We start from the raw sequence: 227,870 nt of genomic DNA on the forward strand, positions 1-227,870 counted from the left end.
TGCGCGGCCTGATCCAGTACATGGCCAAATCCTCGGGCACGCCCGACGCCTTCGCGGCGAACAGTTGCTTGCGCACCTTCTTGGGCGTGACGCCGAGGGCGTCGAGGTACTGCTGGTCGATCCGGTCGAGCGTGGCCTGCGAAATGATCAGCCCGCCCTTGGTGGCCCGCTCCATGACGCGGGCCGCGATGTTGACGTCGACGCCGAGCAGGTCCGACCCGATGCGCTGCGGGTGCCCGGTGTGAATGCCGGCCCGCATCTTTGGGTGATATCCGTCGATCTCGACGTCTTTGAGCGCATCGAGTGCGCGGATGACCGACCGCAGCGCGGTGACCGGGTTGCTGAACACGGCCATGCACCCGTCGCCCATGCGTTTCACGATGTGGCCACCGGACTCCAGCAGCGGCGGCTCGAAGACCTGGGCCACACGACGAAGCAGCCGCAGCGTGGTCTCGTCACCGACACTCAGCGACCATTTCGAGAAGCCCACCAGATCGGTGAACACGACGGTCACTTCGGGGTTTGCCGGCCGCCCCGAGACCCTTTCGGTGAGCGCCTGCCACACCTGCAGCCCCGCCAGGCTGACCTCGTGCGACGCGCCGCCGCGAGGCAGCAGCCGATCTGCGGCACGCGCCGCCGCGCTGGGCCCGCCCACCCCGGCCACCGACAGCGGGTCACCGAATTCGGGGTCCCCCGGTAGCGCACGGCGAGCCCGTCGGATGAATCCGACGACAGCCGGACTGTGATTGGTGTTCTGCAACCACCCCAACGGTCCACTTGATCCTGGCGCAGCGTGCGACGCTGGGCCGATCTCTCCGACACCGTCGGATCGTTCTTCGAACGATTCGACTTCCACGACGCCACCCTAGGTGGCGGTCCGCGGCACCGGCAACGATCGCGACCGGAGCGTCGGCGTTGACGCACCTCATGCCTAGAGCGCTTTCGGAAAAGCGGCTGGTCACCGAGTTGTGGCGGGCCGATAGCCGCTCCGTAACGGTCCCGGCGACACCCGCCGCAAATCGTGGACAACACACGTTGTCACGATTATCGTGACGACACAGAACCCTCGGTATCAACGCTGAGCGAGGACACGATGACCTCACGAACGACACCCGCTGCCAAGCCGGCCGAGCCACTGGGCCCGGATTCCCTGACCTGGAAGTACTTCGGTGACTTGCGCACCGGCATCCTCGGCGTATGGATCGGCGCGATCCAGAACATGTACCCGGAGCTGGGCGCCGGCGTGGAGGACCACTCGATCCTGTTGCGCGAACCGTTGCAACGGGTGGCGCGCTCGGTATACCCGATCATGGGCGTGGTCTACGACGGCGACCGAGCCGCCGATACCGGGGCGCAGATTCGGGGCTACCACGAGACCATCAAGGGCGTCGATCACGACGGTCGCAGGTACCACGCGCTGAATCCCGAAACGTTCTACTGGGCACATGCGACGTTCTTCATGCTGATCCTCAAGACCGCCGAATACTTCTGCGGCGGGCTGACCGAAGCCGAGAAGCGTCAGCTGTTCGACGAGCACGTGCAGTGGTACCGGATGTACGGCATGAGCATGCGTCCGGTCCCGGAGACCTGGGAAGATTTCCAAACCTATTGGGAGCAAAAGTGTTCCGAAGAACTGGAGATCAACCGGGCGACGCTCGACATCTTCACCATCAGAATTCCCAAGCCGTGGTTCGTGCTGATGCCAACCCCGGTGTGGGATCAGATGTTCAAACCGCTGGTGGCCGGGCAGCGCTGGGTCGCGGCCGGCGTCTTCGACCCCGCGGTCCGGGAGCGCGCCGGCATGCGCTGGACACCCGGAGACGAGGTCGTGCTGCGGCTACTGGGCAAGGCCGTCGAACTCGCCTTCCTCGCCGTGCCAGATGAAATCCGTTTGCACCCAAGGGCTTTGGCCGCCTATCGCCGCGCCGCCGGGCAGCTGCCGCCCGACTCCCCACTCGTCGAGGCGCCCGGATTCATGGCCCCGCCCAAAGACCGCTGGGGCCTGCCGATGCATTATGTGCCACGTCACAAATCGTTGATGGAGCGTGCTGGGTCACTGGTACACACCACGTTCTCGTTGGCCGGTCTGCGTCCCGCGCGCAACCGTTCTGTCCCCGGAAAGGCTGCCTGAATACATGCTTGATTGGTCCGACGTCGATATCGCCGTGCGCGACGCCGTTCGCGAGTTCGTGGACAAGGAAATCCGGCCGCACCTCGATGAGCTCGAGGGCGGCGACATGGAACCGTATCCAATCATCCGAAAGCTGTTCGCCACCTTCGGAATCGACGTGATAGCTCGGGAGTCGCTGGAGCGGCGGCTGTCCCGCCTGCGCTCCGGTGAAGCGTCGGACGGCAAGCAGCGCGCGTCGGGCGGGATGTTCGGTGGCGGGCCCGACCAGGCCGGCATGGGCATGGTGCTGATCAGCGAATTATGCCGCGTCAGTTCGGGTCTCGTCACCGGCGTGGGCGTCAGCCTGGGCCTGACGGTGCCGACCATCCAGAGCCGCGGCACCCTGGCCCAGCAGGAGCGTTGGCTGCCCGGCCTGGTCACCTACGAGAAGGTCGGCGCCTGGGCCATCACCGAACCCGACTCCGGCTCGGACGCCTTCGGCGGCATGAAGTCCTACGTGGTGCGCGATGGCTCAGGAAACGGGGACTACATCCTCAACGGCCAGAAGACGTTCATCACCAACGGACCCGACGCCGACGTCGTCGTCGTCTACGCCAAGCTGGACGAGGGCGACGGGGCCGACAAGCGCGACCGCAAGGTGCTGACCTTCGTACTGGACCGCGGTATGGAGGGCTTCGTCCAGTCGAAGCCGTTCCGCAAGATGGGAATTCACTCGTCGCGCACCGGCGAGCTGTTCTTCAACAACGTCCGGCTGGGCCGCGACCGGCTGCTCGGCGAGACCGAGGACAATAAGGCCGGCGACGGCCGGGACAGCGCCCGCTCGAGCTTCTCGGCCGAGCGCATCGGCGTGGTGTCGATGTCGCTGGGCATCATCGAGGAATGCCTTCGGCTGTCCGTCGACTATGCCAAGACCCGGACGCTGTGGGGCAAGGAGATCGGGCAGTTCCAGCTGATCCAACTCAAGCTGGCCAGCATGGAGGTCGCGCGAATGAACGTGCGCAACATGTTGTTCCGCGTGATCGAGTCCGGCCAAGCCGGCCGCCAGATTCCGCTCGCCGAGGCCTCGGCGATGAAGTGGTACTGCTCGCAGGCCGCCACCGACGTCGCAATGGACGCCATCCAGTTGTTCGGCGGCAACGGCTACATGACCGAGTACCGGGTCGAGCAGTTGGCGCGTGACGCCAAGTCGCTGATGATCTACGCCGGTAGCAACGAAGTGCAGATCACCCACGTCGCCAAGGGGCTGTTGGCGTAGGTCAGGACTGGGCGCGGGAGCTTTCGTACAGGCAGATCGACGCTGCGGCAGCCACATTGAGGCTCTCGGCACTCCCCCGCATCGGAATGCGGACGCGGCGGGTCGCGACGGCAGCAACCTCGGGGGGCAGGCCGTGCGCTTCGGGGCCGAACAGCCATGCGGTGGGCGCCGTCAGATCGGCGGAGCGGATGTCCACGGATGCATCGAGTGCGGTGGCCAGCACTTCGATGCCGCTGTCGCGCATGGCCGAAACCACCGCGGCCGCATCCGGATCCACCACGACCGGCAGGGAGAAGATGCTGCCCGCCGAGGAGCGCAGGCACTTGCCGTTGTAGGGGTCCACGCTGTGGCCGGCGAAGACGACGGCGTCGGCGCCCATGGCGTCGGCGATGCGGATCAGAGTGCCGGCGTTGCCCGGTTCGGACATGCCGACCGCCACTGCCACCAACCGCGGCTGCGAAGCCAGCACGGACTCCAGGGTCGCCGCGGGCAGCGTGCACACCGCAACGAGCCCCACCGGAGTGACGGTCTCCGACAACGCCTTTGCGGCCTTCTCGGTGACCACCGAAACCGGGGCACCGTCCAGCAGCGCGCCGAACCGGTCCAGCGCGGCTTCGGTCGCAAAGACCTCAGAAACGACACCACGCCGCAGCGCTGCCTCGACGAGGTTGGGACCTTCGGCGAGGAAGCGTGCGGCGTGACGACGCCCCGCGGGGCGCTGCAGCTTCAGCGCCGCAGCTACCCGGTTGGAGCGTTCAGTGAGGGGTGTCAGGCGGCTTCGCCGGACGGAGCGTTGACATCGGCGGGCAGAGCGGCCTTGGCCACCTCGACCAGCGCGGTGAACGCGGCGGGATCGCTGATCGCGATCTCCGACAGGTTCTTGCGGTCGACCTCGACGCCGGCCAGCTTCAGACCCTGGATCAGGCGGTTGTAGGTGACGCCGTTCTCGCGGGCCGCAGCGTTGATACGCGTGATCCACAGCTTGCGGAAGTCACCCTTGCGGGCGCGACGGTCGCGGTAGGCGTAGGTCAACGAATGGAGCTGCTGCTCCTTGGCCTTGCGGTAAAGCCGCGAGCGCTGGCCGCGGTAACCCTTCGAGGCCTTCAGTACTGTGCGCCGCTTCTTCTGAGCGTTCAGTGCGCGCTTCACGCGTGCCATGAGATGTTCCTATCGTTCGTTCGGGTAGCGGGGCTGTACTAGCCGGCCAGCATCTTGGCGACACGCGCGGTGTCGTTGGCAGCAACCACGGCGCGACCGTCGAGACGACGGGTGCGCTTGGTGGCCTTGTGCTCCATCAAGTGGCGACGGTTGGCCTTCTGGCGCACGATCTTGCCGGTTCCGGTCTTACGGAACCGCTTCGATGCGCCACTGTGGGTCTTGGCCTTGGGCATGTGTCCTCAGTTTCTTTCCAAGCGGTCACCCGCGGCGGCTGCAGGCCGCTGCGGGTGATCGCGACTGCTGTTACGCGGTTGCGTCAGATTCAGGTGCCTCGGGCGCCGGCCGTCCGGCCGGCGTGTCGGCATCGTGCGCCGCCTTGGCGCGAGTCTTCGCGCCGCGGTGCGGAGCCAGCACCATCGTCATGTTGCGGCCGTCCTGCTTGGCGGACGTCTCGATGAAGCCGAATTCGGCGACGTCGGCGCCCAGCCGCTGCAGGAGTCGGTAGCCCAGTTCGGGCCGCGACTGCTCACGTCCACGGAACATGATGGTCACCTTGACCTTCGACCCGGCCTCCAGGAAGCGGACCACATGGCCCTTCTTCGTCTGGTAGTCGTGATCGTCGATCTTGGGTCGCAGCTTCTGTTCCTTGACGACGGTCTGCTGCTGGTTCTTGCGAGACTCGCGCTCCTTGAGAGCCGTCTCGTACTTGAACTTGCCGTAGTCCATGATCTTGCAAACCGGCGGCTTGGCGCCTGGCGCAACTTCGACAAGGTCGAGATCGGCGTCTGCGGCGACGCGGAGGGCATCTTCGATGCGCACGATGCCTACCTGTTCACCGTTCGGTCCGATCAACCGAACTTCAGGTACTCGAATGCGCTCGTTGACGCGTGTCTCAGTGCTGATGGGGCCTCCCGGGTTGTTCCAGTACTTGTTCAGTAGAGGTCACACCCGGCCCGGCCATCCGTTCGCATGAACAGAAAAGCCCTGCATATAGCAGGGCCCAAAGCCGACCGATCACGGCTGACGCCGCCTGCGCACAGCGCAGATCAGGCACGATCAAGTGCCTGTGACCGGACCGCCAAGCCGCGAAGCCGACGGTGGGAGGTGGGACTCCACTTGCTGTCCTGACGTAAGCCAGGACGGTCGCGCATGACACTCTAGCAGTCATGACCGACCCGAACCTAACCAGTGACGCCACCACCAACTCAGTGACTGCAGCTGATGAAGCCCAGGTACGGGAGCTGGCCGAGATCCCCGCGGTCGAGGTGATCACCCGCGCCGCCGTCATGCTGATGAGCGCCGCCGCCGAGAAGCTCGGGCTGGCCGACGCAGATCCCGACGAGAGCCCACACCGCGACCTCGACGAGGCCCGTCGCCTCATCACCGCGCTGGCCGGTCTGGTTCAGGCCTCGGCCGAGTATCTGGGACTGCACGCCGGCCCGGTCCGGGACGCGCTCAAGAGCCTGCAGCTGGCCTTCCGAGAGGCGAGCGTCGCGCCGGACGAGCCCGGCCAGGGTCCGGGCGAGAAGTACACCGGCCCGGTCTGGTAGCCCGGGGTCCTGCAGACACTTTCAGGTTTCACCGCATATTGTCCGAACTTATGACGTTGACGCCGAGCAGACCGCAGCAGCGCCCGACGACATTGGGGTGGGTTCCGGCCGCGGCCGGCTGGACCGTGGGTGTCGTCGCGACGCTGTCGCTGTTCGCCAGCCTGTCGCCGCTGATCCGGTGGATCATCCGCATCCCGCGCGAGTTCGTCAACGACTACCTGTTCAACTTTCCGGACACCAGCTTCGCGTGGTCGTTCGTGCTGGTCCTGCTGGCCGCGGCGCTGGCCGCGCGCAAGCGGATCGCCTGGTGGATCCTGCTGGTCTACATGGTCGGTGCCATCGGCTGGAATGTCTACGGACTGCTGTCCGGCAACCGCCCGGTCGTCGACCTGACCGTGATGGAGGACCTCGGCGAGGCGCTGGGTCTGGTGTTCCACATCGGCGTCATCGTGGTGCTGCTGCTGTCGCGGAAGCAGTTCTGGGCCAAGGTCCGGCGCGGGGCGCTGCTCAAAGCTGCCCTGACCCTGGTCGCCGGCATGGCCGTCGGCATCCTGGCGGCTTGGGGCCTGCTGGAGATGTTCCCGGGGCGGCCCCCGCTGGACCCGGACTACCGGCTGGCCTACGCAGTGAACCGGGTCAGCGGTTTCGCCGCGGTCGGCAAAGAAGCGTTCGAGGGCGGCCATCCGCACGCGTTCCTCAACGCGCTGTTCGGTCTGTTCGGAGCGGTGGCGCTGATCGTGGCGGCAATCGTGCTGTTCCAGTCCCAGCGCGCCGAGAACGCCCTCACCGGTGAGGACGAGTCCGCCATCCGCGGGCTGCTGGAGCTGTGGGGCAAGAACGACTCGCTGGGCTACTTCGCCACCCGCCGCGACAAGGCGGTGGTGTTCGCGCCCAACGGCCGCGCGGCCATCACCTACCGGGTCGAGGTCGGCGTCTGCCTGGCCAGCGGCGATCCTGTCGGCGACCCACGGGCCTGGTCCGCAGCCGTCGACGCCTGGCTGGCCCTGTGCCAGACCTACGGGTGGGCACCGGGAGTCATGGGCGCCAGTTCGGCCGGCGCCGAGGCCTATCGGCAAGGCGGCCTGAACGCGTTGCAACTGGGTGACGAGGCCATCCTGTATCCCGACCAGTTCAAGCTGTCCGGGCCCGAGATGCGCGCCGTGCGGCAGGCCGTCACCCGCGCGCGCCGGGCCGGATTGACGGTGCGGATGCGCCGGCACCGCGACATCACGGCCGCCGAGATGGCCCAGGTGATCACGAACGCCGACGCATGGCGCGACACGGAGACCGAACGCGGCTTCTCGATGGCGCTGGGACGACTCGGGGACGCCGCCGACGGGGACTGCCTGCTGGTGGAAGCCGTGCAGGGTGGCGGGCAGGTGGTGGCCATGCTGTCACTGGTGCCGTGGGGCACCAACGGGGTGTCGCTGGACCTGATGCGCCGCTCCCCCGCCTCGCCCAACGGCACCATCGAACTGATGGTCAGCGAGCTGTGCCAGCGCTCGGAAGAGATTGGCGTCACCCGGATTTCGCTGAACTTCGCGATGTTCCGGTCGGCATTCGAACAGGGGTCGCAGCTCGGTGCGGGCCCGGTGCTGCGGCTGTGGCGCGCACTGCTGATCTTCTTCTCGCGCTGGTGGCAGCTGGAGACGCTGTACCGCTCAAACATGAAGTACCTGCCCGAATGGGTGCCGCGCTATGCCTGCTACGAGGATGCGCGCCTGATCCCGCGCGTCGGCGTCGCGTCGGTGATCGCGGAGGGCTTCCTGGTGTTGCCCTTCTCCCGGCGCGACGAACAACCCCATACCGGCCACTACACCGCGGCCCCCAAGAATCTGATCGAGTCGGGCCGGTTGCATGCCGACGGCAGCGCTCCCGATATGGCCGATCTGGCGGCGGGGGTGTCCGAAACCACCGAGGCGCGCCGCCTGCCCGATCAGGTGCGGGTCCGGATGGCCAAGCTACAGGCGTTGCAGGACAACGGCATTGACGCCTACCCGGTCGGTCAGGCACCCAGCCACACGATCGCCGAAGCGTTGGAGTCCGGCGCGGACACCGCGGTCTGCGTCGCCGGACGGGTGTTGCGGCTGCGTGACTATGGCGGCGTGCTGTTCGCCCAACTGCGCGACTGGTCCGGCGAAGTACAACTGCTGCTGGACAATTCGCTGCTCACCGAGGGCACCGTCACCGATTTCACGGCGGCGATCGACCTGGGTGATCTGATCGAGGTTTCCGGCGTCATGGGCACCAGCCGCAACGGCACGGTGTCGGTGTTGACCCACAACTGGCGCTTGATCGGCAAGTGCCTGCGCCCGCTGCCCGACAAGTGGAAGGGTCTGACCGACCCCGAGGCCCGGGTCCGCACGCGCTACCTGGACCTGGCGATCAACACCGAGTCGCGGGAGTTGATCACCGCGCGCAGCCGGGTGCTGCACGCCATCCGGGAAACGTTGGTGGGCAAGGGCTTCCTGGAGGTCGAGACCCCGATCCTGCAGCAGATCCACGGCGGCGCCAACGCTCGGCCGTTCGAGACCCACATCAACGCCTATGACCTCGACCTGTACCTGCGCATCGCGCCCGAGCTGTACCTCAAGCGGCTCTGCGTGGGCGGCGTCGAGCGCGTCTTCGAGTTGGGCCGCGCCTTCCGCAACGAGGGTGTGGACTTCAGCCACAACCCCGAATTCACCCTGCTGGAGGCGTACCAGGCACACGCCGACTACAACGTCTGGATCGACGGCTGCCGCGAGATCATCCAGAACGCCGCGGCGGCGGCCAACGGCGCCCAGGTCGTCATGCGGCCGGGTCCGAACGGAACCCTCACGCCTATTGACATCTCGGGGGTCTGGCCCGTCAAGACGGTGCACGACGCGGTCTCCGAGGCGCTGGGCGAGCACGTCACCCCAGAGACCGACGTGGCGACGCTGCGCAAGCTGTGCGACGCCGCGACGATCCCGTACCGGACCCATTGGGACGCCGGCGCCATCGTGCTGGAGCTGTACGAGCACCTGGTCGAAGACCGCACCGAGGCGCCGACGTTCTACAAGGACTTCCCCACTTCGGTGTCGCCGCTGACCCGGCCGCACCGCAGCATCCCGGGCGTTGCCGAACGGTGGGACCTGGTGGCCTGGGGCGTCGAGCTCGGCACCGCCTACAGCGAGCTGACCGATCCGGTGGAACAGCGCCGGCGGCTCGAGGAACAGTCTCTGCTGGCCTCCGGCGGCGATCACGAGGCCATGGAGCTCGACGAGGACTTCCTGCAGGCCATGGAGTACGCCATGCCGCCGACGGGTGGACTGGGTATGGGCGTCGACCGCGTGGTCATGATGATCACCGGTCGCAGCATCCGCGAGACACTCCCGTTCCCCCTCGCGAAGCCCAGGTAGCACACAGACACCTCCCAGCTTTCCGCGTCACCCTGGCACGGTGACGATCGGGGCAGCGTCGTCGCGGTCCCTGTTGACGCCGCACGCCGGTGACGCTCTAGTAGTCGGCTTCAGCGGCCAGAATCTCGGCAAGGAAGGCATCGGGGCCGGGCGCCGTGAGCCGGGCACGGACATAGCGCCGGACCCGGTCCCGAACGGCTTCCGTCTCGCCGGTCTGCGCACCGACGGTCACCGTGGTATCGGTCCAATCATGGCCCCACGCTTGGGTTTCGGTGGCCGGCAACGGCAAAGTGGCATTGCCGTCGACGTCGAGCGTGCCGCCACCGGTGATGGGCCCCGAGTCCAGGCGTACCGGTATCCCGTCTGCAGGGCCGATTGTGGCGACGCGGATATCGGCGACGACGGCACCGTCACGCGCGTGCACGGACCAGTCGATGGTGTGCTCGGCGGCGTCGAATATCCGCGGTGGCACCGCGGTCCACGAGACCGATGCGACGCCGCCCGCGATGGCGCCGGTGTCGCCGCCACCGGGTTGCCCGGCGGCGAGCGCATAGTCGTCCCGCCTCGACTGTGCCCGCGCCCCAAGGACTTCCGACCAGTCCCCCAGGCCGGCGTCGTCGGCGAGGCCGATGCAGCGCCCGACCAGATCGAGCACCCGCGGATCACCGGAGGCCGCGAGGCGCGCCAACGCCTCACGGTGCGGGGTCAGTAGTCCGGCGATATCCGAATCCAGAGTGTCCTGGCTGAAGTAGTCCTCCGACACCGCCGTCGACAGCGCGACCTCGGCGTCGAGCACCGCGGCGTCGAGCGGGGCGATGCCGTCACGCGCACTGGCGGGCCACCATCGCCGCAGCCAGTGCCCGACGGCCAGACGTCGAAGTGCGGCAAGGGGTTCGGGTAGCGGCAGCACGTCGGCAAGGTCGACGCTGCCGGCTTCCGTGGCTGTTTCAGCGGCGGCGACCACCGCCACGTGCCCGGCCTCCCCGACCAGCCGCCACAACCAGTCGGCCGCAGGCAGATCCGTGAACGTGATCCGGACCACCTGCGCTGCGTCGTGGATCGTCCACGCCAGGACCGCGCCGCTGACTTCGAGCACCGCAACCTCGGGTGGTGCCTCGACCTCGGACCCCAAGGCCCACAACCCGGAATCGACAGTCAGTTTCATCCTGTCGCCTCCAATTCCAGCATCGCCTTGATGCGCTGGCGGTGATCGAGGCTGACCGATCTGGCGACCCCGTCCAAGAGGCCACGCACCTCGCCGGCATCACCGCAGGATTCCTGCCAGACGTCACGTCCGTGCAGTCGTGCCCACAGCCGGGAGACGTAGGGACGGACGAACGCCGCGAGGTCGTCCACGACGTGCTGCTGTCGTGGGTGGACCGGGCCGCCGTCGGTCAGGTACCGGCGGGCGTGCAGCACATACGCTTCCTTGCGGAGCCGGGCCTGGATCTGGCCTGCCAGGTGGTAGCGCGACCGGTGGTGCACCTCCAGAGGTGCCAGGTCCATCCCGATCTCGATGCCGGCGACCAGCGTGGCCTGATTGTCCTCGGCCAGCAGGCCCCACGGTGAAGCCGCGCGGTCCGCCTCTTCGGCGCACAGGGTCGGCAGGTCGGGCAGCTCGTCGCGGTCGAGAGCTCGGCGCAGTGTCGCCCGGACGCGGTCGACGACGCTGCGATCGAGCGGACGTTCGGCAGCGCGGGAGCCGACGACCGCCGGCTTCGATTGCGGTGCCGCCGCGGACAATCCGATCTGGTCGACCGACCACGGCGCGGCAGCCGAGGCGTCACGCATCCGGGCACCGAAGTTGTACGGGGTGGCATCGCTGATCAATGCGGTCCAGACGCGCTGCCGTGCGGCGTCGGCGTTGTGTCCGCCCGACGGACCGAGCACCGTCGTCAACCCGGCGAAAAAAGGCGCGGAGGGCTCGCCTCCAGCCCGGACGTCACGCCAGCAGGCGTCGAGTTGGCGCGACAACGTCTCCAGCACTGCCGGATCGGCGAGATACTCGTGCAGCCGCTCCACCGCGGTGCGGTCCCGGTCGCCGTGCACGTCGCGCAGCGCTTCTGCGACAACGTGTGAATCATCCTGTCCCGGTTCGCCTCTGGTGGCAGCCAGTTCGAAACACACCGGGAAATAGAGCTCTTGGGCGTTACCGGTGGTGATGCGGTCGCGGCGGCGCTGCGCCTTGAGCAGCGCGAACCACATTGCCGCAGCGCGCAGCTGAGCCGCGTGATCGATGATCACCCGGCGCATCTCGTCGGCGATATCGACGGCGACCACGGGTGCCGAATATTCGGGGTGCACCCGGAGCCGGAGCACCAACGGATCGATGATCCGCTTCACCGCGCGGCTCAGCGGACCGCCGTCGGGACTGCTCAGCAGTTCGAGCCCGGGCCCGATCGCACGCCACGCGGCGTCGATGACGGCGCGACGTGGCTGCGGCCCGCTGGTCATCGGCTCAGGATAGGCGGTCGGCGGCATGGTCAGCGCGCGCCGTCGACGGTGAAGGTCATCAGGGCCGCCCAGTAGACGGGGCTGAGCGCGGCGTCACCGGTTCGCCAGCGGCGCAGGCAGTCTCGCTGCCAGCGGTTGACGGCACGGGCCGGCGTCGCCGCCTCGTGTGCCGTGTCGACGGCGATGATCACCTCGGACATCGGATCAGAGTCCCCAGAGGTGGCAGTCCGGTATCCGGCCGTCGTCGGCAGTGACCACAGGGTCGCGGTAACCACCTGTGCGCCACCCAGAATCATCGCCGCCACCAGTCCGGTGGCTTCGTCGAACCGGTAGTCGGCGCCCGATGCGCATGCCAACAACGCGACCCGGGGCGGGACTGCCCATCCCTTCACCATGATGTCGGCGGCGGTCAGCGGCTCGGGCTCGGCGAGATGCAGCGCGGCCTGGTCGGCCGAGCCATCGCGGTCAGGGGCCGCGCTGGCGTGGCCGACATACACCAGCCGTGCCGGCTGCTGCGCCAACTGATCCGCCAGCCAGTGCCGGTCGGCGTCAGCGCGGCGGAAGAGCTGCCCGGGTTCGGTGACCGCCGGCAGCGCGGGGCGCCCGGCGAAGTGCCGGGCCAGCACGGTATCCGACGAAGGTCGCCCCAGCACCGAGCCGAGTGCCGAATCCGGCCGTTGGCCCGGTACCTTCGGGTCCAGCAGCAGAAGTGGTGGCCCGGCCGGATTCGCTTGGCGACGGGGCGCATTCGCGATGTTCGGCGGTACCGCGAGCAGGAGGTCGGTGAGTTCGATCAGGCGCCGGTCGTCGTTGCCCGTGGGCTGGGCGAGCAGGCCCCACGGCACGCGGCTCAGGCGGGCGCTCGGTGACACGAACAGCACCGGCGGCTCCGGCTCGCCCGTGTACTGCCGCACCAGATCCCACGCCTCATCGGGTAGCAGTGCACCCAGCAACCGGGCGAGTTCGCGCTCCCGTGCGACGGTCGAGAACGGGCCGGCGGCGAGAGACCGGATCAGTGCATCGGAAATGTGTTCGTCGGCAAGCGGATCCGGCAACGCCTCGGCCAGCGCCGAGGTTACCGCGAGGAGAATATCCTCGGCCACCGTCCAGGTGACCAGCCGCTCGGGCGAGCCGACCACCCGCAGGCTGACATACGTCGCGATCCCGACATCGGCGAAGCGCAGCACCAACGTCATTGTGGTGGTGTCGGTTACGGGCATGTCGACCACGCGTCCTGATCCGCGGTGACGGCGCGGCCATACCGGGCCGCGGCCAGCTCACGGTAACGCGCCAGCACCGGCTCACCGTCCGGTTCCATCCGCAGCGGCGGCAGCGGCCCGAGGCGGATCAGGCCGGCAGCGCCGACAGCGACCGGCCCGGAGGCGACCGCGGCCAGCTGCTCGACATCGATGACCGGCGCCGCCGTCGTGGTGGCCCGGGCCCACTCCCTCGTCGCGTCCTTCGCAGCGCCGACGCTGAACGCACCTCGGGCGCTGTGATATTCGATCAGTTCGCCGACCAGGACCGGATCCTGCGATTCCCACGCCACCGCGAACGCTCCGGCAAGCAGCGGTGCGGCGACCCCGGTGGCCCAGCGTGCGCGGGCGTCGGCATCGGTGATCGAATACCGCACCGAATCGACGGCCAGGGCGGCCGGCACCTTCAGGTCGGCCGCGGTGGCCAATTTGGCCATACCGGCCCGGTATTGGTCGGTGCCCGGTTCGGCGGACCAGGCCCCGACGGCATTGCGATAGCGCGCTTCGGCCTGCGCCCACGTATCGGTCGGATTCCCCGCAGCGTCAAAGCCCAGGTCCGCGAGTCCCTCGGCGCGCCAGACCGTACCGAGCTGGTCGTCCAACCGGGCGTACTGCAGCCAACTGCTGCGCGGCGAGGAATCCAGGCAGTCGCGGGCCTGACCGACGAGCGCCCGCGCTTCGTCATAGTGGCCACGGAAAATGGCGATCCAGCTGCGCTGCAACAGGATGCGGTGCACGTGCAGCGGCTTGCCGAGTTCTCGCCAGTGCCGCTCGGCATGGCCCCAGCATTCGTCGGCGGCCTGCAGCGCACCGACCGCCAGCCGGGTCAGCCCGAAGTACAGCCAGCAGCGGGATACCTCGTGGGCCCGCGCCTGCCGCGCGATCTCGGGATACGCAGCGGTGACGAGTGCCTCGGTGGACTGTTGGTCACCGGCCAGCCAGCTCACCGCCGCTCGCTCCAATTGTGCTCTGGCCGTGGCCAATTCCCAACCGCGGGCCTGTGCCCGGGCCTCGGCGCGACGCAGCCACGGCAGGGCCTCGTCGACCCTGCCGGTTTCAATGCAGAACCGCGCGTAGCCGAGTGCCCCGGTCAGCCAGAGATATTCACGCTCCGGGCCGTCCGCCGGCGTGGCGACCGTCGCCAGCACCCGTTCCCACAACGGCACCGAGCGAACGTGCAGGTCGTCGTCGCAGAGCGCCAGCGCACACAGAATGCGGGCGTGGGTGAGGAGGTACGCGTGTTCGTCCTCCAGATCGGAGTACGGCGACCGGTTGTCCAGCGCGGTCAGGGACTGCGCCGCGCCCTCGTGGTCGCCGATGGCGGCGGCCAGGCCAGTCCGCAGGAACGTGGCCCGACGGCGGTAGCGGCTGAGCATGTGATCCGCGTCCTCGGGGGTGATGGTCATCTGCGCGACGATCTCGGCCGGCGCGCGGCCGGCCAGGATCGACGCGTAGATGTCGAGGCAGTCGTCGATCCGCCGGATGCATTCGCGCACGCCGTCCAGCGCGCTGCGGATCAGATAGATCTCGCCGAGCTGGGCGAAGACCTCGAGCATCTGGTCGTCGCGGTCGGCCGCTTCGATGGCGGGCATCAGCGACAGCAGGAGTTCTTTGGCTGTCGGCTCGTCGGCGGCGAACATCAGCGCGCGGGCGCGGGAGAGTTCGCCGGTGATCGACACGGCCGCATCATAAGGCTGGCGAGCGCAGCGACGGGAAGACCAGGAGCGGGTGCATCCGACTTCATGGATGCACCCGCCCGGGCAGCCCTGGGCATGTCAGCCGCAGGTCACCTTGATCTCGAAGTTTTTCGAGATCATCCCGGCCATCGGGTTCTTCATGTCAGCACCCGCGGCCTGACCGGTGATGGTGTACGTGCTGCCGTCGACCTTGACGTCGGCCGACCCGGTCTTCATGCCGCCCATCTCGGACACCGCGAGTGCGTTGCCGTCGACCACCAGGCCCAGGGACTGCACCTTCGGCGGTGCCGCGTCGGTCATCACGACGCCGAGGCCCTGCGCGCCGCCGCCGATGGGAGCACTGGCGATATTGATGGTGCCGGCCTGCTTCACGCAGGTCACCGACTTCAGGTCCAGGCCGGCCAGGTCCTGGCCCTCGACCTTCACCACAGTGTTGCCGCCATTGCTCACCGAACCCGGGCCGGACGCCTTCGGACCGTCCCCCTTGTCGGTGGAGCAGCCGATCAGGGTGGCGCCCACGGCCAGCATGCCAATACCAGCGGCCAGAGTGCGATTGATGTTCATGTCAGAGGGTTTCCCTTCCTTGTACGCCGCCCCGGTGGCGTCGTCGTGCCGTCAGTACACGTGGGCGCCGCGGCTACCGATCCCAAGTTTCCCGCGCGGTACGGTGAAGCCATGGCCGACGAAACCGCCGCCGAGCAGCCGTCGAAGGATCCAAACGAGCCGATCGACGCGGAAATCGTGCCGCTGGACACGTCACCCGTCACCGCCCCGCCGGCCGTTTCGATCGATCCGGGCTACACCCCCGACGGCGTCCCGACATTCGAGTCGGTGCGGGAGAAGATCGAGAACCGGTACGGCACGGCGATCGGCTCTGCCGAGCTGGCCGCGGAGACGCCCGAGGTCCGATCGGTCGAGGAACAGTACGAGGCCCGGCAGAAGGCCGCCGCGGAACGGCTCGAGCAGATCCGTCGCTCGATGCACGACAGCTGACTTGCATACCTTCAGCATCGCCGAGCGGCGCGGCATCGAGCCTGGACGAGGTGACGCGGTCACTCGTCGGCCTGCACGGCACCGACCCCGCCACGCCGTACCTGTCGCTGTGGGCGCGGCTGCCCGGTTTCACCGTCACCGATCTGGACAGCGCGCTCTACCGCGACCGCGGTCTGGTCAAGCACATGGCCATGCGCCGAACGCTGTGGGTCGTGCACACCGCGGACCTGCCCGCGGTGCAGGCCGCGGCCAGCGATCGCGTGGCGGCCACCGAGCGCAAACGACTGATCGGCGACGTCGAGAAAGCAGGTATCGCGGCCGACGGCGAGGCCTGGCTGGAGCTCGCGTCGGCCGCGGTCCGCGGGCACCTGGACGCGGGTTTGGTGGCCGGGACCGCTGCGCTCCGAGCTGCCTTGCCCGAGCTGGCGGGCAGCTGGGATCCGGCGCCCGGAAAGACCTGGGGCGGGAGTACTCCCGTTGCGCCGCGGGTCATGACCGTGCTGTCCGCGCAGGGCCAGGTACTGCGCGGCCCCAACGACGGTATGTGGACGACGGCGCGCCCGCTGTGGGCCGCGGCGGCGCACTGGTTACCTGAACCGGCCGCTGCCCTGGACCCCGACGCAGCCCGCGCAGCGCTGCTGCGCCCCTGGCTGCGCACTTTCGGCCCCGCCACTGCCACCGACGTGAAGTGGTGGTTCGGCCAGACGCTGTCATGGGCCCGCGAGGGGCTGCGCTCGATCGATGCAGTGGCAGTGGCGCTGGAAGGCTGCGATGACGCCGGGTACGTACTGCCCGATGATCTCGACGCCGCTCCCCCGGTTTCCCCCTGGGGTGCACTGCTGCCCGGGCTGGACCCGACCGTCATGGGCTGGCAGGCCCGTTCGTGGTACCTCGGCCCGCACGCCGGGCAGCTGTTCGACCGCTCCGGCAATGCCGGGCCCACGATCTGGTGGGACGGCCGCCTCGTCGGCGCCTGGGGTCAGGACGCCGACGGCCGGGTGCGGCTCGAGTACGTCGAAGACGTCGGGGCATCGGCACGGAAGGTGCTGCAGCGCAAGGCCTCCGAGCTGACGGACTGGCTCGACGGGGTACGGATCAAGCCGCGATTTCCCTCGCCGCTCGCACAGTTCCTGTCAGGAAAGGCCAGAACGCCTTGATCGTCAGGCAGCTAAAGAATCGCATCGGCCAGTAGATCCAGTTGTTCGACGGCCGCGCCGGTCGGATGGAACAGCAGCCGGTCGAAACCGAGTTCGCGATACCGGCGCACCGTTTGGCGGGCATCCTCCGCGGAACAGACCATATCGTCGACATTCACCTGCGCGTACTCCGGAGAGAAGCCGTAGTAGCGGGCCAAGTGCTCCCGACCTGCCGCGACCGCATCAGCCGGCCCGAGGCCGAAGTTCACCGATGCCTGCAGGTACGGACGGCCGGGTCGCCCGGCGGCCTGCCAGCCGGTGCGGATCTGCTCGGCCAACTCTGACTGGGCATCGTAATGACGCACGGCACCGGCTGCCCACCCGTTGCCGACGGCGATGACCCGCCGCACTGTGGCCGGCGACCGGCCGCCGAAAAGCAGCGGAATACTCGCGGGCGCAGGGCATAACGCGCCGCCATCGGCGACCGGATCGCCGGCCCACAGCCGGCGCATCCGCTCGACCTGCTCGTCGAGAATCCGGCCACGCCGTCCGAAATCCGAACCAGTACTGGCATAGTCGTCAGGCCGGTTGCCGACGCCAAGACCGACGACCAGTCGGCCGCCGCACATCTGATCCACGCTGGCGAGTTGTTTCGCGAGCGGAACAACCGGATACAACGGTGCCAGAAGAACATTCGTCACCAGTGTCAGCCCCTTGGTCGCACCCGCCGCCGCTGCCAGCGTGATCAGTGGGTCAACGCCCGGGTACAACATCCGGTCTATTGCGGTGACCGATTCGAACCCACGTTGTTCGGCACGGCGGGCCCAATCGATCAAGGTCGCACCCGACACACCGGCGATGTGGTTTGGCAGCCCGATTCCCAGTTCCATCGTGCCTCCTTCGGTTGACGTCAACTGGCCGGACTCCAGCTTCGGCGACACGTCGAACTTCGACAACAAGACTGGCCCTGATCGTCAAAAACAGGCAACTGATAGCAATATTCGGTAGATTATCCTCACCATGGAGGCGATAGACGGTCATATTATGCACGCACTGCAGGTGGCACCGCGCGCATCGTTTCGACACATCGCCGAAGCCATCGGCGTCGGAGAACAGACCGTGGCGCGCCGCTACCGGGCCTTGCGACGCGACGGCGTGCTCCGTGTGGTCGGCGTGGTGAACCCGCGGGTCTACGGCGAATGTCAGTGGATCGTCCGCGTCCGCGCCAAGCCCGCCGATCTCCCTCGGCTCGCCGAAGCGCTGGTCCGTCGGCCCGACGTCACACACGTCAACACGTTGTCAGGTGGCACCGAACTGGTGTGTGCGGTGCGTGCCCCGATCGGTGATGCCGCCGACGGACTACTGCACCGGCTGCCGCGCACATCGGCGGTCCTCGACATGCGAATCGAGTTGGTACTCAACGTGTTCGGCTCACCTACGGGCGGGTACTGGACCGGATACGGACAAGCGTTGGCGCCCGACCAGATCGCCAGGCTGCGACCACTCGAACGTGCCCGCCCAGATCAGCCGGCCGCGCCAACCGCCGATGACCGAGCACTGCTGGACGCACTCGCCGACGACGGTCGAATCACCGACAGCGCACTGGCGACACTCACCGGCTGGTCACCGGCCCGGGTGAAGCGCCGACTGGCGGCATTGGCAGCGTCCGACACCCTGACCTACGACCTCGACGTGTTGCCGGAGCGCCTGGGCTTCACGCTGAACGCGATGATCTGGATTTCCACGACGCCTCTACACCTCGCGTCGGTCGGCGAACAGATCACGCGCCATGACGAGGTCGCCTCGGTTGCCGCAGTTAGCGGTCCCGCAAACCTGATGGCCGTAGTGATCTGCTACGACGAACGACATCTCTACCGCTACCTCGCCGAGCAGTTGGCCACAGTCGACCACATTCAAGCGTTCGACGTGAGCATCCGCAGCAGGCGGCTCAAGCAGGTCGGCTCACTGGTCTCCCACGGTCGATTGATCGGTGCCGGCTAAAGCGCGGCGGCCTTGCGCCGTCGCTTAGCGGGTGCGTCCGACAGCACGACCGTGGGCAACAACTCCGCGAGGAACTGTCCGGTGTAGCTGTCGGGGCTGGCCGCGACGTCTTCCGGCGTGCCGGACACCACGACCGTGCCACCGCCGGCGCCGCCTTCCGGTCCCATGTCCACGATCCAGTCCGACGTCTTGATCACGTCGAGGTTGTGCTCGATGACGATGACCGTGTTGCCCTTGTCGACCAGACCGTTGATCACCTTGAGCAGCTTGCGGATGTCCTCGAAATGCAAGCCGGTGGTCGGCTCATCGAGGATGTAGACGGTGCGCCCGGTGGACCGCTTCTGCAGTTCGGCGGCGAGCTTGACGCGCTGTGCCTCACCGCCGGACAGCGTCGGGGCAGGCTGGCCCAGCCGGACGTAGCCCAGACCGACGTCGACGAGCGTCTTGAGGTACCGGTGGATCGAGCTGATGGGCTCGAAGAACTCGGTGGCCTCCTCGATGGGCATGTCGAGGACCTCGGAGATGGTCTTGCCCTTGTAGTGCACCTCCAGGGTCTCCCGGTTGTAACGGGCACCGTGGCACACCTCGCACGGCACGTAGACGTCCGGGAGGAAGTTCATCTCGATCTTGATGGTGCCGTCACCCGAACACGCCTCACAGCGGCCACCTTTCACGTTGAACGAGAACCGGCCCGGCTGGTAGCCGCGGACCTTGGCCTCGGTCGTCGCCGCGAACAGGGTGCGGATCTTGTCGAACACGCCGGTGTAGGTCGCCGGGTTGGACCGCGGGGTGCGACCGATCGGTGACTGGTCGACGCGCACCAGCTTGTCCAGTTGGTCGAGCCCGTTGATCCGGGTGTGCCGGCCCGGCACCTGCCGGGCGCCGTTGAGCTTGTTGGCCATGACCGTCGCGAGGATGTCGTTGACCAACGTCGACTTGCCCGACCCCGAGACGCCGGTGACCGACGTCAGCACACCCAGCGGGAACGCCACGTCGACCTCTTTGAGGTTGTGCTCGCGCGCACCGACCACCGTGATCTGCCGCTTACGGTCGACGGGCCGGCGGATGGCCGGCACCTCGATCTGCTCGCGGCCCGAAAGATAGGCGCCGGTAAGCGATTTGGTGTTCTTGAGCAGCTCCTTGTAGGTGCCGCTGTGCACGATCTGGCCACCGTGCTCACCCGCGGCAGGACCGATGTCGACGACCCAGTCGGCATGCGCGATGGTGTCGAGGTCGTGCTCGACCACGATCAGCGTGTTGCCGAGATCGCGCAGCCGAACCAGGGTGTCGATGAGCCGGCGGTTGTCCCGCTGGTGCAACCCGATAGACGGCTCGTCGAGCACGTAGAGCACACCGACCAGACCCGAACCGATCTGGGTGGCGAGCCGGATGCGTTGTGCCTCACCGCCGGACAGCGTGCCCGCGGCCCGGGACAGCGTCAGGTAATCGAGACCGACGTCGAGCAGGAAGCCCAGCCGGGACTGCACCTCTTTGAGCACCTGCCCGGCGATGGCTTGTTCGCGCGAGCCGAGCGTCAACGCGTTGAGGAACTTCGAGCAGTCCGAGATGGACAGATCACACACCTGCGCAATGGATTTCGCATCGTCAGCCGCAGACAGCGTGACGGCCAGGATCTCCGGCTTGAGGCGCGTGCCGGCGCACTCGGGGCACGGGATGTCCCGCATGAAGCCCTCGTAACGCTCCTTCATCTGCTCGGACTCGGTCTGCTCCATGCGGCGCTGCAGGAACGCCAGCACACCTTCGAAGTCGGCGTAATAGGAACGGGTACGGCCGTACCGATTCTTGTACCGGACGTGCACCTGGTGGTCGGAGCCCTCCAGGATCGCCTTGCGCGCCTTGGCCGGGAGCTTCTTCCACGGGGTGTCGATGTCGAAGCCCAGCTCTTCGCCCAGACCGGCCATCATGCGGGTGAAGTAGTCGGAATTGTGGCCCATGGACCACGGCGCGACGGCACCCTCCGCGAGCGTCAGCTCCGGGTCCGGCACGACCAGTTCGGGGTCGACTTCCTTCTTGATACCCAGACCGGTGCACTCCGGGCAGGCGCCGTACGGTGAGTTGAACGAAAACGACCGCGGTTCAAGGTCGTCGACGGCCAGCGGGTGTGCGTTGGGGCAGGCCAGCTTCTCGGAAAAGCGCTGCTCGCGCTGCGGGTGGTTGTCGTCACGGTCGACGAACTCGAGCACGACGATGCCGTCGGCGAGGCCCAGCGCGGTCTCGACCGAGTCGGTGAGCCGCTGCTTGGCACTGGCCTTGACGGTGAGGCGGTCCACGACCACCTCGATGTCGTGCTTCTCCTGCTTCTTGAGCTTCGGCGGATCGGTCAGCGAGTGCACGACACCGTCAACCCGGACGCGGCTGTAACCCTGACCGTTGAGCTTGTCGAAGAGGTCGACGAACTCGCCCTTGCGCGTCCGCACGACGGGAGCCAGCACCTGGAACCGGATGCCCTCGTCCATGGCGAGCACCTGGTCGACGATCTGCTGCGGCGTCTGCCGGGCGATGCGCTCCCCACACACCGGGCAGTGCGGCGTGCCCGCGCGCGCGTAGAGCAGACGCAGGTAGTCGTACACCTCGGTGATGGTGCCGACGGTCGAGCGCGGATTCCGGTTGGTCGACTTCTGGTCGATGGACACCGCCGGCGACAGACCTTCGATGAAGTCCACGTCCGGCTTGTCCATCTGGCCCAGGAACTGGCGAGCGTAAGCCGACAGCGACTCGACGTAGCGGCGCTGCCCCTCGGCGAAGATGGTGTCGAACGCCAACGAGCTCTTACCCGAACCCGAGAGGCCCGTGAACACGATCAACGAGTCTCTGGGCAGGTCAAGGTCGATTCCCCGCAGGTTGTGCTCGCGCGCACCTTTGACGATCAGACGGTCCGACACACGTATCCCTTCACCAGTCTGGGCAATCCAGACACCACAGCGCCATGCTATGTGTCCCCACCGACAAGTCCGGATACGGTGGCGTCATGACCGTCGTCAATGACACGTACACCGGCCACGTCGATGCGGGCACCGCGGCACGTCGCACGCTGCCTGCCGCGACGATCATCAAGGCATCGGTCGGACCGATGGACAACAACGCGTACCTGATCACGTGTTCCAAGACCGGAAAAACGCTGCTCATCGATGCCGCGAACGACGGACCGGCGCTCGTCGAGCTGATCAGGTCACAGGCACCGAACGTCGAACTCATCGTCACCAGCCACCAGCATTTCGACCACTGGCAGGCCCTCGCCGAAGTGGCGGAAGCCACAGGTGCGCCCACCGCCGCCCATGCCCTGGACGCCGAGCCGCTGCCGGTCAAACCCGACCGGATCCTGGCCGACGGCGACACCATCACCATCGGCGAGCTGACTTTTGATGTCATCCACCTGCAGGGACACACCGAGGGCTCGGTAGCGCTGGCGCTGCGCGGCGCCGACGGTGAGATCACCCACTTGTTCACCGGCGACTGCCTGTTTCCGGGCGGCGTGGGCAAGACCTGGCAGGAGGGCGACTTCGAGCGACTGCTCGGCGACGTCACCCGCAAGGTCTTCGACGTCTACCCCGATTCGACGGTCGTCTATCCCGGCCACGGCGACGACACCACGCTCGGCGCCGAGCGGCCGCATCTCGAGGAATGGCGGGCGCGCGGCTGGTAGCCGCTGGAGCGGTCAGCCCACGCACTGCCCCGTCGGGACGGGCTGGGTGTTACCGACCAGCGCCAGTTGAGGTCCGACTTCCTTCGCGGTCAGCGCGAAACCCGTGTCGGGATCGTCCTGCGCCGCACCGAAGATCACCCCACGCACGCGGCCGTCCAGGTCGATCACCGGCCCGCCTGAATTGCCTTGCTGCACAGCACCTCTGAGGGCATACACCTCGCGGGTCACCGTGCCGGTCCGAAAGATGTCCGGTCCCTGGAGTTCGATGATCTGGCGGACGCGCACCGGTTTGGCCTCGTACGCGCCCCCGTGCGGAAACCCGAGCGCCGCCGCATCGGCGCCACTGACCGCAGGTGCCTCGGAGAACATCAACGGAGCGGTCGGCAGGTCCGGGACCGCGAGAATCGAGATGTCCATGTTCGGGTCGAACGACACCACCTGGCCGTCATATTTGGTGCCGTTCACCTCGACCGAGACGGCGTCGGTCCCCGCGACGCCGTGCGCCGTCGTCATGACTCGCTTGGGACCTACCACAAACCCGGTGCCCTCCAACCGCTTTCGGCAGCTGTGCGCGACCCCGTGCACCCGCACCACACTCGCCTGCGCCGCGACGACCGCGGGGTGCTGTGCCACGTTCGGATCCGGCGGGGCTACGGCTGGGATCGTCGACGCGGTCTCGGACGATTGCGCGGAGGTCGTCACGGGTGCGGCGGCGTGATCGTTTCCACCGCAGCCGGCGACCAGCGTGACGGCGGTCAGTGACAACGCCACCCACGGCGCAAGGACGAGACTTCTTCGGGCCATGGCTGGAAACTTTACGGGCACGAAAAACCCTGAGGCCCCCGGCAGTACGCCGAGGGCCTCAGGGAAAATCCGAACCTACGAGGTGTGGACGATCAGCACGTCAATCTTGGCGCGACGGGCCACGTTCGCCGGCACCGAGCCGAGCAGACGGCCGGCGATGGTGCTCAAACCGACGTTACCGACGACCAGCAGGTCGGCGCCGGTGCTCTCGGCAAGGTCGACGAGCGCGTCGACGGGAGCGCCGACGATGGCCTTCTCCTCCACCTGGGTGGCACCGGCCGCCTCGGCACGGTCGCGGGCTTCGCGCAGGATCGCGTAGATGGGCGCATCGCCGTGCACCTTGTAGCCCTCGTCCTTCAGGACGTCGGCTGCACGCTGATCATCGGCGTGCGGGAAGTAGGCGGTTGCCACGACCAACTTCGCATTGGCCCCCGCGGCGATCTGGGCAGCGCGCTCCACCGCACGCAGTGACGAATCCGATCCGTCCGTACCGACGACCACGGTCTGGTAGCCGCTCATCAATGGCCTCCCGTTATGCAGGTTTGTGTATCCGGCGTTCCGGCCGGCGTCACCGCAGACAGTAGCCGCTGAAGTGCGGCCGTTGGTGCGGTTTCACCACACGAGTTCGCCGGGGACACCGTCAAAAATGTGTTTTACCGGCACCGATGTTAGCGGCAGCCACGGCAACGGGCTTGCTAATGGTGACGAATCGGTCGGGTGTTTCGCCCGGTGAGCGGGACCGCTTCAGGCCCGTGATCGTTAGCCACGACCGAAATACAGCTCCTGTGTGGCGACGCACACCAACTGCCCGGCGCGGTTGTACATCGTCCCGCTCGCGAGGCCGCGCCCGCCGATACCGCTCAGCGAGGTCTGGTCGGACAGCACCCAGTCACTCAGGTCGACCGGCCGGTGGAACCACAGCGCATGGTCGATCAGCGCCGAAAACGTATGGGCCGGCAGCGCACCGCGCGGGATCATCGCCGCCTCCAGCATCGTGGTGCCGGTCAGGTACGCGAGCAGGCCGGCGTGCAGCGCCGGGTCGTCCGGAATTACATCGGTCGGGCGCCACCACATCCGCAGATGCGGCGCCGGGTCCGGCGAATCTTTGGCCAGCCGCGGGTGCGGATCGATGTAGCGCAGCTCGAACGGCTGGTCGCGAACCCAGAACCCACCGGATTCCTCGGCGTAGTCAGCAAGCTGTTCGGCCATGGTCGGAACCGAAAGCGGTTCCGGCACATCGGGAATGGCAGCCTGGTAGTCGAGCGCGCCGACCTGGGTACTGAACGACGCCAACGCCTCCAGCAGGATCTCCCCGTCCTGGCGGGCGGTGATCCGCCGGGTTGCGAGCGTGCCGCCGTCGCGCGCGGCATCGACCTGGATCTCGACCGGGTAGCGGGAATCCCCTGCCCGCAGGTAGTAGACGTGCAGGCTGTGCGCGCTGCGACCTGGCGTGGTCCGGCTCGCCGCCACCAGCACCTGACCGGCGAGGTGGCCGCCGGCGATGTGGTGGCTGGGGTTGTCGAGCTGGGCGGCCACGAAGTGGTGGTCGTCGGTCTGATCCACCAGCAGCGTGCTGACGAGATCAGACAGGGTCGGCGAACTGTACGTCACCTGAGGCATCTTGCCTGAGGCGTTGACGCACCCAACTGATCGGTGGTGCCGATCGCCTCGACGAGCGACCTCCATTCCCGTGAGTTATCCACAACCTCGTCGAATTCTGTTGCGGCGCGGCAGATCTATCGGTAATATCGCACATATGTTCGAACACATAGGGATCGGGGCCGGCGGTGCGCTGGTCCACGACGCTTCCGTGGTCGATGCCATCAGCCACAGTGCCCGGGTGGAAGCGCGGGCCGCGAGCATCCGCTTCGCGGCGATCGCTGACCTGGTCGCGTTGCGGGTTGATGATCAGGGTGATCGGCAGTGGTGGGCCTGTGATGGCTGGGATGCCGCGGCCGCTGAAGTCGGGGCCGCCTTGGGCATCGGGTCTCGGGAAGCGTCCGGGCAGATGGCGACCGCCGTCGCGTTGCGCGACCGCCTGCGTCGGGTGGCGGCGGTGTTTGCCGACGGTGGCGTCTCGGCACGAACGGTCGGCACGATCTGCTGGCGCACCCGCCTGGTGGAGGACGCCAACACGCTGGCCGTGCTGGATGCGGCGTTGGCGGGGGCGCTGTGTGAGTGGGTGGGTTTGTCCCGCAAGAAGATTGAGAAGAAGATCGACGGTTGGGTGCATAAGTTCGATCCGGCTGCGGTGCTGAAGGTGCGGTCGGCGGCCCGCCGCCGTGGGGTCGGGGTCGGCAAACCTGATGATGAGACCGGGGTGGCGTCGATCTGGGGTGCGCTGCTGGCCACGGATGCCGAGTTGTTGAATCGGGTGTTGACGGAGATGGCCCGGCAGGTGTGTGAGAGCGATCCGCGCACCTTCGGGCAGCGCCGCGCGGATGCGTTGGGGGTGCTCGCCGCCCGCGGGGACCGGTTGGCCTGCCAGTGTGGCAGTCCCGATTGCGCGGCGGCCGGGCCGGATGCCCGCGCGACGGCGGTGGTGATCCACGTTCTCACCGATGCGCTGCCCGCGCCGGTGGCTGACCCGCTGCTCAGCGGGGATCCGGCCGCGCCCCTGACACCACTGCCACCCTCGCCCGCACCTGAGCCGGCGCCGGTGAATGACGCTGTGCCTGACGCGGCGCCCACGCCGGCTCCGGTCCTCGCGCTCGCCAAAGCCTCGGCGCCGGTGCGCACCCCGATCGGCTACATGATCGGCGGTGCCGTCGTGCCACCGGCGCTGCTGGCCGATCTGGCCGCGCGCGGCGCCACAGTCCGCGCCGTCGCCTCCGCCACCGATCTCGACGGAGTGCCCCGCTACCGGCCCTCGGCCGCGCTGGATGAGTTCGTTCGGATGCGGGCGATGACGTGCATGTTCCCCGGCTGCGATCAGCCCGCCACCGCCTGCGACCTCGACCACACGATCCCGTGGCCGGCCGGGCCGACGCATCCGGGCAACCTGGGTCCCAAATGCCGAAAACACCACCTACTCAAAACCTTCTACGGCGGCCGTGATGGCTGGCAGGACCGTCAACAACCCGACGGCACCATCGTGTGGACCGCACCCACCGGCCACACCTACACCAGCGTGCCGGAAAGTCGAATCCTGTTCCCCGACAAGATCACCGACACACCCTTGCCGAACCCACCACCAGAGGTCGCCGATCTGGACACCCCACCGGCCCCCGGCCGGGGCATCATGATGCCCACCCGCCGCCGCACCCGCGCCCACGACCTCGCCCAGCAGATCGCCTACGAACGCGCCCTCAACGAAGCCGACCTCCACGCCGCAGCAGCCGCCCAAGAAGCCGCCGCCCGCAGACGCAAAGAACGCGAAGAACGCGAAGCCCGCCGCGAAGCCGGAGAACTACAAGAAGCCGACATCCCGCCACCCTCGCACTAACGAGTGAATACCCCTGAGAAAGCAAGACTTTCAGGGGTATTGACGCGTGCCACCCCACATTAGAGACCAGGCGTCGCACCTGAAAGCTCGGCAGGTGGTGGCACCTGCCGAGCTTCCAGTAGTGGAGCGAGTGACGGGATTCGAACCCGTGTGAACGGCTTTGCAGGCCGGTGCCTAGCCACTCAGCCACACCCGCACTGATCATCACAGTGCCAGTCGCGCCTCCGCCCGCCCAGGGTTGTAATCGCGGTGATTGCTACCCCTCACAGCAGTCACCTACCGGTCTGCCCACCACGGCGCCGCCCTGCGGCCAGCCGGCCGGCGAGTCTTCCCACGGCTCCTGTCGGCCGTAAGGGGTCAGATCGAGGAATGGATAGCCCACCGCGGAGTGGTCGAGTCCGCGCGCATACGCCGAGTACGTATGGAACACCTCGTCGCCGCGGCGCAGGAAAACGCTGGCGCCGGGCCAGTCTCCGCGCAGGTCGTCGTCGGTCCAGCCGTCGGCGTGCAGCTCGTCGAGCGACGTGTAGTTGTAATCGATGGGCGCCCGTGCCGGGTCGAGCGTCACGTGGAAGTCGTAAGTGAAATCCCCGTCACGCGACGAGTACCACGGAAACGTCCAGCCGTGCTGGTCGCGGTACCGGGCGATGCTCTCGTACGGCGCGCGAGAGACGCACGCGAACGTGACATTCTTGCCGTGCAACAGCTTTCGATCACCTTCGGTGAACGTCAGGTCCGCCGCGGCGGTGCAGCTCGGACAGCCGGCATCGATCGCGTCGACCCACATGAAGTGGTGGATGTAGAGCTGGCTGCGGCCCTCGAACATGTCCAGCAACCTGACCGCGCCGTCGGCGCCGTCGAACACGTAGTCCTTCTCGACCTTCACCATCGGCAGCCTGCGGCGCTGGGCGTTGACCGCGTCGCGCAGATGCGTCGCCTCACGTTCCCGAGCCAATAGCTTGGTGCGAGCCCCGACCCACTCCTCTCGCGAAACGACATCGGGATAGGCAGCTGGTTGCGCAGACATGACATCACTCCTCATCGGAAATCGGCCCTCGAACAGACAGACTTCGACGGCCGCCAAAACTCATCGGAGCGCGTTAGTTTGTCCTTCATGGAATGGCTGGCAGATCCCGCCTTTTTCGGTGGACCCGGGCAGGGTTCGCGACAGCTCATCGAACTGGTGGTCGCGTTCGGCCTCACCGCGCTCATCGGACTGGAACGCGAAATCCAGGGCAAGAGTGCCGGTTTGCGCACGCAGACCCTCGTCGGCACCGCTGCCGCGCTGATCATGCTGATCAGCAAGTACGGCTTCGGCGACGTCCTGACCCCGGGACTGGTGGTCGTCGACCCGTCACGCGTCGCGGCCCAGATCGTCTCGGGCATCGGGTTTCTCGGTGCGGGCATCATCATCGTGCGCCGCGGTTCGGTGCACGGGCTGACCACCGCGGCCTCGGTGTGGGAGTCGGCAGCGATCGGCATGGCGGCCGGTGCCGGCCTGCTACTGCTCGCGTCGGTGATGACCGCGATGCACCTGCTGATCATCATCGGATTCATGCCGGTGGCCCAGCGGCTGGCCTCGCGACTGGGCGGATCGGTCCGACTGCACATCACCTATGCCGACGACCGTGGTGTCCTACGTGATGTGCTGCAGGCGTGCGGCCGGCGCGACTGGCAGATCACCGACCTCGAGACCGACCCACCCGGGGAGCCCCTCGAAGCACCACCCGGCCACGTCGGCGTTCAGCTGACGCTCGGCGGCTCCGGAGTCATCCGGGCCGCGTCGGTGCTGGCTCTGGTCGACGGCGTGACGGGCGTCCGCCAACTGCAGGAAGACCCCGACTAGCACCGACCGCATCACCCCACAGCATGAGTGTGTGACCGGCACAGATCAGCCCGCGGAGCGATCCGTACCGGCGTCGTTGCGACCTACCGTCGCGCCATGACCAGCCGACCACTCGTGGCCGCGGTGCCACGGATAGCCGCACTCGACGTCCTGCGCGGGTTCGCGCTGGGCGGGATTCTCGTCGTGAACATCACGGTGATGGCGAATCCTGACGGGCTCGCCTCGGGACCTGTCCGCACCGTGCTGACCGCGTTCTGCTCCGACAAGTTCTACGTCCTGTTCTCGTTTCTCTTCGGCTATTCCCTCACTTTGCAATTTCGTTCAGCCGAACGTGACGGCGCCGACGTCCGCCTACGCACGATGCGCCGATGCGCGGCGTTGATGACGATCGGCCTGCTGCACGTCGCGTTCCTTTTCAGCGACGACGTGCTGTTTGGCTACGGGCTATTGGGCTTGATTCTGTTGGCGATGAACAGGATTCAGCCGAAGACCGCGCTCCGCTGCGCTGCGGGGCTGTACGGCACCTTTGTCGTCGCGGTGACCGTCCTTGGCATGAACGCGCCGACAACGGTCATGAGCGACGATGGCGCGATGGCTGCCCTGCGAGCGGGGTGGCTCACCGCGGCGTCATACCGATGGGAGACGTTCTTCGAACGGTTCGACCTGTTCCTGGTCTTCGGACTCCTGAACGTGCTGCCGTTGTTCCTAATCGGTTTCGCCGCCGGTAAGACGCGGCTGCTCGAAACGCCGGACCGGTATCTGCCCCTACTTCCGAAGGTGCAATGGATCGGATTCGGTATCGCGGCCCCGTTCTCACTGCTGACGGCGACCCTGGACAACCCGTCGTTGGCCGGGGTGACCGCCCTCCTCAATCTGCCTCTGGCCGCGGCATATGCAGCGACCATCCTGCGGCTGGCGCAGCACCGACCGCGGCTGGCACAGACTCTCGGAACCGCTGGAAAATTCGCCGCGACGAACTACATCGGGCAATCGGTCATCACGTCGGTGATCTTCACCGGCAACGGATTCGCGCTCGTCGGGAGATTGCCTGACTGGCTGGTCGTCCTGATCGCGGTGGCCATCTACCTGATGCAGCTCGGCGCCAGTCAGCTGTGGGCGCGCCGTCACCGTTACGGGCCGATCGAGTGGGTGCTCCGCCGAGCCACGTACGGTCCTCGGCGCAGGTGGCCCGCGCGCTGACGGTCGGGGTATTTCACCCCGGAGGATGAGGACAATGCCGCCATCACTTTCATAGAGTCCTAGATGTGAGCACCATGACGCGATCACGTCTCGATCGAACTCTGAGCGTGGTCAGCTACGCGGTGTCGCTGTTTCTATTCGTGATGGCCTGGGCGACGGTCGACGCAACGTACGCGGTGCCGTCTGGCGCCCGTACCGTCATCGCCGCGGTCACCGCTCTTCCACTGGTGGCTATCCGACTGACTCCATTGCTCGGATGGGCGATATCGGCTACCGGTGCACTCGTCCTCCCGCTCGTCTGCCCGCCGGTCGACGGCACCTTCCCGTGGCAGATGGTTCACGTGGCGGTTTTGATGACGCTGTTGTTCGCCGTCATCGTGCGGTGCTCGCTTGCTGCGGCCGTAGTCGCAGGGCTGTCGACAGGCGTAGCCCTGCTGGCGGCCTCCCCCGGCCAGACCGGTGCCGGATTCGCGATCGGCATGACCGCAGTAGCCCTCATCGGGCTACTGGTGCGTGAGCTCGTCGGCTCACGGCAGCAGCTCGCCAGCCAGCGCGGGATCACCGAGGTGGAACGGACACGCCGGTTGGTTCTGGAGGAGCGCGCACGGATCGCCCGCGATCTACACGACGTGATCGCACACCACATGTCGATCGTCGTGGTGCAGGCCCAGAGCGCTTCCTACCGGCTCACCTCGGTGACCGAGGAAACCAAGGCGGAGTTCGACGCGATCGGGGCCAACGTCCGCGCCAGTCTCAACGAGGTACGGACCGTACTCGGTGTGTTGCGCTGCGACGACGAGTTGGTCGAACTGGGTCCGCAGCCCGGCATCGCGGGTGTCCGAGAGTTGATCGAGAACAGTCGGCGTGCCGGAGTTGACCTGTCCCTCAGTATTTTTGGCGATCCGCCGGCTGTCTCGGAGATGGCCGGCGTGGTCCTGTACCGAATCGTGCAGGAGTCGCTCGCCAACGCGGTTCGGCACAGTCCGGGCGCGCCCGTGACGGTGACCATGGAGCACGGGACCGACGCCACGACGGTCATCGTGCGCAATGGACCGGCCGCGGTGCCGGAATCAGCCGGAACGACATCGAGCGGGAGCGGTATCGCCGGCATGCGGGAGCGGGTGGCGTCGATCGGCGGCACGCTTGACGCACGACGTCTGGCCGACGGCGGATTCGCGGTGCGCGCTCGCATTCCTGCAAGCCTGCCGGTGACGTCGGGGCCACGTCCGTGACCGGACCGATCACCCTCTTCATCGCCGACGATCAAGCCATGGTTCGTCAGGGATTTGGCGCCCTTCTGGCCGCGCAATCCGACCTGACAGTCGTCGGCGACGCACCGAACGGCCGCGTCGCGGTCTCGGAAGTCAGGCGTCTGCAACCCGATGTGGTCTTGATGGATGTCCGTATGCCGGAGATGAACGGGCTGGACGCCGCTCGCGAAATCCTGTCAGCGGCAATGCCGACTCCGGTACGGGTTCTGATGCTGACCACGTTCGATATCGACGAGTACGTGTACGACGCGCTCAGCGCCGGCGCCAGTGGATTCCTGTTGAAGGACGCGCCGGCCGACGACCTGATCCGCGCGGTCCGGGTCGTGGCGGCAGGCGATGCGTTGCTCGCGCCGAGTGTCACCCGTCGGCTCATCGCCGACATCGTCCAGCGCCGCTCCACGCCACGGCCCTGGGGACGCGAACTCGCCACGCTGACGCCCCGTGAACGAGAAGTGCTCGAGTTGATAGCGCAGGGCCTGTCGAACATCGAGATCGCGGACAGGCTGTTCGTCACCGAATACACGGTGAAGACGCACGTAGGCAACATCTTCGCGAAACTCTCCCTGCGCGATCGCGCCCAGGCGGTGGTCGTCGCCTACGAGTCGGGTCTGGTCAATCCGCGGTCGCCCGGCTGACGTGTCCGGCGATCATGTCGTACACGCCGCGCGTGACGGTCGTTGCGTTGCTCATGATGTTGTAGCCGTGGTCGACACCGGGCACCTCGTAGTACTGCGCCAAAGCACCGACGGCGTCCAGCTTCTGGGCATATCGCCACGCCTCATCCCGCAGCCGGTCGTACTCCGCGGTGACGATCAGCGCGGGAGCGATCCCGTCGATGCCGTCGGCGTTGTCACCCCATGCCGGCGACGCCAGCCGGTGACCGCGCTGCGCGGGGGCCGGGATGTACGCGGTGTCGAACACCTCGCTCATCCACGGCCGCATCACGGCCTTGTCCCCCAGCGGAGAATGTTTGTCCTTGCTGGCCGTCACCAAATCCAGTGGCGCATAGTGCAACATCTGCAACTTGAGGTCAGGTCCGCCCTCATCCAACGCCAGCCGTGCCGCGGCAGCCGACAGGCTGCCGCCGGCGCTCTGCCCGCCGACACAGAGCTTGCTGCCGTCCCAGTCCCGTTCGGCAGCCGATGCCCAGACGAGAACGTCGTACACCTGCTCGACGGGGTCAGGGAACCGGTGTCCCGGAGCCAGCACGTAATCGGTGTTCACCACAACAACATTCGCGTGCGCGGCAAGAAAACGGCACCAGGGATCGTCCTGTTCCCGGTGGCCGACAACGAAACCACCACCATGCACGTTCACGTATACCCCCGCACAACCACTGGGCTGCGGCCAGTACACCGTCGCCGCCGTATCGCCGTGCCGGGTCGGAATCACCACCGACGTTGTGGTGCCACCTATTTCAGAAAATCGAACGCCCGGCTTCGGCGCAGGATTGATGGTGGACGAGAACAGACGCGCGACAGCATCGGCGACGACGGGCCTGGCGAGGATTGACACGAAGCCGACTGTACCGACGCCGGTTCCGAAGTCGGGGAACCCGACTAGCCCACGCCCCTACTCGCCCGGTACGACGCCACACAACCCAGCGCGGCAAGCCCGGCGAAGACCGCGAACAACCAACTGGCGCCGACAGCATCGGACCGATCGACGGTGTTGACGACGATGCCGGCCAGCCCGGCGCCGAAGGCTCCGCAGATCAGCTGAACGGTGCTGATCGCGGCCGCGGCGACGGTGCCCTGCGCGGGATCGTCGACCCGGCCCATCGCCCACACCGACAAGTGCGGCCATGCCATGCCGACGCCGACGCCGGTCACCAAAAGCGAGAACGCCCAAACGGCCACGACAGTCGCCGAGGCGTCGTCGACCTGGCTGACTGCCGCCGTACCCAACCCGATCGCCATCACCAGAGGCGCCACCGCCACGATGCGCACCACTCGGGCGAGCGAGGTAACCGAGGCACTGACGATCTCACTGACCGTCCAGCCCACACTCAGCGCGACGGCGAGGAAGCCTGCCGTCAACGGGACCAGGCCCGCCAGGCGCTGCCCGTACAGCGGCACGTACATGTCGGCCATCGTGGCCGCCATCAACACACCCAACGTCACGTAGATCCACTTGAACGGACCCGGCCCATAGGCGGTCTTCGGCAGCACGCTCACCGGCGTCCGCCCATCCACCACGATGAACAGGCCGACCAGCGCCACGCCCGCGGCCAACAGCACCACCATGAGCGGCACGCTGCGCTGGATGCCCGCCACGCTGATGGCCATTGCTGCGGACCCGAGAATCACCAACGACCACACCGGAATCCGCAACGGCTCACGTTCGTGGTCTGCGGACCTGCCCGGCAGGCTCAACGGCACCAGAATCATCACCGCCACGGTGAGGATGGCCAGCGCCCCGAACGCCCAGCGCCACACGCCCAATTGCGCGAACAAGCCCCCGGACGACGGGCCGAGCAACGTCCCGACGCCCCACATCGCCGACACCAGGGCCGACGCCTTGGGCCAAAGAGATTGCGGCAGAGCCGTATTGATCACCGCATAGCCCAGCCCGGCCAGCGTGCCGCCCGCGGCACCCTGCACCACGCGCCCGGCGAGCATCAGTTCCATGGTCGGCGCCAGGGCACATACGACGCTGCCGAGCGCGAAGACAGTGAACCCCAACAGATATGCCAGCCGTGGACCGAAACGGGCCACCATGGCGCTGACCGTCGTCGCCGCCATCACCGAGGCGACCAGGTACACCGTGGTGACCCACGCGTAGAGCCGTCCGCCGCCGATGTCGTTGACGGCGCTGGGCAGCAGACTGATGGTCAGGAATTCATTGGTCGCGTACAGCGCAACGCCGCCGGCCAATACCGTCGACGCGCCCAAATACCTGGGACCGAGCAGTTCCCGCCAGCTGCCGACGGTCACGGTTTCAGCGCGCATCTCAGTCACGTCCGCGACGCTAGGGCCTCAACCACGGTTGAGATCAAGGAGCGCTCATTTCAGCCCGGCCGCATCCATCCCGCGCAGTTCCTTCTTTAGGTCGGCCACCTCATCACGGATGCGGGCCGCAAGCTCGAACTGCAGATCCCGCGCCGCGTTCATCATCTGCGCGGTCAGGTCCTTGATGAGGTCCGCCAGCTCGGCACGCGGCATGTTGGCGGTGTCGCGGCCTTCCACGATGCCGGCGCTGACCGCCCGGCCGGGCTCACCCTGGGCCCGGCGACCCCGCGAGGCGTTGCGGCCCGAGCCCCCAACAGGCACCGACTCGACGTCCGCTGAGTCTTCCGCCTCGCGATACACCTGGTCGAGGATGTCGGCGATCTTCTTGCGCAACGGCTGCGGGTCGATGCCGTTCGCCTCGTTGTAGGCGACCTGCTTGGCGCGGCGACGTTCGGTCTCCTCGATGGCCGCCTGCATCGAGTCGGTGATCTTGTCGGCGTACATGTGCACCTCGCCGGACACGTTGCGCGCCGCGCGGCCGATGGTCTGGATGAGGCTTCGCGTCGACCGGAGGAAGCCTTCCTTGTCGGCGTCCAGGATCGCGACGAGCGACACCTCGGGCAGGTCCAGACCTTCACGCAGCAGGTTGATGCCGACCAGGACGTCGTAGTCACCCAGCCGCAGTTGGCGCAGCAACTCCACACGGCGCAACGTGTCCACCTCGGAGTGCAGGTACCGCACCCGGATCCCGGTCTCGAGCAGATAGTCGGTGAGGTCCTCGGCCATCTTCTTGGTCAGGGTGGTGACCAGCACGCGCTCGTCGCGCTCGGTGCGCTTGCGGATTTCCCCGATGAGGTCGTCGATCTGGCCCTTGGTCGGTTTGACGACGATCTCGGGGTCCACCAGACCCGTCGGCCGGATGACCTGCTCGACGAACTCACCGCCGGACTGGGCCATCTCGTACGAGCCGGGCGTCGCCGACAGATACACCGTCTGACCGATGCGGTCGGCGAACTCCTCCCAGGTCAGCGGCCGGTTGTCGACCGCCGACGGCAACCGGAAGCCGAAGTCGACCAGGTTGCGCTTGCGGGACATGTCGCCCTCGTACATGGCGCCGATCTGCGGCACGGTGACGTGTGACTCGTCGATGACGAGCAGGAAGTCCTCGGGGAAGTAGTCCAGCAGCGTGGCGGGCGCCGAGCCGGCAGCGCGGCCGTCGATGTGGCGCGAGTAATTCTCGATGCCCGAGCAGAACCCGACCTGCTTCATCATCTCGACGTCGTAGTTGGTGCGCATCCGCAGCCGTTGCGCCTCCAGTAGCTTGCCCTGGCCCTCCAGCTGCGCCAGCCGCTCTTCCAGCTCCTGCTCGATGGTCGAGATCGCCATGGCCATGCGTTCCGGGCCGGCCACGTAGTGGGTGGCCGGGAAGATACGCAGCGAGTCGACCTTGCGCACCACGTCACCGGTCAACGGGTGCAGGTAGTACAGCGCCTCGACCTCGTCGCCGAAGAATTCGATGCGCACTGCCAACTCTTCGTAGGACGGGATGATCTCGACGGTGTCGCCGCGCACCCGGAACGAGCCGCGGGTGAATGCCACGTCGTTGCGGTTGTACTGGATGTCGACGAGCAGCCGCAGCAGACCGTCGCGCGGCACGTCGTCGCCGACCTTCAGTTCGACGGACCGGTCCATGTACGACTGCGGAGTGCCGAGGCCGTAGATGCACGACACCGACGCCACCACCACGACATCGCGACGCGACAGCAGGCTGGACGTTGCCGAGTGCCGCAGCCGCTCGACATCGTCGTTGATCGAGCTGTCTTTCTCGATATAGGTGTCCGTCTGGGCGATGTAGGCCTCGGGCTGGTAGTAGTCGTAGTACGAGACGAAATACTCGACAGCGTTGTGCGGCAACATCTCCCGCAGCTCGTTGGCCAGCTGCGCGGCCAGGGTCTTGTTGGGCGCCATCACCAGCGTGGGACGCTGCAGCCGCTCGATGAGCCACGCGGTGGTCGCGGACTTACCGGTACCGGTGGCGCCGAGCAGCACCACGTCACGCTCCCCCGCCGTGATGCGGCGCTCAAGTTCGTCGATGGCCGCCGGCTGGTCACCCGCCGGCTCGTACTGACTGACCACCTCGAACTTGCCGCCGGCCCGCACCATGGCGTCGACCGGCCGGTATTCCGAGTGCGCGAGGACGGGGTGTTCGGTCGCGAAGGCCATGGGTACCAGGGTAGAGGCGGGCACCGACAGGCGCTGCCGGCTGCGCGTCGGGCGCGTACGCTGACGCCATCCACGCACCCAAGCACGAGACGTTCAACCTGGCCGACCGCACGAACACCGATCCGAAGGGCATCGTGCGCGCCGTCGACATGTATCGAGTCGAGCCGTGGGGCCTCTACATGGCACGCCCAACCCCCGGCCGCCCGCAGTTCCACTACCTCGAGTCGTGGCTGCTGCCCACCATCGGACTACGCGCCAGCATCTTCCATTTCAATCCGGGACATGAACGCGAACAGGACTTCTATCTCGATGTCGGCCGGTTCACCGCGGACGAACAGGTGTGGACGTCGGAGGACCATTACCTGGACCTGGTCGTGCGGTCGGGCGTGGGCGTCGAGCTGGAGGACGTCGACGAACTACTGGATGCGGTACGTCACCACCTACTCAGCACCGATGACGGCGAACGCGCGATCACGACAGCGACCACCGCGATCGACGGCCTGGCCCAGAACAAATACCAGCTGGGAGATTGGCTAGCCAGTCTCGGTATGTCACTGACCTGGCGCGACCTCAACTAGGCGCACACCGCCGGTCGCGCGGTAATGTCAACAACCATGACATCGATCACGCGCGGAGGCATAGCCGCGGCATCGCTGGCGTACGCCATCGCAGTGGCCACGAGCACCTCGACAGCGGTGGCGGACCCCACACCACCCGCGCCGCCCACACCGCCGGCAGTCCCGGCCGCAGACACCGCGCCGCCCAGCGCGGGGCCGCACAACATCACCTACCGGGCCCGCGTCGACGGGGTGTCCCGCGGCACGCTCGTCACCTACCGACTCACCGACAACCAGCTCAACTCCGCGACGCCGAGCTTGCTCCCCGGCGAGATGTTCGAAGCCTCGGCCGTCCTCAACAACGCGGCGAACGCCGGCATGCAGGTGTCGATCCAGTGGCCGTACTCAGCGAGCCTGCACTGCGAGATTCTCGTCGACGACGAAATCGTCGCCCAGGCCGACCAGTTCGTCGCCCCGCGCCTGACGCCGCAGCACCAGGACCCCGGGTACGGGGTGCTCAGCTGCGGTTCGGTGACCGACTTCGATCCGAGCCAGCAGTACAGCGCCGAGCTGCCGGGCACGCCCGCAACACCGGCCGCCTCAGCTCACTAAGGGCGCCAACCGGTTTCGTCGGCCCAGGCCCAGGCTCGTCGGTACGCACCGGCGAGCCAGGGCTCCTTGGCGTCGGCGTACTCACCGCTGGTGGCCGGCGCGGCAGCCAGCGCATCGTGTTTGAGAGCCAGGTACTCCACCCGCTCGTCGGGGTTGGCGGCGATCCAGGCCGGGAAGAGCAACGCGAACTGCTGGCCGGGCCAGCCGTCGACGCGGATGTGCACGTTGGTCGGCCGGCCGGGATCGGCCGACGCGTGAAAACGCTTCTGCCACAGTGCCTTGTCGTCGGAGTGGTCGAACTCGGCAACAGTGCTGCGCGCATCGTCCTTCGCGACGTCGTCGGTGATGTCCGTCCGCGGGTAGCCCCCGGTCAGCAGCAGATCGGTGAGCTCGTCGGCCACCGCCAGCGACGGCACGGTCACCTGGATGTCGATGATGTCCTTGGCGTCCAGGTCCGGCACCGCCGTCGACCCGATGTGGTCGACCCGCACCGCGCGGTGTCCGCACGTGGTGCGCAGCCGAGCCACGATCCGGCGGGCCTGCTCGGGCCACGTGTCGTCGTACGACACCAGCGCCGGCGCGACGGTGGCCGGGACGCCGGCCTGTACGTTGCGCGCAAACGGCACGATGCGCTGCTCCCACAGCCGGCGAGCCTTGGCCGCCAGTTCGTCGGCGCTGCCGTGGTTGTCCAGCCAGACATCGGCGACGGCCTGGCGCTGTTCGATGGTCGCCTGCGCCGCGATCCGGGCACGGGCGTCCTGCTCCGAGAAGCCGCGATATTCGATCAGCCGCGCGACGCGCACATCCTCGTCGGCGTGCACCATGACGACCAATGGGAACAGCGGCGCCATCTGCGACTCGACGAGCAGCGGAATATCTTCCACCACAACCGAACCCACGGGAGCGGCGGCGATGAGCTCGGCACGGCGCCGGCCGACCAGCGGGTGCACGATGCCGTTGAGGGTCTTGCGCTTCTCCCCGTCACTGAACGCCACCGCAGCCAGCGCCGGCCGGTCGAGCGAACCGTCGGGCTGCAGGATGTCCTCGCCGAACGCCTCCACCAGGGCGGCCAGCCCCTCGGTGCCGGGCTCCACCACCTCACGGGCGATCACGTCACCGTCGACGATGATGCCGCCGGCAGCCGCGAAGGTCGATGACACCGTGGATTTTCCGGCGCCGATGCCGCCGCTCAGTCCGATACGAAGCACGCAGGACACACTATCGGCCGCAGATACGGCAAATGCCCCGGCCCATTGGGCCGGGGCATTTGTCGTTGTACTGCTTAGGCGTTGCCGGCGAGCTTCTCGCGCAGCGCCGCCAGCTGGGCGTCGCTGGCCAGGGTGCCACCGGTCGACTCCTCGGAACGCGAGGAACCGCTGGTCGCCGGACGGGCAGCTGCCTCGGCGTCGGCCGCGGCGAACTTCTCCATCTGGGCGGTGTGCATCTTGTGGCGACGCTCGGCCTCGGCGTACCGGGCCTCCCACTCGTCACGCTGCTTCTCGAAGCCTTCCAGCCATTCGTTGCTGTCGGCGTCGAAGCCCTCGGGGAAGATGTAGTTGCCCTGCTCGTCGTAGCTGTCGGCCATGCCGTACTTCGACGGGTCGAACTCCTCGGTGTAGTCCTCGTTGGCCTGCTTGAGGCTCAGCGAGATGCGGCGACGCTCCAGGTCGATGTCGATGACCTTGACCATCGCGTCGTCGCCGACCTGGACCACCTGGTCCGGGACCTCGACGTGGCGCTCGGACAGCTCCGAGATGTGCACCAGGCCCTCGATGCCCTCTTCGACGCGGACGAACGCACCGAACGGGACCAGCTTGGTGACCTTGCCCGGGACGATCTGACCGATCGCGTGGGTGCGGGCGAAGTGGCGCCACGGGTCTTCCTGAGTCGCCTTGAGCGACAGCGAAACCCGCTCGCGGTCCATGTCGACGTCCAGCACCTCGACGGTGACCTCGTCGCCCACCTGAACCACCTCGGACGGGTGATCGATGTGCTTCCAGGACAGCTCCGAGACGTGCACCAGGCCGTCCACGCCGCCCAGGTCGACGAACGCGCCGAAGTTGACGATCGAGGACACGACACCCTTGCGGATGGCGCCCTTGGTGAGCTGGTTGAGGAACTCGCTGCGGACCTCGGACTGGGTCTGCTCCAGCCAGGCACGACGCGACAGGACCACGTTGTTGCGGTTCTTGTCGAGCTCGATGATCTTGGCCTCGATCTCCTTGCCGATGTACGGCTGGAGATCGCGGACACGGCGCATCTCGACGAGCGATGCGGGCAGGAAGCCGCGCAGGCCGATGTCGAGGATCAGGCCGCCCTTGACGACCTCGATGACGGTGCCCTTGACGGCCTCGTCCTTCTCCTTGAGCTCCTCGATGGTGCCCCAGGCGCGCTCGTACTGAGCCCGCTTCTTGGACAGGATCAGACGGCCTTCCTTGTCCTCCTTGGTGAGAACGAGGGCTTCGACCTCATCGCCCACGGAAACGACCTCATTGGGGTCGACGTCGTGCTTGATGGAAAGTTCGCGAGAAGGAATGACACCTTCGGTCTTGTAGCCGATGTCGAGCAGAACCTCATCGCGGTCCACCTTGACGATGGTCCCTTCGACGATGTCGCCATCGTTGAAGTATTTGATGGTCTTGTCGATAGCGGCGAGAAAGTCCTCGGCCGAGCCAATGTCGTTGATGGCTACTTGCGGCGAGGTGATGGAGGGACTTGGCATGTGGTGGGTGGCTCCGGACAGGTCTTATCGTAGGGACAAATTGCTTGTTTTCTCGTGACGCGTCGCGGCGTTACCACCAGACGTTTCACACATACCCATAGCCCATGTGGACACAGGTACTTGATGAGGGTACTAGACCTGTAGACGCAGGCCAAACGCGGTCTGCTCCACTGCAGGGGAATGCCGTTCCGGGCCGATAGTCTTCGTGTCGTGTATCCCGCCCCGTCACCTGTGCCGCCGCCATACCAGTATCTGGCGCCGATGCCGCGGCGAATCCGCAAGGTCGGCGCGCCCCTCGGCGTGATCATCGGTCTGGGGGTGCTGATCGGCTGTGTGCTGATCCTGACCACACTCACCAATCCGATCGGCATGACCGTCGGCTTCGTGCTGGCCAGCGTCGCGACGGCAGTCGTGCTGCTGACCTACCTGTGGTTCGACCGCTGGGAGCCCGAGCCACCGCGGCTGCTCATCTTCGCGTTCGTCTGGGGCGCCTCGATCAGCGTCGTCATCTCGGTGGTCCTGGAAACCATGTCGACGCCGCTGCTCGGCAAAGACGGCTTCGCCGCGATGGCCATCGGCGCTCCCGTGATCGAGGAAGCCGCCAAGGGCTTGTTCCTGCTGCTGATGATGACCGGCCGGCGCCGCAACGAACTGAACTCGTTGACGGACTGCCTGGTGTACGCCGGCTTCGTGGCCGCGGGCTTCGCGTGGCTGGAGAACATCTTCTACATCGCCATGGGCGAGACCATCGCGCACTCGCTGTTGACCGCCGCGCTGCGACTGATCATGGGTCCCTTCGCGCATCCGCTGTTCACCAGCATGACCGGCATCGGCGTGTTCCTCGCACTGCAGCACCGCGGCGCCGGCGCCAAGGTGCTGTACATCGGACTCGGCTACCTCGCCGCAGTGGTCATGCACATGTTGTGGAACGGCTCGACCGTCGTCGGCGCCGGGGCCTACTTCGCCGTCTACCTGTTCTGGATGGTGCCCATCTTCACCCTCGCCATCGTCACGGGCGTGCTGGGCCGCCGCCGCGAACAGCGGGTGGTCGCCGAGAAGCTGCCCGGGCTCGTCGCCTCCGGCCTCATCACCCCGAACGAGGCGACGTGGCTCGGCTCCATGCGCACTCGCAAGGCGGCGATCGCCACCGCGACGCGGATCGGCGGCACCCCAGCCGGGAAATCGGTGAAGGAATTCGCCGTGCAGGTCGTCGAGTTGGCGTTCGTCCGAGACCGCATCGACCGGGGACTGGCCGACCAGCGGACCTATCAGCTGCACGCCGAGGAGTCGTACTGGCTGACCGCCACCCGGGCACAAGCGCCGGTGCTGCAGTGGTTGACCAACTACCGGGCGACCTGATCTAACCATTTGCGCGGGTCAGCGATACTTCTTGCATGCTCGCGCACCCGCGGGGACGGACCCCGGCCGCGGCCTTCCGGGCGGCCCTGGTGTCCATCGCCGCCAACCCGAAGGCCGCGGCCTTCGGCATCGTGGTGCTCCCCCAGTTCCTGCCGGCCGGCGGCCCGGTGCTGCCGGCGCTGCTGGTGCTCGCCGGCATCCAGCTCGTCATCGACACGTCGTGGTGCGTCGGCGTGGTCCTGGCTGCGGACAAGGCGCGAAACATTTTGAGCCGCAGCCACATCCGTCAACGCATCGAACGCGCGATGGGCGCGATCCTCGTCGCGCTGGGCCTCGGGCTGGCGGCCGACGCCTAGTGCGCGGCAGCATCCCAACTGGGGCCGTAGCCCACCGACACCTCCAGCGGCACGTCCAGCGGGTAGGCACTGCCCATCTGTTCACGGACCAGCTTCTCGAGGGCGTCCCGTTCGCCTTCGGCGACCTCAAACAGCAACTCATCGTGCACCTGGAGCAGGACTCGTGACTTCAGCCCGGCGGCCTTCATGGCGCCGTCGACGTTGATCATCGCGACCTTGATGATGTCGGCGGCGCTGCCCTGGATGGGCGCGTTGAGCGCGGCCCGCTCCGCGGCCTCCCGGACGTTGCGGTTACTGCTGTCGAGTTCCGGCAGATAACGCCGGCGTCCGAGCACCGTCGAGGTGTACCCGTCCTTACGGGCCTGTTCGACGACCGAGTGCAGGTAGTCACGCACCCCACCGAACCGGTCGAAGTACTGGTCCATCTGCTGCTTGGCTTCTTCGGTCGAGATCTTCAGCTGCGACGCCAGGCCGTACGCCGACAACCCGTAGGCGAGGCCGTAGGACATGGCCTTTACCCGGCGGCGCAGTTCCGCGGTCACCTCTTCGCTCGGCACGCCGAAGGCCCGCGACGCGACGAAGGTGTGCAGGTCCTCGCCGGTATTGAAAGCGTTCAGCAGGCCTTCGTCTTGGGACAGGTGCGCCATGATGCGCATCTCGATCTGGCTGTAGTCGGCCGTCATGAGCTCGGCGAAGCCCTTGCCCACCACGAACGCCTCACGGATCAGCCGGCCCGCCTCGGTGCGGATCGGGATGTTCTGCAGGTTCGGCTCGGTCGACGACAACCGGCCGGTGGCCGCGATGGTCTGGTTGAAGGTGGTGTGAATCCGCCCGTCGGATGCCACGGCGTTCAGGAGACCGTCGACCGTGACCTTGAGCCGGGTGGCATCGCGGTGCGCCAGCAGATGTTGCAGGAACGGATGCCCAGTCTTGTCCAGAAGCGATTGCAGCGCATCGGCATCCGTGGTGTAGCCGGTCTTGGTGCGCTTGGTCTTCGGCATCTCCAGCTTGTCGAACAACACCACCTGGAGCTGCTTGGGCGAACCCAGATTGATCTGCTCACCGATGGCCGCGTAGGCCGCCTCTGCCGCATCCCGGATCTGGTCGGCGAACTGGCTCTGCAGCCGGCCGAGCAGTTCGATGTCGACGGCGATGCCCGCGTTCTCCATCTCGGCGAGCGCCCGCTGCACCGGCAGTTCCATCTGCCCGAGGAGCGCGAGCGAGTCGATCCCCGCGAGTTGGACGTCCAGCGCGTCGGCCAGTTCGCCGACGGCCGCGGCCCGCACGATCAGCGCCTGAATCGCCGCATCATCAACCTCATCAGGATCATCGAGCAGCGAAAGCTGTTGCTGCTCTGCGCTTTCCGCCCGCAGCTCGCGGCCCAGGTAGCGCACCGACAGGTCGTCGAGCGCGAAGCTGCGCTGCCCCGGACGGACCAGATAGGCGGCCAGCGCGGTGTCCGAGGTGACGCCGGAGAGGTTCCAGCCGCGGCCGAGCAAGTCGTGCCAGGCAAGCTTGGCCTCGTGCAACGCCTTGGGCGGGCCGGGATCAGCCAGCCAGGATGCCAGCGCCGCTTCATCTTCGGCATCCAGCCGTGCGGTGTCGATGTAGACGCCTTCACCGCTGGCCGACACGATGGCCAGCGCGGTGGCATCGCCGTCGAACGCCTTGTGGGTGCCGTTGACGGCCATACCGAAACGACTGCCGTTGCTGTGCTCGGAGAGCCAGGCCGCCAGGGTGCCCGGCTCGAGCAGGCCGCCGCGCACGTCGAAGCCGAGTTCGACCTCGGGCTCCACCGGCGACAGGGTGTCGAACAGGCGGTCGCGCAGCACCCGGAATTCGAGGTCGTCGAACAGTTGGTGGATGCGGTCACGGTCCCACGGCTGCACCCGTAGCGCCTCCGGGGTGTGCGGCAGCGGGACGTCCTTGACCAGGTCGGTCAGCTCGCGGTTGAGGATGACGTTGGAGAGGTTGGCGCGCAACGAGTCGCCGACCTTGCCCTTGACCTCGTCGACGTGGTCGACCAGGGCCTGCAGCGAGCCGTACTGGTTGATCCACTTGGCCGCGGTCTTCTCGCCCACACCGGGGATCCCCGGCAGGTTGTCGCTCGGGTCGCCGCGCAGGGCCGCGAAGTCCGGATACTGCGTCGGGGTGAGGCCGTACTTCTCGACGACCGCGTCCGGAGTGAAGCGGTGCAGATCGCTGACGCCCTTCTTGGGGTACAGCACCGTGACGTCGTCGCTGACGAGCTGCAGCGAGTCACGGTCGCCGGTGACGACCAGCACTCGGAAGTCCGCGGCCTGGGCCTGGGTGGCCAGCGTGGCGATGAGGTCGTCGGCCTCGAAACCCTCCTCGGCCAGCACCGTGATGCCGAGCGCGCCCAGCACCTCTTTGGTGATGTCGATCTGGCCCCGGAATTCGTCGGGCGTGGCCGCACGCCCTTCCTTGTACTCCGGGTACTTCTCTTTCCGGAAGGTCTTGCGGGACACGTCGAACGCGGCGGCGACGTGCGACGGCTTCTCATCGCGCAACAAGTTGATCAGCATGGCGGTGAACCCGTACACCGCGTTGGTGGTGAGACCACCCTGGGTCTTGAAGTTCTCGGCGGGCAGCGCGTAGAACGCTCGGAACGCCAGTGAATTGCCGTCCAGCAGCATCAATGTGGGCTTGGTGGTGGGCGGGGCGTCCGTTGCGGTGGGGCTCACGGCCCTAACTCTATTCAGCCTCACCGACAGCCAGTAACCGCCGCGCCATGTTCACCAGCTCACGCGCCGCCGGACTCATCGGGCCACCGGACCGCCAGGCGAACACCAGCCGTCCGCGCAGGGCCGGGATCAGCGCGATGAGGTGCAGATCGGTGCGCGACCGCACCATCGATTGCGGCAACACGGCGACCCCCAAACCACGCGCGGCGAGGTCGGCCAGTGCGTGCGGCGTGCTGGCCTCGAACGCGACGTGTACGTCGACACCGAGGTCGGCGCACGCCCGCTCGAACTGGTAGCGAATGCCGGTGCCGACGGGCAGGGCGATGACGGGACGGCCGGCCAGCTCCTCCAGCCGGATGGTTCGCCGGCCACGCCACGGATCATCGAGGCCGACCGCAGCGACGATCGGCTGGTCGGTGACCACCACAGCAGCGAGCCCCGCCGGCAGCTCCGTGCCGACCGACACGATGGCGGCGTCCAACCGTCCCGTGCGGACGCCCTCGATCAGTTCGTCCGAGTTCGCGGTGCCGAGAGTGATGTCGACGTAAGGGTGCGCGTCGTGGAACCGCGCGAGCAGGCCCGGCATGTCGACATCGTGCGCGGTGACCGTGCCGATGGTCACCGACCCGCGCACCAGGTCGCTCAGTTCGGCCACCGCGGTGCGCGCATCGGCGATGGCGGCCAGGGCAGCGCGGGCGTGCGGCAGCACTGCCTGCCCGGCCGCAGTCAACCGAATCTCGCGCCGGCCGCGGTCGAACAACAGCTCGCCCAGCTCGCGCTCCAGCCGTGCGATCTGCGCACTGACCGCGGGCTGTGCGACGTGGATCCGCGCGGCGGCACGGGTGAAATTGGCTTCTTCGGCAACCGCGACGAAGTACTCGAGCTGCCGTAATTCCATAACCGATGATTATAGTTTGTGGAATTGATCGGTATTGGACTTATAGTTCTGCCGCGCCGAGGCTGGACTCATGACACAGCTACTCATCGCCGGCGGCGGCATCGGCGGACTCACCACAGCACTGACCCTGCACGCCCGTGGATTCGACGCCCTCGTTCTGGAGCGAGCGCACGACCTGCAACCCTTGGGTGTCGGCATCAACCTGCTGCCGCACGCCGTGCGAGAACTCACCGAACTCGGCCTCGGTGACGAGCTGACCGCCATGGCCGTGGCCCCGTCAGCGATTCGCTTCTACACCCATGGCGGCGAGCTGCTGTTCACCGAACCCCGCGGGCTGGCCGCGGGCGACGCGTACCCGCAGCTGTCGGTACACCGCGGGCGGCTGCAGATGATGCTGCTCGGCGCGGTGCGCGAACGCCTCGGCGCCGACTCCGTGCGCACCGATAGCGGGGTCACCGGATTCCGGCAGAGCGCCGACGGCGTCGTGGCGGACACCGCTGCCGGCCCGGTCGTCGGGGACGCCTTGGTCGGCGCCGACGGCATCGGTTCGGTGGTGCGTGCGGCCCTGCATCCGGGCCACGACCCGTTGATGTGGTCCGGCATCACGATGTACCGCGGGGCGAGCGACATCACTCCGTTCCTTGACGGGCACACCATGGCAATCGTCAAGGCCGACAACGGCGTTGACCTCATCACGTATCCGATCGGCGGCGCTCGGGTGAACTGGGTGCTCCAGGTCCCCAGCGGGCAACCCGGCCCGCTGCACGGCGACGCCACGTGGAACGCACCCGCGGCGGCGGACGACGTCCTGTCCCAGGTGGCCGACTGGCACCTCGACTGGCTCGACATGGACGCACTGATCGGCCGGAGCCCGGCACTGTTCAGCTACCCCATGGTGGACAAGGACCCGTTGTCGCACTGGGGCGACGGGCTGGTGACGCTGCTCGGCGACGCCGCCCACCCGATGTACCCCGTCGGGGCCAACGGCGCGTCGCAGTCGATCGTGGATGCCCGGGTCCTCGCCGACGAATTGGCCGCCCACGGCCTCGCCGGGCTTCGCAGCTACGAGACCGCCCGGTGCGCCGAGACCGCCGATGTCATCGCCGCCAACCGCGAGATGCACGTCGCGGGGGCGTCGCGGGCACCTGAGGCCCTGGCGCGGGTCACCGACCGCTACCGCACCGAAACCGCCACCAGCACCCGGTCATGACGGGGCCGGCTCACGAACTGGATCAAATCGGCTGAGCTGTTCGCGGACCACGTCCGCAGAGTCGGTTATCGCCGCGACGTACCCGTCGGGCCGGACCAGCACGTACGAGCCGGCGGGCACGTCGTAATCGGCGCCGGGAGTCAGGCGCAGCTCAGGGACACCGAAATCGACTGCGGGACCGCCGAAGTCGAGCACCGTCCAGTGCGGTCCGCGGAACACGTCGAACAGTCGGCGACCATCCGGCAGCAGGGCGTCGGGCGCGCGGTCGCCGGTCCGGAGCACGCCTGACGCGTACCCGCTGCCCGCCAGCGGGCCATCCCGGTAACTGATGTCCAGCTGATCGATGGCGGACGGTGCCGGGCCGGTGGCACCGAAACCCTGACGATGTAGCGCACCACTGAGCCGTAACACGCTCGCCGCGACCGGCATTCGCTCAGCCGCATAGCTGTCCAACAGCTCGTCGGGAGCGCCCGCCAGCACCGCGGCCAGTTTCCAGCCGAGGTTGTACGCGTCCTGCACGCCCGTGTTGACGCCCTGTCCCCCGGCCGGCGAATGGACGTGGGCAGCGTCGCCGGCCAGCAGTACCCGGCCCATCCGGAACCGTTGTGCCATGAGAAGATTCACGCGATACTCCGAAATCCACCGCAAGTCCGACAGCACCACGTCCCGGCGGCCCGACCTGCTCTCGAGCAGGTCCTGCATGGCCGCCAGGGTCAGTGCGGGTGGGTTCTCGCCGGGCGCCATCGTCACCACCAGTTGGAAATGCTCGCTGCCCGGCAGATTCCACAACGAGAACCGCTTTGCCTGGTCGCCGTCAGCGGTCAGGAGGTGACAGCACCGGCCGTCGAGTCCGGTGGCCCGCACGTCGCCCACGATGATGCGTTCCTCGGTCAGCGCACCGCCGAGAAATTCGACGCCGGACGTCCTGCGCACCGTGCTGCGGCCGCCGTCGGCGCCGACGAGGTAGTCGGCGCGGATCGGACCACGGTCGGTCCGCACGGTAACACCGTCGTCGTCTTGCGTGAAATCTTTTACCGCGGTGTTGAATTCGATGGTTCCGCCGAGCTCGCCGAAGCGTGCCGCCAAGATCTGATCGGTGCGCCACTGCGGGATCAGCCAGGTGGCGGGATATGGCACCCCCGGGGTTGCCACGATGTCGGGCAGACCCAGCAGCTCGTAGATCGGCTTGGTCCAGACCACCTCCGCGCCGCGGTACAGGCGCATGGGCGGAAAGGCCTCGCCGGCCGCGAGCACCGCACCGATGACGCCGAGGTCGTCGAACACCTCGAGGGTGCGCGGTTGCAGTCCCTTGCCGCGCGAACCGGGGAACAAGGTCGGCGCCCGGTCGAGTACGCGACACGCCACGCCGCGCCGGGCCAGCTCGATGGCGAGGGTCAATCCGGTGGGCCCGGCACCGGCGATCACGACCGTCATCGCGCACCACCCAGCAGCGCCAGCAGCACGTCGTCGATCAGCCGCGCACTGAAGTCGGCGTCGACGGGGCGGTCGAGATGCATCTGTCGCAGGATCATCGCCTCGGCCACGTCATGGATCAGCTCGACGTCCGCATCGGCGGCGATGTCACCCCGCGCGATGGCGCGCTGGAGCGCGTCATGGAAGGGCGAGAGCTCTTCCTTGTCCAGATGCTGTCGGAGGGCGTCGGCCAGTTGTTCGTCGTGCCGCATGAGCATCGCGAGCTCCGCCGTGACCCGCGTCAACGGGTCGGCGACATCCGCGGCAACGACATCCATCACGGCCAGCAGATCGGTGCGCAGCGCCCCCGTGTCGGGGATCGACGCGTTCCGGGCGGCGTCCGCGGCATCGAGCGTGGCGCGGACGAGTTGAGCCTTGTTCGGCCAGCGGCGATAGATGGTCGCCTTGCTGGCGCCCGCGCGCACAGCGACCGCGTCGGTGGTCAATGCCGCGTAGCCCCTTTCGATGAGCAATTCGGCCGTGGCCGCCAGTACCGCTTGTTCCCGTGCCATGCCTCGAACCATCGGCAAAGCGTACGAAACCGTTTCGTACAGTTCAAGGCGATTTCCCGGCTGCCGGGATAAAACTGCAACACGTTTCAGTTTCTGGCCCGTTGGCAGCTACGCTGAGCTGGTGCCAGGAGTGACGGACGCCGGTAGTCAGCCGGCCATTGAAGGTTGGTGGGACACCGACGAAAACGGTGCACCGCACCTGATCGGGGCAAAATGCCCGCAGTGCGGAACTTACGTTTTCCCGCCCCGCGCCAACAACTGCCCCAGCCCGGCTTGTGACAGCGACGTGCTTGAGCCCGTTGCGTTGTCGCGCCGCGGCACCGTGTGGAGCTACACCGAGAACCGCTATCCCCCGCCGGCGCCGTACCCGGCTGCCGATCCGTTCGAGCCGTTCGCCATCGCCGCCGTCCAACTGGAGGCCGAAGGCCTCATCGTGCTGGGCAAGGTCGTCGAGGGCACGCTCGCGGCAGACCTCAAGGTCGGCATGGAGATGGAACTGACCACCATGCCGCTGTACACCGACGCCGACGGTGTCGAGCGGACCACTTACGCGTGGGCGGTTGCGGACGCGAGGAGCACGGAGGATTCAGCAGAATGAGCACCCCAGATCCTCTGTACATCCTCGGTGCGGGCATGCACCCGTGGGGCAAGTGGGGCCGTGACTTCACCGAGTACGGCGTCGGCGCCGCCCGTGCCGCGCTGGCCGAGGCCGGCCTGGACTGGCGTCAGATCCAACTGGTCGCCGGTGCCGACACCATCCGTAACGGCTACCCGGGCTTCATCGCCGGTTCGACGTTCGCCCAGAAGCTGGGCTGGAACGGGGTGCCGGTGTCCTCGTCGTACGCCGCCTGCGCCTCGGGGTCGCAGGCACTGCAGAGTGCCCGCGCCCACATCCTGGCCGGCTTCTGCGACGTCGCGCTGGTCATCGGCGCCGACACCACACCCAAGGGCGCCTTCGCGCCGGTCGGCGGCGAGCGCAAGAACGATCCCGACTGGCAGCGCTTCCACCTGCTGGGTGCCATGAACCCGGTGTACTTCGCTCTGCTGGCCCGGCGCCGCATGGACCTCTACGGCGCCACCTCCGAGGACTTCGCTCAGATCAAGGTGAAGAACTCCAAGCACGGCCTGAACAACCCGAATGCCCGCTACCACAAGGAGGCTTCGGTCGAGGACGTGCTGGCCAGCCCGGTCGTCTCCGACCCGCTGCGACAGCTGGACATCTGCGCCACCTCGGACGGCGCCGCCGCGCTGATCGTGGCCAGCGCCGACTTCGCGCGCAAGCACCTCGGCTCGCTGGACGGCGTGCCGTCGGTGCGGGCGATCAGCACCGTCACGCCGCAGTACCCGCAGCACCTGCCCGAATTGCCGGACATCGCAACGGATTCCACCGCGACCATCCCCGGGCCGGACCGGGTGTTCAAGGACCAGATTCTCGATGCGGCGTACGCCGAGGCCGGCATCGGCCCCGACGACGTCAACCTCGCGGAGGTCTACGACCTGTCGACCGCCCTGGAACTCGACTGGTACGAGCACCTGGGCCTGTGCGCCAAGGGTGACGGCGAGCAGCTGCTGCGCTCCGGTGCCACCACCATCGGTGGCCGCGTGCCGGTCAACCCGTCGGGTGGTCTGGCGTGCTTCGGTGAGGCCATCCCGGCCCAGGCCATCGCGCAGGTGTGCGAGCTGACCTGGCAGCTGAAGGGTCAGGCCATCGGCCGTCAGGTCGAGGGCGCTCGTGTGGGTGTGACCGCGAACCAGGGCCTGTTCGGCCACGGTTCGTCGGTGATCGTCGCGCGCTAGTTTCCGCGCCGCCGAACGTGCGGAAAATCCCGAGAAATTACCCATTTCTCGGGATTTTCTGCACAGTGGACCGGTGATGATCTCGGTCCGGGCGAAGCCGGGCAGCCGCAAAGGGCCGCTCGTCGAGACCGACGACGACGGCACGCTGGTCGTGTACGTCCGTGAGCCGGCGGTGGACGGCAAAGCCAACACGGCGGTGATCCGCGTGCTGGCCGAGCATTTCGGGGTGCCGAAGTCGCGGGTTGAGTTGGTGTCCGGTGCGGCGGCCCGGATCAAGCGGTTTCGGATCGACGCGTAGCGCGCATACTGCGGTCATGCCCCACATCACCGCCGTCCTCGGCGACATCACGCGGCAGGACGTCGATGCGATCGTGAACGCCGCCAACAATGCGATGCGCGGCGGCGGTGGCGTGGACGGCGCGATCCACCGAGCCGGCGGACCTGCAGTCCTGCAGTCCTGTATCGACCGGTTCCCCCACGGATTGGCCACCGGGGACGCCGGATGGACCGTCGCCGGAGCACTCCCAGCCCGTTGGGTGATCCACACCGTCGGGCCGAATTACCGAGCGGGCCAACGCGATCCGGAGCTGCTGCGATCCTGCTACCGGCGCTCACTGGAAGTCGCCGGCGAACTCGGCGCACGCAGCGTGGCCTTCCCGTTGATCAGCGCGGGCATCTACGGCTGGCCGTTGGACGATGCCGTAGCGATCGCCGTCGAGACGGTGGCCGGAGGCGCCGGCCCCGACACCGACGTCACATTCGTGGCGTTCGACGACGACGTCTACGGCCGGATCACTGCACGGCTCCCGCAGAGCTGAGAACTCGATCGGACGACTACGACCGCGATGCAGCGTCAACGCGACTTGAGCGCCCAGAGCCGTTGACCCTTACGTGACGGCGCATCTAACTCGATCAAATGCGCCCTGGGTACAAGGTCAACACAGAAGCGGGAGTGCGGCCTCAGGCGACGCCGAGGTAGGCGGCTCGGATGCTGTCGTCATTCAGCAGGTCACGGGCATTGCCGCTGCGGGTGACGGCGCCGGTCTCCAGGATGTAGGCCCGATCGGACCGGCTCAGCGCCTGCTGGGCGTTCTGCTCCACCAGCAGGACCGTGGTGCCCTGCGTGTTGATCTCGGAGATGATCCGGAATATCTGCGAGATGACCATGGGCGCCAGACCCATCGACGGCTCGTCCAGCAGCAGCACCTTGGGCCGGGCCATCAGCGCGCGGCCGATCGCCAGCATCTGCTGCTCGCCACCCGACAGCGTCCCGCCGGCTTGCGACCGCCGTTCGGCCAGCCGCGGGAATGTCGTCAGCACCCAGTCGAGACGCTCGTCGTGGTCGTGCTTGGACTCGAATTTACGGGCGTAGCAACCCATTTCGAGGTTCTCGATGATGGTCATGCCCGGGAAGATGCCGCGGCCCTCCGGTGCTTGGATGAGGCCGGCGGTCACCCGACGATGCGCTTTCATCTTCGAGACGTCCGCGCCGTCGAACCACACCGAACCCGACGACAACGGCAACAACCCGGAGATGGCCCGCATCATGGTGGTCTTGCCCGCGCCGTTGGAGCCGAGCAGGGTGACCAGTTCACCCTCCCGCACGACGAGCGAAACACCATGCAGCGCTTGAATTCTCCCGTACTGGACGACGACGTCACGAACCTCCAGCAGCACCGGCCGCGGGTCGAGGCCGACGGATTCAGAGCTCGTCATCGGGCACCCCCAGGTATGCGGCGATGACCTTCGGGTCCTCGCGAATCTCGGCCGGCAGGCCCTCGGCGATCTTGCGGCCGAACTCCAGTACGACGATCCGGTCGGTGACACCCATGACCAGCCGCATGTCGTGTTCGATCAGCAGCACGGTGTAGCCGTCGTCCCGGATCGCCTGGATCAGTTCGATCAGGGCGGACTTCTCGCTCGGGTTGAAGCCGGCGGCCGGCTCATCCAGGCACAGCAGTTTCGGCTCGGTGGCCAGGGCCCGCGCGATCTCCAGGCGGCGCTGGTCGCCGTACGACAGGTTCCGGGCCTTCTCCTCACCGCGGTGGGCGATCCCCACGAATTGCAGTAGCGCCGCGGCACGTTCGATGGCGTCGCGCTCCTCGCGCCGGTGCCGCGCGGAACGCAGCAGCGCACCGGGTACCGATGTCTTGTGCCGCGCGTCGGTACCGACGACGACGTTTTCGAGCGCCGTCATCTCGCCCCACAGCCGGATGTTCTGGAAGGTGCGCGCGATGCCGCGACGGGTGATCTCGTGTCGCTTGATCTTGCCGAGCGGCGCGCCGTCGAACATCACCGAACCCGACGACGGCCGGTACACCCCGGTGATCGCGTTGAAGCAGGTGGTCTTGCCGGCGCCGTTGGGACCGATGAGGCCGAGAATCTCGCCGCGGCGAATATCGAACGTCACGGAATCGAGCGCGGTGAGCCCACCGAACTTGACAGTGAGATCGGTTGTCGCCAAGAGCTTCTCGCCCTCGGCGACCTGCACGTCACGGTGCAGTGCGGCGCGTTCCTCGTCGGGTGCGGGCTCTGGCGAGTCGCTCATGCCGCCGCCTTCGAATCGTCGGCGTTTCGCAACAGCCCGCGCGCCGACCGGCCGTACGCCAGCAGCTGCTGCCGCACCGGGAACAGTCCCTGCGGCCGGAAGATCATCAGCACCACCAGGGCCAGGCCGAAGAACAGATATTTGAGGTCACCGAGGTTGATGCCGAGCACGTGCACCCCGAGCAGCCGGTTCGGCAGGTAGACGATGATGAACGCTCCGAAGATCACGCCGAGCTTGTTACCCTGCCCGCCGAGGACCACCGCGCACAGGAACAGCATCGAGTTGATGATGTTGAAGGTCGGCGGCGCGACGTACTGCACCTGGCCGGCATACAGCGCGCCCGACAGGCCACCGATGCCCGCGCCGATGACGAATGCCCACAGCTTGAACTTGAAAGTGTTGACGCCCATGACTTCTGCGGCGTCCTCGTCCTCCCGGATGGCGACCCAGGCCCGTCCCACGCGGCTGCGCTCGAGGTTGCCGACAAGCAGCAGAATGCCGACCATGAGCGCCAGCCCCAGCCAGAACCACCAGGTGCCGTAGTTGGCGTGGCCGGCGGAGTTACCGCTGGAGAACACACCCGTGGGCAGCTTGTCGGTCTCCCCCAACCGGGGATAGGCGATCTGGTTGAGACCGCGGGCGCCGTTGGTCAGATCGGAGAGGTTGTCGGCCAGGAGCCGGATGATCTCGCCGAATCCCAGGGTGACGATGGCGAGGTAATCCCCGCGCAGCCGCAGCGTCGGGATACCCAGCACCAGACCGGCCAACGCTGTGACGGCCATTGCCAGCGGCACACACGCCAGCCAGGCCCAGTCCTTGTCGAGGAACCCGTCGGCCCCCACTTGGTTCCACGGGCTGTCGGGGCTGGTCAGCAGCGCGACGGTATAGGCGCCGACGGCGTAGAACCCGACGTAGCCGAGGTCGAGCAAGCCGGCCTGGCCGACCACCACGTTGAGTCCGATCGCGATGATCGCCACCATCGCGAACTGCGCCATGGTGCCGCCGAAGCTGATGCCGGGGGTGTTGAGGAAGGACGGGGTGTACAGCGGCAGCATCGCCACCACGGTGAACACGACGACGCCGACGGCCCATTTCGCCGGCCGGCTCTGCTGATCCCACCACTGGCGCAACTGGTCGCCGGGTGCCAGCACATACCGGGCCCAACTTTCGCTTCGATGCTGCCCGCTCATGCTCGTGCCCTCCCGAGACTTTCCCCGAGTATTCCGGTGGGACGGATCAGCAGCACCAGCACCAGCAGCACGAAGGCCACCACGTCGCGCCACTGGGTACCGAAGAGTGCCTGCCCGTAGTTCTCCATGATGCCGAGGATCAGCCCACCCAGCAGCGCGCCTCGAAGGTTGCCGATACCGCCGAGCACCGCGGCCGAAAATGCCTTGATTCCCAACAGGAATCCACCCGAGTAGATGATGCCCTGCGGCACCTTCAAGGTGTAGAGCAGCGCGGCCGCGCCGGCCAGCAGGCCGCCGATGAGGAACGTCGTCATGATGATGCGCTCGCGGGACACGCCCATCAGGGTGGCTGTCGCCGGATCCTGCGCGACGGCTCGGATACCGCGGCCGAACTTGGTGCGGTTGAGCGCGATATCGGTGAGCAGCGCCAGCACGACCGCCGCCACCACGATGACGACGGTGACGTTCGAGATGTTCGCGCTGAACAGGGTGAACTGAGTCTTGGGCTGCACCAGGATGATCGGCTGCTGGGCATTACTGCCGCCGAAACCTTTGAGGATCTTCGGCAGCACGAAGTGCACGAACTCCTGCAGGACGAATGACATGCCGATCGCGGTGATGAGGAACGTCAGCCCGCGTGCGTTGCGGCGGCGCAGCGGCCGGTAGGCCACGATCTCCAATCCGACGGCTGCGGCGCCGGACACCGCCATCGCGACCACCATGGCGACGCCCAGATAGCAGATCGTCAGCCCGATACCCACGTTGTACGCGTTACCGCTGGGCCTGAAGCCGAGAATCATCTCCAGCGCGAAGTACGCGCCGAACATGCCGAGCATGAAGATCTCCGAGTGCGCGAAGTTGATCAGCCGCAGCACGCCGAACACCAAGGTGTAGCCGACGGCGACCAGGGCATAGATCGCACCCCACGACAAACCGTCAATCGTCAACTGCCAGAACCCGTTCAGCAGGTTGTCGACGTTGAAATTGATGTTGGCCGCGGTGCACACGTAGTGGCCGACGCAATCGGGGGTCATCGGGTGGCGGCTCCTTGGTTATCGCGGTGGTGACCGTCTGAGAACGAACGACGCGCCCGGCACGGGGTCCGGACGCGTCGTCGTCTGCAGGTTCCTACTGGACCTTGTAGACCCAGATCAGGTTGGTGGTCAGCTCGCCCTTGTTGTTCCACTGGTACTTACGGGCCACACCCTGACCGTCGTACTTGGTGACGAAGTCCAGCAGCGCCGGCCGGGTAACCGCACCCGAGTCGATGCCCTTGACCAGGATGGTGCCCAGGTCGTAGCCCTCGGTGCTGTAAGTGCCGGGCTCCTGCCCGAACTTCTTGGTGTACTCCTCCGCGAACTGCTTGCTCGCCGGTCCACATGGGCAGGACAGGATCGCGCCCTTGGCGGACTCCCCCGCCTGCTTGACGAACTCCGGATCCTTGGTGCCGTCGGCACTGACGAACGTCGCGGTCACCCCACCGTCCTTGAGCTGCTGGACGAACGTCGCGGCCTCGGCGTAGTACCCGCTGTAGAAGATCGCGTCCGGTGCCGCGCCCTTGATCTGGGTGACTGCCGCCGAGAAGTCCTTGTCGCCCTTCTTGACCGAGATGTTGCAGGCCGAGTCCGCGACCGGTCCCAGCGTCGTGCGCACGGCGGTGGCCAGGCCCAGTCCGTAGTCGGTGCTGTCGTCGACGACGCAGACCTTCTTGTACTTGAGCGTGTTCTTCAGGTAGTTCGCGACCGACGGACCCTGCACACCGTCATTGGCCAGGCCGCGGAAGAAGGTCTTCCAGCCGTTCTCGCTCAGAGTCACGTTGGTGGCCGACGCGGTGGCGGCGACCAGGCCGGCCTGGTCGAAGACCGTGCCGGTGGCCTTCGTCTCGCCGGAGAACGCGGGGCCGACCAGGCCGATGGTGAACTTGTCGTCGACGATCTGCGGCGCGACGGCCGTCGCCTTCTGCGGGTCACCTTCGGTGTCGAAGGTCTTGAGCGTCACCTGGCAGCCCGGGTTGGCGGCATTGTGCTTGTCGATGGCCAGCTGCACGCCGTCCTTGATGTTGATGCCCAGTGCGGCATCCGGGCCGTTGAGCGCACCGGCCATGGCGATCGAGACCGGCGGGCAGGTGGCCTTGCCATCGCCGGCCGGATCAGCCGGGGTCGCGCCGCCTGCAGCCTTGATCTCCGCACCGTTCTCGTCGATCTGCACCTGCTCGACGATCTTGAGATTCGAGCCTGCCGCGCCGCTCTGCTTCGGATCAGACTGGCTGCAGCCCGCCAGACCGAACACGATCAGACCGGCACTGCCGACTGCAAGAGCATTCCGAGCTACGCGACTGCGCACGCTTCACCTCCGGGTCATGGTTACCTGGCACCGGACGTCGTGCTGACTCTTCGCAGGTGAAGTCCGACGTCCGCTACTTCGCGTAGACAGTAACCAACCGGGAGCGGCGATACCTGTTGTTGAGCGATGCTCGCCAACGTCGTGTTCGACGGACCTGTGGAAATGCTGCGGCCCGAAACACAGAGTTAACGGGTGGCCGCTGGGCGGCTCAGCCCGCTGACGGCTCTGTCGTCTCCGCGGCCGGCGGATCCAGCGTCTCGACGACGACCTCGGCGACACGCTTCATCGTGGTGCGACGGTCCATGGCAGCCCGCTGAATCCACTTGAACGCCTCAGGTTCGGACATGCCCTGCTTGGTCTGCAGGATGCCTTTGGCGCGCTCGACCAGCTTGCGAGTCTCGAGCCGGTCGGAGAGCGAGAGGACTTCCTTCTCCAACGCCCTCAGCTCACCGAAGCGGCTGACGGCGACCTCGATGGCCGGCACCAGATCAGTGATGGAGAACGGCTTGACCAGGTACGCCATGGCTCCCGCGTCGCGCGCCCGTTCGACCAGCTCACGCTGCGAAAACGCGGTGAGGATCACGATGGGCGCGATGCGCTTCGCGGCGATCTCAGAGGCGGCGTCGATGCCGTCGCGGCGCGGCATCTTCACGTCCATGATCACCAGGTCCGGCTTCAGCTTCTCGGCGAGTTCCACGGCCTCCTGGCCGTCGCCGGCCTCGCCGACGATCTCGTAGCCCTCCTCGCGGAGCATCTCCGCCAGGTCCAGCCGGATGAGCGCCTCATCCTCGGCCACGAGAACACGGCGCGGTGCGACGGCATCAGTTGTTGGACCAGTCATCACCACATTGTCGCGTGAGGCGCGCCCGGAGGCGACCTCGGGGCGCGGCGTGGCCGCCAGAATCACATCAACTATGGTGGTACACCGCACCGCGAAACGCCCTCGTATCCCAACTGGCAGAGGAAACGGATTCAAAACCCGTGCAGTGTGAGTTCGAATCTCACCGAGGGCACCAAAACTCGCCGCTAAACTGCACGCATGGGGGCACTGCGAGTCACTGCGGATGGACTGTTCGCTGTTGCCGGACAACTCGAGCAGCATGCCCAGGCTCTGTCGGCACACATCACCAGCGGTGCACCACTGCCCGCCGGCCAATCCACCGCTGACGTCGTCGCCGAGATGCAGACGCACGTCGACGCCGCGTCCGCCGCACATGCCGAACGCATCTGGTCGGTGGCTGCCTCGCTGACCACCGCGGGTCGCGCCTACACCGAGTCCGACAGCTCGGCCTCGGCAGCGTTGGCGGAATAGCCTCCTATGCCCGAATTCGAATTGCCGACACTGGCACAGATCACCGACTGGGATGTGCAACACCTGGTCGACGCTGCCGCACAGTGGAACAAGACCGCCGACCTGTGGGAGAACTCATTCCACGATGTCTGGCAAGGCACCCTGCGCCCCGGCGGCACCACCTGGGAAGGCAGTGCCGCGGAGAACGCGCAGGACATCGCCTGGCGCGATCTGGTCAAGGTCCGCGGGTCTGCCGACGCGCTGCGGGCGGCAGCCAATGTCGCCCACACCGGCGCGGCGTCGCTCTCTGATGTCAAACGCCTGGCGCTGGGCGCAATTGACGAGGCGCGTACCAACGAATTCACCGTCGGCGAAGACCTGTCGGTGACCGAGGTGAGGTACCGATTCGTGGCCAGAGAGCGCGAGTCGCGCGAGTCCATGGCCGACGATCACGCCGCCGATATCCGGCACTTCGCCGCGAATCTCGTTGCGCTGGACCGAGATATCGCACACCGTCTGCGGGCGCTCATGTCGGGCATCGGTTCCCCGATCTACTCGGTCTGAGCGCCTCCCCGGCGCACGACACGCCGGGGAGGCTTCGCCCAGCCCCGGCTATGACCCCTGGTGCTGGTGTGCCTTGTTGTCCGTCGAGGACGTCTTGCCGCCGGCGTCGCCCTCGGACCGCCCCGTCGGCTTTGACGGCTCGCTCGCAGCCGGGGTCAGCTTGTTCACCTTGCCCGGCTTCTTGCCCGACTTGTCGTTGACGCCCGACTTGTCACTCGTGCTCGACTTGTCACTCGTGCTCGACTTGTCACTGGTGCCGGACTTGTCCTGTCCCGCAGCGTTGGTCGTCGACGTCGTGGTGCCCGACTGCCCGGTGGACGTGTCGTCGGACTTCGTCGCGCCGGCCGGGGTGCCTGTCTTGGGCGTTCCCGGTGCGGATGAATCCGGCTGCGTCGTTCCAGATTTCGGGGTGTCTGTCGATTTCGGGGGGTCCGTCTTGGAGGTGTCGGTCTCCGGGGTCGACGCGCCCGTGGTGCCGGTCGTCGATCCCTTTGTCTCGTCCGTCGACTTGGCCGGCGTCGTCGAGTCCTCGGCCTTCGGGTCCGCGGACTTTGTATCTGTCGACTTTGTGTCTGTCGACTTTGCATCTGTCGACTTTGCGTCCGTCGACTTTGCGTCCGTCGTGTCCGTCACCTTCGGCTCCACGGCCCCGGCGGCCGCGGGCTCGGCGGTGTCGACCGCCTTGACGTCACCGGCGGTGTCTTTCGACCCGACCACCTGAGCCTTCAGCTCAGTGATCGACGTGCTGGCCGCCGCGAGCTTCTCCACACTGGTCGCCGCCACCGGGGCGAGGCTCGCGGCGGTGGTCGGTTGCGCTGCAGCGGGTTTGAAGATCGCCGACAGGGCGGCGGTGATCGCGTTGACGGCATTGGCGAACGCGGTCTGCAACGACGCGGTGAACGACGCGAATGCCTGCTGAGCCTGAGCGATGGCTTGCTGAATGAACTGAATGAACGCCACGAAGGGTGACGTCACCGGATTGTGGACCATCGCATCGGCAATGGCCTTCTGGATCACGGCCACCGCAAGTTTGGGCGTCCAGTCGGTTTGGTAGATGCCGTAGCCGGTGTCGGTACCGGGAGTGCCGTCACGGGTCGTGTAGATGTACAGCGGTCCGGTGTAGGTCAGCGCCCGCCACGCGGTGATCATGTCTTGGATAAAGGCGGCCTGGCTCTGGTTGCTGGCGTCGGTCACCTTGCCGTTCGAGTCGAGCACCGTCTGGAAGCCGTACTCGGTGGCCCAGATCAACTTGGTCCCATCGCCGTTCTGCACCATGAGCGCCCGGACTCCCTCGACTTGGCTGATCGCCGTCAGCGGGATGCCCTCGCCTTGGGAGAACTTCACCAGCTGCGAGAAGTCATATGGGTGTATGGACAGCGCATCAAAAAAGCCTTGCGCTCCAGCGGCATACATCGCCGCCACGTAGGTGGGCGCCGATGCGGTCAGCCCGCCGAAGTCGAGCAGTGGAGCCAGCGCGCCGGCGATCACCGTCGCGGTCGGGTCGAGTTGCTTCAGTACCGGGTACACCGCCTTCAACAGGGCGGTGTAGCTGGTCGCGCTCATCGGCTGATAGAACGAGGCCGAATTGACCTCGTTCCAGATTTCATACGCGGAGATCGTGTTGCCGTACCGCTTGGCGACCTGAGTCATGAAGTTCACGTAGTCCTGCGGATTGGGCGCCCCGGCACCCGGCAGAGTGCCGCTGGGCGCTGCCCACAGCGGCGTGCTGCTGACCACGGCCAGCACGCCCATGTTGTGCGCGGCAGCGGCATTCATCACGTTGTCCATCAACGACCAGTTGTAACTGCCCTGGGCCATCGGTTCGATCAGACCCCACGGGACGAAGACCCTGATGTTCTGCACACCGATCGACTGCAGCTTGGTCAGAGTGGCGTCGATATCAGCCGGCGACAGTCCGTACAGACTCGAGTCGGCGATGCCGATGGTGGTATTCGAGTCATCGATCGTCGCGGTGGGTGTCACGTCGGCCGAGACCGACCGGGGCAGCGTCGGCGCCACATGGCTGTAGGTGCAGATGACGGCCAACGGCATCAACACGACGACGACTCTCAACATCAGCGCACGGACCAGACGGTTCACCGCAGTCCCCTTTCGACCTCGTCGTCGCCACTCGGCGACGACACGTAGGCAGTAATTTACTGCTTTGACAACAACAAAATGTGTACAAATAAGAAATCTGATTGAAATAGTCCGGCCGTGCTGACAAGGCAAATAAAAAGCTCGCCTAAATACTTTAGGTATGTATCGCGTTGGCTAATCAATATCAGTTTGCGAAATTGGCATGAGCAAGGGCGCTCCGTCTATCAAAGCAGCTCATAGCCATGGTCATACCTGGTGAAACATCATTCGACGCGCTCGCAGAATTTCTGGCAATTGTGATATTGATCGGAAAAGTACGCCTTCTCCCGTTGCGGCGAAGGAGGCGTGTGGGACATGAAATGTCCCACACATCGGACCGCCTAAATGGCCATAGCCACTGGCCATTTTCGGCGTACCGCGACAGTCCCGAACACCCGTACCAGAAATGGCGTGTTGGCCCCGTGTTCGCCGTCAGCAGAGGATCCGCAGGCAAGCCCCAAAGACGGCCCGGCGCGTCTACCCTTTAATCCATGGCGATCATGGACAACGCTCGCCTCGCCAGTGGCGCCGCGCCCCCGGCCAGCGCCGAGTTGGTCGCCGCCGTGCGGCGTTCGGTGTGTGTGCCGACCGCGACTGTCCGCGAATGCCTTCGCCCGGACGCCGACATCCTGAGCCCGACCGTCGCCCGCAGCCGACGAATCCTGACCCGCACCAGCCGCCTCGGTGCGATGCTCAGCCTGTTTTTCACCTTCCAGGCGTTGTCGACGGGCCCGTACGCGATGTGGATCGGCGCGGTCAATTTGGCCAGCGCAGCGCTGTTCCTGCTCGTCCCGGCGCTCTACCGGTTCGGCGAACTCGTCGCCCCGGCGGCATTCGTCCTCATCGCTTACACCTCGGTCACCGTCGTGACGATCAATGTCGGCACAGGCTCCGGAATCCTGCTGTATTTCGCCGTGGCCGGTGCCATCGCACTGTTGATCGTGGGGCTGGAGCATGTCGCGTTCGCGGCCGGTGTCGCGACGGTAGGCATCGTCACCGCATGCATCCTGGAATTCACCATCCCGGCACACACTGGCGCACAGACAGAACTGGAAAGCCGGGTGTCGTTCGTGATCACCGCGGTGTCCGCCTGCCTGATCGTGATGGCGACCGTCTGGTCCGTCCTGCGGGAGAACGCCATCGCGCAGCGCGCCATCCAGGCGGAGTATCTCCGGTCGGAGACGCTGCTGGCCAACATCCTCCCGGAGTCCATCGCGCAGCGTCTGAAAGACCCGGCACATTCGGTGATCGCCGACAAATTCGACGACGCCTCAATCCTTTTCGCCGACATCGCCGGCTACACCCAGCGGGCCAGCGACACCACCCCCGCCGACCTGGTCCAGTTCCTGGACACGCTCTACACCGGCCTGGACGCACTCGTCGACCGGCACGGTCTCGAGAAGGTCAAAACCAGCGGCGACTCCTACATGGTGGTCAGTGGGATACCCCACGGCAGGGCCGATCACCTCGAGGCGCTGGCCTGCCTGGCCCTGGACTTCGCCCACTCGGTCCGCGAACTCACCGATCCGAAGGGCCGCCCCGTACCGGTCCGCATCGGCATCGCCGCGGGTCCGGTGGTGGCCGGTGTGGTCGGCTCGCGCAAGTTCTTCTACGACGTCTGGGGCGACGCGGTCAACGTCGCGTCCCGGATGGAGAGCACCGACGTCGCCGGGCGAATCCAGGTGCCGCACAACGTATATGAACGCCTGCAGCATGCCTACGAATTCGAGGAGCGCGGCGAGATCGACGTCAAGGGCAAGGGTCTGATGCGCACCTGGTACCTGGTCGGCCGAACGTCCGAGGCCGGGTCATCGCGCGCCGACGGCGCTCAGTCCAGCCCGTGCTCAATGGCGTAGCGCGCCGCTTCCACCCGATTGGCCACCTGCAACTTTCGAAACGTCGCCTGGACGTGGTTCTCCACAGTGCGGTGGCTCAGGGTCAGGCGTTCAGCAATCTGCTTGGCGGTCAACCCTTTTGCCACGTAGCGAAGGATCTCGGTCTCCCGTTCGGTCAGCCCTGCGGCCGGGTCCGCGCCCGGCGCCTTGGCCATGCGCCGATGCTCCCCGAGCACCAGGCCGGCCAGCCCCGGCGTGAACACCGCACGCCCCGCTCCCGTCGCGCGGACGGCGTCGGCCAGCTCGGCCTTCGAGGCGCTCTTCACCAGATACCCGGTGGCACCGGCCTTCACGGCCTCCAGCACGTCGTCACGCTCATCGGAGGCCGACAACACCAGTACGCGGCTGGCGGGTGATACCGCCAGCACCTGGACGGTCGCCTCCACACCGCTGCCGTCGGACAGCCGCATGTCCATCACCACCACCTGAGGCTTGACCACCGCGGCCCGACGTCCCGCGGCCGCGACGCCGTCGGCCGTGGCCACCACCGTGAAGCCGGAATCTTCGAGATCACGGGCGACGGCGTCACGCCAGATCGGATGGTCGTCGACGACCATGACCGTCAGCTCGGCCTGGTGCGGCTCAGGCATCGGTACCTGCTGTTCTGGGCACCGTCAGCTCCCACTCGGTGCCGCCGCCCGGCGACGTCGTCAGCTCAGCCGCGCCGCCGAGCGATTCCATCCGTCCCACAATGGATTTCGTCACACCCATGCGCCCCTCCGCCGCCGCCTGCGCCAACCGTCCGTCAGCGATCCCCACCCCATCGTCGCGGATGCTCACGATGACCTGCCGCCCCAGGTCCTCGACGAGAACAAATGCCCGGGCCTCCTGGCCGGCGTGCGTCGCCGTGTTGCCCAGCACGTTGGCCACCGCGGCATCGAGTTCGCCGGCCACGGCCGCGTCGAGCAGCACCGGTTCCGGCGGCACGCTCACCGCCACCCGGTCCCCCGCACGGGCACGAAGCATTTCACCGACGTCGACCAGACCACCGGGCACCTCGTCGAGGCCGGAACTGACCAGCCGGCGCAACGACCGCTCCTGCTCGCCGGCCAGCTGCGCGAGTTCCGCTGTCTCACCACCGATCTCCCGCCCCTTGCGAGCCACGAGCGCCAGCACCTGGATAGCGCCGTCGTGCACCTGCCGGGACAACCTCTCGCGCTCGGCGGTCGCCGCGGCCAACCGGATCGCGCGCTGCAGTTCGGCGTGGGCCCGCCTGGCGGTCTGGGCGGCCATTCCGACCGCCAGGCCGACCGCCAACTCGATGACGAGTGTCGCCTGCCGCCCGAGGTTGGGATCGAAGTAACCCTTGAGCACCGCACTGGCTGCCGTGACCAGGAGTCCGACACCCATCCCGGCCACCGGTCCCAGTTGGATCGCCGCCGACAACGTCGCATTGGTGGCCCACAACGTCGTCGGCCACGACTGGTTACCGGCGATCCACGCCGGGGACGCCACCAGATCGGTCGACAACACCAGCAGTACGACCACCAGCACCTCGGTGAGCACCCAGCTTTTACGTCGACCGAAGCCGTGCAGATAGGCCACCGCGCACGCCAGGCTCCAGCCGATCAGGCCCCCGAACAGCGCCCACACGACGGCGGGGTGCTGCAGATCGTCATTCACCGCGAGCTGAAAACCGAAGGCGTACAGGCAACTGAGCAACCGGAAGCCCTGCGCCGCCCGCCACAGCGGGGCAGCCGGGTCCGGTGCTTGTTCCGGTTTCGCAACGAGGTGAACAGTCACTACATCACTTTGGACAAAAATGCCTTCGTGCGTTCATGTTTCGGGTTGGCCATCACCTCACGCGGGACGCCGCGCTCGACCACCACACCGCCGTCCATGAACACCAGCTGGTCGGCCACCTCGCGGGCGAAGCCCATCTCGTGGGTGACCACGACCATCGTCATGCCCTGCAGGGCAAGCTTCTTCATGACGCTGAGGACTTCTCCGACCAGTTCCGGATCGAGAGCCGACGTCGGTTCGTCGAACAGCATCAGCTTGGGCTCCATCGCCAAGGCGCGGGCGATCGCGACCCGCTGCTGCTGGCCGCCGGACAACTGGGCCGGATAGGCGTCGGCCTTGCTGGACAGTCCGACCTGGTCGAGCAGGTCCCGCGCACGGCTCACCGCAGTATCGCGTTTGACGCCTTTGACGTGGACCGGCGCTTCGACGATGTTCTCCAGCGCGGTCCGGTGCGGGAACAAGTTGAAGTGCTGGAAGACCATGCCGACGTCGCGGCGCTGGCGGGCGGCGTCCTTGGCCGGCAACTCGTGCAGCTTGCCGCCGCGTTCGCGGTAACCGACCAGCTGATCGTCGACGTACAACCGCCCGGCGCTCACCTGCTCGAGATGATTGATGCACCGCAGGAACGTCGACTTGCCGGAACCGGACGGGCCGACGAGCACGAGCACCTGCCCCCGATCGACCTCCAGCGTGACACCCTTGAGTACCTCCAGGGCACCGAAGCTCTTGCACACCTGTTCAGCGCGCACCATGGCCGTCATGGGTGCACTTCCCCGGTTTGGGCGAGGGCAAGCGCCTCGAGCTGTTTGGCGGTCAGTTTGCGCGACGCACCACGCGAGAAGTAGCGCTCCAGATAGAACTGTCCCACCATCAGCACGCTGGTGATGGCCAGGTACCAGGTGGCGGCCACCAACAGCAGCGGGATGGGCTGGAAGATCACGGCAGAGATGTCGCGGGTGCGGGTGTAGAGCTCGAGGGTGTACGGCACGGCCGTGACCAGCGATGTGGTTTTCAGCATGCTGATCAGCTCGTTGCCGGTCGGCGGCACGATGACCCGCATCGCCTGAGGTAGGACGGTGCGCCTCATGGTCATCCACCACGACATGCCCAGCGCGACCGACGCCTCGGTCTGCCCCTCCGGCACGGAAATGATGCCGGCGCGGATGATTTCGGCCATGTAGGCGGCCTCGTTGAGGCCCAGGCCGACGAAGGCCATCTGAAACGCCAGCGACAGCCCCTGCAGCTGGATGTGGAACAGCGACGGTCCGAACGGCACACCGATCTGGATGTTCTGGTAGATCGACGGGAACAGGCCCCAGAACACCAATTGCACGTACACCGGAGTGCCGCGGAAAATCCACAGATAGCCCCACGCGACGGCACGGAACACCGGGTTGGGCGACAGCCGCATCACAGCCAGGACGACACCGAGCACCAAGCCGATCGCCATCGCATAGACGGTGAGCTGCAAGGTGTTCCACGCTGCCTCGGACACCCGCGCGTCGAACAGATACTTGACGTAGGTATCCCAGCCGTAGGCGGGGTTGGTGGCGGCACCGTAGACGAACAGGCCGGCCACGACGATGATCGCGGCCGCACCGATCCACCGCCACGGGTGCCGCAGCGGGATCGCGTCGATGGCGGCGGGACCGTGCGCGTCCGCCGCCGAGTCAGCGTTCGTCACGTCAGCTGGTGGCCCCATTGATGACCGGCTTGTCGATCATTCCGGCCTGCACGCCCCAATTGGTGGCGATCTGCTTGTACGTCCCGTTGTCGATCAGGTGCTGCAACGCCTGCAGCAGCGACTGCGCCAACGGCGAGCCCTTCTTCACGGGCCATCCGTACGGCGCTGAGTTGAACACGTCGCCGGCCTGCACCAGCTTGCCGCCCGCCTGCTTGATCGCCCACAACGTCACCGGCGAATCGGCTGACAAGGCGTCGGCCTGGCCGACGACGACAGCGTTGGCCGCCTGGTCCTGGTTGTCGAACTTCACCACATCGATCGGCGGTTTACCGGCATCGGTGCACGCCTTGGTCTTGGCGGGCAGTTCCTCGGTGTCCTGGACCGTGGTGGACTCGACCGCAACCTTCTTGCCGCAGGCGTTGTTGGGGTCGACGTGGTCTCCGGCACGCTGAGCCCACAAGCTGCCCGCGGAGAAGTAGGTGACGAAGTCGACCTGCTGCTCACGCTGCTTGCTGTCGGTGAACGACGACATGCCGACGTTGTAGGTGCCGGCCTGAATTGCCGGGATGATCTTCGAGAAGTCCGATTCTTCGCGGTAGTCGACCGTCAGGCCGAGCGTCTGCGCGATGGCGTTCATAAGGTCGACGTCGAATCCAACGACCTTGCCGTTCGGATCCTTGTATTCGTTGGGCGCATAAGGCAGGTTGACGCCCACGATCAGCTTGCCGCTGGACTTGATGGCCTCCGGCACCGTGTTGGCGATCGATTCGACCTTGGCGGCGGGAGCAGCCGATGAGCTCGTTGCGGGGGAACTCGATTCGGTGTTCTTCGCACAGCCCGACAGCGCCAATGCGCCACTGGCAGCCACCACCACCGCAATGCGCCACGCTGTGCCCCGAACGGACTGACTCACACCTGACACGTCGCCTCTTTCTTCGTGCTTCACTCTGTCCCGACCACCTGCCATGACACAGCGCCAGCGCGCATCGCTGCGCGCCTGCGTTGGGAGCACCTTATCGGCACGGTCGTCACCAAGCAGCCCAATCGCCAGTTGTCCACATCTAGAACCAGGTGAAAACCGGGATGTCCGAACTCATTGCACCCGGCGTCAAATATGTGAGACTGCGTCAATGACGACTCCAACTCCGCCAAGTCTGTTGCAGCACCTGTGGAAAACCGAGCTCATCGCGGGCGTGATCGCCGTGGCATTGGGCGCTGCCGTGTTGGCCCAGCCCGGCATCTCGGTCGCGGTAGCGGCCATCTTCTTCGGCGCCTACCTGCTCGTCACCGGCATCGGCCAGGTGGTGTTCGCGTTCAGCCTGCATGTCGCGGCCGGCGGTCGGGTGCTCGCGTTCATCAGTGGCGCCGCGTCACTGGTGCTCGCGGTGCTGGCGTTCCGCCACCTCGGCGACGCCGTGCTGCTGCTGGCCATCTGGATCGGCATCGGCTTCATCTTCCGCGGCGTGGCCACCACCGTGTCTGCGATCAGCGATCCCGGCCTGCCCGCGCGCGGCTGGAACATCTTCCTCGGCGTCATCAGCCTCATCGCCGGTTTCGTGGTGCTGGGATCGCCGATCGAGTCGATCGGCACGCTGGCGCTGGTGACCGGCATCTGGCTGGTGGTCACCGGTGTCGCCGAAGTGATCACCGCTTTCGGGATCCGTAAGGGCGCCAAGGCTGTTGACAAGGCCATCAACGACGCGACGACCAACGCCTGAGTCGGACGACCGTCTGACTATGTGTGGCCGGGCGCACGTGTGCGCCTGGCCACACTTTTCGCCGTTCGACAGGTATGGACCGTGGCCCGCATGAACTACTACAGTAAGTCGTAGACGAATCCTCCAGCTTGGGGAAGGCTCAATGGACGCACTGGACGTATCGAGGTGGCAGTTCGGGATCACCACCGTCTACCACTTCATCCTGGTCCCGCTGACCATCGGCCTCGCGCCGCTGTTGGCCGTCATGCAGACCGTCTGGGTGGTGACCGGAAACCCGGCCTGGTACCGGCTCACCAAGTTCTTCGGCAAGCTGTTCCTCATCAACTTCGCCCTCGGCGTGGCCACGGGCATCGTGCAGGAGTTCCAGTTCGGCATGAACTGGAGCGAGTACTCACGCTTCGTCGGTGATGTCTTCGGCGCACCTCTGGCGCTCGAGGGCCTGGCCGCGTTCTTCTTCGAATCCACCTTCATCGGCCTGTGGATCTTCGGTTGGACCAAGCTGCCCCGACTGGTGCACCTGGCATGTATCTGGATCGTCGCGTTCGGGGTCAACGCGTCGGCGTTCTTCATCATCTCGGCCAACTCGTTCATGCAGCATCCTGTTGGCGCGCACTACAATCCGGAGACCGGCCGGGCCGAGTTGACCAGCATCTGGGAGTTGCTCACCAACAACACCGGCATCGCGGCGTTCACGCACACGGTCGGCGGCGCGATCCTGACGGCCGCCACCTTCGTCGCCGCCATCAGCGCCTGGTGGATGGTGCGCAGCGGGAACACCGAAGAATCGCGCACGATGTTCCGCCCCGCCGCCATGCTGGGCTGTGTTATCGCGGTGGTCGCAGCGGCATCACTCGCGCTCACCGGGGACGTCCAGGGCAAGCTCATGTTCGTCCAGCAGCCGATGAAGATGGCCTCGGCAGAATCGTTGTGTCACACCGAAACCGACCCGAACTTCTCGGTACTGACCATCGGCACCCACAACAACTGCGACAGCGTCATCCACGTCATCGAGGTGCCGTACGTACTGCCCTTCCTGGCTGAGAGCAAGTTCGAGGGCGTCCGCCTCCAGGGTGTCCAGGATCTGCAGAAGGCATACGAAGCCAAGTACGGCCCGGGTGACTACCGGCCCAACCTGTTCGTCACCTACTGGTCGTTCCGCATGATGATCGGATTGCTGGCGTTCCCAGGGCTTTTCGCGCTCACGACACTGTGGTTGACGCGCAAGGGCCGGATTCCCACCCAACGCTGGCTGGGCATCTTCGCACTCGTGACGCTGCCCATGCCGTTCCTGGCCAACAGCGCCGGCTGGGTCTTCACCGAGATGGGACGGCAGCCGTGGGTGGTCGCCACCAACCCGACCGGCGACCCGAACCTGCACCTGACCATTCGGCAGGGCGTATCGGCGCACAGCGCGGGCACAGTCTGGATCTCGCTGATCACCTTCACCGCACTGTATGCGCTGCTTGCCGTCGTCTGGTTCTGGCTGATCCGCCGCTACACGCTCGAAGGGCCGCTGGAACACGACGCCGAACCGACACCACCCACCCCACCGGGCAGCGACGACGTCGCCCCACTGTCGTTCGCGTACTAGGAAGGGGCAGCCATGACACTTCAGCACCTGTGGTTCATCATCCTGGCCGCGCTCTTCGTCGGCTTCTTCGTCCTGGAAGGGTTCGACTTCGGCGTCGGAATGCTCATGGAGTTCTTCGGCCGTGCTGCCGACGGGGATCCCGACCAGCACCGCCGCGCCGTCCTGAACACCATCGGACCGGTGTGGGACGGTAACGAGGTCTGGATCATCACCGCCGGCGCGGCGATGTTCGCGGCGTTCCCCGGCATGTACGCGACGCTGTTCTCGGGCCTCTATCTGCCGCTGCTGGCCATCCTGGTCGGCATGATCGTGCGGGTCTGCGCCATCGAATGGCGCGGCAAGATCGACGATCCGGGGTGGCGCCGCTGGGCCGATATCGGCATCGCGATGGGGTCCTGGCTGCCCGCGGTGCTGTGGGGCGTGGCGTTCGCCTCGATCCTTCGCGGCCTGCCGGTCGACGCCCGCCATCAGATTCAGCTGTCCTTCGGCGACGTACTGGGTCCGTACTCCCTGCTGGGCGGTATCGCCACGGCCAGCCTGTTCGCGTTCCACGGCGCGGTGTTCGTGACCCTCAAAACCGAAGGGGCCGTGCACGATACCGCGCGCCGCTTCGCCACCCGGCTGACCGTCCCGGTGACGGTGATCGTCGCCGGGTTCGGCATCTGGACCCAGATGGCCTATGGCAACGACGTGACCTGGATCGCCCTGGGAGTCGCGGTGGTGGCACAGCTCTCGGCGGTCCGGTTGGTATGGACGCGCCGCGCCGATGGCTGGGCCTTCGCGGCGACGGCGGTGGTCGTCGGCGCCGTGGTCGTGCTGCTGTTCAGCTGCCTGTACCCGAATCTCATCCCCTCGACGCTCAACCCGGCGTGGAGCCTGACCATCCACAACGCGTCGTCGTCGCCGTACACGCTGAAGGTGATGACCTGGGCCGCGCTGCTGTTCACCCCGCTGGTGATCGGCTACCAGGGCTGGACGTACTGGGTGTTCCGGCAACGGATTTCGGCCGAGCACATTCCGGCCTCCATCGGCTTGTCCCGAAACGGCCTACCGCACTGAGCCGACCGTCGACGAATCCCCGCATGACCGCCGGTCTGCGGCGGCATCTTGCGGCCACGGTCGGCAGCGGGGTCGTCATCACCGGCGCAGCGCTCGCCGCGGCGGTGCTCACCGCACAGGTGGTGGCCGGGGTCATCACGACCCCGGCGCCGCTGTCGCACTGGGTGCCACAGCTGCTGGCGCTCGCCGCGCTCTGGGCGCTGCGGGCCGGCGCCCTGTGGTGGCAGGCCAGGCTGAGCCAACACGGCGCCACCGCGATGATCGCCGATCTCGACGCACAAGTCCTCACCGCGGTCACTGCGCTGCCACCGCACCGTCGACAAGCGGTGCGCGACGAGGCCGCGATCCTGCTCACCCGCGGTCTGGACGGATTGCGACCATACTTCACCCGCTACCTGCCCGCCGTGGTCATGTCAGTACTGCTGACGCCGGCGGCCGTGATCGTGATCGCCTGGTACGACGTGAAATCCGCGGCGGTCGTGCTGATCGCCCTGCCGCTGATCCCCCTGTTCATGGTGCTGATCGGTGTCATGACGACCGAGCGCTCGGCTGCCGCGCTCGCCGCCATGGCCACGCTGCAGTCGCGGCTGCTCGATCTCATCGCGGGCATTCCGACCCTGCGGGCCCTGGACCGTGCCGAAGGTGCGTCGCCGCGCATCACCGAACTGTCTGACGCACACCGGCATTCGGCGCTGGCCACGCTGCGCATTGCCTTCCTGTCGGCGCTGGTGCTCGAATTGCTGGCCACGCTCGGGGTGGCCCTGGTGGCCGTCGGCGTGGGTCTGCGACTGGTCAGCGGCGGGGTCACCCTGCCGGTGGCCCTGACCGTCCTGCTGCTGGCACCCGAGGTCTTCTGGCCGCTACGCCGCGTCGGCGTGGAATTCCATGCGGCCCAGGACGGCAAGGTCGCCTTCGGGCAGGCCTACCGGCTGCTGGAGGCCACGGGACAACCGGAATCGGGCACCGCGCGGATCGGGGCGCGGCCGACCATCGACCTCGAGCAGGTCAGCATCGAGGGCCGGGACGGACCGGCTCCGCACCATCTGACGTTGCGGGCGGCGCCCGGCGCGGTGACCGTGCTGACCGGCCCCAACGGCTGCGGGAAAAGCACGGCGCTGCAGGCGATTCTGGGTCTGACGACGCCTGACGCGGGCCGGGTGATGATCGGAGACGACGACCACCGCGTCGAGGTCGGCGCGCTGGACCGGCAGCAGTGGTGGCGGCAGATCGGCTGGCTGCCTGGGCGGCCGGTCCTGGTCCCGGGCACCGTGCGGCAAAACCTGGAACTGCTCGGCGCTCTCCCCGACCTCGACGATGCTTGTCGCACATCAGGATTCGACGAGGTACTGGCCACCCTGCCCGCCGGACTCGACACCATGCTGGGGCGCGGCGGCTCGGGGTTGTCGCTGGGCCAGCGACAGCGGCTGGCCCTGGCCCGGGTACTGGGCCGGCCGACCCCCGTGCTGTTGCTCGACGAACCGACCTCACATCTGAACGCCGAGCTGGAAATCCGGGTTCTGCAAGCGATCCGGTCCCGGGCCGAGGCCGGCGCGACCGTCCTGGTCGTCGGACACCGTGACGCGGTGCTGGCCATCGGCGACGAGATCGTCCGAGCCGGAGGTGATGTCCATGTCCACGGCTAGGTTCGCGTTCGCGTTGCTCCGCCCCCGGCTGCCGCGCCTGGCGCTGGCGGTCTTCCTCGGGTCAGCGGCACTCGGCAGCGCCCTCGCACTGGCCGGGGTATCGGCGTGGCTGATCACCCGAGCCGCCGAACGTCCGCCGATTCTGGAGCTGACCGTCGCGGTGGTGGCCGTCCGCCTGTTCGGCATTTCCCGTGGGGTGCTGGGTTATTGCGAACGATTGGCGTCGCACGACGTGGCCCTGCGCGCCGCCGGACGGGCCCGCACCGAGCTGTACCGGCGCCTGTGCGCCGCCCCACCGGCGACGGTGTTGCGGCTGAGCAGCGGTGAATTGGTCTCGCGCGCCGGCGCTTCCGTCGACGACCTGGCCGACACCCTGGTGCGCTCGGTGCTGCCCATCGCCGTGGCGACGGTGCTGTCGACGGCCACGGTGGTCGTCATCGCCGTCATCTCCCCCGCCGCGGCTCTCGCCCTCGCTGCCGGGCTGATCGTCGCCGGAGTGTGGGCGCCGTGGCAGGCCGCCCGCGCCGCGGCAGCCACCGAGTACCTTGCCGCAGAACACCATTCGGATCGCAACGGGGCCGTCATGCTGGCGCTTGACCACGCCGCGGAACTGGCGGTGGCCGGCCGCCTCGGCGGAGTCATCACTGCGGCCACCGAGGACCACCGCCGCTGGGGCGATGCCGCCGACCGCGCCGCCCGGCCCGCCGCTCTTGCCACGGCGGCTCCGATCCTGGCCACCGGCGCGAGTGCCATCGCCGCGGTGGCCGCCGCCATTTCGCTCACCTCGTCCGTCGCTCCCACGACGTTGGCGATCCTCATGCTGCTGCCGTTGTCGGCGTTCGAGGCCACCGGCGCGCTGCCGGCCGCGGCGGTACAGCTGACCCGGGCCCGCATCGCCATCGCGCGGCTGACCGGGATGCTGTCCGAGGACCCCACCGACCGTGTCCCTGCGGCGGTCCCACCGCTCGAACTGGCGGCCGGCGACCGGGTGGCGGTGCTGGGCGCCAGTGGCTGCGGCAAGACCACCTTGCTGCTGTCCACTGCCGGTCGCTTCCGCGAAACCGATTCACCGGCCGGATTTTTCGCCGAGGATGCCCACCTGTTCGACACCACGCTGCGGGACAACCTCCTGGTGGCCCGGGGTGATGCCACCGACGACGAACTCACCACGGCCCTGGCCCAAGTTGGCCTCGAACCCTGGCTGGCCACGTTGCCCGATGGATTGTCGACCCTGCTCGCCGGTGGGGCGGCCGCGGTCTCTGCCGGCCAGCGGCGCCGCCTCCTGCTCGCCCGCGCCCTGTTGACCGACTTCCCCGTCGTGCTCCTCGATGAGCCGACCGAGCACCTCGATGCCGCGGACAGCCATCGCCTGCTGACCGAACTTCTCACTCCCGGCGCATTGTTCGGCACCGAGCGCGCGGTGGTGGTGGCGACCCACCACCTGCCGACGGGCCTGGACTGTACGGTCCTGGACCTCAACACCAGCAACGACGGGTACCCTGCGGGGTCATGAGCATGTACCCCGGCGGCGGCTATCCCCCGCCGCCACCGCCGCCGTACGCCAACCAGGGATACGGGGCGTACCCGTCGTCTCCGCGCAACGGGGTGGGGACCGCCGCGCTGGTGCTGGGCATCGTGGGACTGCTGACCTCATGGTCGGTGGTCGGTGGGCTGCTGTTCGGCCTGGGCGCGGTGGCGTGCGGCATCGTCGGCCGCAGCCGGGTCAAGGAGGGGCTCGCCAACAACGCCGTCGTGGCGGGCGCGGGTATCGCGCTGGGCGCGCTCGCGACCGTGCTGGCGGTGGTGTTCGTCTTCGTCGTGATCGGTTTCTACCGCCAGGTCGGGTTCGGCGATTACGCCGACTGCATGACCCGCGCCGGACAGGACCAGAACGCCCAGAGCACCTGCGTCCAGGAGTTCCGCAGCCGCATCGAGAAGGAGTTCGGCGTCGCGGTCAGCTGAGCTGACAATTCGGCGACCGTCGAGGGCTAACGGTCCCGAAACCCGTTAGCCCGGAAAGTGTTTGACGATGCCTTCCTGAGTCACCGTCGCCAGCACCTGGCCGGCCCGGTCGAAGAAATGGCCGGACGCCAGACCCCGGGAGTCGGCGGCCACCGGCGACGTCGTCGAATACAGCACCCACTCGTCGAACTTGATGGGCCGGTGGAACCAGACGGTGTGGTTCATACTGACCGCGAAAATCCGGTCGTGGCCCCATGACAGACCGTGGGTGGTGATGATCGAGTCGAGCAGCGTCGTGTCCGACGAGTAGACCAGCGCCGCGGCGTGCAGTACCGGATCGTCGGGCATGGCGCCCATCGTTTTGAGCCACACTCGGTTGTGGTCGAGCCTGCCGCCCTTGTCCCGCATCACCCAGGCCGGGTCGTTGGTATAGCGCCATTCGATGGGCTTGAGCGCCTCGACGAACAGCGGAACGGTCTCCTCGTAGCCCTTCAGCAGGTCGTCAATCGTGGGCAGTGACAACGGATCCGGCACCTTGGGCGCTGCGACGGCGTGCTCGAGACTGCGCCCGCCGGCCAGGTGTGACACCAGCGCCGTCGCCAGCAGGGTGTCGCCCTGCATCACGTCGACCCGGCGGTTGGCGAACCGCCGTTCGTCGCGCAGCCGGACCACCTTGAACTCGAGGTCGCGCTCCGGGTCACCGCCGGCGATGAAGTGCGTCGACAGCGTCGTCGGCGGCAGCTTCGGCGGCACGGTGCGGCTCGCGGCGACAAATGCCTGCGCCATCATCTGGCCACCGAAGGTGCGGACCGGGTTGCGGCTCGGATGACCACCGGTGAAGGTGTCGTCATCGACCTGGGTGACGTCGAGAACCTTGAGCAGTTCCTCGAAATCCGCTGTCGTCACGTGTCGCTGTCTTCCTTCCCGCCGCTTCGCTCGCCCCGGCGTGCTAGTGGTCTTCCTCCCCGATCCGGTGCACGTGGATCAGGTTGGTCGAGCCTACTGTGCCCGGCGGCGCTCCCGCGACGATGACCACCAGGTCACCGCGCTTGTAGCGGTCCAGCTCCAACAGCGCCTTGTCGACCTCCTGGATCATGCCGTCGGTGCTGTCCATCTGCGGCACGATGAACGTCTCGGTTCCCCAGGTCAGTGCCAGCTGACTGCGCACCTCCGGCAGGTCGGTGAAGGCCAGCAGCGGCAGCGGTGTGTGCAGACGGGACAGCCGGCGGACGGTATCGCCCGACTGGGTGAACGCGACCAGCGCCTTGGCGTCCAGCCGCTCCCCGATATCGCGGGCCGCGTAGGAGATGACACCACGCTTGGTGCGGGGCACGTGGGTCAACGGCGGTGCGTCGGTGGAATTCGCCTCAACAGCTTTCACGATGCGCGCCATGGTCCGCACCGCCTCGAGCGCGTACTTGCCGACCGACGTCTCACCGGAGAGCATGACGGCGTCGGCGCCGTCGAGAATCGCGTTGGCGACGTCCGAAGCCTCGGCCCGGGTGGGCCGGGAGTTCTCGATCATCGACTCCAGCATCTGGGTGGCCACGATGACGGGTTTGGCATTCTCCCTGGCCATCTGGATGGCGCGCTTCTGCACCAACGGCACTTCTTCCAGCGGCAGTTCGACACCCAGATCGCCACGGGCAACCATGACGGCGTCGAAGGCCAGCACGATGGCCTCGAGGTTGTCGACGGCCTCGGGCTTCTCCAGCTTGGCGATCACCGGGACGCGCCTGCCGACCCGATCCATGATCTCGTGGACCAGCTCGATGTCGGCCGGAGACCGGACGAACGACAGCGCGATCAGATCGACGCCGAGCCTCAGCGCGAACTCCAGGTCGTCGATGTCCTTCTCCGACAGCGCCGGGACGGACACGTTCATCCCGGGCAGGGACAGGCCTTTGTTGTTGCTGACCGGCCCGCCTTCGGTGACGGTGCAGACGACGTCGTTGCCGTCGATCTTCTCGACCGTCAGGCCGACCTTGCCGTCGTCGACGAGCAGGCGGTCACCAGCGACGGCGTCTTCGGCCAGCTGCTTGTAGGTGGTCGACACCCGGTCGTGGGTGCCCTCGCAGTCGTCGACGGTGATCCGAACCGTCTCGCCGGTGCGCCACTCGGTGCGACCGTCAGCGAAACGACCGAGCCGGATTTTGGGACCCTGCAGATCGGCCAGCACGCCGACCGCGCGGCCGGACGCGTCCGAAGCCGCGCGCACGCTCTTGTACGCCGCCTCATGGTCAGCGTGCGCGCCATGGCTGAAATTCAGCCGCGCCACATCCATCCCAGCATCCACCAGCGCCCTTACGGTCTCGTCGGAAGACGTAGCCGGGCCGAGCGTACAGACGATTTTTCCGCGCCTATTCACGGTGCATGAGCATAGTGGATCGATTCAGATAACGGCCCGCCGGGAGCGCTGTCGGCACGACAACAGCTGTGGAACGCGGAGTTGCTGCGTGGTGTCTACTGCTGGATGAGCGTCGGCACCAGCGGAAAGCCCGGGAGATTGCGGACCACCGTCCACACCGCCATCGCCACCAGCGCCGTGACGAGTGGAGGCGTCACCGACAGCCGGCGCCGCCAGCACACGACCAGCCACGCCACCAACAATGGCAGTCCGACGAGCGCGAACACGTTGTCGACCACCGCAGCCGAGAAGTCGCCGTGCAACACGTCGTGAGTCATCCGAAGCCCACCGCACAGCGGACAGTTCCACCCCGTCACCGCCTTGAACGGGCACGGGGGAAACCCGAATCCGGGGCGGTGCGGATCAGCCAGGCCGACATACGTCAGCGCACCTACTGCCGCGGCTCCGGTGCCGGCCACCGCCGCCACGCCTCCGAGCCTGCCTGCCGACGCCATCAGTCCATGATGCCCGCCATGAGGCCGGTCCGGGATGGCGCCAGCTGATGTCCAGGGCGCTTAGGGGAAGCCGCTACGCGTGCGCGCGATGTGCAATGCGAACGTCGGTGACCCCTCGACACCGACGTTCGCCGTGAACCAGCGACAATATTGCCGTATTGTAACGGTTCGGGCAAACCCGGCGGGGTTTATCGGCGCAACTGACCGTGACGGATCAGCTCGTTGACCGAGTCTTCCCACCTGGTCAATTCCGCGTCAGAGGTGAACGACGCGGGCAGATGCCGGTCGAGGTGGCGGCGCAGGATGATCGACCCCAGGGTCAGAACCAAGGGATTCAGACCCGCCCAGACCGCATCGAGCCCGTCGACCGCGTCCCCGGTGTCGATCATCCGCTGCCACCGCTCGATGCCGCCGCGCGCCATCGCGTCGAATATCGCCATGCCACTGGGAGTTTCAGAAGCCACCGAGCGCCCCAGGTAATCCATGACCACCAAATGATCGGTGAGCAGACGGTGCACCGCCCGGCCGATCGCGGCAACCGAATCCTGTCCCGGGCTCTCGAGCGCAGCAAACATCGTTGCACTGATGAGGGTCAAGGCCACGTCGTCGACAGCCTTGATCAAACCGTCCTTGGTACCGAAATGGTGCTGCACCAACCCGACCGAGACACCGGCGGTATCCGCGACCATCTGCAACGTCGCATCGGACGTGCCTCGTTGCGCAAACACCTGTAGCGCCGCATTGAGGATGCGGTCCTGCCGAGACTGCTGCGCTCCGTCGGCCATGTCATCCACAGGGACATCCAACCACCGCACGGGCTCACGCAACCGGCGAGTCGGGAACATACCCTTTGCATGAAAGTCCAGGTTGTGCGCACTTTCGCAATGACGAAGTGCGGGCTCAGCCCTGCCGGCGCCACCAACGACGACGGGGCGCCGGCGGCTCCCACACGGGAACCCCAACCGGCTCAACCTTTTCGGTGGCTTCTGTCTTCGGCGCAGCTTCGTCGGCCGTCTCGGATTCGCCAACCGAATCGTCGGACTCTGTAGCTTCTTCCGACTCCACAACCGGCTCGCCCTCGGCAGCATCAGCGGCATCCGCAACGTCGTCGGCGTCCGCGACGTCCGTCTCGACAGCAGCCTCGTCAGCTACCTCCTCGGATTCCGGTGCCCCCTCCGACTCCACAACCGGCTCGCCCTCGGCAGCATCAGCGGCATCCGCAACGTCGTCCGCGTCCGCGACGTCCGTCTCGACAGCAGCCTCGTCAGCTACCTCCTCGGATTCCGGTGCCCCCTCCGACTCCACGACGGGCTCGCCCTCGGCAGCATCAGCGGCATCCGCAACGTCGTCGGCATCCGCGACGTCCGTCTCGACAGCAGCCTCGTCAGCTACCTCCTCGGATTCCGGTGCCCCCTCCGACTCCACAACCGGCTCGCCCTCAGCAGCATCAGCGGCATCCGCAACGTCGTCGGCATCCGCGACGTCCGTCTCGACAGCAGCCTCGTCAGCTACCTCCTCGGATTCCGGTGCCCCCTCGGACTCCACGACCGGCTCGTCCTCGGCGGCATCGGCCTCGGCCGGCTCCACCTCAGGTTCGTCGCCAGCCAGCTCTTCCGCCTCGGCGTCCGACTCGTCTTCTTCCTCGACTTCGTCGGAATCGACTGGCTCCTCGGTGGATTCGTCGCCAGATTCCTCGACGGCCGCCTCGGCATCGACGGCGTCTTCGTCGACCGATTCCTCCGCGTCCTCGGCGTCGACGGCCTGCGCGGCGAGGGCTTCGGTTTCGTCGGGCTGGGTCTCGACGGCGTCGGCCTCGTCGGCGACATCGCTGTCGGCCGCGGGTTCGACGAGGTCAGCAACCTCATCGCCATCGGTTACCGCGGCACCGCCGGCAATGACACCGGCCGCGACGGCCACCGGGACGGCCAACGCCGCAGCGCCCTCGGCGTCGACATCGGCCTCGACCTCGGCCTCGTCGGCTTGCCGGCCACCGAGCGTTGCCGGATCCTCACGGCCCCGTGGCGCCACCATCATGTAGACCACTGCGCCGATGAACACGAACGTCGAGGTGAACGAGTTGACGCGGATACCGGCGATCAGCGTGGCGGTGTCGCTGCGCATCAGCTCGACGCCGAACCGACCGACGCAGTAGGCGGCGACGTACAGCGCGAACAGCCGGCCGTGACCGAGCTTGAAGCGGCGGTCGGCCCACAGCAGGAAGAAGAAAACCAGGAGGTTCCACAGCAATTCGTAGAGGAACGTCGGGTGCACGATCTCGTAGACCTGCCCGGTCGAGACCCCGTTGAGCAAGTGCGGGTTCACCACACCGGAACCGTCGCTGCGCTGGAAGATCTCCAGGCCCCACGGCAGATCGGTCGGGCGGCCGTACAGCTCCTGGTTGAAGTAGTTTCCCAGCCGGCCGATGGCCTGAGCCAGGATCACCCCGGGTGCGATGGCATCACCAAAAGCCGGCAGCGGAATTCCGTGCCGGCGGCAGCCGATCCATGCGCCGACGCCACCGAGCGCGACCGCACCCCAGATGCCCAGGCCGCCGTCCCAGATCCGGACGGCTGCCCCGATACCTGCACCGCCCTCGGCGAAGTACGTGCGCCAGTCGGTCATCAGGTGGTACAGGCGGCCACCGATGAGACCGAACGGCACCGTCCACAACGCGATGTCGTAGATGACTCCCGGTTCACCACCGCGCGCGACCCATCGGCGATCGCCGATGATCAGCGCGGCGATGATGCCGGTGATGATGCAGAGCGCATAGGCCCGGATCGGTACTGGCCCCAAGTGCCAGACGCCCTGGGCCGGACTCGGGATGTATGCCAGCAACGATGTGGTCACGCGGAAACTTTCTGTCGTACTCCGTGGGCCAGTTCTTCGGACAAAGCTCGTACCGCGGGGATGCCGCCGTCACCGAGCGCGGATACCAACGCCGAGCCGACGATGACGCCGTCGGCGTAGGCCGCGATCTCGGCGGCCTGTTCCCGTGACCGCACACCGAGGCCGACACCCACCGGGATGTCCGACACGGCCCGCACCCGGGAAACCAACTCGGGCGCCATGTTCGACACCGCATCGCGCGCACCCGTGACGCCCATGGTGGAGGCGGCGTAGACGAACCCGCGCGAGGCCTGGACGGTGGCAGCCAGTCGCTCCGGGGTGGACGACGGCGCCACCAGGAAGATCCGGTCCAGGCTGTGGGCGTCGGAGACGCTGAACCACTCGTCGGCCTCGTCGGGGATGAGGTCGGGGGTGATCAGTCCGAGCCCGCCGGCCGAGGCCAGATCGCGCGCGAACGCGTCGACGCCCCAGCGCAGCACCGGATTCCAGTAGGTCATGACGACGGCGTGACCACCGGCGTTGCTGATGGCCTCGACGGCCTTCAACGCATCGCGGACCCGTACCCCACCCTGAAGGGCGACGTTGGTGGCGGCCGCGATAACCGGCCCGTCCATGCCCGGATCGGAGTAGGCGACGCCGACTTCGATGATGTCGCAACCGGATTCGGCCATCGCCACCATCGCGTCGATCGAGGTCTGCACGTCCGGGTAGCCGGTCGGCAGGTACCCGATCAGCGCCGAACGCCCTTCGGCCCGGCACGATTCGAACAATCCAGCCAGTCGGCTCATGACGCTTCCCCAGTCTCACCGTCCAGTAGCCCGAACCATTTCGCGGCGGTCTCGACGTCCTTGTCGCCGCGGCCGGACAGGTTCACCACGATCACCGCGGAAGGCCCGAGCTCCTTACCCAATTTCAGGGCACCCGCCACCGCGTGCGCTGACTCGATCGCCGGGATGATGCCCTCGGTGCGGCACAGCAGCCGGAACGCTTCCATGGCCTCGGTGTCGGTGATCGGCCGGTACTCGGCACGGCCGGTGTCCTTGAGGTAGGCGTGCTCGGGACCGACGCCCGGGTAATCCAAACCGGCTGAGATGGAATGCGATTCGATGGTCTGACCGTCCTCGTCCTGCAGCAGGTAAGAGAACGAACCCTGGAACGCGCCCGGGGATCCGCCGGCGAAAGTGGCTGCGTGCCTTCCGGTTTCGACGCCGTCGCCGGCCGCCTCGAATCCGACCAGCCGTACGCCCGGGTCATCGATGAAAGCGTGGAAGATGCCGATGGCGTTCGATCCACCGCCGACACACGCGGTTACCGCATCAGGCAGTCGGCCGGCCTGCTGCTGCACCTGGACCCGCGCCTCCATGCCGATGACCCGCTGGAAGTCGCGCACCATGACGGGGAACGGATGTGGCCCGGCCGCGGTGCCGAAGCAGTAATAGGTGTTGTCGGCGTTGGTGACCCAGTCGCGGAAGGCTTCGTTGATGGCGTCCTTGAGGGTCGCCGAGCCGGCCTCGACTGCCACCACGGTGCCGCCGAGCAGCCGCATCCGGGCCACGTTCAGCGCCTGCCGGGCGGTGTCGACCGCGCCCATGTAGACAACGCACTCGAGGCCGAGCAGCGCGCAGGCCGTAGCGGTCGCGACGCCGTGCTGGCCGGCACCGGTCTCGGCGATGACGCGGGTCTTGCCCATGCGCTTGGCCAGTAGCGCCTGGCCGAGCACGTTGTTGATCTTGTGAGAACCGGTGTGGTTCAGGTCTTCTCGTTTGAGAAACAGCCGCGCGCCGCCGGCATGTTCGGACAGCCGCGTCGCTTCGTACAACGGCGACGGCCGGCCGGTGTAGTGCTGCTGCAGGCGGTCGAGCTCGTCGAGGAAGGTCTGGTCGGTGCGGACCTTGTCGTAGGCCGCGGTGACCTCTTCGATGACCGCCATCAGCGCCTCGGGCACCAGGCGACCACCGTAGGCACCGAAGTGCCCCTTGGCGTCGGGGTCGTGGCTTGTGGCTTCGGCTACCGCCGCGCTCATCCGCGGCAATTCAGTACCAGTGCGATCAGACATGAGAACTCAGGCTGCTCTTCGCGCAGGAGCCCGCAATTCAGCGGGCTGGTTTCGGGCAGGACGGGTGCGTGCCGGCAGTCACCAGGTCGGCGACGGCGCTGCGGGGATCACCGCTGGTCACCAGGCCTTCACCGACCAGCACTGCGTCGGCGCCGGCACCGGCGTAGGCCAGCAGGTCAGCGGTGCCACGCACCCCCGACTCCGCGATCCGGATGATGTTGCTCGGCAGGCCCGGAGCGATGCGGCCGAAGCAGTCGCGGTCGACCTCCAGCGTCTTCAGGTCGCGGGCGTTGACGCCGATGACCTGGGCACCGGCTTGCAGAGCCCGGTCGGCCTCCTCCTCGGTGTGCACCTCGACCAGTGCGGTCATCCCGAGAGACTCGGTCCGATCGATCATCGAGGTCAGAACCGACTGCTCGAGCGCGGCGACGATCAGCAGCAGCATGTCGGCGCCGTGGGCCCGGGCCTCGTGAATCTGGTACGGGGTGACGACGAAGTCCTTGCGCAGCACCGGAATCGACACCGCGGCACGCACGGCGTCCAGGTCTGCCAAGGAACCGTGGAAGCGACGCTCCTCGGTCAGCACACTGATCACCCGGGCACCGCCGGACTCGTAGGCCTTGGCCAGCTTGGCCGGATCGTCGATCTGCGCCAACGCACCCTTGCTGGGGCTGGCCCGCTTCACCTCGGCGATGACGCCGATGCCCGGCTCACGCAGCGCGGCGAGCGCATCCTTGGCTGACGGTGCCTGCTTGGCCCGCTCCTTGACCTCGGTCAGACTCAGCGCGGCTTCGCGGGCGGCAACATCAGCGCGAACTCCCTCGATGATGGAGTCGAGCACGGTCCCCGAAGTCATAGCGCGTCGTCGTCCTTCCGTGCCGGTTCGGCAAGCCAGATGATCTTCTCGAAGGGTAGTCGTCGGGGCGGCGCGGACTGCCACCGGGCCACGCTCATTTGCTCCCACCCCCGTTCTGGGTCGGATCATGCCCCTCGTCGAGGGCATCCCACATCATCCGTTCGGACATGCCGTCGGCAGCTTCTTCCGGTACGGCTTCGCGGCGTGCACCCGGCGCAGCGTATTTGGAGGTGGCCGGCGCGGCGGCCTTGTGACCCGCCGAACGCATCAGCAGAACGGCTCCGACCAGCGTCAACACGGCGGCCGCCAGCGTCACGCCGGCGCCCCAGTAGTGCCGCTGCGTCCCGACCAGGAACATGACCGCGATCTGCGCCATGTCGGCCGCGCGCACGGAGACGTCGGTGACCACCCACAGGCTGATGGCCAGATATCCCATCCCGGCACTCGCGACGGCGACCAGCAGCGCCAGCAACCGCAGCGCCCAGCCGCGCACCGCCAGCGCCGCCACCGCGGCAGCGCCGGCAAGCAGCGCCAGCGGAATGAGGGCCGTCGACCAGGCGGCGCCGGACAGCGTCGTCGTCTTGGGCTGGCCCAGCCCGTCGAACGACGACACGTCGACCCAGGGCAGCCGGGAGGCGCCCCACAGCATCAGCGCGGCGACGAGCAGCAGCACCTGAGCGGTGCGGGTGGTCCTCACGGCTCGCTCAGCGTCTCGGCGGCCGCGATGGCCGCCAGCACGGCCTTGGCCTTGTTTGACGACTCGTTGTATTCGTACGGCCCGTTGGAGTCCGCCACGACGCCGCCACCGGCCTGCACGTAGGCGGTGCCGCCGCGCATGAGCGCGGTGCGGATCGCGATGGCGAAGTCGGCGTTGCCGGCGAAGTCGAGATACCCGAGCACGCCGCCGTACAGACCACGACGGGTCAGCTCGACCTCTTCGATGAGCTCCATGGCCCGCACCTTCGGCGCACCGGACAGCGTCCCGGCCGGGAAGCAGGCGGTGACGGCGTCCAGCGCGGTCTTGTCATCGGCAAGATGGCCGGTGACGGTGGAGACCAGGTGCATGACGTGGCTGTAGCGCTCGATGTGGCTGTAGTCCTCGACCCGCACGGTCCCGGGCCGGCAGACCCGGCCCAGATCGTTGCGGCCCAGATCGACCAGCATCAAGTGCTCGGAGCGCTCCTTGTCGTCAGCCAGCAGCTCCTTTTCCAGGAGGATGTCGTCCTCTTCGGTGGCGCCGCGCCACCGGGTACCGGCGATCGGGTGGGTGGTGGCCACCCCGTCCTTCACCGTGACGAGCGCTTCGGGGCTGGACCCGACGACCGAGAAGTCAAGGCCGCCTTCGGCATTGGGCACGTTGAGCAGATACATATACGGGCTCGGGTTGGTCACCCGCAGCATCCGGTATACGTCGATGGGGTCGGCGGCGGTGTCCATCTCGAACCGCTGCGACGGCACCACCTGGAATGCCTCGCCGGCCTCGATGTCACCGACCAGCTTCTCGACGATCGCGGTGTACTCCTCGACCGTGCGCTGCTGCCGGGGCTGCGGCTGCGGCCGACTGAAGGTCGCGATGCTCGACGGCAGCGGCTCCCCCAGTGCCGTGGTCATGACATCGAGACGTGCCACCGCATCGTCATACGCCCAGTCGACGCGCTCGTCGGTGCCGTTCCAGTTCACCGCGTTGGCGATGAGCGTGATGGTGCCCTCGTGGTGGTCGACGGCCGCCATGTCGGTGGCCAACAGCAGCACCATGTCCGGCAGCTTGAGGTCGTCGACCGCCAGCTCCGGCAGCCGCTCGAGACGGCGCACCATGTCGTAGGCGAAGTACCCGACCAGACCGCTCGACAGCGGCGGCAGGCCCGGGACGGGTGCGGTCTGCAGCAGCGCGAGGGTGTCGCGCACCGCCTGCAGCGGGTCGCCGCCACTGGGCGCGTCCTGCGGCGTGTTCCCCAGCCAGACCGCTTCACCGTCCCGAACGGTCAGCGCTGAGGGCGCGCCCGCGCCGATGAAGGACCACCGGGACCACGACCGCCCGTTCTCTGCCGATTCCAGCAGAAACGTGCCGGGACGGTTGGCGGCCAGCTTGCGGTAGGCCGACAGCGGCGTCTCGCTGTCGGCGAGCACCTTGCGCGTTACCGGCACGACGCGGTGCTCGGCGGCCAGCGCCCGGAATTCCTCACGTGAGGTCGTCTTCACGCGGCCATCCTCCCAGAAGTAGCGTGGCACCCATGAAACGTGGTGACGTCGTCGCAGAGTTCAATCTCCCCGACCAGACCGGGACGAACCGCAGTCTTTCCGAACTGTTGGCCAATGGGCCGATCGTGCTGTTCTTCTACCCCGCGGCCATGACGCCGGGCTGCACCATGGAGGCCTGCCACTTCCGCGACCTGGCGGCCGACTTCGCCGCCGTCGGTGCGTCCCGGGTCGGGATCAGCATGGACGCGGTGGAGAAGCAGGACAAATTCGCCGAGAAGCACAGCTTCGACTACCCGCTGCTGTCCGACACCTCAGGTGCGGTCGCCGAGCAGTTCGGTGTCAAACGTGGCCTGCTCGGCAAGCTGATGCCGGTCAAGCGGACCACGTTCGTCATCGACACCGACCGCAAGGTGCTCGAGGTCATCGCCAGCGAGATCTCCATGGACTCCCACGCCGACAAGGCGCTCGAGGTACTGCGGGCGCGTTGAGCGTTTTTAGTGCGCGCTCCGTACCGCCGGCCGTGACGGAGCGCGCCTAAATCACTGAGCGCAGACGCCTCCGTCGACAGGCAGTGTGTGGCCGGTGACGTATCTCGCTTCGTCCGACAGCAGCCAGACGACGGCGTCAGCGATCTCATCAGGTTGGCCGATACGACCCATGGGCACGAACGCCGCATAACTATGCGGGTCGCCGCCGGTGCCGTTGGCCAGGAGTGGGGTTTCGACCGGCCCGGGACCGACGGCGTTGATCCGGATGTTCTGGGTGGCGTAGTCAAGGGCCGCTGCCTTGGTCATACCGGTGACGGCGTGTTTCGCGGCCGTGTATAGCGACCAGCCGGGATAGCCGTTCAGTCCGAAGATCGATGAGGTGTTCACGATCGCGCCGCCGCCGGTCGCGAGCATCTGCTCGATCTCGTATTTCATGCAGTAGAAGACGCCCTTGATGTTGATATCGAAGAGCACCGACGCTCCGTCGATGTCCTGCTCGTGCAATGGGACCTGTTCGCCGTCCACCCCGGCGTTGTTGTGCGCGATGTCGAGGCGGCCGAATTCGCTGACCGTCCGCGCGACCAGTGCCTTGACCTCAGCGGGATTGCTGACGTCGGTCGCCTGAAAGACAGCCTGTCCCCCACTGCTCCGGATGATCTCGACGACGCGTTCTCCCTTGCCCGCATCTCTGCCGCCGATGACGACGGCGGCTCCGGCGCGAGCCATCGCCACCGCGGCGGCCTCGCCGATTCCCGAACCGCCACCCGTCACGATCGCTACTTTGCCTGTCAGGTCAGCCATATTCGCCCCTTGAAGATGTCCAGATCTTTTGTCGTGGTGAGTGTCCGATGTCGCGGGCGGCCCGTCATCAGTCGACCAACTGGCAGCGAGGCAGGCCGCTGCCTCCTTCGTTGGCTGCCACCACGTGAGCGAGGATCGACAACGTGATATGCGGCGCCTCACGGCCGCCGAGGTCCAACCCGATCGGCGCCTGGAGACGGCTGACGTCAGCGGGCGCCAACCCGTGCCGGCGGAGCGCGTGACGCCTGTTGAGCGAGCGGGTCCGCGATCCCAGGGCGCCGACGAAGGTCGGCTGCGTGTCTTCGGCCCAAAGCCGCGAATCCAGTGCCTCGATGAGCAGCGGAATCGAGAACCGATCGTCATGGGTCAGATCCACGATTGCCGTATCGGCATGGACACGGCCCGTTTTTCGTTCCTGGCACAGGTAACGGTCCGGCCAGTCCCGAACCAAGTCCGCCCCCGGAAAACGTTCCTCCTGCAGGAATGCGGGCCGGGGATCGCACACGGTGACGGCATAGCCCAACGGCAACGCCAGAGCGGCAAGCCCGGTTGCGATGTCACTGATCCCGAAGATCAGCATGCGCGGGCTGGGTTCGTAGTCGGCACGAAACACCGGCGCATCGTCACCTCGCATCAGCGATGTCTGACCCGTGCGCAGGTTCAAGAAGGTGGTGGCAGGCCTGCCCTGCTGCACCACCGACATGAGCGTCGCCAACTCCGGAAACTGCTGCGGCGTCACCGGGTGCATGGCGACCCTGAGAGTTCCGCGGCACGGCCCCGGTGGGGCAAATGGGTCGCGGGCCGACAGATCTGCATCGAAATCGATGATCTGACAACCGAACCCGGCCAACGTGTCCGGATGCTCACCAAACACGGCGTGGGCACGCTCGTAGAGGTCTGCCTCGACGCAACCAGATGACACGCTGCCTTCGAAGCGTTCGGATCGATCGAAGGCCATCATCGATCCGGCCGGGTACGGAGAGCGATCAAAGGTGTCGAGAACGGTGACGGCGACAACATCCATGTTGTACCGGTATCTGTCGTAAATCCATTGCAGCACAGCCCTATTTCGCATCGATGTCATCTCCGTTGGCGAGATCGGAGCATTCAACGCTGACCAGATCGCCGCAGGCCGCCAGAAACGGCGCGGCGCCGACGTCGCCATACAGGCTGGGCAGAAGTTCCTCCCAGTAGGACCGCCCGATGAGGACCGGAACCCGGGAGACGCCACCGCCGTCCAACGCGGCCACTGCGAGCTGCAGCCATAAGCCTTGGGCAGCTGCGACTTTCGGCATCCCATAGCGTTCGCCGCCACCGGCGGCCAGAACGACGCCGAGGGTTCGAGCCTGCGCGCTCACCTAGATCGGCAGCCGAGCGCTGTGGCTGTCGAGGTATTCGACGTTGACGATTGCCGATGCGGTGGAGTAGTCGGTCATCACGTGACTCTTCTCGACGAACCATATGGGAATGTTGTTGTGCGCGCCATCTCACCGTTCCACAGCCTTGGACGTCGGGAGTCAAAACGCATCAGTCAGGTGACTGATGCGCCTATGGGCGTCAATCGCCGAGAGTTCAACAGACACCTCTGATTACACTGACCGTCCGCCCCGCAGGTGTTCCACCGGATCAGGAGTGACATGACCAAGACCCACACCGATGACGCCTGATTCCACGACGGCGGTGCGGGTTGCGTCGCTCGATGAGCTGGCCGAGGACGCACCGATCACCGTCCGCGTCTCCGGTGTGGACCTGGTGTTGGTCCGGCAGGGCGACGACGTCCGGGCGCTGTATGGGCGCTGCGCACACCGCGGTGCCCTGATGTCCGACGGTCGCATCGAGGGCGACCTGCTGGTGTGCGGTCTACACGGCTGGCGCTACGAGATCCAGACCGGGGTCGCGCCGGTCAATCCCGCCGTCACGCTCGCGACGTTTCCCACCTGGGTCTCCGACGGGGCGGTCTACGTCGATCAGGCCGCGGTCGACGCCTATGCCCGTGAGAACCCGCCGACCTACGACGATGACGGATATCAAGGTCGGTGGATCAAACCGTCCGACACCGCAGAGGAACCGTTCGTCACGCAGATTCACCAGTTGGCTGCACACGGTTTGAACAGCGAACACGGTCCGACTGCGGCCATGGGCGTCCCGCGAGACCAACTCCCGTCGTGGGATTCGATCCAGGTGCTCACCGCCCAACTCGCGCGGCTGCCGCTGCTCGACGGGGAACCGGTGAACACCCAGACGGTGATCGGGCCGGGGGCGCGGCGGCCGCTGACCCTGGATATCCCGTTGTTCGTGAGCGACATGAGTTTCGGTGCCCTGTCCGAGGAAGCCAAGACCGCCCTCGCTGCCGGCGCGGAACTGGCCGGGACGGGTATCTGCTCGGGCGAGGGCGGCATGCTTCCCGAAGAGCAGCAACAGAATTCGAAGTACTTCTACGAGCTCGCATCGGGCAGATTCGGGTGGAGCTTCGACCGGGTCCGCCAGGTGCAGGCGTTTCATTTCAAGGGCGGTCAAGGCGCCAAGACAGGCACCGGCGGCCATCTTCCGGGCAACAAAGTGGTGGGCAAGATCGCCGAGGTTCGCGGGCTGCCCCCGGGAACCGCAGCCGTCTCGCCGGCGCGCTTCCCGGACTGGACGTCGTTGCGGCCCTTCGAAGAATTCGCGGCCGAAGTGCGCGAGATCTCGGGCGGTATCCCGGTGGGATACAAGATGAGCGCCCAGCACATCGAACGCGATATCGACGCCGCCCTGCAGATCGGAGTCGACTACATCATCCTCGACGGCCGAGGTGGTGGAACCGGTGCCGCCCCGACGATTTTCCGCGACAACATCTCCGTGCCGACCATCCCGGCGCTGGCACGTGCCCGTAGGCACCTCGATCGCTCACAAGCCGGCCAGGTCACGTTGGTGATCACGGGCGGTATCCGTACTCCGGCCGACATGGTCAAGGCAATGGCTCTGGGCGCGGACGCCATCGCTCTCTCCAACGCCGCACTGCAAGCCATAGGGTGCGTCGGAATGCGCGCCTGCAATACCAACAGCTGTCCAGCCGGCATCGCCACCCAAGACCCTCAATTGCGCGCCCGATTGCCGATACCGGCCGGGGCACAACGCTTGAACCGGTTCCTGCGCTCGACCGTCGATCTGATGGTGGTGCTGGCCCGGGCCTGCGGCCATCGGAATCTGGCGGACTTCAACATCGACGACCTCGTCACCTTCGATCGCGACTTCGCCTACCTCAGCGGAGTCCCCTACGCGGGAGCCACCCCACTGTGACTGATCAAGATCTCAACTGGCACAAGGCCGTCGATATCGACACGCTCGACGAGGGCGAGGTGGCCATGTGTCCGGTCGGGCTCAAGACCGTGGCACTGACCAAACTCGAAGGCCGCTACGGTGCCATCGACAACCGGTGCCCTCACCAGGGTGGTCCGCTCGGCCAGGGCACCCTGGAGAACGACAAAATCCGTTGTCCCTGGCATGGTTTCGACTTCGATCCGTTCACCGGCGAGGCCGCGGGCGGCCCTGATTTCAACGTGCGCACGTATCCGGTGGAGGTGCGCGAGGACGGCGTCTACGTCGGAACTCCGCCTCCGGCCGCACACCCGCGCACGGTGAGCGATGTACTCGTGGAGACCATGACCAACTGGGGAGTCGACACCGTTTTCGGCATGGTCGGCCACTCGAATCTCGGTCTCGCCGAGGCGATGCACCGAGCCGAAACGGATGGCAAACTGCGTTATTTCGGCATCCGGCACGAAGGGGCCGCGGCGTTCGCGGCGGCCGCCTACGGCAAGCTCACCGGCCGGCCCGCCGCGTGTTTCGGCATCGCCGGCCCTGGCTCTACCAACCTGCTGACCGGCCTGTACGACGCCAAATCCGACCGCGCCCCGGTCCTGGCACTGTCGGGCAATGTCGACTCCTCGGTCGCCGGTAAAGGCGCCTTCCAGGACATCGACCTGCTCGCCGCGTTCGCCGATGTCTCCGCGTACTCGGCAATGGTGCGCTCCGGCTCCGACCACGCTGAATTGATGACCATGGCCCTCAAACACGCGATCCTCGAACGGGGCGTCGGCCATCTCGTCCTCCCCGACGAGGTGCAGATTCTCGGGGCCCCGAACCAGAAAGCCTCTGGGCCCCAAGGCCGTATGCCCGACCTTCGGGTATCACCCCCCGCGTCCGCTCTCGACCAGGCGCTCGAGCTGATCGCGACAGCGACCCGGCCATTGATCGTCGTCGGCGCCGGGGCGAAGTTCGACATGCCGGCAGTCATCGCACTGGCCGAACGCTTGAACGCGCCCGTGCTGACCACATTCAAAGCCAAGGGACAGATCTCTGACGCCCACCCGCTCGCGTGCGGCGTGCTGGGCCGGTCGGGCACTCCTGTCGCGTCGTGGATGATGAACAAGTCCGACCTCCTGCTGGTGTTCGGCGCCTCCTTCTCGAATCACACCGGGATCTCGCCGTACAAACCGATCATCCAGGTGGATACCGACCCCATGATGCTCGGCCGGTTCCGTCCGGTGACGGTTCCGGTGCTCGGCGACGTGGGGGTCACCGCCACCGCCGTTCTCGACGGGCTTCGCCCGAACCCGGCGCTGGCGGACCAACGCCCGGAGGTCGCTGAGCGCTGGTCGGTCTGGCGTACGGAGAAAGGCCGGCGCGCCGTCAAACATCCGGACGGACGGGTAGCTGCCGCAACCGTTTTCGAGGAACTCAGCCGCCTGGTCCCGGAGAATGCCGTGTTGGCCGTCGATGTCGGCAATCACGCGTACTCGTTCGGGCGCTACTTCGAAACCACCGAGCAGTCGGTGCTCATGTCCGGCTATCTCGGCTCGATCGGGTTCGGTTTCCCGGCAGCCATGGGCGCGTGGGCGGCCGCGCCGGAGCGTCCGATCGTCGCGATCACCGGCGACGGCGGCTTCGGTCAGTACCTCGCCGACTTCACCACGGCGGTGAAGTACGACATGAACATCACCCACATCCTGCTGAACAACGGCGAGCTCGCGAAGATCAGCGAGGAGCAGCGCGGGGCCGAATACGCGGTTTGGCAGACGTCACTGCTCAATCCGGACTTCGCCGAGTACGCGAGAAGTTGCGGTGGCTACGGTCGCCGGGTAACCAACCCGGCAGAGCTTGGCGCAGCCATCACCGAGGCGCTCAACCATCCGGGCCCGGCACTGGTCGAAATCATCACGGACCCGAGTACGCACTAGTCCCCCAACAGATCCCGCAGTTGATGGCGCCGACTGACTCCCAGCTTGGGATACACGTTGTACAGGTGGGAAGCGATCGTTCGCGGCGATAGATTGAGTCGTTGGCCGATCTCGGGATTCGTCAGCCCCGAGGCTGCCATCGAGACGATCTGCCGTTCCTGCGCAGTCAGTGAATCGAGGCCGGCGACGGCATTGGTACCCGTCGATGCCCCCACACCGGCGGCACGAAGTTCGGCGCGCGCGATCTGTGCATACGGAGCCGCGCCGAGCCGTTCGAATACCTGAAGGGCAGCTGTGAGCTGGGTTCGAGCCTCGGCAGGACGACGCGCCCGCCGCAACCATTCGCCGTAGTGCAGGCGGGCCCGTGCGCGTTCCATCGGCCACTGGTCACCGGCAGGATCGAACACGGCCAGTCGGTAGTGGCGTTCGGCCAGATGCGTGGTGATCGTCAGCGCAAGCGCCTGGTGTCGCAGAAGCCGCAGTCGCACAGGAGGATCAGACCCGAGCTGGCGGCCGATCGAGGCCACCAATGGCCGGGCCTCTTCCAGGCGACTGCTGCGCGCGGCGGCCCACGCCAGATCCGCGATTGCCCGATGGGATACGACGAAATGAGTCGGTTCGCCATCGGCGTCGAACATCTGCCGAAACGCCAGGTAGGCAGATTCGAACTCGCTGCGGGCCAGCGCGTTCCGCCCGGTGGCCCACGTCGATGCGGCTCGGGTTGCGGTGCCGCATTTGTCGGCGATGACACGTGACGCCGCGTCGATGGCGGCGTCCGCCGCGTCCGTATCACCACAACATGACAACAGATGGGCACGCACGACGTTGCTTTCGGCGTGAAGCAACGCCAGATCGTAGACCCCGCACAAGGTTTCGGTCTCGTCCAGCAGTGCCCGCAGTTCTGACCACCGACCGGTATCGTGCAGCCCCCATGCCAGCGGCGCGATGGCGAACGTGAAGCCGCGCAGACCACCGGCTGCTTTGAGCTGCTCGACGGCTTCCCGCAATTCGGTGACCGCCAGGGCACTGTCCTCCGTGGCATACGCCATCGCTCCCACAACGAGGCGCCGAAACGGCTCGACCGGAGCGGACATCGGATGCAGCCAACGCCGATCCCATGACGCTGGACGATCGTGGGCGCTGCTCGCGGCCTGTGCGTACATGGCGATATATGCACGTTGTACAGGCCCGGCCGCTGCGGGGAAGGGCGTAGGAATTACGGTCTCCCCCAATATATCTCGATCAGAATCCTGTAGCCAGCGGCCAAGGCGGCTCCGGTGCACCAATTCTCCGGAGTAGTACGCCGCCGATGCGCCGGTGTACATCAACGCCAGCCGCACGCGTGAGTTGGACGGAGTTGCACCGTCGAGCGCGCTGCGAACCACTTCGGCTGCCTCTGCCGGCCGCGCTGATTGCAGCAGCACCGAGGCTCGAGTCAACGCGGCATGACCGACTATCTCCGGGTCCTCCGAGCGCTGGACTGCACTGGCATTCAGCGACAGCGCCCAGGACGGGTCACCGCCGAAGTTGGCCGCCACCGAGGCCAGCGTGAATCGCCGGGCCGCATCCTGGGCACCAGGGCTCAATTCAGCGGCCCGCTGCAGTGCCCTCGCCACCTCGAGGTAGCCACCACGCTGTCGCGAGCGCTCCGCGCCCTGCTCCAACAGAGCTGCCACGGTCTCGTCGGGACCGGCCGCCGCCGACGCCAGATGCCAAGCGCGGCAAGCCACGTCCAATTGCGGGGAAGCGGCCAGAGCAATATGGGCGGTGCGCCGATCAGCCAGGTCCCCTTCGCTGTAGGCCACACTGCGGAGCAAGGCGTGACTGAACTGCACACGTCGGTCCTCGGTGACGCTCACCAGGGACCGTGCGATGGCAGGCTCCCACCGCCACAAGTCCGCACCGAAACCGGCTGCGGCCGTGACGGTGTCGATGGTCTCGTAGCCGGCCCCTGCGGCGGCGAACAACGTCAGCCGCCTCGCATCCGGCGGCAGCTCCGACAGTTGCGCGGCGAACAACGCGTGCGCAAATCCGGAACCGACCATGTGGTTACCCCGGAACCTGACCGAACCCGTTTTGCCGTAAAACCGGGCGGATTCGATGAGAGCCAACGGATTACCGCCGGACCAGCGGATGATCTCACCGCGGACGCTCGCGTCAGGGGCCAGCGACTGGGACTCGATCAGCTCCGCCGCCGCGGCATCGGTCAGGGGCGCAACCTCGACCACCCGGATGGCACGGTCCAGGCCATTGAGCAGGTCCATCCGCCGGGCGCTGATCAACAATCGGATGGCAAGGTGCGGAACCCGACTGATCACGTACGTGAGCACCTGGCGGGAGTCCGGGTCGAACCGGTCGAAGTCGTCGAGCACGATCACCACGGGCAGATGGGCGGCGACGATCGCCAGCAGAGCCAGCACTGCCTGCTGAATCAGCGCCGGTCCGTGCCCCTCAGCGGCGGGGCCGCCATTGACGATGTCGTGCAAGGCGTCCCGCAGCGGCGCGGGCAACTCGCCAATTCGCTCGGTAATAGGCCAGATCAACTCGGTCAATGCGGTGAAGGGCCGTACATGGTCGGGCTCAGAACCACCGGCAAAGAGCACAGTCACCCGCTGTGGTTCCAGCGATGCCACCGCGAAACGCAGCAGCGTCGACTTACCGATACCCGGTTCGCCGACCAAAATCACTGCCTGAGGCGCGGCCGCGACACCAGAGGCCACCTCGGTGATCAGACCGATCAGCTGACCGCGCCCGACGATCGGCGACTGCGAATGTGTCAGTGTCACTCGGAAATCCGCTTCCTGCGCAGCACTATCAAGCGGCGTCTTGTCATCGGTGTATCGCTTCGTCGAGGAATCTCACGCCCTGGTCGAGTGCGGCCCGGGCAGACGGTGTGCCACTGAGCTGACTGAGCACGACGAAATCGTGCACCGTACCCAGATACCGGGTGCAGGTTACCGAAACCCCTGCTTCGCGCAGCCGTTCACCAAATGCTTCACCTTCATCACGCACCACGTCGGCCTCGGCGGTGATTATCAATGTCGGCGGTAACCCGCCGAGATCCGCGACCGGTGCGCGAAGCGGAGATACCGTCGGGCAGTCGACGTCACCGTCGCAGTATTGATCCCAATACCAGGCCTGCTCGTCGCTGGTCAGCAGATAGCCCTCCCCATACGCGCTGTGGGACGGGTATTCGCACCGCGCATCAGTTGGCGGATAGTACAGCAGCTGCGCGCGCAGCCGCGGACCACCGCGAGCCTTGCAGACCATGGTGACGGCCGTCGCGATCGTCGCACCCGCGCAATCACCGGCCAGCGCAATCGCTTTCGCATCGACACCCAACGACTCCGCGTTGTCACGAACCCACAGCAGCGCGGCATAACACTCTTCGAGAGCAACCGGGTATCGCGCTTCCGGCGCCCGACTGTATTCAGGAACCACGACGGCGGCGCGACAGCGCGCGGCGATGGCCCCGACCACGCGCCCGTGAGTGTCCGCGTCGCCGAACATGAATCGGCCGCCGTGCACGTAGAACACCGTCGGCAGTGGGCCATGCTCGTTGAGCGGTCGTACCAACCAGAACCCCACCAGACCAGAAGGACCCACCGGCGCGGTGTGAAACCGCGCCACTGTTCCAGGCTGCTCGATGACGGTTTGCTGCGCCTCACGCAGCGCCAGCCGACCGTCTTGCGGGCCCAGCTGGCCCAGCGTGGGGGGCGTGGCCATGGCTGCGACCAGACGCGCGATCATTGGATCCAGCACCACGTCTCGGCTCACGACATCCTCCCAACCGATGAGGTTTCGGTGTCGAGGACTCTACGCCGATCGCTGCGGCCCGCACTGATCACCGGCACCACGCGGTCATCCGACTGATGACCGGAACGCGCGACGGTTGGGTTTTCGCGAGGTCAGTCCCCTAGCACCGGAAGAACTCCAGGAGGTCGGCATTGATGGTCGACGCATGGGTGGTCGGCATACCGTGTGGGAAGCCGGAATACGTCTTCAATGAGCCATTGGGCAACAACTTGGCCGACAGCAGACCGGAATTCTCGTAGGGAACGACTTGGTCGTCGTCGCCATGCATCACCAGCGTGGGCACTGTCGTCGTCTTCAGATCGTCGGTGAAATCGGTCTGCGAGAACGCGACGATTCCGTCATAATGGTCCTTGGCTCCGCCCATCATGCCTTGACGCCACCAGTTTTGGATGATGGCTTCGGATGGCTCGACACCAGGACGGTTGAAGCCGAAGAACGGTCCGGCGGCGAAATCTCGGTACAGCCCGGACCTGTTGGACGCGACCTGCGCCTGCAGATCGTCGAAAACCTGTTTGGGGACACCGCCTGAGTTGGCGTCGGTCTTGACCATCAACGGTGGTACAGAGCTGATCAACACCGCCTTGGCTGCGCGGTCCTGGCCGTGACGGCTCAAGTAGCGCACCACTTCCCCACCGCCGGTGGAGTGCCCGACATGCAACGCGTCGGTCAGATCGAGATGCTCGACGATAGCAGCGAGATCGTCGGCGTAATGGTCCATGTCGTGGCCGTGGCCGACCTGGGTCGAACGCCCATGGCCGCGCCGATCGTGAGCGATCACCCGATACCCGTGCTGCAGGAAGAACAGCATCTGGGTGTCCCAGTCGTCGGACGAGAGCGGCCATCCATGGCTGAACACAACGGGCTGTCCGCTGCCCCAGTCCTTGAAAAAGATGTCGACACCGTCGGTGGTCCGTATCGTGGGCATGCATATCCCCTTCATGGTGGGCGGGCTCGTTCGCGGCCCAACGTCGCTGCGCCATAATGTGTTACGGCCTGCCCCATGTCGTCAGTACAGTGACTGACGGCGATGCCCCGGAGGCGAAATCTGCCGGATCAGGTTGATCGGCAGCACGCCCCAGTCATCCGACTGATGCCGGCACCCGGTACGTCTTGCACACTCGTGGGTGCACGCGAGGAAACCGGCCAGACGGCGTCAGCGATCGGAGGATCATGCATTCTGTCGGACTCGTCGGCGTCGTCCTGTGTCTGGTCATGTCTCGTGACACCCCCTCCGCACTGTTGGGCGAAAACGGCGCACTGAAAGCCACCCGACCAGGTTCAGTCGTGGTGATCGCACCGATATCCGCGGCCGGGCGCGACTCCCGACGCACCCATCGCCGTCGCGCCGAACTATCAGATACCGTTCGCGGCCCGCGTACGTGAAGCTGCGCAGCTACCCACCGCGGGTGTCGGGTTGATCACCGAACCAGAGCAAGCCGACAGCATCATCGCCGATGGGCAGGCCGATGCGGTGTTCCTCGCCCGCGTCCTGCTACGAAACCCCGCGTGGGTCCGGCAGGCGGCTGAGCGCCTCGGACATCAATTGGCCTATCCCCCGAATTATCGACGAGCTTTCACGTAACCAGCCGTCCTACGCAATGACCAAAGGAGTTGCGATGTCCGATGCCGCCGCGCTTGGTGCGTTCGATCCGAACGAACACCGCATGGTGCCCGCACGAACATTCGAGGAACTGAAGGTCGGAGAGGTCTTCCGCGCACCCAGCCGCACGGTCACCGACGCCCACGGTTCGGCCTTCCAAGCGATTTCGGCCGACAACCACCCTGTGCACTACGACGTGGAGTGGGCTCGGGCCCACGGTCATTCAGCACCGGTCGTGCACGGTTTGCAGGTGCTGGCCTTCACCGCGCCCGGGGCAACCCTGTTCCCGCACGTGATCGGCGACGTATTCGTCCGATTCGACAGTCTGGCATGCCGGTTCTTGGGCGAAGTGCATGCCGGCGATACCCTGTACTCCCAACTGCAGATCACTGAACTGGTCACCCAGGGCACGGAAGGCCGAGTCAAAACTGCTGTCTCCGTGAGGAATCAACGCGGCGAGCTGGTGCTCGACGGCGAACACATCTACGTACTGAAACGTCAGTCCGCATGAGCGAGGAGAACAACATGGCTCACACATACGCGGTTATCGGTGCCACCGGCGCCACCGGCGGTGCGGTCGCCGGCGCCCTCGTCGAGCGTGGCCTGCGAGTACGCGCCATCGCGCGCAACCCCCAATCGCCTCGGGCACAGGAACTTCTGCAACAGGGCATCGAGGTCGCCGCGGCTGACCTCGGCGACGAACAAGCCCTCAGCGACGCCTTCGCCGGCGTCGCGGGAGTCTTCGCGGTGACCACCCCCTTCGAGGAAGGCCCCGATATCGAAGTGGCCCAAGGTTTGCACATCATCGGCGCCGCAGCGAAAGCCCGGGTCCCCCATCTGGTCTACTCATCGGTGTCCAATGCCGACCAGCACACCGGGATCCCGCATTTCGACAGCAAGGCCAAGATCGAAACGGCGCTGGCCGCCTCGGGCGTGCCCCACACCATCGTCGGTCCGACCTACTTCTACGACAATCTGCTCGGCGGAATCGATGAGCTCCAATCAGGCCGATTTTCTTTGCCGATTCCGGCAACCACTCCGCTGCAACAGCTTTCCCGGCGCGACTTGGGCCGGTTCGTCGCCATCATCCTGCATGACCCACAACGCTTTACGGGGCTGCGCATCGACGTCGCGTCCGACGCGCCGACACCGCGCCAAATGACCGCGGCCCTCGAGCACGCGTTGGGCTACCCGATCGAGCTGATCACCTACAACCCCTCCCAAATCGCCTCCGCCGATATGCGGGCCATGTTCAGTTTCCTGTCCGCGCAGGGATACAGCGCCGACATCGCCGACCTGCATCAGCGCTATCCGGAGGTCGGATGGCAGACCTTCAACAACTGGGTGGACGAGCACCTCACCGCACCCGCGGGCCGCCGGTAGGCGAACGAGCCAGCCGGTGAGACGCTGGCCGATCAGTCGGAGTGGAGTTCAGCGATGTAGCCTCCCGGCCACTGCAGCATTGCCGACGTAGTGCTGCCGGAGCGCACGGGTGCACTGAGCACAGTCGCACCGGCAGCCACCGCCTTCGCGACGACGGCAGAGACATCAGCGACGCGGTACCCGGCGAGTTCGCGACCATACGGATACGGCAACTGGCCGTCAGTCACCGCGATCAGCGTGTCGCCGAACGGTGAAGTGAGGTGTATCCGGCGAAAGGTGGTACCTGGCTTGCCGATCAGGACCCCGTCCGCGGCCGCGGCGTCGGCGTCGAGGCGTCCGTGAGTGAACTGTAGATAGCTCTTGAGGAATTGATCCGCTCTCGCCGCGGGCAGATATATCCGGTTGTCAGGAACCGATGCCAACGGCGGATAACTGGGTGCTGTTGTGTGCCAGTACAGTTGGGCATTCACGCCACCGGGGAACTCGATGACGGTATCGCGGCCGATCGGATCCGGGAACGGCTCGACCACGACCGCGGCACCGGCGTTGCGGGCCTGTTGAACTCCGGCGTCGAAGTCAGCCATCAGCCAGCCGGTGCGTTCGGCGCCGAACGGGTACGGCACCGCTGTGGTGAACTCGAACGCCGAGATGGTGCCGACCGGAGACAAGATCAGCTGCGATTTCGTCTGGCTGGGTGTGGGGGTCACGGTAACGACAGCTTGTGGCTTCGCCGATCCGCCGAATGTGGCCAACCAACTGCGCACAAAGGCGTCGAGTTGGCCCGGCGCAACGTAGACGTGCACCGAGTCGTACTGCGGGCCGACCGCTTGGCTGGCCGCAGGAGCCGGACTGCTCGACTCCGGCGTATGCATCTGGCCACCGGCACAGGAAGCCACCAATGCGCCCGTCAATACCGCAGCGGCGGCAGCGCGGCGCCGCGAGTCGTTTGTCACCATCACCTTCGGATCGAGTTCAGTCGAGGATTCTGCGTGCCACATTGGTGGTGATCAGATCCAGTAGTTCGTCCGAATGGCCGGCAAGAATGGTGCGAATCGCATACAGCGAGAAGCCCTTTGCCTGTTCCGCGGTGATCGCGGGCGGGATGGAGAGTTCGTTGCGTGCTGTCACCACGTCGACCAGTGCCGGCCCGTCATGTTCGAGCACGTCGGCAATCGCTGACTCCAGGTCGGCAGGATGCTCGACGCGGCGGGTGAACAAGCCGCACGCGCGGGCAACCTCCGCGAAGTCGGGGTTGTGCAGGTCCGTGCCGAAAGTGACGATCCCGGCAGCTTTCATCTCCAGCTCCACGAAGTTCAGCGACGAGTTGTTGAACACGATCAGCTTCACCGGTAACCGGTTCTGCACCAAAGTGATCAGCTCACCGAACAACATGGTGAGCCCACCATCGCCCGCGAGTGCGACGACCTGACGGTTCCGGTCTGCGGTTTGTGCACCAATGGCCAGCGGCAGCGCACAGGCCATGGTGCCGTGGTTGAAGGACCCGAGGAGTCGCCGCCGGCCGTTCATCGTCAGGTAACGGGCCGCCCAGACCACCGGCGACCCGACATCGACCGTGAACACCGCATCGGTGGCGGCCAATCGGCTGACCAGCGCGGCAACATATTCGGGTCGGATCGGGGTCCGGTCGTGATCGTTCACCGCCAACGAGTCCAGGCGGTCACGGGTCCGGCGGTAATGGCTGACCGCACGATCGAGATGAGTCTGGTCCGATTTCGGTGCCAGCAGCGGGCGCAGCGCGATCAGGGTATCGCGCACCGTCCCGACCAGCCCGACGTCGATCGCTGTGCGGCGGCCGAGATGCCGACCCCGAATATCGACCTGAATGACGATCGCATCCTCGGGATAGAACTGGCGATACGGAAAATCGGTGCCGAGCATCAGGAGCACATCGGCTTCCTTGATCGCCTTGTAGCCGGAGGCAAACCCCAGCAGCCCGGTCATGCCCACGTCGTACGGATTGTCGTACTCGACATACTCTTTGCCGCGCAGCGCATGCACCACCGGCGCCTTGAGCGTTCCCGCCAACTCAACCAATTGCTCGTGCGCCCCCGCGGTGCCGGCGCCCGCAAGGATCGTAATTCTTGCGGACTGGTTCAGAATCGCGGCCGCGGCCGCGAGTGCTGTGTCGTCCGGCCGCGTGACGGATCGGCTCGGCAACACTGGCCGGATCCGCGCCGGATCACGCAGCCGCTGCAGGAACACCTCGCCGGGAACGACGACCACTGCCACCCCCTGTTCCTCGATCGCTGCGCGCATCGCCATCTGCAGCACGCGCAGGGCAGATTCAGGAGTACTCGCGAGTTCGCAGAAGACGCTGCATTCGCGAAACAATTCCTGCGGGTGGGTTTCCTGAAAGTACTGAGACCCGATCTCGGCTGCGGGAATGTGGGCGGCGATGGCGAGCACCGGTACGCGACTGCGCTGCGCGTCGAACAAGCCGTTGATCAAGTGCAGGTTCCCCGGGCCACAACTGCCGGCGCACACGGCCAACTGCCCGGTCACCGCGGCGAAACCGGCCGCGGCGAAGGCGGCCGTCTCTTCGTGACGTACATGCTCCCAAGCGACTCCGTCGGCTCGCCGGATCGCATCGGTGAATCCGTTGAGGCTGTCACCGGGCAGACCGAATACGCGGTCAACCCCGCTGGCCTGCAGTGTGGCGATGACGTGATCGGCGACAGTCGGCATCAGCGTGTGTCCTCACTTGCAGTTGGCCTCGGCCATTCCGTTCGGCCACCGCCGGCCGAGCCCGCACGAAGGTGGCTCTTCTGTATAGCTGACGCTGGTGCACCAGCCATCAGTTTGATGACTGAACGAAATCCGTTCACGGCATCGATTGCAGTCACCTGACTGATGACGCGACCCACGGTGCCCTGGAATGGTGGCATCGGCGATCATCGCCGACTACCGCTCCCCCGCGCGCCCAGGAGGTGGCATGACGATCACGGTGTATCCGTCACCGGCGAGTACCGAAGGCGTAGACATTCGGGTGGTCACGCTCGAGGAGCACTACACCACCGCGGAGTACCTGGCAGCCACCGAACAGTTCCTGCCGCCCGCCGCGAAGTCAGCAACGTTGCGGACAGCTTTGCTCGATCTGGACGACGCCCGGATCGCCGCCATGGACGCCGGCGGTGTCGACGTCCAGGTGCTCTCCCTGGCCGCGGGCGGTCAGCACCGACTGGCACCGGCGGACGCCAGCGCACTGGTCCGCGACGCCAACGACGCGGCGTACGCCGCGACCCGCAGGCACCCGGGCCGGTTGCGCATGTTCGCCAGCCTGGCCCTCCGACAGCCGGACCGTGCCGCAGAGGAGTTACGCCGTGGGGTACGCGAATTAGGCTGCGTGGGGGGCTTTCTCGACGGCACCACGGGAGGGTCTTTTCTCGACGATCCGCGCTATACCCCCATCTTCGAGGCCGCTTCAGAACTAGACGTGCCGCTGTACGTACACCCCTCGCCACCGCCTCGCGCTGTCCGGGACATCTACACCGCCGGCCTGCCCGACAGCAGTGCGTACTTTCTGGCCACCGCCGCGTATACCTGGCACGCGGAACTCGGATTGCATTGCCTGCGGCTCATTCTCGCGGGGGTGCTGGATCGCTTCCCGACGTTACGATTGATCGTCGGGCACCTCGGAGAGCACCTGCCATATTCCCTGTTGCGCGCCCAGGACGGATTGCCGACATCGGTGACGGGACTCAGGCGCCCCGTCAGCGACTATTTCCTGGAGCACTTCACCATCACCACGAGTGGCTATTTCACGACACCACCGTTCATGTGCGCGCGCGACGTCATGGGTATCGACCACATCATGTACTCGGTGGACCACCCCTACCGGTCCGCCGTCTCCGGAGCGGAATTCCTTCGCCGACTGCCGATTCCGGTAGCGGAACTGGCTCAGGTGGCCGCGGGGAACGCGGAACGGATCCTCGGCTTATGAGCGGCGAACGCTGGAAGGTGGCGATTGTCGGGGGCTCTTTGGCCGGGCTGGCCGCAGCCCTGGAACTGAGCCGCGTCACCACCGCGGACATCACGGTGTTCGAGCAGACTGCCGGACGGCTCGAGGGGCGCGGCGCCGGCATCGTCATGCAACCGGAAATCGAAGCGCTGCTGTCGATCTCGCATATCCCGCCCGCAACCGTCAGCGTGCCCCTGGTCGAACGCCAACTCCTGCATCGACACAGTCCGCCGCGCGTCTTCGCCCAGCCGCAGACGATGACCGCATGGGATACCCTCTACCGCACATTTCGGGGTGCGCTGCGCGACGTCGACTACCGGCAGGGCGTCGAAGTGACGACGGTGACCGCGAGCGACCACAGCACCACCCTCACCTTCGCGGACGGCACCACCTCCGACTGGGACATGGTGATCGGGGCGGACGGGATCGGTTCTACTGTCCGGCAATTCGTTCAGCCGGAGGATCCCCGCTACAGCGGGTATGTGGCCTGGCGCGGACTGGAACGCGAAAGCGATCTCCCGCCGGACCTGACCCGTGAATTGACCGACCGATTCACGCTGTTCAGCGCCAACGGGGTGCAGTTCCTGTGCTATCTGGTGCCTGGCCCCGCCGGGGAGATCGAGCCGGGCCTGCGCCGCGTCAACTGGGTGTGGTACGTCAACGCGTCGCCAGAGGCCTTCGACGACATCATGACTGGCCAATCCGGCCGGCGATACGCATACTTTCTGCCGGCCGACGACGTATCCGCCGCGAGTGCGGCCACCCTGCACGCGTTGGCCAAGACCGAACTGCCGCCGTTGTTCGCCGAGCTCATCGACCACTCCGCCCCGTTTCTGCAGCCGGTGATGGACCTACCCAGTAGCCGCCTCCGCCGGGGACCGGTACTCGTGATCGGTGATGCCGCCGGCACCGTACGGCCGCATACCGCGTCGGGCACGTCGAAATCGATCGGCGACGCCGCATTCTTGGCGCAGGCCCTGAGCACCCACACGGCGCGGGAGCCACTGCCGGAATCGGCCCTACGCCAATGGGAGAACCACCGATTGCGAGTCCTACAGGACATCGCAGCCGTCGGAATCACGCGCGCGGTCGTATCGCGGCTCGGCACCACTGACAGTGCCCCGATATGGGACGGAGCCATCCGATGACGGCCGACGGAGCGATCGGACGGCCCGTCAACCGGGTCGAGGGCGACGACAAGGTAACCGGCCGCGCACGCTACGCGGCCGACACCGCACTGCCCGATGTGCAGCATGCGGTTCTGGTGCAGTCGGACATTTCCCATGGCCGCGTCACCCGTGACTCGCTGCTGGCCGCTACCGCTCGGGCCGAGGCCGCACCAGGGGTGGTGTGCGTATTGTCGCCGCTGAATTGTCCTCCCCTGCAGATGCTTCCCGAAGATCTCACCTGGGACCTGCCGTTGGAACGCCGACCACCGATGTCAGATCTGACGGTCCAGCACCGCGGTCAGCATCTGGCCGTGGTCGTCGCCGACACCCTGGAGAATGCGCAGTTCGGCGCGTCGTTGATGGACCTGGCATATGACGAGTTGCCGGCCCTCCTGACGGCCCGTGAGGTGCTCGACCGGCCCGCAGACGGGAACCACGGCGGCGATCGGATTGTGCGCGGCGGTGTGTACCAGCCCGATCATTTCGTGAAACTGCCGGAAGAGAAACTCCAAGACCACCGCGGTCCCGCCGACGAACCGGTTGAGGGAACCAGAATCTCGTCGCGCTTCACCACGCCGGAGAACGCCCACTACCCCATCGAGCTGGCTTCGACGGTTGCCAGTTGGGACGGCGATCACCTGACCGTGTACGACAGCACGCGTTGGATTGCCGGTGAACGACAAACGCTGGCAACCTATCTGGGCATCTCGGTCGACAGTATCCGGATCGTCGCTCCCCTGGTCGGTGGCGCGTTCGGCTCGAAGAGTTTCATGTGGATGCACGTTGCCCTGTGTGCCACGGCCGCACGAATGACAGGGCGGGCCGTCAAGCTGGTCGTCAGCCGCGACCAGATGTTCACCTCCACCGGGCACCGTCCCCGCACTGAACAGCATCTGAGTCTGGTCGCCGACGCGCAGGCCCGGCTGACCAGCATCGAGCACCATACCCTCACAGAGACGTCCACCGTCGCGCACTTCTGCGAACCGGCCGGGTTGTCGACGCGGTTCCTCTATCAGTCCCCGCGAATGGTGGTGTCGCACACCGTTGCCCGGGTGAACCGACCCACGCCGTGCTTCATGCGCGGTCCCGGTGAAGCGCCCGGACTGTTCGCACTCGAAGTCATCATGGACGAACTCGCCGATGCGCTCCATATGGATCCGCTGGACCTGCGGATCACCAACTACGCCGACAAGGACCAAGCCAGTGGGCGGCCCTGGTCCGACGAGCATCTCATCGAGTGCTACCGGCGCGGATCCGAACGGTTCGGTTGGGAGCACCGGCCGCAGCGACCCCGCTCGCTGCGGCGCGACGGCGTGCTCGTCGGTTGGGGCATGGCCACCGCAACCTACCCCGGACGCCGGATGCCCGCCGGCTGTCACGTCCGCACCAGAGGAGACGGCACTGTCGAATTCTCTTCCGCCACCCACGAAGTCGGCACCGGCGTGCGGACCGCCATGACCCAGATCGCCGCTGACGCCGCCGGCCTGCAGCTGTCGCGGGTCGCGTTCTACTCCGGTGACTCGGACTTCCCCACGGCGCCCTATAGCGGAGCATCGCAAACCACCGCCGCCGTCGGCTCGGCGGTGTTCGAGGCGGCCCGTGAATGGAAGCGTCGGGTGCTCGAATACGTCGTCGCCGACGACGGCTCACCGCATGCCGGATGCGACCTTGCCTCCGTGGACATCCGAGGCGGCGAGATCGTCAGCGTCCGGCCAGTGCCCAGTACCGCCGTCGCCGCGCTGCTGGCGACAGCCGACAGCGCACTACTCGACCGGCTGACCTTCAGCAGCGGCAGCGACGGCGCGCCCGAGGACGGTCCGGTATCGCAATCGTTCGGTGCCCACTTCTGCGAGGTGGAGGTGGACGAACACATCGGGCGGGCGTCGGTGACGCGGTGGGTGGCGGTGATGGACTGCGGCCGGGTCATCAACCCGAAGCTCGCGCGCAGTCAGGTGATCGGTGGCATCACCTTTGGACTCGGCATGGCGCTGATGGAGCAGGTGCCCTACGCCCCAGGAACCGGTCATGCCCTGGGCGAGTACTACCTGCCCACCCACGCCGACGTCCCGGTCTTCGACATCAGCTTCGTCGACGGTACCGACCGCCACCTCACGGCATTCGGTGCTCGCGGCATCGGCGAGATCGGCATCTGCGGTGTGCCCGCGGCGATCGCGAATGCTGTGTACCACGCCACCGGCCGCCGACTGTACGACTTGCCCATCACTGTCGAAAACCTGTTGTCCCCCTTCGACAATGCACCCCAGGACCCAACATCATGACAGCCGAATGCCATCCCGAACACACCGTTGAGCTCTCGATCAACGGGGTGCCGGTCACGGTACAAACCGACGTCCGGTCGACACTGCTCGACCTGCTGCGTGAGCGTCTCCAGCTCACCGGCACCAAGAAGGGCTGCGATCACGGCCTGTGCGGCGCGTGCACGGTCAGCGTCAACGGCCGGCGCGTGGTGAGCTGTCTGACGCTCGCCGTGTCGATCGACGGGGCCACTGTCCTCACCATCGAGGGCATCGCCGACGGCGAACGGCTCCATCCCCTGCAACAGGCATTCGTCGACCACGACGGATTCCAGTGCGGCTACTGCACTCCCGGCCAGATCAGCTCCGCGCATGCGCTGCTCGACGAGCACTCCCGTGGCGACCTGTCCGCGGCATCCTTCGACGGCCCGTACACCGATCTCGCCAGGGGCCCCGAGGCCCTGTCTGCCGACGAGATTCGCGAACGGATGGCGGGCAACATCTGCCGCTGCGGCGCGTATCCCAACATCGTGGACGCGGTCGCGTCGTGCCTGCCCGGGTGTGGCCGATGAAGACGTTCGACTTCTACCGCGCGCACAACGTCGACGATGCTCTTGCGCTGGCGGACGCCACCGGCGGCAGTTACTACGCGGGTGGCACGAACCTGCTCGATCTGATGAAACTCGGTGTCACGCAGCCGTCGTCATTGGTCGACGTCGGCAGGCTGGACCTGGGCGACATCACTGCCACCGACAGCGGCGGCATCATGATCGGCTCTGGCGTGACCAACAGCGCGATCGCTAATCATCACCTCGTTCGCACCCGGTATCCCGTGCTGTCACATGCAATCCTGTCCGGAGCGACCACACAGCTGCGGAACATGGCCACCGCAGGCGGCAATCTCATGCAGCGCACCCGGTGCCCGTACTTCATGGATGTCACCTTCGGGGCATGCAACAAGCGCCGGCCCGGGTCCGGGTGCGCCGCGCTCGACGGATTCAACCGCGAGCACGCACTTTTCGGCGCGAGCCCTTCGTGCGTCGCGGTGCACCCGTCGGACATGGCGGTGGCACTCGCGATCCTCGACGCCGTCGTCCACGTACGGTCGCGCGAAGGTGACCGCAGCATTGCGCTATCGGAGTTCTTCCGGCTCCCGGGGGATCATCCCGAGCAGGACAATGCGCTGTTACCGGGTGAGCTGATCGTCGGCGTCGAGCTGCCGCCCTCCGAATATGCGTTCCACAGTTGGTATCTCAAGGTGCGCGACCGCCACAGTTACGCGTTCGCCCTCGTCTCTGTGGCGGTCGGCATGACGATCGACGACGGAATCGTCACCTCGGCCGCCCTTGCCCTGGGCGGCGTCGCCGCCAAACCCTGGCGGTCCCCCGACGCCGAAGCCGTGTTGGTGGGCAATGTCGCCGATGTCACGACGTTCGGTCGCGCCGCCGAAGTGGCCATGAACGGCGCCAGCCCGTTGAGCCAGAACCAGTTCAAGGTGGATCTGGCCAAGCACAGCATTGTGCGTGCGCTGCACAAAGCGAGCACCCGGTCATGACGGGGCGTCAATCGCCGCGCACGTTGGCTGCCCCGATCACCGCCGCCAGCGACGCGGTCAGCACCGAATCGCTGCGTCCACACGCCCAGCCGCCGCGGTGTTCCAAGTAGGTGACCGCGGTGGCACCGATGGACTGCTGGGTCAGGCTCAGAATCTCGACCGGCCGGCCCACGTCGGCCAGTGCCTGGGTCAGCGCCTCGACCGGTCCGACACCGCGATGTGTACTGGTGTGGGCCATCCCGTTGACGGTCAGCGTGATCTCGGTGGTCTCGTCGCTGCTCGCGTGCCAGTCCTTGAGCTCCACCGGGCCACTCTGGTCCAGGTAGGTGGCCTCGAACAGGTCGTACAGCTCGGGCGCCATGACCTCGGCACCACTGCCGTCGGTGTGGGCCTGCACGTGCCGGGCGAAGTCGATCTGTAGCCGCCGCGGCAGGTCCAGCCCGTATCCGGTGTGCAGCAGGTAGGCGATGCCGCCCTTGCCGGATTGTGAGTTGACCCGGATGACGGCGTCATAGCTGCGTCCGATATCAGCCGGATCGATCGGCAGATACGGCACCCGCCAATCGATTTCGCGCTCCGATTTGCGCTCCGCAGCGGCCCGAGTGCGATGTTCGATCAGACCCTTCTTGATGGCGTCCTGATGCGTGCCCGAGAACGCGGTGTGCACCAGGTCGCCGACATACGGATGCCGCTCATGGATGGGCATCCGGGTGCAGTGCGAGACGGTGCGGGCGACCGCGTCGATATCGGAGAAGTCGATCATCGGGTCGACACCCTGGGCATACAGGTTCAGGGCCAGGGTGGCGATGTCAACATTGCCGGTGCGCTCGCCGTTGCCGAAGACACAGCCCTCGACGCGTTGGGCGCCGGCGAGCACGGCCAATTCGGCGCAGGCCACCCCGGTCCCCCGGTCGTTGTGCGGGTGCACGGACAGGATCACCGCGTCGCGCCGGGCCAGGTGCCGATGCATGTACTCGATCTGGTCGGCGTACACGTTGGGCGTCGCCACCTCCACGGTGGCAGGCAGATTCAGGATCACCGGCCGCTGCTCGGTGGCGTCCCACAGCTGTGTCACGGCGTCGCAGATTTCCAGCACATAGTCGGGTTCGGTGAGGTTGAACACTTCCGGAGAGAACTGGAATCGGATGTTCGGCATGTCCTCTGTCAAGGTCAGCACGTCGAGCGCGCCGTGCAGAATCAGGCTGCGCAGTTCGTCGCGGTCCTTGCCCAGCACGGTATTTCGCCACGTGGGCGCGGTCGCGGTGTACATGTGGATGACGACGTCGTTGCGCATGCCCCGCACCGATTCGACCGTGCGCTCGATCAGGTCGCGCCGGGCCGGGGTGAACACCGCGACGGTGACATCTGGTGGCGCGATATCGGTTTCGGCCAGCAACCGCACGAAGTCGAAATCGGTCTGGGACGCCGATGGGTAGCCGACCTCGATCTCCTTGTAACCGATGGCGACGAGCTGTTCGAAGAAGTGGCGTTTGCGACCGGGGTCCATCGGTTCGGCCAGTGCTTGGTTGCCGTCGCGCAGGTCGACGGGCACCCACAGCGGCGCGGTGGTGATTCGCTTGCTGGGCCAATCCCGTGGGGCCACAGGAATGTCCACGCGGTTGAAGACATCGGTGTAGCGGTGCCAGGGCATCGGTGACGGTTGTTGACGGTTCCAGGAGGTGCTCATGAGTGGTTTGCTTTCGGTCAGTTGATGAGGTGACCGGTCGCGACAGAGCCCCACGGCAGGGGGCCGGTCGTTTCAGACCCCGCCGCGGCAGCCAAGGAGGAGCACGCGCGTCATGATGGTTAGACTATACACAACTCCTCAGACAAGTAGAGAGGTTTCATGGTCTCGCAGGTACAGCGCCAGCCCCTGGCAGCGCAGGCCGCACAGCTATTGCTGACGCGCATCAAAGATGGTGAATGGGCACTGGGACAGCGACTTCCAGGAGAAACCACCCTGGCCGCCCAGCTCGGCGTGGGTCGCTCCACACTGCGCGAGGCCATCCGCGAACTCGCCGGAAAGGGCGTCCTCGACAGCCGCCAGGGCGCCGGAGTGTTCGTCACCGCACTGGACGTCGCCGAGGACTGGGACACCGTGCTGCGCAGCGCGAACATCGCGTCGGTGATCGAAGCCCGCATCGCCATCGAGGCCGAGGGCGCCGCGCTGGCCGCGACCCGTCGCACCCCGGCGGACCTGCGCACCATCCGCCGCACGCTCGCCGCACGCGGAGTCACCGGACAGTCGGTCCCCGAACATGTCGACGCGGACATGGCTTTTCACCGGGCCGTGATCGCCGCGGCGCACAACGACGTGCTGATCCAGTTGTTCGACGCATTCCTCCCCCGGCTTCGGCTGGCGATGATCGACATGCTCAAGATCCACCCGATCAGTTCCGAGCCGTGCGACCACGACCTGCATCAGCAACTCGCCGACGCGATCGTCGCGCGCGACCCCGCCGCGGCCGCCGCGGCCAGCCGCACCCACCTGAGCACCCTGAAGGAATCATTCTCATGACCCCCGTCCTCGAACTCGACGACGTGACCTTCCGCCGCGAAGGCAAGCAGATCATCGACGGCATCTCGCTGACGGTGCGGGAAGGTGAGCACTGGGCGCTGCTCGGACCCAACGGCGCCGGCAAGAGCACGCTGCTGGGTTTCTGCGGCGCGGTGACGTTTCCGACGTCCGGGATCGTGCGGGTCCTGGGCGCGCAGATGGGCCGCACCGACTTGGCACCGCTGCGCCGGTCCATCGGCCACGTGAACCCCCGGCACCGGCTGCAGTACCCGCTGACGGTGCGCGAGGTGGTACTGACCGGCATCACCGGCACCATCGACATCGCCGCCCGCTGGACGCCCACCGCCGAAGACATCGCCCGCGCCGACGAACTGATCTGCACCGTGGGGCTGAGCCACCGGGCCGACGCGGTCTGGCCGACGCTGTCGCAGGGCGAACGGGGCCGGACCCTGATCGCCCGCGCCCTGATCGCCGAGCCCCGACTGCTGCTGCTTGACGAGCCGACCACCGGCCTCGATGTGGCAGCCCGCGAGCAGTTGCTGGAAACCCTTGATGCACTGGAGCATTCACATCCCGAGATGGCATCGATCCTGGTGACGCACCATCTCGAGGAACTGCCGACGTCCACGTCGCATGCGCTGTTGATCGCCGGTGGCCGCACCGTCGCAGTAGGCCCCGCCGTCGAGACCGTGACGAGCGATCACGTGACAGAAGCCTTCGCGCATCCGGTGACCGTCGGCTATGACGGCGGCCGCTGGTCCGCCCGGGCCGCCGCGAGTTCGCGCACCGGCTAACTGCTGGGGATTTGTGCACGATTTTCCGCGCACGCCGCGGAATATCGTGCCCAAATCACTGCGTCGCGAACTCCCGGGACTGCAGATAGGCCCGCCAGCCGCCGAATTCCGAGATGTCCGGCGCCGCGATGGCCCCTTCATCGGCGCAGACGAACCCGGTCTCCCAGGACCCGTCGTCCAGTTCCACCGCAGCCAGGCCCATCGGTGTCGGCAGCGCCGCAAGGAATCGACCGAGCGCCGCGGGCGCGAGCGCCCAGCGCTCCACCTCGAAGGCCCGCCCGCCGTGGGCCAGCCGCACCAGTGCGGGCTTTCCGGACGGCAGCGCGGTCATCCGGTAGCGCTCGGCCGTGCGGGCCGGGCCGTCCCACCGCGCCCCGAGGTCGTGCAGCTGACCGGCGAGCGGCTGGTCCCGCAGGTGCGCACCGGCCACCACCAGTGTCAGCGCGCCGGCTCCCGCCAGCTCCGGCCAGGACGGCTCCGCACCCCGCTCACCACCGTTCAGCCGGGCCGCGAGGTCGGCGACCACGGCATCATCAAATGCCCGTCCCAGTACCGTCACCCCGAATTGGGCTGTGGTGCCGTCGGATTCGACGACCTCGCCGGCCGGGACCGCGACCCCGCACATGTCGAAGAGATTGCAGAAGTTGGTGTAGGTGCCGATCCTGGCATTGACGCCGACCGGGTCGGCCGCTACCTCAGCCAACGTCGGCTGCATCGGCGCGGTGGGGACCAGCAGCGCGTCGCACTCCCCCAGCGTGCGGAATGCCCGCTCCCGCAGGTCATCCAGCGCACGTCGATCGCGCAGCAGCCCCGTCGCGGTGTGGGCACCGCCGGCGGAGATGATGGCCGCGACCGTCGGATCGAGACCAGCATCGAGATCGTTGCTCTCCCCCGCGCCGGCGATGAAGTCTCCCACCGCTGCTGTGCGTTCGGCGACGAGTGCGCCGTCGTACAGCAGCCGCGCGGCGGCCAGGAAATCCGTCAGGTCGACGGGCACGATCCGCATCCCGGCCCCCCGCGCGGCGTCGACCGCCCGCTCGAACGCGGCAGCCCAACCGGGAGCCATCGCCGGGAGTTCGGTCGGCACCGCCAGAACCGGATCGGCCGGGGCTGCGAAGCGGGTCGAGGTGGGCCACGGCCGCTGTGTCGTCGTGGCCATGACCGCCATGGCGCGCTCTGCCGTGCTCAGGTCGCGCGCCAGAATTGTCACGCAGTCGTAGCTCGGGCAGGCCGGGACGACGCCACGGGTCGACACCAGACCGATCGTCGCCTTGATTCCGATGAGGCCCTGGTATGCCGCCGGCACCCGACCGGAACCCGCGGTGTCCGTGGCGATTCCGAGGTCGGCCGCGCCGATCGCGACCGCGACGGCCGAACCCGACGACGAACCGCCCGAGATCCGGTCCGGCCGCCGCGCGTCGCGCACCGCACCGTACGGGCTTCGGGTGCCGACGAGCCCGGTGGCGAACTGATCGAGGTTGGTCTTGCCGATCACCACCGCACCCGCCGCCCGCAGGGCCGCCACCACCGGTGCATCGACCTCCGGAGTGTAGGCGTAGCCCGGGCACGCCGCGGTGGTCGGCACACCGGCGACATCGACGTTGTCCTTGACGGCCAGCAGCTGACCGGCCAGCGGGCCCTGCGCCTGCGAAACCTCCTGGCGCACCGCATCTTCGTCGCGCACGGTGATGAAGGCTTCCGGTCGCTGGGCGATAGCCGCGAACGCGGCGCTGATCCGATCCATCACGCGACTTCCTGTCCTGTTGTGGCGCGCGGCTTCTTGCGTGCGCCGATCTCGCCGCTGGCCTCCCAGCGCGCCCGCTCCTCGCCCCGGGCAGTGGTCATCCGCTGCCGCACCGCGGCGATATCTTCGGCCTCACGCGACAGGAAGTCCAGATAGTCCACGATGCGGAATTCGCCATCGGTGATGTCCACGGTGCCGCGCCCGGCGGCGACATCTGCGCGCAGATCGCTCAGTTCCTCGGAGGACACCGGATACCACGACACCTGGTCGAAGAACCGCAGCAGCCACGGATGTTGGGGCTCGAAACCCGGTGCCGACAGCGGGAACCGGTGGTTCCACACCTGGGTCGTACGGCCCATCAGCTGGTAACCGCCCGGGCCTTCCATACCGTAGATGCAGAGGTAGGCACCCCCGATCCCGACCGCGTTCTCCGGTGTCCAGGTGCGGGCCGGGTTGTACTTGGTGGTGACCACCCGGTGCCGCGGATCGACCGGTGTGGCGACAGGGGCGCCCAGGTAGACATCGCCCAGGCCGAGCACGAGATAGCTTGCCGCGTGGACGATGTCGAACACTTCCTGCTGCGTCTGCAGGCCGTTCATCCGCCGGATGAACTCGATGTTGCTCGGGCACCACGGGGCGTCGTCGCGCACGCCATTGCGGTACCGGTCGATGGCCAGCCGGATGGTGGGGTCGTCCCAGCTGAGCGGCAGCCGGACGGAGCGACTGGGCAGCACCAACTGATCAACGGGCCCGAGCGCGGACTCGATGTCGAGCACGAACGCCGTCATCGTCTGGTGGTCGGTGAGCGCGGCGTCGAACTTGACCTGCAGCGAACGGATTCCGGGCGTCAGGTCGATGATCCCGCGGGGCCGGTGCGCCTCGATCGCGGTGTGCAGCGCGTGCACCCGCGCCCGCAGCACCAGATCCAGCGTCATCGTGCCGTATTCGACCAGGAGATTGTCGTCGCCACTGCGGCGCAACGTCATTGAGGTCGTGCCGTCCCCGGTGACGCCACGGTGCAGCACACCGTCGTCGCCGTCGCCGCGCGGGCTCCGCACCACCGGCGACGCCGCCCGCCGCGACGTGCCAAGGGCCGCCAACGGCGCCGCGGCGCTGGCCCGCACCGGAACGAAGCGGACCCGGTCGCCGGGGGTGAGCTGCCCGAGCTTCCAGCGGTCCGCGGACGTCACCGTCACCGGGCACACGAATCCACCGAGGCTGGGGCCGTCCGGACCGAGCAGGATCGGGGTGTCTCCGGTGAAGTCCAGTGCGCCAACCGAATACGGAGTGTCGTGGATGTTGGACGGATGCAGTCCGGCCTCACCGCCGTCCGGTCTGGCCCACTGCGGCTTCGGCCCGACCAGGCGGACACCGGTGCGGTCGAGGTTGTGGTCCACCAAATAAGTTGCCTCGTAGAGGGTTTCGATATCTGCGCGGGTGAAGAACTCGGGCGCACCATGCGGTCCTTCGGTGACCGCCAGCCGCCATTCGTGGCCGATCGAGGGGACCTCCTCATCGGTGAGCCGGCGCGGACGGCCCACGGCGGCCCCCAGATCGAGGCGGTCACCGGCGGCCAGGGCCCGACCACCCGCGCCGAACTTCCCGAGCGTGAACGTCGAACGCGAGCCGAGGTAGGCCTCGGCCTCGATGCCACCGGCCACTGCGATGTAGATGCGCATCCCGACGCCCTGGACCGCGCCGATCTCGAGCACGCCGCCCTCCGGGACCGCGATGGGCGCCCATTGCCGCGCCGGCACCCCGTCGAGGGTCACCGATACCGGGGCACCGGTGACGCAGACGACGGTCGCCTCGTCGAATCCCAGTGTCGGGCCGGCCATCGTCGCCTCCAGGCCGGGCGCCCCTTCGGCGTTACCGACCGCGAGGTTGGCCAGCCGCAGCGACAGGTCATCCATCGGTCCTGACGGGGGCACGCCCACCTGCCAGTAGCCGATGCGGCCCGGCCAGTCCTGCACGGTGGTGCTCGGTCCCGACCGCAGCACGGTGATGGGGGGCTCGGTCATCGATGGCGCCATGCGGGTACTCCTCTGCTCAACGCTTTGTGTCAGAACGTGAATCAGGACGGGCGGGTGACGATCATCCGTACGGGCGTCGGATCGAAGCCGTTGCACGGGTTGTTGATCTGCGGACAGTTCGACACCAACACGAGGACGTCGGTATCGGCGCGCAGTGCCACCCGCAGACCCGGCGCCGACAAACCGTCGACGATCCCGAGGGTGCCGTCGGCTTCCACCGGCACGTTCATGAAGAAGTTGAGATTCGGTGCCAGATCGCGCTTTCCGAGGCCGTATCGCGCGCCTTCGATGAGGAAGTTCTCCACGCAGGCGTGCTGGTGCCGGGTGTGGTGGCCGTAGCGCAGCGTGTTGGATTCCTGCGAGCAGGCGCCACCAACGGTGTCGTGGTTGCCCACCTCGTCCGCCACGACGGTCATCAGCGCCTCACCGTCGCTGTCCCGCAGCACCGTTCCGGTGCTGACGAACAATGACCGCTGCGCCGTGATGGTGGTCTGCGCACTGTAGCGCCGGGACGTGTCGTGCGCCCCGTAGATCAGCGTGTCGACGGCCTGGTTGCCGTGCAGGTCGACGATCGTCAGGACGTCGCCTGCCGTGATGATCGCCGACCAGGGTCCGCGGGCATCGACGATCTCGTCGAGGATCGTCGTGCCGGACACCAGCGCGGGGACCGGGTCGATGGCAGTACTCATGCGGGGACTCCTTCGGTGAGATGCAGTGCGCTCCAGACGTCTTCGGTGTTGCGATGGGCGCGTTCGTACTCGGGTCCGATCGTCTCGGCGCGAGCGGCCAGGTCGGCGAGATCGTCGGGCGCCGACCAGGCGAGCACCTCCAGATCGGACGTGGTGAAGCGTGGCTCCGGGTCCAGTGGGTGAGCCGTGTTGGCGATCGCCACGATCACCGGCAGGTGCACGATCAGTTCGACTGCCGTGCCGGGGCCGGCTGAACCCGTCGACACCAGTTTGCCCTCGTCGTCGACACGGACGCCGTGGAAGAACGACACCCCGGGTGCGACGTCACGCGGGCCCAGGCCGTGTTTGAGGGCGGCCAGCACCAGCAGCTCCCGGCCGGCCGGGCTGTCCGAGTGCGCGGTGCCGGCGCCGTAGCGGGCTTCGTTCTGGGCGCGGGTTGTCGTGCCGCACAGTGCATCGTGGTGAGCCGAGGTGTCGGCGACGATGGTCGCCAGGACCCGCCCCTGGTCATCGAGCAGTGGATGGCCGGTACCGAGGTATGCCTGCCACGGCACCTTGACGGTGTCGGCGGTGTTGAGCCGCTCCCAGGGGGCGTCGGCGCGCCACAGCAGCAGGTGCGCGCAGGCGCGACCGTCGAGGTCGGTGAGCCGCAACCGCGTTCCGCGGGCCAGCACCTTACTGGTGTAGCGACCGCCCGGCACCGTCTCGGCCCAGGTGAGCCGGGCGGCGTCGACACCGGCCGGCGGCGACGGCCACTGTGATGCCGGTACGACGGGCATGGCTGCCGCCTGGATGCCGGCCTGGGCGCGGGCGTGCGCGCGGGCGGCTGCGGTGGTCGAGGTGGTCGAGGTGGACGAAGAACTCATGAGAATCCTTTCGGCAGTGGCTGGTTGGCGGGGGTCAGAGTGATCCGACGGGACGTGGGTGCTCCTTGCGGTACGGGAAGCACAGGGCACCGAGCGCGACGATGGCGACGATGGTGAACGGCCCGGCCCACACCAGTAGCGGCATGGCGCCCGTCGGGTCGTAGATTTCCGGCCGTGGCCAGGCCAGGTTGATCACCATCGCCGCGCCGTAGACCACGGCGAACACGTTGACCGGCAGACCCCAGCGGCCCAGCGAGAAGAGTGGCCGACCGCCGGCGTCGGTAACCGATGCGTCCCAGCGCATTCCGCGGAGGCGGTGCGCCAGGAGCGGCGCAGTCACCAGCAGGTAGGCGATGTAGATCGCGATGATGCAGACGCTTGCGAGAGTCGCGAAGATGGCGGAGTTGCCGACGTTCACCAAGAGCACACCGACACACGCGACACCGACCACGACCGCCGGCGGAATGGGCGTCCCGGTAGCCGGATTCACGCGGGACAGGACCGACGAGAACGGCAATCGATGATCGCGCGCCATCGAGAACATCAGGCGGGTGGCCGCGGTCTGAATTGCCAAGGTGCAGATGAAGATTGCGATCGCCACGTCGACGAGGAGCAAGGTGCCCCACGGCGACGACAGCACCGCGCCCAGCACGTAGGGCAGGCCCTCCGTCGCGAGGCGACCGTCGGTCAGGCTCGGTGCCGCCATCAGTGCGCCGATGATCATCAGACCACCGCCGAGCGCAGACACGGTGAGCGCCGACCGGATGGTGCGCGGCGCAACCCGACGGGCGTCGCGCGTCTCCTCCGCGAGTTCACCGGCCGAACCGAATCCGACCATGACGTACGCGGCCATCAGACCGGAGGCGATCCAGGCCCAGCCGTAGCCGGAACCCGTTGCCCCGGTGTCGAACACGACCTGAGGACCACGCTGCGCATGGGTGAAGAACACCCCGACGACCGCGATGACACCCACGATCTCGCAGCAGACACCGATCGTCGCGACCCGCGACATCCAGCGCACCCCGATGCAGTTGATCGTGGTGGTGATGACCAGCAGCGCGGTACCCAGTAGCACGGCATTGGCGGCTCCGTCCGCGGACGTGAGCGCGGTGTCGGTGCCGATGATCTGGAATCCCGACCACACCGCCGGCAGCACCACCTGCAGTGCGATGGCCGCGGCGGAGGCCGTGATGATCTGGGCGACAATCATGAACCAGCCACCGAACCAGCCGACCACCTCACCGCCGAGGCGGCGGGCCCACTGGTAGATGGCCCCCGAGATCGGGTAACGGGCCGCGAGTTCAGCGAAGCACAGGGCCACCGCGAACTGTCCGATGAACACCACCGGCCAGGTCCAGAAGAACGCCGGACCGCCGAAGCTGTATCCGAGGCCGAACAATTGGAAGATCGTGGTCAGGATGGAGACGAACGAGAAGCCGGCCGCGAACGAGGCGAACTTGCCCAGCGAGCGGTGCAGCTGTTGGTCGTAGCCGAAACCGGCGAGATCGTCGTGATCCGCCGGTGACGTGTTGGTCAATGTCATCCGATCCCGATTCTGCAGAGGCGCAATACCTGTCAACTGACAGAATTAATGGGAAGCGTGACGCAGATGGGTCACCGAAGTTTCCGACGTGGGTCGCGATGTAACAGTTGGGTTTCACGCGAGGCGGCGCTGCGCGGATGACCGCAGGTGGCACAGTAGTGGCATGAGCCGTCCCGGCCGTCCCCGTCATCGCGATGCCCTACGCCCCGGCAGTACCGCCGTCGAGCAGATTCTCGATGCCGCCGGAGAACTGTTCGTGACCCAGGGCTTCACGGTGACCTCGACACGGTCCATCGCCGAGGCGGTCGGCATCCGTCAGGCCTCGCTGTACCACCATTTCCCCAACAAGGAAGCCATCCTCGAAGCACTGCTCGATGCGACGGTGGTGCCGTCGCTGGAGTTCGCGAGGCGCGTGACGCGGTCGGTGGACGATCCGAAGGCGGCGCTGTGGGCAGTGACGGCCGGTGACGCGGCCAATCTGCTGTCGGTGCCATGGAACCTGGGCCGGCTCTATCTGTTGCCGGAGGTCGACGGCATCGAGGGCTTCCACCGCCGGCGCCGCGAGTTACACGCCGTGTACCGCGAACTGGCGATCAACGCCGTTGGCGGCCGCGACGAATTCCGCTGCGGCCTGCCGGTGCGCCTGACCGAGACGGTCATCGCGCAGCGTGTCGACGACCCGGACATCACCGGTGACGAAGTGGCCGGTGAAAAGGTGGCAGAGGCCATCGCCGATGCCGCACTACGAGTGCTCGGGGTCGACGTCGACGAGGCTCTGCGAACCGAAGGCCGCGCTCTGGTCGAGCAGCACCTGCTCGAGCCGAGTCAGGACTCGGGGGCGAGCAGGAGGTCGGCGTCGAAACAGCTGTGATCACCGGTGTGACACGCACCGCCCACCTGATCGACCTCGAGCAGCACGGCGTCGCCGTCACAGTCCAACCGCACCGAGTGCACGTGCTGGGTGTGACCCGACGTCAGGCCCTTGACCCACTGCTGTCCGCGAGAGCGCGAAAAGTACGTCGCTTCACGGGTTTCCAGGGTGCGGGCCAGCGCGTCGTCGTCCATCCAGGCGATCATCAAGACGTCGCCGGTGCCCCGCTGCTGCACCACGGCCGTGAACAGCCCGGCCTCGTTGCGCTTGATGCGCGCGGCGATATTCGGATCGAGCATCAGCAGTGTTCTCCGCTCTTCGCGCAAGCGCTCATCGCACCGTGATCCCCTCGGCCGCCATCGCCGCCTTCACCTGACCGATGGTCAGCTCGCGGAAGTGGAACACGCTCGCGGCCAGCACCGCGTCGGCACCGGCCTGCACCGCCGGCGCGAAGTGGTCGACGGCGCCGGCTCCCCCACTGGCGATCACCGGCACGCTCACCGCGGCGCGGACCGCGCGCAGCATCGCCAGGTCGAACCCGGCTTTGGTGCCATCGGCGTCCATGGAGTTCAGCAGGATCTCCCCGACCCCGAGTTCGGCTCCGCGCGTTGCCCATTCGACAGCGTCGATGCCGGTACCGCGACGACCGCCGTGGGTCGTCACTTCCCAGCCCGAGGGTGTCGGCTCAGAACCTTCCGGCACGGTCCGCGCATCCACCGACAGCACGATGCACTGCGAACCGAACTGACGCGACAGCTCCGACAGGAGTTCGGGCCGGGCGATGGCCGCGGTGTTGACCGAGACCTTGTCGGCACCCGCCCGGAGCAGGGTGTCGATGTCCTCGACCGAGCGCACACCACCGCCGACGGTCAGCGGGATGAATACCTGTTCGGCGGTGCGCCGCACCACCTCGAGCATGGTCGAGCGGCCCGACGACGATGCCGTGACGTCCAGGAACGTCAGCTCGTCGGCACCCTCGGCGTCGTACGCGGCGGCCAGCTCGACGGGATCACCGGCGTCCCTGAGGTTCTCGAAGTTGACGCCCTTGACCACCCGGCCGCCGTCGACGTCCAGGCACGGGATCACACGGGTTGCGAGACTCACAGGTATTCCTCCGGCACGCCAACGGACTTCACGATCTCCAGCATCCTCTCGTGCACGCCGGGAGCGGCGGCCAGCGCCGACTTGGACTCCACCGTCCAGGGCTCGCCGGCGAGGTCGGTGACGATGCCGCCCGCTGCCCGTACCAGCGCCACGCCCGCGGCATGGTCCCAGATGTGGTGACCGAAACTGATTGCGCCACCGAGGATGCCGGCGCCGACGTAGGCCAGATCCAGGCCGGTGGCGCCATGCATCCGCACCCGTGAGCATTCCCGGGTGAGGCTCGACAGGACCGCGTTGCGCCACCGCCCGGGGAATCGGCCCTTCGAATCGATGTTGAAGGTCTGGATGCCGACGATCGAGTCGGCCAGCGTGGTCGGCGCCAAGGCCGGCAACACCGAATCCCCGTCGCGGACCGGGCCACCCAGCGTCGCGACATACCGCTGGCCCATGAACGGCAGCCAGGTCAGCCCGGCGACCGGGGTGCCCCGCCACAGCAGGCCGAGCAGGATCGCCGCCATGGGCGAACCGGCGGCATAGTTGAACGTGCCGTCGATCGGGTCGAGCACCCACACCAGTTCGGAATCGATGGGCTCACCACCGAATTCCTCACCGTGCACACCGATCCCGGTCGCCGATGTCAGTGCCGCGACCACCTGGCGCTCGATGGCCAGATCGATCTCGGTGGCGAAGTCGTTGCCCTTCTTGCGAACTGCCGCATCGGCCTGGTGCCCGGCGATGAAGGGGGCGACGGCGTCGTCGAGGATGCCGGTCGCCGTCGCGACCAGCTCTGCCAACCTCGCCGGTTCGATCACTTCACCCATCTATCTCACAACGGCCAATGCCTCGGGCAGCGTGAACCGCTCGGCGTACAAGGCTTTTCCGACGATCGCGCCCTCGACGCCCTGCCCGGTCAACGTGGCGATGGCCCGCAGGTCGTCCAGGCTCGACACGCCGCCCGACGCGATGATCGGCGCCTTGGTACGGCCGGCCACGGTGCTCAACAGCTCCAGGTTCGGTCCGGTCAGGGTGCCGTCCTTGGTGACATCGGTGACGACGTAGCGCGAGCAGCCTTCACCATCAAGGCGTTCCAGCACCTCCCACAGATCGCCGCCGTCGGTCTCCCAGCCACGGCCACGCAGCCGCCAGCTGCCGTTCTCGAACTGCACGTCCAGGCCGACCGCCACGCGGTCGCCGTACTCGCCGATGGCCCGCTTGCACCACTCCGGGCTCTCCAGCGCGGCGGTGCCGATGTTCACCCGGGCGCAGCCGGTGTCCATGGCCGCCTTGAGCGAGGCGTCATCACGGATACCGCCGGAAAGCTCCACGGCCACATCGAGTTTGCCGACCACCTCGGCGAGGAGTTCGCGGTTGCTGCCCCGGCCGAACGCGGCGTCCAGGTCCACCAGGTGCACCCACTCGGCGCCGTCGCGCTGCCAGGTCTGCGCCGCCTCCAGCGCCGAACCGTAATCGGTCTCGCTGCCGGCCTTGCCCTGCACCAGCCGCACCGCCTTGCCGTCGACCACATCAACGGCCGGCAACAAAATCAAACTCATAGCCCCTCAACCCAATTCGCCAACAGCGTCGCACCTGCGTCGCCGCTCTTCTCCGGATGAAACTGTGTTGCCGACAACGCGCCGTCCTCGACGGCGGCGATGAACGGCACATGATGCGTGGCCCACGTGACCTTCGCGTCGGCATGACCACCCCACTGCTGGGCGGCGTAGGAATGCACGAAATAGAACCGGGTACCCGCATCGAGCCCCTTGAACAGGGTGCTGCCCGCAGCGGCGTCGACGGTGTTCCAGCCCATGTGCGGGATCACCGGCGCATCGAGCCGGGTGACCTCGCCGGGCCACTGCCCGCAACCCTCGGTCTGGACACCGAACTCCACGCCCTTCGAGAACAGGATCTGCATGCCGACGCACACGCCGAGCACGGGGCGACCCGCGGCGAGACGGTCGGCAATGATCTGCTCCCCGCCGATCGAACGCAGACCCGTCATGCAGGCCTCGTAGGCACCGACCCCGGGCACCACCAGTCCGTCCGCCGCGGCAGCAGCCGCGGCGTCAGCAGTCACCACGACGTCAGCACCCACCCGTTCGAGTGCGCGCTGCGCGGATCGAAGATTGCCCGAACCGTAGTCCAGCACCACAAGTTTTTTGGTCACAGAGTGCCCTTGGTCGACGGCACCCCGGCCACGCGCGGGTCGGGCTCGACGGCCTGGCGCAGCGCCCGGGCCACGGCCTTGTACTGCGCCTCGGTGATGTGGTGCGGGTCGCGGCCGTACAACGTCCGCACGTGCAGCGCGATCTTGGCGTTGAAGGCCAGCGACTCGAACACGTGCCGGTTGATCACCGTGTGGTACGGCGCGGAATTTGGCCCTGTGGAGCCGGTCACTGTGAACCAAACCATGGACTCGGGTTCACCGGTGTGGACGAAATACGGACGGCCCGAAACGTCAACGGCCGCATGAGCCAGCGTCTCGTCCATCGGGATGAACGCATCGCCGAAGCGGCGAATGCCCTTCTTGTCCCCCAAGGCCTCTCCCAGCGCCTGACCGAGAACGATCGCGGTGTCCTCGACGGTGTGGTGGCCCTCGATCTCGACATCACCCTTGGCGTGCACCGTCAGATCAAAGCTGGCGTGCGTCCCCAGGGAGGTCAGCATGTGGTCGAAGAACGGCACGCCGGTGCTGATGTCGACCTGGCCGGTGCCGTCGAGGTCGATCTCGACCACGATGCTGGATTCCTTGGTGGTGCGTTCCACGCGGGCGCGGCGGGTCATGAAACTCCTTGTGGGGCTAGTTCCGATGCGGCGAGCTTGGCGCTGACTTCGAGCAGGGCGTCGTTCTCCGAGGCCAAGCCGACGGTGGTGCGCAGGAATCCGGGGATGCCGACGTCGCGGATCAGCACACCGGCGTCCAGGTAGCGCTGCCAGGTCGCCGCGGCGTCGGCGAACTCACCGAACAGGATGAAGTTGGCGTCGCTGGGGATGACGCGGAAACCCAAGTCGGACAAGGCCGCTGCCACCCGGTCCCGCTCCGCTGCCAACGTGGCGACGCTACTGAGGGTCTCGTCGGCGTGCCGCAGCGCCGCGCGCGCAGCCGCCTGGGTCAGCACCGACAGGTGGTAGGGCAACCGCACCAGCAGCATCGCGTCGATGACCGCGGGATCGGCCACCAGGTAGCCCAACCGCCCACCGGCGAAGGCGAACGCCTTGCTCATGGTGCGGCTGATGATCAGCTTGGCCGGGTAGTCGGCCAAGAGCTCGACACCGCTGCGCTGCGACGAGAACTCGCCGTACGCCTCGTCCAGGATCAGCACACCCGGCGTGACATCGAGCAGCCGCCGCAGGTCATCGAGCGGCACGCTCTGCCCGGTCGGGTTGTTGGGACTGGTCACGAACACCACGTCCGGCTTCTGGTCTCGGATCGCCGCGACGGCCACATCCGTGTCCAGCCCGAAGTCGGTCGCCCGGGTCGCCGAGAGCCACTCGGTCTGGGTGCCGTCGGAGATGATCGGGTGCATCGAATACGACGGCACGAAACCGATGGCGCTGCGCCCCGGACCGCCGAACGCCTGCAGCAGCTGCTGCAGGATTTCATTGGAACCGTTTGCCGCCCAGAGGTTTTCCGCCGTCAGCGCCACACCCGTCTGCGCCTGCAGGTACGCCGCCAGATCGGTGCGCAACGCCATGGCGTCGCGATCCGGGTACCGGTGCAGCTCGGCAGCCGCCGCACGCACGGTCTCGGCGACGTCGTCGATCAGCGCCTGCGTCGGCGGGTGCGGGTTCTCGTTGGTGTTGAGCCGCACCGGCACCACCAATTGCGGTGCGCCATAGGGCGACTTGCCCCGCAGGTTGTCGCGCAGGGGTAGGTCTGACAGAGATATTCTGCTATTCATCACTGCTCGAACCTCCGGCGCACGGCCTCACCGTGCGCCGGCAGGTTCTCTGCCGTGGCCAACGTGATCACGTGACCCGCAACGTCTTTGAGGGCCGCCTCGGTGTAGTCGACGACGTGGATGCCGCGCAGGAACGTCTGGACGGACAGGCCGCTGGAGTGCCGCGCGCAACCGGCGGTCGGCAGCACGTGGTTGGACCCGGCGCAGTAGTCGCCGAGGCTCACCGGCGACCAGGCGCCGACGAAAATCGCACCGGCAGAACGGATTCGGCCGGCAACCTCCGCGGCGTCGGCAGTCTGAATCTCCAGGTGCTCGGCGGCGTAGGCGTTGACCACCCGCACGCCGAAGTCGAGATCGTCGACCAGCACGATGGCCGACTGCTTGCCGTTCAGCGCGGCCGTCACGCGCTCGCGGTGCAGCGTGGTGGCGACCTGCGCGGCCACCTCGACGTCGGTGGCGTCGGCCAGCTTCTCACTGGTGGTGACCAGCACGCTGGCCGCCATCTCGTCGTGTTCGGCCTGGCTGATCAGATCAGCGGCGATGTGCACCGGGTCGGCCGAGTTGTCGGCCAGGATGGCGATCTCCGTCGGGCCGGCCTCGGCATCGATGCCCACTTGGGAGCGGCAGATGCGCTTGGCCGCGGTGACGAAGATGTTGCCCGGTCCGGTGATCATGTCGACCGGCGCCAGCTCTTCACCCGTGGTGTCTACGCCGCCGTAGGCCAGCAGCGCGATGCCCTGCGCGCCGCCGACCGCCCACACTTCGTCAACCCCGAGCAGCGCGGCGGCGGCCAGGATGGTCGGGTGCGGCAGTCCGCCGTGGTCCTTCTGCGGCGGGCTGGCGATCACCAGCGAGTCGACGCCGGCGGTCTGGGCCGGCACGACGTTCATCACGACGCTCGACGGGTAGACGGCGTTACCGCCGGGCACGTACAACCCGACGCGTTCGACCGGGACCCAGCGTTCGGTGACGGTCGCGCCCGGCGCGAGGGTCGTCGTGGTATCGGTGCGACGCTGGTCGGCGTGCACGGCGCGGGTCCGCTCGATGGCCACCTCCAGCGCCACCCGCACGTCGGCGGGCAACCGGGTCAGCGCAACGTCCAGCTCGGCCTTGGGCACGCGCACGGCGGCCGGCCGCACGCCGTCGAAGGTCTCTCCGTATTCGAGGGCCGCCACCGCGCCGCGTTCGACCACCGCGTCGACGATCGGGCGTACTTTCGGCAGCACGGCATCGACGTCGACACCGCCCCGGGGGAGCACGGATCGCAACTCTGCGGCGGTCAGCACACGGTTACGCAGGTCGATACGGGACATCTGAAACTCGGCCATCTGTTCAATTGTCCCTGATCAGTCCAGTTGATAAAAATCCACCACGACGTATCGCGCTAACCGACCGTCAGGCGCTCCAGCGCACTCTTGATGATCGGCGCTGCCTCGTGCATCACGGCCCGCAGTGGACCCGCCGCTTCGTCGGGCAAGACATCGCGCGACCAGAGGAAACGGCAGCGCTGCGGACCGGCGGCAATCACCTCCATCACGGCATTGTCGTGCGCCGGCCCGGCGTCACCGGTCAGTGAATAGGCGATCCGGCAACTGCCTTCATCGCGACTGACCAGGCGTTCCCTGGCGACGAAACCGTCGGCGAATGTCACAACGCGAACGTCGCCCGTCGCCTCGGAGGACACCACGAAGCCCGGGGCCATGCCCACGGGGCCGACCTCCCAATCCCCGATCACCTGCCACACCGCAGCGCAATCAGCTTCAACATCGAACTCAACGCGAATGAATGCCATGGCATCAGTCTGGGCAGCGTCCGAGTGGATGTCTTGAACATCCTTGCGGACCGTCGCGGTCGCCCCGGCGGTGTCGGTCCCCACCGCTAACGTCCACGACATGTTGACCGCCACCCCGCTGATCGCGCGACCCCACTTCAGCGTCACGACCTGGCGGTGCACCGGTGAGGACGAAGCCTGGTCCGAGCCGGAATGCGCGATCGATGGGCGCGTGGTGCTGGTGCGTTCGGGAAGTTTTCACCGCCGCGGCTCCGGCGGTCCGGTCGAACACGATGCGACGCTCGGCTATCTCGGGGAGCCTGGGGAGCGCGAGCATTTCGCCCACCCGCACGGCGACGACGTGTGCACATCAGTCCAGCTCAGCGCCGAAAGCTGGTGGCAGCTGGCCGGCGAACCGCAGCGGACCGGGTCCGCGCCGGTTTATGTCGACGCCCGACTTGAACTCGCACATCGCCGGTTGCTGGTCAATGTCGGCAGCGACCCCGACTATCGGGTCGCCGAGCAACTGGTACTGCTGGTGGGCGGGGCACTACGGTCCGCGGCGAAGCGGCCGATCCCAGCCTCCGATTCGCCGGCTCAGACTTCGGAGCGGCGATTGGTTGCGCGGGCCCGCGAGGCGATCAGGCACGGCGATGCCGCTGCCGCGGGACTGTTCCCCCTCGCGGCCGCCCTCGGGGTGTCTCCCTACCGGCTGAGCCGATCGTTCAGCAACGAACTTGGAGTCTCGGTGACGCGGTATCGCAACCGGGTCCGCGTCGGACGGGCTCTCGACCATCTGCACCGCGGCGACACCACGCTCGCCGATGTCGCGGCCACGCTGGGGTTCGCCGACCAGGCCCACTTCTGCCGAACACTACGTGAGCAAACGGGGTACACCCCGACCGTGGTCAGGCGCGAACTGCGGCGCATCGCCGCGGGCTAGAGGTCCGAACGGCGGCTATCCGGCAGAAGCTTCGGGCGTCAGCTCGCCGGACTATTGTCCGAGAGCAAGCAGAAACCAAATACGGAGGCGTCAATGTCAAGCCGTCAGGAACACCCCAACAACGCGGCCGGCGTGCCGATGATTTTCCCGGTGTGGTTGGAGAACTTCCAGATCAAGTACATCAACCCGGCGTTGCGCCCACTCTCCAAGAAGCTCCCCGGGTTCTCGGTGATCAAGCACCGCGGCCGCACGTCGGGCAAGGAATTCGAGACCATCGTCACCTCGTACCGCAAGGGCGACGTGCTGGCGGTCGCGCTGGCCCACGGCAAGACCAACTGGGTCAAGAACGTGCTGGCCGCCGGCGAAGCCGACATCCACGTCTCTCGGAAAGACCTGCACCTGGTCAACCCGCGGGTACTGCCGGCAGGCACCGTCGACCCGTCGCTGCCGCGGATTGCGCAGATGGCGGCGAAGCGCACCGGCGTCTTCGTCGCCGACATCGCCCACTGACAACGGTGGCCACGCTGGAACCAGCGTGGCCACCGTTACGTCAGCGACTACTTGCAGATGTCGCTGACCTGCTTGCTGTCGGCGCCGGCGTCGTCCAGGCGCACCTTCTGCTGCGGATCGTCGGTCTGCGCGCCGGACGTCGCCGCAGCCCCGATGTCCAACAGCGTGTTCGCGTACTTCCGCGCCGCCGTCGCAAGGTCGGCCGGGGCGGCCGGATCGATCCGGTTCAACAGGTACTGGCCACCGGTGATCAGTGCCAAGCGAGCGTTGGCCGCGACAGCCAGCGCGCCCGTCGTGTCCTCCGGCCCGCCGGGAGCCGTCAGGTTGGTGTTGATCGCGATGCCCTTGCTCACGGTCTTCATGGCATCACAGACCGCGATCTTGGCCGTGTCCTGCTCGGCCTGTGTATACGTCTTGTCCTGATGCTTCACCTCGTACAAGGCGTAGCCCCCGATAGCGGCAGCGATCAGGCCGATGACCACGGCGGCGATCGCGATGATCTGCGTGACGGACACCGATCCGCCACCCGACGCCGACGCCGCGTCGGAGTCCTTTGCCGCCTTGTTCAGCGTGGTGGTCTTGTCTTCGGACTTCTCGTCTTCTGGCATGACCGTGATAGTAGCGGCCGGGCTACGTATCGAGTCCGACGTCGAGGACCCGCACCGAATGTGTCAGGGCGCCAATGGCGAGGTAGTCCACCCCGGTCGCGGCGTAGGCCGCTGCCGAGTCCAGGCTCAGCCCGCCCGACGATTCCAGTTTGGTGCCGGGGGCACGGACATCGCGGCGCTGCACCGCGATCTGCGTCTGCCAGACCGGGAAGTTGTCCAGCAGTACCAATTCAACGTTCTCGCCGAGGATTTCATCGAGCTGCTCGAGGGAATCCACCTCGACCTCACACGGCAGCTCAGGCGCCGCGGCACGCACCGCCTGCAGGGCCGCGAGCACCGAACCGGCGGCCGCGACGTGGTTGTCCTTGATCAGCGCGGCATCGCCGAGCCCCAGCCGATGGTTCACGCCGCCCCCGACCCGCACGGCGTACTTCTGCAGTAACCGCAATCCCGGCAAGGTCTTTCGGGTATCGCGGATGGCCGCATCAGTTCCGGACACCGCGTGCACCCAACGGGCAGTCTCCGACGCGATACCCGACAGATGGCAGACGAGGTTGAGCATGGTGCGTTCGGCCGTCAGCAGGGCCCGCGTCGGCGCCTCGACGGTCAGCACCGCGTCGCCGGGTTTGACCTCCGCGCCGTCCTCGGCCCGGTCCCGAATCTGGTAGGCGCCCGCGCCGATCACCTTGTCCAGCACCAGAACCGCGAGGTCCAGGCCGGCGATGACACCCGCCTGTCGCGACACCATCGACGCGACGGTGGTGGCGTCGGCGGGCACCGTCGCCACCGAAGTGACGTCCGGCCCGTAGCGCAGGTCTTCGTCGAGCGCGCGATCGATGATCGCGTGCGCGTCCGCCAATTCCGCTGCACTGAGCGACATCAGAACCTTCTCTCCCTCATGCACGGGCAGCTGAGCTGCCCACTCCTACAGGCATCGCCACGACGGCGCAGCCGGTGCCGTCCAGCCGAACATCGATGGATACGCCGAACGCCGAATCCCGGTCCGGCCGGTCGCTGCGGTGGTGGCAGCCACGGGATTCGGCCCGCGCCGCCGCGGCTGTCGCGACCGCCGACGCCGTCACCGTCAGCGCCGCATCCTCGACGGCGGCCCGGTTCGTCATGGCCTTGCCGCGCGCCCCGGTCAGCAATTCGCCCAGTTGTCCCAGCCCCGCGGCGTCACGCACGACGGATGCGTAGCGCGTCATGCCGCGCTGGAGCGCATCCCGATCCAGTGCGGGCCGCTTGCCCAAATCCGGCTCCGGGACCCGGTTTCCGCCGCCGGCCGCACGGGCCTGCTCCGCTGCCGCACGGCCGGCCCGGCCACCGACGACCAGTCCCTCCAACAGGCTGTTGGAGGCCAGGCGGTTGCCGCCGTGCATACCGGTGCGCCCGACCTCGCCGGCGGCGAACAGGCCCGCCATCTCCGTGCGCCCGTGCACGTCGGTAACCACGCCGCCGCAGCTGTAGTGGGCCCCAGGTACCACCGGAATCGGTTGACGCGCAGGGTCGATACCGGCGGCGAGGCATGCGGCCGTGACGGTCGGGAACCTTGCGGCGACGTCGGGGACGCTGCGGGCGTCGAGGTAGACGTAGTCGTCTCCGGTGGCGGACAGGCGCGCGTCGATGGCCGCGGCCACGATGTCGCGCGGCGCCAGGTCGCCCATCGGGTGCACGCCGTCGGTGACCGAGTCGCCACGGCGGTCACGCAGGATCGCCCCTTCGCCGCGCAGCGCTTCGGTGATCAACGGGCAACGACCGCCGGCCGCGCCGGTGTACAGCATGGTGGGGTGGAACTGGATGAACTCGATATCGCGGACCGGTAGTCCGGCGCGCAGCGCGAGGGCGATGCCGTCGCCGGTGGACCCGTCCGGGTTGGTGGTCGCGGTGTACAGCTGCCCCAGCCCGCCGGTCGCCAGGATCACCGACGGCGCCGTCAGCACACCGGGTCCCTCAGGGCTCAGGACCAGCAGTCCGCTGACCACGCCGTCGTGGTGCAGCACCTGCAGCGCAACATGATTGGGCCGGATGTCCAGTGTCTGCGTCGCGGCTGCCAGGGCTCTTTGCACCTCGGCCCCGGTGGCGTCGCCGCCGGCGTGGATGATGCGGCGGCGGCTGTGCCCGCCCTCGCGGGTCAGTGACCAGTCCCCCGGCCCAACTTCGTCGAAAGCCGCACCGGCGCCGACCAATTCACGCACCGCGGCATAACCGTCGGCGACGATCGAGGTGACCGCCTCGACGTCGCACAGGCCGGCACCCGCCGCGACGGTGTCGGCGACATGCGCGTGCACCGAGTCGTCGGTGTCAGGGATCACGACCGCGATGCCACCCTGTGCGTACGCAGTTGCCGTCTCGCCGGACTTACCGACGACCACGACGCGGCTGCCGGCCAGTTGCGCCGCGCGGGCGGCTGCCAGGCCGGCCACCCCCGTGCCGACGACGACGACGTCAGCTCGTTGGCGCCAATAGCCGCGTCCGCCGCACGCGGCCAGCCTCCCAGGCGTGGAGGCCGTCATCACTATTCCCCGCCGCCGGGCTGCCCGATCCCGATCATGCGCTGCACGCTCAACCGAGCTGCGGCTGCGACGTCCTCGTCGACGTGAACTTCGTCGGCACCGTCCCGCAGGCAGCGCAGCAGCGCGGCCGGCGTGATCATCTTCATGTAGGGGCAGGAGGCCCGATCATTGACGGCCAGAAATTCGGTTTCCGGTGCGGCACGGCGCAACTGGTGCAGCATGCCGATCTCGGTGGCGACCAGCACCTGCTTGGCCTTGGTATCCCGGGCGGCGTCGAGCATGCCGCCGGTGGACAGGATCTTCACCCGGTCGTCGGGCACGGCGCCCTCGCCCGCCAGATACAGAGCCGATGTTGCACAACCACATTCGGGGTGCACGAACAGTTCGGCGTCGGGGTGCGAGCGGGCCTGGTCGGCGAGCTCGTCACCGTTGATGCCGGCATGCACGTGGCACTCGCCGGCCCAGATGTGCAGGTTGTCCCGTCCGGTCATGCGGCGCACGTGCGCACCGAGGAACTGGTCGGGGCAGAACAGCACGGTCTTGTCCGCGGGAATCGAGGCGACCACCTCGACGGCGTTGGACGACGTGCAGCAGATGTCGGTGAGTGCTTTGACGGCCGCGGTGGTGTTCACGTAGGACACCACCACCGCGTCCGGGAAGTCGGCCTTCCAGGCCCGCAGATCGTCCGCGGTGATCGAGTCGGCCAGCGAGCAGCCCGCCCGCTGGTCCGGGATCAGGACGGCCTTGGCCGGTGACAGGATCTTGGCGGTCTCGGCCATGAAGTGCACACCGCAGAACACGATGGTGTCCTCGGCGGCGTCGGCCGCGATCCGGGACAGCGCCAGCGAGTCGCCCACATGGTCGGCGATGTCCTGAATCTCGGGCAACTGGTAGTTGTGCGCGAGGATCGTGGCATTGCGCTCTTTGGCCAGGCGGCGCACCTCGTCCGCCCACTGTGCGTCGGCGACTACATCGCCGAACCCGCCTGACTCCGTCGCACGGTCCAGAACCGTCATGGCCGTCTCCTTTGAACCTGGCCAGGTTTTCGACTTATGATCGAAAACATGCCACATACTAGCACTGCGCATGAAGTGCTCGCCGTCGTGTTTCAGGTGCGCGCCCTCGCCAGCAAAAAGCCGCAGCTCAGCGTGCTGCTGTGGGAACGCGCCATGGAACCGCAGCGCGGCGCGTGGTCCTTACCGGGCGGCCAGCTGCGACACGACGAAGACATGACGAGTTCAGTCCGCCGACAACTTGCCGAGAAGGTCGACCTGCGCCAACTGACCCATCTCGAGCAGCTCGCGGTCTTCTCCGATCCCGGGCGCGTGCCGGGGCCGCGCACCATCGCCTCGACCTTCCTCGGCCTGGTGCCCTCCCCCGCCACACCCGAACTGCCGGGCGACACGCGCTGGCATCCGGTGTCGGCACTGCCGCCCATGGCCTTCGACCACGGCCCGATGATCACCCATGCGCACGCCCGGCTGGTCGCCAAGATGTCCTACACCAACATCGGATTCGCCTTGGCGCCAAAGGAATTCACCCTCACCACGCTGCGCGACATCTACGCCGCCACCCTGGGCCACCAGGTGGATCCGACCAACCTGCAGCGCGTACTGGCCCGGCGCGGCGTCATCACCCCGACGGGCACGACCGCCCGGTCCGGACGCAGCGGCGGCCGTCCTGCCGCGCTGTACCGGTTCACCGACTCGACATACCGCGTCACCGACGAGTTCGCCGCGCTACGCCCACCTAGTTAACCTACGGGCCGTGACGTAGGTCACTTTCGGGCCACATTTCGCGAGCCAGAATTGGTTTTTAAGGGTTCCTTAAGACATGATTTCCCGATGACCATGGGCAATGCAGCCAGGGCGTTCGACGCCGAGTGGATCGGCCAGCCGTACCACGAGGAGCTCCAGTCCGGCATCCGCCCCCTGCGGCCCAGCGACGACGCGTTCTACGTGCCGCCCGTCGGCTTCGAGCTCACCGCGCCCGGTACGGTCCTGCGGTCCCGCGATGTCGAGCTCGGCTTCATGGGCGTCATCCCCCAGGGCGTCACCGCCACGCAGCTCCTGTACCGCAGCACCGACCTGGGCGGCACCCCGCACGCTGCAGTGACCACCGTGCTGCTGCCCGTCGACCACAACCCGGACAGCCGTTGTCCCATCGTGTCCTACCAGTGCGCCATCGACGCGGTCTCCGACGCCTGCTTCCCGTCCTACGCCCTGCGGCGCCGCGCCCGGGCCCTCGGCTCGGTGGCGCAGCTCGAATACATGCTCATCGCCGGCGTCCTCGCGCAGGGCTGGGCGGTGTCCATCCCTGACCACGAAGGCACCGACGGCATCTGGGGCGCCCCGCACGAGCCCGGGTACCACATCCTCGACGGCCTGCGCGCCGCCATCAACACCGAATCACTCGGCTTGTACGCCGACGCGCCGATCGGCCTGTGGGGCTACTCGGGCGGCGGCCTCGCCAGCTCCTGGGCCGCGGAGGAATACGCGGACTATGCACCCGAGCTCAACGTCGTCGGCGCTGCCCTCGGCTCGCCGGTTGCCAACCTGGGCAACGTCTTCCGCCAGCTGAACGGCACCGCCAAAGCCGGTCTGCCGGCCACCGTCATCGCGGCGCTCATGCACATCTACCCGGGCCTGAACCGCGTCATCCACGAGCACGCCACCGAGGCAGGCAAGGCGATGCTGCGCAACATCAAGGGCATGACGACCGCCGAGGCCGTCCTCCGGCACGCCGGGCTCGACATGGACAGCCTGTTGAAGTCGCCGCTGCATGAGGTGCTCGACACTCCCGAGGTGCAGCATGTCTTCGAGAGCATCAAGCTGGGCAAGACCGCGCCGACCCCGCCGCTGCTGGTGATGCAGGCCGTGTACGACCAGATCATCGCGGTCGGAAACATCGACGAGCTGACCGACACCTACATCATGGGCGGCTCCCACGTGACCTACCACCGGGACATCCTCAGCGAGCACATCGTCCTGCACCCGCTGGCCGCACCGATGGCACTGAGCTGGCTGGCCGACCGGTTCGCCGGCAAGCCGCTGGGCCCCACCGTGCGTACCTCGTGGCCGGTCCTGCTGAACCCGGCGACCTACCTCGGCTTGATCAAGCTGGGTGTGGTCAGCACGAAGGTTCTGCTGGGACGTCCTATTGGGCGTCGGTAGCCGCAACCGCGTCGGCGCTCGGTAGCGCGACGCCCGCCGATGCCAGGGGCGCCGGCTCCACCGGCGGCCAGGCACCCAGATCGTCGCGCTTGGTCGCCAACGTGCAGAAGAGGTACACCAGCGCGGCGACGCCGGCCGGGAAGAACAGCGTCGTCGCGATCACCCACGGCGAATGGCCGAAGAACACCGGCGGCGCCTCGACGAGGTAGCCCACCCGGTGCTCGGGAGACAGCGCCGTGGCCGCAAGGTCCGGCGTCCCGTAGCGCCAGTGCGCGACGACGGCACCGACGCCGGTGAGCGCTCCGGCCGCGGCCACATTGCCGAGCGCCAGTGCGCCGGCCAGGACCGGCCCACGGTGCGCCCGCCACTGCCACACCAGCGTGGCGGCCACCACGGCGATCACCGTCAGCAGACCAACGGCCAGCGCCCCGCCCAGGAACACCCGGTCCGACTCATCACCGAAGTACCCGTGAATGCGCTGACCCTTCTTGGTCAACGCCACCACGGCGTCGACGGGCGGCGCCAGAAACGCCCACAGCACCCCACCGAGTGCGCCGGTCAGTGTCAACCCGACGACGACCCGCAGCGCGGCCGCGCGATGCGAAAGCTTCGGCTGCCGCGCGGTTTCGGCGCGCTGGACGCCTTCGGTCACCTTTGGGTCTCCAGGTCCTTCGAGTCCACCACCCCGTGCCGTGAGCACTTGGCCCACCAGCCGTCGGGACGCACCTGCACCACCATCCGTCGACCGCATTCGGCGCAGAACCGGGGCGCCTCCAGACCGAGCTGGGCCGTGGTCGGCATGACGGCGCCGTCGACGGCATCCGCCGCGACACCGGTGTACACGTTGAACTTGCCAGCACTGACGGGTGCGGGCAACTCGCGAGTCATCACAGCGTGGCGTTGAGGGCCTTGATCGGCATCTGCAGATCGTCCAGCAGTTCCAGATCGGACTCGGCCGGGCGTCCCAGCGTGGTCAGGTAGTTGCCGACGATGACGGCGTTGATACCGCCCAGGATGCCCTGCTTGGCGCCCAGGTCTCCGAGGGTGATCTCGCGGCCACCGGCGAAGCGCAGCATGGTGCGCGGCATGGCCAACCGGAACGCGGCGACGGCGCGCAACGCGTCGGCGGCCGGCAGCACCTCGAGGTCACCGAACGGGGTGCCCGGGCGGGGGTTCAGGAAGTTCAGCGGGACCTCGTGCGGGTTCAGCTCGGCCAGGTTCGCGGCGAACTCGGCGCGCTGCTCGAGCGTCTCGCCCATGCCGAGGATGCCGCCGCAGCAGACCTCCATGCCGGCCTCGCGCACCATCTCGAGCGTCTGCCACCGCTCTTCCCAGGTGTGGGTGGTGACGACGTTCGGGAAGTACGACTTCGAGGTCTCCAGGTTGTGGTTGTAGCGGTGCACGCCCATGGCCTTGAGCCGGTCGACCTGCTCCTGATCGAGCATGCCCAGCGAGCACGCGATCTGGATGTCGACCTCATTGCGGATGGCCTCGATGCCCGCGGCCACCTGGGCCAGCAGACGCTCGTCGGGCCCGCGCACCGCGGCCACGATGCAGAACTCGGTGGCGCCGGTCTTGGCGGTCTGCTTCGCGGCCTCGACCAGGCTCGGGACGTCCAGCCAGGCGCTGCGCACCGGAGACGCGAAAAGACCGGACTGCGAACAGAAATGGCAGTCCTCAGGGCAGCCGCCGGTCTTCAGGCTGATGATGCCCTCGACCTCGACCTCGGGACCGCACCACTTCATCCGCACCTCGTGTGCAAGGGCCAGCAGGTCTTCCAGCCGGTCGTCGGGCAGCTGCAGCACCTCGAGCACCTGCTCCTGGCTCAAGCCTTCGCCACGCTCGAGCACCTGCTCGCGGGCAACACCCAGTACATCGGTCGCGGCCTGAGTCATCGGCACTCCTTACTCCAGGCCGACTGCGGCCTACAACTTGAACGGTGTTTAGGATACAGACGTGCAACTGCACCGAAGCGACGTGGTGGCCAAGGCCGCCGAAATCCTGGACAACTACGGGATCGCCGACCTGACCATGCGCAGGCTGGCGCGTGAACTGAGCGTCAGCCCAGGCGCGCTGTACTGGCATTTCGCCGACAAACAGGAGCTCCTCGGCGCTGTCGCCGACCGCCTCCTGGCGGTCGCGGCTCCCCTCCCGGTCAGCGGACCGGTGAGCGGCCAGTGGCCCGACCGCATCGTGACGCTGTGCTCGGCACTGCGCGACGCCCTGCTGTCCGCCACCGACGGCGCCGAGCTGGTCTCGGCCAGTTTCTCCGCCGGACGATCGGCCGAGCTGAGCCGCATCGTGGCGGCCCTCGCCGACGCGTGCGTCGAGTCGGGGCTCACGGCCGACGACGGCGACCTCGCGGCGCGCACCATCGTGTACTACGTGCTCGGCTTCACCGCCGACGAACAGTCCCGCCTCCAGTGGGATGCGGCCGGCGCGGCCGTGGCCGACGGAGACTCGGTGTGGTCCGAAAACGCCGGTGGCCGTTTCACTTTCGGCCTGAACCTGTTGATCGACGGGCTGGCGGCACACGCCGTCAGCATGGACGCGGACACCGCGTAATCGAGGCCAGGTATCGCAACGGTCGGCCAACTGGCCGTACAACTGACCCGACGCGTCAGCTGATCTGAATCTCCGTGCGGGCGTTGCCATTCCACAGCCGCAACCCACTGGCTGTCGCGCCGATCTCCGCGGGCCGGCCGGCGATACCGAGTGCCCTGACCAGCCGGTCCGGCGGGACCCGACGCGCCAGGGTGACGTGCGGCGTCCAGTCACCCGGCTCGGTGTGGGGCATGGGACCCGGCCGCAGATACGGTGCGCTGAGTCGACAGACCTCACCATGCAGGTCCAGCAGCTCGCCGCTGGGCACCACGAGCCGCGCCAGGATTCCGGCTGAGCGGCCGAACACCAGCGTGGTGCCGAGGCGGGCGCGGAACGGGAACCTCGCGACGAGACCGGCCAACACCGGCAGCACCGTGTCATCGATGTGTTGGGCGACGCACAGGGTGGCGTGCGGACGTGCGGCGGGCGGCGCAGCGGCGATCCCCGCATCCCGCAGGTCATCCCACAGCGACCGGATCACGGCCTCGGTGTCGAGGTCGAACAGCAGCTCGACCGAGTGCACCATGTCAGCCGACCAGGCTCGAAACCCATTGTGGAGCAAAGGCTGCCACGCTGACGGTCGCGAACTCCCCCGGCGACAACCGGCCGGCGCCGGCGGGCAGCACCGCACGCACCGGGGCAATGTTGTCCAGCGCGCCCCGATTGGACGCCTCTGCGAGCCCCGGCTCCTGCGGCCAGCTGCCGATCACCAATCCGGCGCACGCGATGCCATGGGCGGCAAGCGATTCGACCGTCAGGCCCGTGTGGTTGAGGGTGCCCAGGCCCGGCGCGACGACGACCAGGACCGGGGCGCCGAGCTCGACGGCCAGGTCACGCAACGTCGTGCCGTCGGAGCCGAGTTGGACGAGCAGTCCCCCGGCGCCCTCCACCAGCGTCAGCTGACGGGGCCGGTCCACGTTCTTCATCAGCGCGATCAGCTCGTCGCGGGACGGCAGCGTCATGCCGGCCAGTGCGGCGGCCGCGACGGGCGCCAGCGGCTCGGGATAGCGCCAGCCCGGCACCAGCGAGGTGACCCCGGCCAGCCGTCCCACTTCGGCCAGGTCGTCGTCACCGTGGCCGGCGGCCGGCGAGATTCCGGTCTGCACCACCTTGCACACCGCGACGTCCAGACCGGCTTGTCGAGCAGCGCAGGCCAGGGCCGCGGTGGCGATGGTCTTGCCGACGCCGGTGTCGGTACCGGCGACGAACAGGACCGTCACGCCTGCACCAGCGCGAGCACCTCGCCGAGCACCCGACCAGCCAAATCCAGTTCGGCGTCGTCGAGGGAGGCGCGCGCGGTCAGCCGCAGCCGCGAGGTACCGGCGGGCACGGTCGGGGGCCGGAAGCAGCCGACCCGGACCCCACGGTCCAGGCAGGCCGACGCCGCGGCCAGCGCAACCTCGGGGTCACCGAGGATCACCGAGACGACGGCGGAGTCGGGGGTGCCGACAGCGCCACCGAACCTGGCCAGCGTCGCGGCGTGGGTCAGCACGGCCTGTGCCCGCCACGGCTCGGCGACGAGGACCTGCAGCGCCGCCCGCGCGGCGCCGACGGCAGCCGGAGCCAGGCCGGTGTCGAAGATGAACGTTCGGGCGGCGTCGATCAGGTGGGCCCGCACCGCGGCGGGGCCCAGCACCACGCCGCCCTGACTGCCGAGCGACTTGGACAGCGTCGTCGTCACCACGATGTCGGGTTCTCCGGCCAAGCCGACCTCATGGACCAGGCCGCGCCCGCCGGTACCGCGCACGCCGAGGCCATGGGCCTCGTCGACGATCAGCAGGGCACCGTGCCGGCGACAGACCTCGTGCAGGGCACGCAGCGGGGCCAGTGCGCCGTCGGTGGAGAACACCGAATCGGTGATCACCACTGCGCGCTCCTCCGAGCGGCTGACCAACGCGGTCTCCACGGCGCCGACGTCGTTGTGCGGGGAAACCACCACCCGTGCCCGGGACAGCCGACAGGCGTCCACCAGCGAGGCGTGGCTGTACGCGTCGGAGACGACGAGCGAGCCCGGACCGGACAGCGCCGCCACCGCACCGATGTTGGCGGTGTAACCGGAGGAGAACACCAGGGCCGACTCGGCGCCCATGAAGTCGGCCAGCTCGGCCTCGAAATCCTCGTGCAGCTCGGTGTTGCCGGTCACCAGCCGGGAGCCGCCGGAGCCCGCGCCCCAGGTGTGCAGCGCCGTCACGCCGCCCTCGATGACGGCGGGATGCTGCGACAGACCCAGGTAGTCGTTGGAGGCGAGGTCCAGTTCCGTGGCCACCGCGGGCCGGACCCGCAGCGAGCGGCGCAGGCCCGCGGCCCGGCGCTTGCGTTCGACATCAGCGAGCCAGGCCAGCGGCGAGTGATCGGTCATCGGCGCGCTCCTGACTCCAGTGCAATTGAACGGTGTTCAGGTTAACGCACGGGCCACGGCGACCACACCAGAGGTGATCTGGTCGATCTCCGCGGGCGTGCAGATGAAGGGCGGCATGACGTACACCAGCTTGCCGAAGGGCCGCAGCCACAACCCGTGCTCGATCGCGGTGACCGTGGCGAGGGCCATGTCCACCGGTTCGCGCATCTCGACGACGCCGATGGCACCCAGCACGCGCACGTCGGCGACCGAGGGCAACTCCGCCGCCGGCGCCAAGCCGTGTCGCAGCCCCTCCGAAATGGCCGCCACCTGCGCTTTCCAATCCCCGCTCAACAACAGCTCGACCGCTGCCACCGACACCGCGCACGCCAGTGCATTGGCCATGAACGTCGGCCCGTGCATGAGCGCGCCCGGCTCGCCGGAGCTGATCACCCGCGCGATCTCGGCGGTGCACAGTGTCGCCGCCAGCGTCACGTAGCCACCCGTCAGTGCCTTGCCGACGCACATGATGTCGGGGCTGACGCCGGCGTGGTCCGCGGCGAACAGCTCACCGGTGCGCCCGAAGCCGGTCGCGATCTCGTCGAAGATCAGCAGCACGTCGTGCCGGGTACAGATGTCGCGTAGCGCCGTCAGGTAACGCGGGTCATGGAACCGCATGCCGCCGGCGCCCTGGACCACCGGCTCGACGATGACCGCCGCGAGTTCATCGACGTGCGCGGCGAGCTGGGCCTCGAAGGCCTCGACATAGGCCGGGTCGAACTCCGTGGGTACCCGCGGGGCGAAGATCTGTGGCATCAGGACATCGGTCCAGATCGAGTGCATGCCGCCGTCGGGGTCGCAGACGCTCATCGGGGTGAAAGTGTCGCCGTGGTAGCCGCCGCGCCAGGTCATCAGCTTGTGCCGGCTTGGGCGGCCGAGACTGCGCTGGTACTGCAGCGCCATCTTCGCGGCGACCTCGACGGAGACCGAACCCGAATCCGAGAAGAACACGGTGTCCAGACCGGCCGGGGTGATCTGCACCAGCAGCTGCGCCAGCCGGGCCGCCGGTTCGTGCGTCAATCCACCGAACATGACGTGGTTCATCCTGCTCAGCTGCCGGGTGATCGCGGCGTCGAGCACTGGGTGCCCGTGGCCGTGCACGGCCGTCCACCACGAGCTCATCGCGTCGATGACCTGGACCGGCCGGCCCTCGTGGATGAGCGTCAGCATGGTGCCGTGCGCCTCGGTGGCAACCACCGCCGGCAACGCGTCGGCACCGATGGTGCTGTACGGGTGCCAGATGTGGGCGGTGTCGATCGCCGAGATTTCGGCAGGGTTCAGCGCTGGCACGATGACGGAGCCTAATCGCCGTCCCGCCCCGTCGGAACCGGCGTCCTCGGCGAGCGGCCGACTCGCCGCTACATGAACGAGCCCCGGATCTTGGGTAGATTGGCATCCGACCATGACGACTCTTGCAGCACCGCGGCCGGCGTCGCAGCCCGGGTCGGGCAACGCCGCGCGCGTCACCGACGGCGGTGCAGACGCCGCGGCGGGCAACGCGCCGAGTGCGTTCTACCGCCACGACCTGGACGGTCTGCGCGGTATCGCCATCGCCATGGTCGCGGCCTTTCACGTCTGGTACGGCCGGGTTTCCGGCGGAGTCGACGTCTTCCTGGCGCTGTCCGGCTTCTTCTTCGGTGGCAAACTCCTCCGGATCGCGCTGACGTCGGAAGCGCCGCTGTCCCCCGGTCCGCAGCTGCGCCGGCTGGTCCGTCGTCTGCTTCCCGCCCTGATCGTCGTGTTGGCCGCGGGCGCGGTGCTGACCATCCTGATCCAGCCCCAGACGCGCTGGGAGACGTTCGCCGACCAGAGCCTGGCCAGCCTCGGCTACTACCAGAACTGGGAGCTCGCCGAGACCGCGTCGAACTATCTGCGGGCCGGCGAATCCGTCAGCCCGCTGCAGCACCTCTGGTCGATGTCGGTGCAGGGCCAGTTCTACGTCGCGTTCCTGGCGCTGATCTTCGGCTTCGCGCATCTGTTCCGGCGCCGGCTCGGTGACCGGCTGCGGCCCGCATTCATCGCGCTGCTCACTGCGCTGACCGTGGTGTCGTTCGGGTACGCGATCGTCGCGCACCAGGCGGACCAGGTCAGTGCGTACTACGACAGCTTCGCCCGCGCCTGGGAGCTGCTGCTGGGCGCTCTCGTCGGCGCGCTGGTGCCGACGGTCCGGTGGCCGATGTGGCTGCGCAACATCGTGTCGGTGGTCGCGCTGGCGGCGATCCTGTCGTGCGGCGCCCTGATCGACGGCGTGCGGGAGTTCCCCGGACCGTGGGCGCTGGTTCCGGTCGGCGCGACCATGCTCTTCATCCTCAGCGCCGCGAACCACACCGAGCGCCTGCCCGCGCCGAACCGGCTGCTGGCCACCGGCCCGTTCCTGTCTCTGGGCGCCATGTCGTATTCGCTCTACCTCTGGCACTGGCCGCTGCTGATCTTCTGGCTGGCCTACAGCGGCCACAGCCGGGCGCACTTCGTCGACGGCACCGCCGTGCTGGTGGTGTCCGGGATACTTGCCTGGCTGACCACCCGCTACGTGGAGAGCCCGCTGCGCCGGCCGTCGGCGTCGGCCGGTTCTGCCGGCTGGCGCCGGTTGCGGCGGCCCACGGCGCTGCTGGCGACCGTCGTCGCCCTGATGGGCGTGACATTGACCGCCACGGCGTTCACCTGGCGCGAGCACATGAACACCGCACGCGCCAACGGCAAGGAGCTCGCCACGCTGTCCCCCGTCGACTACCCGGGTGCGCGCGCATTGCTCCACCACGCCAGGGTGCCGAAGCTGCCGTTCCGCCCGACGGTGCTCGAAGCCCATGACGACGTGCCGGCGACGACCGCTGATGGCTGTATCGCCGATTTCGACGACCTGTCCATCCGCAATTGCACCTACGGCGACGCGAAGGCGCCCCGCACCATCGCGCTGGCCGGCGGCTCGCACGCCGAGCACTGGATCACCGCACTGGACCTCCTCGGCAAGCGGTACCACTTCAAAGTGGTGACGTATCTGAAGATGGGTTGTCCGTTGTCGACCGAGCCCAACCCCCTGGTGATGGGCGACAACCGGCCGTACCCGAAGTGCTACGAGTGGAACGAGCTGGTCATGCCGAAGCTCGTGACCGACCACCCGAGCTTCGTGTTCACCACGTCCACCCGTCCCTGGAACATCAAGCCCGGTGACGTGATGCCGGGCACCTACATCGGCATCTGGCAGCGGCTGTCCGACGCGAACATCCCGATTCTGGCCATGCGCGACACACCCTGGCTGGTTCGCGACGGTAAGCCCTTCTTCCCGGCCGACTGCCTTGCCAGCGGCGGCAATTCGACGTCCTGCGGTATCGCCCGCTCCGAGGTACTGTCCGACCACAACCCGACCCTCGATTTCGTCGCGCAGTTCCCACTGCTGAAACCGCTCGACATGAGTGACGCGGTGTGCCGCCCCGACAACTGCCGCGCTGTGGAGGGAAATGTGTTGCTGTACCACGACTCTCATCACCTGTCCGCCACCTACATGCGGACCATGACCGCCGAACTCGGCCGCCAGGTCGGGGCTGCCACCGGCTGGTGGTGAGCTGCCTTCATGGTTGTTGGCGTCTGGCCTGGTAGCGCCTATCCCCTCGGTGCCACCTACGACGGTTCCGGTACCAATTTCTCGCTGTTCTCCGAAGTCGCCGAACGCGTCGAGCTGTGCCTGATCGCCAAGGACGGCACCGAGGAACGGGTCAACCTCGACGAGGTCGACAGCTATGTGTGGCACTGCTATCTGCCGGCGGTCACGCCCGGACAGCGGTACGGATTCCGCGTGTACGGACCGTGGGATCCGGCGGCGGGCCACCGCTGCGATCCGAGCAAGCTGCTGCTCGACCCCTACGGCAAGTCCTTCCACGGCGACTTCGACTTCGGCCAGGCGCTGTACTCCTACGACCTGGCCGGGCCTTCTGAGCCGTCGGCCACCGGCAAACCCCCGGGTGTTGATTCGCTGGGGCACACCATGACCAGCGTGGTGATCAACCCGTTCTTCAACTGGGACAACGACCGGGTGCCCCGGACGCCGTACCACGAGACGGTGATCTACGAGGCCCACGTCAAGGGCATGACGCAGACCCACCCGGCCATCCCCGAGGAACTGCGGGGCACGTACGCCGGACTCGCACACCCGGCGATCATCGAGCACCTGCGGTCGCTCGGCGTCACCGCGATCGAACTGATGCCGGTGCATCAGTTCCTGCACGACCACCGGCTGCTGGACCTGGGTCTCCGGAACTACTGGGGCTACAACACGTTCGGCTTCTTCGCGCCGCACTACCAGTACTCGGGGAACCAGCACGCCGGCAGCGCGGTCGCCGAGTTCAAGACGATGGTGAAGTCGTTCCACGAAGCCGGCATCGAAGTCATCCTGGACGTCGTCTACAACCACACCGCCGAAGGCAACCACCTCGGCCCGACGCTGAACTTCCGTGGCATCGACAACGCCGCCTACTACCGGCTCGACGACGACGACCCGTCGCTCTACAAGGACTTCACCGGGACCGGCAACAGCCTCAACGCCCGGCACCCGCACACCCTGCAGCTGATCATGGATTCGCTGCGGTACTGGGTGCTGGAGATGCACGTCGACGGCTTCCGCTTCGACCTGGCCTCGACCCTGGCCCGCGAGTTCTACGACGTGGACCGACTCTCGGCTTTCTTCGATCTGGTGCAACAGGATCCGGTGATCAGTCAGGTGAAGCTGATCGCCGAGCCGTGGGATGTCGGCGAGGGCGGCTACCAAGTCGGCAACTTCCCAGGTTTGTGGACCGAGTGGAACGGGAAATACCGCGACACTGTGCGCGATTACTGGCGGGGCGAGCCCGCAACCCTGGGCGAATTCGCCTCCCGGCTGACGGGTTCGTCGGACCTGTACGAAGCGACGGGCCGGCGCCCCAGCGCCAGCATCAACTTCGTCACCTGCCACGACGGTTTCACCCTGACCGATCTGGTGTCCTACAACGACAAACACAACGAAGCCAACGGCGAAGAGAACCGGGACGGCGAGAGTCACAACCGGTCCTGGAACTGCGGTGTCGAGGGCCCGACCGATGATCCCGAGGTCCTCGCGCTGCGGGCACGACAGCGCCGCAACATCTTCGCGACGCTGATGCTGTCGCAGGGCACCCCGATGATCAGCCACGGGGACGAGATCGGGCGCACCCAGCAGGGCAACAACAACGCCTACTGCCAGGACAACCCACTGTCGTGGATGGACTGGGGCATGCTCGAGACCAACTCGGCGCTGCTGGAATTCACCCGCACCGTCGTGGCGCTGCGACGCCGGCATCCGGTGTTCCGCCGCCGCCGGTTCCTTGCCGGGCAACCGATCCGGAGCAGCGGACAGGTCCGCGACATCTCCTGGCTGACCCCGGCCGGCGACGAGATGACGCTGGAGGATTGGGATTCGGGCTTCGGCAAGAGCATCTCGGTGTTCCTCAACGGCGATGCGATACCCGAACCCAACGCGCGGGGTGAGCGCGTCACCGACGACTCGTTCCTGTTGTGCTTCAACGCCCACGACGAGGAGCTGGAATTCGTGATCCCCGGCCAGGGCTACGGCGAGAAGTGGGCGGCAGACCTCGACACCGCGGATCCACACGGGCGCACCGAATTGGTGGCCGCCGCCGGCGAGACGATCTCGCTGCAGGCCCGCTCGCTACTGGTGTTGCGTAAGACAGCGTGAACACAGTGCCCGTGTCGCCGGTCATCTCCACATACCGACTGCAAATGCGCGGCGATGGCATGACGTTCGACGACGCGCGCGCACTGCTGCCCTACCTCGCCGATCTCGGCGTCTCGCATCTCTACCTGTCGCCGGTGTTGACCGCCGTCACCGGGTCGACGCACGGCTACGACGTCACCGACCCGACAGCCGTCTCAGCGGAACTCGGCGGGCCGGAAGGGTTTTCGCGGCTCTCCGCGGCGGCGCGAGAGCGCGGCATGGGGCTGATCGTGGACATCGTGCCGAATCACGTCGGCGTCGAACATCCCGAGCAGAATCCGTGGTGGTGGGACGTCCTGACATATGGGCGTTCATCTCGGTTCGCCGGCTTCTTTGACATCGACTGGGACCTGGACCCCGACGGCCGCATCGTGTTGCCCGTGTTGGGTTCTGACGCCGATGCCGACGGCCTGACCGTGGACGGTGACGTGCTGCGACTGGGCGACCGGATCTGGCCGATCCGGCCCGGCACCGGCGCGGGCACGGCCGCCGAGATCCATGCCCGGCAGGCGTACCGGTTGACGGGTTGGCAGTCCGGCTCCTGCGGATACCGGCGGTTCTTCTCCATCACCTCACTGGCGGCGGTGCGCCAAGAGGATCCGGCGGTGTTCGACGCGACGCACGCCGAGATCGGCCGCTGGTTCCGGGAGGAGCTCGTGGCCGGGCTGCGGGTCGACCACATCGACGGGTTGACCGATCCCGCAGGCTATCTGGCGCGGCTGCGCGAACTGACCGGACCCGGCGCGTGGATCGTCGCCGAGAAGATCCTCGCTGCCGACGAGCCGCTGGAACCCAGCCTGCCCATCGGCGGCACCACCGGGTACGACGTACTGCGGGAGATCGGCGGGCTGTTCGTCGACCCTGACGGCGTTGGCCCGTTGACGGAGTTGGCTCGCGAGACGCGTTGCGGCACCCGGGAATTGAAGATCCGGGTGGCCACCGAGGTCCTGTCCAGCGAGCTGGCCCGACTGCGCCGGGCGATCGTGCGTGCCACCGGAACCGACGACCCTTCCCTGCCGGCGGCCATCGCCGACGTGGTCAGCCGCGTCGACGCATACCGCACCGATTATCGGTCCCTGTCCGCGATGCTGCCGCAGGCCATCAGCGAAACTGTCGCCGCGTCACCGGAATTGGCGCCTGCCGTGGCACAGCTCGCGGATGCGGTGAATCAGCCGGAGCCGGCCGCCCGGTTGCAGCAGCTGTGCGGCGCGGTGACAGCCAAGGCGGTCGAGGACACCCTGTTCTACCGCGATGCCCGCCTGGTATCTCTCAATGAGGTCGGCGGCACCCCCGAACTGTTCGGCATGGGCACGGCCGACTTTCACCGCCGTGCCGCGGCGCGCGCACGAGACTGGCCGGCGACCATGGTGACCCTGTCCACGCACGACACCAAGCGCAACGAGGATGTCCGGGCCCGCATCACGGTGCTGTCCCAGCGCGCCGAGCGGTGGTCACAGCGCGTCCTCCGCTGGAACAAGGTGTGCGTCCCACCCGACGAGGGCACCGGATTGTTCCTGTGGCAGAACATCATCGGCGTGTGGCCCGCATCGGGCGAGGTCGACGACACCCTGCGCCGGCGGTTGCACGCCTACGCCGAGAAGGCCGTCCGCGAAGCAGAGCTGCACACCAACTGGGAGCGACCGGACCCCGAATTCGAAGGCGGCCTGCACGACTGGATCGACGCCCTGCTCGACGGTCCGGTCGCGGGCGAGGTCACGGCATTCGTTGCGGAGCTCGATGGGGCCGCGCGTGGTGACGCCGTCGCGCAGAAGCTGCTGGCCCTCACCGTGCCGGGCATCCCCGACGTCTACCAGGGCACCGAGCTGTTCGACGACAGCCTGGTGGACCCGGACAACCGTCGTCCGGTCGACTTCGCTCTCCGCCAGACCGAACTGACGACGTTGAGCCACCCCAAGATCCGGGTCGTCGCGAACGCACTGCGGTCGCGCCGGGAGCGGCCGGCCACGTACCTGTCGGGCGATCACACACCCGTCGCCGCCGCGGGACCCGCCGCCGACCACGTGATCGCCTTCCGGCGTGGCAGCGATGTGCTGGTGGCCGTCCCCCGGTGGACCCTGAAGCTCGGCGAAACCGGTTGGGGCGAGACGACACTCACCCTGCCGGACGGCGACTGGACCGACCGCCTGACCGGCAGCGCCTGGTCGGGCACCGTGGCCGCCGAAGCACTGTTCGCCGAACTGCCCGGCGCGCTGTTGGAGAAGACCGGTGCCTGACCACGAATTCTCGGTATGGGCCCCGACACCGCAGGCCGTCGCACTCGAGGCCGGCGGGGCCAGACACCCGATGCACCGCTCGGATGACGGATGGTGGCGCGCCACGGTCGACGTACCGGTGGACGCCAGGTATGGCTTCATCCTGGACGAAGCCCGACCACTTCCTGACCCCCGGTCGCCGCGGCAACCCGATGGCGTGCACGGCCTTTCGCAGCTGTGGCAGTCCGAGCCCGTGGCCCCCTGGGCCGGCCGGGCCATCGACGGCGCAGTGATCTACGAACTGCACGTCGGCACCTTCACCGCGGCCGGCACGTTCGACGCCGCCATCGAGCGGCTGGACCACCTGGTCCACCTCGGCGTCGACTTCGTCGAACTGATGCCGGTCAACGCGTTCAGCGGCAGTCACGGCTGGGGCTACGACGGCGTGCTGTGGTACGCGGTCCACGAACCCTACGGCGGCCCCTCGGGCCTCGTCCGGTTCGTCGACGCCTGCCACCGGCGTGGTCTCGGTGTCCTGCTCGACGCGGTGTTCAATCACCTCGGCCCATCCGGGAATTACCTCCCGAAGTTCGGGCCGTACCTGACCGTGGGCCGGACACCGTGGGGCGAAGCCGTCAACATCGCCGATGCCGAGTCCGATGCGGTGCGTCGCTTCATCATCGACTGCGCGCTGCGCTGGATGCGGGATTTCGGCATGGACGGCCTGCGCCTGGACGCGGTGCACGCGCTGGTCGACACCACAGCCGTTCACCTGCTGGAGGAGCTGGCCACCGAAACCGACGCGCTGGCACAAGAATTGGGCCGCCCGCTGTCCCTGATCGCAGAAAGCGACCTCAACGACCCACGGCTGATCACCCCGCGGGACCACGGCGGCTACGGGCTCGCCGCGCAGTGGGACGACGACATCCACCACGCCATCCACACCGCCGTCTCCGGCGAACGGCAGGGCTACTACGCCGATTTCGGGTCTCTACAGACCCTGGCCACCACCCTCACTCACGGCTTCTTTCATGCCGGCACGTATTCGTCGTTCCGGCGCCGGCGCCATGGCCGGCCGCTGGACACCGCACAGCTTCCGGCCACCCGACTGCTGGCCTATACGTGCACGCACGATCAGGTGGGCAACCGGGCGCTCGGTGACCGTCCGTCGCAGAATCTCGATTTCGGGCAACTCGCGGTCAAGGCCGCATTGGTGCTCGGATCACCCTATACGGCAATGCTTTTCATGGGCGAAGAGTGGGGAGCATCGACGCCGTTCCAGTTCTTCAGCTCGCACCCCGAACCCGAACTGGCCCGCGCGACCGCAGCGGGGCGCAAGGCGGAGTTCGCCGATCACGGCTGGGCCGCCGAGGACATCCCCGATCCCCAGGACCCTGCGACGTTCCACCGCTCTAAACTCGACTGGGACGAAGCCGACACCGGCCCGCACGCGCAGCTGCTGCAGTTGTACCGCGACCTGATTGCGTTGCGGCGCACCGAACCCGACTTCGCCAATCCGTGGCTGGATCAGCTGCGCGTCGAGTTCGACGAAGCCGACCGGTGGATCGTCATGCACCGCGGGGCGTTTGCCGTGGCGTGCAATCTCGGCGAACAACCCGTCACGGTGCCCGTCACTGGAGAGCCGGTGCTCTCGTCAGCCGCGCCTCAGGTCGGCGAATCGACTCTGCTGCCGGGACATTCGTTCGCCATCCTCCGCCGAACCTAGGTCAGGTACCGATACGCCGGCGAGCCCGGCTCCAACGGCTCGACATGGATGCCGGAATCATGCATCCGGTCGAGCAGGCCGTCGAAATTGGCGGCCGAACCGAGCTCGATGCCGACCAGCGCCGCGCCGGTCTCCCGGTTGTTGCGCTTGACGTATTCGAACAGCGTGATGTCGTCATTGGGCCCGAGCACCTCGTCGAGGAACCGCCGCAGCGCGCCGGGCTCCTGCGGGAAATCCACCAGGAAGTAATGCTTGAGACCCAGGTGCACCAGCGACCGCTCGAGCACCTCGCCGTACCGCGAGACGTCGTTGTTGCCGCCGGAGATCAGGCAGACCACCGTCGACCCGGCCTCGACACCGTTCTCCATCAGCGCCGCCACCGACAGCGCACCGGCGGGCTCGGCGATGATGCCCTCGTTCTGGTACAGGTCGAGCATTGCGGTGCAGACCGCGCCCTCGTCGACCGTCGTCACCGACACCATGTCGCCGGCAGCGGCCAGCGCCGCGTACGTCAACGTGCCCGCCCGGGCCACCGCCGCCCCGTCGACGAACTGGTCGACGTGCTCGAGGGTCACCGGCTCCCCCTTGGCCAGCGCCGCGATCATCGACGCCGCACCCGCGGGCTCGGCCCCGAGCACAGCCGTCGCGCTGGTGTGTTCGGCCAGGTAGGTGGTGATCCCGCTGATGCAACCGCCGCCGCCGACCGGCACGATCACCAGGTCGGGTTCGACGTCCAGTTGCTCGAGGAGCTCCACCGCGATGGTGCCCTGCCCGGCCATGGTGCGCAGGTCGTCGTACGGCGGCACCAGTGTGGCGCCCGTGCGCGCGACGTCCTCGAGCGCTGCCGCGGCAGCCAGGTCGTACGTGGCGCCCCCGACGATCAGCTCGATGAAGTCGCCGCCGTGGTACCGGATGCGGTCCCGCTTCTGCTTGGGCGTCTTGGCCGGGACGTAGACGCGGCCGTGCACACCCATCGAGCGGCAGGCCAGCGCAAAACCCTGCGCATGGTTGCCCGCCGACGAGCACACCACGCCGGCGGCCTTCTCCTCGTCGGAGAGCTGCATCAACAGGTTGTAGGCACCACGCAGCTTGTACGAGCGCACCGCCTGCAGATCCTCACGCTTGAGGTAGACCTGGGCGCCGGTCAGCGCCGACAGCCGATCGCTGTACTGCAGCGGGGTACGCGTCACGACCGCGGAAATTCGCCGGGCAGCCGCATCAATGTCGGCCGCGGCAAGCGGCGACGACCTGTGGGTTCCCTGGCTCAGCTCGGCAGACACCGCTTAATGGTGTCATCTCGGTGCGAAACTGAGCGAATGGACCCCACATCAGAACCGGTGCCGCCGGCGGTCAGGACGTTCATCGAGCGGACTCACCGCCTGACCAGCAGCGCCGAGCACCACGTGCCGTCGTGGCTCCGGCCTGGCGATCCGGAGAATCGGCTGCCGGTGATCGTCGCGATCCTCGCCGCGGTGACGCTGCAGCGCGCGATCCCGGTGCAGTACACCGTCCCGGAAATACCCCGGTGGCCGTTGATCACGCTGGAACTGCTGCTGGTGGCCGTCCTGATGGTCATCAATCCGGTTCGGCTGTCCCGCCAGACCACCGTCGGCCGGTGGACCATGATCGTGCTGACCGCGGCCATCACGCTGGACAACACGGCGTCGGCGATCATCTTGGATTTGAACATCCTGTCCGGCAGGGTGAGCAACGACGCCGGTGTCCTATTGGGCAGCGGCGCAGCGATTTTCATCACCAACATCATCGTGTTCGGCATCTGGTACTGGGAGCTGGATCGCGGCGGCCCCTTCGCCCGGCGTGCGGGCGACAACCCGTACCCGGACTTCCAGTTCCCGCAGATGTGCGACCCGCAGAACGCCAAACCCGGTTGGCGCCCGACTTTCGTCGATTACCTGTACACCAGCTACACCAACGTGGTCGCGTTCTCCCCCACCGACACCATGCCGCTGTCGCGCTGGGCCAAGACGATGATGACCGTCCAGTCGATGGTGGCGGTGTCGACCACCGCGCTGGTGGTGGCCCGGGCGGTCAACGTGTTGAAGTAGTCCTCGCACCCGAGGCCCACGAAGGGCCTCAGTCCCGGTGGAACTCGAGCAGCTCCGACTGCCGGATCCCCGTGCGATCGGTCGGCAGCCAGCGTCGCGTCGACTGGAGTGATCGTTCGATGAGCTCGGCCGAGCGGGAGAAATCGATGGGCGACACCCGCACCGGGCACAGCGGCGGCACGACGTGGAGGTCGACCGACCCTTCGAACCGCTCGACGTCGGTGGCCAGCCGCCGGTTGATCGCGAGCGTGAACGCGTGCATGGCCATGGCCAGTGCGCCCGTTGGGGATTGGGGCATGGCGCACGAGTAGCCGGTGGGCAGCACCCACACCTCGGTCGCGCCCAGCGCCACCGCATGCGACAACGGTGTGTTGTTCACCACGCCGCCGTCGACCAGATCGCGTCCGTCGATCCGCACCGGCGGAAGGACGGCGGGGATGGCGGCGCTCGCGACGATCGCGTCGATGGCATCCCCTGACGACAGCAGGACATCCTGCCCGGACAGCACGTCGGTGGCCACCACGTGCAGTGGCGTCGGCGCGTCCTGCAGCCGCCGGAACCGCAGATTCTGCTGCAACAGGGCGCGTATCCCGATGTCGGACACCAGATGCGGCCGACGCCCCAAGAACCCGAGCAACCCCATGCTCGGGCTGGTCGGGAACACTTTGCGCCGGGACAGCGTCCGCCACAGGTCGGCCAGCGCCAGGGCCCCGTCGTGGTCCGACCGCGCGGCGATCCACCCGCCGTTGAGGGCACCGACCGAGGTGCCGACGACCAGATCCGGCTTGATGCCCGCCTCGGCGAGACCAAGCAGCATGCCGACCTGGATGGACCCAAGGCTGCCGCCACCGGACAGCACGAACGCCGTCGTCATGCCGACACAGTACGCACATCGAGGCGGTCCGCCGGCAGGATTCCGGACACCTCACGCGGCGCCCGACGCCATGACGGAATTGCTCGCCACACCCGATCATCGGCTAGAGTGAACATCGCCAGGCCGCAGTAACCCCGGGCCCCAAATTTCGCCGCCACGAGCGGCCTACCGCCGAGAGGCGTTCTGCGGTCTGGCTTTAACTTCTCAGATGCGCAGCGCCGACGTCGTCGGCCATCGCGTCAATCCAGCGAATCGCTGCGCCACAACCCGGCTGCGGCATGCAGCTCGTTGGCGATCCGGGTGAACGTCACAGCCCGGTCGGTCAGCTCCGCGGCGCGCTCCGGCCCGGTCGTCGTCGCGTCCTCGGCCAGGCTCGTGCAGCCGGCCGCACTCACCCGGCAGTACGCCGCCGCGCGCTCCAGCGCGACCGCGAAGTCACCCTCGAAGACGCCGCGCAGGATTCGGTCGGCAAGCTCCTGGATCTCCGTCGGCCCGACGGGCGTCTCGGCACCGGCGACCACCGGGTCGATCGAGTGCAGCACCTCGGCGCCGCGGCCGAACATCAGACTGGCCGAATAGGGGTCGCTCCGGATCGACAGCCGCAGCAGGTACACACGCCACAGCGCGCCGGGCAGGCTGCGCGCGCCGGCACCGGCCCACAACTCGGCGATGGTCTCGATGCCGTGCTCGTCGGTGTAGGCGACCAGTCGCGAGACCACGTCCGGGTCCGGATAGCTCCGCACCCGCTCCAGCAGCGCCGCGGCCGTCTCATGGGCGATGCGGCTGTCCTGGACAGGGTCCTCGACATCGTGGAACGCCTCGAAGCCGCGGCCCAGGAACTTGGTCGGCTTGTGAATCCGCCGACGGTCGTCAGTCATGCATTCTTTCTTTCCCGTCGCTGCGCGCGTCGTCAGCGCCAGCCGTCGGCGTCCTTCGCGGCTTGCAGCAGCACCTCACACAGCTCTCCCAGTTCGGCGGGCCCTGCGCCTTCGGCAACAGCGGTCGCGACGTCCTCGGCCGCACACCGTACCTGATAAACGCGGTCGGAGAGGGCCGCCGCTTCCTCGGCGCTGAGCACCACCGCGTCTTCCGCCAGGTTGGTTCCCTTCACCATGGCACGCTGCTCGTAGGCCCGCTGACGGCACGATTGGCGGCAGTACTGGCGACGACGACCCATGCCCGCGTCGGCCACCTCCCGGCCACACCACCGGCATGGTTGGGCCTTCGAGCGCTTCATGTCCGCCTCACGGTCGTGACTGTATCCGGAGACGGTTCGAACCCCGGTATCATGGATAGCTGAGTCGGGAACTTCACGCCGCTGGTCTGCGTTGATTCCCCTGTCGCTATACCAAGGGAGTGATTGACGATGGCTGATCGTGTCCTGAGAGGCAGTCGCCTCGGAGCCGTGAGCTACGAGACCGACCGTAACCATGACCTGGCGCCCCGTCAGGTTGCCCGGTACCGCACCGACAACGGCGAGGAGTTCGAAGTTCCGTTCGCCGACGATGCGGAAATCCCCGGCACCTGGGCGTGCAAGAACGGCATGGAAGGCACCCTGCTGGAGGGTGACGTTCCCGAGCCCAAGAAGGTCAAGCCGCCGCGCACCCACTGGGACATGCTGCTCGAGCGTCGGTCCATCGAGGAGCTCGAAGAGCTGCTCAAGGAGCGGCTGGAGCTCATCAAGACCCGCCGCCGCGGCTAATTGCGCAGACGAAAAAGCCCCGCCTCGCGGCGGGGCTTTTTCGTGTTTGTGGCGTGGTGACTAGCGCGCGATGCCGCGGGCCCGGTCCAGCCGGCCGCGGATACCCCACTTCGCCACCTGCGACATGGCCTCACGGATGTTGGATCCGCTCATCTTCGACACACCCAGCTCGCGTTCGGTGAACGTGATGGGTACCTCGACGACGGAAAAGCCCGCGTTGATGGCACGCCAGGTCAGGTCGATCTGGAAGCAGTAGCCCTTCGAATCGACATCGTCGAGGCCGATCTTCTCCAGCACGTCGTGCCGGTAGGCGCGGTAGCCGGCCGTGATGTCGTGAATCTTGACGCCCAGCAGCACCCGCGCGTAGGTGTTCGCGGTGCGGGACAGCACGAGCCGGCGACGGGGCCAGTTGCGGATAGCGCCGCCCGGGACGTACCGCGACCCGATGGCCAGGTCGGCGCCGGCGTCGACGGCGTCCAGCAGGCGGTACAGCTCCTCGGGCGCGTGGCTGCCGTCGGCGTCCATCTCGACCAGGACGCTGTAGCCGCGGCCCAGGCCCCAGGCGAACCCGGCCAGGTACGCCGCGCCCAGGCCGCCCTTGCCGGCCCGGTGCATGACGTGCAGGCGATCGGGATCGGCCAGCGCCAGTTCGTCGGCCAGCTGGCCGGTGCCGTCAGGGCTGTCGTCGTCGACGACCAGCACATGGACGTCCGGGCGGGCAGCGTGCACGCGGCCGACGATCAACGGCAAATTCTCGCGCTCGTTGTAGGTCGGGATGATTACCAGCGTGCGCTGACTCGGACGTTCATCGCCCATGGTCAGTTCCCCTGTTCGTTTTCGGTGTCAATGTCGGTGTCAGTCGCGGCGGCGCTGCCGTTCTGATGCTCCGCAACCGCCCTGCGGCGGCGCATGAGGTTCCTATTGTGCAGCATGGCTGCCAGAAGGGCGGCAGCACCGACCCCCACAAGCAACCCGCCCGTGACCGGTCCCCATCGGGTGGCGAGGGTGAGATCGGTCTTCAAGCGCACCTGCCGGTCCAGATAGCCGGGCTGGAAGAACTCCGTGCGGTCGAGGACATGGCCGTCCGGAGCAATCACCGCGCTGATGCCGGTGGTGCCGGCGACGACCACGTACCGGTCGTGTTCGACGGCGCGCAGGCGAGCAAACGCCAGCTGCTGGACACTCATCGGCTCATCGAACGTCGCGTTGTTGGCGGGCACCGCCAACAACTGTGCGCCATTGAGTACCGACTGACGCGCGGCGCGATCGAAGATGACCTCCCAGCACGTCGTCACGCCGATCGGGACCCCGGCGGCGGTGACCACACCGGTGCCGTGGCCCGGTACGAAATAGCCGGCCCGGTCGGCATACGACGACAACAGCCGGAAGAAGCTGCGCCAGGGCAGGTACTCGCCGAACGGCTGGACGATGGCCTTGTCGTGGCGCTCCCCCGGGCCGTTGGTCCCGTCCCAGACGATGACGGAGTTGGTGGTCACCGGATGCTCCGGCGTGTAGTCGGGTGCGGCCAGCACGGTGCCCACCAGGATCGGCGCCTGGATCGCCGAGGACGCCGCCGAGATCAGTTCCGCGGCATCGGCGTTGACCAGCGGATCGATGTCCGACGAGTTCTCCGGCCAGATGACCACCTGCGGCTGCGGTGCCCGCCCGGCACGGACGTCCTCGGCCAGCTGCTTGGTTTCGTGCACGTGGTTGTCGAGCACCGCGCGGCGCTGGGCGTTGAAGTCCAGGCCGAGACGCGGCACGTTGCCCTGGACGGCGGCGACGTTGATCGCGGGGTTGTCACCGGACCCGGCACCGGCCTTGCGGACGTGCGGCCAGGCCAGGCCGGTGAGCAGCAGGACCAGGGCGATGCAGATACCCGGGATGAACACCTCCGGCGGCGCGGCGGCTCCGGTGCGGTGATCGTGACGCCAGTGCCTGACCGCCTCGAGCACGATCGCCGTCAGGCTGAATCCGATGAGTGCCACCGCGAACGAGACCAGCGGCGCACCGCCGAGCTGTGCGAGCGGCAACAGCGGGCCATCGGTCTGACTGAACGCCACGACGCCCCACGGGAAGCCGCCGAACGGCACCGTCGACTTGAGCCATTCCGCTGCCACCCACAGCGCGGCGAACCACAGAGGCCACGCGGGCAGGCGCCGCACCACGACCGCGGTCAACCCGAACACCCCGGTGAAGAACGCCTCGAGGGCCGACAGCATCAGCCACGGAGCCGGGCCGACGAAATTGCTGATCCACGGCAGCAACAGCACGTAGAACACCAGTCCGGTCAGCATGCCGTAGCCGAAACCGCCTGCGGGAGTTGTGCGTTCGTCAGCCAGCACCCACGCCAGCAGCGCCAGCGCGGGAAACGACAGGTACCAGAGATCGAACGGCGGGAAGCTCGCGCACAGCAGCAGACCAGCCACGACGGCCGCGGCCAGCCGGACCAACCGCGGCTCGAAGAACCGCCGCAGGCTCGCGACGATCCGCGCCCCACGGCGCGGCCCCTGCGGCTCTTCGGGTGCCGCCGGTTGTTCGGGTGCCGCCGGTTGTTCGGGTACCTCCGCCTCGTCCGGGACGGCGTCGTCGAGGGTCTCTTCCACGCCCGCCACGCCTTCGACGCCGTCAGCCATGGATCAGCTCACCGCGGTGCACGGTCTGCAGGCAGGTCGGCAACTCGTCGTCGGGCCCGAGCGGCGGTAGCGCCGGTACCCGCGACCGCGGATCGGTCGACCAGCGCTGGACGGCGTCGGCCGGCGCGGTGACGTCCAACGTCGAGGCACCTCCCGACAGTTTCCATACGGCGTACGAGGCGACCGCGCCGGGCACCAGCGTCCCGGTCAAGCCGTCGCGGACACCGCCGGCCCGCCAAGCGCCGCGGGTAGCGGCCAGGAACGCCGACCGCGCCGAGATGGCGCTTCCGGCCGTCCGGTGGCTGATGGCGGCACGCACGGATTCCCACGGATTGATGCTGGTGACGGGGCTGTCCGAACCGAAAGCGAGGGGCACGCCTTGCGATGCTAACAGCGCAAACGGGTTCAAACCCTGTGAGCGATCGGCACCGAGACGCTGCGCGTACATCCCGTCCGCACCGCCCCACAGCGCGTCGAAGTTCGGCTGCACGCTGGCCACGACGCCCCACGAACCGAGCCTGCGCGCTTGTTCCGCATCCACCATCTCGAGGTGCTCCAGGCGGTGGCCACAGCGTGCCACCGCGGGCGCCCCGAACGCCGCCACGGCCCGGTCCAGAGCGTCGACGACGACGGCCACGGCCGCATCGCCGATGACGTGGAAACCGGCGGTGATACCGGCCTCGGTGCACGCCACCAGATGCGCGGTCACGGCGTCGGTGTCCAGGTAGCTGTTGCCACAGGTGGGCGGGCAGCCGGGCGCATCGGAGTAGGGCTCCTGTAGCCAGGCGGTCCGGGAGCCCAGCGCACCGTCGATGAAGAGGTCACCGGCCAATCCGTGGGCGCCGGTCTGCGCCATCAGATCTCGCGCGGCGGCAGCACTGGTCACGGCCTCGCCCCAGTAGCCGACGATCTCGACGCCGTGGTCCGTGGCGCGTAGCTCGGCCCAGTCGTCGAGACCGCCGATCTCGGGACCCGCGCACTCATGCACCGCCACGATGCCGTTGCGCGCGGCCAGATCGAGCGCGGCTCGCTGCGCGTCGCGGCGCTGTGTCGCACTGAGCAGATTGCGGGCCGCGGCCCGCACGCGGTGGTGGGCGTCGGCGGTCAGCGGCCCCTGCTCGGAGAAGCCCGCGGTGTCGGGAAGTCCGGGCACCAGCTGCCGCAGACCGGTCGATGCGACGGCCGAGTGCACGTCGACCCGGGCCAGGTACGCGGCACGGCCGCCGAGCACTCCGTCGAGGTCCGCAGTGGTCGGGACCGCGTGTTCCGGCCAGCCTGATTCGTCCCAGCCGTGGCCCCAGATGACGCCGTCCGGGTGCTGCGCGGCGTGGTCGGTGAGCAGGGTCAGCAGGTGTGGCAGTGACGTCGCGGTGCGTAGGTCGAGCCCGACCACGGTAAGCCCGGTGGCGGTCAGGTGCACGTGGCTGTCGACGAATGCCGGCGCCACGAATGCGCCCTCGAGATCGACGACCGTGGCGTCCGGATACAGCGCCCGGCCGATGTCATCGGAACCGAGCCAGGCCACCACCCCATCGCGGATGGCCATCGCGGTGGCGTCGGGCGCAGCCGGGCTATGTATACGACCGCCGAGCAGCAGCGTTGTCGCAAAAGTCGTCACGAACGTGACACGTTAGTCCGTTCAGCCGGCGTGCCGGTGCGCAGCGACCGGTGAGCTGTCGATGACCTCGATCACTTCCCCGTCGATGTAGTCACCGCGACTGCGATAACGCTCGTCGTGGTTGATGTAGATCACCTGAGTCGGGAAGTCCATGGGGGTGAGGTGACGACCGAACAGGGCCTTTACCGCCGGTCGCAGCGCGCGCCGGGTGAACGGCACCAGCATGAGCGCGCCGAGCACCGAGCTGGCCAACCCGGGAACAACGACCAGCACCGTCCCGAGAGCCACCAACAGGCTGTCCGTGGCCAGCGTGGGATCGGCGGATCGAGCGCTCAGCGCGTCCGACAGCCTGCTGAAATGCCGAGTGATCTGGGTGCCCGCGATGGCCAGGCCGGCGGCGAATGTCGCCAGGAGGGCCAGCAGCGTCCACGCCACACCGATGGTCGAGGCCAGGGCTGCCAGCACCGCGACCTCGACCAAGGCGTAAACCAGAAATAGTCGCATCGCCATGCACTGGACAACGCAGAAATGCCGGAATTGGTTCCTAGGCGCCCGGAACCGGCTCCACCTCGATGGCTGCGTGCACCTTTTCGACGCCACCGCGGATGATGGCCTGCGGGATCCACCACCACGCGTGCCACCAGTAGCGCCTGGTCACCATGTCGAAGACGCGCTTGGTCTCGGACTTCGGCAGGTTGCGGGCGATGGCCTCGACCGGCTCGCCCTTGACCTTGCCCAGGGCTCCGCACTTCTGGATGGTGACGCGCGGGGTGTTCTTGATCCGCTTGGTCTTCCAGGAGCCGTCGTCGGTGCTGATCAGCAGCTTGCCCTCGTGCGGCACGCCCCAGACCGGAGTCGGCTTGGGCCGGCCGTCCTTGGTGAAGGTCGTGAGAAGCAGGTACTTCTCGCGGTACACATCTTCGAATGTCGGAGCCATGGCTCTAGAAGACCACGGTTTCGTTGCCGTGGCGCAGGATGCGGTCCTGACAGTGCCACAGCACCGCCCGGGACAACACGGCCCGTTCCACGTCCGCACCCAGCCGAACGAGCTCCTCGACGCTGTGGGTGTGGTCCACGCGGACGACGTCCTGCTCGATGATCGGCCCCTCGTCCAGATCCTCGGTCACGTAGTGGGCGGTGGCGCCGACAAGTTTCACGCCGCGCTCCTTGGCCCGCCGGTACGGCGTCGCGCCGACGAATGCCGGCAGGAAAGAGTGGTGGATGTTGATCAGCGGACAGCCGATGGCGTCGAGGAACGCCGGCGTGATGATCTGCATGTACCGGGCGAGCACCACCAGATCGACGTTGCCCTTGAGCAGCTCCAGCTGACGCTGCTCGGCCTGCTCCCGAATGTCCCGAGTGGCCGGGATGTGGACGAACGGCACTCCGAACGCCCGGACCTGCTCGGCCAGGTCGGCGTGGTTGGAGATCACCATCACCACGGTCATGTCGAGTTCGCCGCGGCGGTTGCGCCACAGCAGGTCGAGCAGGCAGTGGTCGGCGGTCGACGCCATGATCGCCACGCGCTTCGGCCTGGACGCATCGGTGAACCGGTAGTCCATGTCGAATTCTTGCGCCACCGACTGGAATTCGCGCTCGAGTTCAGGTTGGGCGGCCGCCAGCCCAGGCAGATGGAAGACGGTGCGCTGCAGGAAGACACCGTCTTCGGGAGCGGTCGAATGCTGGTCCAGCGAGATGATGTTGGCGCCGGAATTGGTCAGGAATGTCGAGACCGCGGCGATCACGCCACGACGGTCCGGGCAGTTCAGCAGCAGCCGCCCGATATCCTTGTGGCGCGGCAGCTTTGGCGCGCCTGGGGGGAATCCGGTCACTACGCGGCCCGCAACTCCAGCGCGACGTTGTTCTCCATACCGCCCCGCAGCTTGGAGACGAAGTTGAAGGCCTTGCCGATCAACCCGTAGCGCTTGCCGATGCCGTCGTAGACGGTGCCCAGCTGTGACTTGTCCAAGATGGCCGCCACGGCCTCGACGGCCTCGCTCTTCGGGTTGCCGCGCATGTCGCACTTGGCGACCGTCACCCGCGGGGTGTTGCGGATCCGCTTGACCTTCCAGGCCTTTGCCTCGGAGATCACGAGCAGCCGATCTCCGTCGGGGACCGCCCAGACGGCAGTCGGTTTGGGCCGGCCGTCCTTGGTGAAGGTGGTCAGCAGGACGTAGTTCGCGGTGGCGACGTCGGCGAAGGTGAGGGCCATGGCGATCAGGCTAGTCGGACGGTGTGACTTGGGCGTGATTCGTCACGCGGACCGGTACGAATCACGCCGAAATCACCCTTCCAGCTCCCCCTCGGTCTCCAGCAGCACCTGCTTGAGGGCGTCGAGGGTCTCGGACTCCGGCGCCGACCACATGCCGCGACCGGCCGCCTCCAGCAGCCGCTCGGCCATGCCGTGCAGCGCCCACGGGTTGGACTCGGACATGAACTTGCGGTTCTCCGGGTCCAGCACGTAGCTCTGCGTCAGCTGCTCGTACATCCAGTCGGCCATGACGCCCGCGGTGGCGTCGTACCCGAACAGGTAGTCGACGGTGGCCGCCATCTCGAAGGCACCCTTGTAGCCGTGCCGTCGCATGGCATTCATCCAACGCGGGTTGACCACCCGGGCCCGGAAGACGCGTGTCGTCTCCTCCGACAGCGTGCGGGTGCGGACGGCGTCGGGCCGGGTGTTGTCGCCGATGTACGCGGCCGGATCCTTGCCCGTCAGCGCGCGGACGGTGGCGACCATGCCGCCGTGGTACTGGAAGTAGTCGTCGGAGTCGGCGATGTCGTGCTCGCGGGTGTCGGTGTTCTTGGCCGCCACCGAGATTCGCCGGTACGCCCGGTTCATGTCGTCGGTCGCGGGGGCACCGTCGAGACCGCGGCCGTAGGCGAAGCCGCCCCAGGCGGTGTACACCTGGGCCAGGTCGGCGTCGTCGCGCCAGTTGCGGCTGTCGATGAGCTGCAGCAGTCCGGCGCCGTAGGTTCCCGGCTTGGATCCGAAAATCCTTGTGGTGGCGCGCCTTTGGTCGCCGTGGTCGGCGATGTCGACCCGAGAGTGGGCACGGACGTAATTGTCCTCGGCCGATTCATCGAGCCCGGCGACCAGCTGCACCGCATCGTCCAGCATGGTCACCACGTGCGGGAAGGCATCGCGAAAGAAGCCGGAAATGCGGACGGTGACGTCGATGCGTGGACGGCCCAGTTCGGCCAGCGCGATGGGCTCCAGCCCGACCACGCGGCGCGACGCGTCGTCCCAGATGGGCCGAACACCCAGCAGCGCAAGCACTTCGGCGATGTCGTCGCCCGCGGTGCGCATGGCCGAGGTGCCCCATACCGAGAGCCCGACCGACTCCGGCCAGCGGCCGTAGTCGGTGCGATAGCGCTCCAGCAGCGAATCCGCCATCGCCACACCGGTTTCCCACGCCAGCTTGGACGGGACGGCCTTGGGGTCGACGGAGTAGAAATTGCGGCCCGTGGGCAGCACATTGACCAGGCCGCGCAGCGGGGAGCCCGACGGTCCGGCCGCGATGAACCCGCCGCCGAGGGCGTGCAGAATCTGGTCGATTTCGCGGTCGGTCGCGCGCAGCCGCGGCACCACCTCGGTGGCGGCGAACCGCAGCACCTTCGCGACTTCAGCGTTGTCGATGATGCCATCGACGGCGGCGGCATCCCAGCCAGACGCCTGCAGCTTCGCCACCAGCTCACGCGCCTGGTCCTCCGCGGCGTCGACGGCTTCGCGTGCCGCAGAGCCGTCCTCGGCCAGACCCAGCGCCTCGCGCAGCCCCGGCACCGACTGTTCGCCGCCGAACAGCTGGCGGGCCCGCAGGATGGCCAGCACCAGGTCCAGTTCGGCCTCACCGTCCGGCGCCTGGCCCAAGATGTGCAGGCCGTCGCGGATCTGGACGTCCTTGATCTCGCACAGCCAGCCGTCGACGTGCAGCAGCATGTCGTCGAACACGTCCTCGTCGGGCCGGTCCTCGAGCCCCAGGTCGTGGTCCATCTTGGCGGCACGCATCAGCGTCCAGATCTGCTGGCGGATGGCCGGCAGCTTGCCCGGGTCCAGCGCCGAGATGGTGGAGTGCTCGTCGAGCAGCTGCTCCAGCCGGGCGATGTCGCCGTAGGTTTCGGCGCGGGCCATCGGCGGGATCAGGTGGTCGACCAATACCGCGTGCGCGCGGCGTTTCGCCTGCGTGCCCTCGCCGGGATCGTTGACCAGGAACGGGTACACCAGCGGCAGGTCGCCCAGCGCGGCGTCGGTGCCGCACGCCGCGGACATGCCGAGCGTCTTGCCCGGCAGCCATTCCAGGTTGCCGTGCTTGCCCAGGTGGATCATCACGTCGGCGCCGAAGTGCGTGTTGATCCAGTGGTAGGCAGCCAGGTAGTGGTGGCTCGGCGGCAGGTCGGGGTCGTGGTAGATCGCGACGGGGTTCTCGCCGAAGCCACGGGGCGGCTGGACGATCAGCACGATGTTGTCGGAAACCATTGCCGCGATGACGATTTCACCATCGGGGTCCTGCGAACGGTCGACGAACAGCTCGCCCGGCGCCTCGCCCCAATGTTCGGTCACGGCGTCGGTGAGTGCGGCCGGCAGGGTCGCGAACCAGGCCCGGTAGTCCTTGGCGGACACCCGGACGGGGTTGGCTTCCAGCGCTTCGGTGCTGAGCCAGTCGGGATCCTGCCCGCCGCGCTCGATCATGGCGTGGATGAGGGCGTCCCCGTCCCCGGCGTCCACGCCGGGGACGTCGCCGATGCGGTAGCCGGCGTCGCGCATGGCGCGCAGCAACGCCACGGCGCTGGCCGGGGTGTCGAGACCGACGGCGTTGCCGATGCGGGCGTGCTTGGTCGGGTACGCCGAGAACACCAGGGCAACGCGCTTGTCGGCGGGCTCGACGTACCTCAGGCGCGCGTGCCGGACGGCCAGCCGGGCCACCCGTTCGCAGCGCTCGGGGTCGGCGACGTACGAGATCAGGCCCTCGCTGTCGATCTCCTTGAACGAGAACGGCACGGTGATGATGCGGCCGTCGAACTCCGGCACCGCGACCTGTGACGCGACGTCCAGCGGCGTCAGCCCGTCGTCGTTCTTGTCCCACTGGGCACGCGAGCTGGTGAGGCACAGGCCCTGCAGGATCGGGACGTCGAGGGCCGCGAGGTGCGCGACGTTCCAGTTGTCGTCATCACCGCCGGCACTGGCCAGCGCCGGGGTCGCGCCGCCGGCCGCCAGCACCGTCGTGATCAGGGCATCGGCGGTCCCCAGCAGCTCGATGAGCTCGGGTTCGGCGGTACGCAGCGAGGCGCAGAAGATCGGGAGCGGACGGCCGCCGGCCTGCTCGATGGCCCCACACAGCGCGTCGATGTACGCGGTGTTGCCGGCCAACTGCTGGGCCCGGTAGTAGAGCACCGCGACCGTCGGCCCCTGAGCACCCGACGAGCGCTGCAGCAGCCCCCAGCTCGGAGCCGATACGGGCTCCCCGAAGCCGAAGCCGGTCATCAGGACGGTGTCAGAAAGGAAAGAGTGCAGGTTGCGCAGATTCTCTGTGCCGCCCTGCGCCAGATAGATGTGCGCCTGGAGAGCGACGCCGGCGGGGACGGTCGAGTGACTCATCAGGTCGGCGTCGGGCGCCTGCTCCCCCGACAGCACCACCGTGGGGACCCCACTGGCGATGACGGCGTCGATGTCGTCCTGCCAGGTCCGGTAGCCGCCCAGCACCCGCACCACCGCCAGGTCCGCGCCGGCCAGGAGGTCCGGCAGTTCCCCGTCGATCAACCGCGACGGGTTGGCCCATCGGTACTCGGCCCCGCTCGCGCGGGCGGTGATCAGATCGGTGTCGGACGTCGAGAGCAGCAGTACGGTCGGCACTGACTATTCGTACAGCACCGACGTGGTCGCGCGGTCGCGCCCCTGGGGTGGGCGCAAATAGCGCAACGGGGCGGGCTGCTCTCGCAACCCGCCCCGTCGGCGGTCTTACTGACGTGAAGCTGCTGGGATCAGCGCTCGTTCGCACTCCAGCGCGAGTACCAGGTCTTGCCCTGGTACGGCAGGCCGGCAGCCACGATGAGAGCGAAGACGCCACCAACGTACAAAGCGAAATCGGACATTGCGTCCCTCCTTAGGTCATCCGAAAGCGGTGTAGCAAACGGACGTTCGCGTTCCACGGTACGGGCCAATGCGGCGAAAACAAGGGACTTGTAAGGCACGGAACAGCCTGGAAACGTCAGTGACCTATTTCACTATTTACCGGATAACGTAACGTAGACAAGGTGATTCGGACGCGTGACGACGACGCCTGCCCAGGCGCGCTCCAGGTGCACCAGGCAGCCGACGGCGGCCTGGCCCGCATCCGCCTGGCCGGTGGGATGATCACCGCTGGGCAACTGGCGGCGTTGGCCCACGCCGCGACCGAATTCGGTTCACCGGCAATGGAACTGACGTCGCGCGGCAATATCCAGGTGCGCGGTATCCACGACGCCGAAGGGCTGGCCGCGGCGGTCGACACTGCGGGCCTGCTGCCCTCGCCGACCCACGAACGGGTCCGCAACATCGTGGCCTCGCCGCTGACGGGCCGCCACGGCGGGCGGGGCGACGTCCGTGACGTGGTCCGCGACCTCGATTCCGGGCTGCAAAACCGTCCTGACCTGGCCGAACTACCCGGACGGTTCTGGTTCGGGGCCGACGACGGGCGGGGCGACATCTCAGGCCTGGCGCCCGATGTGAGCACCCACCTGGTATCCCCGGACACCGCCGCGGTACTGGTCGCGGGACGTGACACCGGGGTGCGGATTCCCGCCACGCGGGCCGCCGACACCCTGCTGGACCTCGCCCACACCTTCCTGGAAGTTCGTGAGAACCGCTGGCGGGCAAGCGAACTGGACAATGTCGACGAGCTCCTGGCCGGCGCCGGGCTCCGCCCCACCGAATCGTCGGGCGCCACCTGGCCGCCCGTCGACGCCCCGCCGGTCGGCTGGATCACCCAGGACGACGGCCGGATCACGTTGGGCGCGGCTGTCCCCCTGGGTGTGCTGCAGGCCCGTACCGCGGAGTTTGTGGCGGCAATCACCGCTCCGGTCGTGGTCACTCCATGGCGCTCGTTACTCATCTGTGACCTCGAAGAGGGCGTTGCCGACACCGCACTGCGCGTGCTGGCGCCGATGGGTCTGGTCTTCGACGAGCACTCCCCCTGGTTGTCGATCAGTGCCTGTACCGGCAGCCCGGGGTGCGCCAAGTCACTCGCCGACGTCCGGAGTGACGCCGCCGCGGCAGCGGAGTCCGGCGAGCCCGGCGGGCGGCGGCACTTCGTCGGCTGTGAGCGCGCGTGCGGTAGCCCGCCCATCGGAGAAGTGCTGGTGGCGACCAACTCGGGGTACCAACCGCGCCACCCGTAGGGTTATCGCGTGCTCGACTACGTCCGCGACGCTGCGGAGATCTACCGGCAGTCGTTCGCGACAATCCGCGCCGAGGCGGATCTGGCGCGATTTCCCGACGACGTCTCACGCGTCGTCGTACGCCTGATCCACACCTGTGGCCAGGTCGATGTCACCGAGCACGTCGCCTATACCGACGACGTGGTGACCCGCACGCACGCGGCACTGGCGGCGGGGGCTCCGATCCTGTGTGACTCGTCGATGGTCGCGGCCGGGATCACCCGCTCCCGTCTGCCCGGGAAAGGCGAGGCCAACGAAGTGGTGTCACTGGTCGCCGATCCCCGGGCCCCAGAACTGGCCGCGAAACTCAGCAGCACGCGTTCGGCGGCGGCCGTCGATCTGTGGGCGGACCGGCTCGGCGGCGCCGTGCTGGCCATCGGCAATGCGCCGACCGCCCTGTTCCGGCTGCTGGAGCTGCTGGACGAGGGCGCTCCGGTGCCCGCGGCGGTGCTGGGCGGTCCGGTGGGCTTCGTCGGCTCGGCACAGTCGAAGGACGAACTGATCGCGCGGCCGCGCGGCATGGCATATCTGGTGGTGACGGGGCGGCGCGGCGGTAGTGCCATGGCCGCTGCCGCGGTGAACGCGATTGCGAGTGAACACGAATGAAGGGAACCTTGTACGGCGTCGGCCTCGGCCCCGGCGACCCGGAACTGGTGACGGTCAAGGCCGCGCGGTTGATCGGCGAGGCCGACGTGGTCGCGTACCACAGCGCACGGCACGGCCACAGCATCGCGCGGCGCATCGCCGAACCGTATCTGCGGCCCGGCCAGATCGAGGAGCACCTCGTCTACCCGGTGACGACCGAGACCACGTCGCACCCGGGCGGGTACGACGGCGCGATCGAAGACTTCTACGCCGAGGCCGCCGAGCGCATCGCCACCCACCTGGCGGCGGGCCGCAACGTCGCGCTGCTCGCCGAGGGTGATCCGCTCTTCTACAGCTCCTACATGCACATGCACACGCGGCTGACCGAGCGGTTCCACGCGGTGATCGTGCCGGGCGTGACATCGGTCAGCGCCGCATCGGCCGCGATCTCGACGCCGCTGGTGCAGGGCGAGCAGGTGCTCACCATCTTGCCCGGCACCCTGCCCGAGGGTGAACTGCAGCGCCGGCTGGCCGACACCGACGCGGCCGTGGTGATGAAACTGGGCCGGTCGTACCCGACTGTGCGGCAGGCACTTTCGTCGGCTGGGCGGCTCGACGAGGCGTTCTACGTGGAACGCGCGAGCACCGAGGCGCAGCGGGTCCTGCCGGCCGCCGACGTCGATGATGCGACGGTGCCGTACTTCTCGATCGCAATTCTCCCGGGTGGGCGACGCGACAAGGCGATGGTCGGCAGCGTGGTGGTGGTCGGGCTGGGTCCGGGTGACCCCGAGTGGACGACGGCCCAGACCCGTCGGGAACTGGCGGCGGCCACCGACCTGATCGGCTACGGGCCGTATCTGGACCGGGTGCCGACGCGTCCCGGCCAGCAGCGCCACCCCAGCGACAACACCGACGAGCGCGCCCGCGCCGAGCTGGCCTGCACACTGGCCCAGCAGGGCCGCACCGTCGCCGTGGTGTCCTCCGGCGACCCCGGGGTGTTCGCGATGGCGACCGCGGTGCTCGAAGAGGCCCAGCAGTGGCCGGGCGTCGACGTCCGGGTGATCCCGGCGATGACCGCAGCGCAGGCCGTGGCCAGCCGCGTCGGCGCGCCACTCGGGCACGACTACGCGGTGATCTCGCTGTCCGACCGGCTCAAGCCGTGGGACATCATCGCCGAGCGGCTCACCGCCGCCGCCCGCGCCGACATGGTGCTGGCGATCTACAACCCGGCGTCGAAGACCCGGACCTGGCAGGTAGCCGCCATGCAGGACCTGCTGTTGGAGTACCGCGACCCCAACACACCCGTGGTCATCGGACGCGACGTGGCCGGGCCCGATGAGTCGGTGCGCGTGGTGCGCCTCGCCGACCTCAAGCCGGCCGAGATCGACATGCGCTGCCTGCTGATCATCGGGTCGTCGCAGACGGTGTGGCACACCACCGCCGATGGCGACCGAGTCTTCACCCCGCGGACGTACCCGGGCTGACCGGTCGTCGACGCGTTACCGCGATGGATCTGATCAGCGCTGCCTGACCCACGTTTCCGCTTCAGAGACCGTACCGACCGTCGTCACACCGTCGGGCAGGGCCGGGCGATCCACCATGATCACCGGGATGTTCAGCGCCGCAGCAGCATCCAATTTGGCGCGGGTCATGCTGCCGCCACTGTTCTTGGTGACCAGCGCATCGATGTGATGCTCGCGCAGCAGGGCGAGCTCGTTGTCGTAGTCGTACGGGCCGCGCGAGAGCAGGATTTCGTGGTTCGGTGGCAGCATGTCGGCGTCCGGCGGCGTGACCGCCCGGATCAGGAACCAGGCGTCCGATGAGCGGAACGCCGCGGTGCCCGAACGGCCGGTGGTGAGGAAGACCCGTTGGTAGCCACGGTCTTTGACGGTCTGCGCGGCCTGCCAGTCGTCGGCGACGACCATGGCGTCGCCGGGTGTCCAGGCGGGCCGGGCCAGGACCAGGTGCGGCAGATGCAAGCCGGCGCAGGCCCGAGCGGCGTTGGCCGTGATGGTGGCGGCGAACGGATGCGTGGCGTCGACGACCGCGGTGATCTCGTTGTCCTGCAGATAGGCGCGCAGGCCGTCGACGCCACCGAAGCCACCGATCCGGACGGGTCCGACCGGCAGCGCGGGGTCCGGGACGCGGCCGGCGAGGGAGCTGATCAGCTCGACATCGGGGTGCAGCAGCTTGGCCAGTGCCCGTGCCTCGGAGGTCCCACCCAGCAGGAGGAGTTTCGTCGGCGAGCGATCCCCCGGCTGTGTCATCAATGCCGCGTCCCGCGGCGGCGGCCGCTGGAGTACAGGTAACTGTCGGCAAAACCCTGGGCGCCCAACACGTCTCCGACGAAGATGACCGCGGTCTTGGTGATGCCGGCGGCTTTCGTTCGCTCGGCCAGCTCGGCCAGGGTGCACCTGAGGACCTGTTCGGTCGGCCAGCTGACGAAAGCCACCACCGCGCAGGGGGTTTCCGGGCGGTATCCACCCTCGATCAGCTGCGGGACGATGTTGTCGATCTGCGCGGCCGCCAGATGCAGCACCAGCGTGGCGCCCGGTTTGGACAGCGTGACGAGGTCTTCACCGGCGGGCATCGCGGTCGACAGCGTGGCGACCCGCGACAAGGTGATGGTCTGGGCGACACCGGGCACCGTCAGCTCGCGGCCGAGCGCGGCGGCGGCGGCCGCGAAAGCCGGCACGCCGGGGACGATTTCGTAGTCGATACCGAGCTCGTCGAGCCGACGGCATTGTTCTGCCACCGCGCTGTAGATCGAGGGGTCACCGGAATGCAGACGTGCCACGTCGAGTCCGGCTTCGTGCGCCGCGGCGAGCTCGCCGATGATCTGCTCCAGGTTGAGCGGACCGGTGTCCACCACCCGCGCGCCCGGCGGGCACTCCGCCAGCAGGTCGTCGGGCATGATCGAGCCGGCGTAGAGGCAGACCCGGCAGGACTGCAGCAGTCGCTGTCCCCGCACGGTGATCAGGTCTGCGGCGCCGGGTCCCGCGCCGATGAAGTACACCGTCATTTCTTGACCACCGTCCACTGGGTTATCGGCAACGCCGGGCGCCAACCGGTGAAGCGCCCGATCGGCTCGCCGTGATAGTGCTGGAAGCGCCGCAGGTCGCCGCCGAGCCGTGAATAGAGCTGCACCACATATGCTTCCGACTCGGCGGTGACCGCGTTGGCGACCAACCGGCCGCCGGGTTCCAGCGCGTCGAAGCAGGCCTCGAACAGGCCCGGCTGGGTGAGGCCGCCGCCGATGAAGACGGTGTCCGGTGCGGCCACATCGGCGAAGCTGTCGGGTGCGGCACCACGGACGTCGACGCGCACACCGAACATGGTGGCATTGTTGGCGATTCGCTCGCGGCGCACCTCGTCACGTTCGAAAGCGACCGCTCGGCCACCGGATGCCCGGCACCATTCGATCGCGATGCTCCCCGACCCGGATCCGACGTCCCACAAGATGTGACCGGGACGCGGCTCCAGCGCCGTCAGTGCCAGCGCCCGGATGGTCTGCTTGGTGATCTGTCCGTCATGGCCGAACGCCGCGTCCGGTAGCACCGCTGCGACGCGCCGTTCGGGAAGGTAGTGCACGGCAATGACATTCAGCGCGTCGACAGCCGGGGCGTCGGTGGCCCACTCCGCGGCAGCCATGGTGGTGATCCGTTCGGCGGGGCCGCCGAGCTGCTCGAGCACGGTGAATCGCGATTCGCCACAACCGGTCTCGTCCAGCAGCCGGGCCAGCACCCGCGGCGTGTCGGAGCCTTTGGACAACACCACCGCGCGTCCACCGTGCCGGATGGCGGTGTGCGGAGCCGCGGTGACCAGGCTGATCACCTCGGTGTCCTGCACGCTCCACCCCAGCCGCGCGCAGGCCAGGGTCACCGACGACACGTGTGGCAGCACCGTCACCCGATCGCGACCGAACAGCCGGATCAACGTGGCGCCGATACCGTGCAGCATCGGGTCGCCGGAGGCCACCACGTGCACGTCGGCCAGACCGTCGAACAAGGTCGGCAGGGCCGGGACCATCGGCGACGGCCAGGCCCGGCGCTCGGCGGTGATCTCGCCGCCGAGCAGATCGAGTTGCCGTGGACCACCGTAAATGACTGTAGCGCTGAGCAATTCGCGGCGTGACGCCTGCGAGAGGCCGGCCATCCCGTCGGCTCCGATACCGACGACGGTGATTTTCCCTTCGGTCCCGGTCATCTGCGTCCTCTGCTCTTCACGCAAGCGCTCATCGCGGCATCTTTCGCCAGATCGCCTTCGGCACGAACCGCGTCGCGAAGATCAACGGCCGAATCCCCCACGGCACCCACACCGCGCCCTTCCCACGCGCCAGCGCCCGGGCCGTGGCTTCGGCGACCTGCGCCGGCGTGCTCGACATCGGCGCCGGGTCCATGCCCTCGGTCATGCGGCCGATCACGAAGCCGGGCCGCACGATCAGCAGCTGGATACCGGTGCCGTGCAGCGCGTCGGCCAACCCGCAGGCGAAGCCGTCCAGGCCGGCTTTCGCCGAACCGTAGACATAGTTGGCCCGGCGGACCCGCGCCCCGGCGATGGACGAGAACACCACGAGCCGTCCCCGGCCGGCGGCCCGCATGTGCTGCGTCAGCAGAGTCAACAAGTTCACCTGGGCCACGTAGTCGGTGTGCACGACGGCCACCGCATGCGCGGCGTCGTCCTCGGCCCGGGCCTGGTCCCCGAGGACGCCGAAGGCCAGCACCGCGGTGCTGATCGGGCCGTGCTCGGCTTCGATCGCGTTGACCAACACGGCGTGCGAGGGCAGGTCGTCGGCATCGAACTCGCAGGTCCGGACGCCGGCGGCGCCCGCCGCGCGGACCGCTTGCGCCTCGGCGGTCAGCTGGTCGGCCCGGCGTGCCGCGAGCACCACCGTGTTGCCCGGCGCCAGCCGGATGGCCAGTTCCAGGCCGATCTCACTGCGGCCGCCGAAGACGACGACCACCTCGCCGCCGGTATCCGCCGTGTCGTTCACGGCTGCGATTATCACCTGCGCTACTTTTGATCGTGATGGCGAAGGCAACGACACGGCTCACCAGTGACGCGCTGGCATTCCTCACCGAGCGTCATCTGGCGATGCTGACCACCCTGCGGTCGGACAATTCCCCGCACGTCGTGGCGGTCGGTTTCACCTTCGACCCGAAGACGCACATCGCGCGCGTCATCACCACCGGCGGTTCTCAGAAGGCCCTCAACGCGGCCCAGCGTGGTGTTGCCGTGCTGAGCCAGGTCGACGGCGCCCGGTGGTTGTCGCTCGAAGGCAAGTCGACGGTGAGCCATGACGCCGACGACGTTCGCGACGCCGAGCTGCGCTACGCCCAGCGCTACCGCACGCCGCGGGTGAATCCCCGCCGCGTGGTGATCGAGGTCCGGGTGGAACGCGTGCTCGGGTCGAGCGAGCTCCTGGACCGCGGCGAAGCCTGATCGCCGCTCGTGATCTCGCGGCGACCATGTCGTCAATCTCGCGCGCAGGTGCGGCGACGTGCCGTGGCGGCCTGTCCGACAGGGACGTTGCGCTTCGCGGACAAGGTGTAACGCGCCCTCGCGACGCGGCCTGAGAAGGCAACCAACCGGCATGCCGCACGTCACCCCGGCATGGTTCGATCTAAGACGCCATGACTATCGCCAGCCCCTTCCCCGAGGTCCAGATCCCGACGACGGCCGTCTATGAGTACATATTCGGCGATCTGGCCGAGGCAGACGCCGATCGCATCGCCATCACCGAGGTCGCGACCGGCGCGGAGTACACCTACCGCGAGCTGACCAGCCGCATCGAGGCGTTCGCCGGTGCGCTGGCCGCTCGCGGTCTGGGCACCGGCGACGTGGTGGGCCTGCTGGCCCCCAACAGCGCCGCGTTCGCGGTCGCCTTCCACGGCATCCTGCGATCCGGTGCCACGGCCACCACCATCAACGCGTTGTTCACCGCCAAGGACATCGCCAAGCAGCTGACCGATTCCGGTGCCGCCATGCTGATCACCGTCACCGCGCTGGCACCCCAGGCGCTGCAGGCCGCAGGCGAAGTCGGGCTGGCTACCGACCGCATCGTCGTCCTCGATGGCCCCGGTACCGCGGTGGACGGTCATCCGAACGCATCGGAACTGCTCGGCGCCGCAGTGCCCGCACCACACGTCGGCTTCGACCCGGCCACTCATCTGGCGGCGTTGCCGTACAGCTCGGGCACCACGGGAATTCCCAAGGGCGTCATGCTCACCCATACCAATCTGGCCGCGAACGTGGCGCAGATCCGGCCGATCCAGGGCCTGGTCCCTGAGGATCGAGTACTGGCGGTGCTGCCGTTCTTCCACATCTACGGCATGACGGTGTTGCTCAACTCGGTGCTGCACGCGCGGGCCCGGCTGGTCATCATGCCGAGCTTCGACCTCGCGGTGTTCCTCGAGACCATCCAGGACCACAAGTGCACGTTCGCGTTCATCGCGCCGCCGGTCGCGGTCGCGCTGGCCAAGCACCCGATGGTCGACTCCTACCGGCTCGATTCCCTGAAGGGCCTGATGTCGGGCGCCGCGCCGCTCGACGACGACCTCGGGATGGCGGTCTCCGACCGGCTCGGCTGTCCCATCGTGCAGGGCTATGGCATGAGTGAGCTGAGTCCGGTGAGCCACTGCATGCCGTTCGACGGCGGCCGCGAACTCGTCGGTGCCGTCGCGCCATTGAGCTCGTGCGGCTGGACGGTGCCGGGCGCCGTGAGCAAGATCGTCGACCCCGATACGGGAGCCGAGATCGGCCGGCCCGAGCACGGCCTGAGCGAGGTCGGTGAACTGTGCTTCCGGGGCCCCAACGTCATGGCCGGTTACCTCAACAACGAGACGGCCACCCGCGAGACCATCGACGCCGACGGTTTCCTGCACACCGGTGACCTGGCCCGGGTCGACGCCAGCGGCTGCATCTACATCGTCGACCGGCTCAAGGAGCTCATCAAGTACAAGGGCTACCAGGTGCCCCCGGCCGAACTCGAGGCCGTGCTGCTGACGCATCCCGGTATCGCCGATGCGGCGGTGGTCGGGGTCCGTGATCCGGAATCGGGCGAGGAAGTGCCGAAGGCATTCGTGGTGCTGCAACCGGGGTCCACCCTGTCGGGCGACGAGATCATGGACTTCGTCGCCGGACAGGTCGCGCCGTACAAGAAGGTCCGACAGGTCGCGTTCATCGATGCCATCCCGAAGTCCGCGGCGGGCAAGATTCTGCGTCGAGAGCTGCGGGCAATCCGCGAAATCTAGGGACCGATCGTCAGATCGGCATCACGCGCGGCCTTGGCCTGGCGATACCCGACCGCGAGCCCGACGAGCGGCATCAACACCAACCCGGCCAGCCCGAACAGGTCCCCGCGCAACCCGACAGGCTCGGCGGCGGCCCACACCGGGACGCCGGTATGGTCGGCCGACAGCAGATCCGCGGCGCCGTCGTCGCGCGGTGCCGCCGGTGTGCGCGCCTCGGCGGCAAGTGGGGTCACCGCCGGCACCGCCCACCACGAACGCCCGGCCGTCGTGCCGGTGTGCTGTTCGGCTACGACCACCGACATCGGCTGATTGGGTCGTGTGGGCGCCGGCGCGGCCACGGGACTGTCGGAACCGTGGTTGGACCGTGCACCCGACGCGGCGTTGTTCGCGCCGTTGCCGTTGCCGTTGCCGCCACCCTTGCCGTTCGAGGAACCGGCGGTGTTGGTCTGGCCGGAGGCGGACGACGTGCCGCCGGGGTTGCCGCGCGTCGTGGACCCACCATTGCCGGAGCTGCCATTGCCGGAGCTGCCATTGCCGGGGTTGCCGCGGGAGGAGCCGCCCTGGCTGTTCCCCGACTTGCCTTTCCCGCCGTTGCCGTGCGACGCGCCGGGGTCGGCGGCCGCGATCGCCATCGAGGGCCCCGCCATCACCAGGAACGCGGCGACCGCAAGGTTCGCGCCGGCCAGCAGTGCATCGTCACGGCGCACGTCCCGCCCCCGATCACTTCCTTGCGAAGTGGCACCCCCTGCACACTCCGGACTCTCATCATCGCACGTCAGGATGACCGAGTCGACGATTTCCGCGGTTCGCCGGGCAGGTCAGAACTCATGCGGCGTCCGGGTCCAGGGCAATGCCGTCGGCGGCCTTGCGGAGCAGGGTCAGTGCCGTGCGGGCCCACTTCTCGGTGGCCCCGGCCAGCCTGCACGCGGGTGTCAGGCCCACTCGCTCGCGCAGCACCGCACGCGGAAACCCCAGCCGGTCGGTGATGCTCGCGGCCGCGGCGGCGACCTTCTCGACCGGTACCGGGCGCTCGGGTGCCACGCCCGGCAGCACGCCCAGCATGATGGTCCGACCCGCCTCGACCCACTCGCCGATGCCGTCCAGATCCGCCGCGGTCAGTTGGGCGGCATCGACAGAGATGGCGCTGAAACTGGTGCGCGCCAAGGTTGTCCACGGCACATCGGCCGCACACACGTGAATGGCGGCCGGGCCCCCGACGGTCGCGATGCACTCGTCGAGCAGACTCGCGGCCTTCAGCGCGTCGACCGGAGCCACCGGCGACATCCTCGTTACCCCGGCGAGCCGCCCGGCCAAGGCGGCCGGCAGGGACGGTTCGTCGAACTGCACCACCACCTCGGCCTCGCAGCGCCGCGCGACCTCGGCGCGATGACGTGCCACGCCCTCGGCGAGCGAACCGGCCAGGTCGCGCAGCGCGCCCGCATCGGTGATGGCCCGGTGGCCACCGGGCAACTCGAGTTCGGCGGCCAGCGTTAGCGGACCGGGGACCTGCACCTTGATGGTCCGCCCGGCCCCGCGCAACCCGGCCTTCTCCCAGGCTTCTTCGAGTGCGTCGACGTCCTCGTCGAGCAGGCCCGTGGCGCGGCGTACGACGGAACTGCGGCCAGGCGCGATGCGGTATCCGCGTGGCACGGTGTCGATGCCGATGTCAACGAGCAGCGCACCGGCGCGTCCGATGATGTCGGCGCCGACGCCGCGGGCCGGAAGCTCCACCAGATGAGGCAGGGCGGGCAGCTCACCGACCACGACGGCCGCCGCTTCCCGGGCGACCGTCCCCGGCCACGAGCCGATACCGGTTGCCTGGGCGAAAACAGTCACGCGGCCAACACTATTCGATGGGTTCCTCGACCCGGTCCGCCACGTAGGTCCGCAGCCGGTCCAGCGCGCCACCACTGTTGGCTTCGAACGCCGCCAGTGTGGTTGCTTCTGGCTGAGATCAGCGCGCGATGGTGGCGCTGCCGATGACCTCGTCACCGTCAGGGTCGCGGCGGTACAGCACCATGGTCTGACCAGGTGCGACACCGCGCAGCGGCGTGCGCAGTTGCACGTCGAGCACGCCATCTCGGAACTCGGCCACCGCATCTGCCAGGCCACCGTGCGCCCGCACCTGGATCAGGCATTCAACCGGACCCTCCGGCGCGATACCCGAGGTGAACACCGGACGCTCGCCCGTCAACGAGTGGATCTCGAGGTCGTCGACGCCGCCGACGTGCACGGTGCCCGTCTCGGCATCGATGCCCGTGACGTAGCGCGGCAGCCCATCGGCACCCGGACCAGCGATGCCCAGACCCTTGCGCTGGCCGATGGTGAAGCCGTGCACGCCGTCATGCTCGGCCAGCACCGTGCCGCCGGCGTCGACGACGGCGCCAGGACGGATGCCGATACGTGCACCGAGGAAGGCGCGGGTGTCGCCAGATGGGATGAAGCAGATGTCATGGCTGTCCGGCTTCTCGGCGACCGCCAGCCCACGTTCGGCGGCCTCCTGGCGGATTTGCGGCTTGGGGGTGTCGCCGATCGGGAACAGCGCATGACTGAGCTGCTCTGCCGTCAGTACGCCGAGCACGTACGACTGATCCTTGTCCGCGTCGACGGCACGGCGGAGCCGGCCGTCTTCGAGTCGCGCGTAGTGTCCGGTCGCCACGGCGTCGAAACCGAGCGCCAGCGCACGTGCCGACAGCGCCGAGAACTTGATCTTCTCGTTGCAGCGCACGCACGGGTTGGGCGTCTCGCCGCGGGCGTAGGACTCGACGAAGTCGTCGATGACGTCTTCCTTGAAGCGGTCGGCGAAATCCCAGACGTAGAAGGGGATTTCGAGGATGTCCGCGACCCGGCGGGCGTCTCCGGCGTCTTCCTTGGAACAGCAGCCACGCGACCCGGTGCGCAGGGTGCCGGGAGCGGTGGACAGCGCAAGGTGCACACCCACCACGTCATGGCCGGCGTCGACCATGCGCGCCGCGGCCACCGAGGAGTCCACTCCCCCGCTCATCGCTACCAGAACCCGCATGACTACCTTCCCAACCCGGCACTGGCCAGTGCAGCCTGACGAGCCCGCTCGACCGCGGCCGGCAGCACGGCCAGCACGGCATCGATATCGGCATCAGAACTGGTGTGCCCCAACGAAAATCGGAGTGACCCGCGGGCGCTGGCCGGAGCGGCGCCCATCGCGATCAAGACGTGTGACGGCTGCGCCACCCCGGCCGTGCAGGCCGAGCCCGTCGAACATTCGACGCCCTTGGCGTCCAGCAACATCAACAGGGCGTCGCCTTCGCAGCCGCGAAAAGTGAAGTGCGCGTTGCCCGGCAGCCGGTCCTCACCGGTGCCGCCGTTGAGCACCACGTCCTCGATGCCGGACAGCACGCCGTCGACCAGACGGTCACGCAAGGCCGTGATCCTGGCCCGGTACCCGTCCAGACCCTCGACCGCGACGCGCGCCGCCGCAGCCATGGCCACCACGCCCGCGACATCCGGTGTGCCCGAACGCACGTCACGCTCCTGACCACCGCCGTGCAACAGCGGCACGCACGCGACATCCCGGCGCAGCAGCAGCGCGCCGACCCCGGTGGGTCCGCCGAACTTGTGTGCCGCCACACTCAGGGCTGACAGTCCGCTCCCGGCGAAATCGACCGGCACGGCACCGATCGCCTGGATCGCATCGCTGTGCATCGGGACGTCGAATTCGGCTGCGATGGCTGCCAATTCGGCGATCGGCTGAATGGTGCCGACCTCGTTGTTGGCCCACATCACGCTGACGAGCGCGACGTCGTCGTGGGTTTCGAGGACTTCGCGCAACGCGGCGGGCGACACGGCGCCGGCAGAATCGACCGACAGCCACGTCACCTCCGCACCCTCGTGCTCCACCAGCCATTCGACGGCGTCGAGCACCGCGTGGTGCTCGACGGGTGACGTCACGATCCGGCGGCGGCCGTCGCAGCCGTCCCGGCGGGCCCAGAAGATGCCCTTGACGGCCAGGTTGTCGCTTTCGGTGCCACCGGCGGTGAAGATCACCTCGGAAGGCCGGGCGCCCAGCTGCTGGGCCAGGGACTCGCGGGCCTCCTCCATCCGGCGGCGCGCAGCCCGCCCCGACGTGTGCAGCGAGGACGCGTTACCGCCGGCCGCCAGGATCGCCGTCATCGCCTCGATGGCAACCGGGTGCATCGGGGTCGTGGCGGCGTGGTCCAGATATGCGGGGCTCATGGCCTGTCCAGGATACCGGCCAGGCCAAACCGGTCAGGCGGCCAGCACGTGCCCGTGAACAGCGGGGACAGGCAGCGGGCCGACCTCGTGCACCGCGGCCTGGCAGCGGCCGGCCAGATCGCGGCGATCGGTACCCGGCAACTGCAGCGACTGCACCTGGATGTGGCACACCGTCAGCTTGGCGGTGATGACGCGCTTGATGGACGTCAGCAGCGAGTCGTCACCGATGAACGCCGGGATGGTCGACTGGGCGCCGTCCCGGTGCCGGTAGGTCAGCTGCAGCGGCTGGACCGGACGGCCGGCGTCCACCGCGGCCTGGAACATGGCCGGCGCGAAGGTGCCGTGGCCCAGACCGCACCACGTGGTGCCCTCCGGGAACGCGACCACGGTCTGGCCGGCGGTGAGCCGGTCCGCGACAGTGCGGACCACGTCGGGCAGCCGGCGCAGGCTGTTGCGGTCGATCGGGATGACCTTCATCAGCCGGGCCAGGACGCCCAGGGCCGGCCACTCGATGAGGTCGGCACGCGCCACGAACGAGCCGGGCATGACCGCGCCGATCACGAAGATGTCGACCCACGAGACATGGCCGGCGACCACCAGCACGCCGCTCAGGTTGCGGATCGGCCCGCCGGAGACCCTGACCCGCACGCCCAGGCCGCGCAGCACCAGCCGGCAGTACATCCGCTGGATGCGCGACCGGCCGGGCAGTGGCACTGCCAGCAGCGGCAGGGTGGGCAGCAGCAGCATCGTCATGACCAGTCGCCCGGCGGTGCGCAGCGCGACGACGAACGGACGGCTGACGTGCGCCGCGTCCACCCGGATGCAGCTGGCGTCGCACGACGCCTTCGGCAGCCAGGGGTGCTCCTGCACCGTGACCGGCGTGGTCACTGCCCGGCCTTGTCGCTCGCGGCGGCCGCCGAACGCAGCCGGGTCAGGTACCTGACGTCGGCTTCGCGCTTGTCCAGCAGGGCCGGGAAGTCGCCGACACCGAAGTCGGGGTCGTAGGCGGGGTCGCCGCACACCTTCGCGCCGAGGCGCAGGTAGCCGCGCATCAGCGGCGGCACCGTCACGCGGGCCGGCGGCTCGATGTCGTCGAGCAGCTTGCCGTCGATGATCACGGGACGGTACGGGCGCACTGTGTATTCCGAGGCGTGCCGCTTGTTGACGAAGTCGCGGACGCCGCGAATCTGGCTGGCCGGCGGCTCGTCGGGGCTGCCCTGGATGGGTACCGACACGCAGCCGGTGACGTAGTCGTAGCCGCTGTGGTCCAGGTAGGCCAGGATGCCGCCCCACATGAGCAGGACGACGGCGCCGTTGCGGTGGTCGGCGCGCACCACTGCGCGGCCCATCTCCACCAGCGAGGGACGCAAGCCGTCGAGCGCGCTGACGTCGAACTCCGTTGCGGTGTAGAGCCCGCCGGCGGCGATGGCGCCGGGCGGCGGCAGCATGCGGTAGCAGCCCACGTACTCGCCGGTGTTGTCTTCGCGGACCAGGAGGTGGTCGCAGAACTCGTCGAATCGGTCCGCGTCCCGGCCACTTTCGAAACCGGGGCTGTCGTCGGTGAGGGTGTAGCCCGGCTCCGAGGTGAACACGTGGTGACGAAGCCGTTGCGCGGCCTCGATGTGTTCGGAGTCGGCCGACAGCAGCAACGTGTAGCGCGGGGTGTCGGTCGATGAACTGGTGTCGTCAGGGGCGATGAGTACAGAACTAGTGCTCATGTTGTGCACGGTGACGGAGCCGTTCGGCGCGACGGCATCGATCACGTAACGCGTTGATGACCGGTTGCGAAACATCACGGTCCGTTACATTCGGCGCATGATGCCGCGATGAGAAGCCGCGCCGCGATTGTCCGTGAGGTGGGCGGGGACTGGTCGGTGGAGGAATTCGAGCTCGATCCGCCACGTACCGGTGAGGTGTTGCTGAAGATGGCGGCGGCCGGCCTCTGCCACTCGGATGATCACATCCGGTCCGGCCAACTGTCCGCGCCGAAAGGCGCTGCGGTGCCGGACATGCCGGCCACGATCGGTGGCCACGAGGGTTCGGCGGTGGTGCTCGAGGTGGGGCCGGGTGTGACGCGGTTCTCCCCCGGCGACCATGTGGTGACGTCGTTCCTGGCGGTGTGCGGGAAATGCCGTTGGTGCACAAGCGGTATGGAGTACCTGTGCGACGTCGGCGCCGGCACGCTGATACCGGGCATGCCGACAGACGGGACGTTCCGCCACCACAGCCTCGCCGGCGAGGAGTTGCGGCACACCTCGAAGATCGGTGCGTTCGCGGAACACACTGTGGTGGCGGCCGATTCGCTGGTGAAGATCGATCCGTCGCTGCCACTGGTGCCCAGCGCACTGCTGTCCTGCGCGGTGCCCACCGGGTACGGCTCGACGGTGCGGCGGGCGGGAGTGCGGGCCGGCGACACCGTGGTCGTCATCGGTGCCGGGGGCATCGGTACCGCCGCCGTCCAGGGTGCACACCTCAGTGGCGCGGCGCCGGTGGTCGCGGTTGATCCGGTGGCGTTCAAACGAGATTCGGCCATGTCCTTCGGCGCGACCCACACTGCGGCGACGGTTGCGGAGGCCGTAGCCCTGGTGCGGGATCTGACGCGCGGCGTGATGGCCGACGCGGTGGTGGTCTCGCCGTCGATGATCGGTGACGGCGACGTCGCCGATGCGTTGTCCCTCACGCGCAAGGGCGGCACGTGCGTGCTGACGGGAATGGCAGCGCCGTCGGCTGGGACAGTCCACCTCGACCTGCAGGACCTGATCCTGATGAACAAGAACCTCTGCGGCACATTGTTCGGCTCGTGTAATCCGACCGACGAAATACCAGCGCTGGCACGGCTCTACCAGGAGGGCCGGCTCAAGCTCGACGAAATGATCACCCAGCGCTACCGGCTCGACGACATCAATGACGCCTTCGATGACCTGTTGGGTGGCCGGGTGATTCGCGCCGTCTTGGATTTCACCTAGTCCAGCGCCGCGTTGAGCCTGTAACCAGGGCGGTGGTTACTCGCACCAATACGCCATAAGTCCAGGGTCAACGCGCTCACACCGCCACCCGAACGTTGAGCCTGTATCCGGGGCGGTGGTTACTCGCACAATTACGCCACAGATACAGGCTCAACGCGCTCCGGCGATACCGCGGGCGATCAACTTGGTCTCCAGGTACTCCTCGAAGCCGGCCACACCCATCTCCCGGCCGATCCCCGACTGCTTGTAGCCGCCGAACGGCGCGTCCGGCGAGTACCAGACGCCGCCGTTGACGTTGATGGTGCCGGTCCGCAGGCGCGACGCCACCCAGTCGACGCGGTCCTGATCGGAGCCGACCACCGCACCCGACAGGCCGTACGGAGAGTCGTTGGCGATGCGCACGGCGTCGGCATCGCCGTCGTGCGCGATGACGGTGAGCACCGGACCGAAGATCTCCTCACGGGCCACCCGGGCGTCGTTGGTGAGTCCGGCGATGACGGTCGGCTCGATGAAGAACCCGTTCCCGCCCGCCGGGCGGCCGCCACCACACGCGAACCGTCCGCCCTCCTCCAGCGCCAGCCGCAGGTAGCCCTCGACCCGGTCGCGCTGGCGCGCTGAGATGAGCGGACCACACAACGTCGCGGGATCGGTGGGATCGCCGAAACCGATGCCGGACATGGCCGTTGCCGCAGCCACAACGGCCTCCTCGTACCGCGCGCGCGGCACCAGCAGCCGGGTCGTGAAGGCGCAGCCCTGTCCGGCATGCATCGCCACCCCGACCGCCGCGGCGGCACAGGCCGCGGGGAGATCGGCGTCGTCCAGCACGATGTAGGCGGACTTGCCGCCGAGCTCCAGGAACACTTTCTTGATGGTCTGCGATGCCGCTGCCATGACGGCTCGGCCGGTCGCCGTCGATCCGGTGAACGACACCAGATCCACCCGCGGATCCTCGGTCAGCTGGGCGCCGATGCGGTGGTCGCTCGAGGTGATGATGTTGACGACGCCGGCGGGAAAATCGGTGCGCTCGTTGATGATCCGTCCTACTTCGGCCGCGCACCACGGAGTGTCCGGGGCGGCCTTGAGCACGACGGTGTTACCGGCGGCCAGGGCCGGGCCGAGTTTGGCGAAGTTGATCTGGTGTGGGAAGTTCCAGGGTGTCACCGCGCCGACAACGCCGCACGGTTCCCGGACGACGGTGCGCCTGGTCGGCTTACCGAACGGTGCGGCCGCTCCGAGATCGGTTGCCCATTCATAGCTTTCGGCGAGATCGGCGACATAGCCGAGGCCCTCGACCGGCATCTGCAAATGCCCGCCGTAGGTCAATGAGACCGGGGCCCCGACCTCGGCCACCGTGATGGCCCGCAGGTGCTCGATCTCGTCGTCGAGGGCCGCACGCAACTGCCGCAGGCAATGCACCCGCAACGCGGTGTCGCGCGACCAGTCGCTGTCGTCGAATGCCGTGCGCGCCGCGGTGATGGCGCGGTCCAGGTCGTCGGCGTCGGCGTCGGCGGCGTGGCCCAGCGCCTCCTCGGTGGCCGGGTTGATCGTCGCGAACTCGCCGCCGCGGCCAGGCACCAGCTTCCCGTCGATCAGCAGTGGGGTGCTCACGTGATCACGAGTCCCTCAAGGGTTTCCGCGTCCCGCCACGCGGCGAGGAGGTCGGCGTACTCGGTGGGGCTGCCGAAGAAGAAGCTGTCCTGGTTCAGCCGGTCGCTGGGCTGTCCTTCGCGGTTGTAGTAGCCGGGCGTGCAGGCTTCGCGCCGGCCGGCGATCACCACCGAGCGCGCCACGACGTCGCGGACCCAGCCGTCCTCGGCCGCGGCGCTCGCCTCGACTTCGGCGATGTCGTGCTTGAGGGCCCACGCGATCACCCACGCGATGTGCCGCGACTGGGTGTCTATCAGGTAGGGGAAGTTCACCGTGAACCCCGACTGCGCGATGCTGGCGATGAAGCAGTTCGGAAATCCGTTGACGTGCAACCCATGCAGGGTCCGCACCCCGTCAGACCACTTGTCGGACAGCGTCCTTCCGTCGCGGCCGATCGCCTCGAAGCCCGTGCGCCGCGTGTAGTCGGTGCCGACTTCGAAGCCGGTGGCGAAAATCAGACAGTCCAACGGGTATTCGGTGCCGTCCACCACGACCCCGGCCGCGCTGATCTGCTCGACACCACGACCCCGGGTGTCGACGAGGGTGACATTGTCGCGGTTGAACGTCTGCAGGTACTGGTCGTGGAAGCACGGCCGCTTGCAGTAGTAGCCGTACCAGGGCTTGAGCCCCTCGGCGGTAGCAGGGTCGGTCACCAGCGCGTCGATCCGTGCCCGGATCTGCTCCATCTTGGCGAAGTCCGCCAGTTCGGCCGTCGACGCCCGCGGATCAGTTCCTTCTTTGGCGATCGGCATGGCCTTCGCCAGACTGGTCCAGGCGTCGGCCACCAGGTCCTCGTCGGCCTGGCCACCCGCGGTGAGGATCTGGAAGTTCTCGATGCGCCGCTGCTGCCACCCGGGTTCCAGCGCCGCGGCCCAGGCCGGATCGGTCGGCGCGTTGGCCCGCACGTCAACCGTCGACGGCGTGCGCTGGAACACGAACAACTCCCCGACCGCCGGCGCCAGCCGCGGCACGCACTGGATCGATGTCGCGCCGGTACCGACGATGCCGACCCGCTTACCGGCCAGGTTTTCCAAACCTGCGCCGGTGTAGGCGTAGTCCCAGCGGCTGGTGTGAAAGGCGTGGCCTGCGAATTCGGTGATGCCTTCAATCCCCGGCAGTTTGGGCTTCTGCAGGTAGCCGTTGGCCATCGAGACGAACCGGGCCCGGATGGCGTCGCCGTGGTTGGTGGCGATCACCCAGCGTGAATCGGCCGCTTCCCAACGGATTTCGGTCACTTCCGTCTGCAGGCAGGCGTTGCGGTACAGGTCGTAGTGCTCGGCAATGGCCCGACAGTGCGCAAAAATCTCGGGACCTTTGGCGTATTTCTCCGACGGTATGTAGCCCAGCTCTTCCAGCAGCGGCATGTACACGTACGACTCGACGTCGCAGGCGATGCCGGGGTACCGGTTCCAGTACCAGGTGCCGCCCACGTCGGCCGCTTTGTCGATCAGCCGGATATCCGCCACACCCAATTCACGCAGCCGGGCGCCCGTGAGCAGCCCGCCGAAACCGGCCCCGATGATCGCGACGTCGACTTCGTCAGTCAGCGGATCTCGGGTGAAACCCGGCTCCGCCCAAGGATCTTCACCGAAGGACGCGAACCGGCCGGCGATCTCCACATACTGGGCGATGCCGTCGCTCCGCAGCCGCCGCGCGCGTTCCTCCGCGTACCGCTGCCGCAGCGCATCAGGATCGAACGTCGCGCCGTCGCTGCCCGAACTCCCGCCATGCGTCATCGATGCATATTGGAACACGTTTCAGTTTCTGGCAAGGTCGGTTCGCGCCGTGGACGCAAAGGTGCCCCGGAACCGAAGTCCCGGGGCACCTTTGTGGATGCTGGGAAACCTAACCCTTGCGAGCCTTGACGGCGTCGGTCAGCTGCGGGGCGACGTTGAACAGGTCACCGACGATGCCGAGGTCGGCGATCTCGAAGATCGGGGCCTCTTCGTCCTTGTTGACCGCAACGATGGTCTTGGACGTCTGCATGCCGGCGCGGTGCTGGATGGCGCCCGAGATACCGAGGGCGATGTACAGCTGCGGGGCAACGGTCTTACCGGTCTGGCCGACCTGGAACTGACCGCCGTAGTAGCCCGAGTCGACCGCGGCACGCGAAGCACCGACGGCACCGCCGAGCGAGTCGGCCAGGGCCTCGACGACCGCGAAGTTGTCGGCGCTGCCGACACCACGGCCACCGGCGACCACGACGCTGGCCTCGGTGAGCTCCGGACGGTCACCGGCGACGGCCGGCTCACGCGAGGTGATCTTGGTGGCGTTCTCGGCCTGGGCCGGAACCTCGACGTTGACGACCTCACCGGCGGCAGCGGCCGGGGCGGCCTCGACGGCACCCGGGCGGACCGCGATCACGGGGAGCACGTCGTTGGCCTGCGCCTCGACGGTGTAAGCGCCACCGAAGATGCTGTGCACACCGATGCCACCGGCCTTGACGTCGACGACGTCGACCAGCAGGCCGGCACCCAGGCGGGCGGCCAGACGACCGGCGATCTCTTTGCCCTCCGTGCTGGCGACAGTCAGAACGGCGGCCGGGCCGGCGGACTCGACGAGCGCCTCCAGCACGTCAACGGTCGGGGTGACCAGGAAGTTGGCCGCGTCAGCCGACTCGGCGACGTAGATCTTGGCCGCGCCGGCGGCCTTGAGGGCGTCGGTCAGCGGAGCAGCGGTGCCGGGGGCACCCACCACAACTGCCGACGGCTCACCGAGCACACGGGCAGCGGTGATCAGTTCGGTGCTCACCTTCTTGAGGGCACCATCGGCGTGCTCGACGAGCACAAGTACTTCAGCCATGCGTATTTGCCTCTGTGTCTTTCTGGAAGTTTCGGTGTGGTGGGGGCTAGATCAGCTTCTGACCAACGAGGTACTCGGCGATCTTGTTGCCGCCCTCACCCTCGTCGGCGATCTTCTCGCCCGCGGCCTTGGCCGGCTTCGGCGTCGACGACAGCACCTTGCTGCTGGCGTTGGCGACACCGACCTCGTCGGCCTCGACACCGATCTCAGCCAGCGTCAGCACCGTGACCGGCTTCTTCTTGGCGGCCATGATGCCCTTGAACGACGGGAAGCGGGCTTCGCCGATGCGCTCGTTGACGCTGACGACGGCCGGCAGCGAAGCCTCCAGGCCGAAGACGCCGTCGTCGGTCTCACGCTCACCGGTCACCTTGCCGCCCTCGACGGAGATGCTCCGCAGGGAGGTCAGCTGCGGCAGGCCCAGCAGCTCGGCGATGACCGCGGGAACCGCGCCGCCGACACCATCGGTGGACTCGTTGCCGCCGATGACCAGCTCGGCGCCCTCGATGGTGCCCAGGGCGCGGGCCAGGGTCCACCCGGTCTGGACGATGTCCGAACCCTTGATCTGGTCGTCCTTCACGTGCACCGCGTTGTCGGCGCCCATGGACAGGGCCTTGCGGATGGCCTCGGTGGCCCGCTCCGGTCCGACGGTCAGCACGGTAACGGTGCCGGCGCCGCCGGCGGCCTCTTCCTTCTCCTTGATCTGCAGCGCTGCCTCGACGGCGCGCTCGTTGATCTCGTCGAGCACCGCGTCCGCGGACTCGCGGTCGAGGGTGAAGTCGCCGTCGTTGAGCTTGCGCTCCGACTCATAGTCAGGGACCTGTTTGATCAGGACCACGATGTTCGTCATGGGTGTGGTTCGTCCTCCTCGATGAGGCCGGCGTCGGCCTGGCATTCACGATTCACGCAACGACCATCATGTTACTACTCGGTAACTTATGTGGCATGGCGCAGGAACACCATAGCTGGTCGAGCGCAGCCCGAGGATGCCGCCTTTTGTTTTCTTGACCACACTCCGGGCGGTTCGGCAAAATGGCAGAACCAGCAGGTGGGACGGCCCAACCGATCGGGCCCGGGAATTCCGGTACCACTCTGGGCTAGCCTGCCTATCTAATGAGCACTTTTTCCGAAACCCAGCCGATCGAACCGTCGGCTGAACCGCTCGTGCCGGTCATGCCACTGACCGGTGAGCGCACGGTCCCGGACCTGGCGGAGGAGAACTACTGGTTCCGCCGCCACGAGGTGGTCTACCGGCGCCTGGTCGAGCGTTGCCGCGACCGCGACGTGCTGGAGGCCGGCGCCGGCGAGGGCTACGGCGCGGACCTCATCGCCGACGTCGCGCGCCGAGTGATCGGGCTGGACTACGACGAGTCCGCGGTGGCGCACATCCGCGCCCGTTACCCGCGGGTCGAGATGCATCACGGCAACCTCGCCGCACTGCCGCTCCCCGATGCCTCGGTCGACGTGGTGGTCAACTTTCAGGTCATCGAACATCTCTGGGACCAGGGGCAGTTTGTCGCCGAGTGCCTGCGGGTGCTGCGTCCGGGCGGCCTCCTGCTGATGTCGACGCCCAACCGCATCACCTTCACCCCTGGCAGCGACACCCCGCTGAATCCGTTCCACACCCGGGAACTCAACGCGGCCGAGATGACCGAACTGCTCACCGAACAGGGCTTCGTCATGGAGGCCATGCTGGGCGTGTATCACGGCGCCACGCTGCGCGAGCTCGACGCCCGCTACGGCGGCTCGATCATCCAGGCACAGATCGACCGCGCCGTGGCCGATGCACCGTGGCCCGCGGACCTGCTGGCCGACGTGGCCGCGGTGACCATCGACGATTTCGAACTGCTGGACGCCGGTGCCGCCGGCGTCGCTATCGACGACAGCCTCGACCTGGTGGCAATCGCGGTGCGGCCGTGAGTGATTCGTCCGGACCGCACCCCGGGTCGCTGCGCTCAGTGCCGGGGATGTTCACCCTGGTGCTGCATACGCACCTGCCGTGGCTGGCGCATCATGGCCGTTGGCCGGTCGGCGAGGAGTGGCTGTACCAGTCGTGGGCGACGGCCTACCTGCCCCTGACGCGTGTTCTACGCACGCTCGCCGAGGAAGGCCGCGGCCACCTGCTGACCCTGGGCATGACGCCCGTGGTCACCGCCCAGCTCGACGACCCGTACTGCCTGGCCGGCATGCAGCAGTGGCTGTCCAACTGGCAGCTGCGCGCACTGGAGGCCACGACCGTCCGTGATGGCACTTTCCCGCAGGGCGCCCCGGAAACCTTCAACTCTCCGGAAGCGTTGCGCGCCTTCGGCATTCATGAACACCAACAGGCCGGTGCGGCACTCGCCGAATTCGCCGACCACTGGCAGCACGGCGGCAGCCCGGTGCTTCGCCAACTCATCGGCGCCGGCACCATCGAGTTGCTCGGCGGCCCGCTGTCGCATCCGTTCCAGCCGCTGCTCAACCCCCGGCTGCGGGAGTTCGCGCTGCGCGAGGGCCTGGCCGATGCCGGCGCCCGGTTCGCACACACCCCCGGCGGCATCTGGGCACCCGAATGCGCCTACGCCCCCGGCATGGAAACCGGCTACGCGGCCGCCGGCGTCACCCACTTCATGGTCGACGGACCGTCGCTGCACGGTGACACCGCACTCGGCCGTCCGGTCGGCGAATCGGACGTCGTCGCCTTCGGCCGCGACCTACAGGTCAGCTACCGCGTGTGGTCCCCCAAGTCCGGCTACCCCGGTCACCCGGCCTACCGCGACTTCCACACCTACGACCACCTCACCGGCCTCAAGCCGGCGCGGGTCACCGGCCGCACCGTCCCGTCGGAGTCGAAAGCGCCCTACGAGCCGGAGCGCGCCGCCGCCGCCATCGACGCACACGTCGCCGATTTCGTGAATACCGTTCGGCGCCGCTTGATCTCGGAGTCCGAGCGCACCGGACGCCCGGCCCACGTGGTCGCCGCATTCGACACCGAGCTGTTCGGCCACTGGTGGCACGAGGGGCCGGAGTGGCTCGGGCGGGTATTGCGAGCGCTGCCGGCCGCCGGGGTTCAGGTCGGCACCCTGTCCGACGCGATCTCGGGAGGCTTCGTCGGCTCCCCGGTAGAACTGCCGCCGAGCTCCTGGGGTTCGGGCAAGGACTGGCAGGTCTGGTCCGGTGAGCAGGTCGCCGACTTCGTGACGCTCAACGCCGAGGTCGTAGACACCGCGCTGACCACGGTGGACAAGGCACTGGCCCAGGATTCGGCGTACCCGGCGCGGGACCGCGTGGCCGACCAGATCCTGCGCGAAGCCCTGCTGACCGTATCGAGCGACTGGCCGTTCATGGTCAGCAAAGACACCGCGGCGGAATATGCTCGGTATCGCGCGCATCTGCATGCGCACGCCACCCGGGAGATCGCCGGTGCCCTCGCGTCTGGACGGCGCGACCAGGCCCAGCACCTCGCGGAAGGTTGGAACCGCGCCGACGGACTGTTCGGCGCCCTGGACGCCCGGAGGTTGCCGCGATGAGCGCTTGCGCGAAGAGCAGAAGGCAACGATGAAAATCCTCATGGTCTCGTGGGAATACCCACCCGTGGTGATCGGTGGCCTCGGACGCCACGTCCACCATCTGGCCGTCGAGCTGGCCGCCCTCGGTCACGAGGTCGTGGTGCTGTGCCGCCGGCCCGCGGGCACCGACCCCAGCACCCACCCCACCACCAATGAGGTGCACGAGGGCGTGTGGGTGATCTCCGCGGCCCTTGACCCGAACGAGTTCACATTCGGCACCGACATGATGGCGTGGACGCTGGCCATGGGGCACGCCATGGTCCGCGCCGGTCTGAGCCTGCGCGACTGGACCCCCGACGTCGTCCACGCGCACGACTGGCTCGTCGCCCACCCCGCCGTCACCCTGGCCGAGTTCTTCGACGTGCCACTGGTTTCCACCATCCACGCCACCGAAGCCGGCCGGCACTCCGGCTGGCTCTCCGGCCCGGTGAGCCGCCAGGTGCACGCGCTGGAATCGTGGCTCGTACACGAGTCCGACTCGCTGATCACCTGCTCGGTGTCCATGAGCGAGGAGATCACCGAGCTGTTCGGACCCGAGCTGCCCGACGTGAGCGTGATCTGCAATGGCATCGACACGGCAGGCTGGCCATTCGCGATGCGGCGCAAGCACGACGGCCCGGCCGAGCTGCTGTTCGTCGGCCGCCTGGAGTACGAGAAGGGCGTGCACGACGTCATCGCCGCGCTGCCCCGAATCCGCCGCACCCACCCGGGCACCACGCTGACCATCGCCGGCGATGGCACCCAGTACGACTGGCTGGTCGAGGAGGCCCGCAAGGCCAAGGTCACCAAGGTGACGAATTTTGTTGGCCGCGTTGATCATTCCGAGCTGCTGGAGCTGCTGCAACGGGTCGACGCCGTCGTGCTGCCCAGCCATTACGAGCCGTTCGGCATCGTGGCACTCGAGGCCGCCGCGGCCGGTACCCCGCTGGTCACGTCCAACGTCGGCGGACTCGGCGAAGCGGTGATCAACGGCAAGACGGGCGTCTCCTGCCCACCGCGGAACGTCGGCGCACTGGCGTCCGCGGTCCGCAAGGTGCTCGACGACCCCGCGGGTGCACAGCAGCGGGCCCTGGCCGCCCGGGACCGGTTGAACCATGACTTCTCGTGGCAGACCGTCGCCGCCGAGACCTCGGACGTCTACCTGGCTGCCAAACGTGGCGAGCGCCTGCCCCATGCGCGCCGTGCCATCGTCGAACGGCCGCTGCCCGACCGCGGCTGAGAGTTCTCCGCCGAAAGGACGCGGAACTGTCCCTTTTCCCTGGAAGAGGGACAGTTCCGCTCCCCTAGATGAGAGGTGTCCCATCTAGGGGACTTTGGACACTTGACCGCCATACCCCCCGGGGGTACAAACGGCAGGGTGTTCACTCGCCGTAGTTTCCTGATCGCGTCTGCCATCACCGGCGCCTCCGCGCTTGCCGCCTGCAGCAAGACGCCGCCCCCCGCTACGGCCGGCGGCATCGACCAGAAGGCCATCGCCGCGGCCGAGGCCGCCCGTCCGCACACCGGCCGCACCGTCTCGGTGGCACTGCGCCCGCAGCCGGCCACCGTCGACCTCGGCGGCGTCAGCGTGCAGACGCTCGCGTACGGCGACCAGGTGCCGGGCCCGCTGGTCCGCGCGTCGGTCGGCGACGAGCTCTCGGTCCGCGTGTCCAACGGGCTCGACCACGACACGTCGGTGCACTGGCACGGTATCGCGCTGCGCAACGATATGGACGGCGCATCCCCCGCGACGCCGAACATCAAGCCGGGCAACGACTTCACGTACCTGTTCTCCGCCCCGCATGCCGGCACGTACTGGGCACATCCGCACACCGGCCTCGACACCGACTACGGGCTGTACCTGCCGGTGATCATCGACGACCCGGCCGATCCTGCTCGCTATGACGCGGAATGGATTGTGGTCCTTGATGATTGGACGTCGGGTGCCGGCAAGTCACCGCAGCAGATCTACGACGGTCTGCGCGCCATGGCCAACATGGGCGGACACAACATGGGCGACATGGGCGACATGGGCGGTCACGACATGAGCAGCATGGGCGGTATGCCGATGGCGACGAGCACGCTGCTCGGGGGCGACGCCGGCGACGTCAAGTACCCCTACTTCCTCGCCAATGGCCGAATTCCTTCCGCACCAACGGTTTTCAACGCCAAGCCGGGCCAGCGCATCCGGCTGCGCATCATCAACGCCGGCGCCGACACCGCATTCCGGGTGGCCCTCGCCGGGCACCGCATGACCGTCACACACACCGACGGCTTCCCGATCGACCCGGTGGACGTCGACGCACTGCTGCTCGGCATGGGCGAGCGGTACGACGTCATCGTCACTGCCGGCTCCGGGGTCTTCCCGTTGGTGGCCGTGGCCGAGGGCAAGGACGGCGCCGCGCGTGCCCTGCTGTCGACCGGAGCCGGCAGCGCACCGGACCCCGCGTTCCGTCCCGCCGAGCTGACTCGCCGCGTCGGTACCGTCGCCGATTTCACAGCCGCACAGGCCGTCGACCTCGGCCCCATGACCCCGGACGTGGCGCTGACTGCCGAACTCACCGGGTCGATGATGAAGTACGACTGGGGCATCAACGGACGGTCGTTCGACAATCGGCAGCCGCTGACCGTGCGTCAGGGTCAGCGCGCCACCATGACCTTCACCAACTCGACGACCATGTGGCATCCCATGCACCTGCACGGGCATACCTTCCAGGTGTTGCAGGCCAGTGCAGGTGAAGTCCGGCGCGGCCCTCGCAAGGACACGCTGATCGTGCTGCCCAGGCAGCAGGTGACGGTCGCCCTCGTGGCCGACAACCCCGGCGACTGGATGCTGCACTGCCACAACGCCTATCACCAGGAGGCGGGCATGATGACCACGCTCGACTACGCGGCCTGATGAGCAGTCGAACTCAGGTGGCGCTCTTCTTGCGCTCGATGTCGGCCAGGGCCCGCGCGAGTTCTTCACGCTCGGCCGCCGAGGTCTCCCAGTCCAGCTTGCGGTTTCTGACCACCTTGGCCGGAGCGCCGACCGCGATGGAGAAGTCCGGAATCTCGCCCTTGACCACCGCGTGGGCACCCAGCACGCAGCCACGGCCGATGCTGGTGTTGCGCAGGATGGTCACCTTCGCGGCGACCCAGGTGTCCGGACCGATTCGCACCGGGCCCTTGATGATGCCCTGGTCCTTGATCGGCAGCTCCATGCTGTCCATCTTGTGGTCGAAGTCGCAGACGTAGCACCAGTCGGCCATCAGCGCCGACTCACCGATCTCGATGTCCAGATAGGTGTTGATGACGTTGTCGCGGCCCAGCACCACCTTGTCGCCGAAGCGCAGCGAGCCCTCGTGGCAGCGGATCGTGTTCTTGTCGCCGATGTGAACCCAGCGGCCGATCTCCATCTGCGCCAGCTCCGGCGTGCACTGGATCTCCACGCCCTTGCCCAGGAACACCATGCCGCGCGTGATGATGTGCGGGTTGGCCAGCTTGAACTTCAGCAGCCGCCAGTACCGCACCAGGTACCAGGGGGTGTATGCCTTGTTCTCGAGCACCCAGGTGAGCGACTCACGGGTAAGGAAGCGCGCCTGTCGCGGATCGCGCAACCGCGAACCTCGCCATCGTTTGTGAATCGGCGCGCCCCACATCGTCGTCATGGCCGCAAAGCCTACGCGAGGCGAAATCGGACATTTGCCGGTCTCGGGCTAGTCTCGGGACTCGATGCCTGCACACCGAATGCGCCGCCTTGCCGCGAGAACGGCCACCATCGCCGCCACCCTGCTGACCTCGGCAGTCACTCTGACCATCGCCGGGTGCAGCAACACCGACTCCTGGGTCAAGGCCCATCCGTCGGACGGCTGGCCGGCACAGTACGGCGACGCCGCCAACAGCAGTTTCACCACGCTGGCCGGAGCGAGCAGCCTGAAGCAGGACTGGGCCCGGTCGGCCAAGGGCAACCTCGGCGCCCAGGTGATCCTCGGCTCCGGCAGCTATCTGGCCATCAACGCGCAGTCGGCGACCGGTTGCTCGCTGATGGTCTGGGAAAGCGACGAGCACGGCCGGCAGCGCTGGTGCACCCGGCTGTGGCCGGGCCCGGGTCCAGGGGGGCCAGTCTCCTCGCCGCTTTTTGATGGCTTCGACAACATGTACGTCGGCCAGCCCGGCGCCATCATGTCGTTCCCGCCGACTCAGTGGATTCGCTGGCGCCAGCCGGTGATCGGGATGCCGATGACGCCGCGCATCCTGTCGCCCGGACAGCTACTGGTGGTGACCCACCTGGGCCAGGTGCTGGTGTTCGACGCGCAGCGCGGCCAGACCGTGGGCGCCCCGCTGGATCTGGTCGACGGCGTCGACCCGGCCGACTCGGCGCGCGGCCTGGCCGATTGCGCGCCCGCCAAGGCGGCCTGCCCCATCGCCGCGGCGCCGGCGTACTCCGCCGACACCAACATGGTGGTGTTGGGGCTGTGGCAACCGGGCAGCGACGCGCCCGCGCTCGTGGGGCTGCGCTACCACGAGGGCCAGACGCCGCTGCTCACCCGTGACTGGACCAGCACCGCGGTCGGCGGTGGCCCGATCGCCAGTCCCGTGCTGTCCGCCGACGGCAAGACCATCTACGTCAACGGACGCGACCAGCACCTGTGGGCGGTGAATTCCGCCGACGGTAAGGCCAAATGGTCCGTCAACCTCGGTTTCCAGCCGCAGACGCCGCCATCGGTGACGCCGGACGGCCTCGTGGTCGCCGGAGGCGGACCCCAGACCAAGCTCATCGCGGTCAAGGACAAGGGCGACAAGGGCGAGGTGGCCTGGTCGCGCAACGACGTCGAGCCGCTGACGACGTCCACCCGCGCCGGTCGTGACGTCGGCTACGTCGTGGTCCGCGACGGTGACCATCCTGATCGGGCCGGCCAGGCGCTGTTGGTCTTCTCCCCCGCCGACGGCCACACCCTGAACAGCTACCCGCTGCCGGGCGCCACGGGATGGCCGGTCGGGGTGTCCGTCGGGCACGACAAGCGCGTCGTCACCGCGACCAGCGACGGCCAGGTGTACGCTTTCGCGCCGGCCTGACGCCCGATCAGGCCAGCATCGCCTCGATCGGCGCCCGCGGCACCGTGACCTGCACCGCGCCGGCGGATTCCGGCAACACCTGTCCCTGACTGAAGAAGAAGATCAGCGAGTCGTTGGTGATCGCGAAGTTCTGATAGGTGTCGGGATCCAGTCCGGCCGCCGGCGGCATCAGCACCGGCTGCGCGGACTGCCTGACCAGCTCGCCCTGAACCATCGGCAGGATCACCGGAAACGGTTGCGTGCCAGGGGCGAACAGGCTGTCGATGGTGATCGGCTTGCGCTGGTTCTGATCCCAGTTGAACGACTTGTAGAAGGTCTGCGGGTGGGCGCCACCGACGTCCTGGAACGTCTTGAACACCACCGATTGGGTGTTGTGGGGCGGGATCGCCGCGGTGTACTGAGTCGCGGTGGTGTCCAACTCGTACGACGTCTCGTGCGGCCCAGGCATCTTCGCGACGTTGACGTAGCCGTCGCGGGTCTGGGTGATGTAGTCGACGACGGCCTGCTGGTCCGGGTAGTCGATCGGGTAGCTGATGTTGAGCGCGTAGCCGCGTGAAGTGTCGCGAATCTGGCACATCCGTGAGCCGTCGATGACACCGCCCAGATCGGAGCATTTGGCCGGAATCGCGGCCGCAAGAGGCATGCCGAGCCAACCGACCGCGCCTGAGGCAGCGATCACTGCGGCGAGAGCGGAAAGGCGCATGTGGTGGATCCTCCGAGGGATGAATGAATGGCGGCACATCGCCGCCGGTTCCAGCGTACCTGGCAGGCCCACCCGGACCAGGCATGAACTGCGACCTGGCGGTTCAGCGCGACGGCCGGCAAATGTAGGCCGTCGGCCGGGCCGCGGCGCCGGTGCCGATGCGGGTGATCACCACCGACAACTGTGCGCCCGGCCGCTGCAGCTTCAGTTTGGACCGCAGCGTGTCCGGGTCGACGTCGACACCGCGAACCAGAATCTCGACGGCGGCCGCGCCGTGTGCGGAGAGCGCCTGACGCAGTCGCTTCTCGTTGTAGGCGATCTGCTCGATGACCTCGAATCCCCTTGTGCCGCTTGGTAACTCGTCACCGGACAGGTAGGCGATCGCCGGGTCCAACTGCCACAGGCCATGGCGCGCCGCGTAGTGGCGCACCAGACCGGCACGGACGACCGCACCGTCGGGGTCGACGATCCACCGGCCCACCGGTGCCGAGGGGCAGTCGTCGGGGTCGGCATCGGTGAATTCCTCGGCCACCTGGCCGGTCTTGTCCAGCACGGTGGCCCGGCGGGTTACCCCGGACTCGGTCAGGCCCGACGACCACAGGCAGGCTTCCCGGACGCTGCCGGCGAGCGACGTGATCTGCACCTCGCCGCTGAATCCGAGTTCGGCCAGCTGCCCGAAATCGACGCCGGGAGCGCACTTCACCACCAGGTCGCGACCGCGGTAGACCCGCAGGAGCTCGTCCAACGGCGGGGCGTAGTCGCGGGGATCGAACGTGCGGCGCCCGGAACTGCGCCGGGCCGGGTCGACGACCGCCACCGCGTCCCGGGTCACCGGGTGCAGGGCATCGGCGCGGCACAATTGCGCGCGGTCGCCTACGTTGTGCTGCGCCATGGCCAACCGGACCGCGTCGAGATCGCTGCCGACGAGGAGGGACGCCGAAACACCCGAATTGCTCAGCGCCGCAAGCTCTGTCCCGATCGAGCAGGTCGCATCGTGCACGACGCGGCCGGACAGCCGGCGCGCGCGGTGCACCGCGACGGCCCCGGCCGTCGCCTGCTGTAGCGCTTCGTCGGTGAACAGCCAGCCGGTGACGTCGCCGAGCTCGGCCAGTTTGGCCGCGGCCCGGCGGCGCAGCAGGACCGTCTCGACCAGCACCGCCGCGCGGTCGCCGAAACGCGAACGCGCCCAAGCGATGTCGGAAACCCGCCCGGCATCGGTCAGGGGCCGGGCGGCCACCTCGGCGAGCGCCTCCTGACCGGCTCCGGTCAGGTAGGCGACATCGTCGAGCGTGAAGGCATACCCGCTCACGTCGGGAACGTCAGGTCCGTCAAGGACACCGTCAGGACGGCTTGACCCCGGTGATCATCACGTTGTAGAACCAGCCCTTGGGCACGACGCGGCGCCACACATTGGCGTCGAACCAGCTCAGCGTGGTCCAGCCGCCGAAGGCGAACTTGGCCCACTTGAAGCCGAGCTTGCCCGGGGGCACGGTCGACTCGAAGGTCCGGACCGGCCAGCCCAGCATGGCGGCCGTGAATTCCTCACTGGCAGTGGCGACTTCGACCGCACCGGCATTGGTGGCCATGCGCTCCAGATCGGCCGGCTCGAAGGTGTGCAGGTCGACGATCCACTCCAGCGCGGCAGCGCGCGAGTTCTCGTCGAGCTCCTCCTGCGGCCGGCGCCAGGACTCCAGGCCGGGCAGCTTCATGGCCGCGACGGTGGTCTTCCAGGTCAGGTCGGCCAGGTGACGGGCGTAGAAGTTGCCGACGGTGGTGGGCTCGCCGGCGAAGATGAAGCGGCCGCCCGGCTTGAGCACGCGGACGACCTCACGCAGCGACAGCTCCACGTCGGGGATGTGGTGCAGCACCGCGTGGCCGACGACGAGGTCGAAGGTGTTGTCCTCGTAGGGAATTCCCTCGGCATCGGCGACGCGGCCGTCGATGTCCAGGCCGAGGGCCTTGCCGTTGCGGGTGGCGACCTTGACCATGCCCGGAGACAGGTCGGTGACCGAGCCACGGCGGGCGACGCCGGCCTGGATCAGGTTCAGCAGGAAGAAGCCGGTGCCACAGCCGAGCTCGAGCGCCCGGTCGTAGGGCAGCTGACGCTGGACCTCGTCGGGGACGATGGCGTCGAAGCGGCCGCGGGCGTAGTCGATGCACCGCTGGTCGTACGAGATCGACCATTTGTCGTCGTAGCTCTCGGCTTCCCAGTCGTGGTACAGGATCTGCGCCAGCTTGGTGTCGTGGCGCGCCGCCTCGACCTGCTCGGCGGTGGCGTGCGGGTTCGGCGCCTGGTCAGCAGCCGGGGAAACTACGTCGGATACCTGGGCGGCAGCGTCGGCTGCGGCGACCTCGGACGTCTGGTCGGTACTCGTCATGCAGGTCAGCCTAACTGCCCCGTCACCGGGAGTTCACATCCACACTTCGCCTACACCCATTGAGCACCGGTTCAACGGGTCCCGAAGGCTGCCTTCGCTGTGGCCAGCGCCTCGGACGAGGTGCCGGAGAACCTGCGCGCCCACTTCTGCGCCTCGTCGTACACGTGGTCCGGCGGCACCAATTGGTCGATCAGACCCAGGGACACCGCTTCCTCGGCGCCGGCGAACCGGCCGCTGAACACCAGGTCCTTGGCCTGGCTGTCACCGATGGCGGCAGCCAGGCGCACGGCCGCGCCCTCGGCCGGGGCCCGGCCCGACAGGATCTCCGTCGATCCGACCTTCACGTTGTCACCGCTGATCCGCCAGTCCGCGGCCAGTGCCAGCGTCAGACCGCTACCCAGGGCGTAGCCGGTGACCGCGGCGACGGTCGGCCGCGGGATGGCAGCGACAGCGTCGACGGCGGCCCGGCACACCGCGCCCGCGACGCGCGCTTCCGCGGCGTCGAGGGTGCCGGTCTCGTGGTCGTCGTCGCCGGTGCAGAACACCTCGTGGCCGCCGTACACGATGACGGCGTTGACATCGGACCGCCGGCCCAGCTCCGCGGCGGCCGCGGCGATCTCCCGGCACATCTGGCGGGTCAGCGCGTTGCGCGGCGGCCTGGCCAGCAGCAGGGTGCCGATGCCGTCACTGACGTGGATGTCGACGAATTCTGCGGCGAAATCTCGCATCGTCGTCACTGGGCCCTCCCGCCGCGTGCGGCCTTGTACCGCTGCGCGTCGAAGAACTCGATGTCCCAGGTGCCCTCGCCCATGGTGAGCACCGGTTCGATCGGGACGATCGTTCGCTCGTCCTTGAGCAGTTCGCCGACGGTACGGCCGTCCAGCGAGCTCAGTTGAGTCCACGTGGGCGGCAACAGGAACGAATGGCCCTGTTCGAACTCGGTGAGCGCCGCTGCCGGGGTGCGCCAGGCAACGTGGTCACTCTCGGTGTTGTTGCCATCGGCACGCTGACCGGCCGGCAGGGCCCCGACGAAGAAGAAGGTGTCGTAGCGGCGGGTGCGTTCCTCTTTGGGGGTGATCCAGTTGGCCCACGGCCACAGCAGGTCAGCGCGCAGCACCAGGTTCTCACGAGCCAGGAACTCGCCGAACGACAGTTCGCGACTCTCCAGCGCAGCCCGGGACTCGTGGTAGACGGTCGCGTCGGAGACGATCCCGTCCGGATCGCCCGCCGGCCCCGCGAACAGGACCCCGGACTCTTCGAAGGTCTCGCGGGCGGCGGCACACACCAGCGCACCGGCCAGCACCGGGTCCACCCCGAACTTCTCGGCCCACCAGGTGCGGTCGGGTCCGGTCCAGGCAATATCTGCGTCGCCGTCGCCGGAGGCGACAAATAGGTCATAGTCCCGCTCGTCGACGCCGCCGCCGGGGAACACCGTCATGCCACCGGCGAAGGCCATGGACATGGTTCGGCGCATCAGGAAGACCTCGATGCCCGGGGCCCCGTCGCGCACCAGCATCACGGTCGCGGCCGGCTTGGGGTGCAGCGGATCAGCTTCGGTCATAAACGCCTCCTGTGCGCCGCGCGACTGCGGGTACGACGGGCGAAGTACCGCCCGTCGATGTACTCCAGGGCGATCGACTGGCCGAAGGCCTGGGAGAGATTCTCGGATGTCAGTACGTCGGGCAGCAGGCCGGCGGCGACGGCCCGACCTTCGGAGAGCAGCAGGCAGTGCGTGAAGCCCTCGGGGATCTCTTCGACGTGGTGGGTCACCAGGACCGAGGCCGGGGCGTCCGCGTCAGCAGCCAGATCGGCCAGCCGGGCCACCAGTTCTTCGCGCCCGCCGAGATCCAGTCCGGCGGCCGGCTCGTCGAGCAACAGCAGCTCCGGATCGGTCATGAGCGACCGGGCGATCAGGACCCGTTTGCGCTCGCCCTCGGACAACGTGCCGTAGTGGCGGTCGGCGAGGTGTTCGGCGCCGATGCTCTCCAAGGTGTCCAGCGCGCGGTTGTAGTCGACGTCGTCGTACTGTTCGCGCCACCGGCCCAGCACCGCGTAACCGGCCGAGACCACCAGGTCGCGCACCACTTCGTCGTCGGGTATCCGCTGTGCCAGCGCCGAACTGCTGAGCCCGATCCGCGACCGCAGCTCGGACATGTCGGTGCGGCCCAGCCGCTCGCCGAGGACGAACGCCGTGCCCGACGACGGATGCTCGACGGCCGCCGCCATGCGCAGCAGCGACGTCTTGCCCGCGCCGTTGGGGCCGAGGACGACCCAGCGTTCGTCGAGTTCCACCGACCAATCGATCGGACCGACCAGGGTGGCTCCGCCGCGGCGGAGCGTCACTCCCGAGAATTCGATCAGCAGGTCGGGATCGGGCTGGGCGTCGGGTTCTACGAGGTTGTCGTTGAGGGCGCCGGGCACTCGCTCATCGTAGTCACGGCCGGTTCATCCTCTTGTCGGCCGGCCCGGTCCCCCACCACGTGTGCCCATCCGCTGGCCGCGAGCCAGCGACGCGGGATGCACCGCAGCACCAGTTGCACCAGCGGCCCAATCCCCAAGGCGTACACCACGGTTCCGATGCCGACGGTGCCACCCAACAGCCACCCGGTGGCCAGTACGGTGACCTCGATGCCGGTCCGGACCAGGCGCACCGACCATCCGGTCCGGGCCACCAGCCCCGTCATCAGTCCGTCGCGGGGACCCGGCCCCATCCCGGCGCCGATGTACATCACCGTGCTCAGGGCGTTGAGCACGACAGCGCCGACCATCATCACGGTGCGCACCGGCAGCGTCGCCGGTTGCGGCAGCACCGCGAGTGCGGCGTCGACGGTGATGGAGATGACGATGACGTTGGCGACGGTGCCGATACCCGGTCGGGTGCGCAGCGGAATCCAGCCCAGCAGCACCACGACGCCGACGAGCGCCGTGGCGCCGCCGATGGTCAGCCCGGTGTGCTTGGCGAGGCCCTGATGAAAGACGTCCCACGGGTCCAGGCCCAGACCGGCCCGCACGAACAGCGCCATCGACAGGCCGTAGCCACTCAGACCTGCCAGCAGCAGCGCCGAGCGGGCGACGCCGGCTGTCACGCGGAAACCCGGGGCGCGTTGTGCCGCCGCCTTCACCTGTGGTCCTGGAAGCGAGCGCGGATGGCGTCCAGTTCGTGCCGCACGCGGGCAGCATCGAGATCGCGGACATCGGCGCGGTTGTCGCGCCTCGACTGGGCACGCTTCTCCGCCAGTTTAGATAGCCAGTTCGTTCGCATGGGCCAATTTTCTCGGTCAACTGGCTTGCCATTCAATAGCCAGTTGACCAATACTGGCTTCAATGTCGATCGAGATGTCAGCCAGATCACTGGACGAAGTCCTGCTGGCACGAGAACTGGGCAACTGGCGCACCTCCAGCCTCAGCGGTCCCGCATATCTGGGCCTGGCCGACGCGATCCGCCTGCTCATCGTCGACGGCCGTCTTCCCGTCGGCGCCCGGTATCCCAGCGAACGCGCGCTGGCCGACGCCCTGCGCGTCTCCCGCACCACCGTGACCGCCGCCTACGCCCAGCTGCGCGAGGACGGCTACCTCAATGCCCGTCGCGGCGCCCGCAGCACCACGGCGCTGCCGCATGCGGCGACTGCGGGCGTGCCGATCCCCACCGCGCGGACCGGCACGCTGAGCCTGGCCGACGCCGCCCCTTCCGCACCGGCGGCGGCCACCCTCGAGGCCTTCGCCCGCGCGGCCCAGCGCCTGGCACCACATCTGCACGACATCGGCATCGAACTTGCCGGCGTCGCCGAGCTTCGCCAGGCCATCGCCGAAAGATATTGCGCCAGAGGCCTTCCCACCGATCCTGACGAGATCATGGTGACCACCGGAGCGCTGCACGCGATCAATCTGGTGCTGGCCACCTACGCCCGCCCGGGCGACCGGGTGCTGATCGAACAGCCGACGTACCACGGGGCCATCTCACTGATCGCCGCTTCGGGCGCCCGCCCGGTGCCGGTCAGCATGACCGACGACGGCTGGGAACTCGATGCCGTGCAGGCCGCCATGCGGCAACTGGCCCCCACTCTGGCCTATCTGATCGTCGACAACCACAACCCGACCGGGCTGAGCCTGCCGGCCACAGGTCGGGAACGCCTCGCGCGCATCATCGCCGAGACCCGCACCCGCACGATCATCGACGAAACCGTCTGCGACATCTGGCTGGACGAGCCGCTGCCGCCGCCGCTGGCCTCCTACCTGGAGAGTCGCCGCGACCTGGTGATCACCGTCGGCTCGATGTCGAAGTCCTTCTGGGGTGGCCTGCGGGTCGGCTGGATTCGTGCCGAACGATCCACCCTGGCCGCCATCGCGGCGGTCCGGCCGTCGATCGACCTGGGCACCGCCATTTTCGAGCAACTGGCGTCGGCCGACCTGCTCCGGCAGGCCGAGACCGTGTTGCCGGCTCGTCGCGAACTGTTGCGCGCCCGTCGAGAATTGGTGAGTTCGCTTCTGCAGGAACAGCTTCCGGACTGGACGGCCAGCCCATGCCACGGCGGCATGTCGATGTGGATGCGGCTGCCCGCGCCCATGAGCTCAGCGCTGTCCGCCGCGGCGTCACGACTGGGGCTCGTCATCCCGGCGGGTCCGCGCTTCGGAGTCGACGGCACCCTGGAACGCTTCATCCGGGTGCCCTACACCCAGCCTGAGGAGCGCCTGCGAGAATCGGTTGCGGTGTTGGCTCAGGCGTGGCGCAACGTCACCGGCGCCGGTGCGCCAGATGCGCACGCCGTCATGGTCTGAGCGGTACTACTGCTGACTCTGGATCATGCCGATGCAGGTGCCGATGTGCTCCGGCGTGCAAGGAATTCCGTTCACCGTCTGCAGCCCACCGACCGACTGGGTGATCTGCGCACCCGTGCCCCCACTGTTGGTCGTCTGCGGCGGCACCGCCTGCGGGCCGATGCCCGTCGACTGGCCACTGACGCACACGCCGTCGAAGTGGCTGGGCACGGTGCCCCACGGGCAGGCGTAGGCCGGGGCGGCGGCCGTCAGCGAGACGACCGACAGAGGACCGGCGACCAACGCGACAGCACTCGCACCCACCAGAACCGCACGCTTCACGTCACCATCTCCCCACACTTACGCAGCAAATCAACATCAGCAGTCACCACTGTAACGCGATACCGGAGCTGGTGTGCCCTGGCCGCCCACATTCGGACCGACTCCTCAGCGCAGCTCGTACCTCACTGCTTGATCGTCGCCGGTCCTATCTGAAGTTGACCGACTCCTCAGCGCAGCTCGTACCTCGCTGCTTGATCGTCGCCGGTCCTAAGGAATGTCCACCCTGCGCACCACACCATCAACGGCGTCAGCGGCCTCGATCTCGCCACGCGTGATGCCCAGGATGAACAACACGGTGTCCAGGTACGGGTGGCTCAGCGACGCGTCGGCGACCTCCCGCAGCGCCGGCTTGGCGTTGAACGCCACCCCGAGCCCGGCGGCCGACAGCATGTCGATGTCGTTGGCGCCATCGCCCACGGCGACGGTCTGCTCCATGGGTACACCGGCCTGGTTGGCGAAGTCGCGCAGCGCCTTGGCCTTGCCGGGGCGGTCGACGATCGGGCCGGTCACCCGCCCGGTCAGCTTGCCGTCGACGATCTCGAGGTGGTTGGCCGCCACGAAGTCGAGCATCAGTTCCTCGGCCAGCGGCTCGATCACCTGACGGAACCCGCCTGACACCACACCGCAGTGGTAGCCCAGCCGGCGCAGCGTACGCAGGGTGGTTCGCGCACCGGGGGTGAGCTCGATCTGGTCGGCCACCTCGTCGACCACCTCGGCCGGCAGCCCGGCGAGCGTCGCCACCCGTTCCCGCAGAGACTCCTCGAAGTCCAGTTCGCCGCGCATGGCGGCCTCGGTGATCGCGGCGACCTTGGCCTCGGCGCCGGCGCGGGCGGCCAGCATCTCGATGACCTCGCCCTGGATCAGCGTCGAGTCGACGTCGAACACGATGAGCCGCTTGGCCCGGCGGGCCAGGCTGTAATCCTCGAGCGCGATGTCGACGCCCTGGTCCACCGCGACGCGGGCCAGCGCGGCCTGCAACTGGGCGTAGGTCCCGCCCACCGGCGGCACCGACACCCGCAGCTCCAGACCCGTCACCGGGTAGTCGGACACTCCGCGGATGAAGTCGATGTTCACCCCGAGCGCCGCTACCTCGCGAGCGACGATCGCGAAGGCGCCGGCGGTGATGGGCCGGCCCAGCACCACGATGGTGTGGGTCGACGGTTCGGTCAGGACGGGCTGATCGTCACTGCTGTCGATCGCGACATCCAGGCCCAGCTCTCCGATGGCCTGCTGTACGTCGGCGCGCAACGTGTCGCCGGCGACGTCGGCCGGCACCGCCACCAGCACGCCGAGCGTCAGGCGGCCACGGATGACCACCTGTTCGACGTTCAACAATTCGACGTTGTGCCGCGACAGCACGCCGAACAGCGTCGACGTGACGCCCGGCTGGTCGAGTCCGGTGACGGTGATCAGCACCGACCCGTTTGGCATTGTCTCCTGCGTCATCCGTCAGGTCCCCTAACGCAGAACCGCCCGCGCCTTAGGCGCGGGCGGATCGGCTGATTTCTAGTGGTGCGATCGACCGATGTGCGCTTCGGCGCGCATCCGCTCGACCATGTGCGGGTAGTGCAGCTCGAACGCCGGACGCTCCGAACGGATCCGGGGCAGCTCGGTGAAGTTGTGCCGCGGCGGCGGGCAGCTGGTGGCCCACTCCAGGGAGTTGCCGTAACCCCACGGGTCGTCGACCACGACGGGCTCGCCGTAGCGCCAGCTCTTGAAGACGTTCCACACGAACGGCAGCGTGGACAGGCCCAGGATGAAGGCACCGATGGTCGAGATCACGTTCAGCGTGGTGAAGCCGTCGGTGGGCAGGTAGTCGGCGTACCGACGCGGCATGCCCTCGTCACCGACCCAGTGCTGCACCAGGAAGGTGGTGTGGAAGCCGATGAAGGTCAGCCAGAAGTGCAGCTTGCCCAGGCGCTCGTCGAGCAGCCGGCCCGTCATCTTCGGGAACCAGAAGTAGATGCCCGCATACGTGGCGAACACGATGGTGCCGAAGAGCACGTAGTGGAAGTGCGCGATGACGAAGTAGCTGTCCGTCACGTGGAAGTCCAGCGGCGGGCTGGCCAGCAGCACACCGGACAGACCACCGAGCAGGAAGGTGATCAGGAAGCCAACCGAGAACAGCATGGGCGTCTCGAAGGTCAACTGGCCCTTCCACATGGTGCCGATCCAGTTGAAGAACTTGATCCCGGTCGGAACCGCGATCAGGAACGTCATGAAGGAGAAGAACGGCAGCAGCACGGCGCCGGTGGCGTACATGTGGTGCGCCCACACGGCGACCGAAAGGGCGGCGATACCGAGCGTCGCGTAGATCAGGGTGGTGTAACCGAAGATCGGCTTGCGGCTGAACACCGGGAAGATCTCCGAGACGATGCCGAAGAACGGCAGCGCGATGATGTACACCTCGGGGTGCCCGAAGAACCAGAACAGGTGCTGCCACAGCAGGACGCCGCCGTTGGCGGGGTCGTAGATGTGGGCGCCCAGGTGGCGGTCAGCGGCCAGACCGAACAGCGCGGCGGTCAGCAGCGGGAAGGCCAGCAGCACCAGGATCGAGGTCACCAGGATGTTCCAGGTGAAGATCGGCATGCGGAACATCGTCATACCCGGGCAGCGCATGCAGACCACGGTGGTCACCATGTTGACCGCACCGAGGATGGTGCCCAGACCACCGACGGCCAGGCCGACGATCCACAGGTCGCCACCCGCACCGGGCGAGTGGATCGCATCCGTCAGCGGCGAGTAGGCGGTCCAGCCGAAGTCGGCGGCACCACCGGGGGTGATGAAGCCGGCGATGGCGATCATCGCGCCGAACAGGAACAGCCAGAACGAGAAGGCGTTCAGGCGCGGGAACGCCACGTCGGGGGCACCGATCTGCAGCGGCAGCACCAGGTTCGCGAAACCGAACACGATCGGGGTCGCGTAGAACAGCAGCATGACCGTGCCGTGCATGGTGAACAGCTGGTTGAACTGCTCGTTGCTGAGGAACTGCAGTCCCGGCATGGCCAGCTCGGTGCGCATGAACAGCGCCATCAGGCCGCCGATGAAGAAGAAGATGAAGCAGGCGACGCAATACATCATGCCGATCAGCTTGTGATCGGTGGTGGTGACCAGCTTGTAGATCAGGTTGCCCTTGGGTCCCATACGCTCCGGGAACGGGCGACGAGCCTCGAGTTCTCCGATTGGGGGCGCTTCGGCTACCAACAGATCCTCCAAATGTTCCGGGCGAATGGTTCGAGCACACGGGGCATCCCATGTTGTCTGCCGGTGATCTTATCCTCCATCGCACGGCATTGCGGCGAGGGTCCTACAAACTGTCGTAATTGGCTCGTGGCGGCGCCGTTCCCGGCGTTGCGCCGGTAGTCGCGACCGCGCCGCGCCGGGGCCGGACCGCGCGGGTGTTACCGTCGGCCACGTGCAGTTTCCGACTTCCCGTACCCGGCGGTTCAGCGCGAGCGCAGCGGTCTTCACCGCCCTCAGCGCGACGGCCGCGACCGTCCTGACGGGCTGCTCGGGCCACACCAGCGAACCGCAGGCAGCCAACTCAGCTCCCATCACCAGCACCACCCGTATCGCCACCGCAGGCGTGTTGGGCAACCAGCGCCGGCCCGATGACTCGTGTGCACCCACACCAGCCGCACTCGACCCCGGAGTGCTCGACGTCCCGCCGACCCGCCAGGTGCAACATGCGGCCGGCGCCACCGACGTCAAGACCGACCCGCAGCGCATCGTCGTCCTGTCGGGCACAGCGCTCGACGCGCTGTGCGCGCTGGGACTGCAGTCCCGCGTCGTCGCCGCGGCGACTCCGACGGATTCGTCGGGCCAGACGTCATATCTGGGCACCGTCATCCACAACGTGCCCGGGACCGGCGCCCGCAGTGCACCCGACATGGCTGCCATCAAGGCCGCCAATCCCGATCTGATCATCGGCTCGCAGGCATCGGCGACGTCCGACACCTACGGCGCGTTGTCGGCGATCGCGCCGACGGTGCTCACGGGAGCCTCCGGCGCCGTCTGGCAGGACGATCTGCGCATGGTCGGTGCGGCCACCGGGCGCGGTGCGGCCGCGGGCGCACTGGTCGACGGGTTCAACGCCGACGCCACCAAGGTCGGCGGACAGACCGACGCCCCGCACTTCCAGGTGTCGGTGGTGCAGCTGACCGAGGGCGCCATGCGCGTCTGGGGCGCGAACAACTTCCCCGGCAGCGTGCTGGCCCGAACCGGCGCGGATCGCCCTGCGCCACAACGGTTTACCGACAAGCCCTACCACGAGATCGACATCTCGAAGCTGGGCCCCGGCACCGACTTCTCGTCGGCCGACGGCGACATCGTCTATCTGTCGTTCGACTCCCCCGCAGCCAAGGACCGGGCCGCCACCCTGCTGGACAGTCCGGCTTGGAAGAAGCTCGCAGCCACCCGTGACAACCGGGTGTTCGTGGTGAACAACGAGGTGTGGCAGACGGGTCAGGGCATCGTGGCGGCCCGCGGCATGCTCGACGACCTGCACTGGCTCAACGCGCCCATCAACTGAGGCTCATTCGACGCCTTGCAATGCCTGCTGGCCGAACTGCCCGAGCGCCAGCGACCCCTCGGGCAGCACCAGTTCGCCGGCCTCGATGCGTTCCCGGAGATAGGCGAACGTCTGCGCGGTCTGCGCGAAGAGATGCTCACCGGCACGTAGCGTGGGGCGACTCTGGGCGTCCGGGGTGGTGAACTGCGGCAGCGGCCTGACCTCGGTGTCGTAGTCCACGTTGAAGAACAGCGGGAACGAGTACCGCTCCTCGGCCACCTTGCGCACGCGGTGGCTGGTCGCCACGAACGCGCCGTTCGTCCACAATTCGAGCAGATCGCCGATGTTGACGACGAAAGCACCATCGACCGGCGGGACATCGATCCAGTCACCGGCGCCGTTGAGCACCTCCAACCCGGGGGCCGTCGGCTTGAGCAAGGTGAAGCATTCGTAGTCGGTGTGCGCGCCGATGCCGACACTGTCTTTGGCGTCCGGGTTGTACGGGTAGTGGATGAGCCGCAACTGGCTGGGAGTCTTGGTGGCGTGCCGGGAGAACACCTCGGGGTCTTCACCGAGTGCCACCGCGAACGCCCACAGCAGCCGCTGCCCCACCGCCAGCAACGCCTGGTAGTAGGCGGTCACGGCGGCGGCGAATCCCGGCAGCTCAGGCCACACGTTGGGACCCAGCATCGGGTTGCCGGAAAGGTAGTCCGGGTCGTCCGCAGGCAGGTCCAGCGCGGTGTCGAAGGCTTCTTTCAGATCCGGGACGGTGCCCTCCAAGCCCTCCTCACCGACGGGCACATAGCCGCGGTGGCACCGCGACAACCCGATGTAGTTGCGCATCTTCTCTGCCACCGGCAACGCGAAGAAGTCCTTCACGGCAGCGAGCATGGCAGTGAACAGGGACTCGTCGACGCCGGTACCGCTGATGTAGAAGAAGCCGACTTCGGCTGCCGCACGGCCGATCTCGGCGGCCACGCGCTCCTGCTCGGCACGATCGTCCGAGTACAGCCCACTGATGTCGATGACGGGCACCGACGTGAATGACGTTATGCCACCCATGAATCCACATTCCCTTCCGATTCAGCCACCGTCCAGCGCACGTCGTTGGCCTGGATTTCGTTGCCGGAAAAAATAATTCGCAGCGTCTGATACTCGGCGTCACCAACGGTACCGATCAGCACCTGCCCGCAACCGGCCCAGCCGAACAGGCTGCCGGCCCGCACGAGCAGGGCCGAGGCGCCGTCCGGCCCGGACAGGAACAGCGCACCCGTCGGGCCGGCGTCGTCCGGGTCGCGGACCCAATGTTCGACGTAGTTCTCGTGCACGCCGGTTTCGACGAGAACGTCACCTTCCCAGCGCATTTCACCGGCATCCGGGAAGGGGCCCGGCGGTTGCACATCTACCGCGCGGTGCCATTCGAAGACGTCGCCGTGCTGCGCCAGCGTGCCCGCGAAACCACGAGAGTCGACGTAGGCGCTCGGGCCCTGCAGCCACCGCACACCGGGTTTTTCGTCCCGGGCGCCGTCCGCCTCGATGAGCAGGGTGCGGCGCCACAGTCCGGCGCAGTCCGCCACCAGCACCGTCACCATCGACCTCCGTCGTGTCGCGCGCTCCCGCCGCTGTCCGCCCAGCGGCTCTGTAGCACCCGTAGCCCGTCCGCGGTGGGCACCCCGAGTGCCCGTACCCTGGCGATCCCGCCGTCGGGGTAGGCCTGTACACGCAGCGCTGTCACCCCGGACACATCGACGGGAAAGACCTGGCGCGCATCAGGGATCAGCGCCGTGCGTGCCAGCACCGGTACGTCGAAAGCGACCCGGCCCCAGCCGTGTTCACGGTCGGGACCGCTGCAGCTACCCAGCACCGACACCTCGGTACTGGCATTGAACACGAAGTAGCTCGTGTCGATCTCGATGCGGCGCAGGTCCGCGGGGACCGCGAAGGAGATGATCACCGCGTCGTGGGTGTCAGGGCCGATGTCGCGGCGTCGGCGGGTCTCCCAACCGTCGCCCATATTGTGCGGTCGGTTCGGCGCGACCAGCGAGGTGGCACTGGAATAGAAACTGTCGCTGCACCATTCGACGCGCCCGCCCTGCTCGAGGCCGGACACTTCGACGGTCACCCCGGTCCACAACACCGGATCCGGGATCACCGCGCCGTAGGCGCGCAGCCGCGCGACACCACCGTCGGACTGCAACCGCAGCCGTAGGTGCGTCCACCGGCGTGGGTCTGTCACCGCCAACGGGTTGTGCGAATCAGCCTTGAGCGCAGTCATTTCCACGATCGGCGTCCACACCACGCCAGGGTCGACAGGGTCCTCGGTCCGCTCGAGTGCGCAGGCGTCGACGGCGCAGGCGGTCGGGTGGTTACCGGAGAAGGACCGGGTGTCGACGTCGACGGTGTACAGCCGGCCGGGCGCGCCCAGCCGGATGATCGCCCAGTCACCGTCCCGGCCGGCGTGCCGTCTGGTCTCCCAGCCGTCCACCACTTCGCCGCGCAGATCGTAGGTACCGGGCACAAAGGCCGGCTCAGCCGGATCGACGAGCCGTTCCTTGAATCCGAACGACTCGTCGCTGGCTGCCACCACGCTGCCTCCGACGACACGAGAGGCGAGATCGACGTCGGTCATGAAACCGGAACTCCCGACCCCAGCGCTGTTGACAGTGGCCAGTGGCTGCGCGGGTTGTCCGGCCCGGGTGCGTACACCCCGGCCTTACTCGTGGACAGGCCCAGGCCGACGACGGCTTGCGCGAGCGCGACCGCCGCGGCCACCCCGTCGACGGCGGGAACGCCCAGCTTCGCCGAGATGGCGGCCGTCACCCCGGCCATCCCGGCGCAGCCCAGACAGATCACGTCGGCGCCGTCCTCTGCGATTGCACGGGCGGCCGCGTCGACAACGGCCTGTACGGCACCGGCCGGGTCGGCGTCCACCTGTGCGGTGCCCAGGCCGCAGGCCCGCACAGAAGCACAGTGCGCGTTCAGCCCAGCCAGCAGAAGACGGTCTTCGATCGCCGGGATCGAGCGGGCCAGTGTGGTGACCACCGAGAACCGCCGACCGATCAGATGCGCCACGTGCGCGGCACATTCGGCGATATCGAATACGGGGACGGTGAGCATCTCGGCCAGCGCGTCGCGGCCGTGCTCACCGAATCCGGCCAGCACCACGGCGTCGAAGTCCCACTCCCCGTTCTCGATGATCCGGTCCACGACATCCATCACGCCAACCGCCGACAGGTAGCTCTCCGCGGCGGAATCGATCGCCTCGGCGCCGAAGAGCGGTGACCTGCAGACGATCTCGGTACCAGGCTGGGCGGCCGCCTGTGCCGCCTCCGCGATCTCGGCGGTCATCGCCGCCGAGGTGTTGGGATTGAGCACCAGGATTCTCATACCGACTCCCCTATTCTGGCGGGCGCAGGTGTGCCCGCCACCCATGTCTGCAACACCGAACCACGCAGGCGCACACCGTCGTACGGGCTCACCGGGTGCCGGTGCCGGAGTGTAGCCGCACTCACCGTCTCCTCAGCGTCCGGATCGAAGGCGCACAGGTCGGCTCGCATCCCGACCGCGATCCGGCCGCGGTCCGGGTAGCCGGCCAACGCGGCCGGCCGTTCCGACATCCACCGGCTCAGCTCGGTCACCTCGAATCCACGCTCCGCGGCCTGCGTCCAGGTGGCGCGCGGGCCCAGTTGTAGTGAGCTGACGCCGCCGAAGGCGCGTCCGAAATCGCCGCCGGCCTTCTGGTGCGGGGCGCACGGCGAGTGATCGGAGACCACGAGGTCGAGCGTTCCGTCGGCAAGGGCAGCCCACAGCTGTTCGCGGTTGGCCGCGCCGCGGATCGGTGGACACGCGGCGAACTCGGTGCCACCGTCAGGTACGTCCTCGGCACCGAAAGTCAGGTAATGCGGGCAGGTTTCGGCCGTGACGGCAAGGCCTTCGGTTTTGGCTGCGGCCAGCAACGGCAGTACCTGAGCGCTGGACACGTGCACGATGTGCGCCCTGGCGCCGGTCGACCGTGCCGTATCGATGACGAGGGCGACGGCGTCGACCTCGGCGGCGTCGGGGCGCGCGGCCAGAAATGACCGGTATTCACGACCGGCCGGCCGCGGGCTGGTGTCGATCACCGCGTGGCTCTCGGCGTGCACCAGCAGGAGCGAATCCAGTTCGGCGATTCTGCTCATTGCGGCACGCAACTGCGCTGCAGTCAGATGCGGAAAGTTCGGATTGCCCGAATCGGCGAGGAAGCATTTGAAACCGCGCACTCCCGCAGCGGCCAGCGCGGCCAATTGGTCCAGGTTATCCGGCACGACACCGCCCCAGTACCCCACATCGACATGGCAATTACCTTCGGCGGCTGCCTTTTTGGCGATGAGAGCCGGGACGCTGGTGGTCACCGGGTCGCAGTCCAGCGGCATGTCGACCAGCGTCGTGATGCCACCGGCGGCGGCCGCCGCCGTCGCCGTGTCGAACCCCTCCCAGTCACTACCGGGTTCATTGATGTGAACATGCGTGTCGACGAATCCGGGCAGCAACACTGCCGCCTCGGGTATCCGAACCTCCTGGGCCGCAGGGCAATCCGCGTCGGCTGACCCGACGAACGCGATCCGGCCGGCGGAGACCCCGACCGCCGCGGGACGCAGCTGACCATCCACCAGTACCCGGTCCGCGCGTAGTACACACTCCATCACGAGGCGACCGAGCCGAACCTGTGGTGGAAATGCTCGGTGAGCTGCGGCCAGACATGGGGGTCATGTCCCGGGATCAACTGAAACCCCCTCTCGGCGGCCAATCGTTTGAGTTTGCGAATCGGCTCGATCGTGTCCTGCGGGTCGACGTCGATGAACCCGCCGATGGCGAGCTCGTGCTCGATGTTCTCCGTGAGATCGGCCGCATCGAAGGCGAACACGAAGCCATCACCCCCGACGGACTGGTCGAGTTGGACGACGAAGCTCTGATGACCCGGCGTGTGCCCGTAGGTCGGCACCGCCGTGATCCCCGGCGCAATCTCGGCTTCCCCGTCCGCGAGACGCCATTCGATGTTCGGGTCGTCGAAGTCCACCCGCACGATCGCATTGCGTTCGGGTTCAGGGTGATTCGACAGTCCGTACTCGAGCTCGCGGCGCTGGGCGTGGACCGGCACCTTGCCGGCGAACAACTTCAGCCCGCCGGCATGGTCGTGGTGCAGGTGACTGACGGCGACGGTGTGGATTTCATCGAAATCCACCCCGACCTCCGCGAGACGCTGCTCGATGGGCTCGCCGGGACCGGGCAACACCGGGCGGTATTCGACGGTCGGGAAGAACCGCCGATACAGCGCCGGGTCACGCACGAGGGCGGTGTTGAAACCGGTGTCGAGTAGCACCCAGCCGCCGTCGGTCTGCAGCAGTACCCCCGGCACCGGTTCGCGCAGCCGCTCCTGGTGTGGTGCGCCGTACACCGACACCGACTTCGGCAGTTCCTCCCAGCCAAGTGTCAGCAGGATGATCCGGCGCACACCGGATTTGCCGACCAGGGTCGCCATCAGCCCACCGACAGCGCTGCCAGCCGCAGCGAGTTGGGGTTGGTCACCACATGGGCCTGCTCGACGCCCTTCAGCCAGGGCTGCGCCACCATGAAGTCGTTGACGTCGGCGACGTTGAGCCAGCAGCCCGTCTTGACCGCTTCCACGCCGGCGGTGGAGAAGTCCGGGGCCGAATCGTTGGGCAGACCAGCGGCCAGCGCGGCGGAGACCGGTGGTGCCGAACACCCGAAGAAGTTCAAGCCGCCGTCGGCATCCCAGGAGATGTGTCCCCAGGTGTAGGGCGACGGCGCATCCGGCCAGCCGAGGTAGGTCAAGATCTCCGGTGCACCCTGCCCGTCACCGCCGACCCAGCCATAGATTTCCGATGTGGGGTACGCCTGCACCTTGGCGGTCAGCCCGGCCGCAGCCAGCTCGGTCTGAATCAGGTTGCTGATCAACTGATTATCCGGGTTGCTGGAGTCGTAGCCGATGGTGACGGTCTTCTGGTCGGCCGGCAATTTCCCGGCGATCGCCGACAGTGCCGACGGATCATGCGGGACCGTCTGCTTGCCGAACTCCGCGGCCATCATGTTCGGCGGATAAATCTGCTCGGCCTTCTTGCCGCGGCCGAAGTACGTCTGCTTGACCAGTTCGTCGACGTCGACCGCCTGCATCACGGCGGTGCGATTCTTGATGTCCGTCATGATGCCCTTGCGCGGGTTGATGTACACGTAGTTGGACATCATCGTCGGCAGTGAGTAGTTGGCGAACGACTTGTTGTTCAGGTAGGACTGGACCGCCGACGACGGCAGGTCATGCAGGATCGCGGCCACCTGTCCGTTGTTGAACTGCAGCTGCTGTGCCGACACATCGGTGATCACCGGGATGTCGACCTTCTCGAAATACGGTTTGGTGCCCCAATAGTCGGGGAATGCGGCCAGCGCGTAGTGCGAACCCACCTGCGCATCTGTCAGCACGAACGGGCCCGTACCGAGATCGTGCGTGGTCAGGTAGCCCTGAGCGTTGTCGGTACCGGCGTTCTTCTTCAACCCTTCGGGGCTGAGCATCCGGGGACCGTACGGACACGCCAGGTAGTCGAGGAACGCCGAGTTCGGCGCCTTCAACGTGATGGTGACGTCGTAATCACCCTGCGTGGTAACCGATTCCACATCCTTGACCATGTAGGCCGGCCCCTGGTTGACCGCCAGCCTGCGATCGAACGACGCCTTGACCGCCGCTGACGTGAACGGCGTGCCGTCGTGGAACTTGACACCCTCGCGAAGTTTGAACGTGTACACCTTGTTGTCCGGCGATGCCGTCCAACTCGTGGCCAGCAGCGGCTCCAGGACGGCCTTGTCGACGCCGGCCTTGTATTGCAGCAATCCTTCGTAGTTGTTGGTGGTCAGCAGCAGGCCCTGACCGGCGTAGTAGATGTCAGGGTCTGGCGGCTGGCCCGGGTCCTGCAGGAACGACAGGTGCAGCACTTTGTCCGTCGGGGCGGCGTTCGGTGTGCTGCCGCCACCGGAATTCGAGCCACCGCAACCACTTAGCGTCAGCATCACCGCGGCAGCGCCGGCCGCGATCCGCCATCCTCCGCGTGCGCGAGCAGGGACCTTGTGGCTCTTCATCATCGGGCAACTCCTTCGAGGGCGGGTTCGGACAATTCGGTAAACATCTCGGAAAAGGCGGCCACGATTTCATCGGTGGTTCGCATGGCGCCGGACTGCAGGTACTCCATGGCGTCCAGGGCAGCGTCGTGCCGGTACTGCGAGGAGCCGCCGACGCAGTCGGTGACCACCCGCACGTAGAAATCGCGCTGGTGCGCGTCGGCGAACGTGTAGTGCACACAGACATCGGTCAGTCCACCGATGAGGATGAGCGTCGAGGCCTTGAGACCGGACAGCACGATCTCGAAATCCGTTCCGATGAAACCGGAATAGCGGCGCTTGACGATATGGAACTCGTGGTTGGGGCCGGCGAAGTCGGGCCGCAATGCGGGATGCAAAGGCGTCCCCGGCCGGCCGTCGACACAGTGCTCGCCCTCGGCACCGTCGAGTTCGCGGCCGAAGTCGATCCCGTTGGCGCGGTGCACCTCCTGGAAGAACACGATCGGAATCCGTGCGGCGCGCGCGGCAGCGATCAAGCGCTGCGCCCGGGCGATTCGGCCGTCGTACCCGGCCATGTGTGCAATGCCGACCAGTTCGGCCGGCATGTCTCCGGACTCCTGCATGTCAACGACGACCAGGACGGGATTGCCCACGATGAGTGGCTGTTTCGGCACCTAACCTCCTGTGATTGCGATACGTGGATCGGCGGCAGCCTGGAGCAGATCCACGACTGTGTTGATGACGACGTAGATGGCACCGAGCATCAGCGTCACGCCGGCGATCGCCGGAAAGTCCGCGACGGGAATGCTCTGTGCGATGTACTGCCCGATACCGGGCCAGCCGAACACCTGCTCGACCACCAGAACACCCGAGAACATCAGGCCCACTTGAAGTCCCGTCATGGACAAGGCCGCCCCGACTGAGTTGCGCAGCACATGCCGGGCCAGAATCTGGGTCTCGGACAGCCCTTTGGCCCGGGCGGTGCGCGCATAGTCGCTGTCGATATCGGCCAGCAGGCTGCTGCGCAGCACCCGGCCGATTGCGACAGCGGGGCCGATCGCGATGACGAACGCGGGCAGGATCAGATGGTGCATGGCGTCGGCCACGACGTCGAGCCGTGCGTGCAACAGGCCGTCGACGGTGAGCATGCCGGTCGGGCCGGTGGGTGCATTCGGCACCGCGATCCGGCCGTTGGCCGGCACCCAGCCCAGATCCTGGTAGAACACGATGAGCCCGACGATGCCGAGCAGGAACATCGGCGCCGAGGATCCGGTGAACAACACGGCCCGAAGCACATTGGCGCCACGCCAGTTCAGGGTCGTGCTGAATGCCAGCAGCACCGCGAGCACGATGGCGATCGCCAGGCCGCACAGCGCCAGCTCCAGGGTCGCCGGAACGAACGACCCGAGATCGGATACCACCGAGTGCCGGGTCCGATACGAGGTGCCCAGGTCCCCGGTGGCGGCGCCGACCAGGTAGTGCCAGAACTGCACCAGGACAGGATCATTGAGTCCCAGCGCGGCCCGCCGGGCCGCCACCGCCTGGGCGGAGGCCTGGGCACCGAGCTGAGCCTTGACGGGGTCCAGCGGTGAGATGTTCTGCAGGACGAACATCACTGCTGTGAGGGCGACCAGGATGGCCACCATCGCCCCGAGCCGGGACGCTATGAACGTCTTCACGGGTATCACCCACCTCTCTTCGCGCAAACCCTCGGTGCGGCCACCCGGCCCGTCGTCATCAGGCGGTCGTCTTCATCACATTGCGCAAGCAGTCACCGGAGATGTTGGCGACCAGGGCCAGCACCAGCACACCCAGCCCCGGCATCACCGGAATCCACCACTGCTGCAGGAAATAACTCAGGTTGCGCGCGGAGTCGGCACCGAGCTCCGGCGCGGGCGCGGCTTGGCCGAGCCCGAGAAAGGACAGACCGGCCAGGGTGAGGATCAGGGTGCCGATGTCGAGGCTGGCGGCGACCAGCGCGTTGGGCACAGCGCCCGGCAACAGGTGCCGTCCGGCGAGCCGGAATCGGCTGACACCGGCCAGCTTTGCGGCCTCGACGTGTGGACGTGCCGCCAGCCGCGCCACCTCTCCACGCACCAGCCGGGCGTAGAACGGCCACCACACGACCGAGACGGCGATGAGCGTATGCAGGAAACTCGGTCCCATCGCGGCCACCACCGCGATCGCCAGTACCGGTGCGGGCAGGGACAGGAAGCCGTCGGTGATGCGCATCAGCGTCGAGTCGATCAGGCCGCCCGTCGCACCGGCGACCAAGCCCACGAACCCGCCGATCAGCAGTCCCAGCGCCACCACCGCCAGCGCCGCCAGCCAACTCGACCGCGCGCCGTAGAGCACCCGCGAAAGGATGTCGCGTCCGACACTGTCGGTGCCGAGCAGGAATCCGTGGTCGCCCGGCGCTTGCAGGGGCATCCCGACCGGTATCAGCGGGTCGTGCGGAGCCAGCAGCGGCACGGCGATGACGGCGAGGGTCAACACGATCACCAGAGAGAATCCGACCCAGTTGACGACCGCCGAGCGGGACTGCGGCAGGGCCAGTCTCACCCGGCCGCGGACCAGGCTCGGAGCGGAGAGCGCTACAGCCATCAGGGCACCTTCTTTTCGATACAGGCCACCTGGTGCGCGCCACCGGCATTCCCCACCAGTCGGACATCGAGTTCGTCGCCGCTGCACGCGTCGACCGCGATCGGGCACCGCGGATGGAACGCGCACCCCGTCGGCGGCGACAACGGGCTCGCGGGTTCGCCTGGTAGTACGCGTGATTCGCGTCCCAGGTCGGGAATCGCATCGACCAGCGCGCGGGTGTACGGATGCGTCGGATCTCCGATGACCTGCTCGGCCGGGCCGATTTCCACGATGCGGCCCAGGTACATCACGGCGATGCGATCGGCCACCACGCGGGCGACCGACAGGTCGTGCGTCACGAAGACCACCGACATATCCAGACTGCGGCGCAGGTCGCCGATCAGGTTGAGCACCGAGGCGGCCAGTGACACGTCCAGCGCGCTGGTCGGCTCGTCGCACAACAGCACCGCGGGCGGGACGACGGTCGCACGAGCCAGCGATACCCGTTGGCGCTGACCACCGGAAAGTTGACCGGCACGCGATTTCGCCACCTCTGCGGGCAGCCCGACTCGGTGAAGCACCTCGATGACGGCCTCGCGTCTGGCGGCGCGAGAGAGTTTCGCGCCGCGCAATCGCTCGCCGATCAACTCGCCAACCGAGAGCCACGGGGTGAGCGAGGCACCCGCGTCCTGGAACACCATCTGCGGCCGTTGCTCGCCAGACACCTCCACACTGCCCGTGGTCGCCTTCTCCAGACCGGCGATCACGCGCAACAGGGTGGACTTTCCCGAACCGCTCTCCCCCACCAGCGCCACCGATTCGCCGTGCCCCACCTGCAGCCGCACGCCGCGCAGTGCGTGCAACTTGCCGCGCTGCGCGACGGCAAACGTCTTGGTCACGTCGGTCACCGTGACGGCCGCGGGCAGCTCGGCAGTGACCGGACTGATCGCCTGCGCCACAATGGGTTCCGGCACATCGACGGCGTCTGGCTCACGATCGACTGCCAGCTGCTCCGGTGTCAGCAGACAGGCGCTGACTCGTCCGGCGCCGACGGAAACCGGCTCGGGCGGTGATGCCACGCAGTCGTCGGTGACCTGCCCACAGCGCGGCGCGAAGGCGCATCCGGGCAAGGGCGACAGCGCACTGGGTACCGCGCCCGGCATCGCGGCAAGCCGTTCGTCCCGGGCGGTCTGCAGTGTCAGCCGTGAACGCAGCAGTCCGCGGGTATACGGGTGGGCGGGCGCGCCGAGGACCTCTGCGGTGGGGCCGACCTCGGCGATACGGCCGGCATAGAGCACCGCGATGCGGTCGGATATCTGCGCCGCCACCCCGAGGTCGTGAGTGATGAATACGATGCTGCAACCGATTTCGTCGCGCAGCCGCTGCAGCAGACGGAGTACCTGCGCTTGCACGGTGACATCGAGTGCCGTCGTCGGTTCGTCGGCGATGATGAGGTCCGGGTTGCCTGCGATCGCGATGGCGATCATCACCCGCTGCCGCAGACCCCCCGAAAGCTCGTGCGGGTAGGCACGCATCCGGCGGGCCGGTTCGGGTATCCCCACTGCGGTCAGCAGACGTAGCGCCTCATCAGAGCTGCCGGCGGCCTCAGCGACCTGCTTGCCGATCCGCATCGTCGGATTGAGCGACGTCATCGGGTCCTGGAACACCGCGCCGAGGTCGAGCCGCCGCACTGTGCGCAGCGCCTTGGGGTCACCGTGCACCATGTCCGAGCCGGCCACCGAGATGGTGCCGTCGATTCGGGCAGACGCCGGGAGCAGTCCGAGCATGCCGAATCCCAATACGCTTTTCCCCGAGCCTGATTCGCCGACCAGTCCCAGGATTTCGCCAGGCAGCACCCCCAGCGACACACCGCGCAGCGCGTGCACCTCGCGCCCGTTGCGCTTGAAGGTGACGTGCAAGCCGGCGACGGTTGCCACCTCGTCGGGGTTCGGCGATGCCGCGGGGCGCACCTGCGATGCGTCCACTACGGATACAGCGGTGCTCATGAGCGCTCTCCTGCACTGTCATCGCCACGCCTTGGTACGTCTGCGAACCGCTGGCCTGTCAACTGACAGTTTTCCCCCCGGACGAACCTGTCTGGTGTCGCCGAAGTAAGCACGATGTAAGCAACTCGGTCGTGTGCGTAACCGCCGGATATCGCATGTTTCTGTCAGATGACAGATACCGGTGGCGATACCCGTCGGCGCCGCCATGGACCACGATGAACGGATGTCGATCACCCGCACCGGACGACCTCGGCTACACACTCAGCGTCGCCCGGGCGTTACCGCGCGAGACGAAATACTCGATGCGGCAAGCGAATTGTTCACCACGTTGGGTTACGCAGGCACGTCGACGAGAACCATCGCCGACTCCGTCGGTATCAGACAGGCCTCGCTGTACCACTATTTCAAGACAAAGGACGACATCCTGTGTGCTCTGCTGAGCCAGACTGTCACGCCGACCCTGGCGTTCATCGCCACACTGACGGACGCGACCCCGACACTGACCGCGACTGAACACCTGCACGCCCTGGCGGCCTTCGACGGAGACCAATTGCTCAGTGGCAACTGGAATTTGGGGGCACTCTATTTGCTCCCCGAGGTGCGCGCCGACCGCCTGGAGCCGTTCTGGTCCGATCGCGAACGACTCCGGCTGCATTACCTGGCGCAGAGCGAAAGAGTGCTGGAGCGCACCGCCGTGCATCCAGCGGCCGCCGATCTACCGTTCCGGTTGGTCGAATCCCTGGTCAACATGTGGTCGGTGCCGCACGGCCCGCAGCGATCGGAATTGCCCATGCACGTCGCCGATGCCGGCGTGCGGGTGCTGGGTGTGCTCGACGCCGAGACACCCGAGTTGCGCAAGCGCACCAGGCAGGTCATCGAACTCCACACCGGCGATCATCAGCCGGCGTGAGCCGCGCACTTTTGCGAACGCGACGTCCGTCCACGGTCACCAGCGCGGCCCGGATAACCTCGTAGCGTGTTTCACGTACTGAACATCACGTATACCCAGCCCCTCGACGTCGTCGACCAGGCACGACCGGCGCATCTGGAATGGCTCGGGAAGCTGGTCGACGAGCGCCGCATCCTGCTCGCCGGCCGGCTGGAGTCGCAGGGTGGCGCCGTACTGATCGCCTCCGACATGTCGGCCGAGGACGCCGACGCGCTCACCGCCAGCGATCCCTACGTGCACGCGGGCGTGGCCGCCTATGAGCGGGTCAGCTTCAACGCCGGTTTCCGCGCGTCCGGGCTGTAGCGCCGGAATTCACAGCCGGATCCGGGATTAGTTCCGCTCCAGCGGCCGTTGAGTGTGGTCAGGGCCTGACGAATAGCCCATTTCGTTACCTTCGCTAATATTTGCGTTAGGTACACGCCGCTAGGCAAGCCGAGAATGAAGAGGACTGACACGCATGACCACGACCATTTCCGCCTACGCCGCGACCTCAGCGACCAGCCCGCTGACCAAGACCACCATCGAGCGCCGTGATGTCGGCCCGCACGACGTGGCTTTCGACATCAAGTTCGCCGGCATCTGTCACTCGGACATCCACACCGTCAAGTCCGAATGGGGCCCGGCCAACTACCCCGTCGTACCCGGCCATGAGATCGCCGGCGTGGTCACCGCGGTCGGCTCCGAGGTGACCAAGTACAAGGTCGGCGACCACGTCGGCGTCGGCTGCTTCGTCGACTCCTGCCGCGAGTGCGACAACTGCCACGCCGGCCTGCAGCAGTACTGCACCGGCAAGGGCGGCAACATCGGCACGTACAACGCCACCGGCCGGGACGGCACGCCCACCTACGGCGGCTACAGCACCGCCATCGTGGTCGACGAGAACTACGTGCTGCGCATCCCGGACAGCATTCCCCTCGACAAGGCCGCTCCCCTGCTCTGCGCCGGCATCACCCTGTACTCGCCGCTGCGGCACTGGAACGCCGGGCCGGGCAAGAAGGTCGCGATCGTCGGCCTCGGCGGCCTGGGCCACGTCGGCGTAAAGCTCGCCGTCGCCATGGGCGCCGAAGTCACAGTGTTGAGCCAGTCGCTCAAGAAGATGGAAGACGGCCTGCGCCTGGGCGCGCACCACTACTACGCCACCAATGACCCGGAGACGTTCCGGACGTTGGCCGGCAGCTTCGACCTGATCATCAACACGGTGTCGGCGAACCTGAACATGGGCGCCTACCTGAACCTGCTTCGGGCCGACGGCACGCTGGTCGAGCTCGGCGCGCCCGAGAAGCCGCTCGAAGTGCCGGTGTTCCCGCTGATCGGCATGCGTCGCACCTTGGCCGGTTCGCTGATCGGCGGCATTCCGGAGACCCAGGAGATGCTGGACTTCTGCGCCGAGCACGACGTGACCCCGGAGATCGAGGTCATCGAGGCGTCGTACGTCAACGAGGCGTACGAGCGCGTGATCGCCAGCGACGTGCGCTACCGCTTTGTGATCGACACCGCGACCATCTGATTCGGGCGCCCGGTGGCCGACGATCCGGTAGACATCCTGCAGCGCTGGGAGCTGGCAGGCGGTGTCTGGCGGATCATCGGCCGCCGCGCGCACGAACTGACCATCGGGTTGTTCCAGTGCGACGGCGGTGAGCGGGTCGACGTGATCCGCTCCGGCGACGCCGCCCTACGCGCGTTCGTCGGCGACCGGGAGTCCAGCGCGGACCAGCGGACCAATTGACGCGTCGATGAAAAAGTTGACGGCATTCGTTGTGGCGCATTAAAACTTGACCATGACGTCCACCCGCCGCCGCGCTCCGCTGCCCCAGCTGGCCTGTGCCGGCGTGGCCATCGCCCTGCTGCCGGGCATCGCGCATGCCGACCCTGATCCGGCCCCCGCTCCGGCTCCGGTGTCCGCCGGTGTCACCGGAGTGCTCAACGACTGGCAGAAATCCGTATGTGCGCCAGATAGTTTCACCCAGGACGATCCCGCCGTCGCGGCCCGCGACTGGCCGGGCGCGGTCCGCGCCGGCACCTGCGCGAGCGCGGTGAACCCCGGCCTGACCAACGGCCTGTGGATCACACAGTGGACCGCCAACAGCGATATGACCTCGGCGCTGCAGCGCAATTTCATGGCCCTCTTCGCGTCGGCGGTCAGCGACCAGACCGCGATCATCACGTTCGCGGTGGCGAGCCCCGAGGCGCGCAAATCACTTGAGCCACTGACGAAATTCGGCTTCGCCATCCAGCCGGTACCGACACTGACCTGACGACGGCTCCTGACCTCAGTGCGAGTGGCTGCCAGGGCTGGTGTGGCCACCCGTGGTCGAGCCTGACGTCCCGCCCGTGCTGCCCGTGTTGTTGTTCACGCCCGAGGGCACGTGGCACTGACCGTCGATGACCACTTGTCCCGGCGCGCACTCGATCGTGTTGTCAGCGGAAGCCATCGGGATACCGATGGTCAGCGCCGCCGCGCACAGCGCGCCGACAGTGAAGAAATGTGAGATCGATGTCGATAGCGCCATGATCCGGCCCGCCTGTTGTCGACGTGTAAAGACCAATATTAACGCCAGATCAAATAGTCGCGGGGCGCATTCGGCAAGCCGATACGCCCCGCGATCACAGCACTGAACTGCGTCTTTAGAAATCCCAGTCCGAGTCTTCGGTGTTGACGGCCTTGCCGATCACGTACGAGCTACCCGAGCCTGAGAAGAAGTCGTGGTTTTCGTCGGCGTTCGGGGAGAGCGCCGACAAGATCGCCGGGTTGACGTCGGTCTCATCACGCGGGAACAGTGCCTCGTAGCCAAGGTTCATCAGTGCCTTGTTGGCGTTGTAGCGCAGGAACTTCTTGACGTCCTCGGTGAGGCCGACGCCGTCGTACAGGTCCTGCGTGTACTCGACCTCGTTGTCGTACAGCTCGAACAACAGCTCGTACGTGTAGTCCTTGAGCTCGGTCCGCTTGGCCTCGTCGACCATGGCCAGACCGCGCTGGTACTTGTAGCCGATGTAGTAGCCGTGCACCGCTTCGTCACGGATGATCAGCCGGATCATGTCGGCGGTGTTGGTGAGCTTGGCCCGCGAGGACCAGTACATCGGCAGGTAGAAGCCGGAGTAGAACAGGAAGCTCTCGAGCAGTGTCGAGGCCACCTTGCGCTTCAGCGGCTCGTCACCCTTGTAGTACTTCATGACGATCTCGGCCTTGCGCTGCAGGTTGGGGTTCTCCTCCGACCAGCGGAACGCCTCGTCGATCTCGACGGTCGAGCACAGCGTCGAGAAGATGTTGCTGTAGCTCTTCGCGTGCACCGACTCCATGAAGGCGATGTTGGTGTAGACGGCCTGCTCGTGCGGGGTGAGCGCATCGGGGATCAGGCTGACGGCGCCGACGGTGCCCTGGATGGTGTCCAGCAGCGTCAGGCCCGTGAAAACGCGCATGGTGAGCTGCTTTTCACTGTCGGTCAGCGTGCCCCACGACGGAATGTCGTTGGATACCGGCACCTTCTCCGGCAACCAGAAGTTGCCCGTGAGACGGTCCCAGACCTCCGCGTCCTTCTCGTCCTGCACGCGGTTCCAGTTGATCGCGGAGGCCCGGTCGATCAGCTTCATACCTTCAGACACCGTGACCCCATTTCACCTGGAACTGTGTTTGCCGGATCGGCACCACAGACACTACCCCTGGTGTTTACCTTCGACGAACACCGCTAAAAGTTGTGTTTTCGTGTCGCGCCGGCGAGGCCGATTCAACGGATGAATTCGTACTCCGTCGACTGGAACTTCCGGGTCTCGAGCCAGTACTGCCAGGTCATGCCACTCCACAGCGTGCGATTGACCCCATGCTCGTCCATGTACCAGCTGTGGCAACCACCGGTGCTCCACACGGTGCCGGCCAGATTCTGCTGCAACTCGGCGTTGTACTCGTCCTGTGCGCGCCGGCTCGGCATGAGCGCGGCCGCGCCTGCTTTGTCGGCGGCGGCGATGGCCTGGGCGGCGTAGCGGATCTGCGACTCGATCATGAACACCACCGAGTTGTGCCCCAGCGCGGTGTTCGGACCCAGCAGGAAGAACAGGTTCGGCATGTTCGACACCGTGATGCCGCGGTGGGCCGCCATGCCCTCGCGGTTCCATCGGTCGACCAGGTCCTCTCCCCCGAGGCCCTTGATGTCGACGTAGGTGTACGAGTCGGTGACGTGAAAACCGGTGCACCACACCACCACGTCGACGGGATGCAGGGCGCCGTCGCGGGTGACGATGCCGTCCGCGGTCATCCGCTCGATGCCCTCGGTGAAGACCTGAGTCTTCGGGTTGGCGATGCCGCGATAGTAGGTGTCGGAGTTCAGGATTCGCTTACAGCCCGCCACGTAGTTCGGGGTCAGCTTGCGGCGCAGTTCAGGGTCTTTGATGCTGCGGTTGATGTTCCATTTGCCCAGCAGCTCGCCAATTTTGAGTAGTCGCGGTTGCTTGGTCATCGCGAAACCGACACCTTCGTGAATCCAGTAGATGGCGTCCCGCATGAGGGCCCGGGTACCCGGTACCCGGCGGAAGGTGTCCTTCATCCACTCCGGAAATGCGTTGTTGGGACGCGGCATAACCCATGCGGGCGTTCGTTGGTACAGGTGCAATTCGGCCACCTGGTCGACGATCGCGGGCACGATCTGGATGGCGCTGGCACCGGTACCGATCACCGCGACGCGCTTGCCGGTGAGGTCGACGCTGTGATCCCACTGCGCGGAATGGAAAGCGGCACCGGCAAATTCGTCGCTGCCTTCGATTTCGGGGATGGACGGGATGTGCAAACCCCCGGCCCCGGAGATCAGGAACTGGGCGACGTACTCCTGGCCGCTGTCGTCGTAGATGTGCCAGCGCCGCTCACCTTCGTCCCAGTGCGCGCGGTCGACATGCGTGTTGAACCGGATGTTCCGGCGAAGATTGTGCTTGTCGGTGACGCCTTTGAGGTAGTCGAAGATCTCCGGCTGGAACGACCACATGTGCGTCCAGTCCGCCTTCGGCTCGAAGGAGAACGAGTACATGTGCGACGGGATGTCACACGCGCAGCCCGGATAGGTGTTGTCGCGCCAGGTGCCGCCGACCTCGTCGGCCTTCTCCAGGATCAGGAAGTCATGTGCACCGAAGCCTTGCTTGCGCAGCGCGATGCCCATGCCCAGCCCGGAGAAGCCGGACCCGATGATCACCGCCCGCGTAATGATCGGCTCGGTGCGAACCTCCGTGCCGGCGGACTGCGCTCCAGTTGACTGCTCGACCGTCATGAACCTGCTCTTTCCTGGGAACGGCGGTACCGGATATTCCACAGTGTCCGGTCAGCCCGCCCAGGTGTCAACGGACCAGGCTACTGATGGCTGACGTCAGCCACGGATTCTTCGCGGCGCACCGCGTCGTGCACCGGCAGGTCCAGATCGAACCGGATGCCGAGCAGCCTGGCAGTGCCGTTGATGGCGCCGATCATGATGGTCGTCATGTGCGCGACGAATTGGTCGCGGGGCAGGCGGCGCGGAGTCTCGTCACTCCCGCCGAGCCACCAGTCGGTCGCCGAGGCCGCCGCGCCGAACAGCGTGAACGCGGCCAGCTCGAAGATGCTGGAGTCCAGGTCCATGTCCTTGAGCTCACCGCTGATCATGGCGGCGATGGCCAGCGTGATGTCGCGGCCCCGGTTGACGGTCGTCATGGCGGCGGCGGACTGGTCGGCGAACCGGCCCTGTAGCAGGAAGCGCACCACGTTGGGGTGCTGGTCCACCAGGTCCACATAGTGCTCGACAGCGCGGCCGATGATCTGACCGGTCGAATCGTTCTCGATGTCGATGGACGGAATGACGGCCGCCCACAACATGTCCCGCATGCGCTCGCCGATCTGCGAGAACATGTCGGACTTGTCGGCGAAGTGCCGATAGATCTTGGGCTTGGCGGTGCCGGCCTCTTCGGCGATCTCCCGCACGCTGACGTTCGGGCCGAGTCGGTCGATGGCCCGGAACGCGGCGTCCACGATCTCCTCGCGGACCTTCAGCCGGTGCTCGCGCCACCGCTCGCTACGCGCGTCGACTTTCTCCGGCGCACCCTTGGGCGGCGTGACCTTCACCTGCACGGTCACCGACGGCACGTTCACGCCCGGCACACCAGGCACCTTCACCCCGGCCTGGATGCCGGTGCGGGGAAGAGATGGCCTGCGCACCCCGCCACTGTACCGGTCGGGGCAAATCTGACCTGCTCAGACCGCTCGGCGCGGCGAATGTCACAACGGAGGTCGCCTCGTCATGCGCAGCGGGTCGACAGTGTTCGCGCGTAGCATCGCGCTCGGGACTCGTCCGAAAGTACCGGCCTGACAAGGGGCTGAACACATGGCTGAGCGGTACGACATCGTCGTGGTCGGCGGAGGTCCGGCGGGATCGGCCGCCGCCTGGCAGGCCGCGCAGACCGGTGCGCGCGTCGTCGTGCTCGACAAGGCCACCTTCCCCCGCGACAAACCCTGTGGCGACGGACTGACCGCGCGCGGGCTCAGTTATCTGCAGAAGATGGGCCTCGCGGAACAGGCCGCGACGTTCCACCAGATCAATCGGGTGACGGTGTTCAGCCCGCACCAATGGGAGCTGTCGTTCCCGCGCCGGCCCGGGATGCCCGACCACGGCTGCACCGTCAGTCGGACGCGGTTGGATGCCATGCTGCTCGCGCACGCCGCTGCTGCGGGCGCCGAAGTACGCCAGGGCGCCGAGGTGACGGGCCCTGAACGCAGCGACGACGGCCGCGTCACCGGCGTGGTCCTCAAAAGCGGAGAGATCGTGCGCGGCGACGCCGTCATCGCCGCCGACGGCGCCTACTCCCCGATCAAACGGGCACTGCACATCGACTCGGACTACCACGGCTACTCGGCCATCGCGATCCGCGCCGAGATGCCGGCCAACCGCCCCGACTCCGATTCCCTGGACATACATCTCCAGCTGCAGTTCAACGGCGACCAGTTGCCCGGCTACGGCTGGGTATTCCCCATGGGCAACGGCACCTTCAACATCGGCCTGGGCTACGTCAACAGCTATCGGAATTGGCAGGCCATCAACGCAACTCGATTCCTCGGCGACTTTCTGCAGACGTTGCCGCGCGACTGGGAGCTGCCACCTGTCGACGCGTTGCGACGAAACAAGAGCGTCCGGGCCTGGCGGTTGCCCATGGGATTCACCGCATGGCCGCCGTGGCGGCCCGGAGTCGTGTTCGCCGGCGATGCGCTGGGCGCCGGGAAGCCCGCGTCCGGCGCGGGCATCTCGAAGGCGCTCGAATCCGGTTTGGCCGCAGGCGAATGCGCTGTCGCCGCGCTCATGAACGGCGGTCCCGACGACTTCACCAACTACCAGCAGCGAATCGAGGCGTCGTGGGGCCGCGAATACCGGCGCGGCCGCTTCTTTCACAAGCTGGCGGGCATCCCGCGAGTGGCCGAAGCGGGACGTCGGGCTGTGGACAGTCGCGCCTTCCGCGATCTACTGCTCAAGTCGCTGTACAAGAAGGCGCAGAGCCCCTCGCATACGTGACGGGCGGGTCCCGCTCACCAGTTTGGGTCGGTCACCAATACCCAGTACCAAATGACACAGTGTGTCTTATGCGCTACAGTGCGTCATACGCGAATCAGACGGTTGACGAGGAGCCGCTGCAGGAATCCGCCCGCTCCGAGCTTCGGGCCATGTTCGCCGCGGCGTGAATGACACTGGTAGGCACTACGTTGCCTACCAGACAACTATTGACTAGTCTGCGGTGCATGTCATCGGCAGTCGATCTCGACGCAGTCGGCCAGCGACTCAAGTCGGCCCGGGAGAGCCGCGGATTGACTCTCGATCAGGTCTCTGAACTGTGCGGGCTCTCCAAAGCCCATCTGTCCCGCCTGGAGTCCGGCGAGCGACAAGCCTCGATCGGCGCATTAGTAGATCTGGCAACAGTTTTGGGAGTTCGGGTCAGCGCGTTACTGGGCGAGGAAACCGAGCCGTCGGTACTTGCGACATTTCCGGCCGAAGTCCCCCGACAGTCGACCGGAGGACTCGAAATCGCCGTCTGCAGTGGATATCTCGGATCGAAAGGGATCGAAGCCCTCCGCGTCCGGGTCAAGCCGCGGCGGCCGGCCAGCCCTCCGGTCCAGCACCGCGGCGAGGAGTGGCTGTACGTCGTGAGCGGAGAGCTCAACTTCGAGTACGACAGCGTCCAGTATCTGATTTCACCAGGTACTGCAGTGCATTTCGACGCAGCACGACCACATCGGATGACCGCGCGCGTGGTGACCGAGGTACTACTGGTGTCATCCACCGACCACGCCGAGTTGAGCCGCATCAAGCACTAGGCCACTCGTGCGCCGTGTGCCGTGATGCCGCCGAATCGGTGCCCGAACGTCCGGGCATGACACCGACGTAACGGCGCATTACCAGCTCTTAAATTCAGACAACTCCGTGTTGTCTACTAGACAACTCAGCTCTAGTGTCGGTTGAGTCAGCGGCCTGTGGTGCCGCACTCAACAAAGCCGGAGACGCCCCGATTCCTCGGTGCGTTCTGATCTCTAGGAGCTGAAACCATGGCCATAGCAGCGGATCTACCGCCTGACAGTCCCGCCACATTGCGATCCGCCCAGTCGGTCTCCGGCGTGCGCGCCGGGGCGTTGGGATTTCCGACTCTGCTGGCTCAATCGGTGGCGTTGATCTCACCCACCATGACAGCGGTACTCATTGTGCCGCTGGCATTCTCGTTCGCCGGCAACGGAACCTGGCTGGCATACCTCTTCGCAACGATCATGCTGTCCTTCGTGGTGATGAACCTCAACGTATTCGCCGGCCGGTCGGCGCTACCCGGGTCGATGTACGCCTATATCGGTCGCGGCTTGGGCCCGCGTGGCGGCGTGTTGTCGGGTTGGACGTTGCTGTGGTCGTACGGTTTCATCGCGATCGCGGGTCTCGCCGGCTTTTCCATCTTTGTCAATCAATTCCTCGACGCGGTCGGTGCGACCTTCCACGTTCCGGCAATCGCCGCGTTCTGCATCAGCGCCGCACTGTGTTGGTTGGTCGCATATAAGGACATTCGCATTTCGTCGCTCCTCATGCTGGTGCTGGAGGGCCTTTCCACCGCACTCATCATTGCGCTGTGCCTGACCGTGCTGGCGAAACACGGCACCATGGTGGACACGCAGCAGCTACACCTTCACGGAGTGGGTGTCAGCGGAATCACCCTTGCCGTCGTCATCTGCATATTCAGCCTGGTCGGCTTCGAGAGCGCCACTGCATTGGGTGGCGAGGCAAAGAACCCGCTACACAACGTTCCGCGCGCAGTGCGATGGAGCCTGGTGATTGCGGGGCTGTTCTTTGTGTTCGTCAGCTACGTCGAAGTCATCGGCGCCAGCTCTCACAACCTTCAGCTCGCGGACCTGGACGCACCGCTGTCGACACTGTCCGACGCCTACCAGGTCGGGTTCCTCAAGGCACCGATCTGCCTCGGCGCCATCTTGAGCTTCTATTCGCTCACGCTGTCGTGTGTCAATGCCGGGTCACGCATCCTGTTGCCGATGGCACAGCACGGAATGCTCAGCCGGCACGTCGGAAGCATTCACTCGCAGAATCGAACACCCCACATCGCGGTCAGCGTCTACAGCCTGCTGGTGCTCGGAATCATCTGTGTGATGCAGATTTTCACCGATCCGCTGACCACCTTCGGAGACGCCGGAACATTGGCGGCGTTCGGCTTCCTATTGGCCTATTTCATGGTCTCTGTCGCGGCGCCGGTGTACTTGCGCAAGCGCGGTCAGCTCACCGGCAAGAACATAACGATTTCGGCTCTCGCGTTGGCCTGCCTACTCGTCCCGACCATCGGCAGTTTCTATCCGCTCCCACCGGTACCGGTGCGGTACTTCCCCTACTACTTCCTGGTCTACATGCTGGCCGGCTTGGCGTGGCTCACCGTTGTGAGCCGGCGCCGGCCAACCATCCTCGGGGAGATCGAGGCGGACCTGGAAGCGAGTGTGGACACCTGGACCACACCGCCGGGCACCGCCGGCGAGGCTCGGCGAGAATCCCCCGAGTCAGACAGCGCTGGACGCCAAGCGTGGGCTACCTGACCCGCTGACCGTGGCCGGGCACGACTGGTGCCCGGCCACAGACGCATCAGCGTGCTTTCGCGGCTACCCGCTCCCTACCCGACCTGTCCAGGTGGGTGCGCAGCGTGAACGACGCTTCCTGTCGGGGTTACCTCAGCGTCGGCCGCGCTTGGCCGGACCCGGCTTCCGGGCGCCCTTGCCCGCCGCTGCCCGAGCGGCCTGCTTCGCGAGAGTCTTCTCCCGAGCGCTGCGTTTCGGCGTCGGCTCGGCTTGGCCACGTGACGAGCTGGCCTTGCGGCCCCGAACGATGCCGATGAACTCATCGACCAGTTCCGGCTGCGGTCCCTCCGGGAAGGCCAGGGCCACGGGGCACGTCGGTGCATCGGTGATCGGGCGGTAGGTGAGGTCCTTGCGGTGATACAGCCGCGCCAGCGACTGGGGCACGATCAGCGCACCCATCCCAGCGGCGACGAGTTCGATCGCGTCTTCGGTGGTCTCGGGCCGATGGTCGACCGGGATACCGGGAGCGTCCGCCCACGAGACGACGTGATCGAGCGGGATGAGAACCGGCTCACCGTCGAGGTCCGCGGCGGCGATCTCGTCGACGGCCGTCAGGAGGTGATCGGCCGGCACCACCGCCACCGTCGTCTCCTCATAGAGGGGGATGATGGCCAGCCCCGCCGTATCGGCCGGCAGCCGGAGCAGTGCCACGTCGACGGTGCCGGACCGCACTGCCTCGGCCGCGTCCGCCGCAGCGACGGCGTGCAGGATCAACGGAACTTCGCGGTGGCGCTCGGCCCAAATC

The 227,870-nt window shown here is 67.4% G+C and carries 211 protein-coding genes and 2 tRNA genes (2 of these 213 cut by a window edge); 78 read left to right on the plus strand and 135 right to left on the minus strand.

Features of this window, described 5'->3' with window-relative positions; translation table 11 throughout:
- Window positions 1-856: the 5' portion of an adenylate/guanylate cyclase domain-containing protein gene (locus tag G6N59_RS04875; protein ID WP_138231051.1), read on the minus strand. 47 nt of this gene lie to the left of the window's left edge; only the first 856 of its 903 coding nucleotides appear in the window; it begins with the start codon at window positions 854-856; the stop codon falls past the left edge of the window.
- 237 nt (window positions 857-1,093) lie between these two features.
- Here G6N59_RS04875 and G6N59_RS04880 point away from each other — a divergent pair, with 237 nt between their 5' ends.
- Window positions 1,094-2,131 carry an oxygenase MpaB family protein gene (locus G6N59_RS04880; protein WP_138231052.1) on the plus strand — a complete coding sequence of 346 codons (1,038 nt, stop codon included), beginning with the start codon at window positions 1,094-1,096 and terminating at the stop codon, window positions 2,129-2,131.
- A gap of 4 nt (window positions 2,132-2,135) precedes the next feature.
- Window positions 2,136-3,386 carry an acyl-CoA dehydrogenase family protein gene (locus tag G6N59_RS04885; RefSeq protein ID WP_138231053.1) on the plus strand — a complete coding sequence of 417 codons (1,251 nt, stop codon included), beginning with the start codon at window positions 2,136-2,138 and terminating at the stop codon, window positions 3,384-3,386.
- 1 nt (window position 3,387) lies between these two features.
- Here the strand turns inward: G6N59_RS04885 and G6N59_RS04890 are convergent, their stop codons facing one another.
- The 4 genes from G6N59_RS04890 to infC all read right to left on the minus strand — a co-directional run bounded on the left by G6N59_RS04890 (window position 3,388) and on the right by infC (window position 5,480).
- The gene (locus G6N59_RS04890; RefSeq protein WP_138231071.1) at window positions 3,388-4,158 is read right to left on the minus strand and encodes a TrmH family RNA methyltransferase; all 771 of its coding nucleotides are present in this window, start codon (window positions 4,156-4,158) and stop codon (window positions 3,388-3,390) included.
- Window positions 4,155-4,544 (minus strand): 50S ribosomal protein L20, encoded by a 390-nt coding sequence (rplT, locus tag G6N59_RS04895; RefSeq protein ID WP_029121325.1) that lies wholly within the window; start codon window positions 4,542-4,544, stop codon window positions 4,155-4,157. Before rplT ends, G6N59_RS04890 begins: the two co-directional genes overlap by 4 nt.
- 38 nt (window positions 4,545-4,582) lie before the next feature.
- Window positions 4,583-4,777, minus strand: a complete 195-nt coding sequence (gene rpmI, locus G6N59_RS04900) for a 50S ribosomal protein L35 (RefSeq protein ID WP_020103309.1) — start codon at window positions 4,775-4,777, stop codon at window positions 4,583-4,585.
- Window positions 4,778-4,847: 70 nt separating this feature from the next.
- On the minus strand, window positions 4,848-5,480 hold the full coding sequence (gene infC / locus G6N59_RS04905; protein WP_138231054.1) for a translation initiation factor IF-3: 633 nt from the start codon (window positions 5,478-5,480) through the stop codon (window positions 4,848-4,850).
- 230 nt (window positions 5,481-5,710) lie between these two features.
- Here infC and G6N59_RS04910 point away from each other — a divergent pair, with 230 nt between their 5' ends.
- Both G6N59_RS04910 and lysX read left to right on the plus strand, forming a co-directional pair.
- Window positions 5,711-6,094: a DUF1844 domain-containing protein gene (locus tag G6N59_RS04910; protein WP_138231055.1), complete on the plus strand. Its 384-nt coding sequence runs from the start codon at window positions 5,711-5,713 to the stop codon at window positions 6,092-6,094.
- Window positions 6,095-6,144: 50 nt separating this feature from the next.
- Window positions 6,145-9,477, plus strand: coding sequence for a bifunctional lysylphosphatidylglycerol synthetase/lysine--tRNA ligase LysX (gene lysX, locus G6N59_RS04915; RefSeq protein WP_163910982.1), 3,333 nt, complete (start codon window positions 6,145-6,147; stop codon window positions 9,475-9,477).
- Between the two features lie 97 nt (window positions 9,478-9,574).
- Here lysX and G6N59_RS04920 read toward each other — a convergent pair whose 3' ends face one another.
- From G6N59_RS04920 to G6N59_RS04940, 5 genes are all read right to left on the minus strand, one after another.
- Window positions 9,575-10,642: a hypothetical protein gene (locus G6N59_RS04920; protein ID WP_138231056.1), complete on the minus strand. Its 1,068-nt coding sequence runs from the start codon at window positions 10,640-10,642 to the stop codon at window positions 9,575-9,577.
- Window positions 10,639-11,931 (minus strand): hypothetical protein, encoded by a 1,293-nt coding sequence (locus G6N59_RS04925; RefSeq protein WP_407665817.1) that lies wholly within the window; start codon window positions 11,929-11,931, stop codon window positions 10,639-10,641. Before G6N59_RS04925 ends, G6N59_RS04920 begins: the two co-directional genes overlap by 4 nt.
- A 29-nt stretch (window positions 11,932-11,960) precedes the next feature.
- The gene (locus tag G6N59_RS04930) at window positions 11,961-13,151 is read right to left on the minus strand and encodes a CHAT domain-containing protein (protein WP_138231058.1); all 1,191 of its coding nucleotides are present in this window, start codon (window positions 13,149-13,151) and stop codon (window positions 11,961-11,963) included.
- On the minus strand, window positions 13,142-14,866 hold the full coding sequence (locus G6N59_RS04935; RefSeq protein WP_138231059.1) for a hypothetical protein: 1,725 nt from the start codon (window positions 14,864-14,866) through the stop codon (window positions 13,142-13,144). Before G6N59_RS04935 ends, G6N59_RS04930 begins: the two co-directional genes overlap by 10 nt.
- Window positions 14,867-14,962: 96 nt before the next feature.
- On the minus strand, window positions 14,963-15,448 hold the full coding sequence (locus tag G6N59_RS04940; RefSeq protein ID WP_138231060.1) for a lipoprotein LpqH: 486 nt from the start codon (window positions 15,446-15,448) through the stop codon (window positions 14,963-14,965).
- A gap of 111 nt (window positions 15,449-15,559) precedes the next feature.
- Here G6N59_RS04940 and G6N59_RS04945 point away from each other — a divergent pair, with 111 nt between their 5' ends.
- Entirely contained in the window at window positions 15,560-15,877 is a 318-nt protein-coding gene (locus G6N59_RS04945) for a PspA/IM30 family protein (protein WP_138231061.1), read from the plus strand.
- Entirely contained in the window at window positions 15,874-17,034 is a 1,161-nt protein-coding gene (locus tag G6N59_RS04950) for a winged helix DNA-binding domain-containing protein (protein ID WP_138231062.1), read from the plus strand. Before G6N59_RS04945 ends, G6N59_RS04950 begins: the two co-directional genes overlap by 4 nt.
- A gap of 11 nt (window positions 17,035-17,045) precedes the next feature.
- On the opposite strand, the gene G6N59_RS04955 is transcribed toward G6N59_RS04950, so the two are convergent.
- Window positions 17,046-17,903 carry an LLM class flavin-dependent oxidoreductase gene (locus G6N59_RS04955; RefSeq protein WP_138231063.1) on the minus strand — a complete coding sequence of 286 codons (858 nt, stop codon included), beginning with the start codon at window positions 17,901-17,903 and terminating at the stop codon, window positions 17,046-17,048.
- 154 nt (window positions 17,904-18,057) lie between these two features.
- Between G6N59_RS04955 and G6N59_RS04960 the strand changes: the two genes are divergently transcribed.
- The gene (locus G6N59_RS04960; protein WP_234884283.1) at window positions 18,058-19,014 is read left to right on the plus strand and encodes an Lrp/AsnC family transcriptional regulator; all 957 of its coding nucleotides are present in this window, start codon (window positions 18,058-18,060) and stop codon (window positions 19,012-19,014) included.
- On the opposite strand, the gene uvrA is transcribed toward G6N59_RS04960, so the two are convergent.
- Complete coding sequence (gene uvrA / locus G6N59_RS04965; protein ID WP_138231065.1) at window positions 19,011-21,917, minus strand: excinuclease ABC subunit UvrA; 2,907 nt, start codon at window positions 21,915-21,917, stop codon at window positions 19,011-19,013. The genes G6N59_RS04960 and uvrA overlap by 4 nt on opposite strands.
- An 86-nt stretch (window positions 21,918-22,003) precedes the next feature.
- On the opposite strand from uvrA, the gene G6N59_RS04970 reads away from it, so the two are divergent.
- On the plus strand, window positions 22,004-22,678 hold the full coding sequence (locus G6N59_RS04970; protein ID WP_138231066.1) for an MBL fold metallo-hydrolase: 675 nt from the start codon (window positions 22,004-22,006) through the stop codon (window positions 22,676-22,678).
- Between the two features lie 12 nt (window positions 22,679-22,690).
- On the opposite strand, the gene G6N59_RS04975 is transcribed toward G6N59_RS04970, so the two are convergent.
- From G6N59_RS04975 to G6N59_RS04985, 3 genes are all read right to left on the minus strand, one after another.
- Complete coding sequence (locus G6N59_RS04975; RefSeq protein WP_275938288.1) at window positions 22,691-23,482, minus strand: MarP family serine protease; 792 nt, start codon at window positions 23,480-23,482, stop codon at window positions 22,691-22,693.
- Between the two features lie 75 nt (window positions 23,483-23,557).
- Window positions 23,558-24,001: a universal stress protein gene (locus G6N59_RS04980; protein ID WP_138231067.1), complete on the minus strand. Its 444-nt coding sequence runs from the start codon at window positions 23,999-24,001 to the stop codon at window positions 23,558-23,560.
- A 240-nt stretch (window positions 24,002-24,241) separates the two neighbouring features.
- Complete coding sequence (locus tag G6N59_RS04985) at window positions 24,242-25,102, minus strand: acyl-CoA thioesterase (protein ID WP_138231068.1); 861 nt, start codon at window positions 25,100-25,102, stop codon at window positions 24,242-24,244.
- 136 nt (window positions 25,103-25,238) lie between these two features.
- Between G6N59_RS04985 and G6N59_RS04990 the strand changes: the two genes are divergently transcribed.
- Complete coding sequence (locus tag G6N59_RS04990; RefSeq protein WP_163910984.1) at window positions 25,239-26,927, plus strand: HNH endonuclease signature motif containing protein; 1,689 nt, start codon at window positions 25,239-25,241, stop codon at window positions 26,925-26,927.
- Between the two features lie 122 nt (window positions 26,928-27,049).
- Here the strand turns inward: G6N59_RS04990 and G6N59_RS04995 are convergent.
- Window positions 27,050-27,123: transfer RNA gene (locus tag G6N59_RS04995), tRNA-Cys, on the minus strand.
- A 60-nt stretch (window positions 27,124-27,183) separates the two neighbouring features.
- Window positions 27,184-27,954, minus strand: coding sequence for a DUF899 domain-containing protein (locus G6N59_RS05000; RefSeq protein ID WP_138231074.1), 771 nt, complete (start codon window positions 27,952-27,954; stop codon window positions 27,184-27,186).
- A gap of 87 nt (window positions 27,955-28,041) precedes the next feature.
- Between G6N59_RS05000 and G6N59_RS05005 the strand changes: the two genes are divergently transcribed.
- The 4 genes from G6N59_RS05005 (at window position 28,042) to G6N59_RS05020 (ending at window position 31,879) form a co-directional block, all read left to right on the plus strand.
- Window positions 28,042-28,773, plus strand: coding sequence for an MgtC/SapB family protein (locus tag G6N59_RS05005; protein ID WP_138231075.1), 732 nt, complete (start codon window positions 28,042-28,044; stop codon window positions 28,771-28,773).
- A 96-nt stretch (window positions 28,774-28,869) separates the two neighbouring features.
- Window positions 28,870-29,973, plus strand: a complete 1,104-nt coding sequence (locus G6N59_RS05010; protein WP_138231076.1) for a DUF418 domain-containing protein — start codon at window positions 28,870-28,872, stop codon at window positions 29,971-29,973.
- Between the two features lie 74 nt (window positions 29,974-30,047).
- On the plus strand, window positions 30,048-31,205 hold the full coding sequence (locus G6N59_RS05015; RefSeq protein WP_138231077.1) for a sensor histidine kinase: 1,158 nt from the start codon (window positions 30,048-30,050) through the stop codon (window positions 31,203-31,205).
- On the plus strand, window positions 31,202-31,879 hold the full coding sequence (locus tag G6N59_RS05020) for a response regulator (RefSeq protein WP_138231078.1): 678 nt from the start codon (window positions 31,202-31,204) through the stop codon (window positions 31,877-31,879). Before G6N59_RS05015 ends, G6N59_RS05020 begins: the two co-directional genes overlap by 4 nt.
- On the opposite strand, the gene G6N59_RS05025 is transcribed toward G6N59_RS05020, so the two are convergent.
- Genes G6N59_RS05025 through uvrB form a run of 3 tightly spaced genes read right to left on the minus strand, consistent with a single transcriptional unit; the run spans window position 31,857 to window position 36,418 of the window.
- The gene (locus G6N59_RS05025; protein ID WP_138231079.1) at window positions 31,857-32,759 is read right to left on the minus strand and encodes an alpha/beta hydrolase; all 903 of its coding nucleotides are present in this window, start codon (window positions 32,757-32,759) and stop codon (window positions 31,857-31,859) included. The genes G6N59_RS05020 and G6N59_RS05025 overlap by 23 nt on opposite strands.
- 44 nt (window positions 32,760-32,803) lie before the next feature.
- Window positions 32,804-34,195, minus strand: a complete 1,392-nt coding sequence (locus G6N59_RS05030) for an MFS transporter (RefSeq protein WP_138231386.1) — start codon at window positions 34,193-34,195, stop codon at window positions 32,804-32,806.
- A gap of 54 nt (window positions 34,196-34,249) precedes the next feature.
- The gene (uvrB, locus tag G6N59_RS05035) at window positions 34,250-36,418 is read right to left on the minus strand and encodes an excinuclease ABC subunit UvrB (protein ID WP_138231080.1); all 2,169 of its coding nucleotides are present in this window, start codon (window positions 36,416-36,418) and stop codon (window positions 34,250-34,252) included.
- Between the two features lie 68 nt (window positions 36,419-36,486).
- On the opposite strand from uvrB, the gene G6N59_RS05040 reads away from it, so the two are divergent.
- Both G6N59_RS05040 and G6N59_RS05045 read left to right on the plus strand, forming a co-directional pair.
- The gene (locus G6N59_RS05040) at window positions 36,487-36,996 is read left to right on the plus strand and encodes a ribonuclease FAU-1 family protein (protein WP_138231081.1); all 510 of its coding nucleotides are present in this window, start codon (window positions 36,487-36,489) and stop codon (window positions 36,994-36,996) included.
- A 36-nt stretch (window positions 36,997-37,032) separates the two neighbouring features.
- Window positions 37,033-37,587, plus strand: coding sequence for a hypothetical protein (locus G6N59_RS05045; protein WP_138231082.1), 555 nt, complete (start codon window positions 37,033-37,035; stop codon window positions 37,585-37,587).
- Here the strand turns inward: G6N59_RS05045 and coaE are convergent.
- Together coaE and rpsA are read right to left on the minus strand one after the other, a co-directional pair.
- Entirely contained in the window at window positions 37,584-38,795 is a 1,212-nt protein-coding gene (gene coaE / locus G6N59_RS05050; protein WP_138231083.1) for a dephospho-CoA kinase, read from the minus strand. The two genes, G6N59_RS05045 and coaE, sit on opposite strands and share 4 nt — an antisense overlap.
- A 74-nt stretch (window positions 38,796-38,869) precedes the next feature.
- The gene (gene rpsA / locus G6N59_RS05055; RefSeq protein WP_061006315.1) at window positions 38,870-40,309 is read right to left on the minus strand and encodes a 30S ribosomal protein S1; all 1,440 of its coding nucleotides are present in this window, start codon (window positions 40,307-40,309) and stop codon (window positions 38,870-38,872) included.
- Between the two features lie 261 nt (window positions 40,310-40,570).
- Here rpsA and G6N59_RS05060 point away from each other — a divergent pair, with 261 nt between their 5' ends.
- Window positions 40,571-41,668, plus strand: a complete 1,098-nt coding sequence (locus G6N59_RS05060) for a PrsW family intramembrane metalloprotease (RefSeq protein ID WP_138231387.1) — start codon at window positions 40,571-40,573, stop codon at window positions 41,666-41,668.
- 35 nt (window positions 41,669-41,703) lie between these two features.
- A complete protein-coding gene (locus G6N59_RS05065) occupies window positions 41,704-42,024 on the plus strand; it encodes a LysE family translocator (protein WP_234884287.1) in 321 nt (106 codons plus the stop codon).
- Here the strand turns inward: G6N59_RS05065 and polA are convergent.
- Both polA and G6N59_RS05075 read right to left on the minus strand, forming a co-directional pair.
- Window positions 42,021-44,681 carry a DNA polymerase I gene (gene polA / locus G6N59_RS05070; protein WP_234884305.1) on the minus strand — a complete coding sequence of 887 codons (2,661 nt, stop codon included), beginning with the start codon at window positions 44,679-44,681 and terminating at the stop codon, window positions 42,021-42,023. The two genes, G6N59_RS05065 and polA, sit on opposite strands and share 4 nt — an antisense overlap.
- Window positions 44,682-44,739: 58 nt before the next feature.
- Window positions 44,740-45,627: a LysR family transcriptional regulator gene (locus G6N59_RS05075; RefSeq protein WP_138231084.1), complete on the minus strand. Its 888-nt coding sequence runs from the start codon at window positions 45,625-45,627 to the stop codon at window positions 44,740-44,742.
- A gap of 70 nt (window positions 45,628-45,697) precedes the next feature.
- Between G6N59_RS05075 and G6N59_RS05080 the strand changes: the two genes are divergently transcribed.
- On the plus strand, window positions 45,698-46,837 hold the full coding sequence (locus G6N59_RS05080) for an FAD-dependent monooxygenase (RefSeq protein ID WP_138231085.1): 1,140 nt from the start codon (window positions 45,698-45,700) through the stop codon (window positions 46,835-46,837).
- Here G6N59_RS05080 and G6N59_RS05085 read toward each other — a convergent pair.
- Window positions 46,832-48,271: an FAD-dependent monooxygenase gene (locus tag G6N59_RS05085; RefSeq protein ID WP_138231086.1), complete on the minus strand. Its 1,440-nt coding sequence runs from the start codon at window positions 48,269-48,271 to the stop codon at window positions 46,832-46,834. The two genes, G6N59_RS05080 and G6N59_RS05085, sit on opposite strands and share 6 nt — an antisense overlap.
- Window positions 48,268-48,822 (minus strand): TetR/AcrR family transcriptional regulator, encoded by a 555-nt coding sequence (locus tag G6N59_RS05090; RefSeq protein ID WP_234884288.1) that lies wholly within the window; start codon window positions 48,820-48,822, stop codon window positions 48,268-48,270. Before G6N59_RS05090 ends, G6N59_RS05085 begins: the two co-directional genes overlap by 4 nt.
- 130 nt (window positions 48,823-48,952) lie before the next feature.
- On the opposite strand from G6N59_RS05090, the gene G6N59_RS05095 reads away from it, so the two are divergent.
- The 4 genes from G6N59_RS05095 (at window position 48,953) to G6N59_RS05110 (ending at window position 51,437) form a co-directional block, all read left to right on the plus strand.
- Entirely contained in the window at window positions 48,953-49,420 is a 468-nt protein-coding gene (locus tag G6N59_RS05095) for a Zn-ribbon domain-containing OB-fold protein (protein WP_234884306.1), read from the plus strand.
- Complete coding sequence (locus tag G6N59_RS05100) at window positions 49,417-50,619, plus strand: lipid-transfer protein (RefSeq protein ID WP_138231089.1); 1,203 nt, start codon at window positions 49,417-49,419, stop codon at window positions 50,617-50,619. The genes G6N59_RS05095 and G6N59_RS05100 overlap by 4 nt, the downstream gene beginning before the upstream one ends.
- Before the next feature lie 76 nt (window positions 50,620-50,695).
- Window positions 50,696-50,917 carry a DUF167 domain-containing protein gene (locus tag G6N59_RS05105; RefSeq protein ID WP_138231389.1) on the plus strand — a complete coding sequence of 74 codons (222 nt, stop codon included), beginning with the start codon at window positions 50,696-50,698 and terminating at the stop codon, window positions 50,915-50,917.
- Between the two features lie 16 nt (window positions 50,918-50,933).
- Window positions 50,934-51,437 carry an O-acetyl-ADP-ribose deacetylase gene (locus G6N59_RS05110; RefSeq protein WP_138231090.1) on the plus strand — a complete coding sequence of 168 codons (504 nt, stop codon included), beginning with the start codon at window positions 50,934-50,936 and terminating at the stop codon, window positions 51,435-51,437.
- Between the two features lie 142 nt (window positions 51,438-51,579).
- Here G6N59_RS05110 and G6N59_RS05115 read toward each other — a convergent pair whose 3' ends face one another.
- The 6 genes from G6N59_RS05115 to G6N59_RS05140 all read right to left on the minus strand — a co-directional run bounded on the left by G6N59_RS05115 (window position 51,580) and on the right by G6N59_RS05140 (window position 57,541).
- On the minus strand, window positions 51,580-52,335 hold the full coding sequence (locus G6N59_RS05115; RefSeq protein ID WP_138231091.1) for an ABC transporter ATP-binding protein: 756 nt from the start codon (window positions 52,333-52,335) through the stop codon (window positions 51,580-51,582).
- Window positions 52,322-53,167, minus strand: coding sequence for an ABC transporter ATP-binding protein (locus G6N59_RS05120; protein WP_138231092.1), 846 nt, complete (start codon window positions 53,165-53,167; stop codon window positions 52,322-52,324). Before G6N59_RS05120 ends, G6N59_RS05115 begins: the two co-directional genes overlap by 14 nt.
- Complete coding sequence (locus G6N59_RS05125) at window positions 53,164-54,357, minus strand: branched-chain amino acid ABC transporter permease (protein WP_138231093.1); 1,194 nt, start codon at window positions 54,355-54,357, stop codon at window positions 53,164-53,166. Before G6N59_RS05125 ends, G6N59_RS05120 begins: the two co-directional genes overlap by 4 nt.
- Window positions 54,354-55,391: a branched-chain amino acid ABC transporter permease gene (locus G6N59_RS05130; protein WP_138231094.1), complete on the minus strand. Its 1,038-nt coding sequence runs from the start codon at window positions 55,389-55,391 to the stop codon at window positions 54,354-54,356. Before G6N59_RS05130 ends, G6N59_RS05125 begins: the two co-directional genes overlap by 4 nt.
- A gap of 94 nt (window positions 55,392-55,485) precedes the next feature.
- Window positions 55,486-56,700: a branched-chain amino acid ABC transporter substrate-binding protein gene (locus G6N59_RS05135; RefSeq protein ID WP_138231095.1), complete on the minus strand. Its 1,215-nt coding sequence runs from the start codon at window positions 56,698-56,700 to the stop codon at window positions 55,486-55,488.
- 208 nt (window positions 56,701-56,908) lie between these two features.
- Window positions 56,909-57,541, minus strand: coding sequence for a two-component system response regulator PdtaR (locus G6N59_RS05140; RefSeq protein WP_138231096.1), 633 nt, complete (start codon window positions 57,539-57,541; stop codon window positions 56,909-56,911).
- Between the two features lie 98 nt (window positions 57,542-57,639).
- On the opposite strand from G6N59_RS05140, the gene G6N59_RS05145 reads away from it, so the two are divergent.
- The 3 genes from G6N59_RS05145 (at window position 57,640) to G6N59_RS05155 (ending at window position 58,555) form a co-directional block, all read left to right on the plus strand.
- Window positions 57,640-57,716 (plus strand) — tRNA-Leu (locus G6N59_RS05145).
- Window positions 57,717-57,739: 23 nt separating this feature from the next.
- Entirely contained in the window at window positions 57,740-58,012 is a 273-nt protein-coding gene (locus G6N59_RS05150; protein ID WP_138231097.1) for a hypothetical protein, read from the plus strand.
- 6 nt (window positions 58,013-58,018) lie between these two features.
- Window positions 58,019-58,555 (plus strand): hypothetical protein, encoded by a 537-nt coding sequence (locus tag G6N59_RS05155; protein WP_138231098.1) that lies wholly within the window; start codon window positions 58,019-58,021, stop codon window positions 58,553-58,555.
- A 48-nt stretch (window positions 58,556-58,603) separates the two neighbouring features.
- On the opposite strand, the gene G6N59_RS05160 is transcribed toward G6N59_RS05155, so the two are convergent.
- A complete protein-coding gene (locus G6N59_RS05160) occupies window positions 58,604-60,655 on the minus strand; it encodes a glycoside hydrolase family protein (protein WP_163910988.1) in 2,052 nt (683 codons plus the stop codon).
- A 530-nt stretch (window positions 60,656-61,185) separates the two neighbouring features.
- Between G6N59_RS05160 and G6N59_RS05165 the strand changes: the two genes are divergently transcribed.
- Entirely contained in the window at window positions 61,186-62,550 is a 1,365-nt protein-coding gene (locus G6N59_RS05165; RefSeq protein WP_138231099.1) for an adenylate/guanylate cyclase domain-containing protein, read from the plus strand.
- On the opposite strand, the gene G6N59_RS05170 is transcribed toward G6N59_RS05165, so the two are convergent.
- The 5 genes from G6N59_RS05170 to G6N59_RS05190 are packed head-to-tail and all read right to left on the minus strand — an operon-like array spanning window position 62,523 to window position 66,929.
- Window positions 62,523-63,179, minus strand: a complete 657-nt coding sequence (locus tag G6N59_RS05170; RefSeq protein ID WP_138231100.1) for a response regulator — start codon at window positions 63,177-63,179, stop codon at window positions 62,523-62,525. The two genes, G6N59_RS05165 and G6N59_RS05170, sit on opposite strands and share 28 nt — an antisense overlap.
- The gene (gene macS, locus G6N59_RS05175) at window positions 63,172-64,332 is read right to left on the minus strand and encodes a MacS family sensor histidine kinase (protein ID WP_138231101.1); all 1,161 of its coding nucleotides are present in this window, start codon (window positions 64,330-64,332) and stop codon (window positions 63,172-63,174) included. Before macS ends, G6N59_RS05170 begins: the two co-directional genes overlap by 8 nt.
- Window positions 64,332-65,084 (minus strand): amino acid ABC transporter ATP-binding protein, encoded by a 753-nt coding sequence (locus tag G6N59_RS05180; protein ID WP_179970328.1) that lies wholly within the window; start codon window positions 65,082-65,084, stop codon window positions 64,332-64,334. Before G6N59_RS05180 ends, macS begins: the two co-directional genes overlap by 1 nt.
- Before the next feature lie 5 nt (window positions 65,085-65,089).
- Entirely contained in the window at window positions 65,090-66,016 is a 927-nt protein-coding gene (locus G6N59_RS05185) for an amino acid ABC transporter permease (RefSeq protein ID WP_138231103.1), read from the minus strand.
- A 1-nt stretch (window position 66,017) separates the two neighbouring features.
- Complete coding sequence (locus G6N59_RS05190) at window positions 66,018-66,929, minus strand: ABC transporter substrate-binding protein (RefSeq protein ID WP_138231104.1); 912 nt, start codon at window positions 66,927-66,929, stop codon at window positions 66,018-66,020.
- Window positions 66,930-67,128: 199 nt separating this feature from the next.
- Between G6N59_RS05190 and G6N59_RS05195 the strand changes: the two genes are divergently transcribed.
- The 6 genes from G6N59_RS05195 (at window position 67,129) to G6N59_RS05220 (ending at window position 73,989) form a co-directional block, all read left to right on the plus strand.
- The gene (locus tag G6N59_RS05195) at window positions 67,129-67,734 is read left to right on the plus strand and encodes an HdeD family acid-resistance protein (RefSeq protein ID WP_407665871.1); all 606 of its coding nucleotides are present in this window, start codon (window positions 67,129-67,131) and stop codon (window positions 67,732-67,734) included.
- Between the two features lie 142 nt (window positions 67,735-67,876).
- On the plus strand, window positions 67,877-69,325 hold the full coding sequence (locus G6N59_RS05200) for a cytochrome ubiquinol oxidase subunit I (RefSeq protein ID WP_138231106.1): 1,449 nt from the start codon (window positions 67,877-67,879) through the stop codon (window positions 69,323-69,325).
- 12 nt (window positions 69,326-69,337) lie between these two features.
- Complete coding sequence (gene cydB, locus G6N59_RS05205; RefSeq protein ID WP_138231107.1) at window positions 69,338-70,384, plus strand: cytochrome d ubiquinol oxidase subunit II; 1,047 nt, start codon at window positions 69,338-69,340, stop codon at window positions 70,382-70,384.
- Between the two features lie 35 nt (window positions 70,385-70,419).
- Window positions 70,420-72,027, plus strand: a complete 1,608-nt coding sequence (cydD, locus tag G6N59_RS05210; RefSeq protein WP_179970329.1) for a thiol reductant ABC exporter subunit CydD — start codon at window positions 70,420-70,422, stop codon at window positions 72,025-72,027.
- Window positions 72,014-73,540 (plus strand): ATP-binding cassette domain-containing protein, encoded by a 1,527-nt coding sequence (locus G6N59_RS05215; RefSeq protein WP_138231109.1) that lies wholly within the window; start codon window positions 72,014-72,016, stop codon window positions 73,538-73,540. Before cydD ends, G6N59_RS05215 begins: the two co-directional genes overlap by 14 nt.
- A complete protein-coding gene (locus tag G6N59_RS05220) occupies window positions 73,537-73,989 on the plus strand; it encodes a DUF4190 domain-containing protein (protein WP_138231110.1) in 453 nt (150 codons plus the stop codon). The genes G6N59_RS05215 and G6N59_RS05220 overlap by 4 nt, the downstream gene beginning before the upstream one ends.
- Window positions 73,990-74,034: 45 nt before the next feature.
- On the opposite strand, the gene G6N59_RS05225 is transcribed toward G6N59_RS05220, so the two are convergent.
- The 10 genes from G6N59_RS05225 to G6N59_RS05270 form a co-directional block, all read right to left on the minus strand.
- On the minus strand, window positions 74,035-74,895 hold the full coding sequence (locus G6N59_RS05225; RefSeq protein WP_138231111.1) for an acyl-CoA thioesterase II: 861 nt from the start codon (window positions 74,893-74,895) through the stop codon (window positions 74,035-74,037).
- 43 nt (window positions 74,896-74,938) lie between these two features.
- Entirely contained in the window at window positions 74,939-76,357 is a 1,419-nt protein-coding gene (gene pyk, locus G6N59_RS05230; protein ID WP_138231112.1) for a pyruvate kinase, read from the minus strand.
- 95 nt (window positions 76,358-76,452) lie between these two features.
- A complete protein-coding gene (locus tag G6N59_RS05235) occupies window positions 76,453-76,851 on the minus strand; it encodes a DUF2752 domain-containing protein (protein ID WP_138231113.1) in 399 nt (132 codons plus the stop codon).
- 188 nt (window positions 76,852-77,039) lie between these two features.
- A complete protein-coding gene (locus G6N59_RS05240) occupies window positions 77,040-77,636 on the minus strand; it encodes a TetR/AcrR family transcriptional regulator (RefSeq protein ID WP_234884307.1) in 597 nt (198 codons plus the stop codon).
- Window positions 77,637-77,751: 115 nt separating this feature from the next.
- Window positions 77,752-79,701 carry a prolipoprotein diacylglyceryl transferase gene (gene lgt / locus G6N59_RS05245; protein WP_138231115.1) on the minus strand — a complete coding sequence of 650 codons (1,950 nt, stop codon included), beginning with the start codon at window positions 79,699-79,701 and terminating at the stop codon, window positions 77,752-77,754.
- Complete coding sequence (trpA, locus tag G6N59_RS05250) at window positions 79,698-80,489, minus strand: tryptophan synthase subunit alpha (protein WP_138231116.1); 792 nt, start codon at window positions 80,487-80,489, stop codon at window positions 79,698-79,700. Before trpA ends, lgt begins: the two co-directional genes overlap by 4 nt.
- Window positions 80,486-81,757 carry a tryptophan synthase subunit beta gene (gene trpB, locus G6N59_RS05255; RefSeq protein ID WP_138231117.1) on the minus strand — a complete coding sequence of 424 codons (1,272 nt, stop codon included), beginning with the start codon at window positions 81,755-81,757 and terminating at the stop codon, window positions 80,486-80,488. The genes trpA and trpB overlap by 4 nt, the downstream gene beginning before the upstream one ends.
- 37 nt (window positions 81,758-81,794) lie before the next feature.
- Entirely contained in the window at window positions 81,795-82,613 is an 819-nt protein-coding gene (gene trpC / locus G6N59_RS05260; protein WP_138231118.1) for an indole-3-glycerol phosphate synthase TrpC, read from the minus strand.
- 94 nt (window positions 82,614-82,707) lie between these two features.
- Window positions 82,708-83,262 (minus strand): TIGR02234 family membrane protein, encoded by a 555-nt coding sequence (locus G6N59_RS05265; RefSeq protein WP_234884308.1) that lies wholly within the window; start codon window positions 83,260-83,262, stop codon window positions 82,708-82,710.
- Between the two features lie 44 nt (window positions 83,263-83,306).
- Entirely contained in the window at window positions 83,307-84,812 is a 1,506-nt protein-coding gene (locus G6N59_RS05270) for an anthranilate synthase component I (RefSeq protein ID WP_138231120.1), read from the minus strand.
- Window positions 84,813-84,844: 32 nt separating this feature from the next.
- On the opposite strand from G6N59_RS05270, the gene G6N59_RS05275 reads away from it, so the two are divergent.
- Window positions 84,845-85,300 (plus strand): peroxiredoxin, encoded by a 456-nt coding sequence (locus tag G6N59_RS05275; RefSeq protein ID WP_163910990.1) that lies wholly within the window; start codon window positions 84,845-84,847, stop codon window positions 85,298-85,300.
- 51 nt (window positions 85,301-85,351) lie between these two features.
- On the opposite strand, the gene G6N59_RS05280 is transcribed toward G6N59_RS05275, so the two are convergent.
- From G6N59_RS05280 to G6N59_RS05290, 3 genes are all read right to left on the minus strand, one after another.
- Window positions 85,352-86,101: a glucose 1-dehydrogenase gene (locus tag G6N59_RS05280; RefSeq protein ID WP_138231122.1), complete on the minus strand. Its 750-nt coding sequence runs from the start codon at window positions 86,099-86,101 to the stop codon at window positions 85,352-85,354.
- A 67-nt stretch (window positions 86,102-86,168) separates the two neighbouring features.
- On the minus strand, window positions 86,169-87,176 hold the full coding sequence (locus G6N59_RS05285; RefSeq protein WP_163910993.1) for an XdhC family protein: 1,008 nt from the start codon (window positions 87,174-87,176) through the stop codon (window positions 86,169-86,171).
- On the minus strand, window positions 87,166-87,459 hold the full coding sequence (locus tag G6N59_RS05290; RefSeq protein ID WP_138231124.1) for a glycosyltransferase family protein: 294 nt from the start codon (window positions 87,457-87,459) through the stop codon (window positions 87,166-87,168). Before G6N59_RS05290 ends, G6N59_RS05285 begins: the two co-directional genes overlap by 11 nt.
- A gap of 298 nt (window positions 87,460-87,757) precedes the next feature.
- On the opposite strand from G6N59_RS05290, the gene G6N59_RS05295 reads away from it, so the two are divergent.
- On the plus strand, window positions 87,758-89,380 hold the full coding sequence (locus G6N59_RS05295) for a glutamate synthase-related protein (protein ID WP_138231125.1): 1,623 nt from the start codon (window positions 87,758-87,760) through the stop codon (window positions 89,378-89,380).
- Window positions 89,377-91,320, plus strand: coding sequence for a thiamine pyrophosphate-dependent enzyme (locus G6N59_RS05300; protein ID WP_138231126.1), 1,944 nt, complete (start codon window positions 89,377-89,379; stop codon window positions 91,318-91,320). Before G6N59_RS05295 ends, G6N59_RS05300 begins: the two co-directional genes overlap by 4 nt.
- Here the strand turns inward: G6N59_RS05300 and G6N59_RS05305 are convergent.
- The 3 genes from G6N59_RS05305 to G6N59_RS05315 form a co-directional block, all read right to left on the minus strand.
- Entirely contained in the window at window positions 91,317-94,106 is a 2,790-nt protein-coding gene (locus G6N59_RS05305) for a helix-turn-helix transcriptional regulator (RefSeq protein ID WP_138231127.1), read from the minus strand. The two genes, G6N59_RS05300 and G6N59_RS05305, sit on opposite strands and share 4 nt — an antisense overlap.
- 43 nt (window positions 94,107-94,149) lie before the next feature.
- Entirely contained in the window at window positions 94,150-95,097 is a 948-nt protein-coding gene (locus tag G6N59_RS05310) for an alpha/beta hydrolase (RefSeq protein ID WP_234884289.1), read from the minus strand.
- Between the two features lie 139 nt (window positions 95,098-95,236).
- Window positions 95,237-96,061 (minus strand): alpha/beta fold hydrolase, encoded by an 825-nt coding sequence (locus G6N59_RS05315; RefSeq protein WP_138231128.1) that lies wholly within the window; start codon window positions 96,059-96,061, stop codon window positions 95,237-95,239.
- Window positions 96,062-96,469: 408 nt separating this feature from the next.
- On the opposite strand from G6N59_RS05315, the gene G6N59_RS31020 reads away from it, so the two are divergent.
- The 3 genes from G6N59_RS31020 to G6N59_RS05330 are packed head-to-tail and all read left to right on the plus strand — an operon-like array spanning window position 96,470 to window position 98,119.
- Window positions 96,470-96,718, plus strand: coding sequence for an oxidoreductase (locus tag G6N59_RS31020; protein WP_163911919.1), 249 nt, complete (start codon window positions 96,470-96,472; stop codon window positions 96,716-96,718).
- Window positions 96,719-96,752: 34 nt separating this feature from the next.
- Window positions 96,753-97,247, plus strand: coding sequence for a MaoC family dehydratase (locus tag G6N59_RS05325; RefSeq protein ID WP_138231129.1), 495 nt, complete (start codon window positions 96,753-96,755; stop codon window positions 97,245-97,247).
- Window positions 97,248-97,261: 14 nt separating this feature from the next.
- Complete coding sequence (locus G6N59_RS05330; protein WP_138231130.1) at window positions 97,262-98,119, plus strand: NmrA/HSCARG family protein; 858 nt, start codon at window positions 97,262-97,264, stop codon at window positions 98,117-98,119.
- Between the two features lie 32 nt (window positions 98,120-98,151).
- Here the strand turns inward: G6N59_RS05330 and G6N59_RS05335 are convergent, their stop codons facing one another.
- Window positions 98,152-99,117 (minus strand): glyoxalase, encoded by a 966-nt coding sequence (locus G6N59_RS05335; protein ID WP_220099699.1) that lies wholly within the window; start codon window positions 99,115-99,117, stop codon window positions 98,152-98,154.
- On the minus strand, window positions 99,092-100,825 hold the full coding sequence (gene poxB / locus G6N59_RS05340; RefSeq protein WP_138231132.1) for a ubiquinone-dependent pyruvate dehydrogenase: 1,734 nt from the start codon (window positions 100,823-100,825) through the stop codon (window positions 99,092-99,094). The genes G6N59_RS05335 and poxB overlap by 26 nt, the downstream gene beginning before the upstream one ends.
- A 247-nt stretch (window positions 100,826-101,072) precedes the next feature.
- On the opposite strand from poxB, the gene G6N59_RS05345 reads away from it, so the two are divergent.
- The 5 genes from G6N59_RS05345 to G6N59_RS05365 are packed head-to-tail and all read left to right on the plus strand — an operon-like array spanning window position 101,073 to window position 107,077.
- A complete protein-coding gene (locus tag G6N59_RS05345; RefSeq protein ID WP_197907910.1) occupies window positions 101,073-102,080 on the plus strand; it encodes an amidohydrolase family protein in 1,008 nt (335 codons plus the stop codon).
- Window positions 102,077-103,246, plus strand: coding sequence for an FAD binding domain-containing protein (locus G6N59_RS05350; protein WP_138231133.1), 1,170 nt, complete (start codon window positions 102,077-102,079; stop codon window positions 103,244-103,246). The genes G6N59_RS05345 and G6N59_RS05350 overlap by 4 nt, the downstream gene beginning before the upstream one ends.
- Window positions 103,243-105,546, plus strand: a complete 2,304-nt coding sequence (locus G6N59_RS05355) for a xanthine dehydrogenase family protein molybdopterin-binding subunit (protein WP_234884290.1) — start codon at window positions 103,243-103,245, stop codon at window positions 105,544-105,546. The genes G6N59_RS05350 and G6N59_RS05355 overlap by 4 nt, the downstream gene beginning before the upstream one ends.
- The gene (locus G6N59_RS05360) at window positions 105,543-106,094 is read left to right on the plus strand and encodes a (2Fe-2S)-binding protein (protein WP_138231135.1); all 552 of its coding nucleotides are present in this window, start codon (window positions 105,543-105,545) and stop codon (window positions 106,092-106,094) included. Before G6N59_RS05355 ends, G6N59_RS05360 begins: the two co-directional genes overlap by 4 nt.
- On the plus strand, window positions 106,091-107,077 hold the full coding sequence (locus G6N59_RS05365) for an FAD binding domain-containing protein (RefSeq protein WP_138231136.1): 987 nt from the start codon (window positions 106,091-106,093) through the stop codon (window positions 107,075-107,077). Before G6N59_RS05360 ends, G6N59_RS05365 begins: the two co-directional genes overlap by 4 nt.
- 7 nt (window positions 107,078-107,084) lie before the next feature.
- Here G6N59_RS05365 and G6N59_RS05370 read toward each other — a convergent pair whose 3' ends face one another.
- Window positions 107,085-108,728: a 2-isopropylmalate synthase gene (locus tag G6N59_RS05370; protein ID WP_138231392.1), complete on the minus strand. Its 1,644-nt coding sequence runs from the start codon at window positions 108,726-108,728 to the stop codon at window positions 107,085-107,087.
- 195 nt (window positions 108,729-108,923) lie between these two features.
- On the opposite strand from G6N59_RS05370, the gene G6N59_RS05375 reads away from it, so the two are divergent.
- Both G6N59_RS05375 and G6N59_RS05380 read left to right on the plus strand, forming a co-directional pair.
- Window positions 108,924-109,595, plus strand: coding sequence for a FadR/GntR family transcriptional regulator (locus G6N59_RS05375; protein WP_138231137.1), 672 nt, complete (start codon window positions 108,924-108,926; stop codon window positions 109,593-109,595).
- Window positions 109,592-110,389 (plus strand): ABC transporter ATP-binding protein, encoded by a 798-nt coding sequence (locus G6N59_RS05380; RefSeq protein ID WP_138231138.1) that lies wholly within the window; start codon window positions 109,592-109,594, stop codon window positions 110,387-110,389. The genes G6N59_RS05375 and G6N59_RS05380 overlap by 4 nt, the downstream gene beginning before the upstream one ends.
- A gap of 55 nt (window positions 110,390-110,444) precedes the next feature.
- On the opposite strand, the gene atzF is transcribed toward G6N59_RS05380, so the two are convergent.
- From atzF to G6N59_RS05405, 5 genes are read right to left on the minus strand one after another with little or no spacing between them, the layout of a single operon-like run.
- A complete protein-coding gene (atzF, locus tag G6N59_RS05385) occupies window positions 110,445-112,133 on the minus strand; it encodes an allophanate hydrolase (RefSeq protein ID WP_234884311.1) in 1,689 nt (562 codons plus the stop codon).
- Window positions 112,133-114,154, minus strand: a complete 2,022-nt coding sequence (locus tag G6N59_RS05390) for a 5-oxoprolinase/urea amidolyase family protein (RefSeq protein WP_170212411.1) — start codon at window positions 114,152-114,154, stop codon at window positions 112,133-112,135. The genes atzF and G6N59_RS05390 overlap by 1 nt, the downstream gene beginning before the upstream one ends.
- A 53-nt stretch (window positions 114,155-114,207) precedes the next feature.
- The gene (locus G6N59_RS05395) at window positions 114,208-114,855 is read right to left on the minus strand and encodes an urea amidolyase associated protein UAAP2 (protein ID WP_138231140.1); all 648 of its coding nucleotides are present in this window, start codon (window positions 114,853-114,855) and stop codon (window positions 114,208-114,210) included.
- On the minus strand, window positions 114,852-115,721 hold the full coding sequence (locus G6N59_RS05400) for an urea amidolyase associated protein UAAP1 (RefSeq protein WP_138231141.1): 870 nt from the start codon (window positions 115,719-115,721) through the stop codon (window positions 114,852-114,854). The genes G6N59_RS05395 and G6N59_RS05400 overlap by 4 nt, the downstream gene beginning before the upstream one ends.
- 34 nt (window positions 115,722-115,755) lie before the next feature.
- Window positions 115,756-117,264 (minus strand): amino acid permease, encoded by a 1,509-nt coding sequence (locus tag G6N59_RS05405; RefSeq protein ID WP_138231142.1) that lies wholly within the window; start codon window positions 117,262-117,264, stop codon window positions 115,756-115,758.
- A 163-nt stretch (window positions 117,265-117,427) separates the two neighbouring features.
- Here G6N59_RS05405 and G6N59_RS05410 point away from each other — a divergent pair, with 163 nt between their 5' ends.
- Complete coding sequence (locus G6N59_RS05410; RefSeq protein WP_138231143.1) at window positions 117,428-118,135, plus strand: TetR/AcrR family transcriptional regulator; 708 nt, start codon at window positions 117,428-117,430, stop codon at window positions 118,133-118,135.
- On the opposite strand, the gene hisI is transcribed toward G6N59_RS05410, so the two are convergent.
- The 9 genes from hisI to G6N59_RS05455 are packed head-to-tail and all read right to left on the minus strand — an operon-like array spanning window position 118,090 to window position 124,933.
- The gene (gene hisI / locus G6N59_RS05415) at window positions 118,090-118,437 is read right to left on the minus strand and encodes a phosphoribosyl-AMP cyclohydrolase (protein ID WP_138231394.1); all 348 of its coding nucleotides are present in this window, start codon (window positions 118,435-118,437) and stop codon (window positions 118,090-118,092) included. The two genes, G6N59_RS05410 and hisI, sit on opposite strands and share 46 nt — an antisense overlap.
- Window positions 118,438-118,465: 28 nt before the next feature.
- A complete protein-coding gene (gene hisF / locus G6N59_RS05420) occupies window positions 118,466-119,239 on the minus strand; it encodes an imidazole glycerol phosphate synthase subunit HisF (RefSeq protein ID WP_163910996.1) in 774 nt (257 codons plus the stop codon).
- The gene (locus G6N59_RS05425) at window positions 119,236-120,060 is read right to left on the minus strand and encodes an inositol monophosphatase family protein (RefSeq protein WP_138231144.1); all 825 of its coding nucleotides are present in this window, start codon (window positions 120,058-120,060) and stop codon (window positions 119,236-119,238) included. Before G6N59_RS05425 ends, hisF begins: the two co-directional genes overlap by 4 nt.
- Complete coding sequence (gene priA / locus G6N59_RS05430; protein WP_138231145.1) at window positions 120,061-120,792, minus strand: bifunctional 1-(5-phosphoribosyl)-5-((5-phosphoribosylamino)methylideneamino)imidazole-4-carboxamide isomerase/phosphoribosylanthranilate isomerase PriA; 732 nt, start codon at window positions 120,790-120,792, stop codon at window positions 120,061-120,063. It lies immediately after the preceding gene.
- Window positions 120,789-121,406, minus strand: coding sequence for an imidazole glycerol phosphate synthase subunit HisH (hisH, locus tag G6N59_RS05435; RefSeq protein WP_138231146.1), 618 nt, complete (start codon window positions 121,404-121,406; stop codon window positions 120,789-120,791). The genes priA and hisH overlap by 4 nt, the downstream gene beginning before the upstream one ends.
- Entirely contained in the window at window positions 121,403-122,023 is a 621-nt protein-coding gene (gene hisB / locus G6N59_RS05440; RefSeq protein WP_138231147.1) for an imidazoleglycerol-phosphate dehydratase HisB, read from the minus strand. The genes hisH and hisB overlap by 4 nt, the downstream gene beginning before the upstream one ends.
- Window positions 122,020-123,141 carry a histidinol-phosphate transaminase gene (locus tag G6N59_RS05445; protein ID WP_163910999.1) on the minus strand — a complete coding sequence of 374 codons (1,122 nt, stop codon included), beginning with the start codon at window positions 123,139-123,141 and terminating at the stop codon, window positions 122,020-122,022. The genes hisB and G6N59_RS05445 overlap by 4 nt, the downstream gene beginning before the upstream one ends.
- The gene (gene hisD / locus G6N59_RS05450; RefSeq protein ID WP_163911001.1) at window positions 123,141-124,469 is read right to left on the minus strand and encodes a histidinol dehydrogenase; all 1,329 of its coding nucleotides are present in this window, start codon (window positions 124,467-124,469) and stop codon (window positions 123,141-123,143) included. Before hisD ends, G6N59_RS05445 begins: the two co-directional genes overlap by 1 nt.
- 56 nt (window positions 124,470-124,525) lie before the next feature.
- Entirely contained in the window at window positions 124,526-124,933 is a 408-nt protein-coding gene (locus G6N59_RS05455; protein ID WP_138231150.1) for an SRPBCC family protein, read from the minus strand.
- Between the two features lie 100 nt (window positions 124,934-125,033).
- Between G6N59_RS05455 and G6N59_RS05460 the strand changes: the two genes are divergently transcribed.
- Complete coding sequence (locus G6N59_RS05460) at window positions 125,034-125,855, plus strand: helix-turn-helix domain-containing protein (RefSeq protein WP_138231151.1); 822 nt, start codon at window positions 125,034-125,036, stop codon at window positions 125,853-125,855.
- Between the two features lie 93 nt (window positions 125,856-125,948).
- The gene (locus G6N59_RS05465; RefSeq protein ID WP_138231152.1) at window positions 125,949-126,365 is read left to right on the plus strand and encodes a nitroreductase family deazaflavin-dependent oxidoreductase; all 417 of its coding nucleotides are present in this window, start codon (window positions 125,949-125,951) and stop codon (window positions 126,363-126,365) included.
- 47 nt (window positions 126,366-126,412) lie between these two features.
- On the opposite strand, the gene G6N59_RS05470 is transcribed toward G6N59_RS05465, so the two are convergent.
- From G6N59_RS05470 to nadA, 4 genes are read right to left on the minus strand one after another with little or no spacing between them, the layout of a single operon-like run.
- Window positions 126,413-126,973 (minus strand): hypothetical protein, encoded by a 561-nt coding sequence (locus tag G6N59_RS05470; RefSeq protein WP_138231153.1) that lies wholly within the window; start codon window positions 126,971-126,973, stop codon window positions 126,413-126,415.
- A gap of 22 nt (window positions 126,974-126,995) precedes the next feature.
- Window positions 126,996-127,853, minus strand: coding sequence for a carboxylating nicotinate-nucleotide diphosphorylase (gene nadC / locus G6N59_RS05475; RefSeq protein ID WP_138231154.1), 858 nt, complete (start codon window positions 127,851-127,853; stop codon window positions 126,996-126,998).
- Window positions 127,854-127,869: 16 nt separating this feature from the next.
- Window positions 127,870-129,486 (minus strand): L-aspartate oxidase, encoded by a 1,617-nt coding sequence (locus G6N59_RS05480; RefSeq protein WP_138231155.1) that lies wholly within the window; start codon window positions 129,484-129,486, stop codon window positions 127,870-127,872.
- 2 nt (window positions 129,487-129,488) lie between these two features.
- Window positions 129,489-130,502, minus strand: coding sequence for a quinolinate synthase NadA (nadA, locus tag G6N59_RS05485; RefSeq protein ID WP_138231156.1), 1,014 nt, complete (start codon window positions 130,500-130,502; stop codon window positions 129,489-129,491).
- 48 nt (window positions 130,503-130,550) lie between these two features.
- Here nadA and G6N59_RS05490 point away from each other — a divergent pair, with 48 nt between their 5' ends.
- Both G6N59_RS05490 and G6N59_RS05495 read left to right on the plus strand, forming a co-directional pair.
- Complete coding sequence (locus tag G6N59_RS05490) at window positions 130,551-131,243, plus strand: NUDIX hydrolase (protein ID WP_138231157.1); 693 nt, start codon at window positions 130,551-130,553, stop codon at window positions 131,241-131,243.
- Between the two features lie 87 nt (window positions 131,244-131,330).
- Window positions 131,331-132,659 carry a lipase family protein gene (locus G6N59_RS05495; protein WP_138231158.1) on the plus strand — a complete coding sequence of 443 codons (1,329 nt, stop codon included), beginning with the start codon at window positions 131,331-131,333 and terminating at the stop codon, window positions 132,657-132,659.
- Here G6N59_RS05495 and G6N59_RS05500 read toward each other — a convergent pair.
- The 3 genes from G6N59_RS05500 to bioB are packed head-to-tail and all read right to left on the minus strand — an operon-like array spanning window position 132,643 to window position 134,554.
- A complete protein-coding gene (locus tag G6N59_RS05500; protein ID WP_138231159.1) occupies window positions 132,643-133,311 on the minus strand; it encodes a DUF2567 domain-containing protein in 669 nt (222 codons plus the stop codon). The two genes, G6N59_RS05495 and G6N59_RS05500, sit on opposite strands and share 17 nt — an antisense overlap.
- The gene (gene bsaP / locus G6N59_RS05505) at window positions 133,308-133,547 is read right to left on the minus strand and encodes a biotin synthase auxiliary protein BsaP (RefSeq protein WP_043398517.1); all 240 of its coding nucleotides are present in this window, start codon (window positions 133,545-133,547) and stop codon (window positions 133,308-133,310) included. Before bsaP ends, G6N59_RS05500 begins: the two co-directional genes overlap by 4 nt.
- Entirely contained in the window at window positions 133,547-134,554 is a 1,008-nt protein-coding gene (gene bioB / locus G6N59_RS05510) for a biotin synthase BioB (RefSeq protein WP_138231160.1), read from the minus strand. Before bioB ends, bsaP begins: the two co-directional genes overlap by 1 nt.
- A gap of 61 nt (window positions 134,555-134,615) precedes the next feature.
- On the opposite strand from bioB, the gene G6N59_RS05515 reads away from it, so the two are divergent.
- The gene (locus G6N59_RS05515; protein ID WP_138231161.1) at window positions 134,616-135,224 is read left to right on the plus strand and encodes a TetR family transcriptional regulator; all 609 of its coding nucleotides are present in this window, start codon (window positions 134,616-134,618) and stop codon (window positions 135,222-135,224) included.
- A 55-nt stretch (window positions 135,225-135,279) separates the two neighbouring features.
- On the opposite strand, the gene G6N59_RS05520 is transcribed toward G6N59_RS05515, so the two are convergent.
- From G6N59_RS05520 to G6N59_RS05535, 4 genes are read right to left on the minus strand one after another with little or no spacing between them, the layout of a single operon-like run.
- Window positions 135,280-135,789 carry a 2'-5' RNA ligase family protein gene (locus tag G6N59_RS05520; protein ID WP_138231162.1) on the minus strand — a complete coding sequence of 170 codons (510 nt, stop codon included), beginning with the start codon at window positions 135,787-135,789 and terminating at the stop codon, window positions 135,280-135,282.
- 1 nt (window position 135,790) lies between these two features.
- Window positions 135,791-136,483 carry a dethiobiotin synthase gene (bioD, locus tag G6N59_RS05525; protein ID WP_138231163.1) on the minus strand — a complete coding sequence of 231 codons (693 nt, stop codon included), beginning with the start codon at window positions 136,481-136,483 and terminating at the stop codon, window positions 135,791-135,793.
- Window positions 136,480-137,622 (minus strand): 8-amino-7-oxononanoate synthase, encoded by a 1,143-nt coding sequence (locus G6N59_RS05530; protein WP_138231164.1) that lies wholly within the window; start codon window positions 137,620-137,622, stop codon window positions 136,480-136,482. Before G6N59_RS05530 ends, bioD begins: the two co-directional genes overlap by 4 nt.
- A 36-nt stretch (window positions 137,623-137,658) precedes the next feature.
- The gene (locus G6N59_RS05535; protein WP_138231165.1) at window positions 137,659-138,951 is read right to left on the minus strand and encodes an adenosylmethionine--8-amino-7-oxononanoate transaminase; all 1,293 of its coding nucleotides are present in this window, start codon (window positions 138,949-138,951) and stop codon (window positions 137,659-137,661) included.
- A gap of 112 nt (window positions 138,952-139,063) precedes the next feature.
- Between G6N59_RS05535 and G6N59_RS05540 the strand changes: the two genes are divergently transcribed.
- The 4 genes from G6N59_RS05540 to treZ are packed head-to-tail and all read left to right on the plus strand — an operon-like array spanning window position 139,064 to window position 147,340.
- Entirely contained in the window at window positions 139,064-141,220 is a 2,157-nt protein-coding gene (locus G6N59_RS05540; protein ID WP_138231166.1) for an acetyltransferase SucT, read from the plus strand.
- 9 nt (window positions 141,221-141,229) lie between these two features.
- On the plus strand, window positions 141,230-143,362 hold the full coding sequence (glgX, locus tag G6N59_RS05545; protein ID WP_138231167.1) for a glycogen debranching protein GlgX: 2,133 nt from the start codon (window positions 141,230-141,232) through the stop codon (window positions 143,360-143,362).
- 11 nt (window positions 143,363-143,373) lie between these two features.
- Window positions 143,374-145,635, plus strand: a complete 2,262-nt coding sequence (gene treY, locus G6N59_RS05550) for a malto-oligosyltrehalose synthase (protein WP_268815809.1) — start codon at window positions 143,374-143,376, stop codon at window positions 145,633-145,635.
- Window positions 145,628-147,340, plus strand: coding sequence for a malto-oligosyltrehalose trehalohydrolase (gene treZ, locus G6N59_RS05555; protein WP_138231169.1), 1,713 nt, complete (start codon window positions 145,628-145,630; stop codon window positions 147,338-147,340). The genes treY and treZ overlap by 8 nt, the downstream gene beginning before the upstream one ends.
- Here treZ and ilvA read toward each other — a convergent pair.
- Window positions 147,337-148,620 (minus strand): threonine ammonia-lyase IlvA, encoded by a 1,284-nt coding sequence (ilvA, locus tag G6N59_RS05560; RefSeq protein WP_138231170.1) that lies wholly within the window; start codon window positions 148,618-148,620, stop codon window positions 147,337-147,339. The two genes, treZ and ilvA, sit on opposite strands and share 4 nt — an antisense overlap.
- Before the next feature lie 36 nt (window positions 148,621-148,656).
- Between ilvA and G6N59_RS05565 the strand changes: the two genes are divergently transcribed.
- Window positions 148,657-149,406 (plus strand): hypothetical protein, encoded by a 750-nt coding sequence (locus tag G6N59_RS05565; protein ID WP_234884292.1) that lies wholly within the window; start codon window positions 148,657-148,659, stop codon window positions 149,404-149,406.
- A 28-nt stretch (window positions 149,407-149,434) separates the two neighbouring features.
- Here G6N59_RS05565 and G6N59_RS05570 read toward each other — a convergent pair whose 3' ends face one another.
- From G6N59_RS05570 to G6N59_RS05580, 3 genes are all read right to left on the minus strand, one after another.
- Entirely contained in the window at window positions 149,435-150,280 is an 846-nt protein-coding gene (locus G6N59_RS05570; RefSeq protein WP_138231171.1) for a patatin-like phospholipase family protein, read from the minus strand.
- Between the two features lie 239 nt (window positions 150,281-150,519).
- The gene (locus G6N59_RS05575) at window positions 150,520-151,158 is read right to left on the minus strand and encodes a DNA-directed RNA polymerase subunit beta (RefSeq protein WP_138231172.1); all 639 of its coding nucleotides are present in this window, start codon (window positions 151,156-151,158) and stop codon (window positions 150,520-150,522) included.
- A gap of 32 nt (window positions 151,159-151,190) precedes the next feature.
- Entirely contained in the window at window positions 151,191-151,517 is a 327-nt protein-coding gene (locus tag G6N59_RS05580; RefSeq protein ID WP_138231173.1) for a hypothetical protein, read from the minus strand.
- 129 nt (window positions 151,518-151,646) lie between these two features.
- On the opposite strand from G6N59_RS05580, the gene G6N59_RS05585 reads away from it, so the two are divergent.
- Window positions 151,647-151,982 carry an RNA polymerase-binding protein RbpA gene (locus tag G6N59_RS05585; protein WP_029105623.1) on the plus strand — a complete coding sequence of 112 codons (336 nt, stop codon included), beginning with the start codon at window positions 151,647-151,649 and terminating at the stop codon, window positions 151,980-151,982.
- A gap of 60 nt (window positions 151,983-152,042) precedes the next feature.
- On the opposite strand, the gene G6N59_RS05590 is transcribed toward G6N59_RS05585, so the two are convergent.
- From G6N59_RS05590 to cobN, 8 genes are all read right to left on the minus strand, one after another.
- A complete protein-coding gene (locus tag G6N59_RS05590; RefSeq protein WP_138231174.1) occupies window positions 152,043-152,798 on the minus strand; it encodes a polyprenol monophosphomannose synthase in 756 nt (251 codons plus the stop codon).
- Between the two features lie 2 nt (window positions 152,799-152,800).
- Entirely contained in the window at window positions 152,801-154,618 is a 1,818-nt protein-coding gene (lnt, locus tag G6N59_RS05595) for an apolipoprotein N-acyltransferase (RefSeq protein WP_138231175.1), read from the minus strand.
- Window positions 154,611-156,164, minus strand: coding sequence for an amidohydrolase (locus G6N59_RS05600; protein ID WP_138231397.1), 1,554 nt, complete (start codon window positions 156,162-156,164; stop codon window positions 154,611-154,613). The genes lnt and G6N59_RS05600 overlap by 8 nt, the downstream gene beginning before the upstream one ends.
- 93 nt (window positions 156,165-156,257) lie before the next feature.
- A complete protein-coding gene (locus G6N59_RS05605) occupies window positions 156,258-156,746 on the minus strand; it encodes an FxsA family protein (protein WP_138231176.1) in 489 nt (162 codons plus the stop codon).
- A 34-nt stretch (window positions 156,747-156,780) separates the two neighbouring features.
- Window positions 156,781-157,173 carry a PPOX class F420-dependent oxidoreductase gene (locus G6N59_RS05610; RefSeq protein ID WP_138231177.1) on the minus strand — a complete coding sequence of 131 codons (393 nt, stop codon included), beginning with the start codon at window positions 157,171-157,173 and terminating at the stop codon, window positions 156,781-156,783.
- Window positions 157,174-157,177: 4 nt separating this feature from the next.
- The gene (gene purU, locus G6N59_RS05615; protein WP_138231178.1) at window positions 157,178-158,068 is read right to left on the minus strand and encodes a formyltetrahydrofolate deformylase; all 891 of its coding nucleotides are present in this window, start codon (window positions 158,066-158,068) and stop codon (window positions 157,178-157,180) included.
- The gene (locus G6N59_RS05620) at window positions 158,068-158,448 is read right to left on the minus strand and encodes a PPOX class F420-dependent oxidoreductase (protein ID WP_138231179.1); all 381 of its coding nucleotides are present in this window, start codon (window positions 158,446-158,448) and stop codon (window positions 158,068-158,070) included. Before G6N59_RS05620 ends, purU begins: the two co-directional genes overlap by 1 nt.
- Window positions 158,449-158,520: 72 nt before the next feature.
- On the minus strand, window positions 158,521-162,084 hold the full coding sequence (gene cobN, locus G6N59_RS05625; protein ID WP_138231180.1) for a cobaltochelatase subunit CobN: 3,564 nt from the start codon (window positions 162,082-162,084) through the stop codon (window positions 158,521-158,523).
- A 401-nt stretch (window positions 162,085-162,485) separates the two neighbouring features.
- Here cobN and cobG point away from each other — a divergent pair, with 401 nt between their 5' ends.
- The 3 genes from cobG to G6N59_RS05640 are packed head-to-tail and all read left to right on the plus strand — an operon-like array spanning window position 162,486 to window position 165,715.
- On the plus strand, window positions 162,486-163,607 hold the full coding sequence (gene cobG / locus G6N59_RS05630; RefSeq protein WP_138231181.1) for a precorrin-3B synthase: 1,122 nt from the start codon (window positions 162,486-162,488) through the stop codon (window positions 163,605-163,607).
- 9 nt (window positions 163,608-163,616) lie between these two features.
- Window positions 163,617-164,252 carry a precorrin-8X methylmutase gene (locus G6N59_RS05635; protein WP_138231182.1) on the plus strand — a complete coding sequence of 212 codons (636 nt, stop codon included), beginning with the start codon at window positions 163,617-163,619 and terminating at the stop codon, window positions 164,250-164,252.
- Window positions 164,249-165,715 carry a precorrin-2 C(20)-methyltransferase gene (locus G6N59_RS05640; RefSeq protein ID WP_138231183.1) on the plus strand — a complete coding sequence of 489 codons (1,467 nt, stop codon included), beginning with the start codon at window positions 164,249-164,251 and terminating at the stop codon, window positions 165,713-165,715. The genes G6N59_RS05635 and G6N59_RS05640 overlap by 4 nt, the downstream gene beginning before the upstream one ends.
- Window positions 165,716-165,748: 33 nt before the next feature.
- On the opposite strand, the gene G6N59_RS05645 is transcribed toward G6N59_RS05640, so the two are convergent.
- The 4 genes from G6N59_RS05645 to G6N59_RS05660 are packed head-to-tail and all read right to left on the minus strand — an operon-like array spanning window position 165,749 to window position 169,224.
- On the minus strand, window positions 165,749-166,498 hold the full coding sequence (locus G6N59_RS05645; protein WP_138231184.1) for a cobalt-precorrin-6A reductase: 750 nt from the start codon (window positions 166,496-166,498) through the stop codon (window positions 165,749-165,751).
- Window positions 166,498-167,253 carry a precorrin-4 C(11)-methyltransferase gene (gene cobM / locus G6N59_RS05650; RefSeq protein WP_138231185.1) on the minus strand — a complete coding sequence of 252 codons (756 nt, stop codon included), beginning with the start codon at window positions 167,251-167,253 and terminating at the stop codon, window positions 166,498-166,500. The genes G6N59_RS05645 and cobM overlap by 1 nt, the downstream gene beginning before the upstream one ends.
- Entirely contained in the window at window positions 167,250-168,437 is a 1,188-nt protein-coding gene (gene cbiE / locus G6N59_RS05655; protein ID WP_138231186.1) for a precorrin-6y C5,15-methyltransferase (decarboxylating) subunit CbiE, read from the minus strand. Before cbiE ends, cobM begins: the two co-directional genes overlap by 4 nt.
- Window positions 168,438-168,465: 28 nt before the next feature.
- Complete coding sequence (locus G6N59_RS05660; protein ID WP_138231187.1) at window positions 168,466-169,224, minus strand: decaprenylphospho-beta-D-erythro-pentofuranosid-2-ulose 2-reductase; 759 nt, start codon at window positions 169,222-169,224, stop codon at window positions 168,466-168,468.
- Window positions 169,225-169,259: 35 nt separating this feature from the next.
- On the opposite strand from G6N59_RS05660, the gene G6N59_RS05665 reads away from it, so the two are divergent.
- Both G6N59_RS05665 and G6N59_RS05670 read left to right on the plus strand, forming a co-directional pair.
- Entirely contained in the window at window positions 169,260-169,673 is a 414-nt protein-coding gene (locus G6N59_RS05665; RefSeq protein WP_138231188.1) for a F420-dependent biliverdin reductase, read from the plus strand.
- Between the two features lie 191 nt (window positions 169,674-169,864).
- The gene (locus G6N59_RS05670) at window positions 169,865-171,484 is read left to right on the plus strand and encodes a 4-coumarate--CoA ligase family protein (protein ID WP_138231189.1); all 1,620 of its coding nucleotides are present in this window, start codon (window positions 169,865-169,867) and stop codon (window positions 171,482-171,484) included.
- On the opposite strand, the gene G6N59_RS05675 is transcribed toward G6N59_RS05670, so the two are convergent.
- The 6 genes from G6N59_RS05675 to G6N59_RS05700 form a co-directional block, all read right to left on the minus strand.
- Window positions 171,481-172,191 carry a hypothetical protein gene (locus G6N59_RS05675; protein WP_138231190.1) on the minus strand — a complete coding sequence of 237 codons (711 nt, stop codon included), beginning with the start codon at window positions 172,189-172,191 and terminating at the stop codon, window positions 171,481-171,483. The two genes, G6N59_RS05670 and G6N59_RS05675, sit on opposite strands and share 4 nt — an antisense overlap.
- A gap of 118 nt (window positions 172,192-172,309) precedes the next feature.
- Window positions 172,310-173,320 carry a methionine synthase gene (locus G6N59_RS05680; RefSeq protein ID WP_138231191.1) on the minus strand — a complete coding sequence of 337 codons (1,011 nt, stop codon included), beginning with the start codon at window positions 173,318-173,320 and terminating at the stop codon, window positions 172,310-172,312.
- A 118-nt stretch (window positions 173,321-173,438) separates the two neighbouring features.
- A complete protein-coding gene (mnmA, locus tag G6N59_RS05685) occupies window positions 173,439-174,506 on the minus strand; it encodes a tRNA 2-thiouridine(34) synthase MnmA (RefSeq protein WP_138231192.1) in 1,068 nt (355 codons plus the stop codon).
- 2 nt (window positions 174,507-174,508) lie between these two features.
- Window positions 174,509-175,696, minus strand: coding sequence for a cysteine desulfurase family protein (locus G6N59_RS05690; protein WP_138231193.1), 1,188 nt, complete (start codon window positions 175,694-175,696; stop codon window positions 174,509-174,511).
- Window positions 175,697-175,729: 33 nt separating this feature from the next.
- Entirely contained in the window at window positions 175,730-176,584 is an 855-nt protein-coding gene (locus G6N59_RS05695) for a lysophospholipid acyltransferase family protein (RefSeq protein ID WP_138231194.1), read from the minus strand.
- On the minus strand, window positions 176,581-177,414 hold the full coding sequence (locus G6N59_RS05700) for a GNAT family N-acetyltransferase (RefSeq protein WP_138231195.1): 834 nt from the start codon (window positions 177,412-177,414) through the stop codon (window positions 176,581-176,583). The genes G6N59_RS05695 and G6N59_RS05700 overlap by 4 nt, the downstream gene beginning before the upstream one ends.
- A gap of 108 nt (window positions 177,415-177,522) precedes the next feature.
- Between G6N59_RS05700 and G6N59_RS05705 the strand changes: the two genes are divergently transcribed.
- A complete protein-coding gene (locus tag G6N59_RS05705; RefSeq protein WP_138231196.1) occupies window positions 177,523-178,662 on the plus strand; it encodes a Zn-dependent alcohol dehydrogenase in 1,140 nt (379 codons plus the stop codon).
- Between the two features lie 150 nt (window positions 178,663-178,812).
- On the opposite strand, the gene G6N59_RS05710 is transcribed toward G6N59_RS05705, so the two are convergent.
- The 4 genes from G6N59_RS05710 to G6N59_RS05725 form a co-directional block, all read right to left on the minus strand.
- Window positions 178,813-180,270 (minus strand): aldehyde dehydrogenase, encoded by a 1,458-nt coding sequence (locus G6N59_RS05710; RefSeq protein WP_138231197.1) that lies wholly within the window; start codon window positions 180,268-180,270, stop codon window positions 178,813-178,815.
- Window positions 180,267-182,045 carry a flavin-containing monooxygenase gene (locus tag G6N59_RS05715; protein ID WP_138231198.1) on the minus strand — a complete coding sequence of 593 codons (1,779 nt, stop codon included), beginning with the start codon at window positions 182,043-182,045 and terminating at the stop codon, window positions 180,267-180,269. The genes G6N59_RS05710 and G6N59_RS05715 overlap by 4 nt, the downstream gene beginning before the upstream one ends.
- Window positions 182,046-182,154: 109 nt before the next feature.
- Window positions 182,155-183,111: an electron transfer flavoprotein subunit alpha/FixB family protein gene (locus tag G6N59_RS05720; RefSeq protein WP_138231199.1), complete on the minus strand. Its 957-nt coding sequence runs from the start codon at window positions 183,109-183,111 to the stop codon at window positions 182,155-182,157.
- 46 nt (window positions 183,112-183,157) lie between these two features.
- The gene (locus G6N59_RS05725; protein WP_138231200.1) at window positions 183,158-183,958 is read right to left on the minus strand and encodes an electron transfer flavoprotein subunit beta/FixA family protein; all 801 of its coding nucleotides are present in this window, start codon (window positions 183,956-183,958) and stop codon (window positions 183,158-183,160) included.
- Window positions 183,959-184,221: 263 nt separating this feature from the next.
- On the opposite strand from G6N59_RS05725, the gene G6N59_RS05730 reads away from it, so the two are divergent.
- The 4 genes from G6N59_RS05730 (at window position 184,222) to G6N59_RS05745 (ending at window position 189,534) form a co-directional block, all read left to right on the plus strand.
- Entirely contained in the window at window positions 184,222-185,028 is an 807-nt protein-coding gene (locus G6N59_RS05730) for a class I SAM-dependent methyltransferase (protein ID WP_234884293.1), read from the plus strand.
- 47 nt (window positions 185,029-185,075) lie between these two features.
- Complete coding sequence (locus G6N59_RS05735) at window positions 185,076-186,617, plus strand: 1,4-alpha-glucan branching protein domain-containing protein (protein ID WP_138231399.1); 1,542 nt, start codon at window positions 185,076-185,078, stop codon at window positions 186,615-186,617.
- A 28-nt stretch (window positions 186,618-186,645) separates the two neighbouring features.
- Window positions 186,646-187,875, plus strand: coding sequence for a glycosyltransferase family 4 protein (locus tag G6N59_RS05740; protein WP_138231201.1), 1,230 nt, complete (start codon window positions 186,646-186,648; stop codon window positions 187,873-187,875).
- A gap of 138 nt (window positions 187,876-188,013) precedes the next feature.
- Window positions 188,014-189,534 carry a multicopper oxidase family protein gene (locus G6N59_RS05745; RefSeq protein ID WP_138231202.1) on the plus strand — a complete coding sequence of 507 codons (1,521 nt, stop codon included), beginning with the start codon at window positions 188,014-188,016 and terminating at the stop codon, window positions 189,532-189,534.
- Window positions 189,535-189,547: 13 nt separating this feature from the next.
- Here G6N59_RS05745 and G6N59_RS05750 read toward each other — a convergent pair whose 3' ends face one another.
- Window positions 189,548-190,285, minus strand: coding sequence for an acyltransferase (locus tag G6N59_RS05750; protein ID WP_138231203.1), 738 nt, complete (start codon window positions 190,283-190,285; stop codon window positions 189,548-189,550).
- Window positions 190,286-190,349: 64 nt separating this feature from the next.
- Here G6N59_RS05750 and G6N59_RS05755 point away from each other — a divergent pair, with 64 nt between their 5' ends.
- Window positions 190,350-191,693 carry a BamB-related PQQ repeat family beta-propellar protein gene (locus G6N59_RS05755; RefSeq protein ID WP_138231204.1) on the plus strand — a complete coding sequence of 448 codons (1,344 nt, stop codon included), beginning with the start codon at window positions 190,350-190,352 and terminating at the stop codon, window positions 191,691-191,693.
- Window positions 191,694-191,700: 7 nt separating this feature from the next.
- On the opposite strand, the gene G6N59_RS05760 is transcribed toward G6N59_RS05755, so the two are convergent.
- The 7 genes from G6N59_RS05760 to yczE all read right to left on the minus strand — a co-directional run bounded on the left by G6N59_RS05760 (window position 191,701) and on the right by yczE (window position 197,797).
- On the minus strand, window positions 191,701-192,396 hold the full coding sequence (locus G6N59_RS05760; RefSeq protein WP_138231205.1) for an esterase: 696 nt from the start codon (window positions 192,394-192,396) through the stop codon (window positions 191,701-191,703).
- Between the two features lie 103 nt (window positions 192,397-192,499).
- The gene (locus G6N59_RS05765; protein ID WP_138231206.1) at window positions 192,500-193,705 is read right to left on the minus strand and encodes a THUMP-like domain-containing protein; all 1,206 of its coding nucleotides are present in this window, start codon (window positions 193,703-193,705) and stop codon (window positions 192,500-192,502) included.
- Window positions 193,706-193,736: 31 nt separating this feature from the next.
- Window positions 193,737-194,774, minus strand: a complete 1,038-nt coding sequence (locus G6N59_RS05770) for a class I SAM-dependent methyltransferase (protein WP_138231207.1) — start codon at window positions 194,772-194,774, stop codon at window positions 193,737-193,739.
- A 71-nt stretch (window positions 194,775-194,845) separates the two neighbouring features.
- Window positions 194,846-195,502, minus strand: coding sequence for an enoyl-CoA hydratase (locus G6N59_RS05775; RefSeq protein ID WP_138231400.1), 657 nt, complete (start codon window positions 195,500-195,502; stop codon window positions 194,846-194,848).
- Window positions 195,503-195,507: 5 nt separating this feature from the next.
- Window positions 195,508-196,335 carry an NUDIX hydrolase gene (locus G6N59_RS05780; RefSeq protein ID WP_138231208.1) on the minus strand — a complete coding sequence of 276 codons (828 nt, stop codon included), beginning with the start codon at window positions 196,333-196,335 and terminating at the stop codon, window positions 195,508-195,510.
- Window positions 196,332-197,195, minus strand: a complete 864-nt coding sequence (locus G6N59_RS05785; protein WP_138231209.1) for an ABC transporter ATP-binding protein — start codon at window positions 197,193-197,195, stop codon at window positions 196,332-196,334. The genes G6N59_RS05780 and G6N59_RS05785 overlap by 4 nt, the downstream gene beginning before the upstream one ends.
- Window positions 197,165-197,797 (minus strand): membrane protein YczE, encoded by a 633-nt coding sequence (gene yczE, locus G6N59_RS05790; protein WP_407665872.1) that lies wholly within the window; start codon window positions 197,795-197,797, stop codon window positions 197,165-197,167. Before yczE ends, G6N59_RS05785 begins: the two co-directional genes overlap by 31 nt.
- Window positions 197,798-198,098: 301 nt before the next feature.
- Between yczE and yczR the strand changes: the two genes are divergently transcribed.
- Entirely contained in the window at window positions 198,099-199,550 is a 1,452-nt protein-coding gene (yczR, locus tag G6N59_RS05795) for a MocR-like transcription factor YczR (protein ID WP_138231211.1), read from the plus strand.
- Window positions 199,551-199,556: 6 nt separating this feature from the next.
- Here yczR and G6N59_RS05800 read toward each other — a convergent pair whose 3' ends face one another.
- From G6N59_RS05800 to ctaD, 3 genes are all read right to left on the minus strand, one after another.
- Complete coding sequence (locus tag G6N59_RS05800) at window positions 199,557-199,871, minus strand: hypothetical protein (protein ID WP_138231212.1); 315 nt, start codon at window positions 199,869-199,871, stop codon at window positions 199,557-199,559.
- A gap of 207 nt (window positions 199,872-200,078) precedes the next feature.
- A complete protein-coding gene (serB, locus tag G6N59_RS05805; protein ID WP_163911004.1) occupies window positions 200,079-201,317 on the minus strand; it encodes a phosphoserine phosphatase SerB in 1,239 nt (412 codons plus the stop codon).
- A gap of 60 nt (window positions 201,318-201,377) precedes the next feature.
- On the minus strand, window positions 201,378-203,075 hold the full coding sequence (gene ctaD, locus G6N59_RS05810; RefSeq protein WP_163911922.1) for an aa3-type cytochrome oxidase subunit I: 1,698 nt from the start codon (window positions 203,073-203,075) through the stop codon (window positions 201,378-201,380).
- 211 nt (window positions 203,076-203,286) lie between these two features.
- Between ctaD and G6N59_RS05815 the strand changes: the two genes are divergently transcribed.
- On the plus strand, window positions 203,287-204,402 hold the full coding sequence (locus tag G6N59_RS05815) for an ABC transporter substrate-binding protein (protein ID WP_138231214.1): 1,116 nt from the start codon (window positions 203,287-203,289) through the stop codon (window positions 204,400-204,402).
- A 3-nt stretch (window positions 204,403-204,405) separates the two neighbouring features.
- Here the strand turns inward: G6N59_RS05815 and G6N59_RS05820 are convergent, their stop codons facing one another.
- From G6N59_RS05820 to G6N59_RS05870, 11 genes are read right to left on the minus strand one after another with little or no spacing between them, the layout of a single operon-like run.
- Window positions 204,406-205,443 carry an isopenicillin N synthase family dioxygenase gene (locus G6N59_RS05820; RefSeq protein WP_138231215.1) on the minus strand — a complete coding sequence of 346 codons (1,038 nt, stop codon included), beginning with the start codon at window positions 205,441-205,443 and terminating at the stop codon, window positions 204,406-204,408.
- Entirely contained in the window at window positions 205,431-205,973 is a 543-nt protein-coding gene (locus G6N59_RS05825; RefSeq protein ID WP_138231216.1) for a hypothetical protein, read from the minus strand. Before G6N59_RS05825 ends, G6N59_RS05820 begins: the two co-directional genes overlap by 13 nt.
- On the minus strand, window positions 205,967-207,010 hold the full coding sequence (alc, locus tag G6N59_RS05830; RefSeq protein ID WP_138231217.1) for an allantoicase: 1,044 nt from the start codon (window positions 207,008-207,010) through the stop codon (window positions 205,967-205,969). Before alc ends, G6N59_RS05825 begins: the two co-directional genes overlap by 7 nt.
- Entirely contained in the window at window positions 207,007-207,768 is a 762-nt protein-coding gene (locus tag G6N59_RS05835) for an aspartate/glutamate racemase family protein (RefSeq protein WP_138231218.1), read from the minus strand. The genes alc and G6N59_RS05835 overlap by 4 nt, the downstream gene beginning before the upstream one ends.
- Window positions 207,765-209,063, minus strand: a complete 1,299-nt coding sequence (gene allB / locus G6N59_RS05840; protein ID WP_138231219.1) for an allantoinase AllB — start codon at window positions 209,061-209,063, stop codon at window positions 207,765-207,767. The genes G6N59_RS05835 and allB overlap by 4 nt, the downstream gene beginning before the upstream one ends.
- Complete coding sequence (locus G6N59_RS05845) at window positions 209,063-209,899, minus strand: N-acyl homoserine lactonase family protein (protein WP_138231220.1); 837 nt, start codon at window positions 209,897-209,899, stop codon at window positions 209,063-209,065. The genes allB and G6N59_RS05845 overlap by 1 nt, the downstream gene beginning before the upstream one ends.
- Window positions 209,899-211,506 carry an ABC transporter substrate-binding protein gene (locus tag G6N59_RS05850; RefSeq protein ID WP_138231402.1) on the minus strand — a complete coding sequence of 536 codons (1,608 nt, stop codon included), beginning with the start codon at window positions 211,504-211,506 and terminating at the stop codon, window positions 209,899-209,901. The genes G6N59_RS05845 and G6N59_RS05850 overlap by 1 nt, the downstream gene beginning before the upstream one ends.
- Window positions 211,506-212,159 carry a cysteine hydrolase family protein gene (locus tag G6N59_RS05855; protein ID WP_138231221.1) on the minus strand — a complete coding sequence of 218 codons (654 nt, stop codon included), beginning with the start codon at window positions 212,157-212,159 and terminating at the stop codon, window positions 211,506-211,508. The genes G6N59_RS05850 and G6N59_RS05855 overlap by 1 nt, the downstream gene beginning before the upstream one ends.
- A complete protein-coding gene (locus G6N59_RS05860; protein ID WP_138231222.1) occupies window positions 212,160-213,164 on the minus strand; it encodes an ABC transporter permease in 1,005 nt (334 codons plus the stop codon).
- A 58-nt stretch (window positions 213,165-213,222) separates the two neighbouring features.
- Window positions 213,223-214,089: an ABC transporter permease gene (locus G6N59_RS05865; RefSeq protein WP_138231223.1), complete on the minus strand. Its 867-nt coding sequence runs from the start codon at window positions 214,087-214,089 to the stop codon at window positions 213,223-213,225.
- The gene (locus tag G6N59_RS05870; RefSeq protein WP_138231224.1) at window positions 214,089-216,074 is read right to left on the minus strand and encodes a dipeptide ABC transporter ATP-binding protein; all 1,986 of its coding nucleotides are present in this window, start codon (window positions 216,072-216,074) and stop codon (window positions 214,089-214,091) included. Before G6N59_RS05870 ends, G6N59_RS05865 begins: the two co-directional genes overlap by 1 nt.
- 223 nt (window positions 216,075-216,297) lie before the next feature.
- Between G6N59_RS05870 and G6N59_RS05875 the strand changes: the two genes are divergently transcribed.
- The 5 genes from G6N59_RS05875 to G6N59_RS05895 all read left to right on the plus strand — a co-directional run bounded on the left by G6N59_RS05875 (window position 216,298) and on the right by G6N59_RS05895 (window position 219,278).
- On the plus strand, window positions 216,298-216,984 hold the full coding sequence (locus G6N59_RS05875) for a TetR/AcrR family transcriptional regulator (protein WP_138231403.1): 687 nt from the start codon (window positions 216,298-216,300) through the stop codon (window positions 216,982-216,984).
- A gap of 66 nt (window positions 216,985-217,050) precedes the next feature.
- Window positions 217,051-217,326, plus strand: a complete 276-nt coding sequence (locus G6N59_RS05880; RefSeq protein WP_138231225.1) for a YciI family protein — start codon at window positions 217,051-217,053, stop codon at window positions 217,324-217,326.
- Window positions 217,327-217,480: 154 nt separating this feature from the next.
- Complete coding sequence (locus G6N59_RS05885) at window positions 217,481-218,530, plus strand: NAD(P)-dependent alcohol dehydrogenase (RefSeq protein ID WP_138231226.1); 1,050 nt, start codon at window positions 217,481-217,483, stop codon at window positions 218,528-218,530.
- 12 nt (window positions 218,531-218,542) lie between these two features.
- Window positions 218,543-218,749 carry a hypothetical protein gene (locus G6N59_RS05890; RefSeq protein WP_138231227.1) on the plus strand — a complete coding sequence of 69 codons (207 nt, stop codon included), beginning with the start codon at window positions 218,543-218,545 and terminating at the stop codon, window positions 218,747-218,749.
- 52 nt (window positions 218,750-218,801) lie between these two features.
- The gene (locus G6N59_RS05895) at window positions 218,802-219,278 is read left to right on the plus strand and encodes a hypothetical protein (RefSeq protein ID WP_138231228.1); all 477 of its coding nucleotides are present in this window, start codon (window positions 218,802-218,804) and stop codon (window positions 219,276-219,278) included.
- A gap of 15 nt (window positions 219,279-219,293) precedes the next feature.
- On the opposite strand, the gene G6N59_RS05900 is transcribed toward G6N59_RS05895, so the two are convergent.
- The 4 genes from G6N59_RS05900 to G6N59_RS05915 all read right to left on the minus strand — a co-directional run bounded on the left by G6N59_RS05900 (window position 219,294) and on the right by G6N59_RS05915 (window position 223,099).
- Complete coding sequence (locus tag G6N59_RS05900) at window positions 219,294-219,533, minus strand: hypothetical protein (protein WP_138231229.1); 240 nt, start codon at window positions 219,531-219,533, stop codon at window positions 219,294-219,296.
- Window positions 219,534-219,648: 115 nt separating this feature from the next.
- Complete coding sequence (nrdF, locus tag G6N59_RS05905; protein WP_138231230.1) at window positions 219,649-220,611, minus strand: class 1b ribonucleoside-diphosphate reductase subunit beta; 963 nt, start codon at window positions 220,609-220,611, stop codon at window positions 219,649-219,651.
- Between the two features lie 134 nt (window positions 220,612-220,745).
- Complete coding sequence (locus G6N59_RS05910) at window positions 220,746-222,269, minus strand: flavin-containing monooxygenase (RefSeq protein ID WP_138231231.1); 1,524 nt, start codon at window positions 222,267-222,269, stop codon at window positions 220,746-220,748.
- Between the two features lie 80 nt (window positions 222,270-222,349).
- Window positions 222,350-223,099, minus strand: a complete 750-nt coding sequence (locus tag G6N59_RS05915; protein WP_138231404.1) for a TetR/AcrR family transcriptional regulator — start codon at window positions 223,097-223,099, stop codon at window positions 222,350-222,352.
- Between the two features lie 253 nt (window positions 223,100-223,352).
- On the opposite strand from G6N59_RS05915, the gene G6N59_RS05920 reads away from it, so the two are divergent.
- From G6N59_RS05920 to G6N59_RS05930, 3 genes are all read left to right on the plus strand, one after another.
- Window positions 223,353-224,531 (plus strand): NAD(P)/FAD-dependent oxidoreductase, encoded by a 1,179-nt coding sequence (locus G6N59_RS05920; protein ID WP_138231232.1) that lies wholly within the window; start codon window positions 223,353-223,355, stop codon window positions 224,529-224,531.
- 224 nt (window positions 224,532-224,755) lie between these two features.
- On the plus strand, window positions 224,756-225,328 hold the full coding sequence (locus tag G6N59_RS05925) for a helix-turn-helix domain-containing protein (protein WP_163911007.1): 573 nt from the start codon (window positions 224,756-224,758) through the stop codon (window positions 225,326-225,328).
- Between the two features lie 228 nt (window positions 225,329-225,556).
- Window positions 225,557-227,086: an APC family permease gene (locus G6N59_RS05930; RefSeq protein ID WP_138231234.1), complete on the plus strand. Its 1,530-nt coding sequence runs from the start codon at window positions 225,557-225,559 to the stop codon at window positions 227,084-227,086.
- 132 nt (window positions 227,087-227,218) lie between these two features.
- On the opposite strand, the gene G6N59_RS05935 is transcribed toward G6N59_RS05930, so the two are convergent.
- Window positions 227,219-227,870: the 3' portion of a LysR family substrate-binding domain-containing protein gene (locus tag G6N59_RS05935; RefSeq protein ID WP_170212412.1), read on the minus strand. It continues 74 nt past the right edge of the window; the window shows 652 of its 726 coding nt (coding positions 75-726); its start codon lies beyond the right edge, outside the window; it ends in the stop codon at window positions 227,219-227,221.

Origin of the sequence: Mycolicibacterium aubagnense, assembly GCF_010730955.1 — a bacterium.
GTDB lineage: Bacteria > Actinomycetota > Actinomycetes > Mycobacteriales > Mycobacteriaceae > Mycobacterium > Mycobacterium aubagnense.

Excerpts from the sequence above, each read along its gene's own strand:
- G6N59_RS05275 (WP_163910990.1), top strand. The coding sequence starts at position 84,845 with ATGAAACGTGGTGACGTCGTCGCAGAGTTCAATCTCCCCGACCAGACC.
- G6N59_RS05480 (WP_138231155.1), bottom strand. The coding sequence starts at position 129,486 with ATGACGGCCTCCACGCCTGGGAGGCTGGCCGCGTGCGGCGGACGCGGC.
- G6N59_RS05335 (WP_220099699.1), bottom strand. The coding sequence starts at position 99,117 with ATGTGGCACGCAGAATCCTCGACTGAACTCGATCCGAAGGTGATGGTG.
- G6N59_RS05215 (WP_138231109.1), top strand. The coding sequence starts at position 72,014 with ATGTCCACGGCTAGGTTCGCGTTCGCGTTGCTCCGCCCCCGGCTGCCG.
- G6N59_RS05085 (WP_138231086.1), bottom strand. The coding sequence starts at position 48,271 with ATGACGGTCGTGATCGCCGGTGCCGGGCCCACCGGATTGACCCTCGCC.
- G6N59_RS05575 (WP_138231172.1), bottom strand. The coding sequence starts at position 151,158 with ATGACTGACGACCGTCGGCGGATTCACAAGCCGACCAAGTTCCTGGGC.
- cbiE (WP_138231186.1), bottom strand. The coding sequence starts at position 168,437 with ATGACCGGGACCGAAGGGAAAATCACCGTCGTCGGTATCGGAGCCGAC.
- nadA (WP_138231156.1), bottom strand. The coding sequence starts at position 130,502 with ATGACGGTTCTGGACCGTGCGACGGAGTCAGGCGGGTTCGGCGATGTA.
- G6N59_RS05590 (WP_138231174.1), bottom strand. The coding sequence starts at position 152,798 with ATGGGCGATGAACGTCCGAGTCAGCGCACGCTGGTAATCATCCCGACC.
- trpB (WP_138231117.1), bottom strand. The coding sequence starts at position 81,757 with ATGTCTGATCGCACTGGTACTGAATTGCCGCGGATGAGCGCGGCGGTA.
- G6N59_RS05200 (WP_138231106.1), top strand. The coding sequence starts at position 67,877 with ATGGACGCACTGGACGTATCGAGGTGGCAGTTCGGGATCACCACCGTC.
- G6N59_RS04940 (WP_138231060.1), bottom strand. The coding sequence starts at position 15,448 with ATGAACATCAATCGCACTCTGGCCGCTGGTATTGGCATGCTGGCCGTG.
- G6N59_RS05090 (WP_234884288.1), bottom strand. The coding sequence starts at position 48,822 with ATGGCACGGGAACAAGCGGTACTGGCGGCCACGGCCGAATTGCTCATC.
- G6N59_RS05780 (WP_138231208.1), bottom strand. The coding sequence starts at position 196,335 with ATGACCGAAGCTGATCCGCTGCACCCCAAGCCGGCCGCGACCGTGATG.
- G6N59_RS05670 (WP_138231189.1), top strand. The coding sequence starts at position 169,865 with ATGACTATCGCCAGCCCCTTCCCCGAGGTCCAGATCCCGACGACGGCC.
- glgX (WP_138231167.1), top strand. The coding sequence starts at position 141,230 with ATGGTTGTTGGCGTCTGGCCTGGTAGCGCCTATCCCCTCGGTGCCACC.
- G6N59_RS04880 (WP_138231052.1), top strand. The coding sequence starts at position 1,094 with ATGACCTCACGAACGACACCCGCTGCCAAGCCGGCCGAGCCACTGGGC.
- bsaP (WP_043398517.1), bottom strand. The coding sequence starts at position 133,547 with ATGACTCGCGAGTTGCCCGCACCCGTCAGTGCTGGCAAGTTCAACGTG.
- G6N59_RS05370 (WP_138231392.1), bottom strand. The coding sequence starts at position 108,728 with ATGCCCTGGCACCGCTACACCGATGTCTTCAACCGCGTGGACATTCCT.
- G6N59_RS05065 (WP_234884287.1), top strand. The coding sequence starts at position 41,704 with ATGCTCGCGCACCCGCGGGGACGGACCCCGGCCGCGGCCTTCCGGGCG.
- G6N59_RS05925 (WP_163911007.1), top strand. The coding sequence starts at position 224,756 with ATGTCATCGGCAGTCGATCTCGACGCAGTCGGCCAGCGACTCAAGTCG.
- G6N59_RS05180 (WP_179970328.1), bottom strand. The coding sequence starts at position 65,084 with ATGGTGCGCGCTGAACAGGTGTGCAAGAGCTTCGGTGCCCTGGAGGTA.
- uvrB (WP_138231080.1), bottom strand. The coding sequence starts at position 36,418 with ATGGCCTTCGCGACCGAACACCCCGTCCTCGCGCACTCGGAATACCGG.
- G6N59_RS05240 (WP_234884307.1), bottom strand. The coding sequence starts at position 77,636 with ATGGCCGACGGAGCGCAGCAGTCTCGGCAGGACCGCATCCTCAATGCG.
- G6N59_RS05540 (WP_138231166.1), top strand. The coding sequence starts at position 139,064 with ATGACGACTCTTGCAGCACCGCGGCCGGCGTCGCAGCCCGGGTCGGGC.
- G6N59_RS05155 (WP_138231098.1), top strand. The coding sequence starts at position 58,019 with ATGCCCGAATTCGAATTGCCGACACTGGCACAGATCACCGACTGGGAT.
- G6N59_RS05410 (WP_138231143.1), top strand. The coding sequence starts at position 117,428 with ATGAGCCGTCCCGGCCGTCCCCGTCATCGCGATGCCCTACGCCCCGGC.
- rpmI (WP_020103309.1), bottom strand. The coding sequence starts at position 4,777 with ATGCCCAAGGCCAAGACCCACAGTGGCGCATCGAAGCGGTTCCGTAAG.
- G6N59_RS04970 (WP_138231066.1), top strand. The coding sequence starts at position 22,004 with ATGACCGTCGTCAATGACACGTACACCGGCCACGTCGATGCGGGCACC.
- G6N59_RS05865 (WP_138231223.1), bottom strand. The coding sequence starts at position 214,089 with ATGGCTGTAGCGCTCTCCGCTCCGAGCCTGGTCCGCGGCCGGGTGAGA.
- G6N59_RS05165 (WP_138231099.1), top strand. The coding sequence starts at position 61,186 with ATGGCGATCATGGACAACGCTCGCCTCGCCAGTGGCGCCGCGCCCCCG.
- G6N59_RS05775 (WP_138231400.1), bottom strand. The coding sequence starts at position 195,502 with ATGCGAGATTTCGCCGCAGAATTCGTCGACATCCACGTCAGTGACGGC.
- G6N59_RS04960 (WP_234884283.1), top strand. The coding sequence starts at position 18,058 with ATGCACGCACTGCAGGTGGCACCGCGCGCATCGTTTCGACACATCGCC.
- G6N59_RS05580 (WP_138231173.1), bottom strand. The coding sequence starts at position 151,517 with ATGAAGCGCTCGAAGGCCCAACCATGCCGGTGGTGTGGCCGGGAGGTG.
- G6N59_RS05295 (WP_138231125.1), top strand. The coding sequence starts at position 87,758 with ATGACGCCTGATTCCACGACGGCGGTGCGGGTTGCGTCGCTCGATGAG.
- G6N59_RS05120 (WP_138231092.1), bottom strand. The coding sequence starts at position 53,167 with ATGAGCGACTCGCCAGAGCCCGCACCCGACGAGGAACGCGCCGCACTG.
- cobM (WP_138231185.1), bottom strand. The coding sequence starts at position 167,253 with ATGACGGTGTACTTCATCGGCGCGGGACCCGGCGCCGCAGACCTGATC.
- G6N59_RS04990 (WP_163910984.1), top strand. The coding sequence starts at position 25,239 with ATGTTCGAACACATAGGGATCGGGGCCGGCGGTGCGCTGGTCCACGAC.
- priA (WP_138231145.1), bottom strand. The coding sequence starts at position 120,792 with ATGAGTTTGATTTTGTTGCCGGCCGTTGATGTGGTCGACGGCAAGGCG.
- nrdF (WP_138231230.1), bottom strand. The coding sequence starts at position 220,611 with ATGAAGCTGATCGACCGGGCCTCCGCGATCAACTGGAACCGCGTGCAG.
- G6N59_RS05355 (WP_234884290.1), top strand. The coding sequence starts at position 103,243 with ATGACGGCCGACGGAGCGATCGGACGGCCCGTCAACCGGGTCGAGGGC.
- G6N59_RS05030 (WP_138231386.1), bottom strand. The coding sequence starts at position 34,195 with ATGCGCGCTGAAACCGTGACCGTCGGCAGCTGGCGGGAACTGCTCGGT.
- G6N59_RS04930 (WP_138231058.1), bottom strand. The coding sequence starts at position 13,151 with ATGCCCGTAACCGACACCACCACAATGACGTTGGTGCTGCGCTTCGCC.
- G6N59_RS04980 (WP_138231067.1), bottom strand. The coding sequence starts at position 24,001 with ATGAGCGGCTACCAGACCGTGGTCGTCGGTACGGACGGATCGGATTCG.
- G6N59_RS05390 (WP_170212411.1), bottom strand. The coding sequence starts at position 114,154 with ATGACCGAGCCCCCCATCACCGTGCTGCGGTCGGGACCGAGCACCACC.
- hisB (WP_138231147.1), bottom strand. The coding sequence starts at position 122,023 with ATGACCCGCCGCGCCCGCGTGGAACGCACCACCAAGGAATCCAGCATC.
- atzF (WP_234884311.1), bottom strand. The coding sequence starts at position 112,133 with ATGGATCGGATCAGCGCCGCGTTCGCGGCTATCGCCCAGCGACCGGAA.
- G6N59_RS05130 (WP_138231094.1), bottom strand. The coding sequence starts at position 55,391 with ATGACCCCCGATTGCGTCGGCCACTACGTGTGCACCGCGGCCAACATC.
- G6N59_RS05820 (WP_138231215.1), bottom strand. The coding sequence starts at position 205,443 with ATGGGTGGCATAACGTCATTCACGTCGGTGCCCGTCATCGACATCAGT.
- G6N59_RS04975 (WP_275938288.1), bottom strand. The coding sequence starts at position 23,482 with ATGGCCCGAAGAAGTCTCGTCCTTGCGCCGTGGGTGGCGTTGTCACTG.
- G6N59_RS05170 (WP_138231100.1), bottom strand. The coding sequence starts at position 63,179 with ATGCCTGAGCCGCACCAGGCCGAGCTGACGGTCATGGTCGTCGACGAC.
- G6N59_RS05350 (WP_138231133.1), top strand. The coding sequence starts at position 102,077 with ATGAGCGGCGAACGCTGGAAGGTGGCGATTGTCGGGGGCTCTTTGGCC.
- G6N59_RS04925 (WP_407665817.1), bottom strand. The coding sequence starts at position 11,931 with ATGACCAGCGGGCCGCAGCCACGTCGCGCCGTCATCGACGCCGCGTGG.
- G6N59_RS05665 (WP_138231188.1), top strand. The coding sequence starts at position 169,260 with ATGGCGAAGGCAACGACACGGCTCACCAGTGACGCGCTGGCATTCCTC.
- G6N59_RS05010 (WP_138231076.1), top strand. The coding sequence starts at position 28,870 with ATGACCAGCCGACCACTCGTGGCCGCGGTGCCACGGATAGCCGCACTC.
- G6N59_RS05330 (WP_138231130.1), top strand. The coding sequence starts at position 97,262 with ATGGCTCACACATACGCGGTTATCGGTGCCACCGGCGCCACCGGCGGT.
- G6N59_RS04945 (WP_138231061.1), top strand. The coding sequence starts at position 15,560 with ATGGCCGACGAAACCGCCGCCGAGCAGCCGTCGAAGGATCCAAACGAG.
- G6N59_RS05315 (WP_138231128.1), bottom strand. The coding sequence starts at position 96,061 with ATGCCCACGATACGGACCACCGACGGTGTCGACATCTTTTTCAAGGAC.
- G6N59_RS04920 (WP_138231056.1), bottom strand. The coding sequence starts at position 10,642 with ATGAAACTGACTGTCGATTCCGGGTTGTGGGCCTTGGGGTCCGAGGTC.
- G6N59_RS05570 (WP_138231171.1), bottom strand. The coding sequence starts at position 150,280 with ATGACGACGGCGTTCGTGCTGTCCGGTGGCGGCAGCCTTGGGTCCATC.
- G6N59_RS05725 (WP_138231200.1), bottom strand. The coding sequence starts at position 183,958 with ATGACGAACATCGTGGTCCTGATCAAACAGGTCCCTGACTATGAGTCG.
- G6N59_RS05465 (WP_138231152.1), top strand. The coding sequence starts at position 125,949 with ATGTCAAGCCGTCAGGAACACCCCAACAACGCGGCCGGCGTGCCGATG.
- G6N59_RS05705 (WP_138231196.1), top strand. The coding sequence starts at position 177,523 with ATGAGAAGCCGCGCCGCGATTGTCCGTGAGGTGGGCGGGGACTGGTCG.
- G6N59_RS05470 (WP_138231153.1), bottom strand. The coding sequence starts at position 126,973 with ATGCCAGAAGACGAGAAGTCCGAAGACAAGACCACCACGCTGAACAAG.
- G6N59_RS05015 (WP_138231077.1), top strand. The coding sequence starts at position 30,048 with ATGACGCGATCACGTCTCGATCGAACTCTGAGCGTGGTCAGCTACGCG.
- G6N59_RS05740 (WP_138231201.1), top strand. The coding sequence starts at position 186,646 with ATGAAAATCCTCATGGTCTCGTGGGAATACCCACCCGTGGTGATCGGT.
- G6N59_RS05265 (WP_234884308.1), bottom strand. The coding sequence starts at position 83,262 with ATGCTGTGGGGCGCCTCCCGGCTGCCCTGGGTCGACGTGTCGTCGTTC.
- polA (WP_234884305.1), bottom strand. The coding sequence starts at position 44,681 with ATGCTGCTGGACGGCAATTCACTGGCGTTCCGAGCGTTCTACGCGCTG.
- G6N59_RS05325 (WP_138231129.1), top strand. The coding sequence starts at position 96,753 with ATGTCCGATGCCGCCGCGCTTGGTGCGTTCGATCCGAACGAACACCGC.
- G6N59_RS05115 (WP_138231091.1), bottom strand. The coding sequence starts at position 52,335 with ATGACGAGCTCTGAATCCGTCGGCCTCGACCCGCGGCCGGTGCTGCTG.
- G6N59_RS05495 (WP_138231158.1), top strand. The coding sequence starts at position 131,331 with ATGACCATGGGCAATGCAGCCAGGGCGTTCGACGCCGAGTGGATCGGC.
- G6N59_RS05585 (WP_029105623.1), top strand. The coding sequence starts at position 151,647 with ATGGCTGATCGTGTCCTGAGAGGCAGTCGCCTCGGAGCCGTGAGCTAC.
- yczR (WP_138231211.1), top strand. The coding sequence starts at position 198,099 with ATGTCGATCGAGATGTCAGCCAGATCACTGGACGAAGTCCTGCTGGCA.
- trpC (WP_138231118.1), bottom strand. The coding sequence starts at position 82,613 with ATGACTTCGGGGACCGTGCTCGACTCCATCATCGAGGGAGTTCGCGCT.
- yczE (WP_407665872.1), bottom strand. The coding sequence starts at position 197,797 with ATGGCGCTGTTCGTGCGGGCCGGTCTGGGCCTGGACCCGTGGGACGTC.
- G6N59_RS05875 (WP_138231403.1), top strand. The coding sequence starts at position 216,298 with ATGTCGATCACCCGCACCGGACGACCTCGGCTACACACTCAGCGTCGC.
- G6N59_RS04985 (WP_138231068.1), bottom strand. The coding sequence starts at position 25,102 with ATGCCTCAGGTGACGTACAGTTCGCCGACCCTGTCTGATCTCGTCAGC.
- G6N59_RS05620 (WP_138231179.1), bottom strand. The coding sequence starts at position 158,448 with ATGGCCCTCACCTTCGCCGACGTCGCCACCGCGAACTACGTCCTGCTG.
- G6N59_RS05920 (WP_138231232.1), top strand. The coding sequence starts at position 223,353 with ATGGCTGAGCGGTACGACATCGTCGTGGTCGGCGGAGGTCCGGCGGGA.
- G6N59_RS05125 (WP_138231093.1), bottom strand. The coding sequence starts at position 54,357 with ATGAGCGGGCAGCATCGAAGCGAAAGTTGGGCCCGGTATGTGCTGGCA.
- trpA (WP_138231116.1), bottom strand. The coding sequence starts at position 80,489 with ATGAGCCGACTGGCTGGATTGTTCGAATCGTGCCGGGCCGAAGGGCGT.
- G6N59_RS05750 (WP_138231203.1), bottom strand. The coding sequence starts at position 190,285 with ATGACGACGATGTGGGGCGCGCCGATTCACAAACGATGGCGAGGTTCG.
- rplT (WP_029121325.1), bottom strand. The coding sequence starts at position 4,544 with ATGGCACGCGTGAAGCGCGCACTGAACGCTCAGAAGAAGCGGCGCACA.
- G6N59_RS05045 (WP_138231082.1), top strand. The coding sequence starts at position 37,033 with ATGACATCGATCACGCGCGGAGGCATAGCCGCGGCATCGCTGGCGTAC.
- G6N59_RS05715 (WP_138231198.1), bottom strand. The coding sequence starts at position 182,045 with ATGACGCATGGCGGGAGTTCGGGCAGCGACGGCGCGACGTTCGATCCT.
- G6N59_RS05895 (WP_138231228.1), top strand. The coding sequence starts at position 218,802 with ATGACGTCCACCCGCCGCCGCGCTCCGCTGCCCCAGCTGGCCTGTGCC.
- G6N59_RS05235 (WP_138231113.1), bottom strand. The coding sequence starts at position 76,851 with ATGGCGTCGGCAGGCAGGCTCGGAGGCGTGGCGGCGGTGGCCGGCACC.
- G6N59_RS05000 (WP_138231074.1), bottom strand. The coding sequence starts at position 27,954 with ATGTCTGCGCAACCAGCTGCCTATCCCGATGTCGTTTCGCGAGAGGAG.
- G6N59_RS05605 (WP_138231176.1), bottom strand. The coding sequence starts at position 156,746 with ATGGCGATGCGACTATTTCTGGTTTACGCCTTGGTCGAGGTCGCGGTG.
- G6N59_RS05110 (WP_138231090.1), top strand. The coding sequence starts at position 50,934 with ATGCCCCACATCACCGCCGTCCTCGGCGACATCACGCGGCAGGACGTC.
- G6N59_RS05690 (WP_138231193.1), bottom strand. The coding sequence starts at position 175,696 with ATGAGCCCCGCATATCTGGACCACGCCGCCACGACCCCGATGCACCCG.
- lysX (WP_163910982.1), top strand. The coding sequence starts at position 6,145 with ATGACGTTGACGCCGAGCAGACCGCAGCAGCGCCCGACGACATTGGGG.
- alc (WP_138231217.1), bottom strand. The coding sequence starts at position 207,010 with ATGACCGACGTCGATCTCGCCTCTCGTGTCGTCGGAGGCAGCGTGGTG.
- G6N59_RS05460 (WP_138231151.1), top strand. The coding sequence starts at position 125,034 with ATGTTGACCGCCACCCCGCTGATCGCGCGACCCCACTTCAGCGTCACG.
- G6N59_RS05060 (WP_138231387.1), top strand. The coding sequence starts at position 40,571 with ATGCCGCGGCGAATCCGCAAGGTCGGCGCGCCCCTCGGCGTGATCATC.
- G6N59_RS05455 (WP_138231150.1), bottom strand. The coding sequence starts at position 124,933 with ATGGCATTCATTCGCGTTGAGTTCGATGTTGAAGCTGATTGCGCTGCG.
- G6N59_RS05930 (WP_138231234.1), top strand. The coding sequence starts at position 225,557 with ATGGCCATAGCAGCGGATCTACCGCCTGACAGTCCCGCCACATTGCGA.
- G6N59_RS05105 (WP_138231389.1), top strand. The coding sequence starts at position 50,696 with ATGATCTCGGTCCGGGCGAAGCCGGGCAGCCGCAAAGGGCCGCTCGTC.
- G6N59_RS05395 (WP_138231140.1), bottom strand. The coding sequence starts at position 114,855 with ATGAGTACTGCCATCGACCCGGTCCCCGCGCTGGTGTCCGGCACGACG.
- G6N59_RS05425 (WP_138231144.1), bottom strand. The coding sequence starts at position 120,060 with ATGGGTGAAGTGATCGAACCGGCGAGGTTGGCAGAGCTGGTCGCGACG.
- G6N59_RS05530 (WP_138231164.1), bottom strand. The coding sequence starts at position 137,622 with ATGACCGATCACTCGCCGCTGGCCTGGCTCGCTGATGTCGAACGCAAG.
- G6N59_RS05345 (WP_197907910.1), top strand. The coding sequence starts at position 101,073 with ATGACGATCACGGTGTATCCGTCACCGGCGAGTACCGAAGGCGTAGAC.
- G6N59_RS05845 (WP_138231220.1), bottom strand. The coding sequence starts at position 209,899 with ATGGCGACCCTGGTCGGCAAATCCGGTGTGCGCCGGATCATCCTGCTG.
- G6N59_RS05150 (WP_138231097.1), top strand. The coding sequence starts at position 57,740 with ATGGGGGCACTGCGAGTCACTGCGGATGGACTGTTCGCTGTTGCCGGA.
- G6N59_RS05080 (WP_138231085.1), top strand. The coding sequence starts at position 45,698 with ATGACACAGCTACTCATCGCCGGCGGCGGCATCGGCGGACTCACCACA.
- G6N59_RS05910 (WP_138231231.1), bottom strand. The coding sequence starts at position 222,269 with ATGACGGTCGAGCAGTCAACTGGAGCGCAGTCCGCCGGCACGGAGGTT.
- G6N59_RS05100 (WP_138231089.1), top strand. The coding sequence starts at position 49,417 with ATGAGCACCCCAGATCCTCTGTACATCCTCGGTGCGGGCATGCACCCG.
- G6N59_RS05400 (WP_138231141.1), bottom strand. The coding sequence starts at position 115,721 with ATGAGTTCTTCGTCCACCTCGACCACCTCGACCACCGCAGCCGCCCGC.
- G6N59_RS05645 (WP_138231184.1), bottom strand. The coding sequence starts at position 166,498 with ATGACACAGCCGGGGGATCGCTCGCCGACGAAACTCCTCCTGCTGGGT.
- G6N59_RS05610 (WP_138231177.1), bottom strand. The coding sequence starts at position 157,173 with ATGGCTCCGACATTCGAAGATGTGTACCGCGAGAAGTACCTGCTTCTC.
- G6N59_RS05375 (WP_138231137.1), top strand. The coding sequence starts at position 108,924 with ATGGTCTCGCAGGTACAGCGCCAGCCCCTGGCAGCGCAGGCCGCACAG.
- hisD (WP_163911001.1), bottom strand. The coding sequence starts at position 124,469 with ATGGCCGAGTTTCAGATGTCCCGTATCGACCTGCGTAACCGTGTGCTG.
- G6N59_RS05640 (WP_138231183.1), top strand. The coding sequence starts at position 164,249 with ATGAAGGGAACCTTGTACGGCGTCGGCCTCGGCCCCGGCGACCCGGAA.
- G6N59_RS05075 (WP_138231084.1), bottom strand. The coding sequence starts at position 45,627 with ATGGAATTACGGCAGCTCGAGTACTTCGTCGCGGTTGCCGAAGAAGCC.
- rpsA (WP_061006315.1), bottom strand. The coding sequence starts at position 40,309 with ATGCCAAGTCCCTCCATCACCTCGCCGCAAGTAGCCATCAACGACATT.
- G6N59_RS05565 (WP_234884292.1), top strand. The coding sequence starts at position 148,657 with ATGGACCCCACATCAGAACCGGTGCCGCCGGCGGTCAGGACGTTCATC.
- G6N59_RS04955 (WP_138231063.1), bottom strand. The coding sequence starts at position 17,903 with ATGGAACTGGGAATCGGGCTGCCAAACCACATCGCCGGTGTGTCGGGT.
- G6N59_RS05825 (WP_138231216.1), bottom strand. The coding sequence starts at position 205,973 with ATGGTGACGGTGCTGGTGGCGGACTGCGCCGGACTGTGGCGCCGCACC.
- G6N59_RS05870 (WP_138231224.1), bottom strand. The coding sequence starts at position 216,074 with ATGAGCACCGCTGTATCCGTAGTGGACGCATCGCAGGTGCGCCCCGCG.
- G6N59_RS05720 (WP_138231199.1), bottom strand. The coding sequence starts at position 183,111 with ATGGCTGAAGTACTTGTGCTCGTCGAGCACGCCGATGGTGCCCTCAAG.
- mnmA (WP_138231192.1), bottom strand. The coding sequence starts at position 174,506 with ATGCGGGTTCTGGTAGCGATGAGCGGGGGAGTGGACTCCTCGGTGGCC.
- G6N59_RS05885 (WP_138231226.1), top strand. The coding sequence starts at position 217,481 with ATGACCACGACCATTTCCGCCTACGCCGCGACCTCAGCGACCAGCCCG.
- cydB (WP_138231107.1), top strand. The coding sequence starts at position 69,338 with ATGACACTTCAGCACCTGTGGTTCATCATCCTGGCCGCGCTCTTCGTC.
- poxB (WP_138231132.1), bottom strand. The coding sequence starts at position 100,825 with ATGCCGACTGTCGCCGATCACGTCATCGCCACACTGCAGGCCAGCGGG.
- G6N59_RS05140 (WP_138231096.1), bottom strand. The coding sequence starts at position 57,541 with ATGACTGGTCCAACAACTGATGCCGTCGCACCGCGCCGTGTTCTCGTG.
- G6N59_RS05760 (WP_138231205.1), bottom strand. The coding sequence starts at position 192,396 with ATGCGCCTTTCCGCTCTCGCCGCAGTGATCGCTGCCTCAGGCGCGGTC.
- G6N59_RS05600 (WP_138231397.1), bottom strand. The coding sequence starts at position 156,164 with ATGGCCATCCGCGATGGGGTGGTGGCCTGGCTCGGTTCCGATGACATC.
- G6N59_RS05285 (WP_163910993.1), bottom strand. The coding sequence starts at position 87,176 with ATGCGAAATAGGGCTGTGCTGCAATGGATTTACGACAGATACCGGTAC.
- G6N59_RS05445 (WP_163910999.1), bottom strand. The coding sequence starts at position 123,141 with ATGAATAGCAGAATATCTCTGTCAGACCTACCCCTGCGCGACAACCTG.
- G6N59_RS05755 (WP_138231204.1), top strand. The coding sequence starts at position 190,350 with ATGCCTGCACACCGAATGCGCCGCCTTGCCGCGAGAACGGCCACCATC.
- bioB (WP_138231160.1), bottom strand. The coding sequence starts at position 134,554 with ATGACTCAGGCCGCGACCGATGTACTGGGTGTTGCCCGCGAGCAGGTG.
- G6N59_RS05365 (WP_138231136.1), top strand. The coding sequence starts at position 106,091 with ATGAAGACGTTCGACTTCTACCGCGCGCACAACGTCGACGATGCTCTT.
- allB (WP_138231219.1), bottom strand. The coding sequence starts at position 209,063 with ATGGAGTGTGTACTACGCGCGGACCGGGTACTGGTGGATGGTCAGCTG.
- G6N59_RS05220 (WP_138231110.1), top strand. The coding sequence starts at position 73,537 with ATGAGCATGTACCCCGGCGGCGGCTATCCCCCGCCGCCACCGCCGCCG.
- lnt (WP_138231175.1), bottom strand. The coding sequence starts at position 154,618 with ATGGCTGACGGCGTCGAAGGCGTGGCGGGCGTGGAAGAGACCCTCGAC.
- G6N59_RS05360 (WP_138231135.1), top strand. The coding sequence starts at position 105,543 with ATGACAGCCGAATGCCATCCCGAACACACCGTTGAGCTCTCGATCAAC.
- G6N59_RS05730 (WP_234884293.1), top strand. The coding sequence starts at position 184,222 with ATGAGCACTTTTTCCGAAACCCAGCCGATCGAACCGTCGGCTGAACCG.
- G6N59_RS04910 (WP_138231055.1), top strand. The coding sequence starts at position 5,711 with ATGACCGACCCGAACCTAACCAGTGACGCCACCACCAACTCAGTGACT.
- G6N59_RS05770 (WP_138231207.1), bottom strand. The coding sequence starts at position 194,774 with ATGACGAGTACCGACCAGACGTCCGAGGTCGCCGCAGCCGACGCTGCC.
- G6N59_RS05490 (WP_138231157.1), top strand. The coding sequence starts at position 130,551 with ATGCCACATACTAGCACTGCGCATGAAGTGCTCGCCGTCGTGTTTCAG.
- G6N59_RS05380 (WP_138231138.1), top strand. The coding sequence starts at position 109,592 with ATGACCCCCGTCCTCGAACTCGACGACGTGACCTTCCGCCGCGAAGGC.
- G6N59_RS05850 (WP_138231402.1), bottom strand. The coding sequence starts at position 211,506 with ATGAAGAGCCACAAGGTCCCTGCTCGCGCACGCGGAGGATGGCGGATC.
- G6N59_RS05405 (WP_138231142.1), bottom strand. The coding sequence starts at position 117,264 with ATGACATTGACCAACACGTCACCGGCGGATCACGACGATCTCGCCGGT.
- G6N59_RS05700 (WP_138231195.1), bottom strand. The coding sequence starts at position 177,414 with ATGAGCACTAGTTCTGTACTCATCGCCCCTGACGACACCAGTTCATCG.
- G6N59_RS05900 (WP_138231229.1), bottom strand. The coding sequence starts at position 219,533 with ATGGCGCTATCGACATCGATCTCACATTTCTTCACTGTCGGCGCGCTG.
- G6N59_RS05835 (WP_138231218.1), bottom strand. The coding sequence starts at position 207,768 with ATGAGAATCCTGGTGCTCAATCCCAACACCTCGGCGGCGATGACCGCC.
- G6N59_RS05520 (WP_138231162.1), bottom strand. The coding sequence starts at position 135,789 with ATGGTGCACTCGGTCGAGCTGCTGTTCGACCTCGACACCGAGGCCGTG.
- G6N59_RS04885 (WP_138231053.1), top strand. The coding sequence starts at position 2,136 with ATGCTTGATTGGTCCGACGTCGATATCGCCGTGCGCGACGCCGTTCGC.
- G6N59_RS05735 (WP_138231399.1), top strand. The coding sequence starts at position 185,076 with ATGTTCACCCTGGTGCTGCATACGCACCTGCCGTGGCTGGCGCATCAT.
- nadC (WP_138231154.1), bottom strand. The coding sequence starts at position 127,853 with ATGTCGCTCAGTGCAGCGGAATTGGCGGACGCGCACGCGATCATCGAT.
- G6N59_RS05280 (WP_138231122.1), bottom strand. The coding sequence starts at position 86,101 with ATGGCTGACCTGACAGGCAAAGTAGCGATCGTGACGGGTGGCGGTTCG.
- serB (WP_163911004.1), bottom strand. The coding sequence starts at position 201,317 with ATGACGCAGGAGACAATGCCAAACGGGTCGGTGCTGATCACCGTCACC.
- G6N59_RS05005 (WP_138231075.1), top strand. The coding sequence starts at position 28,042 with ATGGAATGGCTGGCAGATCCCGCCTTTTTCGGTGGACCCGGGCAGGGT.